Source organism: Glutamicibacter sp. FBE19 (assembly GCF_015524875.1).
GTDB lineage: Bacteria > Actinomycetota > Actinomycetes > Actinomycetales > Micrococcaceae > Glutamicibacter > Glutamicibacter halophytocola.
Window position 1 is genome coordinate 112,796 of sequence record NZ_JACKQN010000004.1, and the last position, 206,110, is coordinate 318,905.

182 protein-coding genes, 5 tRNA genes, 1 other RNA gene, 1 pseudogene and 5 riboswitches (1 of these 194 only partly in view) are annotated in these 206,110 nt (G+C 59.7%); of the genes and pseudogenes, 93 read left to right on the forward strand and 96 right to left on the reverse strand.

Going from position 1 to position 206,110, the window contains the following annotated elements; all coding sequences use genetic code 11:
• Nucleotides 1–58 carry the beginning of a GNAT family N-acetyltransferase gene (locus tag H6F58_RS08755; protein ID WP_060700518.1) on the reverse strand. Its footprint begins 398 nt before the window's first position, so only the first 58 of its 456 coding nucleotides appear in the window; the start codon lies at nucleotides 56–58; its stop codon lies off the left edge, out of view.
• Between the two features lie 230 nt (nucleotides 59–288).
• Between H6F58_RS08755 and H6F58_RS08760 the strand changes: the two genes are divergently transcribed.
• From H6F58_RS08760 to H6F58_RS08775, 4 genes are all read left to right on the forward strand, one after another.
• The gene (locus H6F58_RS08760; protein WP_171920192.1) at nucleotides 289–4,953 is read left to right on the forward strand and encodes an ATP-dependent helicase; all 4,665 of its coding nucleotides are present in this window, start codon (nucleotides 289–291) and stop codon (nucleotides 4,951–4,953) included.
• 25 nt (nucleotides 4,954–4,978) lie between these two features.
• Complete coding sequence (locus H6F58_RS08765) at nucleotides 4,979–5,803, forward strand: DNA-formamidopyrimidine glycosylase family protein (RefSeq protein WP_146277582.1); 825 nt, start codon at nucleotides 4,979–4,981, stop codon at nucleotides 5,801–5,803.
• Between the two features lie 38 nt (nucleotides 5,804–5,841).
• Nucleotides 5,842–6,855: a pseudouridine synthase gene (locus H6F58_RS08770; protein ID WP_171918679.1), complete on the forward strand. Its 1,014-nt coding sequence runs from the start codon at nucleotides 5,842–5,844 to the stop codon at nucleotides 6,853–6,855.
• A 75-nt stretch (nucleotides 6,856–6,930) separates the two neighbouring features.
• Nucleotides 6,931–7,830 carry a hypothetical protein gene (locus H6F58_RS08775; RefSeq protein ID WP_195181594.1) on the forward strand — a complete coding sequence of 300 codons (900 nt, stop codon included), beginning with the start codon at nucleotides 6,931–6,933 and terminating at the stop codon, nucleotides 7,828–7,830.
• Nucleotides 7,831–7,850: 20 nt separating this feature from the next.
• On the opposite strand, the gene H6F58_RS08780 is transcribed toward H6F58_RS08775, so the two are convergent.
• Together H6F58_RS08780 and H6F58_RS08785 are read right to left on the reverse strand one after the other, a co-directional pair.
• Nucleotides 7,851–8,627 (reverse strand): SDR family NAD(P)-dependent oxidoreductase, encoded by a 777-nt coding sequence (locus H6F58_RS08780; protein ID WP_171918653.1) that lies wholly within the window; start codon nucleotides 8,625–8,627, stop codon nucleotides 7,851–7,853.
• Nucleotides 8,628–8,768: 141 nt separating this feature from the next.
• Nucleotides 8,769–10,217 (reverse strand): MDR family MFS transporter, encoded by a 1,449-nt coding sequence (locus tag H6F58_RS08785; protein WP_171918654.1) that lies wholly within the window; start codon nucleotides 10,215–10,217, stop codon nucleotides 8,769–8,771.
• Between the two features lie 208 nt (nucleotides 10,218–10,425).
• On the opposite strand from H6F58_RS08785, the gene H6F58_RS08790 reads away from it, so the two are divergent.
• Nucleotides 10,426–10,965: an NUDIX hydrolase family protein gene (locus H6F58_RS08790; protein WP_060700512.1), complete on the forward strand. Its 540-nt coding sequence runs from the start codon at nucleotides 10,426–10,428 to the stop codon at nucleotides 10,963–10,965.
• 2 nt (nucleotides 10,966–10,967) lie between these two features.
• On the opposite strand, the gene H6F58_RS08795 is transcribed toward H6F58_RS08790, so the two are convergent.
• A complete protein-coding gene (locus H6F58_RS08795) occupies nucleotides 10,968–12,059 on the reverse strand; it encodes an FUSC family protein (RefSeq protein ID WP_257745841.1) in 1,092 nt (363 codons plus the stop codon).
• 133 nt (nucleotides 12,060–12,192) lie between these two features.
• On the opposite strand from H6F58_RS08795, the gene tgt reads away from it, so the two are divergent.
• A complete protein-coding gene (tgt, locus tag H6F58_RS08800; RefSeq protein ID WP_060700511.1) occupies nucleotides 12,193–13,491 on the forward strand; it encodes a tRNA guanosine(34) transglycosylase Tgt in 1,299 nt (432 codons plus the stop codon).
• A 69-nt stretch (nucleotides 13,492–13,560) separates the two neighbouring features.
• Here tgt and H6F58_RS08805 read toward each other — a convergent pair whose 3' ends face one another.
• The 4 genes from H6F58_RS08805 to H6F58_RS08820 all read right to left on the reverse strand — a co-directional run bounded on the left by H6F58_RS08805 (nucleotide 13,561) and on the right by H6F58_RS08820 (nucleotide 17,089).
• Nucleotides 13,561–14,016 (reverse strand): GNAT family N-acetyltransferase, encoded by a 456-nt coding sequence (locus H6F58_RS08805; protein WP_060700510.1) that lies wholly within the window; start codon nucleotides 14,014–14,016, stop codon nucleotides 13,561–13,563.
• A 9-nt stretch (nucleotides 14,017–14,025) separates the two neighbouring features.
• Entirely contained in the window at nucleotides 14,026–15,627 is a 1,602-nt protein-coding gene (locus H6F58_RS08810) for a hypothetical protein (protein WP_171918655.1), read from the reverse strand.
• On the reverse strand, nucleotides 15,617–16,312 hold the full coding sequence (locus H6F58_RS08815; RefSeq protein WP_171918656.1) for an ATP-binding cassette domain-containing protein: 696 nt from the start codon (nucleotides 16,310–16,312) through the stop codon (nucleotides 15,617–15,619). Before H6F58_RS08815 ends, H6F58_RS08810 begins: the two co-directional genes overlap by 11 nt.
• Nucleotides 16,313–16,378: 66 nt before the next feature.
• Nucleotides 16,379–17,089, reverse strand: coding sequence for a queuosine precursor transporter (locus tag H6F58_RS08820; protein ID WP_060700507.1), 711 nt, complete (start codon nucleotides 17,087–17,089; stop codon nucleotides 16,379–16,381).
• Between the two features lie 350 nt (nucleotides 17,090–17,439).
• Between H6F58_RS08820 and H6F58_RS08825 the strand changes: the two genes are divergently transcribed.
• The 5 genes from H6F58_RS08825 to H6F58_RS08845 all read left to right on the forward strand — a co-directional run bounded on the left by H6F58_RS08825 (nucleotide 17,440) and on the right by H6F58_RS08845 (nucleotide 24,251).
• Nucleotides 17,440–18,147 (forward strand): TetR/AcrR family transcriptional regulator, encoded by a 708-nt coding sequence (locus H6F58_RS08825; protein WP_171918657.1) that lies wholly within the window; start codon nucleotides 17,440–17,442, stop codon nucleotides 18,145–18,147.
• Nucleotides 18,148–18,273: 126 nt separating this feature from the next.
• Nucleotides 18,274–18,888: a hypothetical protein gene (locus H6F58_RS08830; protein ID WP_171918658.1), complete on the forward strand. Its 615-nt coding sequence runs from the start codon at nucleotides 18,274–18,276 to the stop codon at nucleotides 18,886–18,888.
• A 35-nt stretch (nucleotides 18,889–18,923) separates the two neighbouring features.
• Nucleotides 18,924–19,745 carry a bifunctional hydroxymethylpyrimidine kinase/phosphomethylpyrimidine kinase gene (gene thiD / locus H6F58_RS08835; RefSeq protein ID WP_195181595.1) on the forward strand — a complete coding sequence of 274 codons (822 nt, stop codon included), beginning with the start codon at nucleotides 18,924–18,926 and terminating at the stop codon, nucleotides 19,743–19,745.
• A gap of 369 nt (nucleotides 19,746–20,114) precedes the next feature.
• Nucleotides 20,115–20,603, forward strand: a complete 489-nt coding sequence (locus H6F58_RS08840; protein ID WP_060700503.1) for an FBP domain-containing protein — start codon at nucleotides 20,115–20,117, stop codon at nucleotides 20,601–20,603.
• 360 nt (nucleotides 20,604–20,963) lie between these two features.
• Nucleotides 20,964–24,251: a S8 family serine peptidase gene (locus H6F58_RS08845; RefSeq protein WP_171918660.1), complete on the forward strand. Its 3,288-nt coding sequence runs from the start codon at nucleotides 20,964–20,966 to the stop codon at nucleotides 24,249–24,251.
• A gap of 91 nt (nucleotides 24,252–24,342) precedes the next feature.
• Here H6F58_RS08845 and H6F58_RS08850 read toward each other — a convergent pair whose 3' ends face one another.
• Nucleotides 24,343–25,599: a glycoside hydrolase family 3 protein gene (locus tag H6F58_RS08850; protein WP_171918661.1), complete on the reverse strand. Its 1,257-nt coding sequence runs from the start codon at nucleotides 25,597–25,599 to the stop codon at nucleotides 24,343–24,345.
• Between the two features lie 121 nt (nucleotides 25,600–25,720).
• Between H6F58_RS08850 and H6F58_RS08855 the strand changes: the two genes are divergently transcribed.
• Nucleotides 25,721–27,076, forward strand: a complete 1,356-nt coding sequence (locus H6F58_RS08855; RefSeq protein WP_206693580.1) for a hypothetical protein — start codon at nucleotides 25,721–25,723, stop codon at nucleotides 27,074–27,076.
• A gap of 39 nt (nucleotides 27,077–27,115) precedes the next feature.
• Here H6F58_RS08855 and H6F58_RS08860 read toward each other — a convergent pair whose 3' ends face one another.
• The 3 genes from H6F58_RS08860 to H6F58_RS08870 all read right to left on the reverse strand — a co-directional run bounded on the left by H6F58_RS08860 (nucleotide 27,116) and on the right by H6F58_RS08870 (nucleotide 30,029).
• On the reverse strand, nucleotides 27,116–28,408 hold the full coding sequence (locus H6F58_RS08860; protein ID WP_171918662.1) for a Y-family DNA polymerase: 1,293 nt from the start codon (nucleotides 28,406–28,408) through the stop codon (nucleotides 27,116–27,118).
• On the reverse strand, nucleotides 28,398–28,814 hold the full coding sequence (gene umuD, locus H6F58_RS08865; RefSeq protein WP_171918663.1) for a translesion error-prone DNA polymerase V autoproteolytic subunit: 417 nt from the start codon (nucleotides 28,812–28,814) through the stop codon (nucleotides 28,398–28,400). The genes H6F58_RS08860 and umuD overlap by 11 nt, the downstream gene beginning before the upstream one ends.
• A 72-nt stretch (nucleotides 28,815–28,886) precedes the next feature.
• On the reverse strand, nucleotides 28,887–30,029 hold the full coding sequence (locus tag H6F58_RS08870; protein ID WP_171918664.1) for a glycosyltransferase 87 family protein: 1,143 nt from the start codon (nucleotides 30,027–30,029) through the stop codon (nucleotides 28,887–28,889).
• Nucleotides 30,030–30,471: 442 nt separating this feature from the next.
• Between H6F58_RS08870 and H6F58_RS08875 the strand changes: the two genes are divergently transcribed.
• Nucleotides 30,472–31,326 carry an NAD-dependent epimerase/dehydratase family protein gene (locus H6F58_RS08875; RefSeq protein WP_171918665.1) on the forward strand — a complete coding sequence of 285 codons (855 nt, stop codon included), beginning with the start codon at nucleotides 30,472–30,474 and terminating at the stop codon, nucleotides 31,324–31,326.
• 67 nt (nucleotides 31,327–31,393) lie between these two features.
• On the opposite strand, the gene H6F58_RS08880 is transcribed toward H6F58_RS08875, so the two are convergent.
• Complete coding sequence (locus tag H6F58_RS08880) at nucleotides 31,394–32,671, reverse strand: FAD-dependent oxidoreductase (protein ID WP_171918666.1); 1,278 nt, start codon at nucleotides 32,669–32,671, stop codon at nucleotides 31,394–31,396.
• 323 nt (nucleotides 32,672–32,994) lie between these two features.
• On the opposite strand from H6F58_RS08880, the gene H6F58_RS08885 reads away from it, so the two are divergent.
• A complete protein-coding gene (locus H6F58_RS08885) occupies nucleotides 32,995–34,200 on the forward strand; it encodes a hypothetical protein (RefSeq protein WP_195181596.1) in 1,206 nt (401 codons plus the stop codon).
• Between the two features lie 324 nt (nucleotides 34,201–34,524).
• Here the strand turns inward: H6F58_RS08885 and H6F58_RS08890 are convergent, their stop codons facing one another.
• Both H6F58_RS08890 and H6F58_RS08895 read right to left on the reverse strand, forming a co-directional pair.
• On the reverse strand, nucleotides 34,525–35,727 hold the full coding sequence (locus H6F58_RS08890) for a histidine kinase (RefSeq protein ID WP_171918668.1): 1,203 nt from the start codon (nucleotides 35,725–35,727) through the stop codon (nucleotides 34,525–34,527).
• Nucleotides 35,728–35,773: 46 nt separating this feature from the next.
• The gene (locus tag H6F58_RS08895; RefSeq protein ID WP_146277551.1) at nucleotides 35,774–35,962 is read right to left on the reverse strand and encodes a hypothetical protein; all 189 of its coding nucleotides are present in this window, start codon (nucleotides 35,960–35,962) and stop codon (nucleotides 35,774–35,776) included.
• An 84-nt stretch (nucleotides 35,963–36,046) separates the two neighbouring features.
• Between H6F58_RS08895 and H6F58_RS08900 the strand changes: the two genes are divergently transcribed.
• The gene (locus H6F58_RS08900; protein ID WP_060700494.1) at nucleotides 36,047–36,721 is read left to right on the forward strand and encodes a response regulator transcription factor; all 675 of its coding nucleotides are present in this window, start codon (nucleotides 36,047–36,049) and stop codon (nucleotides 36,719–36,721) included.
• 126 nt (nucleotides 36,722–36,847) lie between these two features.
• Nucleotides 36,848–39,406 (forward strand): ATP-dependent Clp protease ATP-binding subunit, encoded by a 2,559-nt coding sequence (locus H6F58_RS08905; RefSeq protein WP_171918669.1) that lies wholly within the window; start codon nucleotides 36,848–36,850, stop codon nucleotides 39,404–39,406.
• Between the two features lie 122 nt (nucleotides 39,407–39,528).
• On the opposite strand, the gene H6F58_RS08910 is transcribed toward H6F58_RS08905, so the two are convergent.
• A complete protein-coding gene (locus H6F58_RS08910; RefSeq protein ID WP_171918670.1) occupies nucleotides 39,529–40,170 on the reverse strand; it encodes a hypothetical protein in 642 nt (213 codons plus the stop codon).
• Nucleotides 40,171–40,466: 296 nt separating this feature from the next.
• Here H6F58_RS08910 and H6F58_RS08915 point away from each other — a divergent pair, with 296 nt between their 5' ends.
• From H6F58_RS08915 to H6F58_RS08925, 3 genes are all read left to right on the forward strand, one after another.
• The gene (locus H6F58_RS08915; RefSeq protein WP_244652498.1) at nucleotides 40,467–40,871 is read left to right on the forward strand and encodes a GNAT family N-acetyltransferase; all 405 of its coding nucleotides are present in this window, start codon (nucleotides 40,467–40,469) and stop codon (nucleotides 40,869–40,871) included.
• A gap of 63 nt (nucleotides 40,872–40,934) precedes the next feature.
• A complete protein-coding gene (locus H6F58_RS08920) occupies nucleotides 40,935–41,846 on the forward strand; it encodes a hypothetical protein (protein WP_195181598.1) in 912 nt (303 codons plus the stop codon).
• Between the two features lie 61 nt (nucleotides 41,847–41,907).
• Nucleotides 41,908–42,570, forward strand: a complete 663-nt coding sequence (locus tag H6F58_RS08925; protein ID WP_171918673.1) for an alpha/beta family hydrolase — start codon at nucleotides 41,908–41,910, stop codon at nucleotides 42,568–42,570.
• On the opposite strand, the gene H6F58_RS08930 is transcribed toward H6F58_RS08925, so the two are convergent.
• Both H6F58_RS08930 and H6F58_RS08935 read right to left on the reverse strand, forming a co-directional pair.
• Complete coding sequence (locus H6F58_RS08930) at nucleotides 42,567–43,292, reverse strand: AAA family ATPase (protein ID WP_257745835.1); 726 nt, start codon at nucleotides 43,290–43,292, stop codon at nucleotides 42,567–42,569. The genes H6F58_RS08925 and H6F58_RS08930 overlap by 4 nt on opposite strands.
• A gap of 4 nt (nucleotides 43,293–43,296) precedes the next feature.
• Nucleotides 43,297–44,718: a helix-turn-helix transcriptional regulator gene (locus tag H6F58_RS08935; protein ID WP_206693594.1), complete on the reverse strand. Its 1,422-nt coding sequence runs from the start codon at nucleotides 44,716–44,718 to the stop codon at nucleotides 43,297–43,299.
• Between the two features lie 285 nt (nucleotides 44,719–45,003).
• On the opposite strand from H6F58_RS08935, the gene H6F58_RS08940 reads away from it, so the two are divergent.
• From H6F58_RS08940 to H6F58_RS08960, 5 genes are all read left to right on the forward strand, one after another.
• Nucleotides 45,004–45,624 carry a thymidylate kinase gene (locus H6F58_RS08940; RefSeq protein ID WP_171918675.1) on the forward strand — a complete coding sequence of 207 codons (621 nt, stop codon included), beginning with the start codon at nucleotides 45,004–45,006 and terminating at the stop codon, nucleotides 45,622–45,624.
• Nucleotides 45,625–45,633: 9 nt separating this feature from the next.
• Complete coding sequence (locus tag H6F58_RS08945; protein ID WP_171918676.1) at nucleotides 45,634–46,236, forward strand: HutD family protein; 603 nt, start codon at nucleotides 45,634–45,636, stop codon at nucleotides 46,234–46,236.
• Nucleotides 46,237–46,770: 534 nt separating this feature from the next.
• Nucleotides 46,771–48,084, forward strand: a complete 1,314-nt coding sequence (aceA, locus tag H6F58_RS08950; RefSeq protein WP_060700484.1) for an isocitrate lyase — start codon at nucleotides 46,771–46,773, stop codon at nucleotides 48,082–48,084.
• A 79-nt stretch (nucleotides 48,085–48,163) separates the two neighbouring features.
• Complete coding sequence (gene aceB / locus H6F58_RS08955) at nucleotides 48,164–49,801, forward strand: malate synthase A (RefSeq protein ID WP_195181599.1); 1,638 nt, start codon at nucleotides 48,164–48,166, stop codon at nucleotides 49,799–49,801.
• A 481-nt stretch (nucleotides 49,802–50,282) separates the two neighbouring features.
• On the forward strand, nucleotides 50,283–51,362 hold the full coding sequence (locus H6F58_RS08960) for an alpha/beta hydrolase (RefSeq protein WP_146277544.1): 1,080 nt from the start codon (nucleotides 50,283–50,285) through the stop codon (nucleotides 51,360–51,362).
• On the opposite strand, the gene H6F58_RS08965 is transcribed toward H6F58_RS08960, so the two are convergent.
• The gene (locus tag H6F58_RS08965) at nucleotides 51,359–51,928 is read right to left on the reverse strand and encodes a histidine phosphatase family protein (protein WP_060700481.1); all 570 of its coding nucleotides are present in this window, start codon (nucleotides 51,926–51,928) and stop codon (nucleotides 51,359–51,361) included. The two genes, H6F58_RS08960 and H6F58_RS08965, sit on opposite strands and share 4 nt — an antisense overlap.
• A gap of 242 nt (nucleotides 51,929–52,170) precedes the next feature.
• Here H6F58_RS08965 and H6F58_RS08970 point away from each other — a divergent pair, with 242 nt between their 5' ends.
• Nucleotides 52,171–53,520 (forward strand): amino acid permease, encoded by a 1,350-nt coding sequence (locus H6F58_RS08970; protein WP_171919619.1) that lies wholly within the window; start codon nucleotides 52,171–52,173, stop codon nucleotides 53,518–53,520.
• A gap of 71 nt (nucleotides 53,521–53,591) precedes the next feature.
• Here H6F58_RS08970 and H6F58_RS08975 read toward each other — a convergent pair whose 3' ends face one another.
• Nucleotides 53,592–54,314 (reverse strand): YoaK family protein, encoded by a 723-nt coding sequence (locus H6F58_RS08975; protein ID WP_348536386.1) that lies wholly within the window; start codon nucleotides 54,312–54,314, stop codon nucleotides 53,592–53,594.
• A gap of 129 nt (nucleotides 54,315–54,443) precedes the next feature.
• Between H6F58_RS08975 and H6F58_RS08980 the strand changes: the two genes are divergently transcribed.
• Nucleotides 54,444–55,133, forward strand: a complete 690-nt coding sequence (locus H6F58_RS08980; RefSeq protein WP_060700477.1) for a DsbA family oxidoreductase — start codon at nucleotides 54,444–54,446, stop codon at nucleotides 55,131–55,133.
• Between the two features lie 19 nt (nucleotides 55,134–55,152).
• Here H6F58_RS08980 and H6F58_RS08985 read toward each other — a convergent pair whose 3' ends face one another.
• Together H6F58_RS08985 and H6F58_RS18180 are read right to left on the reverse strand one after the other, a co-directional pair.
• Nucleotides 55,153–55,779 carry a LytR C-terminal domain-containing protein gene (locus H6F58_RS08985; RefSeq protein WP_146277541.1) on the reverse strand — a complete coding sequence of 209 codons (627 nt, stop codon included), beginning with the start codon at nucleotides 55,777–55,779 and terminating at the stop codon, nucleotides 55,153–55,155.
• A 72-nt stretch (nucleotides 55,780–55,851) separates the two neighbouring features.
• Nucleotides 55,852–56,163: a type II toxin-antitoxin system VapB family antitoxin gene (locus H6F58_RS18180; protein WP_075972394.1), complete on the reverse strand. Its 312-nt coding sequence runs from the start codon at nucleotides 56,161–56,163 to the stop codon at nucleotides 55,852–55,854.
• A 556-nt stretch (nucleotides 56,164–56,719) separates the two neighbouring features.
• On the opposite strand from H6F58_RS18180, the gene H6F58_RS08990 reads away from it, so the two are divergent.
• Nucleotides 56,720–57,760, forward strand: a complete 1,041-nt coding sequence (locus tag H6F58_RS08990) for a 2-oxoglutarate and iron-dependent oxygenase domain-containing protein (protein ID WP_060700475.1) — start codon at nucleotides 56,720–56,722, stop codon at nucleotides 57,758–57,760.
• Between the two features lie 108 nt (nucleotides 57,761–57,868).
• Here H6F58_RS08990 and H6F58_RS08995 read toward each other — a convergent pair whose 3' ends face one another.
• Entirely contained in the window at nucleotides 57,869–58,234 is a 366-nt protein-coding gene (locus tag H6F58_RS08995) for a VOC family protein (protein WP_146277539.1), read from the reverse strand.
• Nucleotides 58,235–58,363: 129 nt separating this feature from the next.
• Nucleotides 58,364–58,451, reverse strand: a tRNA-Ser gene (locus tag H6F58_RS09000).
• A 188-nt stretch (nucleotides 58,452–58,639) separates the two neighbouring features.
• On the opposite strand from H6F58_RS09000, the gene H6F58_RS09005 reads away from it, so the two are divergent.
• The 9 genes from H6F58_RS09005 to H6F58_RS09045 all read left to right on the forward strand — a co-directional run bounded on the left by H6F58_RS09005 (nucleotide 58,640) and on the right by H6F58_RS09045 (nucleotide 70,297).
• Nucleotides 58,640–60,172, forward strand: a complete 1,533-nt coding sequence (locus H6F58_RS09005; RefSeq protein ID WP_146277538.1) for an HNH endonuclease signature motif containing protein — start codon at nucleotides 58,640–58,642, stop codon at nucleotides 60,170–60,172.
• Between the two features lie 109 nt (nucleotides 60,173–60,281).
• An RNA gene (gene ffs, locus H6F58_RS09010) (signal recognition particle sRNA small type) lies at nucleotides 60,282–60,378 on the forward strand.
• 28 nt (nucleotides 60,379–60,406) lie between these two features.
• Nucleotides 60,407–61,327, forward strand: coding sequence for a tRNA glutamyl-Q(34) synthetase GluQRS (gene gluQRS, locus H6F58_RS09015; RefSeq protein WP_171919616.1), 921 nt, complete (start codon nucleotides 60,407–60,409; stop codon nucleotides 61,325–61,327).
• Nucleotides 61,328–61,336: 9 nt separating this feature from the next.
• Nucleotides 61,337–64,927, forward strand: a complete 3,591-nt coding sequence (locus H6F58_RS18185) for a DNA polymerase III subunit gamma and tau (RefSeq protein ID WP_195181601.1) — start codon at nucleotides 61,337–61,339, stop codon at nucleotides 64,925–64,927.
• Between the two features lie 80 nt (nucleotides 64,928–65,007).
• Nucleotides 65,008–65,805 carry a recombination mediator RecR gene (recR, locus tag H6F58_RS09025; protein ID WP_195181602.1) on the forward strand — a complete coding sequence of 266 codons (798 nt, stop codon included), beginning with the start codon at nucleotides 65,008–65,010 and terminating at the stop codon, nucleotides 65,803–65,805.
• Nucleotides 65,806–65,995: 190 nt separating this feature from the next.
• Complete coding sequence (locus tag H6F58_RS09030) at nucleotides 65,996–67,696, forward strand: DHA2 family efflux MFS transporter permease subunit (RefSeq protein WP_195181603.1); 1,701 nt, start codon at nucleotides 65,996–65,998, stop codon at nucleotides 67,694–67,696.
• Nucleotides 67,697–67,706: 10 nt separating this feature from the next.
• Nucleotides 67,707–68,183: a helix-turn-helix domain-containing protein gene (locus tag H6F58_RS09035; RefSeq protein WP_146277534.1), complete on the forward strand. Its 477-nt coding sequence runs from the start codon at nucleotides 67,707–67,709 to the stop codon at nucleotides 68,181–68,183.
• Between the two features lie 103 nt (nucleotides 68,184–68,286).
• On the forward strand, nucleotides 68,287–68,838 hold the full coding sequence (locus tag H6F58_RS09040; RefSeq protein WP_146277533.1) for a hypothetical protein: 552 nt from the start codon (nucleotides 68,287–68,289) through the stop codon (nucleotides 68,836–68,838).
• Nucleotides 68,839–69,010: 172 nt separating this feature from the next.
• On the forward strand, nucleotides 69,011–70,297 hold the full coding sequence (locus H6F58_RS09045; RefSeq protein WP_060700467.1) for an aspartate kinase: 1,287 nt from the start codon (nucleotides 69,011–69,013) through the stop codon (nucleotides 70,295–70,297).
• Nucleotides 70,298–71,931: 1,634 nt separating this feature from the next.
• Here the strand turns inward: H6F58_RS09045 and H6F58_RS09050 are convergent.
• Together H6F58_RS09050 and H6F58_RS09055 are read right to left on the reverse strand one after the other, a co-directional pair.
• Complete coding sequence (locus tag H6F58_RS09050) at nucleotides 71,932–72,885, reverse strand: hypothetical protein (RefSeq protein ID WP_195181604.1); 954 nt, start codon at nucleotides 72,883–72,885, stop codon at nucleotides 71,932–71,934.
• 671 nt (nucleotides 72,886–73,556) lie between these two features.
• On the reverse strand, nucleotides 73,557–75,167 hold the full coding sequence (locus H6F58_RS09055; RefSeq protein ID WP_195181605.1) for an alkaline phosphatase D family protein: 1,611 nt from the start codon (nucleotides 75,165–75,167) through the stop codon (nucleotides 73,557–73,559).
• A 115-nt stretch (nucleotides 75,168–75,282) separates the two neighbouring features.
• Between H6F58_RS09055 and H6F58_RS09060 the strand changes: the two genes are divergently transcribed.
• On the forward strand, nucleotides 75,283–76,038 hold the full coding sequence (locus tag H6F58_RS09060; RefSeq protein ID WP_244652499.1) for an aminoglycoside 3'-phosphotransferase: 756 nt from the start codon (nucleotides 75,283–75,285) through the stop codon (nucleotides 76,036–76,038).
• A gap of 10 nt (nucleotides 76,039–76,048) precedes the next feature.
• On the opposite strand, the gene H6F58_RS09065 is transcribed toward H6F58_RS09060, so the two are convergent.
• On the reverse strand, nucleotides 76,049–76,720 hold the full coding sequence (locus H6F58_RS09065) for a response regulator (protein WP_195181606.1): 672 nt from the start codon (nucleotides 76,718–76,720) through the stop codon (nucleotides 76,049–76,051).
• Nucleotides 76,717–78,411, reverse strand: a complete 1,695-nt coding sequence (locus tag H6F58_RS09070; protein WP_146277529.1) for an ATP-binding protein — start codon at nucleotides 78,409–78,411, stop codon at nucleotides 76,717–76,719. The genes H6F58_RS09065 and H6F58_RS09070 overlap by 4 nt, the downstream gene beginning before the upstream one ends.
• A 186-nt stretch (nucleotides 78,412–78,597) precedes the next feature.
• On the opposite strand from H6F58_RS09070, the gene H6F58_RS09075 reads away from it, so the two are divergent.
• A complete protein-coding gene (locus tag H6F58_RS09075; RefSeq protein WP_171919970.1) occupies nucleotides 78,598–80,022 on the forward strand; it encodes an SLC13 family permease in 1,425 nt (474 codons plus the stop codon).
• Between the two features lie 138 nt (nucleotides 80,023–80,160).
• Here the strand turns inward: H6F58_RS09075 and H6F58_RS09080 are convergent, their stop codons facing one another.
• The 3 genes from H6F58_RS09080 to H6F58_RS09090 form a co-directional block, all read right to left on the reverse strand.
• Entirely contained in the window at nucleotides 80,161–81,300 is a 1,140-nt protein-coding gene (locus tag H6F58_RS09080) for a ferrochelatase (RefSeq protein ID WP_171919969.1), read from the reverse strand.
• A gap of 214 nt (nucleotides 81,301–81,514) precedes the next feature.
• On the reverse strand, nucleotides 81,515–82,864 hold the full coding sequence (locus H6F58_RS09085) for a TIGR01777 family oxidoreductase (protein WP_195181607.1): 1,350 nt from the start codon (nucleotides 82,862–82,864) through the stop codon (nucleotides 81,515–81,517).
• Between the two features lie 312 nt (nucleotides 82,865–83,176).
• A complete protein-coding gene (locus tag H6F58_RS09090) occupies nucleotides 83,177–83,734 on the reverse strand; it encodes a DUF664 domain-containing protein (protein WP_171919636.1) in 558 nt (185 codons plus the stop codon).
• Between the two features lie 78 nt (nucleotides 83,735–83,812).
• On the opposite strand from H6F58_RS09090, the gene H6F58_RS09095 reads away from it, so the two are divergent.
• The 3 genes from H6F58_RS09095 (at nucleotide 83,813) to H6F58_RS09105 (ending at nucleotide 86,801) form a co-directional block, all read left to right on the forward strand.
• Nucleotides 83,813–84,712 (forward strand): hypothetical protein, encoded by a 900-nt coding sequence (locus H6F58_RS09095; RefSeq protein ID WP_060700458.1) that lies wholly within the window; start codon nucleotides 83,813–83,815, stop codon nucleotides 84,710–84,712.
• Between the two features lie 80 nt (nucleotides 84,713–84,792).
• A complete protein-coding gene (locus H6F58_RS09100; RefSeq protein WP_194943748.1) occupies nucleotides 84,793–85,173 on the forward strand; it encodes a subtilase-type protease inhibitor in 381 nt (126 codons plus the stop codon).
• A 50-nt stretch (nucleotides 85,174–85,223) separates the two neighbouring features.
• Nucleotides 85,224–86,801, forward strand: coding sequence for a sodium:proton antiporter (locus H6F58_RS09105; protein ID WP_060700456.1), 1,578 nt, complete (start codon nucleotides 85,224–85,226; stop codon nucleotides 86,799–86,801).
• Here H6F58_RS09105 and H6F58_RS09110 read toward each other — a convergent pair.
• The gene (locus H6F58_RS09110) at nucleotides 86,798–87,928 is read right to left on the reverse strand and encodes a methyltransferase domain-containing protein (protein ID WP_171919635.1); all 1,131 of its coding nucleotides are present in this window, start codon (nucleotides 87,926–87,928) and stop codon (nucleotides 86,798–86,800) included. The genes H6F58_RS09105 and H6F58_RS09110 overlap by 4 nt on opposite strands.
• Before the next feature lie 162 nt (nucleotides 87,929–88,090).
• Nucleotides 88,091–88,432, reverse strand: coding sequence for a hypothetical protein (locus H6F58_RS09115; RefSeq protein ID WP_171919634.1), 342 nt, complete (start codon nucleotides 88,430–88,432; stop codon nucleotides 88,091–88,093).
• A gap of 10 nt (nucleotides 88,433–88,442) precedes the next feature.
• Between H6F58_RS09115 and H6F58_RS09120 the strand changes: the two genes are divergently transcribed.
• The gene (locus H6F58_RS09120) at nucleotides 88,443–89,102 is read left to right on the forward strand and encodes an ankyrin repeat domain-containing protein (protein WP_171919633.1); all 660 of its coding nucleotides are present in this window, start codon (nucleotides 88,443–88,445) and stop codon (nucleotides 89,100–89,102) included.
• Nucleotides 89,103–89,105: 3 nt separating this feature from the next.
• Here H6F58_RS09120 and H6F58_RS09125 read toward each other — a convergent pair whose 3' ends face one another.
• The gene (locus tag H6F58_RS09125) at nucleotides 89,106–89,405 is read right to left on the reverse strand and encodes a YchJ family metal-binding protein (RefSeq protein WP_244652500.1); all 300 of its coding nucleotides are present in this window, start codon (nucleotides 89,403–89,405) and stop codon (nucleotides 89,106–89,108) included.
• A gap of 332 nt (nucleotides 89,406–89,737) precedes the next feature.
• Between H6F58_RS09125 and purS the strand changes: the two genes are divergently transcribed.
• The 3 genes from purS to purL are packed head-to-tail and all read left to right on the forward strand — an operon-like array spanning nucleotide 89,738 to nucleotide 93,053.
• On the forward strand, nucleotides 89,738–89,989 hold the full coding sequence (purS, locus tag H6F58_RS09130; protein WP_038991933.1) for a phosphoribosylformylglycinamidine synthase subunit PurS: 252 nt from the start codon (nucleotides 89,738–89,740) through the stop codon (nucleotides 89,987–89,989).
• On the forward strand, nucleotides 89,989–90,741 hold the full coding sequence (gene purQ, locus H6F58_RS09135) for a phosphoribosylformylglycinamidine synthase subunit PurQ (RefSeq protein ID WP_060700452.1): 753 nt from the start codon (nucleotides 89,989–89,991) through the stop codon (nucleotides 90,739–90,741). The genes purS and purQ overlap by 1 nt, the downstream gene beginning before the upstream one ends.
• Complete coding sequence (gene purL / locus H6F58_RS09140) at nucleotides 90,738–93,053, forward strand: phosphoribosylformylglycinamidine synthase subunit PurL (RefSeq protein ID WP_195181608.1); 2,316 nt, start codon at nucleotides 90,738–90,740, stop codon at nucleotides 93,051–93,053. Before purQ ends, purL begins: the two co-directional genes overlap by 4 nt.
• Nucleotides 93,054–93,121: 68 nt before the next feature.
• Here purL and H6F58_RS18190 read toward each other — a convergent pair whose 3' ends face one another.
• A complete protein-coding gene (locus H6F58_RS18190) occupies nucleotides 93,122–93,754 on the reverse strand; it encodes a GerMN domain-containing protein (RefSeq protein ID WP_244652502.1) in 633 nt (210 codons plus the stop codon).
• A 204-nt stretch (nucleotides 93,755–93,958) separates the two neighbouring features.
• Here H6F58_RS18190 and H6F58_RS09150 point away from each other — a divergent pair, with 204 nt between their 5' ends.
• Together H6F58_RS09150 and H6F58_RS09155 are read left to right on the forward strand one after the other, a co-directional pair.
• A complete protein-coding gene (locus tag H6F58_RS09150) occupies nucleotides 93,959–95,020 on the forward strand; it encodes an LLM class flavin-dependent oxidoreductase (RefSeq protein ID WP_206693581.1) in 1,062 nt (353 codons plus the stop codon).
• 20 nt (nucleotides 95,021–95,040) lie between these two features.
• Complete coding sequence (locus H6F58_RS09155) at nucleotides 95,041–95,685, forward strand: NAD(P)-binding domain-containing protein (RefSeq protein WP_244652503.1); 645 nt, start codon at nucleotides 95,041–95,043, stop codon at nucleotides 95,683–95,685.
• Between the two features lie 390 nt (nucleotides 95,686–96,075).
• On the opposite strand, the gene H6F58_RS09160 is transcribed toward H6F58_RS09155, so the two are convergent.
• A complete protein-coding gene (locus tag H6F58_RS09160) occupies nucleotides 96,076–96,423 on the reverse strand; it encodes a zinc ribbon domain-containing protein YjdM (protein ID WP_060700445.1) in 348 nt (115 codons plus the stop codon).
• A gap of 206 nt (nucleotides 96,424–96,629) precedes the next feature.
• On the opposite strand from H6F58_RS09160, the gene H6F58_RS09165 reads away from it, so the two are divergent.
• Together H6F58_RS09165 and fepB are read left to right on the forward strand one after the other, a co-directional pair.
• The gene (locus H6F58_RS09165) at nucleotides 96,630–97,799 is read left to right on the forward strand and encodes a siderophore-interacting protein (RefSeq protein WP_060700444.1); all 1,170 of its coding nucleotides are present in this window, start codon (nucleotides 96,630–96,632) and stop codon (nucleotides 97,797–97,799) included.
• 337 nt (nucleotides 97,800–98,136) lie between these two features.
• Complete coding sequence (gene fepB / locus H6F58_RS09170; RefSeq protein WP_195181610.1) at nucleotides 98,137–99,168, forward strand: Fe2+-enterobactin ABC transporter substrate-binding protein; 1,032 nt, start codon at nucleotides 98,137–98,139, stop codon at nucleotides 99,166–99,168.
• Here the strand turns inward: fepB and H6F58_RS09175 are convergent.
• Nucleotides 99,165–100,493, reverse strand: coding sequence for an NtaA/DmoA family FMN-dependent monooxygenase (locus H6F58_RS09175; protein ID WP_195181611.1), 1,329 nt, complete (start codon nucleotides 100,491–100,493; stop codon nucleotides 99,165–99,167). The two genes, fepB and H6F58_RS09175, sit on opposite strands and share 4 nt — an antisense overlap.
• The gene (locus tag H6F58_RS09180) at nucleotides 100,490–101,290 is read right to left on the reverse strand and encodes a 3-oxoacyl-ACP reductase (RefSeq protein WP_060700441.1); all 801 of its coding nucleotides are present in this window, start codon (nucleotides 101,288–101,290) and stop codon (nucleotides 100,490–100,492) included. The genes H6F58_RS09175 and H6F58_RS09180 overlap by 4 nt, the downstream gene beginning before the upstream one ends.
• Before the next feature lie 86 nt (nucleotides 101,291–101,376).
• Nucleotides 101,377–101,470, reverse strand: a riboswitch (TPP riboswitch).
• Nucleotides 101,471–101,887: 417 nt separating this feature from the next.
• Between H6F58_RS09180 and H6F58_RS09185 the strand changes: the two genes are divergently transcribed.
• The 3 genes from H6F58_RS09185 (at nucleotide 101,888) to H6F58_RS09195 (ending at nucleotide 105,404) form a co-directional block, all read left to right on the forward strand.
• Nucleotides 101,888–102,595 (forward strand): HNH endonuclease family protein, encoded by a 708-nt coding sequence (locus H6F58_RS09185; RefSeq protein ID WP_060700440.1) that lies wholly within the window; start codon nucleotides 101,888–101,890, stop codon nucleotides 102,593–102,595.
• 137 nt (nucleotides 102,596–102,732) lie between these two features.
• Nucleotides 102,733–102,945: a hypothetical protein gene (locus H6F58_RS09190; RefSeq protein WP_146277512.1), complete on the forward strand. Its 213-nt coding sequence runs from the start codon at nucleotides 102,733–102,735 to the stop codon at nucleotides 102,943–102,945.
• 173 nt (nucleotides 102,946–103,118) lie between these two features.
• Nucleotides 103,119–105,404 (forward strand): bifunctional UDP-sugar hydrolase/5'-nucleotidase, encoded by a 2,286-nt coding sequence (locus H6F58_RS09195; protein ID WP_195181612.1) that lies wholly within the window; start codon nucleotides 103,119–103,121, stop codon nucleotides 105,402–105,404.
• A 72-nt stretch (nucleotides 105,405–105,476) separates the two neighbouring features.
• Here the strand turns inward: H6F58_RS09195 and H6F58_RS09200 are convergent, their stop codons facing one another.
• The 8 genes from H6F58_RS09200 to H6F58_RS09235 form a co-directional block, all read right to left on the reverse strand.
• Nucleotides 105,477–105,800 carry a putative quinol monooxygenase gene (locus H6F58_RS09200; RefSeq protein ID WP_060700438.1) on the reverse strand — a complete coding sequence of 108 codons (324 nt, stop codon included), beginning with the start codon at nucleotides 105,798–105,800 and terminating at the stop codon, nucleotides 105,477–105,479.
• A 4-nt stretch (nucleotides 105,801–105,804) separates the two neighbouring features.
• Nucleotides 105,805–106,224 carry an MmcQ/YjbR family DNA-binding protein gene (locus tag H6F58_RS09205; RefSeq protein WP_060700437.1) on the reverse strand — a complete coding sequence of 140 codons (420 nt, stop codon included), beginning with the start codon at nucleotides 106,222–106,224 and terminating at the stop codon, nucleotides 105,805–105,807.
• 11 nt (nucleotides 106,225–106,235) lie between these two features.
• Nucleotides 106,236–106,652 (reverse strand): CoA-binding protein, encoded by a 417-nt coding sequence (locus tag H6F58_RS09210; protein WP_060703260.1) that lies wholly within the window; start codon nucleotides 106,650–106,652, stop codon nucleotides 106,236–106,238.
• Between the two features lie 101 nt (nucleotides 106,653–106,753).
• The gene (locus H6F58_RS09215) at nucleotides 106,754–108,172 is read right to left on the reverse strand and encodes an NtaA/DmoA family FMN-dependent monooxygenase (RefSeq protein WP_060700436.1); all 1,419 of its coding nucleotides are present in this window, start codon (nucleotides 108,170–108,172) and stop codon (nucleotides 106,754–106,756) included.
• A 2-nt stretch (nucleotides 108,173–108,174) separates the two neighbouring features.
• The gene (locus tag H6F58_RS09220) at nucleotides 108,175–109,392 is read right to left on the reverse strand and encodes an acyl-CoA dehydrogenase family protein (RefSeq protein ID WP_195181613.1); all 1,218 of its coding nucleotides are present in this window, start codon (nucleotides 109,390–109,392) and stop codon (nucleotides 108,175–108,177) included.
• A 93-nt stretch (nucleotides 109,393–109,485) separates the two neighbouring features.
• On the reverse strand, nucleotides 109,486–110,358 hold the full coding sequence (locus tag H6F58_RS09225; protein WP_195181614.1) for a MetQ/NlpA family ABC transporter substrate-binding protein: 873 nt from the start codon (nucleotides 110,356–110,358) through the stop codon (nucleotides 109,486–109,488).
• 42 nt (nucleotides 110,359–110,400) lie between these two features.
• The gene (locus tag H6F58_RS09230) at nucleotides 110,401–111,117 is read right to left on the reverse strand and encodes a methionine ABC transporter permease (protein ID WP_060700433.1); all 717 of its coding nucleotides are present in this window, start codon (nucleotides 111,115–111,117) and stop codon (nucleotides 110,401–110,403) included.
• A gap of 16 nt (nucleotides 111,118–111,133) precedes the next feature.
• Nucleotides 111,134–111,940 (reverse strand): methionine ABC transporter ATP-binding protein, encoded by an 807-nt coding sequence (locus tag H6F58_RS09235; RefSeq protein ID WP_236995238.1) that lies wholly within the window; start codon nucleotides 111,938–111,940, stop codon nucleotides 111,134–111,136.
• 85 nt (nucleotides 111,941–112,025) lie between these two features.
• A riboswitch (SAM riboswitch) is annotated at nucleotides 112,026–112,115 on the reverse strand.
• A 284-nt stretch (nucleotides 112,116–112,399) separates the two neighbouring features.
• Between H6F58_RS09235 and H6F58_RS09240 the strand changes: the two genes are divergently transcribed.
• On the forward strand, nucleotides 112,400–113,263 hold the full coding sequence (locus H6F58_RS09240) for an SDR family oxidoreductase (RefSeq protein ID WP_195181615.1): 864 nt from the start codon (nucleotides 112,400–112,402) through the stop codon (nucleotides 113,261–113,263).
• Nucleotides 113,264–113,480: 217 nt separating this feature from the next.
• On the forward strand, nucleotides 113,481–115,304 hold the full coding sequence (gene ggt, locus H6F58_RS09245) for a gamma-glutamyltransferase (protein ID WP_195181616.1): 1,824 nt from the start codon (nucleotides 113,481–113,483) through the stop codon (nucleotides 115,302–115,304).
• 85 nt (nucleotides 115,305–115,389) lie between these two features.
• Here ggt and H6F58_RS09250 read toward each other — a convergent pair whose 3' ends face one another.
• Both H6F58_RS09250 and H6F58_RS09255 read right to left on the reverse strand, forming a co-directional pair.
• A complete protein-coding gene (locus H6F58_RS09250) occupies nucleotides 115,390–116,790 on the reverse strand; it encodes an LLM class flavin-dependent oxidoreductase (RefSeq protein ID WP_206693582.1) in 1,401 nt (466 codons plus the stop codon).
• A 51-nt stretch (nucleotides 116,791–116,841) separates the two neighbouring features.
• Nucleotides 116,842–118,182: an acyl-CoA dehydrogenase gene (locus H6F58_RS09255; protein ID WP_195181618.1), complete on the reverse strand. Its 1,341-nt coding sequence runs from the start codon at nucleotides 118,180–118,182 to the stop codon at nucleotides 116,842–116,844.
• A gap of 16 nt (nucleotides 118,183–118,198) precedes the next feature.
• Nucleotides 118,199–118,290: riboswitch (SAM riboswitch) on the reverse strand.
• 267 nt (nucleotides 118,291–118,557) lie between these two features.
• A riboswitch (SAM riboswitch) is annotated at nucleotides 118,558–118,660 on the forward strand.
• 18 nt (nucleotides 118,661–118,678) lie between these two features.
• Between H6F58_RS09255 and acs the strand changes: the two genes are divergently transcribed.
• Complete coding sequence (acs, locus tag H6F58_RS09265) at nucleotides 118,679–120,967, forward strand: acetate--CoA ligase (RefSeq protein ID WP_280521037.1); 2,289 nt, start codon at nucleotides 118,679–118,681, stop codon at nucleotides 120,965–120,967.
• Nucleotides 120,968–121,040: 73 nt separating this feature from the next.
• Here the strand turns inward: acs and H6F58_RS09270 are convergent, their stop codons facing one another.
• Nucleotides 121,041–122,897, reverse strand: a complete 1,857-nt coding sequence (locus H6F58_RS09270; RefSeq protein ID WP_195181621.1) for a BCCT family transporter — start codon at nucleotides 122,895–122,897, stop codon at nucleotides 121,041–121,043.
• 660 nt (nucleotides 122,898–123,557) lie between these two features.
• Between H6F58_RS09270 and H6F58_RS09275 the strand changes: the two genes are divergently transcribed.
• Together H6F58_RS09275 and katG are read left to right on the forward strand one after the other, a co-directional pair.
• The gene (locus H6F58_RS09275) at nucleotides 123,558–123,992 is read left to right on the forward strand and encodes a Fur family transcriptional regulator (RefSeq protein WP_195181622.1); all 435 of its coding nucleotides are present in this window, start codon (nucleotides 123,558–123,560) and stop codon (nucleotides 123,990–123,992) included.
• 92 nt (nucleotides 123,993–124,084) lie between these two features.
• Nucleotides 124,085–126,265 carry a catalase/peroxidase HPI gene (gene katG, locus H6F58_RS09280; protein ID WP_195181623.1) on the forward strand — a complete coding sequence of 727 codons (2,181 nt, stop codon included), beginning with the start codon at nucleotides 124,085–124,087 and terminating at the stop codon, nucleotides 126,263–126,265.
• A gap of 94 nt (nucleotides 126,266–126,359) precedes the next feature.
• Here the strand turns inward: katG and H6F58_RS09285 are convergent, their stop codons facing one another.
• Entirely contained in the window at nucleotides 126,360–127,697 is a 1,338-nt protein-coding gene (locus H6F58_RS09285) for an MFS transporter (RefSeq protein WP_195181624.1), read from the reverse strand.
• 179 nt (nucleotides 127,698–127,876) lie between these two features.
• On the opposite strand from H6F58_RS09285, the gene H6F58_RS09290 reads away from it, so the two are divergent.
• On the forward strand, nucleotides 127,877–128,713 hold the full coding sequence (locus tag H6F58_RS09290) for a shikimate dehydrogenase (protein WP_195181625.1): 837 nt from the start codon (nucleotides 127,877–127,879) through the stop codon (nucleotides 128,711–128,713).
• A gap of 9 nt (nucleotides 128,714–128,722) precedes the next feature.
• Here the strand turns inward: H6F58_RS09290 and H6F58_RS09295 are convergent, their stop codons facing one another.
• From H6F58_RS09295 to H6F58_RS09305, 3 genes are all read right to left on the reverse strand, one after another.
• Entirely contained in the window at nucleotides 128,723–129,352 is a 630-nt protein-coding gene (locus H6F58_RS09295; RefSeq protein ID WP_171919378.1) for a methylated-DNA--[protein]-cysteine S-methyltransferase, read from the reverse strand.
• Nucleotides 129,349–129,846, reverse strand: a complete 498-nt coding sequence (locus H6F58_RS09300) for an RNA polymerase sigma factor (RefSeq protein ID WP_060700416.1) — start codon at nucleotides 129,844–129,846, stop codon at nucleotides 129,349–129,351. Before H6F58_RS09300 ends, H6F58_RS09295 begins: the two co-directional genes overlap by 4 nt.
• A 96-nt stretch (nucleotides 129,847–129,942) precedes the next feature.
• Nucleotides 129,943–130,503, reverse strand: a complete 561-nt coding sequence (locus H6F58_RS09305; RefSeq protein ID WP_060700415.1) for a histidine phosphatase family protein — start codon at nucleotides 130,501–130,503, stop codon at nucleotides 129,943–129,945.
• A 111-nt stretch (nucleotides 130,504–130,614) separates the two neighbouring features.
• Nucleotides 130,615–130,709, forward strand: a riboswitch (SAM riboswitch).
• Nucleotides 130,710–130,827: 118 nt separating this feature from the next.
• Between H6F58_RS09305 and H6F58_RS09310 the strand changes: the two genes are divergently transcribed.
• From H6F58_RS09310 to H6F58_RS09345, 8 genes are all read left to right on the forward strand, one after another.
• On the forward strand, nucleotides 130,828–132,201 hold the full coding sequence (locus H6F58_RS09310) for an O-acetylhomoserine aminocarboxypropyltransferase/cysteine synthase family protein (RefSeq protein WP_195181626.1): 1,374 nt from the start codon (nucleotides 130,828–130,830) through the stop codon (nucleotides 132,199–132,201).
• A complete protein-coding gene (locus H6F58_RS09315; protein ID WP_195181627.1) occupies nucleotides 132,201–132,695 on the forward strand; it encodes a CoA-binding protein in 495 nt (164 codons plus the stop codon). Before H6F58_RS09310 ends, H6F58_RS09315 begins: the two co-directional genes overlap by 1 nt.
• A gap of 372 nt (nucleotides 132,696–133,067) precedes the next feature.
• A complete protein-coding gene (locus H6F58_RS09320; protein ID WP_195181628.1) occupies nucleotides 133,068–133,844 on the forward strand; it encodes a DeoR/GlpR family DNA-binding transcription regulator in 777 nt (258 codons plus the stop codon).
• Nucleotides 133,841–134,821 carry a 1-phosphofructokinase family hexose kinase gene (locus H6F58_RS09325; protein WP_195181629.1) on the forward strand — a complete coding sequence of 327 codons (981 nt, stop codon included), beginning with the start codon at nucleotides 133,841–133,843 and terminating at the stop codon, nucleotides 134,819–134,821. The genes H6F58_RS09320 and H6F58_RS09325 overlap by 4 nt, the downstream gene beginning before the upstream one ends.
• A complete protein-coding gene (locus H6F58_RS09330; protein WP_195181630.1) occupies nucleotides 134,818–136,866 on the forward strand; it encodes a fructose-specific PTS transporter subunit EIIC in 2,049 nt (682 codons plus the stop codon). Before H6F58_RS09325 ends, H6F58_RS09330 begins: the two co-directional genes overlap by 4 nt.
• On the forward strand, nucleotides 136,863–138,545 hold the full coding sequence (ptsP, locus tag H6F58_RS09335; RefSeq protein WP_195181631.1) for a phosphoenolpyruvate--protein phosphotransferase: 1,683 nt from the start codon (nucleotides 136,863–136,865) through the stop codon (nucleotides 138,543–138,545). The genes H6F58_RS09330 and ptsP overlap by 4 nt, the downstream gene beginning before the upstream one ends.
• 52 nt (nucleotides 138,546–138,597) lie before the next feature.
• Nucleotides 138,598–138,876, forward strand: a complete 279-nt coding sequence (locus tag H6F58_RS09340) for an HPr family phosphocarrier protein (RefSeq protein ID WP_195181632.1) — start codon at nucleotides 138,598–138,600, stop codon at nucleotides 138,874–138,876.
• Between the two features lie 125 nt (nucleotides 138,877–139,001).
• Nucleotides 139,002–140,306 (forward strand): MFS transporter, encoded by a 1,305-nt coding sequence (locus H6F58_RS09345; RefSeq protein WP_195181633.1) that lies wholly within the window; start codon nucleotides 139,002–139,004, stop codon nucleotides 140,304–140,306.
• Between the two features lie 87 nt (nucleotides 140,307–140,393).
• On the opposite strand, the gene H6F58_RS09350 is transcribed toward H6F58_RS09345, so the two are convergent.
• The 5 genes from H6F58_RS09350 to H6F58_RS09370 all read right to left on the reverse strand — a co-directional run bounded on the left by H6F58_RS09350 (nucleotide 140,394) and on the right by H6F58_RS09370 (nucleotide 146,165).
• Nucleotides 140,394–140,825, reverse strand: a complete 432-nt coding sequence (locus tag H6F58_RS09350; protein WP_195181634.1) for an SRPBCC family protein — start codon at nucleotides 140,823–140,825, stop codon at nucleotides 140,394–140,396.
• Nucleotides 140,826–140,941: 116 nt separating this feature from the next.
• Entirely contained in the window at nucleotides 140,942–141,310 is a 369-nt protein-coding gene (locus tag H6F58_RS09355; RefSeq protein WP_195181635.1) for a hypothetical protein, read from the reverse strand.
• Nucleotides 141,311–141,449: 139 nt separating this feature from the next.
• On the reverse strand, nucleotides 141,450–143,066 hold the full coding sequence (locus H6F58_RS09360; RefSeq protein ID WP_195181636.1) for a tetratricopeptide repeat protein: 1,617 nt from the start codon (nucleotides 143,064–143,066) through the stop codon (nucleotides 141,450–141,452).
• A 21-nt stretch (nucleotides 143,067–143,087) separates the two neighbouring features.
• The gene (locus H6F58_RS09365) at nucleotides 143,088–144,344 is read right to left on the reverse strand and encodes a tetratricopeptide repeat protein (RefSeq protein WP_195181637.1); all 1,257 of its coding nucleotides are present in this window, start codon (nucleotides 144,342–144,344) and stop codon (nucleotides 143,088–143,090) included.
• A gap of 165 nt (nucleotides 144,345–144,509) precedes the next feature.
• Nucleotides 144,510–146,165 (reverse strand): thiamine pyrophosphate-dependent enzyme, encoded by a 1,656-nt coding sequence (locus H6F58_RS09370; RefSeq protein WP_195181638.1) that lies wholly within the window; start codon nucleotides 146,163–146,165, stop codon nucleotides 144,510–144,512.
• Nucleotides 146,166–146,520: 355 nt separating this feature from the next.
• Between H6F58_RS09370 and H6F58_RS09375 the strand changes: the two genes are divergently transcribed.
• Nucleotides 146,521–148,050 (forward strand): sodium:solute symporter, encoded by a 1,530-nt coding sequence (locus tag H6F58_RS09375; RefSeq protein ID WP_195181639.1) that lies wholly within the window; start codon nucleotides 146,521–146,523, stop codon nucleotides 148,048–148,050.
• 93 nt (nucleotides 148,051–148,143) lie between these two features.
• On the opposite strand, the gene H6F58_RS18195 is transcribed toward H6F58_RS09375, so the two are convergent.
• Nucleotides 148,144–149,124 (reverse strand): TIGR00730 family Rossman fold protein, encoded by a 981-nt coding sequence (locus H6F58_RS18195; protein ID WP_195181640.1) that lies wholly within the window; start codon nucleotides 149,122–149,124, stop codon nucleotides 148,144–148,146.
• A gap of 545 nt (nucleotides 149,125–149,669) precedes the next feature.
• On the opposite strand from H6F58_RS18195, the gene H6F58_RS09385 reads away from it, so the two are divergent.
• Nucleotides 149,670–149,930, forward strand: a complete 261-nt coding sequence (locus H6F58_RS09385) for a hypothetical protein (protein ID WP_195181641.1) — start codon at nucleotides 149,670–149,672, stop codon at nucleotides 149,928–149,930.
• 1,168 nt (nucleotides 149,931–151,098) lie between these two features.
• Nucleotides 151,099–151,233 carry a hypothetical protein gene (locus H6F58_RS18320; RefSeq protein ID WP_280521038.1) on the forward strand — a complete coding sequence of 45 codons (135 nt, stop codon included), beginning with the start codon at nucleotides 151,099–151,101 and terminating at the stop codon, nucleotides 151,231–151,233.
• 364 nt (nucleotides 151,234–151,597) lie between these two features.
• Here H6F58_RS18320 and H6F58_RS09390 read toward each other — a convergent pair whose 3' ends face one another.
• Both H6F58_RS09390 and H6F58_RS09395 read right to left on the reverse strand, forming a co-directional pair.
• Nucleotides 151,598–152,887, reverse strand: coding sequence for an adenylosuccinate synthase (locus tag H6F58_RS09390; protein WP_195181642.1), 1,290 nt, complete (start codon nucleotides 152,885–152,887; stop codon nucleotides 151,598–151,600).
• Nucleotides 152,888–153,041: 154 nt separating this feature from the next.
• A complete protein-coding gene (locus tag H6F58_RS09395; protein ID WP_195181643.1) occupies nucleotides 153,042–153,695 on the reverse strand; it encodes a Pr6Pr family membrane protein in 654 nt (217 codons plus the stop codon).
• A 171-nt stretch (nucleotides 153,696–153,866) separates the two neighbouring features.
• On the opposite strand from H6F58_RS09395, the gene H6F58_RS09400 reads away from it, so the two are divergent.
• Nucleotides 153,867–154,664, forward strand: a complete 798-nt coding sequence (locus tag H6F58_RS09400; protein WP_195181644.1) for a MerR family transcriptional regulator — start codon at nucleotides 153,867–153,869, stop codon at nucleotides 154,662–154,664.
• On the opposite strand, the gene H6F58_RS09405 is transcribed toward H6F58_RS09400, so the two are convergent.
• Nucleotides 154,661–155,896 carry an ROK family transcriptional regulator gene (locus H6F58_RS09405; protein WP_195181645.1) on the reverse strand — a complete coding sequence of 412 codons (1,236 nt, stop codon included), beginning with the start codon at nucleotides 155,894–155,896 and terminating at the stop codon, nucleotides 154,661–154,663. The genes H6F58_RS09400 and H6F58_RS09405 overlap by 4 nt on opposite strands.
• Nucleotides 155,897–156,028: 132 nt before the next feature.
• On the opposite strand from H6F58_RS09405, the gene xylA reads away from it, so the two are divergent.
• The 3 genes from xylA to H6F58_RS09420 are packed head-to-tail and all read left to right on the forward strand — an operon-like array spanning nucleotide 156,029 to nucleotide 159,960.
• On the forward strand, nucleotides 156,029–157,216 hold the full coding sequence (gene xylA / locus H6F58_RS09410) for a xylose isomerase (RefSeq protein WP_171919399.1): 1,188 nt from the start codon (nucleotides 156,029–156,031) through the stop codon (nucleotides 157,214–157,216).
• 38 nt (nucleotides 157,217–157,254) lie between these two features.
• Entirely contained in the window at nucleotides 157,255–158,682 is a 1,428-nt protein-coding gene (gene xylB, locus H6F58_RS09415) for a xylulokinase (protein ID WP_171919398.1), read from the forward strand.
• 9 nt (nucleotides 158,683–158,691) lie between these two features.
• Nucleotides 158,692–159,960: an FAD-binding protein gene (locus H6F58_RS09420; protein WP_195181646.1), complete on the forward strand. Its 1,269-nt coding sequence runs from the start codon at nucleotides 158,692–158,694 to the stop codon at nucleotides 159,958–159,960.
• Between the two features lie 118 nt (nucleotides 159,961–160,078).
• Here the strand turns inward: H6F58_RS09420 and H6F58_RS09425 are convergent, their stop codons facing one another.
• The 5 genes from H6F58_RS09425 to H6F58_RS09445 all read right to left on the reverse strand — a co-directional run bounded on the left by H6F58_RS09425 (nucleotide 160,079) and on the right by H6F58_RS09445 (nucleotide 163,970).
• The gene (locus H6F58_RS09425) at nucleotides 160,079–160,483 is read right to left on the reverse strand and encodes a hypothetical protein (protein WP_195181647.1); all 405 of its coding nucleotides are present in this window, start codon (nucleotides 160,481–160,483) and stop codon (nucleotides 160,079–160,081) included.
• Complete coding sequence (locus tag H6F58_RS09430) at nucleotides 160,480–161,103, reverse strand: nucleotidyltransferase domain-containing protein (protein ID WP_060700339.1); 624 nt, start codon at nucleotides 161,101–161,103, stop codon at nucleotides 160,480–160,482. The genes H6F58_RS09425 and H6F58_RS09430 overlap by 4 nt, the downstream gene beginning before the upstream one ends.
• A 351-nt stretch (nucleotides 161,104–161,454) precedes the next feature.
• A complete protein-coding gene (locus H6F58_RS09435) occupies nucleotides 161,455–162,408 on the reverse strand; it encodes an EamA family transporter (RefSeq protein ID WP_206693583.1) in 954 nt (317 codons plus the stop codon).
• Nucleotides 162,409–162,452: 44 nt separating this feature from the next.
• Nucleotides 162,453–163,022, reverse strand: a complete 570-nt coding sequence (locus H6F58_RS09440) for a TetR/AcrR family transcriptional regulator (RefSeq protein ID WP_195181649.1) — start codon at nucleotides 163,020–163,022, stop codon at nucleotides 162,453–162,455.
• Nucleotides 163,023–163,070: 48 nt separating this feature from the next.
• A complete protein-coding gene (locus H6F58_RS09445; protein ID WP_195181650.1) occupies nucleotides 163,071–163,970 on the reverse strand; it encodes a LysR family transcriptional regulator in 900 nt (299 codons plus the stop codon).
• Between the two features lie 117 nt (nucleotides 163,971–164,087).
• Here H6F58_RS09445 and H6F58_RS09450 point away from each other — a divergent pair, with 117 nt between their 5' ends.
• Both H6F58_RS09450 and H6F58_RS09455 read left to right on the forward strand, forming a co-directional pair.
• Nucleotides 164,088–165,254, forward strand: a complete 1,167-nt coding sequence (locus tag H6F58_RS09450; RefSeq protein ID WP_195181651.1) for an FAD-dependent oxidoreductase — start codon at nucleotides 164,088–164,090, stop codon at nucleotides 165,252–165,254.
• 81 nt (nucleotides 165,255–165,335) lie between these two features.
• Complete coding sequence (locus H6F58_RS09455) at nucleotides 165,336–166,526, forward strand: allantoate amidohydrolase (protein ID WP_195181674.1); 1,191 nt, start codon at nucleotides 165,336–165,338, stop codon at nucleotides 166,524–166,526.
• Nucleotides 166,527–166,986: 460 nt separating this feature from the next.
• Here H6F58_RS09455 and H6F58_RS09460 read toward each other — a convergent pair whose 3' ends face one another.
• Genes H6F58_RS09460 through H6F58_RS09470 form a run of 3 tightly spaced genes read right to left on the reverse strand, consistent with a single transcriptional unit; the run spans nucleotide 166,987 to nucleotide 169,766 of the window.
• Nucleotides 166,987–168,117, reverse strand: a complete 1,131-nt coding sequence (locus H6F58_RS09460) for a tyramine oxidase subunit B (RefSeq protein ID WP_146277423.1) — start codon at nucleotides 168,115–168,117, stop codon at nucleotides 166,987–166,989.
• A 38-nt stretch (nucleotides 168,118–168,155) separates the two neighbouring features.
• Entirely contained in the window at nucleotides 168,156–168,503 is a 348-nt protein-coding gene (locus tag H6F58_RS09465; protein WP_146277421.1) for a P-II family nitrogen regulator, read from the reverse strand.
• A 24-nt stretch (nucleotides 168,504–168,527) separates the two neighbouring features.
• Nucleotides 168,528–169,766 carry an ammonium transporter gene (locus H6F58_RS09470; protein WP_060700333.1) on the reverse strand — a complete coding sequence of 413 codons (1,239 nt, stop codon included), beginning with the start codon at nucleotides 169,764–169,766 and terminating at the stop codon, nucleotides 168,528–168,530.
• A gap of 377 nt (nucleotides 169,767–170,143) precedes the next feature.
• Between H6F58_RS09470 and H6F58_RS09475 the strand changes: the two genes are divergently transcribed.
• Both H6F58_RS09475 and H6F58_RS09480 read left to right on the forward strand, forming a co-directional pair.
• Entirely contained in the window at nucleotides 170,144–170,890 is a 747-nt protein-coding gene (locus H6F58_RS09475) for a gamma-glutamyl-gamma-aminobutyrate hydrolase family protein (protein ID WP_195181652.1), read from the forward strand.
• 40 nt (nucleotides 170,891–170,930) lie between these two features.
• Nucleotides 170,931–171,464, forward strand: a complete 534-nt coding sequence (locus H6F58_RS09480) for a TetR/AcrR family transcriptional regulator (RefSeq protein ID WP_195181653.1) — start codon at nucleotides 170,931–170,933, stop codon at nucleotides 171,462–171,464.
• 170 nt (nucleotides 171,465–171,634) lie between these two features.
• On the opposite strand, the gene H6F58_RS09485 is transcribed toward H6F58_RS09480, so the two are convergent.
• The 5 genes from H6F58_RS09485 to kynU form a co-directional block, all read right to left on the reverse strand.
• Nucleotides 171,635–171,817 carry a hypothetical protein gene (locus H6F58_RS09485; protein WP_195181654.1) on the reverse strand — a complete coding sequence of 61 codons (183 nt, stop codon included), beginning with the start codon at nucleotides 171,815–171,817 and terminating at the stop codon, nucleotides 171,635–171,637.
• Between the two features lie 68 nt (nucleotides 171,818–171,885).
• Nucleotides 171,886–172,329: a hypothetical protein gene (locus tag H6F58_RS09490; RefSeq protein ID WP_195181655.1), complete on the reverse strand. Its 444-nt coding sequence runs from the start codon at nucleotides 172,327–172,329 to the stop codon at nucleotides 171,886–171,888.
• Nucleotides 172,330–172,402: 73 nt separating this feature from the next.
• Nucleotides 172,403–173,026: a thymidine kinase gene (locus H6F58_RS09495; RefSeq protein WP_060700328.1), complete on the reverse strand. Its 624-nt coding sequence runs from the start codon at nucleotides 173,024–173,026 to the stop codon at nucleotides 172,403–172,405.
• A 148-nt stretch (nucleotides 173,027–173,174) separates the two neighbouring features.
• Nucleotides 173,175–174,578: an amino acid permease gene (locus tag H6F58_RS09500; protein ID WP_195181656.1), complete on the reverse strand. Its 1,404-nt coding sequence runs from the start codon at nucleotides 174,576–174,578 to the stop codon at nucleotides 173,175–173,177.
• Between the two features lie 104 nt (nucleotides 174,579–174,682).
• Nucleotides 174,683–175,963 (reverse strand): kynureninase, encoded by a 1,281-nt coding sequence (kynU, locus tag H6F58_RS09505; RefSeq protein ID WP_195181657.1) that lies wholly within the window; start codon nucleotides 175,961–175,963, stop codon nucleotides 174,683–174,685.
• A gap of 104 nt (nucleotides 175,964–176,067) precedes the next feature.
• On the opposite strand from kynU, the gene H6F58_RS09510 reads away from it, so the two are divergent.
• The 4 genes from H6F58_RS09510 to H6F58_RS09525 all read left to right on the forward strand — a co-directional run bounded on the left by H6F58_RS09510 (nucleotide 176,068) and on the right by H6F58_RS09525 (nucleotide 179,169).
• Nucleotides 176,068–176,553, forward strand: a complete 486-nt coding sequence (locus H6F58_RS09510; RefSeq protein WP_348536387.1) for an Lrp/AsnC family transcriptional regulator — start codon at nucleotides 176,068–176,070, stop codon at nucleotides 176,551–176,553.
• A 69-nt stretch (nucleotides 176,554–176,622) separates the two neighbouring features.
• Entirely contained in the window at nucleotides 176,623–177,063 is a 441-nt protein-coding gene (locus H6F58_RS09515) for a hypothetical protein (RefSeq protein ID WP_195181658.1), read from the forward strand.
• A complete protein-coding gene (locus tag H6F58_RS09520) occupies nucleotides 177,056–178,504 on the forward strand; it encodes a HAMP domain-containing sensor histidine kinase (RefSeq protein WP_244652505.1) in 1,449 nt (482 codons plus the stop codon). The genes H6F58_RS09515 and H6F58_RS09520 overlap by 8 nt, the downstream gene beginning before the upstream one ends.
• Nucleotides 178,501–179,169 (forward strand): response regulator transcription factor, encoded by a 669-nt coding sequence (locus H6F58_RS09525; protein ID WP_195181659.1) that lies wholly within the window; start codon nucleotides 178,501–178,503, stop codon nucleotides 179,167–179,169. Before H6F58_RS09520 ends, H6F58_RS09525 begins: the two co-directional genes overlap by 4 nt.
• A 16-nt stretch (nucleotides 179,170–179,185) precedes the next feature.
• Here the strand turns inward: H6F58_RS09525 and H6F58_RS09530 are convergent, their stop codons facing one another.
• The 6 genes from H6F58_RS09530 to H6F58_RS09555 form a co-directional block, all read right to left on the reverse strand.
• The gene (locus tag H6F58_RS09530) at nucleotides 179,186–180,004 is read right to left on the reverse strand and encodes a polyphosphate polymerase domain-containing protein (protein WP_171919444.1); all 819 of its coding nucleotides are present in this window, start codon (nucleotides 180,002–180,004) and stop codon (nucleotides 179,186–179,188) included.
• On the reverse strand, nucleotides 180,001–180,672 hold the full coding sequence (locus H6F58_RS09535) for a DUF4956 domain-containing protein (protein ID WP_171919443.1): 672 nt from the start codon (nucleotides 180,670–180,672) through the stop codon (nucleotides 180,001–180,003). Before H6F58_RS09535 ends, H6F58_RS09530 begins: the two co-directional genes overlap by 4 nt.
• A gap of 253 nt (nucleotides 180,673–180,925) precedes the next feature.
• Complete coding sequence (locus tag H6F58_RS09540; protein ID WP_060700319.1) at nucleotides 180,926–181,342, reverse strand: DUF3151 domain-containing protein; 417 nt, start codon at nucleotides 181,340–181,342, stop codon at nucleotides 180,926–180,928.
• A gap of 2 nt (nucleotides 181,343–181,344) precedes the next feature.
• Nucleotides 181,345–182,367: a class II fructose-bisphosphate aldolase gene (gene fbaA / locus H6F58_RS09545; protein ID WP_195181660.1), complete on the reverse strand. Its 1,023-nt coding sequence runs from the start codon at nucleotides 182,365–182,367 to the stop codon at nucleotides 181,345–181,347.
• A gap of 197 nt (nucleotides 182,368–182,564) precedes the next feature.
• Nucleotides 182,565–183,989, reverse strand: coding sequence for a M23 family metallopeptidase (locus H6F58_RS09550; protein WP_206693584.1), 1,425 nt, complete (start codon nucleotides 183,987–183,989; stop codon nucleotides 182,565–182,567).
• Nucleotides 183,990–184,113: 124 nt separating this feature from the next.
• Nucleotides 184,114–184,770, reverse strand: coding sequence for an RNA methyltransferase (locus H6F58_RS09555; RefSeq protein ID WP_146277392.1), 657 nt, complete (start codon nucleotides 184,768–184,770; stop codon nucleotides 184,114–184,116).
• A gap of 138 nt (nucleotides 184,771–184,908) precedes the next feature.
• Between H6F58_RS09555 and H6F58_RS09560 the strand changes: the two genes are divergently transcribed.
• The 4 genes from H6F58_RS09560 to H6F58_RS09575 all read left to right on the forward strand — a co-directional run bounded on the left by H6F58_RS09560 (nucleotide 184,909) and on the right by H6F58_RS09575 (nucleotide 188,034).
• On the forward strand, nucleotides 184,909–185,751 hold the full coding sequence (locus H6F58_RS09560) for an HAD-IIA family hydrolase (RefSeq protein ID WP_060700315.1): 843 nt from the start codon (nucleotides 184,909–184,911) through the stop codon (nucleotides 185,749–185,751).
• 92 nt (nucleotides 185,752–185,843) lie between these two features.
• Nucleotides 185,844–186,482, forward strand: a complete 639-nt coding sequence (locus tag H6F58_RS09565) for a TetR family transcriptional regulator (protein WP_186467999.1) — start codon at nucleotides 185,844–185,846, stop codon at nucleotides 186,480–186,482.
• Nucleotides 186,483–186,517: 35 nt separating this feature from the next.
• Nucleotides 186,518–187,309 (forward strand): ABC transporter ATP-binding protein, encoded by a 792-nt coding sequence (locus tag H6F58_RS09570; RefSeq protein WP_146277388.1) that lies wholly within the window; start codon nucleotides 186,518–186,520, stop codon nucleotides 187,307–187,309.
• Complete coding sequence (locus H6F58_RS09575) at nucleotides 187,309–188,034, forward strand: ABC transporter permease (protein WP_146277386.1); 726 nt, start codon at nucleotides 187,309–187,311, stop codon at nucleotides 188,032–188,034. Before H6F58_RS09570 ends, H6F58_RS09575 begins: the two co-directional genes overlap by 1 nt.
• 3 nt (nucleotides 188,035–188,037) lie before the next feature.
• Here the strand turns inward: H6F58_RS09575 and H6F58_RS09580 are convergent, their stop codons facing one another.
• From H6F58_RS09580 to H6F58_RS09595, 4 genes are all read right to left on the reverse strand, one after another.
• The gene (locus H6F58_RS09580; protein WP_146277384.1) at nucleotides 188,038–190,368 is read right to left on the reverse strand and encodes a glycoside hydrolase family 3 N-terminal domain-containing protein; all 2,331 of its coding nucleotides are present in this window, start codon (nucleotides 190,366–190,368) and stop codon (nucleotides 188,038–188,040) included.
• Nucleotides 190,369–190,418: 50 nt separating this feature from the next.
• Complete coding sequence (locus tag H6F58_RS09585; protein WP_146277382.1) at nucleotides 190,419–191,306, reverse strand: carbohydrate ABC transporter permease; 888 nt, start codon at nucleotides 191,304–191,306, stop codon at nucleotides 190,419–190,421.
• Nucleotides 191,303–192,280, reverse strand: a complete 978-nt coding sequence (locus H6F58_RS09590) for a sugar ABC transporter permease (RefSeq protein ID WP_236995306.1) — start codon at nucleotides 192,278–192,280, stop codon at nucleotides 191,303–191,305. Before H6F58_RS09590 ends, H6F58_RS09585 begins: the two co-directional genes overlap by 4 nt.
• Before the next feature lie 71 nt (nucleotides 192,281–192,351).
• A complete protein-coding gene (locus tag H6F58_RS09595; protein WP_195181662.1) occupies nucleotides 192,352–193,650 on the reverse strand; it encodes an extracellular solute-binding protein in 1,299 nt (432 codons plus the stop codon).
• A 295-nt stretch (nucleotides 193,651–193,945) separates the two neighbouring features.
• On the opposite strand from H6F58_RS09595, the gene H6F58_RS09600 reads away from it, so the two are divergent.
• A complete protein-coding gene (locus H6F58_RS09600) occupies nucleotides 193,946–194,950 on the forward strand; it encodes a LacI family DNA-binding transcriptional regulator (protein ID WP_060703249.1) in 1,005 nt (334 codons plus the stop codon).
• Nucleotides 194,951–195,012: 62 nt separating this feature from the next.
• Here H6F58_RS09600 and pyrE read toward each other — a convergent pair whose 3' ends face one another.
• A complete protein-coding gene (pyrE, locus tag H6F58_RS09605; protein WP_171919695.1) occupies nucleotides 195,013–195,570 on the reverse strand; it encodes an orotate phosphoribosyltransferase in 558 nt (185 codons plus the stop codon).
• Between the two features lie 39 nt (nucleotides 195,571–195,609).
• Here pyrE and H6F58_RS09610 point away from each other — a divergent pair, with 39 nt between their 5' ends.
• Together H6F58_RS09610 and nadE are read left to right on the forward strand one after the other, a co-directional pair.
• Complete coding sequence (locus H6F58_RS09610) at nucleotides 195,610–196,047, forward strand: MarR family transcriptional regulator (protein WP_146277380.1); 438 nt, start codon at nucleotides 195,610–195,612, stop codon at nucleotides 196,045–196,047.
• Between the two features lie 99 nt (nucleotides 196,048–196,146).
• On the forward strand, nucleotides 196,147–196,971 hold the full coding sequence (gene nadE, locus H6F58_RS09615) for an ammonia-dependent NAD(+) synthetase (protein ID WP_195181663.1): 825 nt from the start codon (nucleotides 196,147–196,149) through the stop codon (nucleotides 196,969–196,971).
• Between the two features lie 3 nt (nucleotides 196,972–196,974).
• Here nadE and H6F58_RS09620 read toward each other — a convergent pair whose 3' ends face one another.
• From H6F58_RS09620 to H6F58_RS09635, 4 genes are all read right to left on the reverse strand, one after another.
• Nucleotides 196,975–197,274: a transcriptional regulator gene (locus tag H6F58_RS09620; RefSeq protein WP_146277376.1), complete on the reverse strand. Its 300-nt coding sequence runs from the start codon at nucleotides 197,272–197,274 to the stop codon at nucleotides 196,975–196,977.
• The gene (locus tag H6F58_RS09625) at nucleotides 197,271–197,711 is read right to left on the reverse strand and encodes a hypothetical protein (RefSeq protein ID WP_195181664.1); all 441 of its coding nucleotides are present in this window, start codon (nucleotides 197,709–197,711) and stop codon (nucleotides 197,271–197,273) included. The genes H6F58_RS09620 and H6F58_RS09625 overlap by 4 nt, the downstream gene beginning before the upstream one ends.
• The gene (locus H6F58_RS09630; RefSeq protein ID WP_195181665.1) at nucleotides 197,708–197,911 is read right to left on the reverse strand and encodes a hypothetical protein; all 204 of its coding nucleotides are present in this window, start codon (nucleotides 197,909–197,911) and stop codon (nucleotides 197,708–197,710) included. Before H6F58_RS09630 ends, H6F58_RS09625 begins: the two co-directional genes overlap by 4 nt.
• A gap of 112 nt (nucleotides 197,912–198,023) precedes the next feature.
• Nucleotides 198,024–199,166, reverse strand: a complete 1,143-nt coding sequence (locus H6F58_RS09635; protein ID WP_195181666.1) for an acyl-CoA dehydrogenase family protein — start codon at nucleotides 199,164–199,166, stop codon at nucleotides 198,024–198,026.
• 72 nt (nucleotides 199,167–199,238) lie between these two features.
• Between H6F58_RS09635 and H6F58_RS09640 the strand changes: the two genes are divergently transcribed.
• Nucleotides 199,239–199,742, forward strand: a complete 504-nt coding sequence (locus H6F58_RS09640; RefSeq protein ID WP_146277367.1) for a MarR family transcriptional regulator — start codon at nucleotides 199,239–199,241, stop codon at nucleotides 199,740–199,742.
• Here H6F58_RS09640 and mmsB read toward each other — a convergent pair.
• The gene (mmsB, locus tag H6F58_RS09645; RefSeq protein WP_060700300.1) at nucleotides 199,737–200,633 is read right to left on the reverse strand and encodes a 3-hydroxyisobutyrate dehydrogenase; all 897 of its coding nucleotides are present in this window, start codon (nucleotides 200,631–200,633) and stop codon (nucleotides 199,737–199,739) included. The two genes, H6F58_RS09640 and mmsB, sit on opposite strands and share 6 nt — an antisense overlap.
• A complete protein-coding gene (locus tag H6F58_RS09650) occupies nucleotides 200,630–201,685 on the reverse strand; it encodes a 3-hydroxyisobutyryl-CoA hydrolase (RefSeq protein ID WP_244652507.1) in 1,056 nt (351 codons plus the stop codon). The genes mmsB and H6F58_RS09650 overlap by 4 nt, the downstream gene beginning before the upstream one ends.
• Nucleotides 201,686–201,787: 102 nt before the next feature.
• Here H6F58_RS09650 and H6F58_RS09655 point away from each other — a divergent pair, with 102 nt between their 5' ends.
• Together H6F58_RS09655 and H6F58_RS09660 are read left to right on the forward strand one after the other, a co-directional pair.
• A complete protein-coding gene (locus tag H6F58_RS09655; protein WP_060700299.1) occupies nucleotides 201,788–202,588 on the forward strand; it encodes an exodeoxyribonuclease III in 801 nt (266 codons plus the stop codon).
• Between the two features lie 2 nt (nucleotides 202,589–202,590).
• Nucleotides 202,591–203,445 carry a hypothetical protein gene (locus H6F58_RS09660; protein ID WP_146277365.1) on the forward strand — a complete coding sequence of 285 codons (855 nt, stop codon included), beginning with the start codon at nucleotides 202,591–202,593 and terminating at the stop codon, nucleotides 203,443–203,445.
• A gap of 49 nt (nucleotides 203,446–203,494) precedes the next feature.
• Here H6F58_RS09660 and H6F58_RS09665 read toward each other — a convergent pair.
• The 4 genes from H6F58_RS09665 to H6F58_RS09680 form a co-directional block, all read right to left on the reverse strand.
• Nucleotides 203,495–203,571: transfer RNA gene (locus H6F58_RS09665), tRNA-Asp, on the reverse strand.
• A 60-nt stretch (nucleotides 203,572–203,631) separates the two neighbouring features.
• Nucleotides 203,632–203,704 (reverse strand) — tRNA-Phe (locus H6F58_RS09670).
• Between the two features lie 49 nt (nucleotides 203,705–203,753).
• Nucleotides 203,754–203,827, reverse strand: a tRNA-Asp gene (locus tag H6F58_RS09675).
• Nucleotides 203,828–203,884: 57 nt separating this feature from the next.
• Nucleotides 203,885–203,957 (reverse strand) — tRNA-Glu (locus H6F58_RS09680).
• A 133-nt stretch (nucleotides 203,958–204,090) separates the two neighbouring features.
• Here H6F58_RS09680 and H6F58_RS09685 point away from each other — a divergent pair.
• Nucleotides 204,091–204,462, forward strand: coding sequence for a metallopeptidase family protein (locus H6F58_RS09685; RefSeq protein ID WP_146277363.1), 372 nt, complete (start codon nucleotides 204,091–204,093; stop codon nucleotides 204,460–204,462).
• 539 nt (nucleotides 204,463–205,001) lie between these two features.
• Nucleotides 205,002–206,110, forward strand: a pseudogene (locus H6F58_RS09690) (hypothetical protein); the annotation flags it as partial.

Genomic DNA, 206,110 nt, shown 5'->3' on the forward strand with positions numbered 1-206,110 from the left:
GCAGGAACTCTGAAACTTCTGCACTATCGATGCCTGTTGCACGCACTAGCTCGAGCATCCTTCAACGCTACCTCTCCACGATTCGAACGCCGAAATATGACCGCGTCCCATTAGGAAGTGCTGCAGGAAGAGCCCAAGGTGCCTCCGGCGAAGGGCAGGCTCGGCCCGGGAAAAACCCTGTGCAGGAACTTCTGCGCCAGAAGCCAAAATGCGCTGGGTCTGCCAATACCCAGCGTTCGCAGGAATGCCGTTCTCGAACTGTCCTGCCGAGAACGTAGTATCGATTCCATGAGTGATGTGCTTTCCCGGTTTGGCGCGGCCACCCGCAAGTGGTTCACCGATGTCTTCTCTGCGCCCACGGTTGCGCAGAGCGGAGCCTGGGAATCCATCTCCGACGGGAAGCACACCCTGGTCATTGCGCCGACCGGCTCCGGCAAAACCCTGGCCGCATTCCTCTGGGCCCTGGACCGGCTGCATCATGCAGAACTCGATGCTCCAGCATTGCCGGGAATGGAATCCGATGCCGATCACCCGGCAGGCAATGGCACCAAAGTCCTCTATATTTCTCCGCTGAAAGCCCTCGGGGTGGACGTTGAGCGCAACCTGCGCTCCCCGCTGGCCGGCATCCGCGCCACCGCGCACGAGATGGGACTGTCCCAGCCTTCGGTTTCGGTGGGCGTGCGCTCGGGAGACACCCCGGCTAATGACCGGCGCAAGCTGCTCAAGGACCCGCCCGAAATCCTGATCACCACGCCCGAGTCCCTGTACTTGATGCTCACCAGCCAGGCACGAAAAACCTTGGCCCAGGTGCATACGGTCATCATCGACGAGGTCCACGCCATCGCCAATACCAAGCGCGGCACCCATTTGGCCTTGTCCTTGGAACGCCTCGATGCGCTGCTGCCCGCCCCGGCCCAGCGCATCGGGCTCTCAGCCACGGTGGAACCGCCCGAAGAGGTCGCCCGCTTCCTGGCAGGGTCTGCCCCGGTGAATATCGTGCGTCCGCCCTCCACCAAGAAGTGGGAACTAGCCGTGCGCGTCCCCGTGGAGGACATGACCGATCTGCCTTCGGCTGCCGGCGCCCACGATCTTGGACCGGGATCCTCTCCTGCCGCCTCGGCGAGCATTTGGCCCCACGTCGAAAACCAGCTGGTGGATCTGGTGCTGGAAAACCATTCCACCATCATCTTCGCCAACTCCCGCCGGCTGGCCGAGCGCCTCACCGGGCGGCTCAACGAGATCTATGCCGAGCGCGAGGGATTCAGCACCGAAGATGCTTCCACCTCGACCCCGGCGGCGATGATGGCCCAGGCCGGCTCTACCGCGGCCTCAAATCCGGAAGCACCCCTGCTGGCCCGTGCCCACCACGGCTCGGTCTCCAAGGACGCGCGCGCCCAGATCGAAGAGGATCTGAAGCTGGGCAACCTGCGTGCGGTGGTGGCCACCAGCTCGCTGGAACTAGGCATCGACATGGGCCTGGTGGATCTGGTCATCCAAGTCGAATCCCCCAATTCCGTCTCCTCCGGACTGCAGCGTGTAGGCCGTGCCGGGCACCAGGTAGGTTCGGTCTCCCAGGGCATCTTCTTCCCCAAGCACCGTGCGGATCTGCTCTCCACCGCGCTGGTGGTCACGCGAATGCGCCAAGGATCCATCGAGAAGATGGTCATCCCGGCCAACCCGCTGGATGTGCTGGCCCAGCAGACCCTGGCCGCGGTGGCCATGGAAGACCTGGAAGTCGAGAAGTGGTTCGAGACGGTACGCCGGTGCGCGCCCTATGAGCAGCTTCCGCGCAGCGCCTATATGGCCACCTTGGACATGCTCTCGGGCAAATACCCCTCGGATGAATTCGCCACCCTCAAACCACGGCTGATCTGGGATCGCGATGCCGGCACGCTCAGCGCCCGCCCCGGGGCGCAACGCCTCGCGGTCATTTCCGGCGGCACCATCCCGGACCGCGGGCTCTTCGGCGTCTTCCTCGCCGGCGCCGAGGATGACAAGGCTCCCAAGCGCGTGGGCGAGCTGGACGAGGAAATGGTCTACGAGTCGCGGGTCGGGGACGTTTTTGCCCTGGGCGCGACCAGCTGGCGCATCGAAGACATCACCCATGACCGCGTGCTGGTCACCCCGGCCTTCGGCCAACCCGGAAAGCTGCCGTTCTGGCACGGCGATGGGCTGGGCCGCCCGGTGGAACTTGGCTCGGCCCTGGGCGAATTCACCACCAGCTTGCTGGCCAGCGAACGCACCGAGGCATCTGCGGTTTTGCGCACCGGCGGACTGGATGACTTCGCCGCCAATAACCTCTTGAACTATCTGGGAGAGCAGCGCCGGGCCACCGGCCAGGTGCCCAACCACCAGAACTTCGTGATCGAGCGTTTCCACGATGAGCTCGGCGATTGGCGGGTCATCCTGCATTCGCCCTTCGGCCTGGCTGTCCATGCCCCGTGGGCACTGGCCGTGGGTGCGCGGGTGCGCGAACGCTGGGGACTGGATGCTTCGGCGATGGCCGCCGATGATGGCATTGTGCTGCGCATTCCGGCCATGGATGACCAAGCACCGGGAGCAGACCTTTTTGCTTTTGAAGCCGATGAAATCATCGACGTGGTCACCTCGCAGGTGGCGAATTCTGCATTGTTCGCCTCCCGTTTCCGCGAGTGCGCGGCAAGAGCCTTGCTGCTGCCCCGGATCAATCCAAGCAAGCGCACCCCCTTGTGGCAGCAACGCCAGCGGGCCAGCCAGCTGCTTGATGTCGCCCGGAATTACCCGGACTTCCCGATCATCCTTGAAACCGTGCGCGAATGCCTGAACGACGTTTATGATCTGCCGGCCCTGTCTTCGATTCTGTCCAAGGTCTCGTCGCGCGCGATCCGGCTGGTGGAAGTCACCACCGAGCTGCCTTCGCCTTTCGCCCAGTCCCTGCTCTTCGGCTATGTTGCACAGTTCCTCTACGAATCCGACGCACCGCTGGCTGAGCGCCGCGCGGCAGCGCTGAGCCTGGACCCGGTGCTGCTTGGTGAATTGCTAGGCCGCAATGATGTGCGTGAAATCCTGGATCCTCAGGTCATCACCGGGTTGCAGGAACAGTTGCAGTACCGGGCGGAAAACCGGCGCCTGGCCGGCATGGAAGGCGCAGCCGACCTGCTGCGCTTGTTGGGCCCGTTGGCTATTGAACAGCTGGCCACTCGGCTGCGTGATCCGAATGATGACAGCGCGCCGCTGGACCCAGCAATGGCCCGGGAACATGCCGAGGCCCTGGTTGCCACCCGGCGGGCCTTTACCCTGCGCCACGGCGGGTCCTTGGCCTACGCGGCGATCGAGGATGCCGGCAAGTTGCGTGATGCCCTGGGCACCCCGTTGCCCACAGGAATTCCTGCCGCATTCCTGGAGCCAGCGACGGACCCCATCCAGGACCTCATCTCGCGCTTCGCCCGCACCCATGTTCCGTTTACGCTCACTGAAATTGCCGCCGAGCTTTCACTCGGCGTTGCGGTGCTGCGGCCCATACTCGACCAATTGGTAGCCGCCGGCCGGCTGTCGGTCGGCGCGTTCCGCCCGGTGGAACTTGTTCCCGAAGGCATTAGCGGTGATGAATACTGCGATGTCCAGGTGCTGCGCACCATCCGCACCAGGTCCTTGGCCGCCCTCCGCGCCGAAGTGGAGCCAGTTGACCAGAACACCTACGCCCGGTTCCTTCCTGCTTGGCAGCAGGTGGGCTCAACGCTCAGCGGCGCTGACGGCCTCTATGAAGTCGTCGCCCAGCTGGCCGGGGCCGAGGTGCCTGCCTCGGCGCTGGAATCCTTCATTCTTCCTGCCCGGCTCAAGGGGTACCAGAGCTCTTGGCTGGATGAGCTGTGCAGTGCAGGAGATGTCCTGGTGTGCGGTGCCGGTGCGGCCGGAGGCAAGGATGGCTGGTTGTCATTGCATACCGCCGAACACGCCGCGCTCTCCCTGCCAGCACCTGATTCCAGCGATTTGCAGGCACTGGATCTGCGCGTGCTCGAAGCCTTTGAATCAACAGGCGCCTACTTTGCCGAGGAGCTCGCCGCCCGGATCCACCATCCCGATAAGCCTCCAGTGAGCGCCGTCGATATTGCGGAGTCATGCTGGCGGCTTTTCTGGGCGGGTTTCATTTCTCCCGACACTCTGGCACCGATTCGCGGTTACCTGGCGGGCGGAAGCACTGCGCACAAGATTGCCAAGCCGGCGCCGCGGGCTCGGGCTGCCAGGCTCAATCGCCTCTCGGGTCTCAACCGCTTGGCCCAGGACCACGGGGGATCCCCCATGCGTGGCCCGCGTGGTTCTGCACGCTGGTCACTGCTCCCCCAGCCGGTGGCAGATCCAACCATTTCAGCCCATGCCACAGCCGAGATCATGCTGGAACGCTACGGAGTGCTCACCCGCGGCTCGGTCGCGGCCGAAGCAGTGCCCGGAGGTTTCGGCCAGCTCTACCGGGTCCTGTCCAAGCTGGAAGAAGCCGGTCATGCGCGGCGGGGCTATTTCGTCGAAAAACTGGGGGCCGCCCAGTTTTCCACTTCCACCACCATTGACCGTTTGCGCGCTTATCAGCTTTCCGATGACCCGCGCCGGCAGCCTGTGGCCCAGGTGCTTGCGTCGACCGACCCGGCGAATCCCTACGGTGCGGCGCTGGGCTGGCCAGCCACGCAAACCGGGCATCGCCCAGGGCGCAAAGCCGGGGCCATTGTGGGCTTGCTGGATGGCCAGCTGTGCTTCTATCTGGAGCGCGGCGGTCGCACCGTGTTGACCTTTGCCCAGTTGGCTGAAGAGTCGTGGAACATTATTGCCACGCATTTGGTGGCAGCTCTGCGCACGGCCAAGGTGGAGAAGATCGCCATCGCTACCGTGGACGGACAACCAGTCCTGGATCATCCGGTGGGAACCGCACTATTGGCCGCGGGATTCTATTCAACGCCGCAAGGCATTCGTTTCCGGCGCTGATTGACCGGCAGAAAGAAGAGCTCTCATGCCCGAAGGGGATTCCGTCTATCGTGCCACTGCCCGGCTTCATCAGGCGCTGGCAGGGCAAACACTGTTGTCCTCGAACTTTCGAGTTCCAGCCTTGGCGACAACAGATCTCACGGATTATTCAGTGCATGAAGTAGTTCCGGCCGGCAAGCATCTGCTGATGCGATTGCGTCCCCCTGCTGCTGGGTCCTCCGGGTTCGCCGCTAAGCCGCTGACCTTGCATTCGCATTTGCTCATGGAAGGCCGTTGGGATCTGTATGCGGACAACGAACGCTGGAAGAAACCGGCTCACACCGCACGCGTAGTGCTCAAGACCCCTGCGGTGACGGCCGTGGGCTTCGATATTGCACAGGTGCGTTTGGTGCCCACCGAGCAAGAAAACGACCTCATCGGCCATTTGGGCCCTGATCTGCTGGGTGCGGATTGGGACCCGGAGCTTGCCGCAGACAACCTGCGCCGCAATCCGCGCCAAGGCATCGGCCAAGCATTATTGGATCAACGGATCATGGCCGGCGTGGGGAATGTGTACCGTTGCGAGATCCTGTTCCTCCGCCGTTTGCATCCGCTGGTTGAAGTCGGGCAGATCGCTGATCTGCCGGCAGTGGTGAATCTGGCTCATCGGCTTCTGACAATTAATAAGGACCGGCCACGGCGCGTCACCACCGGCCAAGAACGAACCCGGGAACCTCTCTGGGTTTATGGGCGTGCCGGAAAACCTTGCCTCCGTTGCGGCAGCCCCATCGCCATGCTCAAGATTCCTTCCACCCCAGAAGGCGCCGAGCGGGATTGCTATTGGTGCCCGCATTGCCAGCCGGCGGTCTGAAGTCCTGGCGCCGGGATGAAAGAATAGCCCTTATGGCTATGGAATCCCCGCTCCCTGTTCGCAATGGTGTTAATGCAACCCGATTGCACCTTCCGCACAATGGAGCGTGGGCCACCGTCGCCGAATATCTCCTGGAGCGCTTCGGCCATGTGGACCCCGAAGGCATCCTGCGGCGCTTCGACAACCAAGAAATTGTCGGCCTCGGAGGAGTGCCGCTAGACCGGCAGACTCCCATGGGTGAGCATGAGTTCATTTGGTACTATCGTTCGCTTCCGGTAGAAACGCCGATACCTTTTGAGGCCAAGATCCTGCATCAGGATGAGCACCTGCTGGTAGTTGATAAGCCGCATTTTTTGCCAACCACCCCCGGTGGCCGGTTCATCCAGGAATCGGCTTTGGTGCGCCTGCGCAACCAGACCGGCATCGATGATCTTGTGCCGATGCATCGGCTGGATCGGGCCACCGCTGGCGTGATTCTTTTTGCGGTCAACCCGGAAACCCGTGGCGCCTACCAAATGCTTTTTGAACGCCGTGAAATCAGCAAGCGCTACAAGGCCGTCGTTGCACTGCAGCCCGGCCCCGGGCTGGAAACTGGCCGGGTTCTCCAGCCCAACGGCGAACACTCGCTGGTCAAGGACACAACCCAATTGCATGATCTGCTTGGCCAGATGCCCCTGATTTACGAAAATCGGATGTCCAAGGTCAAAGGCCAGTTGCGATCCATCGTCGAGGACGGCGCACCGAACGCGAAGACCTATATTGATGTTGAATCCGTGGGCTATAGCGCCGGCCACCATGCAGGTTTGGAGGTCGCGTTGATGGATCTCAAGCCGCATTCGGGCAAGACCCACCAGTTGCGCGTTCACCTCGCCTCCCTGGGCCTGGGGATTATCAATGATGCCTTTTACCCGCGCTTATGGGATTTGGCTCCGGATGATTATCAGCGCCCGCTCCAGCTGCTGGCGCACACCATTTCCTTCACCGATCCGCTGAGCGGAATTGAGCGCAGTTTCAGCTCGGCGCAGCAGCTCGCCGAAGCTCCGGCGGCCTAGCCGGGGTTTCTGTTCGCCAGCGAAGTACCCTAGGCTGTTGCTGATAACTCAGCAATCGTTAGGGACTCCAGCATCATGTCCGAGCAGCATCCGACCCCACCGCTCAATTCACTGATGGAGTCCGGCCAGCAGGCCGCGCCCGCGCACTCCGCCGAGCACGAGTCCGTGCTGCCCTACCCGGCTCCGGATCACCGTCCCAATCCCGAGGTTGAGCCGTTCGACATGATTCGCGGCTGCCTATTGGCGGCGGCATCCTTGCTATTGCTCGTTACTTCGCTGGTGTTTTCTTCCTCCATGAACGGGCGCGATCGCATTAGCCTGCTTGACAGCAGCGCGGTTCCGGCGGTGATCTGGCCAGCTGCGGCAGTCTTCTTGCTGGCCAGCGCCATGTTTTCGCTCCGCAAGGATCAGTGCTCGGCCCGCCGCCAGCGAGTGGCCAGCCTTTATGCGATCAGTGCCGCTGCCTTGTGCTCCTGCGCGATCGTCCTTGCGGCTGGATTTCTTCCGGCCGCTGCGGCAATAGTCGCTACGCTCGCTTCGCTCTTGTCCCTGTTCGGGGTTCACCAGCTGAATCGGCTGACGGCACGCACCAAGGCCGAACGCTGGCTTGGTGATGCGCCCCTGAGTTTCCTTGCTGGTTTTTCCATGGCGTACACGATGCACCTCTGGTTTGCCGTGGCAGGCTGGAACGATCTCAGCCATTCCTTGCCGGTTTCCCTGGCAACTGCTGCGGTGTCCTTGGCAGCCGCCGGATTTGCGCAGACCGGGCGCGGGCGCCACGCCCTGGCCAGCGGTTTTGGCATCGCCATGATTGCCGCGGCCATCAACGGGTGGCTCTCGGAGGCGACCGCATTGTGGGTGAGCGCGATCTGCATTCTGATGTCCTTGCTGGTATTCCTGATGGCCGAAAACCGCCGGTTCCGGATAAGCCACGCAGAACACCGGGCCCAGCGCGGCAAGCCCGTGGAATTCTAGGGCCTGCCGCCGCGTCGTTCCTAGCGAGGGGCCATGCGGATGGCGCCGTCCAGGCGGATGGTTTCGCCGTTGAGCATCGGGTTGGCCACGATATGCTCCACCAGCGCCGCATACTCGTCCGGGCGTCCCAGGCGCGAGGGGTGCGGCACCTGCGCCCCAAGGGAATCCTGTGCCGCCTGCGGCAGGGAATCCATCATCGGGGTGTGGAAAATGCCAGGCGCAATAGTCATCACCCTGATCTGGTGGCTGGCCAGCTCGCGAGCCAAGGGCAAGGTCATTGCTGCCACAGCCCCCTTGGAGGCGGCATAGGCAGGTTGTCCGATCTGGCCATCGAAAGCCGCTACCGAGGCGGTATTCACGATGACTCCGCGTTCGGTCGTCCCGTTGTTGTCGGTCAGCGCTTCACTGTGCACCATGGATTCGGCGGCGAGGCGCAGTACGTTGAAGGTGCCATTCACATTGATATCCAGCACCTTGGAGAAGCGTTCCAGCGGCAAAACGCCGTCGCGGCCCAGCACCTTGCCCGGGGTAGCAACTCCGGCGCAATTGACGACAACGCGCAGCACGCCAAGTTCCTTGCACCGCTCGATCGCGGTGGCGACCTGCTGCGGGTCGGTGACGTCGGCCGGGGCATAGCGGACGTTTGATCCGATCTGCGCCGCGATTTCATCGCCGTCATCGCGGGGAAGATCCACCACGAGAACGTGCTTGGCCGTGGCGGCGAGTTTCTGGGCGGTGGCCCGGCCCAAGCCCGAAAGTCCGCCAGTGACCAGCGCGACCGAATCCTGCAACTGCATGCTTACCCCTTTGTAGTCAGTACACTTATCCGCCAGCCTACTGCCGTGCCAGCTGCGGCAAAAGCAGCCCAAGGGTCCAGAGACAAAAAATTGCCGGATGTTCGGCAAGAACATCCAGCAATTTTTGTGCCCAGAATCGAACTAGTGCTTTTCAGCCGCAGCTGGTTGGGCGTCGAGGCTCACCAGGTCCTTTTTGCCGCCAAGCAGGAACCCGATGATGATAATGCCGACGCTGCAGCCGGCACCGATCAAGAAGCCAGGCTGGAAGCCGTCCACTGCAGCGGTCACCTGATCGCTGCCCGAGGCCAGCCTTGAGGCGGTGGTCGATGCAACCACGCCCACGAGCAGCGCGGTGCCCATGGCGCCGGCCAGCTGCTGCAGGGTGGAAAGCAGTGCCGAACCATGCGAGTGCAGGTGGTGCGGCAGCGGGTTCAGCGCGGTGGTGAACGCCGGGGTGAAGATGAACGCCAGTCCCAAGCTCATCACCAGGTGCAGCACGACCAGCAACCAGATGGGGGTGCTTTCATCCAGGATCAGCGCATAGCCCAGCAAGGAAGCCAGCAAGATGATGGCACCCGGAACGATCAGCGGGCGAGCACCTACGCGGTCGTACAATTTGCCAACCATCGGAGCCATGATGCCCATGAGCAAACCGCCGGGAAGCATGATCAGGCCGGTGGTCAAGGTTTCGATCCCCAGCACATTGGTGAAGAACATCGGCAGCAGGATGATGACACCGAACAGGGAGATCATCGCGAACATCATCAGCAACAGCGAGAGCGTGAAGTCCTTGAAGTTCAGCGGCCGCAGATCCAGCAGGGCCTTGTCTTCCTTCTGCAACCGCAGTTGCAGGAAGACGAAGGCGGCCAGGCACAGCAGTGCAATGACCAGGATGCCAATGTTGACCGGGCTGACCCCCGCGGACAGCCGGCTCAGGCCGAAGACCAAGCCGCCGAAGGCAGGGATGGCCAGGATGACCGAAGCGGCCGACAACGGGGTGGATGCGCCGTCCACCTCGGTGGACAAGCGCGGAGTGCCGATGACCAGGGCAGCGATCGCGATCGGGATGATCACGATGAACATGAAGCGCCAGGACAGGTACTGCAAGATCAGCCCGGACAGCGTGGGGCCGATGGCCGGAGCCACCGAGATCACGATGGACACGTTGCCCATCAGCACACCACGGCGTTCGGCCGGGACAAGGTGCAAGATGGTGGTCATCAGCAACGGCATCATGATGGCGGTACCGCAGGCCTGGATCACGCGGGCGACCAGAAGGACGGTGAGCCCCGGTGCCGCAGCGGCCAGGATGGTGCCCAGGGTGAACAGGCCGATGGCCAGCACAAATACATTGCGCACGCTCAGCCGTTGCAGCAGGAATCCGGTCATGGGAATGACCACTGCCATGGTGAGCATGAAGATCGTAGACAGCCACTGGATGGCGTCCGGGGTGACGTCGAATTCATGCATCAGAACGGGCAAGGCCACATTCATGATGGTCTCGTTCAAGATGACCACGAAGCTGGATACGATCAGCACCGCAATCGTGGTGAAGTTCTTTTTGCTCAGTCGTTCTGGAGCGTTCGTCACGGCAGAATTCTGCTTCCACGAGTAATTGAAAAGGGGATGTGCTTTCCGAGGCCCGCATCGAACGCACAGGCAAGGGATTGGGATAGCTCAATCAATTTTATCCGGAGAACTCCAGCGGCACTAGAGCGGGCTGGCAGCCAATTGGTGAGTTACGCAACACAGATACAGCTTCATGGATCAAATGGGGTTTGTGTACGAAGATAGAAGCATGAACGTGCGCACCCCAGATCCTTATCCCGGATGGCTTTCTGATGAAGATCTCTATGAGGCGCGCCAGCGCCTGCCAATGCTCTACGTTGAAGCGATTCCAGTTCGCCTCGACCCGCTGGGCTACGTGAATGAAGTAGGGCTTCTGCTGACCGGCGACGACGACGGGCGCATGCTGCGAACCTTCGTTTCCGGACGCGTGATGTACCGCGAAACAATTCGCGCTGCCCTGATTCGGCACATCGAAAAGGATCTGGGCACCTTGGTGCTGCCGCAGCTTCCTGCTTCCCCGGTTCCATTCACCGTGGCGGAGTACTTCCCGGCTCCGAGCGAAACGGGCCTGACCGATGACCGCCAGCATGCGGTGTCCATGTGCTACATCGTCCCGGTGCGAGGCGAGTCCTCTCCGCGCCAAGACGCGCTTGAACTGACTTGGCTTTCGCCTGCGGAGGCGTTGAGCTCCGACATCCAGGGCGAGTTTGCCGGCGGCCGTGAAAATATTCTCCGCCAGGCATTAGCCCACGTAGGCGTGAATATCTAAGTTCAGCTTCCGCTCTTGGGAAGCAGGCCCTGCTTGCGTTTGAGGACCAGGCCGAACCAGCTTCCCAAGAGCACGCCGAGCATGCCCACGGCGCAGCCGATCAGGGTTTCGACCACACGGTCGTACATCACTGCGCCACTGAGCCCGGTCCCCAGGGATATTCCCACCAGCGCCATTGGCGTAATGAAGACCTGTGCCAGGAAGTAATTGCGCATCACCAGCAACTCGGCCAGGAATTGGCAGACTGCGATCACGGCCAATAAGATCCAAACCTGCGGGTTGAGCCAGATCAGCAGCGCCATCAAGATCATGCCCACCAGGGTGCCAAGCACACGGTGCACACCACGGCGGATTCGCAATCTGGTGGTGTGTCCAACCAGCGGCACCACCGCGGCCACCATGGCCCAATAGTTGTGGCCAGCCGATAGCTGGGATCCCACGGTATTGGCAAGAATTCCGGCCACCCCGGCCGAAAGTATGTAAAACAGCCCTTCCCACCAGATCGCCTTGCGCACGTTGTCGGAAAGCGGCGGCAAGGGGGTCCTCTGCCAGAGATTGGCCCACTGCCCCAGGGCTCCTGCCGACCCAATGACCAAGGCCAGCAAGATAGTCAGTGCAGCCACCAGCAGGGCTTCGCCCATCGGCGCCGGATGGGGGATCGAGGCAATGGCCGCAAAAGCGAAGATGTGGAACAGGGAACCGCCTGGGCGCAATCGCATTAAGCCAACAAGCACCGAGCAGATGCCGGCGACCAGGGTGGTTGCACCGACAATCTGCCACTTCATCACCTCTGGAATTTCATGGTCAATCCACCAATATGAGGCGGACAGGGCCACTGCGATGACGACAAAGAACAAGAGCCCCGAGCGAATCTGCATCCGCAGGCGGTTCCAGTAGCCATCAACTCGGCCGTAGACACCGGTGAAGGCGCCGAAGACCGCGAAGACCACGAGGTCCAACCGGTCGATGGCAAAAAGGGTGATGAGCGGCGCAAAGATGCCGATGCCGGTGCGCAACCCAATCCAGTGGTCCTTGCGGGCCGGGCCGAGCGTGATCAGCGCTTTGGTTGATTCCTTCAGTTTCTCCAGGCCCACAGTTTCCTTCCGTCGCGTTGGACACAACGCACATCTCCCATTATTCGCTCATTGCCTTGTGAGGGGCTAGGTATGCGGGCACATTGGCACTGTCGTTTTCCTCACCGACGCGTTAATACGGCACACTTGGTACGTGCCCGAAAAGAACTTTGACCCCAGCGCCCCACATGCCCGCCAGGAAGAATTCGGATTTGAGGTCGGAACCCGGCTCACCGCACCCGACGGCTCCCCCATGCTGGGCCGCACCGGTGTAATCCGCACGCCGCACGGCGAGATCAAAACACCTGCGTTCATCGCGGTGGGCACCAAGGCTACCGTCAAGGCAGTGACCCCGGCCCAGGTTGAAGAGCTCGGAGCCCAGGCGGTCTTGTCCAACGCCTACCACCTGTACCTGCAACCGGGTGCGGATATCCTCGATGAGGCCGGCGGGCTGGGCAAGTTCATGGGCTGGCATGGTCCTACCTTCACCGACTCCGGCGGATTCCAGGTGATGTCCTTGGGCTCCGGTTTCAAGAAGGTCATCGATATGAAGTCCGTTGACCAGTCAGGCCCGGATGACGCGGTAGCGCCGGGCAAGGAACGCCTGGCCAACGTAGACGAGGACGGCGTCTGGTTCAAATCCCACCTTGATGGCACCAAGCATCGTTTCTCGCCAGAAATATCCATGGGGGTCCAGCACCAGATCGGCGCGGACATCATGTTCGCCTTTGACGAGCTGACCACCTTGCAGAATTCGCGTGGCTACCAGGTTGAGTCCTTGGAGCGCACCCGCCGCTGGGCTGAGCGCTGCATCGCCGAGCACTTCGCGCTGACCGATTCCCGCGAAGGCAAGGAATACCAGGCCCTGTTCGGCGTGATCCAGGGTGCGCAGTACGAGGATCTCCGTCGCAAGGCCTGCCAGGATCTTGGGGCCATGGCCTTCGATGGTTTTGGCATCGGCGGCGCCTTGGAGAAGGAAAATCTTGGAACCATCGTTGGCTGGTGCGCCGAGGAGCTTCCGGAGGACAAGCCTCGCCACCTGCTGGGCATTTCCGAGCCTGATGACATCTTTACGGCCATTGAAAACGGTGCAGACACTTTTGACTGCGTCTCCCCTACTCGCGTGGCCCGCAACTCCGCTTTCTACACGCCGTGGGGCCGCTTCAATCTTTCAGGCGCCCGCTACAAGCGCGATTTCACCCCTCTGGTGGAAGGCTGCGATTGCTACACCTGCCAGAACTTCACCCGCGCGTACATTCACCACTTGTACAAGGGCAAGGAACTGCTCAGCCACACCCTGATTTCCATCCACAACGAGCACTTCACTGTCGGCTTGGTTGAATCTGCCCGCCAGGCACTGGAGGATGGCACCTTCTTCGAGCTCAAGGATCAGGTCTTGGCAAGCTACTACGCTGGCAAGCCGGATCCACAGGGCCAGCCGGCCGCTAAGTAGCCAAGACTATAAAGCTGTGGGCATCGTTGTCCCGCCGTGCGGCGGGACAACGATGCCCACTTTTCGTATTTAGGCCGAAGCTGCCACTACTTTTCTGATCATTGGCAGATGCATGATTCCATCGTCGTCAAAGTCTTCGCCGCAGCGTTCAAAGCCGAACTTTCCGTACCAGCCTTCCAGCTGGGTTTGCGCGCCAAGGTGAATCCGGGCGTCGGTTCGGCACATGTCCACCGCTCGTTCCATCAGCATTCCAGCCACCCCGCGGCCGCGGGCTTCAAGCTTTGTGGCAACCCGTCCAATATGCGGGTCCTCCCCGTGAACGTCAAGGATGCGCACGGTGCACAGCAATTCCCCGTCTTCCCATGCGCTCAGATGCACCGTACCCTCGGCAAGGTCCAAGCCATCCAAATCCGGGTAGGACGAACGCTGCTCGACAATAAAAACGTGGGTACGCAATTTGAGCAACGCGTACAGCCGCTGGGTGTCGAGATCTTCAGGGTTTTGAATTGCTATTTCTACGTTCATCGTCTCATCCTATCCACGCGATCTCCTCGGAAACTCTCCGACCAGTAATCGTAAAGCAGGGACGGTGAATACCGAGGAAATCACCCATAGCGGCCAGGCAATTTCAGTGCTCGGGCTAAGCGCCAGCGAAAACATCGGAGCAAAGGTCGCCATAGCGCGAACCAGCGTGGAGAGTTCGCTGAATAGGACGAAGCCAATCGTCGCTTCGCTGGTGGCACTGCCCAGCAGGCTCTCCCAGTCGCGTTCCTTGCGTTGTGCATGCCCGAGGCTGGCCGCTGCGCTGCCCAGGGCCCCGATGACCAGCGCAGCGCACCACAACCAGAAGCGGCTCAGGTCCACAATGCCCAGCAGTCCTAGTCCCCCGGTCAATGCGCTCAGCGCTACGGCGCTGCCGAGCACGGCAAATAGGGCCGCTGTTTGGCTCAATCTGGCAGCTGATTGCCCCAGGTGTTGTGTCAGTTGAGGCTGCGTGAGCAATGGGGCAATGACTCCCGAGAGATTCAGGGCCAACAGCACGCCGAGAGCCGCATAAAAGACCACGGCGCTCAACGGGTTCGCGACCTGGTCAACGGCCGCCGCCAAGGCCATCACGAGCAGCAGATAGCCAGCGGTGGTGCGCCAATAGCCGGCTCGCATCAGGCGCAACGCCAGGATCCTCCAGATCACTGGCAGCCTCGCGGCGATGAGCGTTCCGTGTCGGCGTCTGCGGCCGATGGCAACCGCTGAAGGACCGGTGGCGGCCCGGCCATCGGCCTGCATTAGAGTACCGAGCGCCAGCTGTTGCTTCTCGCCTGATGAGCGGAGGGAGCGCGAGCCAATGTGCCGGTTGCGCTGCATCGCCCACCAGGTGCCAATTATGCCCAGGGGCAGCAAGATGGCGGAGGCATAAGTCCATGTGCGTAATTGCAGAATTGAAGCAGCAACGCCTTGCACTGCGCTCATGGTCCATTGGTTCTCCGCTGCCAGCAAGCCCCAGGAGACCGCAAGCACAGCAATGATTGCCATGACAGATCTTCCGAGCCAGCGTTGCGCCGGGCTTTGCAGCCCGAAGCTTTGCACGATGACTCCTGCATTGGCTAACAGGAGGCCGGCCAGGACAAAGCAAGCCAATGCACAACCAGCCAGCAGCGGGTCGAAGGCACCGGTTAGGCCGTAGAGGACGATCAGCCACAACACCCCGGCAAAGGCACTTGCGAGCATCCCGAATAACAGCGCCTTGCGCAGGGCCCGGGCCCGAAGGGAGGCGGAACTAAGCGGCAAGGGCAACCACCAGTCGGCCGTGGCCGCATTCACGGCCACCGGGCCCAGGTGCAATAGCAATCGCAACAGCCAGATGGCGGCAAGCACCAGCAAGATTGGAGACAGCTCTTGGAGGCTCCATACTGCAGTCGGCATTTTTGGGTGCGCTACGCCTTGCCCAAGCAGGGCGAAGATGAGACCGAAGATCGCGCTGAACAAATATGCCAGGGCCACAAGAGCGGCCAGCACCCATACGTAGGCGTCCGAAAAACTATCAAAGCGTTCTGAAAAGTTCCGCCGTCGCTTGGCTCGGAGGATGAGTTGCTGCGGATCGAATCCGGAAGCTCCGACCAATCCTTCGCTATCGTTCAAGCCACTGCGCTCCAGCCTCGGCGCTGAGAATTCTGCCTTGATCCTCATCTAGCAGAAGGGCATGGTCAAGGCTCTGGCGAAGCAGTTGCGGGTCGTGAGTAACGACGAGCAAGGTCGTTGCGCACTGCCGCAGCGCAGCTAGCCGTGCATAGAGCTTCTGCCTGATCCGCAGGTCCAAACGCTGTTCTGGTTCGTCGAGAAGCACCAGCTGGGCTGGCCGAATCAAGGTTGCAGCCAATAACACCTTGCGTCTTTGGCCCGAGGACAGTTCACCGGGAAGCAATCCGGCGACTGCTTGCAGATCGAAAAATTCGAGCTCTTCTTCAACTTTCTGTTGCCATGAAAGCAATCCGTGGCCACGAGCCACCAATTCAAGATGCTCGGCGACACTGAGTTCCTCGAAGAATGTCCCGTCGGCGATTTGGACTGCTACCTCTCGGCGGAAGGCCTTCGAATCCTCATCCACGGGCAGACCAAGGAATTGAACCTCGCCGTGCATCGGTGGCAGATGTCCGAGGATGGTGCGAATCAACGTGGATTTTCCGCTGCCGTTGGCCCCGATAATTCCCACTCCCTGTCCTGCGGACAGGTGCAGGTTCAGTGGTCCGCAGATGGTTCGTTGCGCATATCCGATGGTCAGGTCTTTTGCTTCCAATTGGTATTCAGTGCTCTGACCTGTCTGCATGGTGACAACGTTAGCCTCCGGGTACAGCTGTGGGCATCGTCCTTGCGGATGATGCCCACAGGTTGCCTAGCTTGCGTTGGCGGCTTGGATATAGCCTGGCTCGCGTTTCTTGAACCATCGGATGACCAATGAGGTCACCGGCACCAGAATGATTTCAACAGCTGTCTTGTAAACGAATCCAACGACTACGTAGTTGATGAAGTTCGGAGCGTCGCTAATACCGATGACCGGGGCGGCGATGGCGCAGAAGATCAGCGTATCCAAGAACTCGCCGACGCCGCTGGAGCCGATCAGGCGTCCAATCAGCCCGCGTTCACCAGTGCGTTCCTTGAGCTTGACCAGCACCCACGAATTGGCGAACTGGCCGACGAAGAATCCACAGGCCGAAGCAAGGACAATCTGCCAGATTGGCCCCAAGGTCCGTTCCAAGGCTTCTTGCCCATCGTAGAATTCCGCGGAAGGCAGCTGGATCATGATCCAGAACGAGATCACCGCGAAGATGGCCAGCGCAAAGGTGAGAATGATCGATCGGCGAGCTGCTTTCAGCCCGTACACTTCCGAAATGACGTCGCCGAGGATGTAGGCCATTGGAAACAGGAAAAAGCCGCCGTCGGTAATGACAGGTCCGAAGCTCACGCCTTTGGAGGCGCCGATGTTCGAGAGGATCACGATCGCGCCCATCAGGGTGAGTACCGTGGAGAAGTAGGGGGAACCGGCCGAAGCGAAGACCGCTTTTTTGGTTTTGGTCAGATTATTTGCGGCGTTGATTTCGCCCATGCTAGTTGTCCTTGTCAAAGTGGTTCGCCAGAATTTTGCGACGAAGGCATGCCCCTGCCCTGTAAAAAGGTGGAGTTTCAGCCTGCGTGCTGTTCCGCTGTATTAGCACTTACCTAGCAAGTATCCCATGTTGGTCTCTGGTGGTTGCTGATTGCTTTAGCACACAACCAAGTTCTAGGAATAAAAAATCCGAGAATTCAGCATCTCACTACTACTTCTTCGAAATATTAAATCGAGGAATCTAATACCGCAGTGATCACTCTCCCGTGCATCCGCATGAATTTTTTCATTTTTTGAACGCGTTCAAAAAATGCTAGACTGAACTTCACCACATTGCTTTTGAAGGGCCGATGAGTATCCAACCACGCACCGAAAAAGGTCGTCAGACGCAGGGCAAGCTCCTATCGACCGCTTTGGACTGCTTTGCCGAAGATGGCTACCGGGCGTCGAGCATGCGAATTATTGCCGCCAACGCCGGAGTGTCCCTTTCCCACGCCTACTACTACTTCCAATCCAAGGAAGACATCGTCGCCCAGCTGCTGCTGAACCTGCGCAACGAGCAGTACGGGCTTTGCCAAGGACGCTTGGATGAGGGCAATACCCTGGAATCCAATATCCGCGCGGTACTGGATGCCGGGGTCCTTGCGTTGGCGCCCTATCATGAGTTCGGTCCGGTCTTCTTGAAGGTTTTGCTGTCCGACGAATACGCCAATGAACAGGTGTCGAAAATTGAGCTCTCGCTGTGGGAACAAGCCGTTGCTGGCGCCCGGCCGTTGCCGCCGCTGGGAATCCGCCGCGATCTGCCGAAGTTCCTTCTGCTGGTGTCCCGCCATGTCTTTTCCGCGTGGGCCTATGACCAGTCGGCGCAGCAGCGCCGCTCCCGAGCGCTGATGAAAAATATGGCACCGGTGGTCGCCAAGTTCGCGGTGCTTTGCCGCCTGCCGGTGGTCCGATCCCTCTTTGAGGACATCTTGGCCCTGATGGATCCAAAAGCCATTGACAAAGCCGAGGTCGACCTGCCGGTTCGCTCGACTTTGCGGCGCCCCAAGGCCTCCTAGTTCCAGCGCCATCCGGCGGGGACATTGCAACAGGGCAACCCAGTTGAGTATTGCCCAGTTTTTAGGCGTAAAGTCTGTGTTGCCGACAGGTGATCCCTAGCGAACCAAAAAGGAGAACGCAACACCATGAGCTCAACTGCGCGAACATTGCCAAGTTGGACCAGCGACTACGCATTACTTCGCGACCGCATTGCATCCTTCCCCAACCAGCAGGAAATTCGTTCGGTGAACCAGGACGGCGATGACGTAGAAATCTTGCGTTATTGGCCAGAGGATTCATGGACCGCGCCGGCAGATGCGCAGCGATTGATCTTTTTGGGTCCCGCCAACAACAGCACCCGAGCCAAGCTGCAGGGCGAGGGGTGGCAGCACAGCGCAACGATGCACCTGCTGGCAGGAAAGCCCGAAGACGTTGAACAGGTCGTCAAGCTTTCCGACACCTCTGGGCTTTTCGAAGCTCCCATGGAAAACTACGATGTCGTCGAGGTAACGGACTTCGACCGTCCCGTAGCCCGCGGCCGAATGCATTTTGGCCCAACCTATGGCCTGCTCAACGATCCCGATCTGTTCTCCCCCGATGATCCGGACACGGCTCGTCGCGCCGTGCTGGCCAACTTCGCCGGCTCGGCTTTCAGCCACGCCCTGCCCTGGCTGCTCTTGGTAGCCACAGAAGAACATGCCGCGCAGCTGCCGGCCGGATGGTCCAAGGCGACCGAGCTGGCCTTCTGGCAGCATAATTAAATCGATTCCATTCCGCACTACTTTTAATTGAGACTATGACTAATACAAACACTGTTGACCCAGCCATCACCTTGACCATCGCCGGCTCCGAAGCCACCGGTGGCGCTGGCGCCCAGGCCGATTTGAAGACTTTCCAGGAACTGGGAACGTACGGCATCGTGGCATTGACCTGCATTGTCTCTTTTGATCCCAAGGATTCTTGGAACCACCGCTTTGTCCCAGTGGACCAGCAGGTCATTGAAGATCAGCTCGAAGCGATCCAGACTTGCTACGAAGACAAGCTGGGCACCGTCAAGCTGGGCATGATGGGCTCGCCTGCAACCATCAACACCGTCGCCACCGCCTTGAAGTCCCATAAATGGGACAACGTGCTGCTGGATCCAGTGCTGATCTGCAAGGGCCAGGAGCCTGGCCACGCACTGGATACCGACGAAGCGCTGAAGTCGGAATTGCTTCCACTGGCAACCTTCGTGACCCCAAACCACTTCGAAGCCGAGCAGCTCTCGGGCCTGAAGATCAGCACCGAAGAAGACCTGATCGCAGCAGCCAAGAAGATTCACGAAATCTCCGGTGCCGCGGTTCTGGCCAAGGGCGGCGTGCGCATCTCCGGCGAAGATGCCGTCGATGTCTTCTACGACGGCACGACCCTGGAAGTGCTGCGAGAGAAGAAGATCGGCGAAGTCGCTGTTTCCGGCGCAGGCTGCTCGCTGGCCGCTGCCGTCACCGCAGAACTGGCCAAGGGCGCGACCTCCTTGGACGCAGCGCGTACCGCCAAGGCTTTCGTGACCGAAGGCATTCGCAACCGCGTTTCGGGCAACACCCCATTTGATGCCCTCTGGCAGGGCGGAGGCCGCTAGATCGGGCTTCCTTCCCTGCAAGAACCATGATGCCGGCCGTGTCCTTGATGGATGCGGCCGGCACCAGCTTTAAGCGTGATCATGCTCATTGGCATCATCTGGCGACTCTTGCTACGGTAGTTGTAGAACATCAATCATCGACGCGTGAATTAGCCACGGGAAAGGGCGGTCGGCTATGCAAGCCACTTTGACGCTCCACCCGTTCGTCTGCGCGTCGAACGGGGCTGGCAAGTAATCACCGCCCAGGGCCTTGGCCTTTGGGTTTTCCTTGGCTGCCCATTCTTTCGTTTCATTGCAGACCTCAACGTCCCTTTTTGACTAATACCTTCGCGCGCCATTTTTCTGCGCGCGGACTTATTGAGGATAATCATGCAGCCCTTAACCGAAAAAACCATTCGTTCTTCCTTCATTAACGCCAGCCGCCAGGAAGCCAAAAAGCTGACGCTCCCCGAAGACTTCAACTCCCTCGACTGGGATTCCATCGATTACCTCGGTTGGCGGGACCCCAAGATGCAGCAGCGCGGCTACCTGTTCCACGCCGATGAATCGGGCCGGACCCGGGGCATCTTGCTGCGTCCCACCGAAAGCGGACGCAAAACGAGCAACGCCGCCATGTGTGAGATGTGCCGGGACGTCAACATCCCTGCCGCCGTAGGCATGTGGACCACTCGCCGAGCAGGACAGGCAGGTCGCGACGGGGACACCCTGGGAACGCTGATTTGCCTGAACTTCGAGTGCTCGCGCAACGTGCGCATCCCGCCTCCGGAGAATCCGATCTATCCGGATCCGATGGTCGTTGTCGCCGAGCGCATCCAGCTGCTCGACGAGCGCGTGCACAGCTTCTTGAACCGCCTCTAGGAGCACCGCGGACCGAACCCATCTCCCGATCGCCAAACCCGTTCGGCGCTAGCCAACTGATGAGTAACAAAGCGACGATTTTTTCTAAAAAATCCTCGTGCTCAACGGCTAGCGCCGGGCGGGTTTGTCGCAGTGCTGCGCGGTTTTTATTGTGAAATGGCCCAACCGGCCCGAGTGCCGTTTACAGAATATTATTCAACAACCCCTTGATATATGCCGTGCGTCACCTAGGATTCCTAGCTATAGGACGACGCACCAGCGGACGTCGCCTCGGACGATCATCAAAGCTCGCACCGCTTTGCCATGTTCGCCCGCCCCGTGACGGGAGCAGTACCGCTACCCAGCCCAGCTAGGAGAACCATGGTCACTCGGCGCACGCAACGAGTGCCGCGCCTGATTTTGGGGTCAGCCACTGCACTTGCAATGGCTGTCACCCTTTCAGGTCCGGCAAGTGCAGCAGGCATTCCTCAACCAGCAGATGGCGAACAGGCTTTCTCGCTGCCGATTAGCAGCTCCCAGGCGCTGTCAAAACTCAAAGTTTCAGGACCACTAGCCAAAGCCTCCGGCAAGGTATCGGTGTTCGTGCAGCTTGAGGGCGACGGCGCGTTCGAGGCCGTCAAGAAGTCTGGCAAGAAAAAAGACACCGCCAAGGTCAAGAAGATGGGCAAGGACGTCAAGGCCAAGGGCAAGCAGCTCGCGGCCGAAGCGAACTCCACGATCATCTACACCACGCACAATGCTTTGCGGGGCGTGGCCCTCACCGGCGACGCTGATGACCTGCGCAAGCTCGCAGAACGCAGCGACGTTGCAAAAATCAGCTCCATCGTTCCGAAGAAGCCGTCAAACCGCAGTTCCGTGGTTGATACCGGAGCCCTGGAATCGTGGAAGTCTCTGGACAAGACCGGCGAAGGCATCAAGGTCGCCATCTTGGACACCGGCGTGGACTACACCCACGCAAGCTTCGGCGGACCCGGCACCCTGGAAGCCTACAAGGAAGCGCAAGCCTCCGAGCAGCTGCCTTCAACCGACTCCGGGCTGCGCGATGGCAACAAGTTCATCGGCGGCTGGGACCTGGTCGGCGATGACTACAACGCCAATGATGCGGATGAAAGCTACCAGCCCATTCCGCACCCGGACCCCAACCCGCTGGATTGCGAGGCTGCCGGCCACGGCTCCCACGTTGCCGGCACCACCGCCGGCTACGGCGTGAACGCCGACGGCTCCACTTTCACCGGAAACTACGCTGACTTGGATGCCAAAGCCCTTTCCGAGATGAAGGTGGGCCCCGGCTCGGCACCCGGATCGCAGCTGATCGGCATCCGCGTCTTCGGTTGCGAAGGCTCCTCCTCCGTGGTGGGCCAGGCACTGGATTACGTCCTGGATCCCAATGGCGACGGCGACTTCTCCGACCGCGCCCAGGTAGTGAACATGTCTTTGGGCTCGGATCACTCACCGACCGAAGACCCGGAAAACGACATCGTTGATGCCCTGACCAAGGCCGGCATCCTCTCGGTAGTGGCCTCGGGCAACGCAGGCGATGTCACCGATGTCGGCGGCTCCCCCGGCAACTCGCGGTCCTCGCTGACCGTTGCCAACTCGGTTGGCTCGCACGTTACCCTGGACAAGATCCAGGTCGACGAGCCTGGCGATGTTGCAGGTACTGCTTCGGGCCAGTACTCCGCAAACTTCAACTACACCACTGCTGACCCAGCAAAGCTCTCCGGTGAAGTTGTGATGGCCCCGGCCGGCAACGAATATGGTTGCGACGCATTCGAAGCGGGTTCACTGGAAGGCAAGTGGGTTTGGCTCAAGTGGAGCGAGAACGGCGAATTCCCTTGTGGATCCGGCGCTCGTTTCAACAACGCCGAAGCCGCCGGTGCCACCGGTGTTCTCCTGGATTCCGAAGCCAACCTCTTTGATGCCGGTATCGCGGGCAACGCCACCATCCCAGGTGCCCAGTTCACCTTGGATGAGTCGCAGCGACTGCGCCCAGCTGCAGAGGCTGGCACGCTGAAGGTGACCCTGTCTCCTGAATTTGTTGGAGGATCTTCCAGCGAATCCGGCGCCGGAGATACCTTGAACTCCTCGTCTTCGCGCGGCGTTCATGGCACCAACGGCGTAGTCAAGCCTGACGTTGCCGCACCGGGCACGCAGATCGGCTCGGTCGGTGTCGGCACCGGCACCGGCACCGCCGTCATGTCGGGCACCTCAATGGCCACCCCGCTGGTGGCAGGCATTGCGGCACTGGTTCTTGAAGACAGCGACTACACCCCCTATGAGGCCAAGAGCGTCATCATGAACACCGCTGCCACCGACATCAAGGCCGCCAACGGCGAGGCCTACGGGCCGAACCGCGTAGGCGCTGGCCGGGTGATGGCCGATGCCGCCATCCAGACCCCTGCCTTTGCCTACGATTCCGAGGCACCGGATCTGACCAGCGTGGTCTTCGGAGTTATCGAGCTCGACGGCAAGAAGGGCTACTCCGCCCAGCGCCAGATTACCGTTCAGAACACCAGCGACAAGGCCCAGACCTACCAGGCCGGCTACGTTGCTTCCACGCAGATCCCCGGTGCAACCTACACCCTGGACCGCAAGAGCATCACCGTGGAAGCAGGCAAGAGCGCGCAGCTGACCGTGACCCTGCGTGTTGATCCGAAGAAGTGGGCCAAGACCATCGATCCAACGATGGACACCACCCAGTCCGGGCTGTCCCGTGCATGGCTGGCCGATGCTACCGGTCGCGTTGAGCTGACCAGCAGCGACGCTCCAACCCTGCGCATCCCGGTCCAGGCAGCTCCGAAGCTGGCCGCCGACATGTCCGGTTCGGCGAAGAAGCTGAAGAAGGGCTCGGACACCACGATGCTCAGCTTGAAGGGCAAGGACATCACCGCTGGGCAGGGCGCTACCGAAGTGACCTCGTTGCTCGGTGCCTTTGAACTCGGTGCTTCCAGCGAACGCGGCGACGCCTCGCTGGATTCCATCCCGGCAGCACGATCCATGGATCTGCAGTATGTCGGCGCTTCGAGCACCGCGCCACGCACCGGTATGGCCGATGGACAGCTGAACATCGGCATCTCCACCTGGGATAACTGGGCCCACCTGGCCGGTGGCACCGAGCTGGATGTCGAGTTCGACACCAATGGCGATGGCGAGGCCGACTTTGTCACCTTCACCGCCGCCATGGATGAGGTCGACCTGGATCTGGCAGCGACCTTCGATCTGGCCACCGGCGAGCAGGTTGACCTGCAGCCAGTGAACGGCGTGCTGGGCGATGTTGACACCAACACCTTCGACACGAATACGGCAATCCTGCCCGTCTCGCTTTCGGCTCTGGGCCTGAGCGAGGACGCAGCGCAGATCTCCTACCGCGTCCTTGGCTACACCTGGTACAACACCGATGAGGCCGGCTCGATGGTTCCTGTGGACCAGACCGGCTGGATCGACTTCAACGCGGCGACGCCGCAGGTTGATTTTGGCGCAGAAGGCTCGCTGTTCACGGACCTGAAGGGCAACAAGATCCCGGTAACCGTTGCCGATAGCACCAAGGCTTCCAAGGCGCTGCTGCTGCACTTGCACAACGCCAGCGGGGACCGTGCCCAGGTGCTGGACATCGTTTCCGGCAAGACCGGAAAGCCAAAGGGCAACTAGCCTCCGGCTTTCCCGAGACCAGGTCCGGGGCGCTTCCTAGCGAGTAGGAATGCGCCCCGGACCTTTCTTAATCCCAAAAGCGGGGCAGTGCTCAGTTCTGGCGCAGCTTTGCTTCCAGAATCGCCGTTGCCGCCTCACGGACCTGGTCTGCGAACTTCTGATCGCCCTTGGCTTCTTGAGCCAGCGCCTTGGCCATGACGATCGCCTGATCGGATTTCACGCATAGCGGCACGGTTCCGCCGGCCGCCACGAACTTCACTGCCCTTTGGCCCACGGGAACCGAGCTGACCTGCTGTGCCTCGCAAAGGTCATCGGAAATCACCACTCCCTCATAGCCCAGGTCCTGGCGCAGCAGCCCGGTGATGATCTTCTTCGAGAAGGGCGCATCATTTTTCGCATCAAGTTTCGCGTAGCGGGCGTTGGAGATCATGACCCACGCGTTGCCTTGGCTGATCGCCTGCTTAAAAGGCTCGAGGTCGGTGGCCTGCGCACCGATCACCGTGTCGGTGACGCTGGTGGAGGTGTCGGTATTTTTCAACACCCGGCCCAGACCGGGGAAGTGCTTGACCACCGGCTGCACCCCGGCTTTGCCCAGGGCGTCATTCACGGTGGTGATGGCCGAGGAAACCTCGCCGGCGGTGTTGCCGTACTGCCGCCCGAAATAGCCGATGGGCGCGTTGCTGGTGCCGATCGCGGCGGGAACGACATCCGCCACCGGTGCGAGGTTCACATTGATCCCGGCCTCGGCCAGCTCCTCACCGGCTTGCTCGATGCGCGAGGACAGCTTGCCGGTGGACCATTGGCCCTGTTCGGAAGCGGTGGGCAGCTGGCTGAACCCGGCGCCCTGCAGCACCCGGACAAATCCGCCTTCCTGATCGGTGGCCACCCAGACCGGAAGCTTGCCCGGAACGTTCGAGCCCAGCGGCTTGGTGATCAGTTCGACCTTTGCCGCGGTCTGCTTCACCGAGAGCGTGGAGCGCCCGCGAAGGAAGATATTGGAGATGCCCTGCTCTTTCATGGCAGCGATTTCAGCAGCGCTCGCCGAGGTGGCCGGGACTCCTGCCATGACCAGGCTCGCTGCCTGCTCCGCCACGCTCAACTGGCCGACCAGCTCCAGGGCCTGCTCGTGCAGCGTGGGTTCCTGGCTCTGCGTTGGCGTGGTGCTTTCTTCCGGCGCGGATCCGGTCGGCGTCGTCGCTGTCGCTGTCGGAGTCGGTGTTGCTGCGCTGCCGGGACTGCTTGCCGTGCTGCCCGGCGGGTTATTGGAAGTGCCCGGTGCACTGCATCCAGCCAGCAGCAGCGCCGCCAGCATTCCCACGGATATGAACTGCTTGGCACGAGTAGTCATAGGATCATCTTGCCACCGGATCGGCAATCCTTCAGCTTCCCGGGCCACGTTCTGCCTCTCCGGAAGCACCATCTTCACCGGAGTAGTATGTGGAAACACGGCCGTCCACACAGGCCGTTGCATGGAATTCATTCAAGGAACAGGCGGTGTCATTGTGGCTTGGACACAAGTATCGGACGTTGCACAACTCACGCAGGCGCTGGCCTCGGGAGCCGAGAAGATCGAGGTCACCGGGAGGTTGCAGGGCATGCCCTCGGTGACCTTGCCGCCCGGGGTTTCGCTGCGCGGCGGCGAGCTGGTCTTCGGAGGCAAGGGGCTGCGCCTGACTCGCGACAATACGGTTGAAGACCTCACCGTGCGCACCGCGCTGCAGGAGCTGGCCATCTACAACGATGCCGCTGTCACGGATCTCGGTACGCTGCGGCTGCGCAACGTCACCAGCTACGGCCAGGTCTACTTGTGTGCCCAAGGCAATATCCGGGCTGGGCGGATCGAGGCCGACGGCGTGCACGTGGCGCAGGCCGACACCCGCGGACGCGCGGACCGGCCCACCGGGTTCGGGGTGGAGGCCCTGCAGGGGGCATTCACCGTCTGGAACCGCCAGGCCGACGCCGAGGTGGCCCTGACCGCCCGGTTGGAGAACATCAGCGCAGGCAGCGAAGACACCCCGGTGCGCGGCGGCGGCGTATTTGTCGGCGGGCACGGCGACACCGCGGGCAAGGCCGATGGCGGCACCCTGGCCGTGGAGCTGCTGTCCACCGGCGATGTCTACTCCGACGGCGGCATCGCCCCGGGCACCCCGGATGTGATCAGCGGCGGCGTATTCGTCATCAGCGGAGCCACCGTGGCCGAGGTCCTCAATCTGGGAACCACCACCACCTACAGCCAAAACGACATGGTCCTGGATAACTGGGGCGCGGTGGAGAACTGGACCGCCAAGGCGAAGGTCACCTCGCACGGGCCCAGCGGGATCGGCTTCGTCAACTTCGGCGACATCGGCGTGCTCACCGTCGAGGCCCCCATCGAGACCACCGGACTTGGCGCCCGCGGCTTCAACGTCTACGACGGTTCCCTGCAGGAAGCCGTTTTCGACTCGATCACCACCTCGGGCGACGGATCGGTGGGCGTCCAGGTCAGCCGGGAGCTGCCCAAGCTGACCATCAAGGGCAGCCTGAGCACCTCCGGGGGCAGCGGCGAAAGCCTGGTCAAGGGCGTGCTGATGCCGCTCTCCGCAATTGCCCTGAGCGTGAAGCCCAGCGGCCACATCGGCGAAGTCAGCATCGGGTCGGATATCTGCACCGCCGGCGACGGTTTGGCCACGGTGGATCTGGAGGGCCCGGTGGGCTCGCTGCATGTAGGCGGGAAGATCATCGCCAAGGGCGCGGGCGCCTCGGCCGTGCGCCTGGCCGGTGTCCCCGGGCCCAGCCTCGAAAACGTCACCTTGGAGGCGCCGAACGGCCAGCCTTTGCAGGCCTGAAACGCCCAGGCCCGGACCGTGCACGGCCGCGGCCCGCGACTAGGCTCGAACTTCCAGAAGCTCATCCCATTCGGTGGTGTAGCGCTGGGAAATATGTTCGCGCTTCATCGTCCAGGCCGGGCTCTGGGCCATCCCCGCGGGGCCCAAGCCGATGGACTTCGCCCCGAAACGGGCGGAAATATCCTGCACAACCGAAGAAACGTTCTTCTGCTCTTCCTCCGCCTGCTCGTCGCCAAGCCCGAAGAGATCCAGCTGCTTTTCTCCCGGCGAATCGCTCAGCCCGGAAAGGATCACTCCCCCGCGCACGTAATCCATGCCCGGCTGCATCAGGTCCCCCATGGCGGCGATGGCCAGCTTGCTCAGCAGGATCGGATCGCGTGTTGGCCGAGGCAGGCGCACCTGCGCGCTGGGGAACGACGACTCGCCCTGGGCAAATCTGCTGGTCCCCGCGGTAACCGTCAGCAGCGAGGCATAGCGTCCTTCGCTCGCCAATCGGCTGGCGGCCTTTTGCGCGTAAATGGACATGACTTCTTCCATGGCCTCATGGGTGCGCACCGGGGTCGAGAAGGACCGGGTGAACATGACCTGTCCACGATCCGCGCGTTCTTCCACCGGGCCGATGCAGCGCTGCCCATTGAGCTCGAACACGGTGCGCTGCAGCACCACCGAAAATTTCTTGCGGATGAGCAACGGGTCGGCGTCCCTCAAATCCGCGATGGTTTCAATGCCCATGCTGGCCAGCTTGGCTCCGGATTTTCGCCCGACGCCCCACACATCGGTCACGGGAACCCGGGAAAGAATATTGCCCAGAACCTGCTGGTCCATCAGCTGCTGAACGCACACGCCGCCGAGGCCCGGATTGTGCTTGGCGATATGGTTGGCCAGCTTGGCCAGGGTTTTGGTGGAGGACACTCCGACGCAGACCGGGACACCGACGACCTTGTCGATGGCCTTGCGGATCTGCGCTGCGGTGCTGCGCACCTGTTCCAGGCTCCCTTCCAAGCCGATGAACGATTCATCGATGGAATACACCTCATGCCAGGTTCCGTAGCGGCCGAGCAGTTCCATGACGCGGGCGGACATGTCGCCGTAGAGTTCATAGTTGCTTGAGCGCACGGCCAGGTGGTGGCTGTCCATGAAACGCTGGACCTTGAAGAATGGCTCGCCAGTGGCTATGCCCAGGTCTTTGGCTTCCTGCGACCGGGCCACAACGCAGCCGTCGTTATTGGAGAGCACGACTACCGGCCGGTTGCGCAGCGAGTAGTCGAAGGCCCGCTCGCAGGACACGTAGAAATTATTCACGTCCACCAGGGATACATGGTCAGCGGACATGATGCAGGCACCTGGTAATCACGCCGAAAACTCCCACTTCATCGCCTTCGTCCAGCCAGACCGGCAGCGGCGATTCGTCGCTGAGCAATCCAACTTTGGGCCCATCGATATGCCAGCGCCGCACCAGCATCTGGCCGTTGAGGTTCACAATGACCACCGAAGCATGGCGGACCGATAGCGAGCGGTCGACGATCACTTCATCGCCATCATGAATCCCGGCGGACTGCATTGCATGCCCGCTGACCCGCATGATGAAGGTGGACACCCGATCCCGGACCAGCAGCCGGTTCAAATCCAGGCCGCCGTCGAAGTAGTCGCGCGCTGGCGAGGGGAATCCCATCGCGGATACGGCTTGCACCGGGCCCTGGCTGGCGCCCGGAGGCATCAGTTCCTGTTCGTCAGCCACACCCACCACTCCCTGCCGCAAGCTAGTACAAATGTTCGAATACAAGAATTGTACAGCGCCCGGCAGGATGCTTCACACCGGTGATGCTTCGAGCAGCTCCCGCGGCTTGGCCCACAAGGCAATCACCAGGCACAACACCATGCCCACCACCGGGACGGCGGGCCAGATATACCACCAGGCCGCCAGCTCATGATCCGGATGGATGCCAAAGAAGCGGATGGTCCATTTCGCCGAAACCATCAATTCCATGCTGAACAGCACCAATATAGCCAGCATGATCCGCCGCGGCCATGCGTCCAGGCGGAGGGCCACCACGGCCCACGCATAGGCCATCACCGGGCCCCACACCCAGTGGTGCGACCAGCTCACCGGCGACACCAGCAACGGGCACGTTGCGGCAATTCCCAGCAGCACCACCGGCTCAACGGCTCCATCCAGCTTGTAGAGCAGGGCAATAAACGCCAGGCCGACGGCGAGCGCCAGCACAAACCAGATCAGCGAACCCGCGCCCAGGCGGGTCAGGAAACCCTGAAGGGAAATATTGTCGATATAGCCGACATTGCCCACGCGCGAAGGGTCGCGCACCACGTCGAACCAGTAGTCCAAGGTGTTGCGCCATTGGAAGACCAGCCCGATGGCCTGGGTACCGAAAAATACCAGGGTGCCGATGATGACCGCTCGCCATTTGCGCATGGCCAACGGAAGAATCAGCAAGGCAATGGGGGTGAGCTTGATGCCCGCGCAAATACCCACAGCAATGGCAAACGGGGTCATGGACTTCGAATTCACCAACGCCAGATAGCAAGCGCCGAGTATCAAGATATTAATCTGCCCGAACCAAATGGTGTCCCGGAAAGGACCGGAAATCAGCATCAGGCAGGTCAGGGTCAATGGGGTGACCCAGCGGCCGAGCTGTGGCCAGCGCCGGGCAATTCGGGTGGCCAGGTCCTTGCCGACAAAGAAGGTCAGGACTATGGAGGCCAGCATCGTCACCGCCACCGAGACCCAATACGGGAAGATCGCCATGGGAAGGAAAAGCAAGGCGGCAAAGGTCGGGTAGGTGAAGGGCAACCCCGGATCGTTGATGGGACCCACAAAGGGCCCGTACAAATCCTCGGGTTCGCGCAGCAGGGTCAGTGCGCCTTCGCGGTACACCGACAGATCCCAGCCGGTAGGCTCGATGGCGATCAACGTCCAGGCCAGGATCAAGACCATCGCTATTTCCAGGATGGCTGTTGAACGCGGAACTGGCCTGATGATTGAAGAACGGATAAATCATCACCCTAGCATTGGTGGATCTGGCGGCCCGGCAGCCCAAGCGCCTGGCGGCAGTAAAGGAATTCTGAAAGCACAAACAATAAAATCAGGCGGAGCGGCTTTCATCATCGGTGCCGGTCCGCGCCAATTCCTCATTTGCGCCTGCCATTAACCCTAGAGCAAAAACCGAAAGCCCAATTCCGCTGCACTTTGCCTTTTATCCTCGCCAGAATTCTGGAACAAACCGGTGGAATCAGGACAGCCAACAATCTCCCTTGCCCGGCGACCCGGATAAGGATCTGCGATGAATCCATCGCAGCACCATGAAAGCAGACGGAACTTTTCCATCGGGCGAGAAGTTCTAATCTTGAAGCAGAAGAATTGCCCACGAAGGAGCGCAGTGAAAGTTTTACTAGTCAGTTGCGGCGATGTCGCCACCGAAGCCGGACTGCGCTTCCATGCCCAGGGACACGATGTGACCGGGTGGCGACGCAACAGCAGCAAGCTTCCCGAGCAGTTCGCCGGGCAGGACGTCGACCTGCTGGATCCTGGCCACTGGCCGGACATTGATCCCGAGACCGAAGTAGTGGTCCTCACCCCGGTCCCGGTGACCCGCGATGTCCAAGGATATGAGCGCAGCTATCTGCAGGTGGCCCAGGAACTTTGCGCCCGGCTTCGCGAGCAGGCGCCACGGCTGCGCCGCCTGGTCTACATCTCCTCCACCGCCGTGATGGGCGGCGAGGACGGCGAATGGGTCAATGAGCAGGCACCGGTGGCCGCCACCCGCGACACCGCAAAGGTTTTGGCACGTACCGAAGCAGCGCTCGCCGAAAGCGGACTGCCGGTGACCATCTTGCGCGCCTCGGGCATCTACGGCCCGGGGCGCACCAGGCTGATTGATCTGGTTACCTCTGGCACCGCTAGAATTCCGGCAGGTTCGCACTGGACCAATCGAATTCACCGCGATGACTTGGCCGCGGCCATAGTTCACGTGGCCAGCTTGGGCGGCCAGGCTGCTGATCTGTATTTGGCCTCGGACAGCGCTCCGGCCCAGCTGGGCGAGGTGTACCAATTCCTCGCCGCCGAACTGGGCCTGGAGCAGCCGGAGCAGGAAACGGCGCCGGCCACGCGGCGTGCCGGTGACCGGCGCTTGGATAACTCCGCGCTGCTGGGCAGCGGCCTGGCCTTGCAATTCCCGAGCTATGCCGAGGGATACCGCCAGATCCTGTCCGGCGCTTCTACCCGGCACGCCTAGCTCCAAGGCGTCGCTGGGCCAGCTGGATCAGCACCCATCTCAAATGCCCGCTGCGCCTAGCCCGGGCCTAGAATCCCTTGCGCAGCGGATTGAAGTGACGGGCAATGGCTGGAACCTGTTCACCAGTGATCTGGGCAGCCAAGATCTTCCCGGTCAGCGGGCCCAGAGCCACTCCCCACATGCCGTGGCCGCCGCCTACCGACACGCGAGCAGAGCCAGTTTGGCCAATGAGCGGCAGGCCGTCGGCGGTGCAAGGACGCCCGCCCACCCACTCTTCCCTGCGGTGCTCCCAGTTGATGCCCTTGTAAACCGGGGCCGCAGCGGCCACGATGGCTTCGATGCGCTTTGGCTCCAGCTTGTGGTTCACATCCCGGAATTCCATGGTGCCGGCAATCCGGAAGCGGTCGCCGAGCGGGGTGCAGGCCACGCGTTGGGTCGGGAAGTAGATCGGGTGCGTCGGCATATGTTCGGGCTCGACGGTGAATGAGTAGCCACGTCCGGCCTGGACCACTACGTTGACCCCGAACTTCTTGGCCATATCGGTCATCCAGGCGCCGGTTGCCAGCACCACATGGTCGGCGGTGATTGCCCGCCCTTCGGAACCGATCACGGTCACCGAGTTCTTGTTGTCGCGAATGTCGGTGACGTTAAAGGATCCAATAATGTCGCCGCCGCGCTCAACGACTGATTCAGCGAGCGAAGCCATGAACTTCGGCGGGTTGATGTAGCGCTGGTTCTTGATAGCAACACCGGCGGCAACGTTATCCGAAAGTGTTGGTTCTATTCCGCGCAGCTGGTCGCCGGTGAGCAATTCATAGTCGACACTGCCGCCGGTTTTCTCGATCATCTCAAACTCATGCAGGAACGATTCGCGGTCCTTGAACGAGGTGAATCCGGTGAGGAAGGGGTTTGCCGGTTTGGTCAATTCAAGCACGCCAGGACCAGCTGCCGTGGCCTGGGCAATCTCGTCGAAGGAGTCAAGGCCGCTGCCTCCGATTTCCGAGAAGATGCGCATGGCCGCTTCCCACCGCTTGGGCATCGAGTGCCACGCGAAGCCGAGCAAGAAGCGCAGCAACTTTGCATCGGCCTTCAACGGAATGTAAAGCGGAGAGGTCGGGTCAAGCATCATTTTCAGGCCGTTGGCAAAAATCGCCGGCTCCGCGATGGGCAGGGTCAAAGCCGGAGTCAGCCACCCGGCATTGCCCCACGATGAGCCTGAGGCTACGCCGCCTCGATCAACAACCGTGACTTTCACGCCGGCTTCTTGCAGGTACCAAGCCGTGGACAAGCCTACGAACCCCGCACCGACAACGACAACATGATCTGGCGCAGTTACCCCTGCCATGACCCACTCTCCTTGCAATCTTTTGGCCCCTTAACACGAGGTCGCATGTGTTCACTGTCGCGCGATCCGCAGTGAAATTCAACGCGTTCTGAGGATTTAACGGTGAGCGCCACCACACTACGGTGTGATGTGTGTTTTCTGCGGAAATCCTTACCATTCGCCGCACTTTTAACAATTCTCTGACGAGAGGCGAAAACTTTAACCGCACGGGATGCAATGAAGCACATCAAGAAATCACGCCTGAACCGTGCCCTGCGTACACTGAAAGGAAGCGAAAATTGCCCTTTCTCGATCAGCCATCTCAAAGGAACACCACCACACACATGGCCTCACGCAAACCAGCCAAGAAAAAACCAGCTCAGGGACATCCAGCTCGCCGTGCAGGCGCCAGCTCCGTACCTTTTGAAACAGAGGTGCGACAGGCACTTCAGCCGTTCAAATCGCAGCTCTTCCGTCACTTCCAAGAAGAAGGCCAGCCTGCCAGCGAAACCCGCGCAGCGCTCGAAGGGTTGACCACCCTGCTGACCGTCCATGCCCAATTGCGCAAGAGCGTTGACGTACAGTCGCTGGATCCATCAATTCTTGGTGAGCAGCTCGGCCACCTGTCCTCGCTGGGCAAAGAAGTTGCTGCAACCAGTGCAGCAATCCTCAAGCACTACCTGACGTTCTTGGGCACCTCCGCCAATTTTGGCGGCAGCGTGGAGGACTTCAAGCAGACTTTTGAGTTCCTCTCCCGCATGGCTGGTGACTCACCGATCGTCGCGCCTTACCTTGAAGACGAGGAAGCAAATGGCGCTTTTGAATCCATGCCATTCGTCTTTGCAGCGCGCGAGCTGATCCAGTGGGCTGGCGACGGCAAGCCCACCACACCGGCCGGAGTATTGACGGCGGAAACCTTGCAGGACGCAGCCGCGGCACTGGGCCTGTTCATCAAGGTCGACGAGAATGCTCCAATCCCCGAGGATGCCACCTGGGAACCAGAAGACGGGACTGTCGTTCCTTCGCTGGCAGACATCCCCCGGCTTTCCGCCTACTGGGATGCGCTGATCGGCACTGCCATGCTGACCTACCAAGCACCTCACGCCAAGCCAACCGAGTCGCTCAGCGAAGCGCTGTTGGCTTCCAGCGGTGCCGGTGCACGCGTGGTCAAGGAACTGATCGCGGAAGTGCTGTACTCGCACATCCTGATCAACACTTTGGAGAAGCCAGGCCAGGCGCAGATCGCGGAAATGGTGGCCGGGGTCTTGAGCAACGCCGCCTCATCCACGCCCCCACGCGCCGAGTTTGCCTTGCAGATTCCAACCACGGATGACCTTCCCGAAGAACAGCACCACCTGATCCCAAGCCTCGAGGAGGTTGTGCCACAGGTTGAATCGTTGCTGCGCGTCTTCGAGCGCGAAGGCCTGGTAGAAATCGACGAGCACATTACCGTTCCCATTGTGCTTCGTTCTTCATTGGAGCGCGCATTGGGCAAGGTTTCGGATCATGTGCTGAAACAGGACACGGATTCGAGCGCCCCGGAAGCGTAAGACCCGCAGTTGCCCAAATGCGATGTGCCCGGAGGATCTCCAGGCACATCGCATTTTTATGTGATTCTCAGATATCGGCGAGACCACGTCGGTCTGGACTTAAATTATAAAAGGTACGTTGCATTGTAGACAGACAACGACGGGCGATGGGGGCGCAGCCGCCGATGAAAGATCAGTCCGTTTATTCAATGCAACGTACCTTTTAATCACCTTCAGGTCCTTCATGATGCCACTCGCAAAACACCACCAAGTACCTTATTGGTGATCGGTCTTCACCGATACATGTCTAACTTATCGCGTTCACAAGAATTTCGAAATCATACTTTAGTAGGAGGGTAGGGCCTTGAACGGGATGCTGGCCCGAAGTGTCCACAGTCCCTTTTCGGAGCTGGTCGAGAACTTTCCGCCAAAGGTTCGCATGCGGTCGGACATTCCAATCAGCCCACTGCCACCCTCTGGCAGGCCCTTTGCCTTTCTGCCTGAAATGTCTATCTGATTAGTAATTTCAAGTACAGCTTCCGTGCCGTTGGATACCAATTCCAGGGTGCAGACACTGCCTGGAACACCATGCTTTATGACATTCGTTGTAGCTTCTTGCATCACGCGATAGATCGCTGTCTGCGCCGAACGGGGAAGATCAGAGATCTCCTCATCCGTGGTTGAGTTCACTTTAAAGTTCGCGTCTTTGAGGCGTTGAGCGAAAAGTTCCGCTCCTTGAAGAGCGTAAACGGTCGTTGCAGCCGGCTTGTCGACACCCAACGCCGCTTCGTCCGACATCGTGCCATCAGCCCGCAATACGTTGAGCATCAGACGCAAGTCGTGCAGGGTTTCGGAACTCAGCTTGGCAATGACGTCCAAGGCATCGAGAGCCATCTGGCCGTCGTTGGCAAATTTCGCCGCCTTCGACTGCATGGCCACGATGGTGATGTCATGCGCAACAATGTCATGAAGATCGCGGGCGATGTTCTTGCGCTCCCTTTCAATAGCTGAGCGCGTTTGCTCTTGAGCCCTAAGCATTTGCTGCACGACGTCTGCGTTCTTCTCTCGCAGGATGAAAATGCTGCGGGTCAGAAAGTAGGCCAATGCTGTCAGCGGGATCAGAGCCACCAGCAATATGGCGTCCTGATCCGCTTGGAATCCAAATTGGACCATCCAGGCGGCCGACAATGTCAGGAATAACCCACGAACACTCCGGGCACTCACCGTGGCCGCAAGGGCAGCAAAGATCATGAACGAGACGATCGTCCATACAAACAGGAAACCCGCATTGAGAAAAAAGTAGGCAACAGCTACAAAAAGGCCCAATGACACCGCAACCCAGCGCGTTGCCAATATCAAGGTAACGCAAAGCATGAGCCCTACCAGAGCGCCTTGAACCGATACCTCAGAGGAACCGCTAAATCCATCTTCCAGCAGGGTCAAGAACTCGCTGCTGGACATCACAACGAGTACCGTGATGCCAACCCAAATAATGACACCCCGACCAGCCAAGAGCTTGGTCAGGGTGCTTTTCAGTCGTTCACTCATAGGCCGAATAATTCACGGCAACGCTGATCAAGTCAAATAATTCCGCTTATGGGCAGCCGACACCGTAGCGCTCGCAGACCCACTTGGAAAAATCTGCACCCCAACCTGCAGGTGTTGCGACCGGACCGCTATTAACGCTTATCTGCAGCTGCAACGCTGCAGATGCGGGAGCGGCCACGGCGGTCACCGGTGCCAAAGCGAGTGCGGCAACGGCCAGCACCTTCAAACCCTTCATAACAAACCCCACATCTCGTCAACTTATATACTTACAAGCAAGCAGTCCTCTGGAAGGACCGCAACATCGACACTAAGGAAATGAATGGAACAGATTAAGGTCCTAATCGTCGATGATGAACCACTAATTCGTCATGCGTTGGGCACAATCCTAGCAACGGATAACGGAATTGTAACTGTATTTTCTGCAGAAAACGGCAAGCAGGCAGTCGACTATTGTTCCGACAATGAGATCGACGTAGTTCTGATGGATTTGCAGATGCCAATCATGGACGGGGTTAGCGCCACACGCGCCATTAAATCACGCAAGGACAGCCCCGCAGTCCTTGCAATTACTGCATTTTCCTCGGATGAATATCTAGTTCCCGTTCTTACCGCAGGAGCCAGCGGGTACCTCGTCAAGGACTCTGAACCAGGCGAAATAATTCGTGCAGTTCATGCAGTGCACCAGGGCACCGCCGCTATTTCTCCATCTGTTTCCTCAGATCTAATTTCGGCGGTGCGTGAAGCCTACGCCGACAATTCCCAGGCTGTCGAAGACATCATTTATGATCTCGGGATTACCAATAGAGAAATTCAGATTCTAAAACTCCTTGCGCAGGGATTAAATAACACTGAAATCTCTAAAACTCTGGGGATCACAGAAACCACGGTAAAGACCCACATGGCCAAGATCTTCGTCAAGCTTAATGTCCGCGACCGCGTACAAGCGCTCGTGGCCGCCGCCCGCATGGGAATTGTTGAAATCCCGAAGCACTGAATTTCGCGTCGCCCCAGGTGTGACCTCGAGCGCTCGGGAAGATATTTCGAGTACCACGGGAATATCTTGAAGCCTCATGCGTTGAACATGAGCATAGACCGCTCAAGTTTCTACTAGGAGGCTCACTTGCCAGCATTTTTTGGTGCACCATCAGACGGCTCGTTTGAGGAATTCCTCTCTCGGTTCCTCTCTTCGCGAGCTCAGGCAGCACGTCCAATCGACATCACCCGCCTGCTTTCCACGCGTACCCATGAGGCAGTAGCAACGGCCGCAGCGATCTCGCATGAGCACGGACACGACGAGATCGACTCCTTGCACCTGCTCGCAGCGCTGATACGCACAGAACCCATCGGTGAACACCTCGCCGCCATGGGCATCGACATCGAGGCGTTGAGCCAGGATGCCATTGCCCACATGCCAAAGAGCCAAGAAAAGGGCGAAAAGCCAACACGGCTATCCTCTGCTGCCCAGCGCAGCCTCTTTGATGCCTACCAGGTGGCACGCAACTACGGTTCGACCTACATCGACCCTGACCATCTATTCCTTGCCTTTGTTTTCAACCCGGAATCCCCGGTCAGCCACTTGCTGGCCCAGCACGGAATCACCGGCCAGTCCCTGCAGCAGGCAGCCATGGAACAGGCCCAGCGCGCCCAAAACGGCGGACAGGACCAGGGCCAGGACGAGTCCGACGCCTCGATGCTCGAACGGTACGGAACCGATCTGACGGCGCTGGCCGCCGACGGACAGATCGATCCGGTCATCGGTCGTGACGACGAGCTGGACCAGGTCGTGGAGATCCTGGCTCGCCGCACCAAGAACAACCCTGTGCTCATCGGCGAGGCCGGCGTGGGTAAAACCGCCATCGCCGAAGGACTGGCACGGGCCATCGTTGATGACCAGGTTCCAGAGCAGATCCGCGGTTCCCGGCTGATCTCCATCGACCTGCCCGGCATGCTGGCCGGCACGCGCTACCGCGGCGACTTCGAACAGCGCCTCACCGGCCTCCTCGAAGAAATCGCCGACGCCGAGGGACAGGTATTGGTGTTCATCGACGAAATGCACCTGCTGGTTGGCGCCGGCTCCGGCGAATCCGGAAATATGGATGCCGCCAACATCCTCAAGCCGCGCTTGGCTCGTGGCGAACTGCACCTGATCGGCGCCACCACGCTCGATGAGTTCCGCAAGGTCGAGAAGGACAGCGCTTTGGCCCGCCGCTTCGGCAAGGTCATGGTTGACGAGCCATCGCAGGAAGTCAGCCTGGCCATCCTGGAAGGCCTGCGCGAATCCTACGAGGATCACCACCAGGTGCAGTACACCCCTGCTGCGCTCAAGGCTGCCGTAGCGCTTTCGGCCCGGTACCTCACCGACCGCCAGTTGCCAGACAAGGCCATCGACCTGATCGATATCGCTGGCGCCCGGCGTTCCATTGCCGCCGGCGATACCGAGGATGTGCAATCCCTGCGCTCCGACCTGATGGAAGCCGAACGCGAGAAGTCCCGCGCCATTGGCGAGGAACGCTTCGAGGATGCCAGCGCCTGGCGCGACCACATCGCCGAGCTGACCGCCCGGATCAACGCGGCCGAGGAAGCCGGGGACGCCGGAATCACCCGTGTCGTGGATGAGGTCCAGATCTCCGAGGTCATCTCCCGCTCCACCGGCATCCCGACCTCGCGGATCACCGGCGATGACAAGTCGCGGCTGGCTTCGCTGGAACAGTCGCTGCATGCCTCGGTCATCGGCCAGAAGGACGCCGTGTCCGCCGTGGCCCGCGCCGTGCGGCGCAATCGTACCGGCCTGTCCCCCGCGGGACGTCCCATCGGCTCGTTCCTCTTCCTGGGCCCCACCGGTGTCGGCAAGACCGAGCTGGCCAAGGCCTTGGCAACCAACCTGTTCGGATCGGCTGACTCGCTGGTGCGCGTGGACATGAGCGAATACGGCGAGAAGCACACCGTTGCCCGCCTGATCGGCGCCCCTCCGGGATATGTCGGCCACGACGAGCCCGGCCAGCTGACCGAGAAGGTTCGCCGCAACCCGTACTCGGTGATCCTGCTTGATGAGATCGAGAAGGCCCACCCGGACGTGTTCAACGTGCTCTTGCAGGTGCTCGATGACGGGCGCTTGACCGACTCGGCCGGACGCACCGTGGACTTCTCGAATACGCTGATCCTGATGACCAGCAACCTTGGTGGCGAGTACCTGGCCAACAAGGCCGGAAACTTCGGTTTCACCTCGGCCAAGGCCACCAGCGAGGCCGGAGAGATCCGCGCCAAGGTGATGAGCAAGGTGCGCGAATTCATGCGCCCCGAGTTCCTGAACCGGCTGGATGAGGTTCTGCTCTTCTCGAAGCTTTCGCAGTCGGAGATCGGCCAGATCGTCAAGCTGGTCATCGCCGATACGCGGAAGCACCTGGCAGACCAGGAACTGGCTCTGGAAGTCAGCGAGCCCGCCGTGAACTGGCTGGCCTCCGAGGGCTACGACCCGGAGTTCGGCGCCCGCCCGCTGCGCCGATTGGTTCAGCGCAAGGTGCAGGATGCCATCGCCGATCTGCTGATCGACGACTCGCTGGCTGCCGGCGACACCGTTTTGGTGGACTTCGCTGAGGACAAGCTGGTGGTGCGCAAGAAGGTTGATGCGCCGACCCCGCCAGCACAGAACGAGCAGCTGCCCAGCTTCTTCGATAACTAGGTCGAATTAGCCTCAAAGGGGCTTGATGCGCCGAAGCTTTTGCTTCGCGGCGCATCAAGCCCCTTTTTGCCTGCCCTGAAGACGTGCTTCCATAGCTGCGTCATGGCGATGCTAGCCGATGGTCAATTGGACGGATTCGGGAACTTTGTCACGTCAACGCCGCAGGTAAGAATCAAGTCAGCGTCCTGCTTCTGAAGTGTGCAATGATCCGCGACAAAATGCCCGGACTGCGCCATGCCGCTGATCCCGTCGATCCTTTCGTAGACAAAGGCGGACGCTGGAGCATAAACGGCAAAGCTCGCCGGGTCGAAACCCGGTTTATAAACGACAATGTTCTCCCCGGTCTCCGCGGTCACCTTGTGATAGGTCCCCACGACTGAATTTATCCCCGAGAGCAGCCAAAAATAGAGCCAGACTAACGATGCCGCGGTGATGCACAGGTGCACGAGAATTCGGACAAATACTCGCATGCCCTTTCGCTTGATCCCGAGGATCATCTTGGGGACAAGGCAAAGCAACCCTGCCACTGCCCAAAGGCCGCTAACCAGCAATCCGCAAAACACCAGCGGCCTGCCAGGCAAGATGAAATAAACAATCTGTCCGGAGGACCATAGCTGCTCAGAGCGTGCCCATAGCCAGCCAGCGCCCAGTCCAAAAATCACTGCGACAGCAAGAAGAAAGATGCCCCAGGCCAGTTGCTTTCGATTCAGCCCCTTGTCTTGAGGCTCAAGGATTTCGCCGCTTTCAACAGCCATCTTTTCCATCTCAAGACATTCCTTCGAGAAGATATGACGTTGTTCGAGAAGCTGCCTTTGGGAGGAATTTCATCCGTTCAGTCTTTCAGGCCAAAAAGGACAGGGCGTCCTCCCTAGGTATGAATAAGTCCAAGTAAGTTATGGTCAAAAATTGCAACGGTTGAAAAGCCGCTCGCAAACGATGCGCGGCGTCCGAGTCCCACATCCTAGGAGTTGTTGCGCTTCAGGCTGAAGAACAGCCCCGCGGTGCTAGCATGAACCAAATTCTTGGACACTTTGGGAGCATCTAGGCAATGGAAATATCTATGACAAAAGTTCCTTCCCATGAACAGATCATCGCACTGTACGATTCCGTCGGCTGGAGCGCTTATACCGACCAACCTGACGTGCTTGACAAGGCGCACGCCAACTCGGACTTTCTTGTCTACGCCTACGACAAGGATCACCAGCTCATCGGATTGGCCCGCGCAATATCTGACGACGCGACCATTTGCTTCCTCCAAGACATCTTGGTTCACCCGAAGGCCCAGCGCACCGGAGCAGGAAGAGAACTGTTCTCGGCCGTCCGAAAAAGATTCGAGCACCTGCGCCAATTTGTGCTCATTACCGATGATGAGCCGGGGCAACGTGCGTTTTACGAATCCATGGACCTGACCGAAGGTTCAGATTTCGAGCACGGTCCTGTCAGAATTTTCGCCCAGTTTCTCTAATAGATGGTTTTAGCGCATTCGCCCTAATAGAATGGGAATTCACCACTCTGCTAGGAGCAACTCTTGCGCATCCGAAGTTTCATGGCCCTGTCCATGGTGGCTCTTTTGATGAGCGGCTGCAGCACTCCCCAACGTCCGGCACCTGCTGCTGAACCGGAAAAATCGGCAACCGCCCCAAGCGACTCCACCGTCGAAGCCAAAATTCCTGGAACTGGACTTGCTGAAAATTCAATCGCTCCGGCTCCTGCTGAATCCACCGCAACGGCCTTGACTGGTCAGGCTTGGGCGGACTCCAAAATTCAAATGTGGAAAGACAACTCGGGCATCAAATCCACCCAAGGATTCTTGTACCCCTACAACTTGATGACCTCGTGGGAAGCCCCAGAAGAGGGCGTTATAAAGATCTATTTGGACAACAGCATGATCTTCAACCGCGATGGGATGCAGGAAAGCTACCAAACGCGCGAAGACGAGCTCCGATTCATGGGGCTAATAATGTTCGAGAGCATCGGCGAGCAGTCGCCAGAGTTGGAAAGCGTCACCTTCGCCACCGAGGATGGCAAGAATTCAGGAACCTACTCCCGAGCCCGAACCGGTGCAGACCCCAACGATCGCAAAGCCTGGGCCAAGGAAAAATACGTGCAGTGGCTTGCGGGCATGAATGATGTATATGAATCCTTGTGCCACGCAGAAATTACCGCCGTGGAGGTGTACCGCAATTGCCTTCCTGCTGACCCGCATGCCTACGTCGACAAGGTGACATCGCCCGCATTCGGCGAACTTGTCGTCACGATCAACGATGGTCCGTGGATGGACGGCATCTACGATACGCGTGCGTCCAGTTTCGTCTCCTCAAACATGATCATCAAGATCAACGACAAGGCTGCCGTGGGAGAACAAGTTGAAAAGCTGACTGTTATCGCCAGAGATGGCGAAGATACCAGCACCGCCTTGCGCGAAGAGTGGCTGCAATAGGCAGGTGACGAAGCCACCACGGATTCTTCCAGCATGAACGGTACGCTCTAGGCTAGAATCCATGACGCAAGAACTGTCTATTCCGTTTAATGATTCTGAGCTCAGTGCCCTGTGGTCACCTGCTGGGAGCGCCAGCGCGGTCATGATTTTGGCCCACGGCTCGGGGGCGGGCAAGGACCATGAGTTCATGACCGGCTACGCTCAGGCTGTCGCGGATCTCGGGATCAGCGTCTTGAGCTTCAATTTTCCCTATATGGACGCTGGAAAGAAGTTCCCGGACAAGGCGCCCACGGCTATCGCCGTCTGGCAGCAGGTGCGTTCATGGGTTCAGGAGCATGTAGCCGAGGGGCTCCCGGTGGTTGTTGCTGGCAAATCCTTTGGCGGGCGCATGGCCTCGCTGGCCGTTGCCGAAGGCATGCCGGCGAACGCTCTGATCTTTTTGGGTTACCCCTTGCACGCACCGAAAAAGGAAGACAAGCTTCGCGATGAGCACCTCTACCCGTTGACGGTTCCCATGCTGTTTTTGGAAGGAACCAAGGATCCTTTCGCCAATCCAGAAAAGATGGAAGCCGTCGCCGCGAAGCTCAATAAGTCGACGGAACTGGTCTGGTTTGAAGGCGGCAATCATTCCTTCAAGGTAGCCCGTTCTCAAAGAACGGTGGCGCAGGATGGCGCCTGGCTGGCCGAAGCGACCGCCAACTTCATTTCGAAGCACGCCTCTTAGATGCTCTCGCGGCGCCAATAGCTGTGCGGGTCATCCAGGAAGTCGTGCCATCCCCGCACCAGCTCCAGCTGTTCAAAATCATTTTCGCGAAGTCCCCACGATCCTGCCTCCAGGATCCGAGCATCCGGGAATGCAGCCAGAATGGGCGCATGGGTGGAAATGAGCAGCTGCGATCCCCCGTCAACGATAGTTTGAAGCAGTTTCATCAGCTTCACGCAGCCCGCCAACGACAAGGCAGATTCGGGCTCATCCAAGATCCATAGGCCCTTGATAAAGGGAATTCGCTCCTCAACGAGGTCAAGGAAAGACTCGCCATGGCTCCGCTCATGCAGCTTGGTCTTGAATTTGGATTCTTCGAGATAGGTGTAGAAGTTGTGCATGGTTTCTGCGCGCAGGAAGAATCCCTTGCGCGAAGCCGCGGCACCACGCTGGAGCTTGAGCTGCCGCCACAGCTCGGACTCGCTCGTCCTCGTCGTATTCATTGCGCCTGTCGAACCACCCTCAGCGTTCATGCCATAAGCCATCGCCAGCGCTTCAACGAGAGTCGACTTTCCAGTGCCGTTTTCACCGACAATGACGGTGACTTGTCCCAGGTCCAGCCCTTCATGAAGCAGCTGGCGCACCGGCGGCAGAACAAATGGCCACCGTTGATTTCCAAGCAACGCCTCAGCGTCAATAGCCTCGACTCGTCTCACCGGCATGAACATCTGTGAAAATTCCACAGGCTCAGTCCTCTTGGCGCTGCAAGAAACTATAAACCTCGGTCTCATCCACGCCAGGGAAGGCACCGGTGGGCATCGCCGCGAGCAGGTGCGTATTGGCACGCGTGGCCGGCCAGGCATTGCCGAACCACTGATCTGACAGGTTCGCCGGCGGGCGGCGGCAACAGTTTTCATCCGGGCACGTGGACTGGCAGCGCTCTTTGGTATCGCGGCCACGGAACCATTTCACGTGCTCAAACGGGACCCCGATAGACAGCGAATACAGTCCCGATGAGTGTCGCTCGGTGCGAGCCGTGCACCAATAGGTCCCGTTGACTGTATCGGTGTACTGCTCAAAGGAGCGGAACTTGTCCATCTGTTCAAACACGACGCGGCTGGTCCAATATCGGCAAATGCTCTGCCCTTCGATGGCGCCAGTATGATCCGCCGGGAAATTCACGCGGTCGTTTTCATAGGCCTTGTGCAAGATGCCGGACTCGTGCACCTTCTGGAAGTGGCAGGTCATGCCCAAGTGCTCGGTGGCCAAATTAGTGAATCGGTGTGCCGCCGATTCATAGGACACGGCAAACGCGTCGCGCAGGTCCTCAATGGCCAGCTCCCGATTGTTCTTGGCACGGCGCAGGTACTCGACTGTTGATTTCTCCGGCATCATCAGCGCTGCAGCAAAATAATTAGTGGCTACGCGCTGGGAGAGGAAATCGGAGTAATCCGTCGGCGTCTTATGGCCCAGCACGTGATGCCCCAAAGCCTGCAACAGTACCGACCGCGGATCGTGCTCGGTCCGGTTAGCCTGGGTCAGGTAGATCCGCATATTTTTCAGATCGGTCACCGAGCGCGTGGAGTGGGGCAAGTTCCCCGCGAAGCGCAGGCTGAAGCCTAGATGTTCAGCAATATCCGCTGCCCGGTGGTGAGATAGCGGACCAGAATCATGGCCGACTGCCGAAAGAACCTTGGAAGCTTCCTGCTCGATTTCCTTGTAATAGTTATTGCGGCGCCGCATCTCGTGGCGCAAAGCGGTATTTGCCCGGCGAGCCTCTTCAGGGGTCGCCGCCTGTTCGTTCAATCGGCGTTCGAGTTCGTGTTGCAGTCCTACCAACGACTCAAGCACGTCCATCGGAAGGCGGGTGCCCACGCGTACGGTCGGCAGTCCCAAAGACTCGTAGAGCGGGCCGCGCTGGGCACGTTCCAGCTCGATTTCCAAGGCGGCCCGTCGTGAGGGAGGTTCGGTGCCCAGCAGGTCGTCAACGCCGACGTCGAAGGCGCCGGCCAGCGCTTTGAGCAATGAAAGCTTGGGTTCGCGCTTGCCATTTTCAATCAGGGAAAGTTGGCTCGGCGCTGTATCGACCACGGCCGAGATATCGTCCAAGGTCATTTGCTTGCTTTTGCGAAGGAACCGAATCCTCCGCCCCAAGGCAATGGCATCCATCTCCGGAGTCTCTCCGGAGCCATTGCCATTTTCTGGCGTCTTCGCACGGTTCCACGTGGTTGCAGTCACATGCCCAGAGTATGTGAAGAATGGGCAACTTTTCCAGAACTTGGCGATAAAAGAAGCTTTTATGCGTCATTGAAGCCCGCGCGCGCAGAAATATCTACAGTTCTTCCAACTGCAGCAACCCTTTGGCCATTCATGCCAAATGCACAGCGCACCAGCGGAATCATGCAGACCTGCCATTCGTTGAAGTAGTCAATCAACCAAGAACGAGGAGCACGCATGACAGCCATCGCAGAAAAAGTCCTCTTCGCGAAAAACTCTGCCCACGATCCGCCACAGACTTTTGTCGTAATGGGCATCGATGGAGCAGGCAAGAGCACCGCTATCAACACCCTGGTGCAAGAATTGATCAACGAGCGGATTCCTGCACGGAGACTGGCCAATGCCGCTGGCCGGCGTTGGCTCAACAACTTCTCGCACAACTCCGGCATTCAGGTTCCACCTCTCATCCAGTCACTGATCGAGACGACCTTCCGGCTCGTCAACGTTGTGCGCAACTCGTTCACTGCTGCGCAGGCCCCGGGACTAACGGTGATGGACCGCCATCTGTATTGCCAGCTGGTTCTCCGCCGAGTCCGAGGCCAGAAGCCAGGCGTGCTCCTGCCGTGGCTGGCCCGGAAAAGCACCGAACACGCAACCGTCATTCTTCTGGATCTTGATCCCCACCTCGCTTTCCAACGCATCGAAGCGCGCGCCGAAGACAAGGAACCCCTGGAATTCCTGCAGGCAGCACGCACCGAATACCTCCGCCTGGCCACGCTGCATGGTTGGCTGGTGCTTGATGCATCCGTGCCCACGACACAACTCGTGGAGCGATTGCGCATGATCGCAGGCAAGTAGACTCGACTCATGAGCGAAGCACAGGCTACTTTTGCACCGGATTCCATTCTTGAGCTGGCCAAGAGCGCCAAGAAGCAATGGGAGCTAGGGCAGGTGAGGCTCATCGCCGCAGGCACTTTGGCCGATAACGGAACGTTGCTGCGCAGCTCCGAAGCCGAGGCTACCTGGCAGGTATCCATTCGCTCCATTGAGAAGGAAGCTTCTTTCTCCTCTGCTCTCACAGCTCAGGTCATCACGCTGGTTGCTGGTGATTTTGTTGAGCTCACCGTCGAGGGCGAACAGCACGGACTAGAGCCATTGCGCCCGTTGAAGTTCACCACCAGCGACCCAGTTGAAGCCAGCCAGCCCGCCGAAGAACTGCTCACCGTTTATGTTGCCGCGGATCCGCAAAAGGTTCGCCCCACGGTGCGAATCGTTGAGTTGTCGAAGAAGCGCGAACAGCACCTCTTCGACGGCCAGCTCGGCATCCTGCTTCAAGGTTCAGCCTCCTTGCTGCTTGGCGATGAGCAGCAGCCGGTGAACCTGCGTGATACCGTCGCCGGATCGGATGCCCAGGAACCACGCATCTTAGGCCGCGGCGTCATGGCAGTTGTTTCTTTCGACCTCGCCTAGCCAGCAGACGGTGTCGGCGCTCTTCTGGGCTCAACGGCAAAAACGGCGAATTTTCGCGCCACTTCCCTGCTTCCGCGTACCGCCCTAGACGTAGAGTCGCCCTCTTTCTGCGTACTCATCACTCCCCCTAGATCAAATTCGAGCTTCCCGGACTTCACGTTTTCACCACCTGCTGCACCATCAAATCCTGGCTCAAATCCTTTGGCCATCGGCTGGTTCCCATATCAGACGGGGTCGTTGCGCTGCCCATCCGGCGACACTGACCGCGCGCACTTCCTCGAAAACACGTGAGACATTCTAAAATTTCACACTTTTTCTCATCAATTTCTCTCGATTTGCTCAATTTTCAGCGTCCACCTCCGCTCTTGCCCCAAGAAGTGCAGATCTTTCATTTTTGAGAAGAAGTGAAGATCTTAATGTTGAAAACCCCTATTTCAGCCCTTGCGCTTGAGGAAAAGTAGTTCCCACGAAGAAGTTCACAAGATCACCTATCGATCAACATGAACCCGGAGCTTGCGCGAAGGAGCCAAGTCAATGACTACCGAGAACACCAACGAAACCTCGATCGACAACCGCATCGCAGCCATCGAGACCGACTGGGCAAACAACCCTCGCTGGAGCGGGGTCACTCGTGATTACACTGCCGCAGACGTAGTGAAACTGCAGGGACGGGTCCAGGAAGAACATACCCTGGCCAAGCGCGGTTCGCAGAAGCTCTGGAAGCAGCTGACCGAAGAAACCCCGACCGGCGGCTACACCAACGCGCTGGGAGCATTGACCGGCAACCAGGCAGTTCAGCAGGTCAAGGCCGGACTTCGAGCCATCTATCTTTCGGGCTGGCAGGTGGCCGCAGATGCCAACCTCTCGGGCCAGACCTACCCTGACCAGTCGCTCTACCCAGCGAACTCGGTCCCGCAGGTGGTCCGCCGCATCAACAACGCGCTGCAGCGTGCCGACCAGATCGAGTTCTCCGAGGGCATCCAAAGCGTCGAGGACTGGATGGTCCCGATTGTCGCTGACGCAGAGGCCGGCTTCGGCGGCCCGCTGAACGCCTACGAGCTGATGAAATCAATGATTGCGGCCGGCGCCTCTGGCGTTCACTGGGAGGACCAGCTGGCCAGCGAAAAGAAGTGCGGCCACCTCGGCGGCAAGGTGCTGATCCCAACTCAACAACATATCCGCACCCTGAACGCGGCCCGCCTGGCCGCCGACGTGGCTGGCACGCCCTCCGTGGTCATCGCCCGCACCGACGCAGAAGCAGCAACCCTGATCACCTCGGATGTTGATGAACGCGATCAGCAGTTCATCACCGGCGAGCGCACCCCGGAAGGCTTCTACAAGGTCACCAACGGCATCGAGCCATGCATCGCCCGAGCCAAGGCCTACGCACCATATTCGGATCTGATCTGGATGGAGACCGGCACCCCTGATCTTCAGCTGGCCCGCAAGTTCGCCGAAGCGGTCAAGAAGGACTTCCCGGATCAGATGCTCTCCTACAACTGCTCGCCGTCCTTCAACTGGAAGAAGCACCTGGACGATGCCACCATCGCCAAGTTCCAGCGCGAACTCGGCGCCATGGGCTTCAGCTTCCAGTTCATCACCCTGGCTGGCTTCCACGCATTGAACCACTCGATGTTCGACCTGGCCACCGGCTACGCCAAGGACGGCATGAGCGCCTACGTCGAGCTGCAGGAACGCGAATTCGCTTCCGAGGCTGCCGGCTACACCGCCACCAAGCACCAGCGCGAAGTCGGCACCGGCTACTTCGACGCCATCTCCACGGCGCTGAACCCGAACGCCTCCACCCTGGCCCTGGTGGGATCCACCGAAGAAGGCCAATTCCATTAGACCCTGATGGGTCGATGGTGCTAGCCGGCAAGGACGCCGGCTAGCACCACCACCATTTTTCATCTTTAAGGACGCTGCCATGAACTCCCCGATCACCTTGAACAACATCACCATCACCGCTACCCCCGTTCGCTACCAGGAGCAGATCCTGACCAGCGACGCATTGGACTTCCTGTCCTCCCTGCACAGCGCTTTTGAATCCCGCCGTGCCGAACTGATGCAGCGCCGCCAGGTCAACCGGGCACGCATTGCCAATGGCCGCGACCCGAAGTTCCTGGAAGAGACCCGTTCCATCCGCGAAGATGATTCATGGCAGGTTGCCCCGATCGCCCCGGGGCTCGAAGATCGCCGGGTGGAAATCACCGGCCCGATCGAACGCAAGATGGCCATCAACGCGCTGAACTCCGGCGCCAACGTTTGGCTGGCCGATATGGAGGACGCTTGCTCGCCGACCTGGCAGAACGTGATCAAGAACCAGGTCAACCTGATTCGCATCCTGGACGGGGAGCTGGACTTCACCGCACCGGATGGCCGCGAGTACAAGCTGAACAGCTACGATTTGAGCGAACTGCCCACCATCGTGGTTCGCCCCCGCGGCTGGCACCTTCCCGAAAAGCACCTGCAGGTTTCCGGCACCCCGATCTCCGGCGCGCTGGTGGACTTCGGACTGCACTTCTTCCATAACGCCAAGCGCCTGCTGGCTGCCGGCCGCGGCCCGTACTACTACCTGCCAAAGCTGGAAAACCACCTGGAAGCACGGTTGTGGAACGACGTCTTCAACATGGCCCAGGACCTGTTGGGGATCGAGCGCGGCACCATTCGCGCCACGGTGCTGATCGAGACCATCACCGCTGCCTTCGAGATGGAAGAGATCCTCTACGAACTGCGCGAGCACTCCTCGGGGCTGAACGCAGGACGCTGGGACTACATCTTCTCGATCATCAAGAACTTCCGTTCCCGCGGACCGCGCTTTGTCTTCCCGGACCGCGACACCGTGACCATGACCGCGCCGTTCATGCGGGCCTACACCGAGCAGCTGGTGCGGGCCTGCCACCGCCGCGGTGCTTCGGCCATCGGAGGGATGAGCGCCTTTGTTCCCAACCGCAAGGATGCCTCGATCAACGAGATCGCCTTCGGCAAGGTGCGCGAGGACAAGGCGCGTGAAGCAGCCGATGGCTTTGACGGTTCCTGGGTGGCCCACCCGGATCTGGTTTCGGTAGCCCGCGAAGTGTACGACGAGGTGCTCGGCGGCAACCCCAACCAGCTGCAGCGCACCCGCGAGGACGTTGAGGTTTCCGATGCGGCGCTGCTGAACATCCAGAGCGTCACCGGCAAGATCACCGAGCGCGGCATCCGCGACAATATCGAGATCGGCATCCGCTATATCGAGTCCTGGCTGCGCGGCAATGGCGCAGTGGCCCTGCGCAACCTGATGGAAGACGCCGCTACCGCGGAGATCTCCCGTTCCCAGCTGTGGCAGTGGATCCACCAGTCGGCCATCACCGACCAGGGCGAGATCATCACCCGTCGCTGGGTGCAGGAGCTGGCCGAGGAGACCATGGATAACCTGGAGCGTTTCGAGGGCGACCGCTTCGAAGAAGCCCTGGAGATCTTCGAAGCCTGCGCACTGCGTGATGACTTCCCGACCTTCCTGACCAAGAATGCCTACCTGCGCTACCTGGATGCACCAGCCCGCACCCTTCAAATGGCAGGCTAGGCGCCAATGAGACCCGGCCGATTCGAAACCAGTCGTCCTTAAGATCGGCCACGAAAAGCGGCATTCATCCGCTGGTAACCAGTCCAGCGGGCGGATGCCGTTTTTTGTGCGCAGTACAAGCCGTGCCGGCTTCAGGCCATTAACCTGCCCCGGCTACCGGAGGAAAACAACACGGATTGCCATAGGGTGGATGCATGTTCAGGAACAATCGCCGAGCACGAGCCGATGCCTCGGTCGTGCTGCTTGTATCGCTTGCCTCGTTATATCTGTGCGGAATGCTGACGAGCTGGATGGAAAATATGCCATTTCTCGGAATGCTCGGAGTATCTGCAGCGATCTCGCTTCTCTACTCGGCCGTGCAGGCCTTGCGGGGCAATCCATCGGCGAACTCGCCATCTGGCAGGAAATAGCGGCACCATCCGCTGGCAGCCAGTCCAGCGGGCGGATGCCGTTTTTTGTGCGCAGTGGCTAGGCTGTAGCCATGGCATTGACGTTCAAGAGCCCCGCCGAAGACCTCTGGCAGCCTGACCTGCTCGGAGATGGCTTCTGCTGGAGGCCGCTGCCGCTGGCCGATGGTTCTACTGCGACCTTGGTGCGGCATCGCCCGCGCAAGAAGCTGCGCCTGCCCCCGCCGCTGCGCGGAATTGCGGTGCTCTATGTGCACGGCTGGTCCGACTACTTCTTCCAAAAGGAACTGGCCGAATTCCTCAGCGAGGCCGGGGCGGACTTCTACGCGCTGGACCTGCGCCATTACGGGCGCAATCTGCCCATCGACAAGGCCCGCGGCCTGGACGAAAGCATCAGCCCCGGGTTCACCACCGATTTGCAGGAGTACTTCGAGGAATTTGATGCCGCGCACCGGATTATTTCCAGTGCCCACCCGGGCACCCGATTTGTCATGCTCGCGCATTCCACTGGAGGGCTCAGCGCCTCCATGTATGCGGCGGCCAACCCGGACAAGGTGGATGCGCTGGCGCTGAACAGCCCCTGGCTGGAATTCCAGGCGAGCGAAATCGGACGCACCGCCCTGGCCCGCATCATCCAGGCGGCCAGTGCGCGCAACCCCCATCGTTTTTTGCCCACCGTTGATCCGGGGTTCTACACGCGCACCGTGTCCAACCAGTTCTCCGGCGAGTGGGACTACGACCTGGGCTGGCGGCCGGTCAATGGCTTCAAGCTCACCGCCGGATTCATCGCTGCGGTATTCAACGCGCAAGCCAAGGTGAAAAAGGGCTTGGACCTGCAGATGCCCACCCTGGTGATGCTCTCGGCCGAGGACTACCTGCTGCCCCGCTGGCATGACACCGCCACCCGTGCCGATGTGGCCTTGAATGTGCAGGTGGTGGCTCAGCGCAGCCTGGATTTGGGCCGGGAATTGCATGTGGTGCGCTTGCCCGGAGCGCTGCATGACGTTTTTCTCTCCGCGCCCGCGGTGCGTGCCAAGGCCTACCGGTCCCTGGGTTCATGGCTGGCAGCGCTCAAAACCCGGCAGCGCGATTCGCAGCTGGCTTCCTGCATTCGCGCGGTGCTGCCCGAGGGCAGCGAAGTCCTTGATGGCTAGTGGACCAGCTTGTCCGGGACTTCGTCGTTGACCAGTTCCAGCTGCCAGGCCCCTGCCTTGTCGCGGCCCACAATGGCGACCGAGCCGTTGCGGATGGTATCGAGCTTGTAGCCGGCCAGGTGCGAGAGGGTGTAGCGGATGATCGTGCCGTGGCAGATGATGGCGACGTTTTTGCCCGGGTAGTCCGCAGCGATCTGCTCGATGGCGCGCAGTCCGCGGTCCACCACGGAGTCCAGCGGTTCGATTCCGCCGCCGTTCTTATCCGGCCACAGTGCCAGGGCTTCGGTTTCGACCATGCCCTCGCCCTGCGCGTAGTCGCGCTCGATGAGCAGGTCGTAGCTGGGGCCTAGTTCCAGGCCCAGCCCCTCGGCAATGATCTGCGCGGTTTCGCGGGCCCGCGAGAGCGGGGAGGAGACAATGACATCCCAGCCTCCGGCGCCGAGGACCTTCACGGCTTCGCGGGCCTGGGACCTGCCGGTGTCGTTCAACGGAATGTCGCTGGAGCCTTGCAGCCGGCCTTCGAGGTTCCATTGCGTCTGTCCGTGGCGGACGAATCCAAGTTTCATGAGCCCATTCTCCCACTTGATGTGTGCGGACCAGCAACCGCTGGTGGTCAAGCTCACGGTAGATCTGTCCCACGTTCCGCGCATCAAAGCCCAATGAGAACATAGGATTTTCTCGGCTGATTCCTGTTTTCAACGGTTTCAGGCCCAGATCGAATGCACCCGAATAGGATCCGAGCAATACAATCGTGACCGATATCAAGGCCTCCCTGGCCCGCGGGCTCACGGCCCGCCACATCCGCTTCATGGCCCTGGGCTCAGCGATCGGAACGGGCCTGTTCTACGGCTCTTCCTCCGCTATCCAGGCCGCCGGACCAGCAGTCCTCTTTGCGTACATGATCGGCGGCGCAGCCGTCTTCATCGTCATGCGCGCCATGGGCGAGATGGCCGTGAAGCATCCGGTCTCCGGATCCTTTGCGCACTATGCCTCGCGCTACCTGGGCAATTTCGCCGGCTTTGTCACCGGCTGGACCTTCAGCTTTGAAATGGCCATTGTGGCCATCGCCGATGTCACCGCCTTCGGCATCTATATGGGCTTCTGGTTCCCGCAGGTGCCGCAGTGGATCTGGGTGCTGGCCGTGGTGCTGCTGATCGCCACGATTAACCTGATGAAGGTCAAGGTCTTCGGCGAAACCGAATTCTGGCTGGCGATCGTGAAGGTCACCGCAATTATCGCGATGATTGTCGGCGGCGCGGCCCTGATCATCTTCGGCTTCAATGCCCCGGACACCGGCACTGCCACCGGATTTGCCACTCTGATGAGCGCCGGCACCTTGTTCCCCAACGGCTTCATGGGCCTGCTGCTGTCCTTCGCAGTGGTGATGTTTGCCTTCGGCGGCATCGAAACCATCGGCATCACTGCGGGCGAAGCCGATGATCCATCCACCTCGGTGCCCGCCGCGATCAACACCGTGCCCTGGCGCATCCTGCTGTTCTACGTGGCTTCGCTGGCTGTGGTCATGATGCTCTTCGACTGGCGCCAGATCGACGGTTCGGCCTCGCCGTTTGTGCAGATTTTTGATGGCCTGGGACTGCCGGCTGCGGCGCATGTGCTCAACGCAGTGGTCATCACCGCGGCAATTTCGGCGATCAATGCCGATACCTTCGGTGCCGGGCGCATGCTCTACGCGATGTCCGTCGCCGGCCATGCACCGAAGTCCTTCGGCCGGGTCTCCCGCCACGGCGTGCCGTGGATGACCGTGGTCATCATGGCCATTGTGCTGCTGGCCGGCGTGGTGCTCAATGCCCTGCTGCCAGAGGCGCTGTTCACCATCATTGCCTCGATCGCGACCTTCGCCACCGTCTGGGTCTGGATCATGATCCTGGCCTCCTATCTGGCCATGCGCCGGCAGGAAGCAAAGGCTGGGCGCGACGCCTCGCTGCCTCGCGAGTACGCTGTGCCGGGAGGAACCATCGCCGTGTGGGCGGCCCTGATCTTCATGGCCCTGGTTGTGGTCCTGCTGGCGCTGAGCGCCGAAACCCGCGTGGCCCTGTACACCGGAATTGTCTGGCTGCTGTTGCTGGGCGTGCTGTACAAGGTGCTGGTGCTCCCGGCGGCCGCGATCAGGCAGGATAGCGATTCGTTGCGAGGCTAGCCCCGCGTTTGTCCCTTCGGCGTCCGGCTTCATTCATGAGGCTGGGCGCCGTTGCCGTATCTGGATGTTTCCTAGTCGATTCGCTGCCGGTCTGTGTTGGCAGTTGCAGGTCCTGAGCGTGGATCGGCCTTGGCCCGCAGTTCCTGGAACAAGGCCAGGGTGGCCCAAAGGAGCATCCCCGCTCCGACAATCCAAAGGCTGCCCAGGCCCAAATGGAGGTAGGCGAAAACGCCACCGAGCGATCCCACCGTGATCATGGCCCACAGCACCGCGTAGCGAAGCCATAGCAACCGATTGACCCCCTGGTTGGAACCTGTCACCAGCCCAAGGATTGCGCCGCCGAGGGCTTGGCCGAGCTTGACCAGCGTGCCGGTCATATAGGTCAGGCCCAAAGCGACTTCGCCGGAACGCGTGTAGGACACGTTCACCACCCCCATGGCGGCCGACAATAAGAGTGCTGTGGCGTTCGGCTGGACGGTTCCCGTCGCAGCGGCAGCCAGGAGCAATCCGGCACTGAGGTACATGGCTAGCGGCCTGCGCAAAGCAGCCAGAGAAGAAGTCAACAGGGTGGCGATGACCACGCCAATGACAAAGCTTGCCACCAATGACATGGCATTGATCCACCCCGTGAGATCACCGGTCATCAGCGCCGCGGAAGAACGCGTGGAGTTCCCGGACATGAACGACAAGAAATAGCCGCCAAAGTGCACAAATCCGACGCCGTCCACAAACCCGGCCATTGCGGTGATGGCTCCGGCAAAGAGGATTCCGCCCCAGCGAAGATTCTTTGCCACATGCACCGCTTTCTGTAGATGCCCGCTATCCCGGACGCCGTTGTCTCGTTCCCAGTATTCCAGCGATTGGCAGTGGCCGGTTCGCTGGGGTTGCGGAATGCATTTCAGTACAAAGTTGTTAGCTCAAGTATGAGTGAAATTATTGGCGAACAGCCTGCCGAGTCCAAGCGCCTACGCGTCGACATCTTCTCCGATATCGCCTGCCCCTGGTGCTTCATTGGCAAGCGCCGCTTTGAGCAGGGCGTTGAATCTTTTGAATATTCGCAGAACGTCGACGTGTACTGGCATGCCTACCAGCTGGACCCATCCTTGCCCGATAACTATGACGGCAGCGAAGCAGAATACCTGTCGAAGATGAAGGGGCTGGATCAGTCGCAGGTCCAGCAGATGCTGCAGCATGTAACCGCCCAGGCTGCAGAAGAAGGCCTGGCCTACGACTTCGAGAATCTCAAGGTAGCCAATTCCTTTACCGCCTTGCGTGTTCTGGAGTACGCAAAGCAGCACGGGGCCGGCAACGAGATGAAGGAATTGCTGCTGTCGGCGCACTTTGAAAAGGGGCTGGACACCGGGAATGTTCAAACCCTGCTGGAGCTGGCTGGATCGTTGGGACTTGATGCCCAAGAGCTGGGTGCGCAGATCGAAGCCGGTGCTTATGCCGAGGAAGTCAACGCCGATATTTCACAGGCCCAGCAGCTTGGAATTAGCGGTGTTCCATTCTTCGTGCTCGACGGAAAGTACGGTATTTCCGGTGCACAACCGGCTGAGGTCTTCTCCAACGCATTGACCCAGGTCTACGCGGAGAACGTACAGGCCCAGTAGGTCCGGGCTTCCAGCCTGGCTAGTCCGCCGGCGCGCACACCAGCTTGCCGGCGGACCTATCCAGCTTGCGGTCTTTTTGCAGGCCCTCGAATTTCTCGCCGACCGCCAGGTCTACCGTCGAACCCCACTTTTCCGGGTCGAAGATGAACACCGATCCGGGTACCTGGCGTTGGACGGTGAATGCCTGGGCATAGCCGTCAGGCCCGGCAATGACAGCGCCGATGGTGCCAGAAAGCGAAGTCCAGCCCGAGGTCAACGACGAGATCTTAAAACCGCGTTCTTCCAGCGACTTTGCGGTATCTCCGGCGAGCCCGGCAATATTCGTTGTATTAAGCACCCGGATCCTGAAGCTCTGCGGGTCCTGGTATGAGAAGTCCACCTCTGGGCATTTCTCGTTCTCAATTTTTGCCGGAGCCGGCTCTGCAGTTTCTTCAGTCGTAGCTTCTGCTCCCGGATTCCAGTTTCCGGTAACAATGAGCAGTGCGCCCACGGTTACGGCGATGACAAGAACTGCCATCACGGAAAACACCGCATTTTGCCTTCTGCGCGCACGCTTCTTGGCCTTGCGATCCGAGCTGAAGCTCAAGTCTTGCTCATCAACAATATGCGCCCCGTGCCATTCGCCCGGGTCTTCGCGTTCACGCATCTTCCCACCTAGCTCCGGGTAGTCTGTGGCTACGACTAGCTGAGGAGAACCACCTCGTCATCCTCGTGGCAGTTAGCTTATCGAATCGTCGTCCAAATCCAATATCCGCGCATGTATTACAGAGCGATGATGAAGCGCAGAACGTAATGCACGGTGCACACCGTCTTCTAGATACAAAACGCCGTCATATCGAACGACGTGAGGGAACAGGTCACCGTAGAATGTGGAATCTTCTGAGAGCAGTGCTTCCAGATCAAGAGTGGATTTGGTCGTAACCAGCTGATCCAGCTTCACCTGCTGCGGGGGCAATTCACTCCAGTCGCGAGAGGAGACCAGCCCATGCGCCGGGTATGGTCGGCCGTCACCTACTGCTCGAAATATCACCTTTCAAGCATAAGCTCCGAGTATTCAGATCGTTGGAATTACCTGCTGCACGGGCAGTGCGCGCTTGGACAAGTAATAGCCGTCAGGCCCAGTTACCGGTTGAACCCAGCGGCCTCATATGACTCCACGGGCCATCACTCGGCCATTGCTTGTGAGCCGCCGGAAAGCTCCTGTTGTTCCACATTCCAATAACGCGGGCAGTCCTGACATTGAATGGGCCTGCCACCGTGAATCCTCTGGTAACAATCACCGAGCCAAATGGCCGTTGCACGACGTCAGCCACGGCTGCGTCCAGTTACGAGCGTCCAGCGTCACGTCATTCTTGCACAGCCCAAGGACCTGCATCGTATGCTGTATACGCACTGGGATAGTTGCGCCTTTTTGAGCGCTGGCAGGTACCCGTCTCGGATGATTCAGATTCCTCGCCAATGGCGGAAAACCGAATTATGGACCTCATTTTATTTCTTCGCAAGGATTGTGACATCGCGAGAAACTTGGAGGAACCGGGCGTAACTTAGGCTGGTAACAATCCCTTCATAAGGTGCACTCTGGGGATATGAAAAACGTAGTCACCGAGATCCCAGTCCTCGACATTTCTACCTCGCGCAACGCAGACGGCACCTTCAACGAAGATTTCGTCGCTGCACTTCGTGACGCGGCCCATCGTGTTGGATTCTTCCAAATCGTTGGCTACAGCTCCCAAGAAGGCCAAGACCAAGAGCTGCTGGACACCATCGCCGAGTTCTTCAACAAGCCAGTCGAGCAAAAGATTAAGCTCGACAACCGCAATAGCGCCCAGTTCCGCGGCTACACCCGCATGGGCACCGAGATCACCCGCGGCCGCGCCGACGCCCGCGAGCAGATTGACTACGGACCCGAGCGTGAAACCCTCGCTGTAGTGCCAGCCGACAAGCCCTACCTGAACCTGCAGGGACCTAACCAGTTCCCAGAAGATTTCCCACAGCTCGAAGACCGTGCCATGGCTTGGGCCGAGCTGATGAACAAGACTGGACATGAGCTGCTTTCAGCCATTGCCGTGGGCCTGGGACTGCCCGAAGACCACTTCGATGAGCCTTTTGCCAATACCCCTTCGTGGATGGGCAAGCTGGTTCACTACGTATCCGGCGATGTTGTTCCCGAGTCGGGCAACCAAGGTGTTGGCCTGCACGCCGACTACGGCTTCGTAACCCTGTTGCTGCAGGACCAGGTCGGCGGGCTGCAGGTCCAGCCATACGGCCAGGAAGAGTGGATTGAGGTTCCACCAACTCCGGGCGCATTGGTCGTCAACCTCGGCGAAATGCTGGAGGTCGCCACCGATGGTTACCTGATGGCCACCATTCACCGCGTGATCGCTCCACCTGCTGGCGTTGACCGCTACTCCGTGCCGTTCTTCTACTCGCCACGGCTCGACGCGGTCATCGACAAGGTCGAGCTGCCCGCAGAGCTGGCTGCCCAAGCCCGTGGCGTCTCAGATGACCCGGAGAATCCAATGCTGGCTTCGTACGGCGCCAATGTACTCAAGGGCTGGCTGCGCGCTCACCCGCAGACCGCTGCAATCCACTACCCAGAAGTCGTCAAGGCCAAGAAGAGCGCATAGCTCGAACGGCTCCCTCCACGCGAGGACGCGAACTAGAAAGACCTGCAGGTCCCGGCTCGAAATTATTTTTCGAGTCAAGGCCAGCAGGTCTTTCTTGTTTTTATCGGCTCACTCGCTGCCAGCGAGGACACAAAACTCGTTGCCTTCAGGATCGGCAAGTACCACCCACGTCACGTCATCATCCTGTCCAACGTCTGCGTATGCGGCCCCCAATGACAGCAAGCGGTCGACTTCTTGCTGCTGCCCAGTTCCACGTGGCCGGACATCGAGGTGCAGCCTGTTTTTGATCGATTTCTGTTCTGGAACCTGGGCGAAGGTCAGAACAACGGATGCGCCGCCGTCATTCTGCGGACCAATGCTGACTAATCCGACTTCTTCTTCTCGTACCGCGTAGTCCAGCACTTCGCACCAGAAACGAGCTAGGAGCATTGGATTTGCGCAGTCCACCGAAATCTCGCTCAATACACTTGCCATGGTCTTGCCTCGTCAAAAGATTGGTCGTCAATTGATTCGGATCATACCGGGAAATATTCCCCCGATCTCAGATGGCAAAAAAATAATGCCTTGGTTCATCATTTCCATGATGAACCAAGGCATTAAAATTGGCGGAGGATAGGGGATTTGAACCCCTGAGGGCGTTAACCCAACACGCGTTCCAGGCGTGCGCCATAGGCCGCTAGGCGAATCCTCCTCAGTTTGCTCCGAGGAGCAGGATCCAGCATATCTAAATTCTCGCTCAATCACGAATCGAGAGTTCTCTTGCCGTTTCCCGCACCGCCACTAAAGCCGTTCTCCCCTGAAATCCAGTGTTTTCAGAGGTTATACCCACCCTGCAACTTTCCGGTTCTGCCCCTCAAATGAGCCCCGATACTGCTATTCATGAGCAAAAGAGAGGTATTTCACAGCAGCGATGATCCTCGGCGCCTGCACATTGGCCCTCCTGGACAACGCACCACACCGGGAGATTTTGGCCTTTGGGCCGCGAATTTGGATCAAGATAACCTTTTTGCGCAGATTGCCGCCACGGCGCGACAGCTCTACGACCGGTTGCCTGCACTCACAACCAGCCAAGGCCTGGGAACACTTAAAATCGTGTCCCGCCTACGGAGCATGCTGGACGCTGCGGAAGCAGCAGTATTGGCGGACTCGTATGAACATGCGGTGAAAGAGTCCTCAGCCCAGGGCAGCCAAGACCCACTTATCCAGACGCCTTCAGACGGGCTTCAAGAACAGTCATCCCAGTACTACGGCATCAGCCCTTCGGAAGAAACTGTCATTCGTTCTTCGTTTGTAGCCGAGGCTGCGATGGCCCTACGAGCCTCCGAGGCGAATGTTCGAGACCGTTTATTCATCGCAGAAGGCCTGCGCCATCTTTGTCCTGAAACTCTTGAAGAGCTAAGCCGCGGAGAGATCACCACCAGAACGGCTCAAGAGATCGTCAAACAGTCCCAGGATCTTGAGCCGGAAGATGTCCGGCATATGCAGCAAACCCTGTTGCCCATTGCCCGGACCGCCTCGGATGCTGCCGTTGCCCACAGGGCTCGCAAGATCCACGAGCGCCTTCACCCTCGCCCTATTGAAGAACGGCACAAGAAAAGTGCTGAAGACCGAAAGGTCACCTATTGGAACGAACCCAATGGGATGTCGGTGATCCAGCTGTACATGCCTGCCGAAAATACGTTGAGCATCATCAACACCGTCAATTGGCATGCCTCGCAACACGATGATCCCGAAGATGAACGCACCGAACAGCAACGGCGCCTGGACATCATCTGTGATGCACTCATTGACGGATGGCCAGCTGGAGGGGGCACTCCGCTCAAGGCACGAGTTGCGGTGACCATTCCCGCCCTCGAGATGCTGGCCGATCCCCAGCGTGCTCTGGCCGATCTGGAAGGCTACGGGCCCATACCTATCGGAACCGCGTTACGCATTGCCAAGGATGCCCCATCTTTCATGAAGGTACTCACCGACCCGTGGTCTGGTGCCGTAATAGATGTTGGCCGTGAGAAATACCGGCCATCCAAGGCACTGCGCGATCTACTGCGCAGCCGGGATATTTGTTGCCGCTTCCCTGGCTGCAACCGTCCAGCGGAGACCTCTGAGATCGACCACATTGATGCTTGGGCCAACGGCGGGCACACCTCTCGGACCAACACCCACCTTTTATGCAAACGGCATCAGATGTTCAAACACGCCTTGGGGTGGCAGGCCACCTACCTGGCCGATGGATCCGTGAACTGGCGTTCCCCGCATGGCGTGGTGTGCATCGAACTTCCGGGCAGTGTCACCAATGTGCAGAATTTCGACTTTGAAAAAGAGCAAACGCCGATGCTGCCGACAGTTCAACTCAATGACAGGGTGCGCAAGGTACTCGGATGGCTAGAACCAGTAGACGGGGAAACAGGATGAAGGTTCACGCCCGGATTCGCCACTTAATTTCTTGTTTTACATTCAGGGCCTGAGAGCAAGCGCACGCTGCCCGATTTTTATCCAAGCACCACCCTCGGGTAGTATTTTTGGTGACCCCTCGTGTGGTGTCATCCTGTTGAACTCCCCCAGGACCGGAAGGTAGCAAGGGTAGATGGGCTCTGGCAGGTGCATGAGGGGTCTTTACTTTTTCACGCAAGCCGAAGGGGAGTCCACGTGGGCGCTGGCCGTTTCGCCCCTAGCCCGTCAGGGCCGCTCCACCTCGGCAATTTGCGCACGGCGGTTCTAGCTTGGCTCTTCGCTCGTTCCACGCAACGTGAATTCTTGTTGCGCATTGAAGATCTTGACCGGGTCCGCTCCGGGGCAGAAGCCATCCAAATCTCCGAACTGGAGTCCTTGGGCCTGCAATTCGACGGCTCACTCTTGCGCCAATCCGAACGCCTGCCAATTTACTTCGACGCCGTAGAACAGCTCAAAAAGCAGGACTTGGTGTTCCCCTGCTTCTGCTCTCGCAAGGACATCGCCGAAGCTGCCAGCGCGCCGCATGCAGCACCCGGCGCCTACCCGGGTACCTGCCGGAACCTGAGCCCGGCCGAACGTGAAGCCAAGTCACAAGATCGTCCTGCCGCCTTGCGCCTGCGCGCCGAGGTAACTGAATTCTCGGTTCACGACCAGCTGGCTGGCGGCTATGCCGGCGTAGTTGATGATTTTGTCCTGGTCCGAAATGATGGTGCTCCTGCCTACAATTTGGCCGTCGTGGTCGATGACGCGCTCTCCGGAATTGATCAAGTTGTGCGTGGCGATGATCTGCTCTCTTCCGCGCCACGACAGGGGTATCTGGCAACGCTCTTGGGCTACGACGTTCCGGAGTACGCCCACGTCCCGCTCGCTCTGAATACCAAGGGCCAGCGCCTAGCCAAGCGCGATGGTGCTGTAACACTCGAAGAGATCACCGAACATGGGGTACATCCAGCCGATGTTGTGGCGATTTTGCTAGAGTCATTGGGCTTGCCCAGCACGAGTTTGCTGGCAGCCCTGGAAGCTTTCGATCCGGTGAACTTGCCACGTGAGCCGTGGATCGTAGAACCTGAAAATATCGTCCAACAGCTGATGCCCCCGGCATCACGCAACCGATAGGGAACCGGTGTGAGTACAGCGCTATATCGCAGGTATCGTCCCGATACGTTTGCCGACGTCATCGGACAAGAGCACGTTACTGCTCCCCTGATGACGGCTCTGGAGAAAAACCGCGTTAATCACGCGTACCTCTTCTCCGGCCCACGCGGTTGCGGCAAGACGACTTCCGCCCGAATCCTGGCACGTTGCCTGAACTGCGAGCAGGGCCCAACGCCGGTACCTTGTGGCACCTGCCCTAGCTGTGTTGAGCTGGCCAATGGCGGCCCGGGGTCGCTGGATGTTATCGAAATTGACGCTGCCAGCCACGGTGGCGTGGACGATGCCCGCGACCTGCGCGAACGGGCAACTTTCGCGCCGACACGCGACCGCTACAAGATCTTCATCATCGATGAGGCCCATATGGTGACCGCGGCAGGCTTCAACGCCCTGTTGAAAATCGTTGAAGAGCCACCAGCGCACATCAAGTTCATCTTCGCAACGACCGAACCCGAGAAGGTTATCGGGACCATTCGCTCCCGTACCCACCACTACCCCTTCCGCCTGGTTCCGCCAGAGGCCTTGTTGGCGTACCTGCAGGTTTTGTGCGAACGCGAACATGTCGCGGTAGCCGAGGGCGTACTTCCTTTGGTTATCCGTGCAGGTGGCGGTTCGGTCCGCGATACCCTCTCGGTTCTTGACCAGCTGATGGCTGGTGCCCGTGAAGGAACGCTGGATTACGAAACCGCCATTGCCTTGCTGGGCTATACCCATTCGACCCTTCTGGATGAAGTGACCCTGTCGCTTCACGAGGCTGACGGCGCTGGTCTCTTCGGCGCCATTGACCGCATCATCCAGACCGGTTTGGATCCACGACGCTTTGTTGAAGATATTCTTGAACGCTTCCGAGATCTGATCATTGCCAAGGCCATGCCCGAAGGCCTGGAAAAGATCCTTCGCGGTGTACCCGAGGACCAGTTGGAGGCCCTGCACCTGCAGGCTGGCCTGGTTGGCGCCGGCGAGCTTTCCCGGTGGGCAGATGTCACCAACAAGGCGCTGAGCGAGATGACCGGCGCCACCTCTCCTCGTTTGCACTTGGAATTGCTAGCAGCCCGATTGATGTTGCCGGGTTCCGAGAACTCGGTGTCTTCCTTTGCCGCACGATTGGATCGCTTGGAACGCCATGCGATGAGCGGTGGCGAGCTTCCAGCACTTGACGATGACCAGACCGCCGATTCGTCGGCTTCGATGGGTGCAACGCCGAATCCTGGCGCTGCTCGCCAGGGCGCGGCCGCTGTGCGCGAGGCGCTAGCCGCCGCCAAGGCCCGCCGCGAGGGTGTGGCCATGCCGGCACCGGAACACGAGCCTGCCCCCCAGACGCAAGCGCCAGCTGAACAGCCAGCGCAACCAATTCAGCAGCCCCAGGCCGAACCTGTTCAGGCGCAGCAGCCAGCTCAGCGGCCCCAGGCCGAACCTGTTCAGGCGCAGCAACCTCAACCACCTCAAGAGGCTCAGCAGGCTGCAGCCAAGGAACAGCCGCAACCTGCCGACGATGATCCAAATGCACCACTGGACCCAGATGCGCAGTCTTCGCTGAACACTGGCGAAGCTGCAGATTGGGGTGCAACATGGGGTCCGAAGGACGATAGCTTCTCTGTGACCACCGAAGTCCAGCCAGGTCCAAGTGTTCCTGCAGCCCGCCCTGAAGGTGTTGCGCCATTCAGCCTGGTTCCAGATCCTTCCAGCGGCGAAGACCTGTCATTTGGCACCGGGGTTTCCATCGATGATGTTAAGCAGAATCCGGCCATGGCCGAATTCGCTCGCAAAGCTGCCGAGTCTCGTGCCCAGCAGCCGGCTGCTCCTGCGCCTCAAAAGCAGGCACCCGTTGAGACTGCTCCCCCAGCCCAGGCTCCGGCTCCGGCACAGCAATCCAGCCAGGCAGAACTCGATGCACAGCGCCAGGCGGCGCAGCAAGCTCAAGCACAGCAGGAACTGGCTCAACAAGAGCAGGCACAACGCGAGCAAGCCGAGCGAGAAGCCCAGGAACGTGCCGCTCGTGAACAGGCACGCCAAGAGCAGGCACAACGCGAGCAAGCCGAGCGTGAAGCACAGGAACGTATTGCGCGCGAGAAGGCAGAACGCGAAGCCCAGGAACGTGCTGCCCGCGAGCAAGCTCAGCAACAGCAACAGCAGGCTCAACCGGCTCAACAGCAAGCGCAGCAGCCTGGCGCCGGTTCCCCTGTCGTGAAATTCCAGCAGGCTTGGCCAATGATCCTGCAGCAGTTGCAGGGAAGCTCACGAGTTCTGCATTCCATGGTGGCAACCTATGGTTCTGTCGCTGGTTTTGACGGTCGCACGCTCACCTTGGCGTTCAGCAACACCGGTCCAATCGTGAACCTGCGCAACCGGCCGGATTTGATGAACACCCTGACCGGGGTCGTTTCGCAATTCGCCGGCTCCCCCATAGAAGTAGTACTCACCGAAGGCGGTTCCAACCCAGCTGGCGGTGGTTCCCCAAAAGGTGAGCGCCGGCCACTCCCGGCGCAAACCCCAGCACCAACCAAGTTCACCAAGGCTGCAACTTCTGCTGGGGTAGCTGCGCGTGCTGCTGCGCGCGCACAAGCCGCCGCCCCGGCGCCTGCTGCCAGCACGCCCCCGGCCGCCTCGCCAGTGGCACCGCCACCAGCCACGCCGGGTGCAGGAGCCACCGACGGCTACGCCAGCTCCTACGATGACGTGCCGCCACCCTACGACGAGCCGTTCATGGACGAGCCGCCGTTCCCGGATGATCCGTACTACGCGCCAGAACCGGCAGCTGCGCGCGAACCCCAGCGCCAGCCTGAGCCGGCCCAGCCTGCTCAAGCCACCGGGCACCCCGCACAGGCAGCGGCTGCTCCCGAGCCGCAGCAGCCAAGCGCGCCACGCAGTTTTGGAGGCCCACCGGTAGCACCGAAGCCTCGGCTGACTGCTGGGCTCAGTGCCCGGCAGGCTGAAGTTGGCACGCCGAATATTCCACGTCCGGTCTCGAGCACTCCACTGCACCCGCAGAGCACCACGGACTCGTTCCAGGACTTGGCCGTTCGCGAAAGCGAAGAACCGGCGCCTCAGGTTCACGCGCCTGTGGCCCCGCGGCCATCGGCTGCTCCGGCGACCGCTGTGGAGCCGGAACCGCAGATCCCGGCCGCCGAAGCACCACAGCAGCAAGCCCAGGCGCCTGCTCCGGCCAGGACTCCAGAGCATGATGCTCCGGCAAAGCCCGCGCCAGCGCCTGAAACCGCTCCGGGCTGGGGCACGCCGCAACAGGAGGCGGCAATGGCCAGCGAGCCGGCCGCGCCAGCCGCTGGCCAGCGCATGAGCCGCTATCAGCAGCTGATGAACCAGGCCAAGAGCTCGCCTAGTGCGCCGGCACCCGCGCAGGCTGCCGGCGGGTGGGGTGGACCAGCTGCGGCGCCTGCCGCTGCGCAGAATCAGGAGCCCGAGGAGTTCGTCCCCAGCGACGATGACATCGAGGTCGAGGATTCCGCGTTGATCGGTGTTCCCGCCGTGGAACGACTGCTCGGCGGCATGGTCATCGAGCAGCGTGATGTGAACGGGAATGTCGTGGAAATCAAGCGCAGCCTGTAGCGGAAACCACGGCATCCTGTCGGGGTGAGACACTAGGGTGTAACAGGGAAGATTCCCAGCAAAGCAGAAAGAAGGCGCACGTGTACGAAGGTGCTGTACAGGAATTGATCGACGAGCTCGGTCGCTTGCCTGGCATCGGCCCGAAATCGGCTCAGCGCATTGCCTTTCACATTCTTGATGCCGATGCCGAGGATATGACGCGGCTGGCCGCGTCCATCCAGCTGGTCAAGGAGAAGGTCAAGTTCTGCGAGATCTGCTTCAACATCTCGGAGCAGGAGATCTGCGCCATCTGCCGCGATGAACGCCGCGATGGAACCAAGATCTGCATCGTCGAGGAATCCAAAGACGTGATGGCCATTGAGCGCACCCGCGCCTTCGGCGGCAAGTACCACGTGCTCGGAGGCTCGATCAACCCGTTGGCCGGCATCGGCCCGGAGCAGCTGCACATTCGCGAATTGGTCACGCGCCTGGCCGACGAGTCCATTACCGAATTGATCCTGGCCACAGACCCGAACCTCGAGGGCGAGGCCACCGCCGTGTACCTGGTGCGCGCGCTGGCTCCCCTGGGCATCCGGATCACCCGGCTGGCCTCCGGCCTGCCGGTGGGCGGAGACCTGGAATACGCCGATGACGTCACCCTAGCACGAGCCTTTGAAGGCCGTCGCACTGCCGGGTCCAGCGCGTCGAACGCGCGACGTCCGGCTCCCGCGGCCGAAGATGCCGAAGCATCTGGAAAAGCCGAAAATACTCCAAGCAAGGCTCCTGCCACCGAGCCCAAGCTCTTCAGAGCCGTTGATCCGGCGAAAACCCCCAAGGCTGGCGACGGCAGCCCTTCGCACCCGGTAGTTCCAGAGATGGATAACCACCGCAGCCGATAAGCCCTTTCCTTGCGCACCCCGCACTCCCTTCACCGAAGGGATATGCGGGGTTCTCTTTTAATGCCGTTTTCCTCGGGATATCGGTGTGCGATGAAACACCATAGTTGATAATAATCAACTATCCTCGTATAGTTGACATCAATCAACCATTCAGGTTCTTTGGGCCTGACTTTAACTTTTTGGAGGCTCAATGACCGCAATCGCACCGGTCGCCGGGCCCAAGATGACGCACCGTGAAATCCTCACCGCCCTGACCGGAATCCTCATGGGCATGTTCGTCTCGATCTTGGCCAGCACCGTAGTATCCAGTTCCCTGCCAGTGATCGTCTCGGATTTGAACGGCAGCCAGACCGCCTACACCTGGGTAGTGACCGCTACCCTGCTGGCGACCACCATTTCGACCCCGATCTGGGGCAAGCTCGCCGACCTGGGCAACCGCAAGCTGCTGCTGCAGATCTCCCTGGCGATCTTCGTCCTGGCTTCCGCTGCCGCGGGCTTCTCGCAGACCACCAGCTTCCTGATCGCCATGCGCGTCATCCAGGGCCTGGCCGGCGGTGGCGTTGGCGCCCTGGCGCAGATCGTCATGGCCGACTTCCTCTCGCCACGCGAACGCGGCAAGTACATGGGCCTGTTCGGCGCAGTCATGGCCATCGGCACCGTGGGCGGGCCACTGATCGGCGGCTTCGTCACCGACACCATCAACTGGCGCTGGAACTTCTTCATCGCGCTGCCTTTTGCCATCGCTGCGGTCATCTTGATCCAGCGCACCTTGCACCTTCCGGCCGTCGCCAAGCGCAAGGTCAAAATCGACTACTGGGGCATCCTGCTGCTCTCCGGCGGCGTTTCGCTGCTGCTGATCTGGATGTCGCTGGGCGGCTCCGAGTTCGAGTGGGCTTCGGCCACCAGCTTGATGATGGTGGTTGGCGCGGTGCTCCTGCTGGCAGCGTTCATCCTGGTCGAGATCAAGTCCTCCGAACCGCTGTTGAGCATGTCGCTGTTCAAGAACCGCACCTTCACCTTCGCCGTGATCGCCTCACTGGCCGTAGGCGTGTCGATGTTCGGCACCTCGGTGTTCCTCAGCCAGTACATGATCATGGCCCGTGGCGCTTCTGCCACCATGGCCGGCCTGATGACTTTCCCCCTGATGGGCGGCCTGCTGGTCATCTCCACCATCGGCGGCCAGTTCATCTCCCGCACCGGCAAGTGGAAGCCGCTGGTGATCACCGGCTCGGTGCTGATCGTCATTGGACTGTTCCTGCTGGGAACCATCCACTACAACACCAACTACGCGCTGGTTGCGGCCTTCATGTTCATCCTGGGCGCCGGCATGGGCCTGGTCATGCAGAACATGGTGCTGGTGGTGCAGAACTCCGTTGACATCAAGGAACTGGGTGTCGCCTCCTCCTCGGTCAACTTCTTCCGAACCTTGGGCGGCACCGCCGGCACCGCCGGATTGGGCGCCATCCTGGCAGCATCCATTCCGAACATGATTGCCGATCGCCAGGCGGATTTGATGCAGGCCATCGGGTCGCTGGGCGAAAAGGGCAAAGCGGTCGCAGAGGTCTTGTCCTCGGGCAACCTTCCAACCATCTCCACCCTGCCCGAGCCGGTGCGCGTCATCTTCGAATCCATCTACGGTGACGCGGTGCCTTCCCTGTTCACTTTCGCAGCCCCGCTGTCGCTGCTCATCGTGATTGCTGTCTGCCTGATACCCAACCAGGCCCTGACCACGCAGACCGCCACCGAGCGCATGCAGGAAGTTGACGCCGAAGCCGCGCTTGAAGCCAATGGCATAGCTGCCGTCGACGAGAATGCAGGCGCTGAAATCCAGGAGCCAACTGCGCCCAGCAAGCAAGGAACCGAACCAGCGATGAAGCCGAACGGCAACTAGGAGAAATCCAGTGGATACCACCAGCACAGATGCTTCTGCCTGCACGAAGGATCGCGCGGACCGCTATTCGTTGGCAGAGCAGGAATTGTTCTCGCTGATTGCGGTCACTGCACGGTTCAAGCGCGAACTTGCCCATCGGCTCAACGGCCAGCTGACGCCAGGCTATTTGCCGGTGCTCGGCCTGATCCTGCGCCATGGCCGCATCACGCAGTCAGAAATTTGCGAGAAGCTGCTGATCGACAAGGCGACGCTCTCACGCATGATCTCCAAGCTCGAACAGCTCGGCCTGGTGGTTCGCGAGGTCAACGCCGATGATCGCAGGGCTTTCGACCTGCTCCCCACCGAGCACGCCAAAGAGCGCTGGCACAGCGGATTTGAGCAGTGGCGAGGCGAGCTTCGTTCGCGCATGAGCAACTGGGCTGACGATGACCTGGACAGGCTGGTTGAACTGCTGAGCAGATTGAATCTGGAAATTCAGGCGATCTAGCCTGCACTTGAACACCGGTGCGACAGGCCGGGCATCACGGGACGACCGTGGCGCCCGGCCATTTTCCTTTCCCCGCAGACCCGGCATTGCCTAGACTTCAACCATGGGAACCAAGAGCAGCAATACCTCAGCCATAGCCAATGCCACCGGCATTCCATGGGACACCTGGAGCAGCCAGCTTGAGGACGCCAAGGCCGGCGAGCTGACGCATAAGGAAATCGCTGAGCTTGCGTTCGCCCACATGCCACCGTCACTTGACAACCCGGGGTGGTGGGCACAATCGGTTGCTGTCGCCTACGAGCAGCAAATTGGCCGCCGGCTCCCGGGGCAGGCTCAAGACGGGACCTTCCAAGGCTCGGTCAGCACTACTCTGGCCGCCGATTTGGATACGGCCTTGGCCCGCTGGGAAGAACAAGTCTCTGGCATGGAAACCTTCAATGGGCAAACACTAGCCGAACCAGCACGGACCAGTGGATCCGAGCGCTGGCGCTATTGGCGTGCCAGCTTCAGCGACGGCACCAAGGCCCAAGTGGATATTGGGCTTAAGGGCGACAAATCAGCGATAGCCATTAACATTACTAAGGCTGAAACACCAGATCAGGTGTCTGAATGGAAGAGGTTTTGGCGACAAATCTTGGATGAATTCAAGCAATAGCCCATGTTTTTCAACAACAGCCGCGAATATTCCTAGGCAATATGACCAATGTTTACCGTCACAAGTAGGAGAACTTGGCCCGTAGCTGTCACAATATTTATTTGGTAGATGCCTCGCGTTGTGCCTTGCGCCAATAACGAGTCACAGCTTTCAACAGGTGGAGTGAGTGCCCATGGGCCTAATTGTTCAAAAATTTGGCGGTTCGTCAGTTTCAGATGCCGAAGGCATCAAGCGTGTGGCGCGTCGAATTATTGACACCAAGTCCCAGGGCCACGACGTCGTCGTAGTTGTCTCGGCCATGGGCGACACCACCGATGACCTTCTAGATCTGGCAGGCCAGCTCACCGACGATGCGCCAGCACGCGAAATGGACATGCTGCTCTCCGCTGGAGAACGCATCTCCATGTCCCTGCTAGCCATGGCCATTGACCAGTTTGGCGAACAGGCTGCTTCCTTCACCGGATCGCAGGCCGGCGTGATCACCGATTCCACGCACGGCAAGGCCCGCATCATGGAGGTTTCCCCTCAGCGCATTCGCCGCGCCATCGACCGCGGCTTCATCGCGATCGTTGCCGGCTTCCAGGGCATGAGCAAGGAATCGAACAACATCACCACCATGGGCCGTGGCGGCTCGGACACCACCGCAGTGGCTTTGGCTGCCGCTTTGGGCGCCGATGTCTGCGAAATCTACACGGATGTGGACGGCGTCTACACCGCTGATCCGCGTGTAGTTGCTTCGGCGAAAAAGATCGAGAAAATCACCAGCGAAGAAATGCTGGAGATGGCCGCCAGCGGATCCAAGATCCTGCACCTGCGTTGCGTGGAATACGCTCGGCGCTTTGGCGTGCCACTGCATGTGCGCTCTTCATTCAGCACTCACGAGGGCACCTGGGTGCTCCCGAACCCCGACGACAAAATCAAAATTCAAGAGGGAGAACCCTTGGAACAGCCAATCATCTCAGGTGTCGCCCACGACCACTCCGAAGCCAAGGTCACCGTCATCGGCGTGCCTGATATCCCTGGCAAGGCAGCCCAGATCTTCGGCGTGATCGCTGCGGCCCAGGCGAATATCGACATGATCGTCCAGAACATTTCGACCCACGGCTCGGGCAAAACCGACATCTCCTTCACCTTGCCCATGACCGAGACCAAGAACGTGCTTGGCGCATTGAACACCGCCAAGAGCGAGATCGGTTTTGAGGACATCGAGCACAATGACGAGGTCGGCAAGCTTTCGCTGATCGGTGCGGGCATGCGCTCGAACCCGGGCGTTTCCTTCACCTTCTTCGAAGCCCTGCACAACGCAGGAGTGAACGTGGACATGATCTCCACGTCCGAAATCCGCATTTCGGTGGTCACCGATGCCGACAAGCTCAACGATGCGGTGCGTGCTATCCACACCGCATTCGATTTGGACACCGATGTGGAAGCCACCGTCTACGGCGGCACCGGCCGCTAAGACCACGCTCCACTAGAGATCAGGCCTGCGGCACAGCGTATTCCAACCGTCACTGCAACGGCGGCGGGCTAGTATTCGAATATTAAATCTTGCAAACGTCCGGCTGAAATCATCCAGCCGGACGATTTGCGTAAACGCCCACTGAACAATACCGCTTCCTGCTTCAGATTCTCCGAGCCATGCTTGTTCAAATCAGAACCCTCCGTAAAATAACGGCGCAGCAACCCAGTGGTGTCTTCAATAGATACGCGATGCCAAGGACTACGCGCGTCGCAGGACTATAAAATCCAATTCCGTCGCAGCGCTAATTGACTTACGCAACACCATCTCAACATCTGGATCCCAGGACAGAGAACCATGCAATGCGTCAGACAACAGAGTGGAATTTGAAGAGACTGGTCAAGTCATTGGAGGCTTAGCGGCTGTTAGCCCACGGGACGAAAATGCCTGTGAGTCTTTTGGCGCTTGTGTTCCAGCAGATCTTGATTCGCTGATCAATACCTTGCTAAATGGTCACCAAAACGTGACGCGTCGCAGGAGACCCTCAGGCGGAACTAAAGCCCTCTAGGTTCAGAACCCGCGTATCGACGGTGAGACAGCGTTTGCCCTTTGCGCCGCCCACCGGGCCACAGGTATTGCCGACACCATTTGGCTGGTGGATCGCGAGTACCTGATCAAGGATCAGGACACCGCCAAGAGACGTTGTGTGATTGATTTGGCACAAGCCTGTATGGACACTCCAGCATCGGCCAAATGTGAGGGCGGCTATGGATATACTGCGGGGTTCATTGATTCCTACGCCAATTAGGACCAGATCGTCTTCCTGGATCGTATGGATCTGGAGCTTGCAGGACACCTTAACAGGCTCCGAATCTCCTGCCTCTCCAGATATATCTCAGTGGCCCGGTTGAGCTGGTGGGCTGCCGGCGATAAGCGTCAAATCAAAGTTTTCGAAGCGCTGGCCCATGACGTCAGAGTTCAGGATAAACTGCCTACCGCCGAGTGATGGGTCCAGCTATTTACGAACGCTGGAGGAGGATGCCATGAGTGCAATACGCAGTGGTGCCCCCTAATGGCAGGCTTCTACTCGGTGCTCAGGCACTTTCACACGTTGCCTGAGTTGCTTACTGGGCTTTTCTAGGGTTCAGCACCGCGAAGGCTCGGTCGTATCCATCTAGATCTATCATAGTTTCTGCAACGATCCGGAAATCTGGGGCCGTAGTCATTCTTATGACGCAGATGAACAGAATGGCCACAGTTCAAGACTGTGGCCATTCTTAATCATTCAGAAACTCTCGCAGTTTCATCAAATTTGATAGTGACGGTTTGAGCAGATCCATCACTTGTCAGGATATCGAGTTCTTTCACAAGAGTGCCCCAGCGCGCCGTCACTTGGACACTACCCACTGAGCCTAGGGTGATTGACCCTGTTCCATCCGGAGAGGGGATTTTTATTTCTTCGCCATTGACTGTCGCTGACAGTTCCGCGGGAACGTTTGCAGTGAAGCACTCATCTCGCGAGCACACATCCATAACCGCTTCCACTGAGATGGACGACTTTTCTTCGGGGGTTGCACAAGCAGCCAACAATAAAGCAAGTGAAGTTAGCACTATAGTCCGCCCCCATTTGCCTCCTAGCATCGATATGACCCGGCTTGACTTGATTTCTGCCACAGGCTTTTGCTCGTATTCCATGAGATTCCAATTGAAGACTTACCTATACTAAAACCAGTCAACTTCGTGGAGTTCCAAGAGTGGCCATATTTCGCAAATGCTTGAAGGCATTTAGTCGAACTCGTGGTTAGTGTATATGTCAAGGTTCCCTTATAAGTTGGACCGTGCCCGTAAAGGGCACCGTAGCCCCAATCCTGGAATGCCCAACCCGCACCGTAGTGACTGTTCGTTTCCAGCCATCCAGTTTTTCCGCACTTGTTATAGCTGTTGCAACCAACAAAGGAGACCCCCTTATTGGTCACAGCGCGATTGAAAGTAATTGCCAGTCCGTCAGGTCCGCCGATCTGAGCCTGGTTACGTGGGCACTCCGAAAAAGGGGCGTTCTTCCAGTTGTATCGAGCGTACGCATAAATTTTTGTTCCAGACTTCACGATCTGGGGGCGAGAAACATTCATGTCGCCCGCGCTCGACGACGGCTTCGTGACACGGCATCCAATAGCTGCCGGTTGAGCAACGTTAAGAAGTAGCTCGCTAGGTTTTGCCGTCACAGGAATTTTTGGAAGGGTTTCCTCTGGCTCCGAAAGCCCCATCTCTTTCATCTTTTCCGGAGTTAGCTGATCTAAAGTAACCAGCAGTGACAATTCTCTGCGGAAGGCTCCCTCTTCAGAGCCTGTGCGGACGTCTGCATTAAACGGCACAACTGCGCCATTTGACAATGTGATCGTCTTTGGAGGCAGCGTGACGCCGGCTGCAGGGCCCGGTTTAACCGGCGAAGTGATCGAAACAGCCGCCGCATCTTCTAAATTCATAGCTACATCTTGTGCCGCAAATGAAGGCATTGCGACCAAGGTTAGTGACAAAGCTAGTCCGTAGACGAATATCGCTTTTAGTCCTTTCAACAAGTCCACTTTCAATAGGTGGTCTGCTTCGACTTCAGCTCGTAACCGCGAGTGCGAGTGTCGGTTTCAGACTAGAGGCTCGAATAGACAAGTTGAATAATGCGCTCTGTTTTAGAGGCATCGAACTCAATCATAACTAATAATTCCACTTTATATATCCGCGTTATCAAATTGTTACTACGGAGGAAATGACGCCAGAATTTTGGCCGTGACATCCGAAAGCTTACTTCTTCCGTCGACCATGGCCAGTGCAGTCGTCGTCTCGCTGCAGAAAAGCCTGCCGAGCTATATCCTCACGATTCAAAATTTAATGTCCAATCCAACCTACTTCTCAGGCCGACGATACGAAGCTTACGAGAAACCCACTACTATTGGATACTTATGCGATGGCAAAGCATAAGTCATTCGTGGTTTAGAAAGTCTAACGTTAGCTCTGTTGATTGGGAGACCCAGCAAAGTCACCCAACTCGTTCGAATGCTCTCTCGAATTCAGCAATCATGCGGGCCAACTGGACTGACCTCCTAAATCGCTCAGTGCTCTCTAGAGCGACTCATTCAGAATCCATCTGAGCAAGATTCCTGTGTCAGTTGCATGCCATAATTCATAGTTTCGAAGCCCCTCTCTAGAGCCCTCCCACAAGATTGCCAGCACCGCAGGCCTGATCTTTTAATCTGTCACTATCGGCTTATTTTGCCGGTTCCAAGGTCCTGGAATAGACCGTTTCGCCCAGTGCGTTGCGCAGGCTGACGGTAAACATATCCTGCTCATCAAGATCCACATGCCCGAAGAACTGGCTCTTGCCATCGCGCGGGGACTGGTTGGCAATCGTGCCCGCCAAGGCAAAGTCCACCCGCGGCCCGAAGGTTCCATCCATCTCATTGGGACCAAAGGATCCAGTATTGACCGGGCCCGCCACAAACTCCCAGAACTCGTTGAAGTCGCTGAACGCTGCTCGTTCTGGCGAGTAGTGGTGCGCCGCGCAGTAGTGCACATCGGCAGTCAGGAAAACGACGTTCTTGATGCCGCGGTCCTTGATGGCCTTGAGCAGTCGCGCCAATTCAAGTTCGCGGCCCAGCGGGGCACCATGGTCAGCGTTGGAAATGGATTCCTGCGCCTTGCCATCGGGGACGATGATGCCCAGCGGCAGATCATTGAGGATGACTTTCCAGGTGGCCTTGGACTGGCTCAACCCATCAACCAGCCAGTCCAGCTGCTCTTCACCGAGGATCGCGGTTTCCTTGGATTCCTTGCCGTCAGTGTTTTCGGACTTGAAAGTACGCATATCCAATGCGAACAAGTCCAAGGCAGGACCGCGGGAAATCTTGCGGTAGATTCGCGCCGCTTCAAAACCGGTGCCGCCACTCATCGCCCGCGGATCGGCGATGGGCTGGTATTCCTGCCACGCTTGGCGGCCACGGGCCGCCAGGGTATTGACGTCGCGCACGGTGTAGCGCTCATCGGTGATGGTTTCGCCCGGCCACCAGTTGTTGTGGGTTTCATGGTCGTCCCACTGGGCGATGACTGGAACTTCGGCATACATCGCGCGGACATTGGCATCCATCATGTTGTAGCGGTGGCGTCCCCGATATTCCGCCAGAGTTTCAGCGACCTTGGAAACTTCCTCGGTCATCAGGTTGCGCCATATCTGGCCATCCGCTTCTTCGACCTCGGCAAGGATCGGTCCGTCAGCGTAGATCGTGTCACCACTGTGCACAAAGAAGTCAGGCTTGGTGGCATGCATCGCGGCATAGGCGCGCATGCCGCCGATTTCTTCATTGATGCCCCAGCCCTGGCCGGCCGTATCTCCGGACCAGACAAAACTTTGCGCTCGGTCAGCCTCATGGTTGCGGCGACCGGTTCCCGACGGCGCAGTGCTGAACCATCCCTGCTGGGTTTCGCCGAGGGTTCCGTTCTCATCTTCAAAACCGATGCTGACCGAGAATCGTGTTCCGGCTGGCAGATGGGCAGCGTTGATTTTGGCGGTGAAGTCACTGCCCTCGGTAGCCTGGGCACCTCTCAATGTGCGAACAAAGGATCCGCGTCCACGAATAATCTGGCCAGCTCCATCCACGGCACGCAGCTGCGCGCGCACTCGGCCTTCACCAGAACTGCGGGCCCAGAGCACCGCGCTGTTGGTGGAAACGTCGCCCATGGAGAAGCCGCTGGTTAATCCCAAACGCGAACGGACCAAGCGTGGAGCACCAGAGGCCAATGCGGCACCGGTGGGGCCAACGAGGCCCAGGGCTCCTGCGCCCAAGGCACCGGTCAATAAATTTCGTCGCGAAACATTAGTCATGGCACTAACTGTGGTGCGTCAGGCTAGCCAATTTATGGCACCAAGGTGAACACGAAGAAAAACCTGGCAGATTAAGATGCAGGGCTTCCTTGCTGCCTGCTGGCAAGCTGGTTCAATGAGCGATGAACGAGTCATCTCTGGTTCTCCCCCTGCCGGATTCCCGATTCCGGAAGCTGTGCGTGACGTGGCCGGCATCCATGCGGTGAAAGGAGTGTGGCTCAACGCCCTGGGAGGATCCACTTACCGGATTGGGCATGGACCGGACAGCCGCTATGCGAAGTGGTCGCCGGGGCAACCGGTGGACGCGGAGATTGATCTGGAATCCGAGGCCCGCCGCATGAAGTGGGCAGGGAAGTTCATCAACGTGCCGGCAGTGCTTTCAGTTGAGCAGTACCCTGAAGGCCAGCTGCTGCTCACCGCGGCGCTGCCCGGGTACAGCGCCGTGAGCGAACTGGGCAAAAGCAATCCCGAGCGTTCAGCCCACGCCCTCGGCCAAGGACTTCGGCACCTGCACGATCGGCTGCCAGCAAGGCAGTGCCCCTTCAGCTGGGATTTATCCTCACGCATCGCTTCCCTGCCATTAAGCCAGCAATCCGAGCTGCTCGCCGAAGCGCCGCCCCTTGACGCCGTGGTCTGCCACGGCGATGCCTGCCTTCCCAACACGCAGCTGGATGCGAACGGCGGCTTCTTGGGACACGTTGACATGGGCAAATTGGGCATCGCCGACAGGTGGGCAGATCTTGCCATCGCGGCCTGGAGCACCGAATGGAACTACGGTCCCGGCTACGAACATCTGGTATATGCCGGTTACGGAATGGAAGCAAATGAAGAAAAAATCGCCTTCTACCGAAAGATCTGGGACGCCACCTGAATCAGGTTGCCTAGCGTGCCACGTAGCGGTGCTCCGGACGACCGCGGGTCCCGTAGCCCAGCTGGAGTTCCAATGATTCATTGGCCACCAGGGCCGCAAGATAACGCTGGGCCGTGGCTCGCGCAACGCCGACAGCTTCCGCCACTTCGGCCACGCTCATAGGCTCCGAAGCTTCCTTGACACAGTTGAGCACTGCCTGTTCGGTAGGCGCGGCACCGGCCGCCGGAGCAGCCTCTTCACTGCCCTGCAAGGAGCGGAAGAGCCGTTCGACTCCCTGCTGATTGAATTCAGCCGTGCCGCTGAGCTGCCGCCGATAGCGAGCCCACCCCTTGAGCTTGGCGCTGAGTGTTTTTGCGTCGAAAGGCTTGATGATAAATGCCAGTGCCCCGTGCCGAATAGCCTTGGCGATATTCTTCGGCTCGGTGGCAGCCGAAATCATGATGGCGTCCACGTCCAGTTCACGCAGCAGCTCGATGCCGCTGACATGTGGCAGGTACAGGTCCAGGAGCAACAGGTCAGGCTTGAGCGTGGCGACGAGCTTGGGCACCATGCGCGGATCCTGCACTGGCTCCAGGGCTTGGAAACCCGGAATGGAATTGACCATGTCTGCGTGGAGGGCACCCACGCGAAAGTCATCGTCGACGATCATGACCTGGTAGTTTCCATTGGCGCTGTCGCTCATGGCTGCGCTCCTTCATTCTCGTTGTTCTCTGGGGTGGCTGGTTCAACCAGCACCGCTGGCAATCGGGCGGCAAATACCGCGCCTTCTGTTCCGGTGCCCGGATCGGCAATCCAGACGTCCCCGCTGCGGGCTTGGGCCAAGCGCTTGATCAGTGGCAAGCCAACCCCGCGTCCATGTTCATTACCCAGATGGGAACCGGTGCTGACGTCCCGGGCAAAAATGTCCTCGGTGGTGGTGATGCCCGGTCCGGAATCAGCTACAGCAATATGCAATGTGGCTGCTTCGGAGAGCAGATCGATTTCCACCCACGGTTTCCCGTGGCCCCGCAAGGCGGCGGTAAAGGCGTTATCCAGAAGATTGCCGAGCACCGCGGTTGCATCCTGGGCATCATGGGCCGAGGCGATCTGCCCGAAGAGCATCGACTGGCTCGACACCCGCAGTTCGATCCCCTGCTCGTGGGCACGGACCGCCTTGGCCGAGATGAACGCCGATAGGTAGGCGTCCTGGATCGCTTCCAGCCCGGGCACCTGGGCGATTTTCGGCCCGGTTTCCATGACCTCGCGCAGGTAGGCTTCGGCCTGTTCGATTTTTCCCAGGTCAATCAATCCGAGCACCGCGTGCATGCGGTTGGCGAATTCGTGGCGCTGGGCGCGCAGGGCATCTGCCATGTCCTGGACGGCATCCAGCTTGGTGCCCAGCGCCTCGATGGTGGTCACATCGTGCAGCAATACCACCTGGCCAAGGTCGAGCCCGTCGCGATTCACTTCATTCACCCGGGCGATCAGGGAATGGCCGTTGGCTTCCAGGCGCACCGGAGCCCGGTCCCGTTCCTTGATGGCCTTGACCAGGCGCCGGTCCAGGCCAGCGGATTCAAAATGCCTCCCGACCACGTCTTCCAGTTCGGTGCGGTGCGGCAGGCCCAAAAGCAGTCGAGCGGCCTTGTTGCGCACGGTAATCCGCCCGTCGGAACCGATGCCCATGACGCCTTCGGTGACGCCGTAGAGCACTGCCTGCTGGTCACGAACCAGCTGGGCAATTTCGGTCGGTTCAAGTCCCAAAGTCTGGCGTTTCAGCCGGCGCACGGTTACTCGTCCGGCCACAGTGGCCAGCCCGGCAGCCAAGAGCGCAAAGAGCGCAATCCAGCTGAAGGATTCCAGCAGGGCACCGGTCAGCGACTGCGTGGTCACGCCGACCGAAACCTCTCCGATCACCTGGCCCGACGCGCCACGGATGGGGACCTTGGCGCGCACCGATTCACCCAGGGTTCCATGCTCCCTTGACACCGCTTCGATCCCGTCCAGGGCCACCGGGTCGGTGGAAACCATCTGTCCAATTTCGGCGGGATTCGGGTGGCTCAGCCGCAGACCCCGGTCTTCGGTGATCACCACGAAGTACGCTTGCTTCTGCTCAAGTATGGCGTTGGCCAGCTGCTGCAGCTTTCCGTTGGCGAGCTTCTTCTCGTCAAGTTCTTCCATGGCTGCATATCGGGTCACTTCGTCGATGACCTCTGGAAGCACCGCCACGGATCGGGCGATGGTCAGCGAGGTATCTTCGGCGCGCGAAAAAACGCGGTCATAGCTGGAATACAGGGTTCCGGCGGTGACCAGCACGATCAGCACGCCAACGACGAGGAACTGCAAACGCATGATGCGCGATGCGAAATGCCTCGAGCGCGGGCCAGAACGGAACATGCCACCCAGCATAGACGCACTCCCCGGGCAACGCGATTTTAAAGAGCAAAAAGATGGCAATGAACTTAAGCCTTCAATAATCAGCACAAGGGGCGCAACGTGAGCCCCGCCACGTACTTTGAATAGGTGCCCTGAAGTTATTGGGTGACACAACGACGTACACTCACCGAAATGGAGGTCGGGGCAATGCTAGTTGCACTCGGATTCCTCATGGTCGCCACCTTTATGGCGCTGATCATGACCAAACGCATGACGCCACTTTTGGCATTGATTCTCGTCCCAACCATCTTCGGGATCTTCACCGGCGCAGGCTTCGGGCTGGGCGACATGATCATGGACGCCATCAAGGACATGTCCGGCACCGCAGCCCTGCTGATGTTCGCCATCATGTACTTCGGCATCATGATCGATGTTGGACTCTTCGACCGCCTGGTCGCCGGCATCCAGAAACTTGTGGGCAATGACCCGGCAAAGGTCGTTCTGGGCACCTCGCTGCTCACCGCGGTCATCTCCCTGGATGGCGATGGCTCCACCACCTTCATCGTAGTCACCGCGGCCTTGCTGCCGATCTACCAGCGCCTGGGCATGAGCCCAGTGGTGCTGACCTGCGTGGCCGGCTTGACCAACGGCACGCTGAACATCGTCCCTTGGGGCGGTCCAACCGCCCGTGCCGCCGCAGCGCTGCATGTCGATGCCGCAGACGTCTTTGTCCCGATGCTCCCATCGCTGGGTATCGCCCTGGTCGTTATCGGCCTGTTCGCTTGGCAGCTGGGCGTTTCCGAGCGCCGCCGCCTGCAGCGCGAACGCCCCGAACTGTGGGGCACTGAAATGGGTGGCGGCAACATCACCTCGCCATCCGGTGGCAAATCCCCGGCTGGCACCGCGCCTTCCGGCGGCCACTTGGCTGTACTGGAAGCAGTTGCCCGCAAGGGAGATGGCTCGGAACCTGCCACCATGGACGGCACCGTGCTCGACCCGAACCGCGAAACCCTGCGCCCGAAGACTTTCTACTTCAACCTGGTGCTCACCGTAGCCATCATGGTGCTGCTGGTTGTCGACGTGCTGCCGCTGTCCTACCTGTTCATGGTCGGTACCGCGATCGCCTTGGTCGTGAACTTCCCGAAGGTCTCCGACCAGGTGAAGATGATTGCGGGCCACTCCAGCGAAATCATCGCCGTGGTCTCCATGGTTCTTGGCGCAGCGGTTCTCACCGGCGTGCTCTCGGGCACCGGAATGGTTGATGCAATGAGCCAGTGGCTGGTCGCGATCATCCCCGACTCCCTGGGTCCTTCCATGGCGGTAATCACCGGATTGATCTCCATCCCGGCTACCTTCCTCATGAGCAACGACGCCTTCTACTTCGGCATCCTGCCAGTGCTCACCGAAGCCGGCGCGCACTTCGGAGTCCCGGCCGTGGACATGGCTCGTGCCTCGATTACCGGCCAGCCGGTGCACATGCAGTCTCCGCTCGTTCCAGCAATCCTGCTGCTGGTTTCGCTCTCCCGCGTGGACTTGGGCGATCACCACAAGAAGGTTCTGTGGCGCGCGTTGGTGGTAGCCCTGGTCATGCTCGTCTCGGGCGTGCTGCTGGGCGCAATCCACATGGGCTAAGGCCCAAAGGCCTAACGGTCTGTCGTCAGCCGCACCCCGCTGGTCTCGCTTCCGAGACCAGCGGGGTGCGGCGTTTAAGCAGATGGCTGTCGGACTTTGCCGTGCGCCATCGCGCACGGCGCCCGTCCAGCGACAGTGCTACCCAGGGATGCTTCCGGTAGCCCACGCGGGAAGGGCTCGTTTGCTCTTGGGCCCTTCGCAGCAGTTCATCGAGCAGGCGCCGCTGCCCGGCCCCAGCGGCGTGCTGCCGGAAATAACCTGCGATTCCATTTGTTCTCCACGGACCTGCACCGCCCGTTCGATGGCGAGATCCACCAAGCCGCTGGCAAAAATCGGCGAGACGCCAAGGCTTTCAGCTCGCAGAAACGTGAGCCCCTCCTCGCGCGCCGTTTGGGCCGCCTCGGTATCCAGATCGTATTTGACCTCCATATGGTCCGATACGAACCCGAGCGGAACTGCTAGCACCGCCTCGATCCCAGAGCGCGATAGCTCTCGCAAGCGGTCGTTGATATCGGGTTCCAGCCATGGCGTGGCCGGGGACCCTGATCTGGAGCAGTACACGAGCTCCGCGTCCAGCTGTTCCGATTCATTCAGCTGGCCACTGATCCACGCAATCAGCTCCTCGTGCTGCTGTGCGTATCCTGGCGTGAATCGCTGTGAAGATTCCTGCATGGAAGTTGGAATCGAGTGGGTAACGTAGAGGATTTTGTGGCGCTTCCCATCGAGGCTTCCTGCCCTCGTCGCAAGTTCGGCAAGGCCACGGCGCACGCAGTCCAATTGGGCTTTCGCGAATCCCGGATGGTTGTAGTACTGCCTGATCTTGTCGAATTCCACCGATAGCCCTTCGGCCTCCAAGGTGGACACGGCAGCGGCGAAGTCTTCCCGATACTGCCGGCAAGAGGAATATGAGGAATATGCGGAGGTGTCGATGGCCAAGAACTTCCGAGCGCCATGCTCCCGCGCTTGCTTGCGGACCACGTCGGTCAGATACGGGTGCCAGTTGCGGTTTCCCCATAGCAGGGGAACCGTGATCCCGCGAGAGTCGAATTCACGTTGAAGCGCTCGCCACAAGTCCTGGTTTTGCTCGTTGATCGGCGACTTGCCTCCGAACATGTAGTAATGCTCTCCGACCTCTTCCAAGCGCTCGTCCGGAATTCCCCTGCCCCGAGTGACATTTTGCAGAAATGGAAGAACGTCCTCGGGCTTCTCAGGGCCGCCGAAGGACATCAGCACTACGGCGTCGAAAGGTGCGAGGGGATCACTATCTGTCGTTTTCATCTGCTGCTTTCCTTTTTAGCCACTGCTGCGCCGGCAGTATCCTCGCAGGGACCGGCCGCCAACAGCATCATCAGATATATAGCTTAGCAAGTAGTTAGCCAAACTAGATAAATGGTTGCCCGCAGAAATCAGCACATGCCCCCTTCACTGAAAGCCACCGCACTGCGCTCCGGGCCTTCCGCTCGAACAGTCATCGGCTCTTCGCTGATAACGCCTAGCTGACGCCCAAGCTATGGGCCAATTCAGCTTCGATGCGCTCATTGCGGAAGACATGGCCCGCGTCGAGCAGCTTGCGGGGAATAACCCACTGGTCTGCCAGGGCAAGCAACCGGGCGCTCTGAGACCCAAGCAGGACTTTGGGTGCCGCCTCCGGAACTGGAATAAAAGCCGGGCGCTTGAGCGCATGCGCCAGCGCGTTGGTGAATTCAGCGTTGCTCGCCATATGCGGTGCCACGGCATTGACTGGACCAGACAATTGGCCATCCCACAGAGCCCGAAGGTAGATATCCAGCAGATCGTCTAGTCCGATCCACGACAAACGCTGCTGTCCGCTGCCCAGCTTTCCCCCGACGCCGGCGGCGAAAAGAGGACGCAGCACCGCGAGCATGCCGCCTTTGGGCGTGAGCACGACGCCAGTTCTGATTTGGACGCTGCGAAGATCGGGCCCCGCTGCGCGTGCCGCTTCTTCCCAGCCCTGGACCACTTCAACAAGAAAGTCGCCAGATTGGGCTGGCTGGGCATCGGACTCTTCGACGGCCTCTGGACCGGTGCTGGCTCCATAGATCCCTATCGCCGAAGCGCTGACAAATGTGGATACCCCGGATCGCGACGCGAGCAGAGCCAAGGAGCGTGTTGGCCCGATGCGGCTCTTGAGCACGGCCTGCCGGTGCTCTTGCGTGAACCGGCCGAAAATGCTGGCTCCAGCCAGATGGATGACGGCATCGCATCCCTCCAGCAGATCCTCCGCCGGATTATCCGGATCCCAGCGGCGCTCATCTGGCGATGCCGGCGCACGTCTCACCAGCTTGATGACGCGATGGCCACCTGTGGACAAGAAGGCGCACAACGCCTCGCCAACCAGGCCGCTGGATCCAGTCACGGCAATTACCTGAGGAGCCAGCCCGGCTTCAGCCGCGCTGCGGTGGGCGGCAAAATCCGCTGCCAATTGCCGATGGCGATAAGCGAGCATCTGCTCGATCCGGCGCCGCGGCACATTCGATTCGATGCGGTCGCTGACCGTAGTCGCACCTGTTCCCGCAGGCTCAAAAAGGTGCTCATGCTTCCACTTGATCGCCCGGGTCGGCAAGCCGCGAAGGCCTTCGGGCTCCAGCTGGTCGACAAATCGGCGATTTTCGGAGAACTTGAGGGGCTGGTGTTTCGCAATCCACCTCAAACCGCCGGGAATTCCCAACACGGCAGTCCCATCCTCAAGTGACGCCGCCTCGCGAATGGGTTTCAGAGGCAGCCAAGGGGGAAGAAGGCGGACAATGGCACCTGGCCGGGAGAACCAATCGAAGACAGCGGAAGGATCTGCCGGCAGCTGGCTGGAACGTTCAATGATCATGCGCTCATCATAGGATTCATTTTCCGGCCTGCCCCAGCACAGGCCTCGGCAGCACGGGATACTCCCAGCTTTCCTCCGGGCCGGCTGCATGATGCCGCACCACGTACGCGGCCAAGCTGGCGGTTTTCAGAAACGCCCCGCAGGACGCGTAGCGATTCGAGAACTCCTGCTTTCCTTCAGTCTTCTGGCCAGCACCTACAGTATCAACTCGTCCTCACTGGGCATCGCCATGCCCTTGCCCGTCCGGCTCGTCCCCTCAATGGCCCAGCCTCGCAGGGCTACCCGGCAAGGGGCCCGTACGTGGCGCGGCCCTTAGCCCTTGAACCACATTGGGAGAAAGTCCTGCGGGGGATCTTCGCCAACGCGCCCATCGATCGCTTCTCGGATCAGATCCGAATGGCCGGTATGCCGTCCATACTCTTCAATCAGGTCGCAGATAATCCTGCGCACCGAGGGTTGTTGCCCCTCGAATTCCAGCCCCGAGGCAGTATCCAGCGTGCCATCGTCAATAATCTGCTGCTGGATCTGCCGGCTCTTTGCTACCGCCTTGTCGTAGCGTTCATACAGTGCCCGAGGGTCTTCATCGTCTTGGACGATAAAAGGATTCTTGTCCTGCTCCAGGAATTCGAGCAAAACCTCTGGGCGCTCGCGCGCAATGAAATAGCTGAATTTCTCGTCTTCCACGGTCGCCAGATGCTGCAGCAATCCGCCCACGCTCAGCTCGCTGCTGGGCAGCCGGGCTTTGAGCTGCTCCAGGTTCAAGCCATCGGCTTTGTAGCGAAAAGTGGCTCGAAGGCGATCAAGCATGGCGAACAGATGTTCCTGTTCGCTGGCGAAGATTGGTGGTTCCCAGATGGGAAAGTCAGCCATGTCTAGCTCCTGAGCGATGAGATGTGAGTTGAGGTACCAAAGTGGTCTGTTGGGCGGATGAATTGAATAATGAGAAGTATGCCCGTTACCGCCGCCGTTTTGGAAGCCTCCCAGTGGATGCCCCTGGCCCACAGCCATGAGGCTCGTGCGCGCGCCTTCGGAGAACCTTTTGTCGAACGCCGCATGACCGGTCGGAAGCATCCCATAGAGGATTTTCTTTTCACCTACTACACGCAAAAGCCGGGCCAGCTCTATCGCTGGCACCCGGGGCTGAATGTTGTGCTCACCGGCGAAGAGGCCCAAGAGCGGGCGACGTGGAAGTTCTATCGCGCGGTGGAAACCGGTCAGGGCACTGGATATGAATTTGATGTCCAGGCCTTCGCCCAGGCGCGAGCTCGCGCCATAGAATTTGCCCGCGTGATCTTGGCCGGGACTTCACAGCGGCCGGGGAATTTCGCCTGCTTCGGTCTGCATGAATGGGCGATGGCGTATAAATCGGAAGACAACGGAATTCGGCATGAGTACCTGCCCTTGCGGCTCGGGGCCAAGGGAACCGACGCAGTAGTGGAGTCCGAGAAGATCCGGTGCACGCACTTTGACGCCTTCCGCTTTTACACGCCGCAGGCTATTGAGCTCAATGAACTGCAGCCCACCCGCGAAACACAGCGCGATCTGGAACAGCCCGGTTGCTTGCATGCCAACATGGACCTCTACAAGTGGGCGTACAAGCTGTCCCCTGCTGTCCCCAGCAGCTTGGTGATGGATTGCTTCGAACTCGCATGGGATATCCGCACCATGGACATGCAGGCCTCGCCCTATGATTTGGCCGATTGGGGCCACGAACCCATTCGGATTGAGACTCCCTCCGGCAAAGCCGAATACATCCGGAGGCAAAAGGGTTTTGCGTCGCGAGCAGATCACTTGCGCCTCAAGCTGCTGGAGGTTGCCAACAACCTGCAGCTTGCACCAAAAGACTAGTATTCAGCCACGGCACAACGCACAATGTCCCTGTGGGCATCACTGATATTCATCGACGGGCAGTGTCCGGCAGCTGCGTCTTGCTGCTGGCATTTGCTGTGTCCTCCTGCGAGGCGCAACGCCCGGCACCCTCGGAGATAAAACTGGAAATCATTATCAAGGCAGATGGCACTAAAGTGTCCGCGCAGTACACTTTGGAATGCTCTGGCGAACAAGCAATGGATTCCAGCACCTTGCCCAATGCCGCCGCTGCCTGCGCAAGGCTGAACCAGCAGCCAAGCCTTGCAGCACCATCTCTGGATCCGGCGACCGCGTGCACGGAAATCTACGGTGGACCGCAGCGCGCCGAGGTCTCTGGAACGGTCAACGGACAGCCAATCGACAGTGAATTCTCCCGCTCTAATGGCTGTTTCATAAGCCAGTGGGAGGATGCGGAATTCCTTTTCAATTCCGGACTTTGAGAGCAACAATCATCAATTTAGTTGGGTAAATCAACTACTATTAGAAGACTATGGATTTTTTCCTGCTGATCATCGGATTGTTATTCGCCACTATTCTGATCGTTGGCATCGGCGAGCGCATTAAGTTGCCGTACCCGATCCTGATGCTCATTTTCGCGACGCTGGCGGGCTTTCTCCCGTTCATGCCCGAAATGCATATCGATCCAGAATTGATCCTGCCAATTTTCTTGCCGCCGCTGCTTTTTGCTACAGCGCAGCGAAGCAGTTGGTCAGTGTTCCGTTTCCGATGGAAAGCCCTGATCCGCCTAGCAGTGGTCCTCATCGTGGTCACTGCAGGCACCGTTGCCGCCACGGCGTTGGCCTTCTCCCCCATCGTCTCCATCCCCTTGGCACTGGCCCTTGGCGCTATTGTCGCGCCGCCTGACCCGGTAGCGGTGGATGCCATCGCCACCAAGGTGAACATGCCACGGCGGTTGACCTCGCTGCTGGAAACCGAAGGGCTGTTCAACGATGCCATGGCCATCGTGATCTTCCAGCTGGCCGTCCAGGCAACTGTCAACGATTCAGAAGTCGGCTTGGAGATCGTCCCGCAGTTCCTCATCGGCGCCGCAGGCGCCGTGGTCCTGGGCCTGGCCATGGGCTGGGTCATCGGTGCGCTGAACCGCTTCGTCCCCAATCTTGCCGCCCGTTGCGCAGCCACCCTCGTGGCTCCATACGCGGTGTACATGCTCGCCGAGGAAGTCCATGTTTCCGGCGTGATCGCGGTGGTGGTCACCGCCCTTGAAATGGTCCGGCGCGACCGCCCCCAGGACTCTGCGGAACGCTTGACCCGCCAGGCCTTCTGGGAAGTGCTCGAGCTGCTGGCTACCGGCCTGGCCTTCGGCCTCATGGGCATCGAAATGAATCAGGTGATCCAGGAAGAAGGAAGCAACCTGATTGGCTACATTCCTGGCATTGCGGCAATCTGCTTTGTGGTCATCGCGGTACGTGCCCTGTGGATGCTGGCGACCTATTACCTGCCCAACCGCACCAAGACCAAGATTCCTGCCCGCAAGGACGCATTGGTTCTGACCTGGTGCGGCATGCGCGGACTGGCCACGCTGGCTTTGGCCTTGGCACTGCCTCATGCCACTGCCGATGGCACGGTAATTGAAGAGCGCAACTTCGTCGTGGTGGCCGCGTGCTCGGTGCTGCTGTGCACCTTGGTGCTGCCGGGCCTGACCTTGCCGTCCTTGATGCGCGTCCTGAAGCTGCGCAACAACGAGCAGGATACCAAGCGTGCCCGTCGCGCGCTGGCCCGTCGCGCCGAAGCTGTTGCGATGTCCGCGCTGCGCAACAACGTTGACCTGCAGGAGCTTCCGGAGAATTACCAGCAGGCGGTTCGGCGTCGCATGAATTCCCTGCACTCGATCCTGGCCAGGGATCCAGACCCGCACGATGCCATTTCCGACGAGAAGTACACCCAGATTCGCGCCGTGATCGCCAAAGCCGATTCGATTCAGGCTATCGCCTTGGAGGCGGCCCGCGATGAGCTGCTCAAGGCCCGGCGCGAACCGAACATCGATCCGCATCTGGTGGATGAGATTGTCGTGCGGCTGGACCGGCGTACCGCAACCCTGGACCGCTAGGAGGCTTTGCGCTCCAGCTTCACGATGACCTCATAGTGGTCGGTCTGCGGGAACATGTCCATGACGCGCGCCAGCTGTGGCGTGTAGTTCCCCATGCGTTCCAGATCGCGGGCCAGGGACTTGGCATCGCAGCTGGAGTAGATCACATGCTGGATATCCGAACCGTTCAGCCACGTCGCCAGCTCGGCCGAGATTCCGCGTCGCGGTGGATTCACAATCACCGCGTCCGGAGCCCAGCCTGCGTTCAGTGCATACTCGGTGGCATCCTGGGCGACAAAGTGGGTGTCGCCCAGCCTCAGGGAATCGGCGCTGGTCTTGGCCGCGGCCACCGCCTCGGTGCTGGTTTCAATGCCGTAGACGGCGCGGCCCTCGCCGGCGCAGTGCAGTGCGAACCCACCGACCCCGCTGTACAGATCCCAGACGCTCTCGGGATCGATATCATCGATCCACTGTCGCGCTTGGCGATACAAGGCAGCGGCAATTTCGGTATTGGTCTGGAAGAAGCCCTGCGGGCGAAGGTGCATTGGCACACCGTTCAGCCCGAATTCCAAAGTGGTGCGGCGGGTCAGGATGATCTCTTCCTCGCCCTCCAGCACGGCCTTGTGTTCCGGCAGGAAATTCACCGAAACGACGCTGTGGCGCGGCAGCTGCTCAAGGAACTGCGGAAGTGAATCGCGCAGAGCCACGAAGTGCTTTTTAGTGCGCAGCACCCATCGCACCATCACGGATCCGGTGTCCGACAAAGTGAGGATCACATGCTTGAGCTCGCCTTTGCGCTGCGGAACGCTATAGGGCACGAGCTTCAGCTCTTTGATGAAGTTCTCGATGACCGGGAACAGCGAACGCAATGCCGGCGCGATAACCCCGCAATTGCGCAGGTCTATGCCATGCCCATCGGCGTCAAGAATGCCGATGGTGGGTTGCGCGGTTGTACCGGAAATCACCATTTTCGCCTTGTTGCGAAAACCTTGTTCGCTGCTGGCTTGGGCCGGAAGGAATTTGAGCGAGTCGAAGCCGGAAAGCAGGTGCTGGCAGTCCGCTACTTTTGCTTGCAATTGCTGGGCATAGGGAACCGTCATTTGGGTACACGAACGGCAGCGGGAGGCTGAAAAGTAGAGGCATTCCATGATGCTTATAATTTTAGCGAAGTTCTTCAATTCCGAACGCCAAGAATTCTTGGCGCTGATTGACCGCAAATTTTCAGCTTCGAGCGCTAAGCTCGCATTTGAAAACAGAAGCCTACAAGCTAAGTCCCCAGCCAGCTGCGACAGCCGCGGGGGATCGGGTGTTTAAACCGCGAAAGGACAGATGGCACTTCGAACCGGGCTCTCCACGCACCGTCGTGGCATCGCTTTAATTGCACTTCCGCTGGCCGCGGCCATTGGGGCCTGCACTAGTTGCGCAGCTTCATCGCCCCAGGCCCTTGAAGCTCCGAGCAGCAGCCCCGCGGCAAGTGCTACGCCCAAGGCCACATCCTCGGCTGTACGAGAAACCGCTGTCCCGCAGGCTTCGACCACGTCGGTGCCTAGTGCCAAATCCTCGGCACCGGTAAAGTCCACCCCAGCGCAAAGCAGCTCGCCGGCGCCTAGCAGCGCCAGCAGCACCCCGAGCGCCGCAAGTTCGCAGTCCACGCTATCGCCTTTGGCCTCAGGGGCTGCCTCCGGCGCCTCGCTGAAAGCGATGACCCCAGCCTCCCCGACCCTGCCTGCTGCCGCACGCAAGCTCTACGCCGCTATTGATTCCGGCAATCTCGACGCCGTGAAGAAGTCATTGAAGGCCGGTGCCGATCTGAACGTCAAGGACGATGCCGGGCGCACCCCGCTCATGCGTGCGGTCATCGTCAAGGATGAGCTGATCGCCAAGGCCCTGCTCGATGCCGGGGCTAATCCGAACGTCAAGGATGAGTACCAGGAATCACCATTCCTGCGCGCCAGCGCCAATGGCTTGACCGGCGCCCTGCAAGCTTTCATCAATAGCGGGGCCAATGTGCACGAGGTCAGCCGCATGGGCGGAACCGCTTTGACTGTCGCCAGCGAAAACAGCCAAGTTGCCGCCGTTCGCATCCTGTTGCACACCGATATCGACATCGATCACGTCAATGATCTGGGCTGGACGGCCCTGCATGAGACCATCGTGCTCGGACAGGGCACCAACAGCTCGGTGAATATCGCCCAGATGCTCATCACCAATGGCGCGAATCCACGGTTGAAAGACCGCACCGGTGCCGATGCCTTCAAGCTGGCCCGCGAACGCCAGCAGACGCAGATGCTGAACATGCTTCAGTCGGCCAGCAACCGCTAATCCCTACAGGGCGTCAAGGTAGAACCACGCCCCGTTTTCGCGCACGAACGTGCTGACTTCATGCTGCTGCGCTTCTCGTTGGCCTTCGAGATAGTGCGCCGCAAACTCCACCACGCCACGGCTCGCTTCCGCGCCACCGCTGCGCGTTGTGATGATTTCCAGCCCCGTCCAGCGCATCTGCGGATCAAGTTCCAATTCCTGGGGGCGCGTGCTTTCATGCCAAGTCGCCAGCAAATACGGCGCCAAGCCCGCTACGAAGGCGCTATACCGTGAGCGCATCAGCTGCTCAGCGGTTTCAGGCAACGCGGATCCATCCGCCCGCCCGTCATGAAAGCGTTGGCAGCACTCTTGGTAGCTGAGCTTGAGCGAGTCCAGTTCCCGGCAATAACACGTCGTCTGACTAGAGTTTTTCACGCTTTCAGAATACGCGCATGGAACCATCTTGCACCCCGTGAGCCAAAGATCACATGGCTTTTATCCAGCGATATCGGGTGCTATGGCACACAGGCACATCTGCCCCGTTACATTCACGGGTAGACTATGAGGGCAAGCTCGCGGAGCGCCAAATCCCCCTGGTGTGAGACGGCATCTCCGTGTGGCATTTAACTTAACCTCGCCAACAGGAGATATGCCGGATGCCCCGCATCGTTGTAGATGTCATGCTCAAGCCAGAAATCCTTGACCCTCAGGGCAAGGCCATCGCGGGAGCACTTCCCCGCCTAGGCTTCACCTCCTTCGAAGCTGTCCGCCAGGGCAAGCGCTTTGAACTTTCCGTGGACGGCGAGGTGACCGAAGAAATCCTCGCCCAGGCGCGCGAGGCAGCAGAAACCCTGCTCTCCAACCCGGTGATCGAAGATGTCGTCAACGTCGAGGTAGTCGAAGACTAATGAGCACCGAACTCCCCCTGATTGGCGACTACTCAACGCCAAGCACCGAACTTTCCGGAGCACGCATCGGCGTGGTGACCTTCCCGGGCACCCTCGATGACCGTGATGCCGCTCGTGCCGTGCGCGCCGCTGGTGCCGAGGCCGTGTCCCTGTGGCACGCCGACACCGATCTGCAGGACGTTGACGCCGTGGTGATCCCCGGCGGCTTCTCCTACGGCGACTACCTGCGTGCCGGCGCGATCTCGCGCTTCGCACCGATGATGGCCAAGATCGCGGACGCCGCGAACTCCGAGGCCAAGCTGCCGGTACTGGGCATTTGCAACGGCTTCCAGATCCTCACCGAGTCGCACCTGCTGCCCGGTTCGATGATCAAGAACGACCACCTGAAGTTCATCTGCCGCGACCAGCTGCTGCGCGTGGAGAACAACCAGACCGCATGGACCAATGGTTTTGAGGCTGGCCAGGAAATCACCATCGTGCTCAAGAACCAGGACGGCCAGTACGTGGCCGACGAGAAGGTGCTGGACGAGCTCGAAGCGGAAAACCGCATTGCGTTCTCCTACGTGGGCTGGAACCCGAACGGTTCGCGCCGCTCGATCGCCGGCATCAGCAACAAGGCTGGCAACGTGGTGGGCCTCATGCCGCACCCGGAGCACGCCATTGAGGTCGGCTTTGGCCCGGACGCCCGCGGCACCGACGGCCTGACCTTCTTCACCAGTGTTCTGACCCACCTTGTTGGAGGAAAAAAGTGAGCCAGGAAGTCACCAAGGAATTCAACATCGATACCGTTGAAAACGCCGCTGGCACCCCGGATGTAGAACTGCCCTGGGCAGAGCTGGGCCTGAAGGACAACGAGTTTGCCGAGATCGTCAAGATCCTGGGCCGTCGTCCGACCGCCGCGGAATTGGCCATGTACTCGGTGATGTGGTCCGAGCACTGCTCGTACAAGTCCACCAAGAACCACCTGCGCCAGTTCGGCCAGAAGGTCACGGACGAGATGAAGAAGGACCTGATGGTCGGCATCGGCGAAAACGCCGGTGTCACCGACCTGGGCGACGGCTGGGCCGTGACCTTCAAGATCGAGTCGCACAACTCCCCTTCCTATGTCGAGCCATACCAGGGTGCCGCTACCGGCATCGGCGGCATCGTGCGCGACATCATCTCCATGGGTGCCCGCCCGATCGCCGTGATGGATCCGCTGCGCTTCGGTGCCATCGACCATGAGGACTCGCAGCGCGTGGTGCACGGCGTGGTCTCCGGCATCGGCGGCTACGGCAACTCGCTGGGCCTGCCGAACATCGGCGGCGAAACCGTGTTCGACCCGATCTACCAGGGCAACCCGCTGGTCAACGCGCTGGCTGTCGGCGCGCTGCGCCACGAGGACCTGCGCCTGGCCAACGCCTCGGGCGTGGGCAACAAGGTCGTGCTCTTCGGTGCGCGCACAGGTGGCGACGGCATCGGCGGCGCCTCGGTGCTGGCCAGCGAGTCCTTCGATGACACCAAGCCATCCAAGCGACCTGCTGTCCAGGTCGGCGACCCGTTCGCCGAGAAGGTGCTCATCGAGTGCTGCCTGGAGCTGTTCAAGGCCTCGCTGGTCGAGGGCATCCAGGACCTGGGCGCCGCGGGCATCTCCTGCGCCACCTCCGAGCTGGCATCCAACGGCGAAGGCGGCATGCAGGTCGAGCTGACCGACGTGCTGCTGCGCGACTCCACCCTGACCCCGGGCGAAATCCTGATGTCGGAGTCCCAGGAACGCATGATGGCTGTGGTCACCCCCGAGAACGTTGAGGCGTTCGAGGCCGTGATGGCCAAGTGGAACGTGGAGTACTCCTGGCTGGGCGAGGTGACCGACACCGACCGGTTGATCATCACCTGGAAGGGCGAAGTCATCGTGGACGTGGACCCGAAGACTGTCGCCCACGACGGCCCGGTCTACGACCGCCCGTACGCCCGTCCCGAGTGGCAGGACGCGCTGCAGGCCGACACCTTCAAGTCCTCCCAGGCCGGCAAGAACCTGCCAGCCACCGGCGAGGAGCTGAAGGCTGCCGTTCTGGAGCTGATTGCCAGCCCGAACATGTGCGACAAGTCCTGGATCACCAACCAGTACGACCGCTACGTTGGCGGCAACACCGCGCTGGCTTCCCCGGATGATTCCGGCGTGGTCCGCATCGACGAGTCCACCGGCCTGGGCGTTGCCATTGCTACCGATGCCAACGGCCGCTACACCTACCTGGACCCGTACGCCGGCGCCCAGCTGGCACTGGCCGAGTCCTACCGCAACGTCGCCACCTCGGGTGCTATCCCAGCGGCTGTCTCGGACTGCCTGAACTACGGTTCCCCCGAGGACTCGGATGTCATGTGGCAGCTGGCCGAGGGCATCCGCGGCCTGTCCGACGCCTGCATGGAGCTCGGAGTTCCGGTGACCGGCGGCAACGTCTCGCTGTACAACCAGACCGGTGACAAGGCCATCCACCCGACCCCAGTGGTGGCCACCTTGGGCAAGTTCGACGACGTCGCCCGCCGCACCCCTTCGGGCTGGCGCGAAGAGGCCGACGGCCAAGCGATCTACCTGATCGGTTCCACCAAGGATGAGCTCGATGGCTCCGAGTTCGCCAACCTGCGCGGCCACCTCGGCGGTCTTCCGCCCAAGGTTGACCTGGCAGCGGAAAAGGAACTGGGCGCGATCCTGATCAATGCCAGCCGCGATGGCATGATCGATTCGGCTCACGACCTGTCCGAAGGCGGCCTGGCTGCTGCCCTGTCCGAGATGGTTCTGCGCTTCGGCGTCGGCGCTCGTGTGGCACTGGACGAGATCAAGGATCGTGACGGCATTGATTCCTTCACCGCCCTGTTCTCCGAAACCCAGGCTCGTGCCGTGGTTGCAGTTCCACGCAGCGAAGAGGTTCGCTTCAACGACATGACCAGCGCTCGCGGTGTCACCGTGGCCCGCCTGGGCATTGTTGATGCACAGTCCGGTTCCCTGGAAGTTCAAGGCGAATTCACCGTATCGGTGGACGAGCTTCGCGAGGCTAGCGAAGGCACCATGAAGAAGTACTTCGGCTAGGCCTTGGCCCACGCCGGAACGGCGGTTCTCCTCACTGGGGAGAACCGCCGTTTTTTGTTCCAGCAGGACTATTTGGCGCTGAGCACTTCCTCGAGCTTTTCGCCGTTGACAAGAATCTGGGCCTGGCCGGTACCAGCGGCGGTCATTGCGGTGTATTCGAGTTGCCCGATCATGCGCGGATCGTCGCAGATGCCGCCGGAGCTCACGGATCCGCTCAACTCAACGCTCACCGAATCGCCTTTCACCGTTGATGAAACATAGTCGAGGTCGGAACTGGCCAACGCATTGCGCAATCCGGAACCTCCTAGTTCCTGTTCATCATCGTCAAGGAGGGCGATCATTGAGGCTTCGATCTGGTTGGTGAATTCCACGGGCCCGGTTTCAGTTGCGACCAGCGAATCGCCGCAGCCAATCTTCGGACCGGATTTTCCCTCATCGCCCACGGCAACGTAGAACAGGGTCAAGGCACCTGTCATCGGGTCAGCTGAGCTTCCAGTTGCCGCAGAACTCGCTGGCATGCTTGCTGCGGCAGAACCTGTCGCCGGTTGCGTGCTTTGCGCAGGAGCCGAATTTTCGGCTGTCGTTGGAGATGCAGGGCTTTCTGACGCTTCGCCGCCAGGGCTTGAACTGCAGCCGGCGATTGACAGCAGCACCCCAAGAGCAAGCGCCATCGGCACTGCAGGGGATTGTTGAGCGCGCATGATTCCCTCCTTGTGATTCCCGTACACCGGGTTTTTCTACCGTAGGTCTGCTTGGCAAGCCCAATCCAGCAAGAATCTGTTGCAGTTCAACGTCTTTTGCGATATTAGCGTCGACCGCCGAGGTACGCCGCCTAAAACTAGTTGACACGTCAATAATATTTGATATGATTGATGCATCAACTTATTTTTGAGGAGGGAGCGGTCATGAACGCCATCGAGAATATCGAATTCGGCATCGACACTTTCGGAGATGTGCCCAGTGCGCAATCCGGCCAGCTGCTGACCCAGGCGCAGGCCATCCGCGCCACGGTGCAGGAGGCCATCGTTGCCGATCAGGCAGGCGTGGATGTTATTGCCGTCGGTGAGCACCATCGCCCGGAATACGCTATTTCCAGCCCGGAAACGGTGCTGGCCGGCATCGCCACCGCAACGGAAAATATTCGCCTTGGCTCCGGCGTAACCGTTTTGTCATCCGATGATCCGGTACGCGTATTCCAGCGCTTCGCTACGGTGGACGCGCTGTCCAACGGACGCGCCGAAGTCATGCTGGGGCGCGGCTCCTTCACCGAATCCTTTCCGCTGTTCGGCTACGACATGGCCGACTACGAAGTCCTCTTTGAGGAGAAAATCGACCTGTTCCACAAGCTGCTCGATGAGAAGCCGGTAACCTGGCAAGGCACCAAGCGTGCACCGCTCACGGATATGGATGTCTTCCCCAAGACCGAGTCCGGACGGCTGCGCACCTGGGTCGGCGTAGGCGGCTCCCCGCAATCCGTGATCCGCGCGGCGCATTACGGTTTCCGCATGATGCTGGCCGTCATCGGCGGATCTCCTGAACGCTTTGCACCCTACGTGGACCTTTACCGCCGGGCCAATGAACAGTTCGGGCACCAGAGCACACCGGTGGGCTTGCACTCCCCCGGCTTCGTGGCTGACACCGATGAACTGGCCCGTGAATACATGTTTGACGCCTACAAGGCACAGCGCGACCGGATCGGCGCAACGCGCGGCTGGCCTCCGATGAGCCGCTCCGAATTTGAGCACGAAGCCAGCGAGGGCTCGCTCTACATCGGATCTCCCGAAACCGTGGCCCGCAAGATCGCCAACACCGTGAAGACGCTGGACATCGGCCGCTTCGATTTGATCTACTCCGGCGGCGCCGTAGAAGCCGGTGCGCGGCTTCACGCCGTGGAGCTCTACGGCAACAAGGTCATCCCGCTAGTCCGGGAAATGCTCGCCGAGCAACCGGTCCCAGCTGGACGATAAGCACCTGCGAGGAAATGAACATGGCACTGCAGAAAATTGGCATCCTTGGCGCCGGGAAGATTGGCACCGCATTGGCACGGCTGGCTCTCAAGGCGGGCCACGAGGTGCTTATCGCCGGATCCGGGGACCCCAGCGCGATCGCCTTGACCATCGAGATCCTGACCCCGGGCGCGGTGGCTGTTGATGCGGCCACCGCTGCCAGTGAAGCTGATGTGGTCATCCTGGCCCTGCCGCTGGGCAAATACCGGACTATCCCTGTCCAGCAGCTGTCAGGCAAGCTGGTGGTCGATGCGATGAATTATTGGTGGGAAACCGATGGCATCCGAGAGGATCTGAACGGCCCTGAGATCTCCACCAGCGATTTGATCCAGGACTTCATCGCCGGCGCGCGCGTGGTCAAGGCCTTCAACCACATGGGATACCACGACCTTGAGGAAGAAGCCCGGCCGGAAGGCAGCGAACGCAAGGCCATCGCCATTGCCGGAAATGGTGCTGCGGATGTCGAAGAGGTGGCCCAGCTGGTAGACGCCTTCGGCTTTGATCCGCTCCGCATCGGCACCTTGGCTGAAGGCGTACGCCTGCAGCCGGGCCAGCCTGCGTTTGGGGCCAACCAGCCCAGTGCCCAGCTGTTCGAACTAATCAGCTTGGCCACTTCTTCGGCCTAGCTCGCAATGCACCTCGCCCAAGCTTGAGTGCATGGGACAGATTTGGCACGCATCCGTGCATTCCAATACCCTCAGTGCTTCATGAGGTGGCCGAAGCGGTGAAGATCAGCCTCCTCGCACCGCGCTGGGCGACATCAGGACTCAGAGGTCTTTGGTTCGGACACAGGCACTGCTGGTACAAATCCCGCCAAGCATTTGCGCAGAACGCTCAACGGCGGCCGCCACGTTGCCTTCCCCACCGCGCCCGACGACGATGGCTTGAGCCAGGCATCCCGCAGAAGCGCGGGTCAATGCGTGAGGGGCGATGCCAGGTCAGGAAGCGCCCTTTAAAGACGGAAGCAGCCCGCCTCCGAAAGGAGAACGGACTGTCATCTACAAGAAACCAGGCCCTTAGATCTTCTTGACGATAGAAGACTTCAGTTCCATCTGGCCAAAGCCATCAACTTTGGCAGCGATATCATGGTCGCCAGAGCCAGGAGTCAATCGAATATTGCGCACCTTGGTTCCAGCTTTCAGTGCGCTCTGGGCGCCCTTGACCTTCATGGTCTTGGTAATGCTGACAGTATCGCCATCCTGCAGAACGTTGCCTACTGCGTCCTTGATGACAGTTTCAATCGACTCGGATTCCTCGGCACTCGCGTTCCATTCATGAGCGCATTCCGGGCAGACCAGCAATGCATCAAGCTCGTAGGTGTACTCGCTGGAGCATTGGGGGCACGGTGGCAATGTATCAGGCATGCGGCTAATTTTAGTTACTCTGAACGCCTATTGTCGAATGAATCGAATATCGAATAATCCTTGTAGATAGCGGCAAACCCCTTAGAGGCGACCACCTTCCACGAACCCAGAACACTGCTTTAAAACTACTTGTTTTGTTCGCCCTGTTTCGCTCATACTCAGGCATACGAGCTGATTCCCGCGACAGCGAAGCTAAGGGGCACATTATGTCTAAGCATCATAAGCACCGCAGCTACGGAGCGCAGTTTTCGGTCTCCCCCAAAGAGGGCTTGACCTTGGACGTTCTAGCCATGGCTGAAAAGGCTGGAGCCAAAGCAGGATACGCCGTGGCCAAAGAAGAGCTTTACCGCAACATCGCTTCCAGCCGGTTCCTCAACGAGCAGGAAACCGACGAGCTGCTCGCCGCAGCGCAGCGCGCCGGGTCGGCGGCAGCGCTGGCTGCAGCACGCAAAGTCCTCGACAAGACGCTTCGCACTTCCTTCAACCACCATCACCGGCCCGCAGAATCGGGCGCTTCGATGGCCATCGCACCTGAATTTCCAACCCCCGCCTACGAAGAACCCCTGGCCAAATATTCGCCACCGCTAGGCCTTTTGGATACTCCGCGCACCAAAGTCGACCAGCACGTTTTGACCATCACGCGGGTGGAATGGCTCAACGACCAGATGGTGCGGCTCATTGCCAGTGCACCAAACCTTGACGGCTACCGTTCCAATTCCGCGCTAGACGAGTACGTCAAGGTTTTTGTCGCGGATCCTTCGCTCGGCCTGGTTCCTCCCTACGATTTGCGCACCCTGCGCCATCGGCTGCCGCGCGAACAAGTTCCCCGCTCAAAGTCCTACACCATTCGCTGGGTCAACCCGGTCCTCAATGAGCTGGCTATTGATTTTGTAGTTCATGGTGCGCCAGGCACCGTTGGCCACTGGGCAGGAACTGCACAGCCAGGAGATCCCTTGGTCATCTCCCCGGCCCGCAGCAAGACGTCGCTATCGCTCAATGCCGACTACTACGTCCTAGCAGCCGATGAAGCTGGCCTGCCCGCTATTGCCAAAGTCCTAGAAGCCCTGCCCGCGCATGCCCAGGGAACTGCGCTGATCGAAGCGGCCGACAAAAACGCAATGTTTGACGTGAAACATCCAGAAGGCGTTGTTTTACAGTGGCTTTCTCGGGAATCAATGCCTGCAGGCAAAAGCAACGCGCTTCCGGCCGCGTTCCAATCGCTTCCGCTCCCAGCGGGCCAAGTGGGCGTCATCGCCCATGCCGAACGGTCCACTATCAAAGCCATCAGCCGGATCACCGAGTATTGGCATCTGAATAAGCATTCATCGCATATCTCTTCCTACTGGACCTTGCGTGAAGGCAGGTTGCATCGGTAGGTATCGCGTGGTGTTCGGCTGCGTGGAAAACCCGAATCTGGCCGCAATCCGATGGTCGGCGAGGCTCGGCCATGAACCAAGCTCCCCCGAAGTTCACCCAGTCGCTCTTGGCAACAAGAACAACGTCCCCGAAGAGTGCTTCAGTGTGCCCGGAATGATCTTCAGCACGCATCTGGTACCGAGCACAGCGAAATAACGTCTGATCAACGGAGGGTTCAGCTGGAGCTCCAGGTCAGCAGTTCACAATAACATCGCATAATGTGGTGATGGATTGCGGGACTCAACCTGAGCTTCCGGATCAACTTCGTGCAACGAGTCATGCCTAGGAGAAGCTTTCGTGCGTTCAAGTTTGCCCAAGGCCGCCGCTGCCATCATTGCTTGCCTTCTCGTTATTTCGCTGGGTGCATGCACGTCCACGACGAAGCCCGAAGTCCGTGACGCCAGTACCGCCGATGTCGAGGCCGACGGCTGGCCACGGGTCGTCACCGACGAGACCGGAGACCTCATCAAGATTCCGTCCAAGCCCGAGCGCATCGTCTCAACCTCCGTATCAGTGACCGGAACTCTATTGTCCCTCGACGCCCCGGTCGTTGCCACGTCCGTCGCACCACAGAACCCGGCAACAGACAAGCATGGATTCTTGAACCAGTGGGGCCAAGTGGCCTCAAAACGCTCGGTAGATGCACTCTATGAAATCGGGAATTTTGATCTCGAAGCTATTCGGGATCGCAAGCCTGATTTGATATTGGTCTCCGCCTCAGGCGCGGATTCCGAATTGGAGCATCTCGACCAGTTGCGGGAAATCGCCCCAACTCTCCTCGTCGATTACACCGAAAAGAAATGGACCGCGCTCAGCGCGGATCTAGCCAAGGCTACCGGCACGGAGGAAGCAGCGGCTCGCAACAACAGCATCATCAGCCAACGTGTTGCCAGCTTGAAACAGTCCCTGTCGATCCCCGCCGGCACCACGGCATCGATTCTTTCCTATCACCAGGGAAACATCTCCCCCATAGCCCAGAGCACCGGTCCGCATGCACAGCTGTTCGAGTCCCTGGGGTTCACCGTGCTGGATCCTCCAGCAGAGTTTGATACTTCCATGCAAGAACGCGAAGACTTCTCGTTCACCAGCTACGAAAGACTGGCCAAGTCCTTGCCGGGCGATACGGCCTTCCTGCTCTCCTCGGATCCAGAGGCCACCGAGCAGTTCTCTTCCGATGCCTCCCTTGCACAATTGCCTTCCGTTCGCGGAGGCAACGTCTTTGCGCTTCAGGAGTCATTCCTCCTGGATTTCTTCTCAACACAGAAAATCCTGGATTACTTTGAGAATGATTTCCCCGGCTTGGCTCCCGAAGCGCAACCACACAACTAGCCGCGCGCCAAGGCCACAGCCTCCGGAACAGCCAAACCAAGATTTCCACGCAAGGTAGCCGACTCGTAGCGGGTACGGAATCTGCCACGGCGCTGCAATTCCGGAATCACTAGCTCAATGAAGTCCTCCAGAGATCCTGGCAGGGACGGCGGCATCAGGTTGAAGCCATCTGCGGCCCCGCTATCGATCCAGAGTTCAATCTCATCTGCAATCATTTCCGGCGTTCCCACCATGGTGCAGTGGCCCCCGCCAGCAGCCAGCAGGCCGAGTAGTTCACGAACCGTGGGCTGGTGCAGCTCGATGAGCCGCAGAATCGTGGTGTATCGGCCAGCCGGGCCAGTGAATTCTTCCAGTGGCGGCAGATCCGGTACGGGTCCATCCAAAGGCCAGCGGCTGGTGTCCTGCTGCAAGAATACTCCCAGCTGGCGCAGAGCGTCCCCCGTTGGCAGCAATTCGTTCAGTGCACGCTGCTTGGCTTTGGCTTCTTCTGCTGTGCGCCCCACATAGGTCACCAGCCCGGGCATGATCAGCGCCCTGTTGTCCGAGCATCGCGAAGCTCTGGTGCGTTCGGAAAGGTCTTGGGCGAATTCGGATGCCATCTGGTGATCGGCTGCTACCGAGTAGATCGCTTCAGCGTGTGCTGCTGCCAGTTCACGGCCAGCTGGCGAGGAGCCTGCTTGGAACATGACAGGCTCGCCATGAACTGAGTTGGGCATATTCAAGGGACCTCGCACCGAGAAGTGCTCGCCTTCGTGATTGATTTCTTGAAGCAATCGCGTATCGGTGAAATTTCCGCCACGGTCAATTTGGACTGCTTGATGCGGATATGATCCCCACAACTTGCGCAAGACGTCAATGAATTCTGCGGCTCTGCCATATCGCTGCGCGTGCGCAGGCAGCTCGGTGAGCGAATGGTTCTGCGCTTCGGTATCCCACATGCTCGTCACCACGTTGATCCCGGCGCGCCCGTTGGACAAATGCTGCAAGCTGCCCAGCATGCGTGCCGCGTGGAAAGGAGAGTAGAAGCTGGCCGAGATGGTGCAGACCAGTCCGATATTCGTGGTGCATTGGCTGATCGCCGACAACAGCGTCACCGGCTCAAAGAACCAGGTGGGACCGGCCTGCGCAGCTGAGGCTGACACCGCTTGGCCATCGGCGAAGAACACCGCGTCCAACAGCCCCTTCTCAGCCAGCTGGGCCAGCTTGATGTAGTACTGGGTATCGGGAAGCTCTTCGGCCGCCGAGTCCTCGGCACGCCAGGCCGCTTGGTGATGCCCGGTTCCATAGAGGAACAGATTCAAATGTACCTGTTTCTTCTGGCTCATCCCTTCACCAGCCCGCCATCCACGATAAGGTTCTGACCTGTAACCCCACGAGATAGCGGGGAAGCGAAGAACAGGACGGTATCGGCCAGTTCCGCTGGCGTGGTGACTCGACGCAATGGCGTTCCCGAGGCGATCAGGTCGAATACTGCCTCGGGGGTCGCAGCCGAGGCGTCGGTGGTGCGCAGGAGCCCTCCAGAAACCATGTTGACGTTGATTCCTTCTGGCCCAAGATCATCAGCGAAGGTACGGGTCAGGGACAGCAGCGCAGCTTTAGTGGCGGTGTAGTCGTGGTACGGAACCACCGGGTGCTGGAATAGGTTGGTGCCGATATTGATGATGCGGCCAAATCCTGTTTGCCGCATTCCCGGCAGTACAGCCTGGATGGCAGCTACGGGAGCCAGCACCGATCCGGCGAACTGGGCACTGAGCTCTGCGGCGGAAATCGCTTCGGCGGTGGAGCGGGCGTCGCCATTAAAGGAGAAATCCACCAAGGCATTGTTCACCAGAGTTGTCACCGGCTGTCCAAAATGATCTTCGGCTTCAGCCACCATCGACTTGAGCGCAGATTCGTTGCGAACATCAGCCTGAATGGCTACTGCATCATTCGGGTAGAGCGCGACGAGATCATTGGCTGCTTGTTCCGAAGAGTTGTAATTGATGACGACTTTCGCGCCAGCTGCAAGGAAGGCCTTGCTGATGGCGGCACCGAGCCCTCGAGCTCCGCCGGTGACAAGAATGACCTGCTCTTCAAGTGGAAGGGCAATGGGGGTTGCTGGTGATTGGGTGTCCGTGCTCATCTTGTTTGAACTCCTTGACGGCGTCTGTTGGCGAATGGATTTTTGACCAAAGACGCGGACGGTTCAAGCACTTCGGGTGCACACATACGCAGAATCCAGGACATTCCCTTCGCCAGTACTAACTGGATCAGGTTCAACGGGTGTTCTCTCAGCCGCCCTGCGGCACCCCGTGTCACTGCTCCCATTAGTAGCACACGCACGGCTTAGCTGTAGAACATTACTTCATGAATCCCGCGCGTATCAGCACTCGGTTCTTGGGCAACCCGGGGTTGAGCGCCATCTGGAACCGTGATTTCCCGGCTCCATTCGGCAGCGGGATTTGCGCAACGCAAGGAAACCCATGCCACCACTTCGCTGCTTTCCCGACAAGATACAGATAAATCGGCCTTGAGGTCGGAAACCGAGTTGACCAATGCATATCGAGGAACAGAAACTCGATAGCCAGCAGGTCTCGACATGATCGCTAGAACTGGTTCACACCGATCTCACACTAAAACACGGCATGGACGCAGCTAAATGGTCCACCCCGCTTCATATAGTTTCCTAAGGGCCTGTCCCCCTTGCCAACTGTCGCTTTCCTAGGAGTCGTACTTCCGCATGCAGCTGCTGCGCCGCGCAATCTCATTTGCACTCATCGCTTCATCCCTTGCCCTCACTGGATGCTCAACTCTTGATTCCATCGAGCAGTATCGAGTTCCCGACGCGCAGGCTGACACTACCCACAACAGCGCGGAGCAACGCGCCAGCTATGCTGACTCGCTTGAGTTGCTCGCGGATATCGACGTCAAGGGCCGTGCCCCCAAGACTGGCTATGAACGGGAAAAGTTCAGCAAGGGTTGGAAGGATCCGGACCGCAACGGTTGCGATGCCCGCAATGACATCCTGGCTCGCGACTTGGAACACGTGAAATACAAATCTGCGTCGAAGCCTTGCGTAGTGCTCAGCGGAACTTTCCACGACCCGTATACCAACACCACCATCAATTTTGTTCGGGGCCAGAAAACCAGCACCGCAGTTCAGATCGACCACGTTGTCGCGCTGTCGGATGCCTGGCAAAAGGGCGCCCAGCGCTGGGACCAGGAAGCTCGTTTCGAATTCGCCAATGACCCGCTAAACCTCATGGCCTCGGACGGGCCGACGAACGCGGCTAAAGGCGACAAGGATGCCGCAACATGGCTTCCTCCCAACAAGAGTTTCCGCTGCGAATACGTCTCACGCCAGACTCAGGTCAAAGCGAAATATGGGGCTTGGATGACCAAGGGCGAACACGATGCCATCGAACGCATCCTGAAGGCTTGCGTGTAGTTAGCCTAAAGTCGCAGTGAAAGATCCTCCTTAAGGGCTATCGTCAAATCGATGGATTTGTGACAGTATGGATATTACTCAAGCCAATAGTCATTATGTGTGGTGATTGTTGGCAAAATTTTCTGCTGCAAAGGTCAATGATGAAGACACGGTTGTCGGGAGCGCTCTTGCTGCTTGCCAGCGTGTGCCTTTTTGGTTTTGCCCTGAACGCCGCGCATCGAGACACAGCCATGGCTTGCTGGATCCTGTCCACAGTCTTCTTCATCGCGGCTGCCATGCTCATGCTCGGTGCCATCGTAGGAGCTTCCTCGGTCACAGCAACCAAATCACGCCACAACCGACGGCTCTAGCCGCATCAAGTTTTTTCGAAGCAACGTATCAACCACAGGCTGGTGCGTTGCTTCGACTATTTAACCGCTAGTTCTCATGGCCCTGCACAGCAATTTAACCCGCAGGCATCGACAGGTTCACCTAGATGCGATAGACATAAGTCTTGTCACACCCGTCACTTTTAGGAGTACCCATGTCTGCATTCGCGCAGATGAGAAAACTCGGTTTCGCCTCCTTGGCCACCCTCTCGCTCATGGCCACAGGAACAGCCATGGCGCAGGCAATGCCCACCGAGGAATCAATCAGCACTGCTTCCCCAGCAGCTGATCCTGTAACCCTGGATCTAGTTGGCATTAATGACTTCCACGGCCGCATCGCTGCCGATCGGGACTCTGCCGGCGCTGCAGTGCTCGCCGGAGCTGTGGACCAGCTGCGCGCCGAGAATGAAAACACGTTGTTCGTATCGGCCGGCGACAATATCGGGGCTTCGACCTTTGCTTCCGCGTCCCAGGAGGATGCTCCAACCATTGATGCGCTGGGTGCAGCCGGGCTGGATGTTTCCGTCGTGGGCAATCACGAGTTCGACAAGGGCTTTGAAGACCTGGCCACGCGAGTCACCGAGCGCTTTGCTGCAGCCACCGGCCAGTCCGGCGAGGATTTTGCACTGGGCGCCAACGTTTACCAAGCCGGCACCAAAACCCCAGCACTCAAAGAATATGCAATTCGTGAAGCCGGTGGACTCTCCGTAGGATTCATTGGCACCGTCACCGAGGATGTTCCATCGCTGGTCTCCCCTAGCGGAATCTCCGGTTTGGACTTTGGCAGTGAAGTCGAGGCGGCTAATCGCGTAGCCAAGCAGCTCAGCGACGGTGACGAGGCGAACGGAGAAGCGGACGTTATCGTGTTGCTGACCCACAACGGCTCGGCCAATACCGACTGTGCTGCCGTCGCTGGTGAAGCCACGTCCTACGGGGACTTGATCCGCGAGGCCAGTGGCGAGATCGACGCTATTTTCTCGGGTCACACCCACTCTTCCTACAACTGCGACATTGCCGGTCCTGACGGCGAGCGTCCAGTCATCCAATCGCACCAGTACGGCACCACGCTAGGCAAAGTCAGCCTCGACGTTGACCCAGCCACCGGTGAGGTCCTGCAGTCTTCCAGCACCCGCTTGCCACTCGCTAGCAAATCTGCAGACGGCGACTGGACCGCTAACTACGAAGCGAATCCAGCCGTTGCAAAGATCGTTGCCGAAGCCGAAAAAGAAGCTGAAGTTGTTGGCAGCGTAAAAGTCGGTGAAATCTCGGAAGATATCCTGCGCGGCGGTGACGTGCCAGGTGAAGACCGCGGTGTTGAATCCGCCTTGGGCAACACCGTAGCCGACGTACACCTGTGGGCTACTTCTAATGACGATTTTGCCGGTGAGCCAGCACAGATTGCCTTCATGAACCCCGGAGGCCTGCGCTCGGACCTGCTCTATGGCGAAGACGGCACGGTGACCTATCAAGAGGCGGCAGAAGTTCAGCCTTTTGCCAATACCCTGATCACCTTCAATCTGACAGGCGCGCAAATCCGTGAGGCACTGGAACAGCAATGGCAGCCTGAAGGCTCGGAGCGCAACAAGCTGCACCTCGGCATTTCAGAGGGACTGGCATACACCTACATCGAGGATGCACCTGCGGGCGAGCACATCCAAAAGATCACCTTCAACGGTGAACCATTGGACGAGTCGGCAACCTTTCGCGTTGCTGCCAACGCGTTCCTGGCTACCGGTGGCGATAACTTCACCGCCTTCGCTGAAGGCACCGACCACGCCGATTCGGGCCAGGTTGATCTGGACGCGACCGTGAACTTCTTCAAGGCCCATGACGTGGTATCCCCATCTCCGCTGGGCCGAGCAGTGCTCGCCGGCACTGATTGGGCCACCGTTGTCCTGGATGCCACCGAAGTGAAGGCTGGCGAAACCGTGAACGTCACGGTATCGGACTTGGAAGAAGGAGCCCAGATTTCGGCTTCCGCATTTGAGGGTGCCACCAAGGTCGCTGATATTCCGGCAGCTGATGCTTCGGGAACCACTGCGTTCCAGCTCCCAGTTGGCAGCTCCGTGGAGCCAGGCGACTACCAGCTAGTGGTCTCGCAGGTGCAGCACGAAGATATCGCCGTGGACTTCGCCGTCGTTGCCCAGGCCCAGGAGCCAACTCCTTCGCCAAGCGATGACCCGCAACCTACTCCTTCGCCAACCGAAGACGATAACTCTGAAACTGAATCGCCAGCACCGACCACTGATTCGGATCCGAGCGCTGAGCCAACTTCGGATTCCGAAGAAGATTCCTCGGATGACTCGAAGCAGCAGGATAGCCAAGACCTGGCCGACACCGGATTCAGCGCCAGCTGGGTCGGCATTGCCGCAGGCATCGTTGTCCTCGTGGGCATCGTCTTGCTGTTGATTCGCCGCTTCGGCAACAAGGCCGGACGCTAAACCGACGGTACGAAATAAGGGAAGGAACCGCGAGAATGATCTCGCGGTTCCTTCCCTTATTTGCCGTAAAAACTAGTCGATCACTAGCTCGCCCATGGAGTCCCAACCTTCGCCCTCGACCTTGCGCGAGACGATCTTTGGGGTGGAAATCAGCAGCGGGCGCATGGATTCAATGCCTGCTGCGAAGTGTGCGGAGTTAACGTGGGCAGAAGCTGCCTCGTCGTCGCGGAAGGCCTCGACAAGAACGAACTCGTTGGGGTCTTCCACGCTCACGGACCAGTCGAACCAGAGGTTACCTTCTTCGGCGCGGGTGGCCTGGGTGAACTCTGCAACGTGGTCCATGAAATTCTCGGTGTTTTCTGGCTTTACCTGATATTTAACAACGATGAAGTACATGGTTCTAGTCTAGGACCGATTGGCTGATGGTGTCTTGCAATCGAATGTATTCCTTATCCCGTCGTGGCATGCCGTCAACCACAAGATCGTAGGAATCCTCAATCAGTTCCTGCAGCAATTCCGGATCAAGACCAGCGCGGATGGAATTCCAATGCTTTTTATTCATGTGATAGCCCGGAGTGATTTCCGGGTGCTCACTGCGCTGCTGATCGGCCAGAGCCGGCTCGCATTTCAGGTTAAGCACCAGCTCCCCGCGCACGTTCATCAATAGGCCGAACATCTTTGCCTTGCTTTTGTCCTTGCCCGAAACCTTGAAGACGGTGCTCTCGGGCCCGAAGGGATAGTCGGCGAAGGAGCATGGCATGCCCAGGCACAACTGCGCCCACTGTTGTTCCAGTGCTTCTTGGCTATTTTCGTTTTTCATTCCCGCCTCCGCTACCGAAAAGGGTACTCAATTTTCGGACAGGTATTCATCACTACGTCCAGCCCGGCGTCCTTGGCCCGTTGCGCTGCCTCGTGATCGATGACGCCCAGTTGCATCCAGACGGCTTTGGCCCCAATGCTAATGGCCTGATCAATAATGCTGCCTACCTTCGACGAGTTCACAAAGCAATCAACCACGTCAATGGGACAGGGAATATCGGCAAGTCGCGCATACCCCTGCTCCCCCATCACGTTCTGGGCATCCAGCGAAACCGGGACGATCTGCATGGATAATTCGTCCCGCAGGAAACGGGCAATGGATGGAGCCACCCGGGATGGATTGTTGGTCAGGCCAACGACCGCCCATCGGGCTGGGGTGCCCAGAAGCCGGCGGATTACCTGCGGATCATTGACGTGGCTGTTCTCCATGCTCGACACCTTACTCGGTATGGCGACGAGATGGTCCCTTCGGCTAAAGCGGGCAGGGCGATGGAGGCCATTGGCTTCCACCGCCCTGCCGAACCGCATCTTTAGCTCTGCAGCTGCACCGCAGCCTCGGTATTGGCTGCGCTCAATTCCGAAAAAGCGCCGCGGAACTTGGCGGCAGGATGATTTCCAGGCAGGTAGTCACCGCGGCCAAAGACCTTTTGGCGCAGGCTTCCCTGGTCGTATGCGCTCTGTGCCAGGCCACGGCGGCGCAATTCAGGAATGACCCCTTCAATGAAATTGTCGTAGGAGCCTGGCAGTACATGGTTCATGATGTTCAGCCCATCAATTCCCGCGTCCTGCCAACGTTCAAGTTCATCCACGATGCTTTCCGGGGTGCCAACAATTTGCTGGGCCTTCGCACGGTAGTGGGCCAAATCCTTCAAGGTCGGGTTGCCTCCAGGCACCGAGGCCTTGGCCGCTTCGAGCACACCTTGGGCGCCCTCGGTTTGGATTTGTCCCAAGGGCGTATCCAGGTCCAAACCGCCAAGATCCACTCCCAAGCCACCGCCGATGTGGGCAACGATTGCCTCCAGGTCTAGGTACTCGTCGTATTCGGCTTCCAGCGCCTTGGCCTCGGCTTCGGTGGATCCCACGACAAAGGACAGCCCGGCGAAGACCTTGATATCTTCGCGGCTGCGGCCAGCGGCAGCGAGATTTTCGATCAGCTGCGCATTCTTCTTGGCCACATACTGTGCATGCGGGGCGAAGAGGAAGGTTGCCTCGGCATGCGTCGCAGCGAACTGGGAACCGCGGGCTGATGATCCAGCCTGGAAGAGGAATGGGGTGCGCTGGGCACTGGGCAATGCCAGATGCGGTCCGTCGATCGAGTAGAAGTCGCCACGGTGGTTGATCTTGTTGACCTTGCTCGGATCAGCGTAAAGGCCGGATTCCTTATCGGCCAGCAGCGCATCGTCTTCCCACGAGCCCTCCCACAGCTTGTAGGCGGCTTCAACGTACTCTTCGGCCCAACCGTAGCGGTCATCGTGAGCCACCAGGTCTTGGCCGCCGAAATTGCGGTGGGCATTTTCCAGAACGCTGGTCACGATATTCCACGCAACCCGTCCCTGCGACAGATGGTCCAGGGTGGAAATCTGGCGTGCGAACTGGAAGGGGTGGCTTTGGATAACCGAGCTGGTCATCGCCAAGCCGATGTCCTTCGTCCCAGCTGCCAGTGCGGACAGCAGCACCAGCGGGTCGTGGCTAGGAACTTGCAGCCCCTTGCGCACATGGGAGGCCCATCCACCTTCGTGGTCCCCATAGAGGCCCACCACATCAGCGAAGAACAGCGCATCAAATTTTGCGTCCTCCAGCTTTTTCGCCAGATCCACCCACAAGCCCAGCTCATTAAAGCGGTGTTGCTGCGCTTCGGGGTGGCGCCACATTCCACCAAGAATATGGCTCGAAGTGTTCATCAGGAATGCTGAGAGCAGCAAGCGCGGACGTTCTTGGAAAGTTGCCATGATTATTTGCCTGCCTTAGCTTCGCCGATGGAGTTCAATCCGGTCGGCACCGTGCCATTGATGAAGTAGTCGCCCACCGAGCGTGCCTTGAAGGCCACCGGATTGTGGGTAGCTACGGTACGTGCATTGCGCCAGAAACGATCCAGCGACTTGGAAGTCGACACTGCTGATGCCCCGGTGACGTCAAAGAGCTCGCTGGTGGCATCCAGGATCAGCTTGGGCGTTGCCACGTGGGCCTGCTGCACGGCCAGCTCTGCACGCAGGTAGGCTGCTTCCGGGTCAAGCCCCAGCTGCTGGTCAACGGCTGCGTCCAGTTCCCGGGCAGCCATGGTGACAATGGATTCTGCGGCAAATACGTTGGCCGCCAGGCGTCCCACGAGTTCCTGGATCTGCGGATCATCCTTGAACAGCGAACCGGAGCCGGTATTAAAGGTGCGGGTTCTGGTGGCCACGATGCTGGCAGCTTCATTTCGGGCAGCCTTGCCGATGCCTACCAGTACCGAAAGCAGGCACAGCTGGAAGAAGGCCGGTTCCAGGGTGGACGCCACCTTGCGCTGGATAATGTTCTCCGGCGCGACAAGAACTTCAGAGAAAATGGCGGTACCGGTGCCGGTCAGCGGCTGGCCAAAGCCATCCCAGTCATCAAGTATTTCAACGCCTTCGGCATTCCGGTCAACGATGGCATACTGGCGGCCTTCGATCCCTTCGGTTGTTGCCATGACCACAATCCAGTCGGCAAAAATCGACCCTGTGGTGTAGTACTTTTCGCCATGCAGAACCCAGCCGCCAGCCTTCTTCACCAGTTTGGTATTTGTGGTGCCCAAAGCATTGCCACCGCGCTCGGTGGCGGCATTGCCGAAGATCTGCCCCTCAAGCACCTTGGGGAACCAGCGGTCCTGGAATTCTGCTGGCTGCAGGGAGATGGTTTCAACGAAGGAGAAGTGGCTGCGAAGCAGGTGCGCCACGTTGGAGTCCGCTGCAGCCAGCTCGATCAGCAAGCGGAACAGGTGCTCATGGCGAATCGGTGATCCTCCATGGCTCTCTGGCACGCGCAGCGTGGTAAATCCGGCCTCTTTGAGCCACTGCACCTGCTCAAAGGGCAGGATGCGCCTTTGTTCCCGCTCGCGGCTGCCTTCGGCGATTCGGGCGAAGACCGCGCTGAAGCGGTCGAGAAGCTCCTGATATCTGCTCTCGGCAGCTGCCGTGGCGACAATCGTCATTGGTTCTCCCTGCAGGACGTCGATAATTTGAGTACTAGGTCGGAAAAGTGGCGGCCCCGCGACGCGGAAAAGCCGCGTCGCGGGGCCTATGGCCTACTTGTTCCAGGTCGCGAAGTCTGCTTCCAGATCGCGATCCCATGGGGTGCCCAGCGCACCGTCAAGATAGCTCGCATACCATTCGCGCACCTCGTCGGAATGGTAGGCCTCTTCCAGGGCCTTGCCCTTTTCGGTGTCCATGAAGTCTGGCTTCGCGGCGATGATGTTGATATATGGCAGCGCCTCTTCTTCCTTTTCGAAGAGCAGCGCATCCTTCGGGGTGAGCCCGATTTCCGCACCGAGGCGGGCGAAGAGGAATCCTGCATCCACGTCGGGAAGCGTCTTGGACAGCGACTGCTGATCCACCTCGACAAATTTGAAGTTCTTGGGGTTCTCCAGGATGTCGTTCTGCGACAGGTGGATCACGCTCTTGCCTTCGGTGACCTTCAAGAGCCCGGCCCGATCCAGCAGCGCCAACGCGCGGCCGTTGTTGGCGGTATCCACAGGAAGGGCAATGGTCGCACCGTTGGGCAGGTCCTTGATGTCGTCGTACTTCTTCGAGTACACGCCTGCCGGCGAGCTGTACATGTAGAAGGCCGGCTCCACGTCGACGTTCTGGTCCTTCTTGAATTGTTCAAGGTAGGCACCGTGCTGGAAGAAGTTGGCATCGTATTCGCCGTTGGACACCACGTGGTTTGGCTGCACGATGTCGGTGACATAGGTGGCTTCCAGGGTCCAGCCCTTTTCAGCCAGCAGCTTCTGGGCGATTTTGGTTGGTTCCTGGGATGGAGCCGATTCGGTGACGATGACCTTGATGGTCTTATCCCCCGAGCTGGCCTCTGGGCCGCCTACCAGGCCGCAAGAAGTCAGTGCGAGAATTGCGGCGGAGCCGGCGGTGAAGGTCAAAAAGGTGCGGCGGGATAAAGCCATGGTGTTGTCCTTTGATGAAATGCGAGTTGAGTGGTTCAGTGTTTAGCGCTTGTCAGCGGCGCGCGATAGCCGGGTTCCGAAGAATTGAACTGCGTGGACCAGCAGGATCATCAAGACGATGGCCAGCAGCATGACTCCGGTTTCATAGCGGTAGTAGCCGTAGCGGATGGCGAAGTCGCCGATGCCGCCGCCGCCAACGAGACCGGCCATGGCCGAGTACGAGATGAAGCTGACCGTCATGATGGTGATGGAAGACAGCAGCGCCGGCTTGGCTTCGACCAGCAGCACTTCGCGGATGATCTGCCCGCGCGTGGCTCCCATGGCCTGCGCGGCTTCGACCACTCCGTTGCCCAGCTGGCTGATGTTCTGCTCCACAAAACGGGCAAAATACGGGATCGCGTTGATGGTCAGCGGCACGATGACCGCGGCGGTGCCAATGGTCGTTCCCACAACAAATCGGGTGAACGGAATAATGGCGATCAGCAAGATGAGGAATGGGAAGGAGCGGATCGTATTCACCAGCCCGTCAACAATCTTGTGCACTCGCGGACGCGGGCGCAAGCCGTTGGGAGACATCGAATAGAGCCAGATGCCCAGCGGGGTTCCCAAGAGAATGGCGATCGGGATCGAAACCAGCAGCATCGCAAAGGTCTGTGCCATGGCCACCCAGATTTCCGGGGCCAGTTCCACAATGCGGTCAAGGCTGAATGCTGCTGCGCTGCCGTTGCTCGTGGCTAGCACTACTGAAGTGAAGTTCATTGGTAATCCAGGTTCTCTATACGCGGGTTACGTTGGCGGCAAGGTCTTGGGCCTGCTTGGGCTGGCGGTTCAGCGTGATTTCATCGCTGATCAGGTAGCGGCCGATAGGCGTCTTTGGTTCAAAGCCTGGTTCTTGCAGCGAGCTCAGGGCGAACTCTTCCACGACCGCGGCGTCTTCCATCACCGAGACCTTGTCGGCGATGGCCTTAATGACATTCATTTCGTGGGTGACGATAACGGTGGTGATGCCAAGGCTGGCGTTAATGTCGCTGAGGTACTGGAGCACCGAGGTAGTGGTTCGCGGATCCACCGCGCTGGTAGGTTCATCGCACAACAAGACCTTGGGCTCGGTGACCAGCGCGCGGGCGATGGAGATGCGCTGCTTCTGCCCACCCGAGAGCTGTCCAGGATAGGCGGACGCCTTGTCGGCGAGGTCCACGATGGATAGTGCTTCCAGGGCACGTTCGCGGCGTTGTTTCTTGGGCACACCGGCGAACTTCAGGTTCAGTTCAACGTTCTGTTGCGCGGTGCGATTGTTCAGCAGGTTGAAGTGCTGGAAGATCATCCCGATCTCATGGCGCTGCTTGCGCAACTCGCCTTCGCTCAGCCCGGTCAGTTCTACGCCGTCAACAAAGACCTGGCCCGAGGTCGGGCGCTGGAGCAAATTGATATTGCGCAACAGCGTGGATTTGCCGGCACCGGAAAAACCGATAATACCGTGAATGCTTCCGGCTTGAATATCCAGCGTGACATCCTTGACGGCCGTGAACTGGTCGCGGCCTTTGCCGAAGGTTGTTGTTACGTTCTCAAGACGAATCATCATCGCTCCCTTGATGCTTGGTTATGCGGAGCGTACTTCGCAAGAAACCATCTGCTGGGGACAGATTTTTCCGTCGCGAAGTGAAAGTACTCCATCGGTCCTGGCTGTAGCACCGCTCCCTTACGGGTGGTTGCTGCGACGTCGTTGAGCCAGATCTCTCAGTCGCTCTGGATGGTGTGTGTTCGGTTGTACCGCCCGAACAATTCAAGTCTGTCCTCCATGGATGCAAGCCGGCAAACGTTACGTCAATCAGCGTCATGAAGTCGCAGTTCGGACGGACCGGGAAAGGAATCACGCAATAATCCGCGTAGCAATACGAAATATTTCGTCACTTGCTCCCTTTAAGACGAAAAGGCTTGAAGAACTTGCACCTCTGGCCATCGATGCGCCAGCGATCATGGTGCGGGAATTCTGTGCTGGGCGCCGTGGTTGTACTGGAGTGCAAACCTACGAGAGGACTTCATGAAGATCGCAATTACCGGTGCCACCGGACAACTTGGACGACTGGTCATCGATGCATTGCTGCAGCGCGGAGCCGACCCCGCCCAGCTGGTTGCCATCGGCCGTTCGGAAGAGAAGCTGGAACCCCTGGCCGGCAAAGGTCTTCAGACGCGCGTCGCCGATTACAACGTGGAGGCCAGCCTGGTCGCCGCGCTGGAGGGCGTCGACAAGCTGTTGCTGGTTTCGAGCAGCGAAGTGGGCCAGCGGGCAACCCAGCATGAAAATGTCATCACCGCTGCGCAACGCGTCAACGTCAAGCTCATCGCCTACACCTCCATCGCCAATGCCCTCACCGGCAACATGAAACTGGCGCAGGAGCATATCGCCACCGAACACCTGCTGGCTGGTTCCGGCATCGGCTACGTCCTCTTGCGCAACGGCTGGTACACGGAAAATTACACCGATCAGCTCCTGGGCTACCTGAACAGCAAAGTCGTGCTCGGCGCCGCGGCCGACGGCAAGATCAGCGCCGCCACGCGCGCGGACTATGCCGAGGCGGCTGCTGCGGTATTGCTCTCGGAAGCCGGGGAAGCCGGGAAGATCTACGAACTGGGCGGGGACAAGCCTTTCACCCTCAGCCAGCTCGCCGGGGCTGTCGGCGCTGCCGCGGGACAAGATGTCGCCTACCAGGATATGGACCCTGAAAAGCTGGTTGAGATCTACACCGAATCAGGTGTTCCCGCGGTGTTCGCTGACATTCTGGTGGATACGGACCTGCGCATTCGCGAAGGCGCCCTGGAAGTGCATTCCGGGGACTTGGCACGGCTCATTGGCCGCGCGCCTACCTCCCTTGGCAAGGCGATCAAGGACGCCCTGGCCCGCTAAGGCAGGCTGGTATTTTCACCGTTGGAGGCAATCAGCCAGGACGATTCATGGGCCGCTGGTTGCCTCCGGGTTTTAACGGCATAGCGCAAAATAATCCTTCGACCAGCGCGGAAATAGAGCATGCAATACAAAATGGCGCGTGTCACAACGCTGGCGAATCCAGTCCTTCCCGTAAATTGACGCATACTTCATCCCCACCTTTTCAGGAGATCAGAGTATGCAACGATCAAGTTTGCGCGCCCTGGCTGGCGCCGCGATTCTCTCCCTGGGCCTTGGCGCATTCAGCGCGATCCCGGCGAGCGCCGATCCACGGCACACCGAAAAGAATCCCACGGCCACCGGCACCGGTGGCGCGGTCTCTTCGGTAGATCCGGAAGCATCAGCGGCAGGCATCGAGGTACTGCGCAAGGGAGGCAACGCGGTAGACGCCGCGGTCGCCACAGCGGCGGCGCTGGGCGTGACCGAACCATACAGCGCGGGTGTCGGCGGTGGCGGCTATTTCCTGTATTACGACGCGGCTTCCGGCAAGGTCAGCACCATCGATGGGCGTGAAACTGCCCCAGCTGCTACCCCTCAGGACGCATTTATTGATCCGGCGACCGGCGAGCCCTACAACTTCACTCCGGAACTGGTCACCAGCGGTGTTGCCGTGGGCGTTCCGGGGACCGTAGCCACCTGGCAGCGTGCCCTGGACAATTGGGGCTCGCAAAGCCTGAAGCAGGTGCTGCGTCCGGCGACCCAGGTGGCTTCCCGCGGTTTTGTTGTTGATGAGACCTTCCGGGAACAAACCTTGGACAACAAGGAACGCTTCGAAGCCTTCGGCTCCACCAGCAAGCTTTTCCTCCCCGGTGGCGATGCGCCACAGGTGGGGAGCATCTTCAAGAACCCCGAGCTGGCCGATACCTATCGCCTGCTGGCCAAGGAAGGCCCAAAGGCGTTCTACCACGGTGATCTGGCCTCCGAAATCTCCCAGACGGTCCAGGCCCCGCCCAAGGTCGAGGACACCAAGCTGCCGGTCCCTGCCGGTTTTGTCAGCACCGAGGACCTCGCCAACTATGAGGTGTCCGAGCAGAAGCCAACCACGGTGGACTATCGCGGGCTGGACATCTTCGGCATGGCTCCCTCCTCCAGCGGTGGCACCACCATTGGCGAATCGCTGAATATCCTGGGCAACTACGACCTGTCCTCCATGGAACCCGCCGACGCCTTGCACCACTACTTCGAGGCCACCGCGCTGGCCTATGCGGATCGCGGCAAATACGTGGGTGACCCCGCCTTTGTGGATGTGCCGACCGAGACCTTGACCAGCGAGCTCTTCGGCGCCGACCGGGCCTGCGCGATCAACCCCGATCAGGCGGCCGCCAAGCCGGTGGCCCCGGGCGACATCGAGAATTTTGATGGCCAATGCCCGGCAGCTGCCGCTGAGCCGGCCGTTGAGCATGACACCGAGAACATCTCCACCACCCACCTGTCGGTGGTGGACCGCTGGGGGAACGTCGTGTCCTACACGCTGACCATCGAGCAGACCGGAGGGTCGGGCATGGTGGTGCCGGGGCGGGGCTTCCTGCTGAACAATGAGCTCACAGACTTCTCCACGGTCTATGACCCGGAAGATCCAAACCGCCTTGAACCGGGCAAGCGCCCGCGCTCCTCGATGGCGCCAACCATCGTGCTGCGTGACGGCGAGCCGGTGATGGCCATCGGTTCCCCCGGTGGGTCAACCATCATCACCACGGTGCTGCAGACGCTGCTCAACCGCTACGACCTGGGCATGGATATCAGCGAAGCCATCGCCGCCCCGCGGGCCTCGCAGCGCAATACCGCAGCGGTGACCGCAGAACCGGAATTCATCGCCCAGTACGGTTCGGCCATGGAGGCCTTCGGGCACAAGCTCACCCCGGCCGGGGACTCCTTCACCCCGCAGGCAGAGATCGGCGCGGTGGAAGCGGTCCAGATCAATGAGGATGGAACGCTGACTGCGGCGGCCGAGCCGGTGCGCCGTGGCGGAGGATCTGCCATGGTGGTGAATCCCGCCAACTAGGCTCCGGAAATGGCATCGGCTCCGTCCACCCTTCAAGGTGGAGGGAGCCGATGCCATTTTGAGGCCAGGGCCTCAGGCGGGATGCCTAGCCCTTAGCTGGCAGGCGGTTGGAGATCTTGTACTGCGCGGCGCGGTGGGTCTCCTTCACCCGGTCCCCTTCGCCAAAGAGCTTGTTGCGCAGCGAGCCCTGGGCGTATTCGGTCTTGTAGGCGCCGCGAGCCTGCAGCTCGGGAACCACGTATTCGACAACGTCCTCGAAGGTTGCCGGGGTGACCGCGTAGGCCAGATTGAAACCGTCAACGTCGGTATAGTCCACCCAGTCGATGAGCTTCTCGGCCACCTCGGCGCCCGAGCCGACGGTGATCGGGCCGAAGCCGCCCACGCCCACCCATTCGGCCAACTGGCGGATCGTCCACGGGTTGCCGTCGTCGCCGCTGGCCTTCTGGAAGGTTTCCACGGTGGACTGGATGGCGTTGGACTTCAGGTTGGCGCCCAATGGCTCATCCGGGTTCAGCTCCGACAGGTCAATGCCCATCCAGCCGGAGATCAGGACCTGTGCACCTTCAACGTCCGCATAGGACTTGTAATCCTCGTACTTGGCCTGGGCCTTCTCAGACGTCTCATCGGTGATGATGGTCTGCATCGCGAAGATCTTCACATCGTAGCGGTCGCGGCCGGCGGCCTCTGCGGCATCGCGGATCTTGGTGACGGTGGCCTTGAGGATTTCACGGGTCGGGCTGGTGACAAATACTGCTTCAGCGTTTTCCGAGGCGAACTTGATGCCGCGCGACGAGGCGCCGGCCTGGTAGATCACCGGGGTGCGCTGGATGGAAGGCTCGGTGATGGCGATTCCGGGCACCTTGAAGAATTTTCCTTCGTGCTCGATGCTGTGCACCTTGGCCGGGTCCGTATAGATCCCGGTTTCCTTGTTGTTCTGCACGGCGTCGTCTTCCCACGAGCCTTCGAGCAGCTTGTAGACGACCTCGAGGTATTCATCGGCGTGGTTGTACCGCTCGTCGTGCTCCATCTGGTCTTCCTGGCCCATGTTGCGGGCGGCCGATGGCAGGTACCCGGTCACGACATTCCAGCCCACGCGGCCGTTGGTCAGGTGGTCCAGGGTGGCCAGGCGGCGGGCGAAAGCGTAGGGGTGCTCGTAGGCGGTGCCCGCAGTGACGCCGAAGCCGAGGTTCTCGGTGACCGCTGCCATGGCGGAGACCAGCATCATCGGGTCATTGACCGGGGCCTGGGCGCCGGAGCGCAGCGGGGACTCATTAGTGCCGTTGAAAACATCGTAGGTACCCAGGACATCGGCGATGAACAGGCCGTCGAACTTGCCCTTTTCCAGTACCTTGGCCAGGTGGGTCCAGTAGCCGAGGGTGTTGTAGGTCGAGGCCTTGTCATCCGGGTGGCGCCACAGGCCTGGCGACTGGTGCACCACGCAGTTCATGTCGAATGCGTTGAAGAGAATTTCGCGCTGCTGGCTCATTGATGTTCCCCTTGCCATGGTTGGGTAGTGGTGAAGATTAGTGGTTCGCGCTCAGGCGCCGTGGGCTCGATGGTTGCTGTCTTCGCCGGTGACCGAGAGTCGTTGCGGCTGGACCGCATTGATCTCGTAGTCCCCCACAATGCGGGCCTTGTAAATGGCCGGGTTGTGGGTGGCGATGGTCCGGGCGTTGCGCCAGTGCCGGTCCAGGTTGCAGATGACGCTGGTCGAGGATGCGCCCAGGCCGTCAAAGAGCTTGCTGGTGGCACCGATGACGAGTGGCTGGACGATGGTTTGCGCCCGGTTGGCGGCCAGTTCGCAGACCGCATAGCGTTCTTCGTCGTTGAGCCCCGGATCTACCAGTGCGGCTTCGACTTCAAGGACGGCGCCGATCACGACCGAGTCCGCGGCGAAGGATTCCGCGGACACCTCGCCGACCAGTTGCAACACCTGTGGTTCGCGGTGCACCGGAACGCCGGTGCCGGTGGTGAAGATGCGGGTGCGGTTCTGCACCGAAATGCGCAGGTCGTTCAGGGCCGCCCGGGCGATACCTGCCTGCACGGCCATGAGCACCAGCTGGAAGATCGCCGCTTCGGAGTCGTTGCTCTGCTGCGGCATGAACGTGTCCACCGGGACCTGGTGGAACTCCGTGGTTCCGGTGCCGGTGAGCCCCTGGCCAAAGCCATCCCAGTCATCAAGGATCTTGACGCCGCTGTGCTGGGTGGAGACTACCGCGATCTGGCGCCCGGGCAGTTCCGGGTGGGCCACGGCCACGGTGGTCCAGTCGGCAAAAATGGTACCGGTGCAGTAGTACTTTTCACCGTCCACCAGCCAGCGGCCATCAATCTGGCTCACCTTGGTGTTCAGCGTGCCCAGGGCATTGCCACCGCGTTCGGTGTAGGCGTTGCCGACAATTTGCCCGGCGGCGATGCGGGCGGTCCACTTACTGCGCAGCTTTTGGTCGTCGAGGACCAGCACGTTTTCCACGAACGCGATATGCGCGCGCCACAGCTGGCCGACATGCGAGTCGGCTTCGGACAGCTCGATGAGCAAGCGGAACACGTCGACCAGGCGCGCGCCGTATCCGCCCTCGGCAACTGGGATGCGCAGTGCGCCGAAACGTTCGCGGTTGAGCAGGCCTACCTGCTCGAAGGGCAGAACGCGGTTGCGGTCGCGGTCCTTGGCGGTGCTGGCGATTTGCGCGAAGACCGGACGAAAGATTTCAGCCAGCCGGTCGTATTGCTCATCCGCGCCGGGGCCGGGGGTGACCTTGAGCAGTTGCCGCGTGGGCAGCTGCTCTTCGAAGTCGTCTAGTCCCATGGCGCTAGCCTGCGAAGGATCGCTGAGCTGGTTGAAGTCCAAACCGGAGGTGTTTGGCAACTCGCCAAATGACATTAAAAGTCCTCAATTCTTTCCATCGGTCCTGGCGGTAGCACCGTCTCCCTTTTCGGGTGGTTGCTGCGGCGTCGTCGAGCCAGATCTCTCAGCCGCTCTGGATGGGTCGTCATTCATTTGTAGCCGTAATAAACCGATGCATCCAAGCCACGAAGTCACATTTCGACCTTGGGCGGCTCCGGGATGACCGGCAGGTTGAACAGCCAATGGCGCATCATGCCGAAGATGAATTGCCCATATTCGCCCATTATCGATCAAACCGGCATTCAATGAAATAAATAACGAAATATCCCGCGCATGTGGCACAGTTATCGAAGATTTTTCATGTTACGCAAGATTTGCATTCAATTCCTTCGAAACCCTGTAATAGACGTGTAACCATCCCGAGCGGCCGAGAGATCTGGCTCAGTGACGCCGCAGCAACCACCTATGGAGGACACCTTCCATAGGCCGGTGCTACCGCCAGGACCGATGGAGATGATCATGGCACTGTGCTTTGCGCAGCCTCAAATGCAGTACCTGGGCCTCGCGTCCATGGCACTGGGCGCCGGCCTCGTCAATTTCTCGCGCAGATTCGCCACCACGGCACAGAGCCGCACCGCGCTTTCAGGCTCGCAGCCACAACGGGCTATGGGCAAAGACCGGCAATTCGCCTCGGCCAAGAACCTCCAGGGCACAAGCAACACCTGGCCTTCCTCGGAATACTTGCCGTTGCCCTGCTCGCTGCCTCCGAACGCCGCGCCATAAAAGCCCCGGGCCCGAGGGCACTAGCGATCAAGTACCAAACCAGCCACCGAATAGACACTCCAAGGAATACTCTGTAATGACCATCGAATCGGCACCAACCTCTGCATTTGCCTCTGAGGAAGCACGCCAAGCATTCTGGGACGACGCGGCACGCCTCCTTGATTGGGACACCAGCTGGCATACCACCAGCCAGATCCTCCCAGCTGACCCGGAAGCCAAGCGCGGACCGCAGATCTCCTGGTATCTGGGTGGCAAGCTCAATGCCGCGGTGAACTGCGCCGACCGGCATGTGGCCGCCGGCCGCGGAGACAAGGTCGCACTGTATTTCGAGGGCGAACCCGGCGACCGGGTGGCCGTCACCTACAAGAACCTGCAAGAACGCATCAGCCAGGCCGCCCACGCTTTGGAATCCTTGGGCGTGGTCAAGGGCGACCGCGTGGTCATCTACCTTCCGGTCCTCATCGAAACCGTCGTCATCACGCTGGCCTGCGCCCGCATCGGCGCCGTCCATTCGCTGGTCTTCGGCGGATTCTCTGCCGAAGCGTTGAAGTTCCGCGTGGAAGACACGAAGGCCAAGGTGCTGGTGACCACCGATGGCCAATTCCGCCGCGGCGCCTCGGTGCCGGTCAAGGACAATGCCGACGAAGCGGTCTCCGGCGAGAATGAGATCGAAAAAGTGCTGGTCATTCGACGCACCGGCGATCAGATCCCGTGGACCGAAGGCCGCGACGTCTGGTGGCACGATGTTGTCGACACCCAGCCCACCGAACATGAAGCGCAGTTCTTCGACTCTGAAACTCCGCTGTTCATCATGTACACCTCCGGAACCACCGGACAGCCCAAGGGCCTGGTGCACACCACCGGTGGCTACCTGACCCAGGCTGCCGCCAGCTACAACATGCTCTTCGCCAACCCGGATGCCTCCCAGCGCGAGAATGACGTGCACTGGTGCACCGCGGACCTGGCATGGATCACGGCCCACACCTATGAGATCTATGGACCGCTATCCAACGGCGTCACCCAGGTGATTTATGAAGGCGTGCCCAACGCGCCGCATCCCGGACGCCACTTCGAAGTCATCGAACGCTACAAGGTCACCAGCTACTACACGGCCCCGACCTTGGTCCGCTCGTTGATGGGCTGGTTCCCCGAGGGCATTCCCAAATCCTACGACCTGTCCTCCATCAACGTCGGCGGCACCGTTGGCGAAGCGGTTAACCCGGAGGCCTGGCGGTGGCTGCGCGAACAGCTTGGCCGCGATACCCCGGCAGGCATTCCGATGGTGGATACCTGGTGGCAGTCCGAGTCCGGGGCGACGGTCCTCTCCCCTTTGCCGACCGACGACTACTTCAAGCCAGGATGCGCCGCCCGTGCCCTGCCGGGCGTTTCCGTGGACATCGTTGATGCCCAGGGACAGCGAGTTGAGCCCAACACCCAGGGCAATATTGTCATCACCCGCACCGGCCCGTCCATGGCGCGTACGGTATGGGGCAACCCTGAACGCTACTACACCAGCTACTGGGAGAAGTACGTCCAGCAAGGCTGGTTCCTCGCAGGCGATGGGGCACGTTTTGACGAGGATGGAGATATTTTCATCCTGGGCCGCACCGATGACGTGATCAATATTTCCGGGCACCGGTTATCGACCATTGAAATCGAGTCTGCGCTGGTCACCAACCCCGGCGTCGTCGAGGCCGGAGTCTGCCCCACCCCGGATGCAAAAACCGGACATGCGGCCACCGCCTTCGTGGTGCCCCTGGACAAGTCGCTGATTGGCGAAAACCCTGATGAGCAGCTCGCCGCGCGCCAGGCACAATTCATAGCTGAACTTCGTTCCACGGTAGCCACCCAGATAGGCCCGATTGCCAAGCCGCGCGATGTGCTGCTGGTACCGGATGTTCCCAAAACCCGTTCGGGCAAGATCATGCGCCGCTTGCTCACGCAGCTATTTGAAGGAACCACGCTGGGTGACACCACCAGCCTGCAGAATGAACCGTGCATTCCCGAGATCAATGCAATCTGCCGGGCACGCCGCTAAAGCGCAACTGAAGAAAATCCGCTTTAAATAGTCGAAGCCACGTCCCGCGGGACGTGGCTTCGACTATTTAAAGCTAGGAATCCTTGGATTCGGAAGAATCCGTGGACGGTTCCACAACAGCCTCGGTAACTATCACCTGAGCTGAATCCACCACACCATCTTCTGGCTTCCCGGCCGGCTTGATGATGGGAATCTCGGTGGTCATCAGGCTGAACTGGCTGCCTTCGTGCCGGTCCACGCCCTGGGTCACCGATTGCTCAAGCACTGTGCGGGCCACCTTGCCGCGCAAGATCAGCGGATCGCGGCTCAGGTCCTTCCATAGTGCGACGCACAACAGCAGCATCACGATCACGAACGGCAAGGCCGAGACAATCGTGATGTTCTTCAGGCCGTTGAGCGCCTCGGCCGGATGATCGCCACCCGCCAACAGCATGACTGCGGCAACAGCACCGGTGGCCACACCCCAGAAGACCACGGACTTCTTGGTCGGCTCCTCGGCTCCGCGCTCGCTCAAGGCACCCATCACGATGGAAGCCGAGTCGGCGCCGGTGACGAAGAAGATCGCGATCAGCAAGACCGTGACGATCATCAGCACCGTGGCAATCCAGCCGGAGAGCGGAAGCGCATTAAGCAGATCGAAGAGGATCAGGTCGAAGTTGATGTCCGGAGCCCCATCCACCACCTTGGCCAGCGCCTCGCCGGTGTTGCCTGCACGCTCCGCGCGTTCCTGCAAGCCAATGGCGCCACCGCCGAAGATGGAGAACCACAGCAGGGTGACAGCCGATGGAACCAGCAGCACGCCGGTGACAAACTGGCGGATGGTGCGGCCACGCGAAATGCGAGCGATGAACAGGCCAACGAATGGGCTCCATGAGATCCACCAAGCCCAGTAGAAGACAGTCCAGGAGGACAGCCAGCTGGACATGGTGCCGTCGCCAGAGGCCGCGGTACGCGAAGCCATCTCTGGAAGGTCGCCAATGAATGCGCCCACGGCGTTCGGGACGACGTTGAGGATGAATAGCGTTGGGCCGCCAATGAACACGATCAGCGCCAGGATCACTGCCAAGACCATGTTGATGTTCGACAGCCACTGGATGCCGCGCTCGATGCCGGAGACAGCCGAAGCGACAAACAATGCGGTAAGGATCGCGATGATCACTACCAGGACGCCGGAGCCAACCTTTTCAAGGATGCCAGCGGACTGGATGCCGCCACCAATCTGCAGTGCGCCCAGGCCCAGCGAACAGGCGGAGCCGAAAAGGGTAGCGATAATGGCGAGGATATTAATGGTGCGGCCGCCCCAGCCGTGCACAATGCGCTCTCCGAAGACGGAGGAGAACATTGCCGAGAACAGCTGCGGGCGCCCCAGGCGGAAACTGCCGTAGGCCATGCCCAAGCCGACGATGGCATACATCGCCCACGGGAACAGCGTCCAGTGGAAGAGCGTGGTGCCCATGGCGGTGCTCAATGCAGCGTCGGTAGACCCTTCAACGGTGCCTGGCGGCGGTGACATGTAGAAGAACAGCGGTTCTCCCACGCCATAGAACACCAAGCCGATGCCCATGCCGGTAGCAAACATCATGGAGATCCATGAAACCGTGCTGAATTGCGGTTTTTCGTCGTCCTTGCCCAGCGGGATGCGCCCGAAGTTCTTCGCAGCGACCACGATGACAAATATTGCGAATACCGAGGCTGCAATGATAAACAGCCAACCAGTGTTGGTGATGACCCAGTTAAGGGCCACGTCTGCGGCTTTACCCAAGCCTTCGGGGGTAACGAAACCCCAAATGATAAATGCCAGCGCCAAGGCGCCAGCGATTCCGAATACCCAATAGTCGGTTCCTGAAACCGAATATTTCTTTGGTCGTCGTTGTCGAGCTGAATGCAGCTCGCCGACGAGGTCTTCAAATGATTGATCCGTCTGCTTCATTGCGTTCTTCCTTCACTGGTAAGGCTCGGCGAACGAAATCCTGCCGGCGCCCGGCGAGTTATCGCTTCGAGGGGACGCGATTGCCCTGCAGTGTGCTTGATTGCGAATTGCTTATCGGTGTCGATTCACTGAATCCAAATCTAGCGTCAGAGGGTGCTGATTGATACAACTAACCCTGCATATTGCCACGGGAATGTTACCGGTGACCCGACGCTATTTCTTCTCGAATTGTCACAATAAATCCTAAATAGGCCTTTTTAAGCATGGTCGACCCACACCCATTGGTCAAACCAGAGCGCCTGATTCTCGGGGTTTTTGCGGCAAGCACCCCGTTCATGGCGTACTGCTCATAGGCCGTTCACAGCCATGTGAGCTTGCTCGCGTGTGCATAATTCCTGCCCGAAGTCGCCCAGAATTCCAGATCCCGCTCAGCGAAATCCGATGCCCGATTCCTTGGCGAATTCTGCCGAGGCCGGACTCCTCGTTCGGTTTTTGCGGTATCTTCGGCCGCTACGCCAAACACAAAATATATATTCTGAAATGAGAATATTTACTAACCAGGGCAGAACACCAGAAGTTCATCAAGGAACATCGCGTAGCAACCTGAAATACATCTCTACTTATCTTGACTCATTCAAGATAAGCGGTCATGCTGAAGATATGACATCTCTGGACGGGATCGAGCAAGTGCTCAAGGCTGCCTCTATGCGAGTCACGCAACCACGCGTTGCGGTACTCGCTGCGGTTGCCGCGCACCCTCACGCGGACACCGAAACAATTATTTCGGCGGTCCACAGTGAGCATCCCACGGTGTCACACCAGGCGGTCTACGATTCGCTCAAGCTGTTCACCAGTTTGGGCGTCATCCGCCAGATACAGCCTCAAGGGCATATCGCACGCTACGAAACCCGCGTCGGCGACAACCATCATCACGTGGTGTGCCGCCAGTGCGGAACCCTAGCTGACGTCGACTGCGCTGTCGGCGGAGCCCCTTGTTTGCACGCGTCGGATGACCACGGCTTCAAGATCGATGAAGCCGAAGTCATCTATTGGGGCATCTGCCCCGAGTGCCAGGCTAAGAATCTCGGCGGGTAGCCGCACGGCCCCAAAACTTTGTCATCATTCGGGACCCCCTCGGGCGATGAACATCGAACCACAAACCCCAAAGAATCCGGAAGGAAGAGCATATGTCTGAGACAACAGCAGGTCAGTGCCCGGTTGTAGGCAACACCGGTCGAGTACACCCGACCCAGGGAAACGCCAACACCGAGTGGTGGCCAAATAAGCTGAATCTGAAGATCCTTGCAAAGAATCAGGAGGCTACCAACCCCCTGGATGCAGACTTCGATTACATCAAGGCTTTCGAAGCTCTGGATCTGGCAGCAGTCAAGGCTGATCTCGCCGAGGTCATGACCAAGTCCTACGACTGGTGGCCAGCTGACTTCGGCCACTACGGCCCCTTCCTGATTCGCATGGCTTGGCACTCTGCCGGCACCTACCGCTCGCACGACGGCCGCGGTGGCGGATCTGCAGGCCAGCAGCGCTTCGCTCCGCTGAACTCGTGGCCAGATAACGTGAACCTGGATAAGGCTCGCCGCCTGCTGTGGCCAGTGAAGAAGAAGTACGGCCAGTCCATCTCCTGGGCTGACCTCATGATCCTGGCCGGCAACGTCGCGCTGGAAGACATGGGCTTTGAGACCTTCGGCTTCGCCGGTGGCCGCAAGGACGTCTGGGAACCAGACGAAGACGTTTACTGGGGTCCTGAGAAGGTATGGCTGGAAAGCGAACGCTACACCGGCGCCCGCAACCTCGACGCACCACTGGCAGCTGTCCAGATGGGCCTGATCTACGTCAACCCAGAAGGCCCGGACGGCGTTGCCGACCCACTGGCTTCCGCAGCGGATATCCGTGAAACCTTCCGCCGCATGGGCATGGACGACGAGGAAACCGTCGCCCTGATTGCCGGTGGCCACACCTTCGGCAAGACCCACGGTGCCAGCGCCGAGTCGCACAAGAGCGGCGACCCGGAAGCTTCCCCGCTGGAAATGCAGGGTCTGGGCTGGAAGTCCGACTTCGGTACCGGCAACGGCGATGACACCATCGGCTCCGGCCTGGAAGTTACCTGGACCTACCACCCAACCCGTTGGGACAACGAGTTCTTCCACATCCTCTTCGCTTACGAGTGGGAACTGTTCCACTCCCCTGCCGGCGCCCAGCAGTGGCGTCCAAAGGACAACGGCGGAGCCGACATGGTTCCAATGGCCCACAACTCCTCGGTTCGCCGCGAGCCACGCATGCTCACCAGCGACCTGGCCCTGCGCTTCGATCCTTCCTACGAGAAGATCTCCCGCGAGTTCAAGGACAACCAGGACAAGTTTGCCGACGCCTTCGCTCGTGCGTGGTTCAAGCTGACCCACCGCGACATGGGCCCGAAGTCCCGCTACTTCGGTCCAGAGGTTCCAGCAGAAGATCTGCTGTGGCAGGATCCACTGCCAGCTGCACCAGAAACCACCCTGGGCGCTGCAGAAGTTTCGGCACTCAAGAACCTGATCAAGGAATCCGGCCTGAGCGTACAGCAGCTGGTCTCCACCGCTTGGAAGGCAGCGGCAACCTTCCGCTCCTCGGACAAGCGCGGCGGCGCCAACGGCGGACGCATCCGTTTGGAACCACAGGTTTCCTGGAGCGTGAACCAGCCAGAGCAGCTCAAGCCAGTGATCGCAAAGCTGGAAGAAATCGTTGACGACTTCAACGCTACTTCCGCGATCAAGACCTCCTTCGCCGACGTTGTGGTTTTGGCCGGCAACGTAGGTGTTGAGCTGGCAGCTTCGGCTGGCGGCCAGCAGATCGAGGTTCCTTTCACTCCGGGTCGCGTTGACGCTACCCAGGAGCAGACCGATGTCGAGCAGTTCGCATGGCTGGAGCCAGTAGCTGACGGATTCCGCAACTACGACTCGGGCTTCTTGAACCTGCCTTCCGAGTACCTGCTGCTGGACCGCGCCAATCTGCTGGGCCTGACCGCACCGGAAACCACCGTGCTGGTGGGCGGGCTGCGCGTACTGGGCAACAACTGGGATGGCTCGAACACCGGCGTATTCACCGATACCCCGGGCGTGCTGACCAACGACTTCTTCGCCAACCTGCTGGAACTGGGCCTTGAATGGACCCCGGATGCAGAAGAGAAGACCTACGCAACCACTGACGGCCGCTGGGTCGGCAGCCGCGTAGACCTGGTCTTCGGCTCGAACTCCGAGCTGCGCGCACTGGCCGAGGTTTATGCTTCGGACGATGCCAAGCAGAAGTTCGTCAAGGACTTCGCTGCAGCCTGGGCGAAGCTCATGGACGCAGATCGTTTCGAACTGCGCAAGTAAGCAGCCCCAGGGCTGAAAGCTGTGGCCGCCACTTCCGAATTTATCGGAGGTGGCGGCCACAGCCGTTTAAGGAATTAGTTCGCGAAGACCGTGATCAGGGAACCGGGTTGCCCAGCTCCCGCAGCTCCGTCTTGCTGGTTTCCCGCGCCCATGCCGCGCCAGCAACCGCGAGAATCGATGAAGCGGCGACAATCCAGGCCGCTGGGCCCCAGTTGGCCGACACGCCGCCAACAAGTGCCGTGGCCAGCAGCGGGGTAAAGCCGGCACAGAGGATACCGACCTGCAGCCCAATGGCCATTCCCGAATAGCGGACCTTCACGTTGAACAGTTCAGAGAACCACGCCGGGTACACGGAATTCGAGGCTGCGTACGTTCCGGCCGTAATCAGCATGCTGGATACAAAGACCATGGCCAGATTGCCCGTGGAAATCGTCAGGAAGTACACGAAGATCATCACGCCAGAACCCAGCACGCCTCCGATAAACACCTTCTTGCGCCCGAAATTATCCGAGAGCCGGGCAAAGAACGGCTGGCTGACAATGGCAACCACGTTTCCTGCGATACTCACCCACAACATGGTCGCCGCGGGAATGCCGACGGACACTGCATAAGCCAACCCGAAGGACTGCATGAACGTATTCGTGACCACCTGGAAGGACATCAGCGCCACTTGCATGAACTGGGCCGGGTGAGTGGTGATCATCTTGGTGAAAGGAAGCTTCACCAGCTGTTCTTCTTCCTGCTTTTCCTCAAATACCTCGGGCTCCTCCAAGGAGCGGCGCACCAGGAAGGCGGCCACGAGAACCAGCAATGACAGCCAGAATGGGATTCGCCAGCCCCAGGCCAGACGCGCCGGCTCGTCCATCGCCGCTACCGGAAGGAACGCGATCGAGGCCAGAACGATGCCAAAGGAAATGCCGCTCATCGCAAAGCTGGCGAAAAATCCACGACGGCCTTCCGGAGCTTCCTCGGTGGATAGCGCCGACGCGCCGGCGGTCTCCGCACCGGCAGAAAGCCCCTGCATCAAGCGCAGGATCACCAGAAGCGCCGGGGCCCAGTATCCAGCAGTCGAGAAGTCGGGCAGCACACCGATGAGGAAGGTTGCCGAGCCCATCAGCACCAAGGTCATCACCAGCGTTGCCTTGCGCCCAATCTTGTCACCGAGATGCCCGAAGAACACTGCGCCGAAAGGCCTGGCGATGTAGGCGACGCCGAAAGTCGCAAAGGATGCAAGCAGGGCGATGGTCGCGTCCCCTGAAGGGAAGAAGATCTTGGAAAAGATCAGCGAGGCGGCCGTCGCGTAGATGAAGAAATCGTAGTATTCCAGCGCGCCGCCGAGGAATCCCGCGAGCGCAGCCTTCTTGGCGCGCTTGAGCCTGCGCCGCTGTTCCTCGTCGAGGCTGGCGCTCGAATGGCTGATGGTCTTGCTCATGGGATGTCCTTCCACAGCAGCAGGGATGCTTTCCGTCCTGCACTAATGTTAGTTGTACGGTATACGCACAAACGTGCGATATGCGACAATAGTTAAAGTACAGCAAGGTGAGGCGAGTCACAAGAGGTGTGGCGGTTTCCGTAATCCATGCTGGGCAAGCTCGTCTCGAAAGGACAACAATGAGCCACTCCATCAACGCAACACAGCTGTTCATCATTGGTTCCCATGCTTCGCAAACCATGTCGCCGGATCTCTGGAATCCTGTGTTCGAGGCGCTGGGCAATCACTGGAGCTACGAGCCACGGGACGTTCCCGCGCACAGCCCCATGCAGGAAATCCGCAACAGCCTGCTCTCAACGGAAGTCATAGGCGCCAACGTGACCATGCCGCATAAGCAGTGGGCAGCAGGCATCGCCGACGAACGCTCCGAACAGGTCAGCCTCAGTGGAGCAGCCAATCTATTGATCCGCCAGGGCGGAAAACTCCATGCCTACAACACCGATCTAATTGCGGTGGCAACCAAACTGGCTACCAGAATGCATGATCACGTTGTATTCCTCGGTGCCGGAGGCGCGGCCCGCGCAGCCCTGGTTGCGCTCCAAGGACATATCGGCACCGTCACCATCGCGGACCGTGATCAAGAAGCGGCCAACCAGCTGCTCTCCTTGGCCACCCACATGGGAGTCCCGGGCAAGAGCGTGGATTGGCCCCGGGCATCGCAGGCCGCAGCGCAGGCTTCCCTCATCATTAATGCCACGCCCATCGGCAAGCATGCCGAAGACGGGGCCGCTTGGGGCACCGCGCAGCTGCTTCCAGGCACCTATGTCTATGATTTTGTGTACAGCGCGCACACGACCGGAACCATCAAGGCTGCCATCGAGCAAGGCCTGGAATATTCCGACGGCTGGGAGCATTTGCTGCTTCAAGCCGAAGCCATGGTCCCGCTGCTTGGCTTGCCTGAGCAGGGCAAGACCCAGCTCCAGCACTCGCTTCAGCGCATCCGCGCCAACAACTGAGCGAGAAGCCTAGAAGAGGGTGCCTGGCGTACCGCCGAAGCGGGGATTTTCCAGTGTCAGCAATTCCGTCTTCGCTTCAAGTCCGCCAAGATAGCCGCCCAGTGATCCATCGGTGCGCAATACCCGGTGGCAGGGCAGGACAATGGGAATCGGATTGGTCGCGCAGGCCGAGCCTACGGCGCGCACGGCCTTGGGATTGCCAATGCGCTGCGCCATCTGCGAGTAGCTCCACGTCTGCCCGTAGCCGATCATGCCCAGTTCCAGCTGCACCCGGCGGCGGAAGTCGGTGGAAAGCTTCAGGTCCAGAGGCACATCGAAGTTGTGCCGGGTTCCGGCAAAGTACTCATCGAGTTGCCGGGCCACAGCATCCAAACGCGCGGGGTCCTTGAGAATGCGCGGGCTGAGCTTCTGGGCGAGCACCTCGAGAATCCTCTCATGGCCCTCGGTTTCAAAAGCTACCCGCACCAGGCCGGCTGGGGTGCTGGCCAGCAGCAAAGACCCTATCGGGCTATCAACGACTCGGTAGGAAATATCGACAAGATCCCCGGCCTGCGCCTTGGCCCGCAGCTCGATTCCCAGCTGCTCCAGAACTTGGGCCTCTTCTCCGGTTGCCGAAGAGTTGATCGGTGCATCAGTCATGACTTCTCCTGCCACAGTGTGTCATCGCCGAGCAATCGGCGAAGGTTCTTGAGCCCGTCGCTGCCCGCTCGCCGCGCGGCGGCTTCAGTGCCAGAAACCATTTGGGCAATCTGCGCATAGGTCAGTCCGCCCAGATACCTGTAGCCGACCACCAGCCGCTGCTTCTCGGGGAGCCTGCCTACTTCCTGCCAGAGCTGGAGATTCTCCAGCTGCAGTGCCGGTTGCGGCTCGCCATCAATCTGGTCCCACTGATGATGGTCGACGAGGATCTCCGGCTTGTTCTTGCGCAGCTCATCGATGGCCTTGTTCCGTGCAATGCGGACCAGCCAGGCCAGGACGTTGGCGTCCTCGGCAAGCTGCGGATAGGCCTTGAGCGCTGAAAGGAAAGTTTCGGACCAGGCATCCTGGGCGCGATGCTCATCGAGCAGGGCGCGGCAAACGCGAAGCACGTTCAGCCCGTAATCCTGGACTATCCGCTCAAACGGCACTTGCATGGCTCTCCTGAAGGTCGGCACCTTTACGGGCTTTCACCATGTAAACGCATCGCGGAGCAAAAATGTGAGGTGGCGATAGGAAAAACTTCTGGGCCCCTAGCAGCTGACCAGATCCAGCCCTTCAGCCAGTTCGCGCAGGCGCTGGATGTCAATCTCGATGACCTCGCCATTGTCCACGCCGCGCGGCAGCTTGGTTCCGGCCAGCGCATCACGAATGGCGCGCATGGTGGCTCCATGGCTGACCACGGCCACCTTCCTGCCCGCATGCTCGATCGACAGATCAACCAAGGCAGGAATTGCCCTGCGCAGGATCTCGTCGATTGGCTCCAATTGATCCTGGAGCGCGGCCGATTCCTCATCGCTCACCTGGGCCATGATCCGGCCTTCGAGCGGTCCGAAACCGCGTTCAATCAATTCCGGGACGCTCCGGCCGGTCTCCGCCTCCAGCTCCCGGGCGATCAACGCGGCGGTTTCCTGCGCGCGGCCCAGCGGGGATGCCAGCACCAGGGAGAACCCCTGGCCTTGAAGTTCGCGCCCTACACCGCGGGCTTGTTCGCGTCCGGTGTCGTTGAGCGGAATGTCGGTGCGCCCCTGAAGGCGGCCGGCCAGATTCCAATCGGTCAGCCCGTGTCTGATCAATACCAGCGCAGTATCCATGACTCAAGCGTACCGGCGAGCACAGTGATCGAAGAATCTCCGGCACTACGTCCAATACGCAACGTTAAGACTCATAGTTAGGTCATGAACGGTCATGTTGCGAAGATTGTTACACCATCCCGAGCGGCTGAGAGATCTGGTTCGTTGACGCCGCAGCAACCTGCCACATCCGGTGGTTACGGTGCTACCGCCAGAAACGATGCAGCCGCCTGTCTTGTTCAACCACAGCAAGAAGCGACATTGATTCCGGGATTCCTGCCTCGATCGCACCACCGCCGGGCGGTGAAGCGCGAAAACCCCGTCGACAAGGAGTCGTAAGCCATCATGGCAGATCACAAGTTTGGATTCCGCACCCGCGCATTGCACGCCGGTGGCACCCCCGATGCGGAGCACGGCGCCCGCGCAGTACCCATCTACCAGAGCACCTCATTTGTCTTCAAGGACGCCGACGACGCGGCCAACCTCTTCGCGCTGCAGAAGTACGGAAATATCTACTCGCGCATCGGCAACCCGACCGTCGCGGCTTTCGAGGAGCGCATGGCCTCGCTGGAGGGCGGCATCGGCGCTGTAGCCACCGGCTCCGGCATGGCCGCCGAGTTCGTGACCTTCGCCGCCCTGGCCCAGGCCGGCGACCACATCGTGGCCTCCTCGAAGCTCTACGGAGGAACCATCACCCAGCTTGATGTTTCGCTGCGCCGCTTTGGCATCAACACCACCTTCGTCGATTCCAATGACCCAGCCGACTTCGAAGCGGCCATTGAAGAGAACACCAAGGCGGTGTACACCGAGGTGGTGGCCAACCCCTCGGGCGACATTGCCGACCTGAAGGGCCTGGCCGAGGTGGCGCACCGCCACCTGATCCCGCTGGTGGTCGACTCCACGCTCACTCCCCCTTATATCCTGCGCCCTATCGAGCACGGGGCCGATATTGTCATCCACTCGGCAACCAAGTTCATTGGCGGCCACGGCACGACCCTCGGCGGCGTGGTCATCGAGTCCGGCAAATTCGACTGGGGCAACGGCAAGTTCCCCGCGATGACCGAACCGGTGGCCAGCTACGGCAACGTTTCCTGGTGGGCCAACTTCGGCGAATACGGCTTCCTCACCAAGCTGCGCAGCGAGCAGCTGCGCGACTTCGGCCCGGCCCTGCCGGCCCAGTCGGCATTCCAGCTCTTGCAGGGCCTGGAAACCCTGCCCCAGCGCATGGACAACCACTTGGCCAATGCCAAGCAGGTCGCCGCCTGGCTCGAAGCTGATCCACGGGTCACCTACGTGAACTACGCCGGACTGGAATCCCACCCGCAGCATGCCCACGCCACGGAACTGCTGCCCATGGGTGTCGGTTCGGTCTTCAGCTTTGGCGTGAAGGGCGGACGCCAAGCCGGCTCCAAGTTCATCGAGGCCCTGCAGCTGGCCAGCCACTTGGCCAATATCGGCGATGCCCGCACCCTGGTGCTGCACCCGGCCTCCACCACCCACCAGCAGCTCAGCGCAGACCAGCTGATTGCCGCCGGCGTCCCCGAAGACCTGATCCGCCTGTCGGTGGGCCTGGAAGATGTCGAAGACATCCTCTGGGATCTGGACCAGGCTTTGGCCGCCTCCCAGGAAGCAATCTCCGGTTCCGCCGATGAATTTGCGGAACCGCCCTATGATGGTGCCGCGTGCGCCATTCCTGCAGCCCCGAAGGGAGCCAACTAATGAGCACCACCGAACGCACCTGGGAAGGCCCGGGAGCCGCGCAACGGCTGAACATCCTGCGCGAAACCAAGTCCATCGCCATCGTGGGAGCCTCCAACAAGCCATCGCGGGCCAGCTACTTCGTAGCGACCTTCCTGCTGTCCTCATCCAAGTACAAGGTGTACTTCATCAACCCGGTGCTGGATGAGATCCTGGGCCAGCCGGTGTACAAGTCCCTCGCGGACCTGCCAGAGGCTCCGGATCTGGTGGAGGTCTTCCGCAAGCATGATGACCTGCCATCGGTTTTGGATGAGGCATTGGCCGTGGGCGCGAAGACCCTATGGCTGCAGCTGGGATCATGGCATGAGGACGTGGCCCGCCGTGCCGAGGCCGCAGGCATGAATGTCGTGATGGACCGCTGCGTGAAGATCGAACACGCCCGCTTCCACGGCGGCCTGCGCCTGGCCGGGTTCAATACCGGCGTGATTTCCTCCAAGCGCCAGGTGCTCGCCTAGGCGATCCCAGGCCGCTGGTTCGAGTGGCGGACAACCTTTATGGTTGTCCGCCACTCGCCATTTCCAGGAGGATTCAGCGCAATATTCCGCCGTGCCGCCAGGCACGCACATCGAGGCGGGCCTTGCTATGCCGCGCACCCCTTTAACCGCCACTATTGAACGTCCGGGGGACAGCCAAGGCAAACTATTTAAAGCTGATTTTCTCAGCGTACAGACCATCTACTTGGCACAATGCCAACCAATCCCACGCCAATATGCCGCTTAGCCCAAAATTCCATCACTATTAGCTTGACGTTCCCACGTAATCGGGCATAAAGTCATGGAAACACAGATTCATGTGGTGCAGGTCATGAGGGATTGCGGAGGCACAAAATGTTCGCCGAAGAACGACACCGGCTGATCGTCGAGCAGCTTGAGACGGACGGAAAAGTTTCCGTCGCGCAACTGTCCGAACGCTTCGAGATCACCCGGGAAACGGTCCGCCGCGACCTGGCCCAGCTCGAATCGGAAAACTTCTTGCGCCGCGTCCACGGCGGAGCGGTCACCACCACCGAGGCAAGCACCCGCGAGGAAAGCCACCTGGTGCGCACCGCCATCCACTCCGATGCCAAGTCCCGCATCGCCCAGCGCGCCTTGAGCCTGCTGCCGGTCTCGGACGCCTCGGTCATCATCGACGCCGGCACCACCACCGAGTTCCTCGCCGAACGCATGCTGCGCACCAACGCCAGCGCCGGCTTGGTCATCATCACCCACGCCCTGCCCATTGCCTCCGTACTGGTCCAGAGCCAGGATGCCACACTGGAACTCATCGGCGGACGCGTCCGCGGCCTGACCGGAGCCACCTCCGGGGCGCAAACCGTCGAGGAATACTCGCGGCACCGCGCAGACATCGCCTTCATCGGCACCAACGGGCTGCACGCAGGCTTTGGCTTGAGCACCCCGGATCCGCTGGAAGCCGCCGTGAAGCGCGCGCTGGTTAACAGCGCACGCCGCGTGGTGCTGCTGGCCGACAGCTCCAAGTTCGACCAGGAAACCCTGGTCTGCTTTGCCCGCCTGGAATCAATTGACACCCTGGTGACCGACCAGCAGCCCGGCGAGGAACTCGCCGCTGCCCTGGAAGCCGCTGATGTAGAGGTTGTGATCGCGTGATTGTCACCCTGACCGTCAACCCGGCCTTGGACAAGACCATTGAACTGGGCGAACCGCTGTCGCACGGCGCGGTGCAGCGCGCTACCGCCAGCCACGTGCAGGCAGCGGGCAAGGGAGTGAATGTCTCGCGCGCCATCGCCGCGGCCGGCGTGCCGACCCTGGCAGTGCTGCCCGGCGCGAGCACCGATCCGCTGATCACCGCGCTGTCCAGCGACAAGCTGGCCCACCGCACCCTGTCGATCACCGAGCCGCTGCGCACCAATATCACCCTGACCGATCCCGATGGCACCACCACCAAGATCAACGAGCCCGGTCCGACCCTGAATGCGCAGCAGCTGGCAGAGCTCGGCGGCCTGGTGGCCGAGGAGGCCGCCGGCGCCGACTGGCTGGTGCTGGCCGGTTCGCTTCCGCCGTCAGTCCCCGCCGACTTCTACGCCCAGCTCACCGCCAAGCTTCGTGCCGACTTGGGCCAGAAGTGCCCGAAGATCGCGGTGGACACTTCCGGAGCGCCTTTGATCGAGCTCTTCGCCCACGGCGCGCAGCACATCCCCGATCTGATCAAGCCCAATGCCGAAGAGCTGGCTGAGCTGGTCGGAGGCTGCGACGAAGCGGCGCTGGAAGGCTCGATAGAGCTGGCCGCCGACTGCGCCAAGAAGCTGCTGGAGACGGGCATCGGCGCGGTCCTGGCCACCCTGGGAGCCCAGGGCGCGCTGCTGGTCACCGAGCAGGGTGTCTGGCACGGATCGCACACACCGATCACCCCGCGCAGCACGGTAGGGGCCGGCGATTCCTCGCTGGCTGGCTACCTGCTGGCAGATGTTGCAGGGGCCAGCGCCCCTGAACGGCTGAAAAACGCCGTCGCCTACGGGGCTGCCGCCACGCAGCTGCCTGGCTCCACCATCCCTACAGAATCCGATCTCACCGTTGGCGCCGTCACCGTCCACGAACTTACTCCAAAGCAAGGAACCGAGTCATGAGTGAACTAATCACCGCAGAGCTCGTGCTGCTCGATGCCGATCTGGGCAACAGCACGAGTGAAGTCATCGAAAAGCTGGCCTCGCTGGTTGCTGAACAGGGCCGTGCCACCGATGCCGGTGCCCTGGCTGCCGACGGCAAGGCCCGCGAAGCCAAGACCGCCACCGGCGTTCCCGGCGGCATCGCCATCCCGCATTGCCGTTCGGCCGCGGTGACCGAGCCAACTCTGGCCATGGCCCGCCTGAACCCGAAGGTCGACTTCGGCGCCAAGGACGGCGAAGCCGACCTGGTCTTCTTCATCGCCGCCCCGGATGGTGCCGACCAGGCCCACCTGAAGCTGCTCTCCAAGCTCGCTCGCGCGCTGGTGAAGAAGTCCTTCACCGGCTCGCTGCGCGAAGCGCAGAGCGAAGCGGAGATCGTGGAGCTGGTCCGCGAGGTAGTTGCCGACGCCCCTGCCGCGGCGCCTGCCCCGGCGGCCGCTGCTCCGGCTCCAACCGCTGAGGCAGCCGACGGCGCTCCCAAGAAGAAGTCGATCGTTGCGGTCACCGCCTGCCCTACCGGCATCGCCCACACCTACATGGCTGCCGACTCGCTGGCCCAGACCGCCGAGGAAATGGGCGTGGACTTCGCCGTGGAAACCCAGGGCTCCTCGGGTTCCACCCCGCTGGACCCAGCGGTGATCGAGGCCGCCGACGCCGTGATCTTCGCGGTGGATGTGGACGTGCGCGACCGCGGCCGCTTCGCCGGCAAGCCGGTCATCCAGGTTCCGGTCAAGCGCGGCATCGATGAGCCGGAAAAGCTGATCAACGACGCCATCGCGGCCTCCGAGGATCCCCAGGCCCGCCGTGTTCCCGCCGGGACCACCGCAACGGCCGAGGAGAAGAACGGCTCCGAGTCCTTCGGCGCGGGCCTCAAGCGCGCCCTGCTCACTGGTGTCTCCTACATGATTCCTTTTGTTGCCGGTGGCGGCCTGCTCATCGCGCTGGGCTTCCTGCTCGGCGGCTACTCGATCACTGATGTGGCCGATGACGTGCTGGGATCCAACACCCTGTTCAACCTGCCCGGTGCCGACGTCATGTCGCAGCTTGAGACCCCATTCGGACCGCTGGGAGCCTACCTCGGCGCGGTGGCGTTCAAGATCGGTGGCCTGTCCATGGGCTTCCTGGTTCCGGCGCTGGGCGGCTATATCGCCTACGCCTACGCCGACCGCCCGGGCATCGCGCCGGGCTTCACCGCAGGCGCGGTGGCCGGCTTCATGGGAGCCGGGTTCATCGGCGGCATTGTCGGCGGCTTGATCGCCGGCCTGGCCTGCCGCTGGATCAACTCGTGGAATGTTCCACGCTGGATGCGCGGGCTGATGCCCGTGGTCATCGTGCCGCTGCTGGGCTCGATCATCGCCTCGGGCTTGATGTTCCTGTTCCTCGGTGGTCCTATCGCCAAGCTGACCGAAGCCTTGAACGGCTGGCTTTCGGGCATGTCCGGCACCGCCGCAGCCGTGCTCGGTCTGGTGCTCGGGCTGATGATGGCCATCGACCTCGGGGGACCGGTGAACAAGGTGGCGTACTCCTTCGCCGTGGCCGGACTGGGTACCGCATCGCTGGCCGATAATCCCGCCCCAATGATGATCATGGCTGCCGTCATGGCCGCCGGCATGGTTCCGCCGCTGGCGATGGCACTGGCCACCACCATCAGCGCCAAGCTGTTCACCGAGGCAGAACGCGAAAACGGCAAGGCCGCCTGGCTGCTGGGCGCGGCGTTCATTTCCGAAGGCGCCATCCCCTTCGCGGCTGCCGATCCGCTGCGCGTGATCCCGGCTTCGATGGTCGGTGCCGGTGTCACCGGCTCGCTGATCATGAGCTTCAACGTGGTCAGCCAGGCCCCGCACGGCGGCATCTTCGTCTTCTTCGCCATGAACAACACCTGGCCGCTGTTCCTGCTGGCCACCTTGATTGGTACCGTTGTCTCAGCAGCAGTGGTTATTGTTCTGAAGAAGTATGTACGCAAGGCTCCTGTCGGAGCCGCTGAACCGGCAAAGGTCGCAGCATGAGCAAGCAGTTCACCGGAGTAGGCGTGAGCGCCGGACGCGTCATCGGGCACGTGCGCCGCATGCCTGAGCCAATCCTCGCCCCGGCAGATGGCGCGCCGCTGCCGCAGGGCGTGAGCCCGGAGGAAGAAACCCAGCGCCTGGCCGAGGCCTCCAAGGCCGTGGCCGCTGGGCTCAAGGAGCGCGCAGCGCTGGCCACCGGAGATGCGCAGGCCGTGCTGAAGGCCACCGCATTGATGGCCAGCGACCGTTCGCTGATCAAGTCCGCCACCAAGCTGGTAGCCGGCGGCACCTGCGCCGAATCGGCGATCTGGGAGGCCGCTGACGCGGTCGCCACCCAGCTCACCGCGCTGGGCGGCTACATGGCTGAACGCGCCGGCGACGTGCTGGACGTGCGCGCCCGCATCGTGGCCGAACTGCGCGGGGTCCCTGCCCCGGGCATCCCGGATTCGGATGTGCCATTCATCCTGGCCGCCGTGGATCTGGCTCCAGCGGACACCGCGACCCTGGACCCGGCCAAGGTGCTGGCCCTGGTCACCTCCGATGGCGGACCCCAGTCGCACACCGCGATCATCGCCCGCTCGCTGGGGCTGCCAGCCATTGTTGCCGCTCCGGAAACCACCGAGCTGGCCGACGGGGACTACGTCTTTGTCGACGGCATCGACGGACAGGTCATCACTGACCCCACCGAAGCCGAAGAGCACCTGGCCTCCACCTACGCCAACCGCGAGGTCCTGCCGGACTTCTCGGGCACCGGCGAGCTGGCCGATGGCTACCGCGTTCCGCTGCTCTCCAACGTGGGCAGCGGCGAGGACGCCCAGCTGGCAGCCGAAGCCGGCGCCGAAGGCGTGGGCCTGCTGCGCACCGAGTTCTGCTTCCTGGGCAAGGAAAAAGAACCAACCCATGAGGAGCAGGTTGCTGCTTACGGCGCCGTTTTTGCCGCCTTCCCGGGCAAAAAGGTTGTTGTTCGCACCCTGGATGCCGGCGCGGATAAGCCGTTGCCATTCTTGACCGACTCCAGCGAGCCGAACCCGGCACTGGGTGTTCGCGGCTACCGTACCGACCTGTCCAGCCCCGGCGTGCTGGAGCGCCAGCTCAAGGCCATCGCGCAGGCGACCAGCGAGCACGAGGCAGATGTCTGGGTCATGGCCCCGATGATCTCCACCCCGACCGAGGCACAGGATTTCGCCGAGATGGCCAAGGCCGCTGGCCTGGCTACCGCTGGAACCATGATCGAGGTTCCTTCGGCCGCCGTCCTGGCCGGACAGATCCTGCAGCGCTGCGACTTCGTCTCCATTGGCACCAATGACCTGACCCAGTACACCATGGCTGCGGATCGCCAGCTGGGCACCTTGGCCGAGCTCAACGACCCATGGCAGCCAGCCGTGTTGCACATGGTCGCTGCCACTACCGCAGGCGCCCAGAGCGCCGATGGCAAGCCAGTAGGTGTTTGCGGCGAGGCCGCAGCCGACCCTGCGCTGGCCGTGGTCCTGGTGGGCTTGGGTGTCACCACCTTGTCGATGAACAAGCGCGCGCTGGCTCCGGTCTCCGCAGTACTGCGCACCGTGGACTTCGCCAAGGCCCAGCGCCTGGCCAAGATGGCCCTGGATGCGCCGTCTGCCGAGCTGGCCCGCAGCGCTGTTCGCGCCGAGCTGAGCGAACTGGACCGCTTCGGCCTGTAGGCCACTAGAATTTATCTTCAACGACCGTTCACAAGATCCTGAAGGAGCCATCATGGCAGAACGTAAAGCAATTATCGGCAGCCGCGTCGGCCTGCACGCCCGCCCGGCAGCTATCTTCGCCGAAGCCGCAGCAGAACTTCCGGTAGAAGTCACCATCGCACTGGAAGGCGAACCAGCAGAAGACGCAATGGATGCCTCGAGCATCCTGTCGCTGATGGGCTTGGGCGCCGAGCACGGTACCACCGTGGTGCTGCGTGCCGAGGGCGACGGCGCAGATGCCGCACTGGATCAGCTGGTCACCATCTTGGAGACCGACCACGACGCTGAGTAATTCCTAGTTCGACAATCCGGGGAACAAGCCATGGCTTGTTCCCCGTTTTTGTGGCCAAAATACTGATTGACAGATCTCAATCACTTAGCGGATGATGATACTTACGCACTAACGTAGGAGTTTGAATGAGCGCGCTCAAGACCTCCGCGCTGCGCCTCGTCAAGCCTTTCGCCGTCCGCGATTATGCCCTGCTGGCTAGCGCTCTTGTCCTGTCGACTTTCGCCGCGGGCATGTGGACCGTGGCCATGGTCTACCAGGTGCGCCGCTTGGGCGGCGGGCCGGTGGAACTTTCAATGGTGGCCACAGCCAATGCCGTGGGCCTGCTGTGTTTTGTCCTCTTGGGCGGAATTATGGCCGACAGGCATTCCTGCCGGCGCATCGTAGTGCTGGTGGAAACCTTTTCCTTTGTGCTGATGAGCATCACCGCGGTGCTGGCCATCAGCGGCGCACTGGAACTGTGGCACCTGATGGTGGCAGGATTTCTCATCGGTTCAGGTTCAGCATTTTTCTACCCGGCATACTCCGCCCTGCTGCCCAAGATGTTGCCATCCGAACAGCTCTTGGCCGCCAATGGCCTGGAAGGAACCGTGCGCCCCGTGGTGCACACGGCCTTGGGCCCAATGACTGCCGGATTCGTGGTCGCAGCGCTGTCCCCGGCCCACGCCATCATTGGCGTGGCATTGGTTCACCTGCTCGCCTTGCTGATGCTGCGCACGATTCCCAGCCGGGATGCCTATAACGCGACGGGTCCGGCGGACGGCCAGGCGCAGCCGGGCATCCTCCGGCAGCTGCGCGAGGGCATCGGCTATACGGTGCACACCCGCTGGCTACTGTGGACCTTGCTGTTTTCGGTCGTTTCCGTGTTCACCTTCATTGGCCCGTTCGAAGTTCTGCTGCCTTTTATCGTCAGCGATAATCTGCACGGGGACGCCAAGCTCTTCAGCTTCGCCCTGGCTTTCTTCGGCCTCGGTTCAGCACTCGGCTCGCTACTGATTGCCTCCGCTAAATTCCCGCGCCGGTATCTGAGCCTGATGACGGCATGCTGGTGCCTGGGAACATTGCCTCTGGCATTGGTGGGCTATGCCGAAGAAGCGTGGATGCTCTTTGCCATCCTCCTGGCATTCGGCATCACCGACGCTGTGGGCATGGTCATCTGGGGAACGCTGTTGCAACGCCGAGTGCCACGCCACCTGCTGGGCAGGATCTCCAGCTTGGACTTTTTCGTTTCGCTGGCGCTGATGCCGCTATCCATGGCAGCGGCTGGACCACTGACCCAAGTCCTGAGCTTGCAGGCGATTTTCATCATCGCAGGCCTGGCTTCACCGGTGTTTGGCGTGATTGCGTGGTGGGCTGGAAAATTTGCCCGCGACGAAGTGGAGCACCCGCTGATTGATGAGCCGGTGTCCGTGGCAGAGGGCGAGATTCGGTAGTTTCCGGATCCCATCCTCTATCACGGCCGATCAATTTTGCGATTCATAATGCGGTACAGCGGAAATACCGCAACGGAGGAACCGGACTTACGGCGCCTGCTCTGCGTAGAGGCGCAGTTGATCCAATTTGTCCCCTTCGCTTTTTCGTATGTTCGCAGCTAATTCTTCGCACTGTTCAACGCTCAAATCAGGATTGATGATCGCCACTTGCAGCACCACCTCGGTGTACCCGGCATCGTCTTTCAGATCGTATCGATAGGACAGCCCGTCCGGATTCTCTGATGTGTGCATGATCAGCAGTCGGTTCTCAATCAGGTCGTGGACGCGGTAGGCCCGTTCGTGGCCGGCGACTCTATAGACCAGATTGGTTCCGACTTTTAGTTCTGGGTCATCTGAATGCATGGAACCAATTCCATGGATCCACAAGGGAGCTGCTGCCCAGTCGGTCAGCAATTCCCAGACGCGGTGCACCGGAAGATGTATGAGAACGGTGCTTTCAAAAACACTGAACTGGCTCATACCGGAATCGTTGCACTCTCGCCGGTTAATGGGAATAGCTTTCAGAAGATTTGGGTAGATAAAAACCGGCGCCAGGCAATTCTCTGCCTGGCGCCGGTCAAATGCGCTACTGGTGTTTACCAGTCTTCTTCGTCGTCTGCCTCGGAAATGCCCAACTCCGGTTCCTGCTCAAGGTCGAAGTTGTACCAGGCTTCGGTGAAGTCAGCCATTGCATCCAGCGCGTCCTGCGCATCGCCGTCCAAGACCTCCAGGGCCTCAGGGCTGTTCAACACAGCAGTCACGGCAACGAATGGGTGATACTCAAAGTAATCGGTTGGGGTGGCATCTTCGTTAAACGTCAGATTCTCGCTCTGTGCAAAGAGTTCGACGTATTGCGCCACTGCCTCGGGCAGACGGCTCAGGTTGATGCCAGTCAAGGACTCATTGTAGATCTCAGCAGTTGCGTCGGCCCACTGCTCAATGAGCTCTTCGCTCATCATTGCCATCTGATTATCCACCTCGTGGTCGGGGTTTTTGCTTCACGTGATTCGGTAGCAATTCATCTTATTTCTTCAGGCCGAGCATGCCAAGACAGGACCTTCAGTTGGTTTGTGATCTTTTCGATCATGTGAATTTCGCTGGATGCTACTGGTCCAGCGATGGGATGTCAGGCAGTTCTGGCATGGGTGAAAAACTGAATTCTTCAGGCATCGGCGCAGGAGATCTAGTCAACCGGTCAAGTTCTTCGCGTGGCAGCTGAACTGGTCCCGAAGGCTCTTCATCCACGGTTCCTCCAGAGCTGTCCGAGGGCTGCGGGACACCGCCGAGCAATGAGAGCGACAGGACAAATGCAATGAATCCGAACACCAGATGCAGTCCAATGAAGTACATCCCGCCGATGTTGCCTCGCAGCAAGGCGAACCCTCTCGCTTTTGCCGAACTGCTCACCGCCAGCCCATAAGCGAAAGCGTTGTTCTTGAATCCCAGACGGAGCTGGCAATAGGCCAAAACCCCACCGACCATCAACAGTCCCAGACCCGCCGACCACATCGGAACTGCGGCCATCTGGCTTGGGCGGGCCATGCACACTCCAAAGAAGGCCAGATGCGCGAAAACTATCAGCACACGCTTCCAGAAGCCTGCCGCGTAGCCTCCGCTCAGGCGCACCAGATGCACCCTTCGTTCTTCAGGATCCTGGCGGTTCTGCGGAGGTCCTGATATTTCTCGAAATATGAGAACAGCGGCCACCCGGCCCGCCACAACACCGAGAAGCATCAAGATCGCCCCCGCGAGTGGAACGAAGCAGCCCGCCACAGCGCCAGCTACCGCAGCCACCCAACTGGCCTGATACCCGCGCATGGCTTTGGGCAGCGCCGGGAAGCGGGCGTGAATATCTTTGATGTACCCGGAAGGTAGCGGTTTTTCCGTCCTTTTATAAGTGGAGGTATTCCACCATGCGAACAGGCCACCGCCGCCAAGCACCAGCACAACCACAATCAGGGTGACCGGCAAGCTGGCAGCGTGCCCAAAAGCAGCGACGGCTGCCAGCGCCGGAATGGATAACCACCAGCGGTCCGCGTAAACCGCCTGCTTGGCCAGAAAGTTCTCCGCGTAGTCCTCGTGCAGCTTTTCGTTCATTGGATCGCGGGCCAGCATGCTGCGCAATAATTGGCCGTGGTCCCCCACGATCTTGCGACCCATTTCGATGCTGCCTGCCGAACGCAATAGCCCTTGATGATGAGGGTCAATGCGCAGCCCTGCTTCCAGGAGCCTCATCGCGCCGCGGTGATCTCCGGCGATGTCGGCGGCGAGAGCTGCACCTTGATAAAAGTCGGGGTTTTCAGGTTCCAATTTCAGTGCATGTTCTGTGGCCTGGCGGGCCAATATCCGCTCGTCATTGTTCTGGATATTGCCCAGCAAGAAGATGCCCAGCAGATAGTGTCCACGGGCATGCTCCGGCGCCACCGCGATGACCTGTTGGATGGTTGCCAGGGCCTCGTCACGACGGTGCTGGCCGGAAAGTGCCACCGCGAGCTGCTCTCCGGCTACTGGATGTTCGGGATTCAGCCCCAATGCCACGCGTGCAGCGGCTTCAGCTTCGCTCCACTGCTCCAGGTTCAGATGGCAGGCCGCGTACAGGATCCAGAATTCGGCAACCTGCTGATAATCATTGAGGTTGTCCTTGAGCAGGCTAATGGCTTCGGCTTCCCTGCCCGTTGCCAGGTGATGGGTGATCCTGGTGTAGAGGACGTCAAAATCCATGCGGTGCCTTCCGGGCTTGGATTACAACAGTTTTCTGGCGACCAGATAATCAGCCAGCTCGTCATAACGCCCATTCTCGTTGCTGAACCGCACCACATTGCGTGCAGACTCCAGCCACGGCAGGGTCGATGGCTTCACTTCTTTCATCGCCAGATGAATATGTGTCATATTCACCGGCAGCACCTCATTGCGCTCGATAGACTGCATCATGGCTTTTTCCGCGGCAGTGGTGCACAAGTGCTCCAGGTCGGCGCCCGAGAATCCATCGGTTTGCGCGGCAATCCATTTCAGATCGATACCCGCGATGGGCCGACGCTCCAGGTGATAGCGCAGGATTGATTCGCGAGCTGGCTGGTCCGGGGCGGTGACCAGCACTGAGCGGTCCAAACGTCCTGGACGCAACAGCGCCTCATCCAGGTCCCATGGGTGGTTGGTCGCGGCCAGGATGTAGAGTCCATCATTGTTTGAGGAGAGCGAATCCATCTCCATAAGCAGCTGATTGACCATCTGGCGCAGCCATGACGCGCTTCCGGTCAATGAGCCTCGGCGCAGTCCCAAAGCATCAACTTCATCGAGGAACAACACGGTCGGCGAGTTGCTGCGGGCCTTGTCGAAGACCGCTTTAATATTCTTCTCAGTTTCACCGATATGCGAATCAAGAATGTCGGTCATGGTGACGGCCATGAAGTTCGCTTGGAGCTCACCGGCAACGGCGCGAGCCACGAAGGTCTTGCCGCAGCCGGGAGGACCATACAGCAGCAGTCCGCCTCGCAGGGATTTGCCGAAGGCCTTGGCGATGGCGGCGTTGCGCATCGGTGCCAAGAATGATTCATTCAGCCGGTCTTTAACATTCTGCAGACCGCCAACATCAGCCAAGGTAATGCGCTGCCCCGCTGGTTCCACTGGGGCGACAGTTCCTGCGCTCCCGCCGATCTGGATTTCTGGCTCCGCAAATGGGGCTGGCACGGATTGGCCGAGCTGCTGGGCCGCCGCATCCCAATCAAAATCAGGTTCTTCGGTATGCTGTGGCTTTGCTGGTTCCGGCGCGGAAGCCGGTGCGGGTGTGGCGTTGCCCAGCAGTGCAGCACTCACCTGGCCGAGCAATTGCAAGGCTGCTGTGTTGCCGGGATCTTTTTGGACCACAATGTTGATATGTGTCAGAGCTTCAGCGGCACGGTTGGCCTGGTGCAGCTGCTGGGCCAGATGGAGGCGCAACTCGTGTTCCTCTGGCGCGGCGTCGACGGCGCGCATGAGGCTGGCGATCAGGGGATCATTCATGTCTTTGAGCTCCGCTATTGCAAGTTGTAGCTGCCAAACTTCATCTGACTACTCTGCCACTTAAGGCATCCAACGGGTACCGCATAAACGATACCCGTTGGAATTATATGCCCGCTGAGAGCCTCGCCACAGAACCGACCCGGAGCATCCGCGCCGAAGCGCTGCCTAGTAGGCTTTGACCCCTTGTTCCACGATCAAGTGGATCAAGGCGAAGGTCCCGTTCTCCTCGATTGCCTCCACCGCTGCTTCCAGCGCTGCCGGGATCTCAGCATCCTTCTCTACGCGGACTCCAAAACCGCCAAAGGACTGGGCCATCAATGCGAAGTCAGGATTCTGCAGCTGCGTGCCGGAAACGCGTTCCGGATACTGGCGCTCCTGGTGGGTGCGGATGGTGCCGTATTGCTGGTTGTCCATGATGATCACCAGCGGCGTTGCCCCATATTGGGTTGCCGTGGCCAGCTCTTGGCCGTTCATCAGGAATTCGCCGTCACCCGCAATGGTCACCACGCGGCGCCCCGGGTAATTCAGCGATGCTGCCACGCCCGATGGGATCGAGTAGCCCATGGAGCCGTTGCGTGCCGAGAGCATCGAGGCATAGCCGTTGGTCGGGAAGTAGCGGTGCGCCCAGTTGGTGTGCTCGCCGGCACCGAAGGTGACCATCGCATCTTCGGGCAGCGCGGTGACCAGATTCGACATCAAGGTCGCCATTTTTGCTGGGCCGTCCGCCGGCACCGGGGTTGGCAGCGCGGCGAATTTCTCCTGCTCGCCACGCATCCGCGAGGTCCATTCCTTCCAGGAATCCTTCACCGGCAAGTCCATGAGCAGCAGGTCGCGGACGAAGACATCCGGCTTGGCCACAATCTGGTGCGAGACCGGACCGGACCGTCCGCGCAACGACGGGTCGATGGTCACCAGGAAGTTTTTCTTCTCCCAGTTTTGGCGGACGTTGAAGCCGTCGGTAATGACATCCCCGGGCACGGTGCCGACGAAGATCAGCAGGTCTGTTTCTTCCAGGAGATCGTAGGTTGGCTTGGGACGCCCATAGCCGATGGGCCCAACGTAGGAAGGCGAGTTGAACGGAACGGTTCCTTCGCAACGCCATTCGGCAGCGGCAGGAAGATCGTGTTCTTCGAGCCAGCGGGTGAAATCGGCAGCACCCTGCTGGGACCAGTCGTTGCCGCCAAAAATAAACAGTGGCTTATCCGCTTCCTGCAAGGCATTGTTCAGCGACTTCCAGTCAGTCACGGTCATGCCGCCGGTGGCGACAGGAATTTCCGGGTGCAGCTCGGCGGAAATCTCGTTGCGGATCACGTCTTCCGGAAGCCCGACCACCACTGGACCCGGACGTCCAGACATGGCCGCGAACATCGCTTCGGCGACGACTTCGCTGGCACGATCCGCATGGTCCAGGATCATCACGCGCTTGGCTCCGGTGCCAAACCACGCCTTCGGGTCAAACTCCTGGAAGGCTTCTTTTTCGCGGTGCTCGAAGGGAATCAGGCCGACAAAGAGCACCAGCGGAGTGGAGTCCTGCCATGCGGTGTGCAGGCCAACGTGCGCGTTGGCGGCACCTGGCCCTCGGGTCACCATCGCGATGCCGGGGCGCTGGTGCATTTTTCCTTCGGCCTCGGCCATGTAGGTCGCTCCGCCTTCGTGGCGGCAAACGACGGTCTCGATGGATGAGTTGTGCAGTCCGTCGAGGACGTCCAGGTAGCTTTCACCCGGGACGACGTAGGCTCGTTCAACACCGTGTGCGGCAAGCGTATCGACAATGACATGTCCGGCTGACTTCTTTGTCAGACCTTGAGCATTTTCACTCATCTTCAGGCGTCTTTCTGTTTGCGAGCAATAGTTGGACGCAACAGAAATTGGGGGCGCTAAAGCCGGTGATGCAACGTTGCGTCGTCGAGAAACAGTACTAAAGAACACCGGATTGCGCACTGTGAATGCCTATTACTACGCAACTATGACACCATGCGCGATGCAATGCATATTTCTAGGCAAATTGTCTATATTTTTTCGATCGATAGAGCAGTAACGTTCATCACTCCGTAAGGCGAGCCAGTTCACAGTCATAAAGCCGACGCCCATTGACCTGTCGCAGCTCACACAAGTAGCCTAATGAGAAATAAAAGTTTACCTACGGTAAGCATTCTCACTCGCATCGGGGAAGTCCATGGAATTCATCAATGGGGCCATTGTCGCGCTATATCTCGCGGCCATGCTCGCTTTCGGATGGTGGGGCAAGTCCCGCACCAAAAACAGCAGCGATTATCTGGTCGCAGGCCGTCGGCTCGGCCCCTTCCTCTACACCGGAACCATGGCGGCGGTGGTGCTCGGTGGCGCTTCCACCGTGGGCGGCGTCGGGTTGGGCTACAAGCACGGGATCTCAGGCATGTGGCTCGTGGTGGCCATTGGCGCAGGCGTCATCCTGCTTTCGCTGGCCTTCGCGCCGACCTTGCAGAAGCTGAAGGTCTTCACCGTCTCCCAGATGCTGAATCTGCGCTACGGCAGCGCGGCAGCAACCAATACCTCCGGCATCGTGATGCTGGCCTATACGCTGATGCTCTGCGCAACCTCCACCAGCGCCTACGCCACCATCTTTGTTGTGCTCTTCGGCTGGGAGAAGTGGGTTGCTATCGCCATTGGCGGCGCGATCGTCGTGGTGTATTCGACCATCGGCGGCATGTGGTCCATCACTCTGGCAGACCAGGTCCAGTTCATCATCAAGACCATCGGCATCTTCGCCCTGATGCTGCCGTTCTCGTTGAATGCGGCCGGTGGCCTGGATGGCATCCGCGAACGCGTTGATGCGGAATTCTTCAGCTTCACCGGCATCGGCCTGCAGTCGATCATCACCTACTTTGTGGTCTACACCCTGGGCCTGCTCATCGGCCAGGACATCTGGCAGCGCGTCTTCACGGCGAAGACTCCAAAGGTGGCCCGCTGGGGCGGCATGACCGCCGGCATCTACTGCATCATCTACGGCGCGGCAGGGGCATTGATTGGCATGGCCGCGAAGGTGGCGCTGCCAGAGATCGCAGGGGCTGCAGACAATAAGGATGTCGTTTACGCAGAAGTCGCCACGCAGTTGCTTCCAGTGGCCGTGGGCGGCCTGGTCATGGCCGCAGCCGTGGCCGCCATGATGTCCACCGCTTCCGGCGCGCTGATCGCCGCCGCAACGGTGGCCCGTACCGACGTGACCCCATTTGTTGCCAGCTGGTTCGGCAAGCAGATCCAGGTCAATTCGGATGAGAACCCCGAGCACGATGTCCGGGCCAACCGCATCTGGGTGATGGTGCTGGGGCTGGTCACCGTGACCTTGGCAATCCTGGTGGACGACGTGGTTGCAGCACTGACCATCGCCTACGACATTCTGGTGGGCGGCTTGCTGGTGGCCATTATCGGCGGCCTGCTGTGGAAGCGCGGCAACGGCGTTGGCGCTACAGCCTCCATGGCTGCCGGCTCCCTGGTAACCCTGGGCACGATGATCATCTTGGAAATCCAGGCCGAGAACAAGTTCGACGGCGTCTATGCCAATGAGCCGATCTACTACGGCCTGATCGCTTCGGCAGTAGCGTTCATTATTGTTTCGCTGCTGACCAAGACCACGGACCGACAAGTGATTGAGCACTGGAACCTGCGCGTTGCCGGCAAGGCCCAGGATGCCCCGGTGAACGCAACGGCACAAGAGCCTACGCTCTAGTGAGCTAGTAGTACCGAGTCGAACCCATGAATTCGAGCCCAGTGCCCAGCGGTGCAAACTGCTGGGCACTGGGCTCGAATTGTTCCTCGTGCTTTAGTTCTTAGATCCTGCGCTCCATTTGGCCGCCGGAGCCTGCCACGAGGACAGGGCGTCCAAAAGCGCTTGTGGTTCGCTGGCCACCACCAACGAGTCGCGGAACTGCGGAGCCAGGAATCCCTGATCAGTCATGTGATCCAGCATGCTCAGCAGAGGCTGCCAGAATCCGTCGACGTCCAGAAGGGCTACTGGTTTCGCATGGATTCCAAGCTGTTGCCAGGTCCACACTTCAAAGAGCTCTTCCAACGTTCCGGCACCACCGGGCAGTGCGACAAAGCCATCAGCCAGTTCCGACATGCGGTGCTTTCGTGCATGCATGTCTGGAACAACTTCTAGGCTCGTTAGTCCTGGGTGCGCCAGTTCGCCATCAACCAGAACCTGCGGCATGACTCCGAAAACTTCTCCGCCAGCCGCTCGCGCCGCATCTGCGATTGTTCCCATCAGGCCCACGCGTCCACCGCCATAGACGATGGCCCTACCCGAGCCGGCAACTGTACGTGCGAAGTTTTCGGCCGCTTGCTCATAAATAGGTGACTTACCTGAAGCCGAGCCGGTGAAAACTGCCAAGCTCTGAATCTTTCGTGACCCAGCGAGCAAAGCAGGGAAGACTACATCTTGGAGTAGAGGAGCAAGCTCCTCTACTTCCGCTGAAGGGTCGATCCACCGCAACTGCTCAATTTCAGCGAGTGGTTCACTAATCGGTACCAAAGGATGCTCAAATACAGTGGCTTGAACGTTATGCCCCTCTTCGTTGGCCGCCGGGGCCGTGAAGGTGCCGATGATACTCAGCAATGCTGGGTCCAAACTGACTCCCAGCTCTTCACTCACTTCACGCACCGCCGCGTCGATGGGCGACTCCCCTAGCTCTGGCTTGCCACCGGGGAACATGAACGAAGTTGTACCTCGTTTGCGGCCTGTCAGGACCTGTCCCGCTTCGTTTCGGATAAAGACGGCGCTGACATTAATCTGCTCTGGCATTCCGTTTCCTTCTTGTTCCGTCCATGTGCTGGTCGCGCCCGCTTTGATACATATGACAGGCGCAATTCATTCCTAGGGCTTTTCTGAGAAACGGATTGAAAGGTTTATTTGGGCGATGGGTTCTGAATGCGCAGCTAAGTCCTTTGCCGAGAGACAGAACCGACAGTCTTGGAGGAATGAGCGGGCTATCAAATGTTTCGCTGGCGGGGAAGATTATTGCATCCGCCCAGGTGGAAAGTTGTCGACCCCTTAGAGGGCCCGAAAATTACTGTTTCACGCGACAGCTGCAGGACGGATATTAAGTTCGTCGTTTCAGGGATCGCGACCCCTTGTCCTTGCCCTTTGAATGGACAGTACCTGTACGAATGTTTTTGGAAAACTACCTTGTCTTCCGGGTGCGTGGAACCTAGCACCGAGCACCTGGCGCTGGTGGTTTTATCACTTGTCCTAATAATCAGAAGGCGACTAGGACTCTAGCAAATATGATTATCAAACTGCGACTCACGACGGAGCTCACCTGATGAATCTGGGCTAGGCTATCTTGCATGATTACACATAAGCGGCAATTGCTGGTCGATTTCCTGAACGATCAGCCTGGCATTAAAGCGAGTTTGAGCCCTTGGGGTATTTACATAGAACTCCCCGCTGCACACGAAGACCATTTGGCAGTCATCAAATGGCGCCTTGCCGACCACGACGTTCCCTATGCCCCACAAGACGACCTAATATTGGGCGCCCTTTATAATTTCTCCGGAAAACGCGGACTAATTCGCGGAAATTCGTACGAAATCGAAACTCTGCAATAAATCAATAAGACGCAATACAGTCAGGCTAGATTGAAAATTATAGGCTGCACGAGTAGCGACCATCCCTCGGGTAACTAGTGATTACATTCTGATCCTTTGCGCCAACCACTACATAGACTGCAAACCTCCTGATGACCCGATCCCGGCTATCGCGAATCTGATATGGAGCAACATACTTGGCCTTGCCTTGAGACTTAAAGTATCCCTTCTTACAAGAGTGATTCAGAGCCTCGTTCGTAGCCCAGTCCGCCATTTCACGCCAGTTGGCACGGAGGAAAACGGCCTGATTCTCCCACTGGCTCATGTGACCAGCTTTAATGTGTCGAAAGCCTACGCCCGTTGCTTTCGTGCTTCCTTTTGCGTTTTTATGCCACCCGCAACGTAAGTTACCCGTTTTCCCGGAAAGCCCTTTGATTGCTTGACGGTTAAATTTCCGGACCATCTTGTTATTCTTGTCGAAAATTCCACATGGTGACCAGTAATTCGCTGGAGTGCCGACAAATTTCAACGACGCCGACAGGCGGTCCGGATAGAATCTATCGCCGCTTGGGCCAACGACATATAGTTCATCCGCCTGCGCTTCTCCGAGAATTTGACGTTCATTCGTACTAAATTCTGTAATGGTAGCCCCCGCGGGTTGACCCACAATCGTGCTGACAATGAGAATTGCGCACACGGATAGCGCAACGTTGATTTATTTGAATTGCATTCGAATCTCCAGTCAGATCTACCGCCAATTACATCACCTAATGTCACGAAACACGCTATATCTGAGCAGCATTATTTCCAAACGCCTGAAGTAACATCACATATCAGAACGTAATTATTAGCATCCGAGTAGCTCATCAATTATATAGACCGTTGGACTAGGTATTCGAAATCAATGATCGTGCGCGTCCACCACCGAATGCAATTCTCAAACGCAATGACACTTGGTTCAAGGTCTTCACCCTGCGTGATATTTGTTGCATGCCTGCTGCCTCTTGGACTTGAGTGGCACACAACGGTTAAAGACCAAACTTCTGGGCATCAATCGCCACCGTGTACCAATGCACAAGATTCCTCGCATTAAGGCCATCAGCCGACTAAAGTTCAAAAATCAGTGCATTACACTCCTTTCAGGGGTAACGCCGGTGCGCATATCGACGACGTCAACGGAAGGCGTCTGATGGATGAAGCAGCTTCTTGGGGTGCGCCTCCGAAAATTGCCGCCAGACAGATTCGTACCACTCTGGAAGCGCTGCTGGATGCGCTCCCGGCGCTCATCGAGCAGTCGCACGCAGAAGGCTGGTTCACCCCATGATCCTCGACGTTGCCAATGACACCAGAAAACGCATCGACCGGCCCACCCGCCAAGTGCATAGCGAATAGGGAGCTGAACCTCAGTTCCTCGCTCACTTCGCGCACGCTGGCATCAATAAGAGACTCGTCTGATTGAGACCGCCACTCTAGAACATGAATGATGCCGTATCTGGTTTGCCGACTGCCAGGATCTGCCCGCCTCTTGCACGGCAATGCCCGCTGACAAATAATCTGTTCCGGCATTCAGGTTTCTCCGTGATCCATCCACATGCTGGTTGTGCACGTCCTAGGTTCGAGCGCACGAAAAAGGAGCTATCACAGTTCATTCAATGAATGAACTGCGATAGCTCCCTAATGTCTAGGAACTAGTCCTTGATCAGATCATGACGCACGATGGTCTGATCGCGGTCCGGGCCCACGCCGATGGCGGAGATCCGAGTGCCGGAGATCTTTTCCAGAGCCAGGATGTAGTTCCGGGCGTTCTCCGGAAGATCTTCCATGGTCTTGGCGCCCGAGATGTCCTCAGTCCAGCCTGGGAAGTACTCGAAGATCGGCTTCGCGTGGTGGAAATCGGTCTGAGTCATTGGCATCTCATCGTGGCGCACGCCGTCTACGTCATAAGCAACACACACTGGGATCTGCTCAATGTTGCTAAGCACATCCAGCTTGGTCACGAAGTAGTCGGTGAAGCCGTTCACGCGCGAAGCATGGCGAGCCAAAACTGCGTCGTACCAACCGCAACGACGTGGGCGGCCGGTGTTCACACCGAACTCGCCACCGGTCTTCTGCAGGTAGACACCCATTTCATCAAACAACTCAGTTGGGAAAGGACCAGCACCCACACGGGTGGTGTAAGCCTTGATGATACCGATGGAGCGGGTGATGCGGGTTGGGCCGATGCCCGAGCCCACCGACGCGCCGCCAGCAGTTGGGTTGGATGAGGTCACGAATGGGTAGGTGCCGTGGTCCACGTCCAGGAAGGTTGCCTGGCCGCCTTCCATCAGTACAACCTTGTCCTCATCCAGAGCCTTGTTCAGCTCATAGGTGGAGTCGATGACCAGTGGGCGCAGGCGCTCAGCGTAGGACAGGAAGTACGAGACTATTTCCTCGACCTCGACGCTGCGGCGGTTGTAGATTTTGACCAGCAGTTCGTTCTTCTGGCGCAGTGCGCCCTCGACTTTCTGGCGCAGGATGGACTCGTCGAAGACGTCCTGCACCCGGATGCCGAGGCGTCCGACCTTATCCATGTAGGCCGGGCCGATGCCGCGTCCGGTGGTGCCGATGGCACGCTTGCCCAGGAAGCGTTCGGTGACCTTGTCCATGGTTTGGTGGTACGGGGCCACCAGGTGCGCGTTGGCCGAGACGCGCAGCTTCGAGGTGTCGGCGCCACGGGATTCCAGGCCGTCGATCTCGTCAAAGAGGGCTTCAAGGTTCACCACGCAGCCGTTGCCGATAATCGGAGTGGCGTTGGGTGAAAGGATGCCGGCTGGAAGGAGCTTGAGCTCGTACTTCTCGCCGCCGACGACCACGGTGTGCCCGGCGTTGTTGCCGCCGTTTGGCTTCACTACGTAGTCAACCTTGCCACCGAGCAGGTCGGTAGCTTTTCCTTTACCTTCATCGCCCCATTGGGCTCCGACGATCACGATTGCTGGCATGGGATCCTCCCCCTTGCAAAAAGCAGTGGTTACGGCGTGCTTAGCGCCGTCCCGGCACGGTGCCGGGCAAAAAATATGCCCCTGTCCTGCTCACTGAACCCAAAGGTTCGTTGCAAGAGTTAGGGGCTCTTACGACCAAAGTTTACCGAAACGATTAGCGAATCTCGAGTTGCACGTCACGATGTCGCCTGCGACGTCCGTACGCGACCACAAAAACCGCGATTCCCGCGAAAACCGCCGCGATGGCTACCACGTACAGGCTGATCACGCCGTACCCCTGCTCTGGATTGAGGAATGGATAGGGAACCCATCCATCTGTGGCACCGCGCACCAGAACGACCCCGGTCCACAGCATCGGGTAAATGAGGATCAAGAATACAGCAGTGTACGGCAAGACCACGCGGTCCTTGGACAGTAGCCAATCTCCCAGGATGACCAGCGGCCCGAGAATATGCATAACCCAGTTGGCCCACGGAAGCGGGACGCCACCGGCTGCTCCCAGCGGCGCCAATAAGGTGAGGTAAATCAGCCCCACTACGGCCATGCACACGCAGACGAGGGCCCGCAAGCCAACAACCCATCTAGTCACCCGTTCCGCTTTCACCAGTCCAGCTGTCCCGGCAACAATCCACACTGCAACCAATAGTGCATTGGACTGTATGGTGAAATATCCAAAAAAATTCATGGGCTGCACCGGCCCCCGCGAAGCGGTGTCCGAGTAGGTTGCCACGATCGCCGCCAAGGTAACCAGCGCCCAGAGTATCCGCGCAAGATTGAAATAGGGCACGATGGCTTGCGTGGTTTTCATCTTCGAAGACTATCCTCGATGGAATAAGACATTCAATGGCCTGATTGTGAACTGCAATTATTTTCCGCAGCCCGCCTTCCGGCGTTGCCACCTCAGACACCGCTCACAGTGCAACAATAGTTTCAAGCCGGGACTTGACTCTGACACAGTGTGAGGGCGGAGAACTGAAGAATGTTATCCATCGGGATGTTTGCCCAGATTGGCCAGGTTACCCACCGCATGTTGCGGCACTGGGATACTGCCGGTTTGCTCAGACCCGCCCATGTGGACCCGTTGAGCGGCTATCGCTCCTACGACCCCTCCCAGCTTCAACGCTTGCATCAGATTGTTGCACTGCGTGATTTGGGATTTGGACTCCAAGAAATTTCTTTGATCATGGACCATGGAGCCACTGTAGGGAAAATAGCCGAACTTTTGCACATTCGCCAGGCGCAGGTCGAGGCCGAGCACCAGCTGGCCACGCAGCGCTTGGCCGATGTGCAGCGGCGTCTGCAACTGATTTCCAAGGAGAACCTCATGTCGCGCATTGAAATCATCCACAAGCCGCTGCCCGCGGTGCGTTTGGCGGCCGGCCGCTTCACGGTGGCCGAGCAGCCTGAAATCGCCGGTCGCATCGGCCCGCTTTTCGACAGAATCGCGCGGTCCATTCAGGGCCAAAGCCTTGCCACGCCCATTGCGCAATACAACGGCACCGAGGATGGAGTGGAGGTCATTGCCGGATACGCCACCAGCGCCCAAAGCCTGGCCGATGTCGAGATCGTCGAGCTTCCTGCGGTGCCCGAAGCCATCTGCGGAGTGCACCTTGGCTCAATGGACACCATCCATGAAAGCTGGCAGGCCGTGCACGAAGAAGTCCTCGCCCGTGGATTGGTACCTGCCGGTCCGTGCCGCGAAGTCTACGTGCGTGCCGTATCAGAAGACCAGGCGGATTGGGTGACCGAACTTCAGCAGCCGGTCGGCACCCCTTAGTCCACCAGCAGGTGCGGAGCCTCCAGCAGGTCCCCCACCACGCTGCGCGCGGCCCCGGCCAGGGCACCGGTTTGGCCCAGCGGCGAGCACAGCAGCCGGGCTTGGCCGGCAATGCTCGGCGCGTGAACTTTCAGGCTGGCTTCCATGGCAGGACGCAACCACTGCTCCAGGGCGGCGAAGTGCCCGCCAAAGACTACCGCTGAAACGCTGTACAGGCGCATTGCCGAGGCCACGGCAATTCCCAAGGATTTTCCGGCCCCGGCAACGGCGCCCACCGCCGGTTCAGCTCCGGTTTCCAGCGCTTGGCAGAGCTGGCTCATCCGCTCCTGCCGCGAAATCCTATCTGCTGCCGAACCGAGGTTGGCGGCGGCCAAAATGGCTTCCTGCCCGGCCACGGTTTCCAGGCATCCGCGTCCTCCGCAGCTGCAGGCCTTGCCGTCGGGGGCGATCACCACATGGCCGAGCTCGCCTGCATGGCCCTGGGGCCCGACAAATAGTTCACCGTCGATGATCAAGCCGCCGCCGATGCCCACTTCTCCGGAGACAAAGAGGAAGTCGCAGTCCCGGGCATCCATCAAATGCTGCTGGGCCAGCGCCGAGGCGTTGGCTTCGTTAAAGAGCCGGAAGCGGGTTTTGGGTTCGGGCAGCAACGCTGCAACGTCGAGGTCTTGACCCTCCCAGCCAAGGTTCGGAGCTTGGAGAACGGTGAACTGCTCCTCGTTAACCAGGCCCGGAACAGCCAATCCGCCGCCCAGAATCATCAGGCCCTGGGCCCGGGCAGCGCCCTGGAGGCCCTGGCTCAGTTCTCCCAGAGCACCGAGCACCTCACTGGCAGTCGAGCGGTGATTGGTGCGCGGCAGGATTTCGTGCGCCAGCAGTTTGCCGTTGAGGTCAACGAGTCCGGCGGCAATGTAGTCGACGTTGATTTCCATGCCCATCACGCAGCGCGCGGGATTCAGCACCAGGCCCACCGAAGGCCGTCCGCGTTCCCCATCGCGGTGCACGCCGATTTCGATGACCAGCCCAGCGGCCAGCAAGTCGGCGACCAGGCTGGAGACCGAGGCCTTGGTCAACTGGCTGACTTGAGCGATATCAGCCCGTGATAGCCGCTGGTCATCCCCCGCGGTTGCAATCACGGACAACACCCTGGCCAAGTTGGCTCTGCGCACGTCCCCGACTGTGCCCGGGGCCGAAGACGTCGCGGCTCGGGCGGACGGGGCTGGCTGGCGCATGCTTTCTCCTTGTCGAAATTCCTGGAATGCATTTGCAGAGTTCGCTATTGACTCTAGCGCATCACCGCCCATATAGTTCAGATCATAAACTAAATGGCTTAGGCCAGCACTGCGATCCAAGGATGTATCTCGATGAGCGTTGCCCCGACCCCTGCAGACCATTTCACCTTCGGCCTCTGGACCGTGGGATGGACCGGTGCCGATCCCTTCGGCGTCGCCACCCGCAAGAACCTGGACCCGGTAGAAGCCGTCCACAAGCTCGCCGAGCTCGGCGCCTACGGCATCACCTTCCACGACAATGACCTGATCCCCTTCGACGCCACCGAGGCAGAGCGCGAAAAGATCCTCGGCGACTTCAACCAGGCGCTGGAGGACACCGGCCTGAAGGTCCCGATGGTGACCACCAACCTGTTCAGCCACCCGGTCTTCAAGGACGGCGGCTTCACCTCCAACGACCGCTCGATCCGCCGCTTCGCCCTGGCCAAGGTGCTGCACAACATCGACCTGGCTGCGCAAATGGGCGCCGAAACCTTCGTCATGTGGGGCGGGCGCGAAGGCAGCGAATACGATGGCTCCAAGGACCTGGCCGCAGCACTGGATCGCATGCGCGAAGGCGTTGACACGGCGGCGGGCTACATCAAGGACAAGGGCTACAACCTGCGCATCGCGCTGGAGCCGAAGCCGAATGAACCACGCGGCGATATCTTCCTGCCCACCGTCGGCCACGGCTTGGCCTTCATCGAGCAGCTGGAGCACGGGGACATCGTCGGCCTGAACCCGGAAACCGGCCACGAGCAGATGGCTGGGCTGAACTTCACCCACGGCATCGCCCAGGCACTGTGGGCCGAAAAGCTGTTCCACATCGACCTCAACGGCCAGCGCGGCATCAAGTACGACCAGGACCTGGTCTTCGGCCACGGCGATCTGACCAGCGCCTTCTTCACCGTCGACCTGCTGGAGAACGGCTTCCCCAACGGCGGGCCGAAGTACACCGGACCGCGCCACTTCGACTACAAGCCATCGCGCACCGATGGCTACGACGGCGTCTGGGACTCGGCCAAGGCCAACATGTCCATGTACCTGCTGCTCAAGGAGCGCGCGCTGGCCTTCCGCGCAGACCCGGAAGTCCAGGAAGCCATGAAGACCTCCGGCGTCTTCGAACTGGGCGAATCCACCCTGGACGCCGGGGAAAGCGCAGCGGATCTGATGAGCGATGCGGCGAGCTTCGCCGGCTTTGACGCCGAGGCCGCAGCGCAGCGCAACTTCGCCTTCATCCGCCTGAACCAGCTGGCCATCGAGCACCTGCTCGGCTCCCGCTAGACCCTGCCAGAACCCACCGCAGAAAGCAGCCACATTCAATGACGCTTGTCGCCGGGATCGACTCCTCCACCCAGTCCTGCAAGGTTGTCATCCGCGACGCCGGCACCGGAGCCCTGGTCCGCTCCGGACGTGCCAGCCACCCGGAGGGCACCGAAGTGGACCCGGAGTTCTGGTTCAGCGCCCTGCAGGAAGCGATCGCCCAGGCCGGCGGCCTGGATGATGTGGCTGCGATCTCGGTGGGCGGGCAACAGCACGGCATGGTGGTGCTGGATGCCACCGGCGCGGTGATCCGCCCTGCGCTGCTGTGGAATGACAACCGCAGCGCGCAGGCGGCCACTGACATCATCGCCGAAGCCGGCAACGGCGACAGCGAGGCCGGCGCCGCCTACTGGGCACAGCGCACCGGCACCCTGCCCGTCTCCTCCATCACGCTAACCAAGCTGCGCTGGCTCAAGGACCATGAACCGGAAAACGCGGCCAAGGTCGCCGCGGTCTGCCTGCCCCACGACTGGCTGTCCTGGCGACTGGCCGGCAACGGCCCGGGCAGCGGCGCCGAAGGCTTGGCAGCCCTGCGCACCGATCGTTCGGACGCTTCGGGCACCGGCTATTACCGGGCCTCCGAGAACGCCTATGACCTCGAAGCGCTGGAGCAGCACCTGGGGCACGCCCCGATTCTTCCCACCGTGGCCGGCCCGCTGGAATCCATTGGCCGCACCGCTTCTGGCGCGCTGATCGGCCCTGGCGCGGGCGATAACGCCGCCGCCGGATTGGGTGTTGGCGCTACCGTCGGCGATGTGGTCATGTCGCTGGGCACCTCCGGCACGGTCTTCGCCGTCGCCGATGCACCCAGCGCAGATGCCACCGGGCTGGTGGCCGGGTTTGCCGATGCCACCGGTAACTACCTCCCGCTGGTATGCACCCTGAATGCCACCCGAATTTTTGATGCCACCGCAAATATCTTGCAGGTGAGCCTGGCAGAGTTTAACGACCTCGCGCTGTCCGCCAGCCCGGGCTGCGACGGCCTGGCGCTGCTGCCCTACTTTGACGGCGAGCGTACCCCGAACCTGCCAGATGCCACCGGTTCGCTGCACGGAATCACCCGGGCGAATTACACCGCACCGAACTTGGCCCGCAGCGCGGTGGAAGCGGTGGTCTGTTCTTTGGCCGACGGCCTGCAGGCGCTGGAGGCCCAGGGTGTTGCGGCGCAGCGCATCATCCTGGTGGGCGGCGGGGCTCAGTCCCGCGCGGTTCAGCACATTGCAGCCCAGGTGCTGGGCCTGCCGATCGTGGTTCCGGCACCGGGCGAATATGTCGCCGACGGTGCCGCTCGCCAGGCCGCCGGAGTGCTTGCCGGGCAGTTCCCGCAGTGGGCCCGGGATTCTGCCGAAGTCCCCGCCACAGAAGCAAGCCCGCATGTTTTGGAACGCTACCGTTCGCTGGTTTCCAGCCAGTGGACAGCAAAGTAGGGATTAGCCGTGAAGCTAGAGACCAGGGAACTGAACTGGGCCGGAAACCTCGAGTACCGGGCCAGCCAATTGCTGTACCCCACCAGCGTCGAACAGCTGCAGGAACAGGTTCGCGCAGCAACCAAGGTGCGAGCCTTGGGCTCTCGCCATTCCTTTAATGGCATCGCCGATACCAGTGAAACCTTGATTTCCTTGAGCAAGATGCCTGAAGTCATCGAGATCGATGCGAAGGCCATGAGCGTGCGCGTCAGTGGCGGAACCACTTATGGCGCGCTGGCTGATGCTCTTCAGCAAGCTGGTTTTGCGCTGCACAACCTCGCTTCCCTGCCGCATATCTCGGTGGCCGGGGCGGTAGCCACCGGCACCCATGGCTCGGGCGAAGCCCACGGCAACCTTGCTACCGCGGTCAGCGCGGTGGAACTGGTACTGGCCGATGGCTCGCAGCTATCCGCCAAGCGGGGCGACCCGAAGTTCAACGGCTACGTGGTGTCCCTTGGCTCCTTGGGTGTAATGACTCACCTGACCTTGGATATTGTGCCGAGCTTTGATGTTCAGCAAACCGTGTACGAGCAGCTGTCCTGGGACAAGGTGCTCGACAACTTTGCTGCCCTCCAGGCTTCTGCCTATAGCGTCAGCCTGTTCACCGACTGGAGCGGGGAGCTGGTAGGCCAGACCTGGCTCAAGCGCCGTGTTGGCGATGGCCTGGTCGATGATATTGACCAGGGCAAGTTTGGCGGATTCCCGGCCACCGCCGCGATGCATCCGCTGCCCGGGGCCGACGGCGCCATCTGCAGCGAACAGCTCGGAGCGGCTGGGCCGTGGTCCGACCGGCTCTCCCATTTCCGCATGGACTTCATGCCCAGTGCCGGTGATGAGCTGCAGACCGAATACCTGGTCCCGCGCGAACACGCGGTTGCGGCCATGGCCGCGATGCGACAGCTATCCCCGGTGCTCACTCCCTTGCTGCTGGTGGCCGAGGTGCGAACCATCGCCGCCGACGATTTATGGCTCAGCGGCAACTATGGCCGAGACGGCATTGCCCTGCACTTTACGTGGAAGCCGCAGCAGCAAGCAGTCGAGGCCATCCTCCCGCAGGTTGAATCCGCCCTCGCTCCCTACGCACCTCGCCCGCACTGGGGCAAGCTCTTTGCTGCCACCGCAGCAGATCTGCGTGGAATGTACCCGAAGTTCAACGACTTCATCGCATTAGCTCGGCGCTTGGATCCTGACGGCAAATTCCGCAACGAGTTCCTTCAGCGCAATATTTTTGGTGCGTAGTCACCGAATTACAACAAGTTCGGCCCAATGGGAGACGCAACAGGAAGGTTTCCTTTTCAATCCTGCATCGATCGCAATCGATAGGCCGCAAATCATCTCATTGAGGGCTGTTCCCCTGTTACGAAGATGCCTTTTCCACGATCGCCCGCGCTGCCCTCTCGGCCTGGATCAGCTTGGTATTGCTAATGGGGTCAAAGCCATATCCCGCCCGGGTCTTCATGTGCAGCAGGGTGTCTAGCAATTTTGCAGTTGCGGCATCCGCAGTTGCCAGCAACTTGACGGCATCTTGGTGACTGTCACACTGCGCATACTTGCCAAGAGAGACAGCACAAATAACGTCAGCAGCAGCAATCCCCGCATGAACGTACAGGGTCACCGCAGTGCCTGCCACGACCGAGTCATCCTCATAAAGACTACGAAGATCGTCCGCAGGTTGAAGGAATTGCCGAGCTTTGCTTAATCGGCCCTGACGCTCAGCTTTCCCTGCATCTACAGTCTTGATTTTGTCGTGTTTAGGGGTCACTGCGAAACCTTATGCCCACGTGCCATTCGCCGCAGCCACGCCGGGTCTCCCGCAACATCCACCCCGTCTTTGATAATGAGGTCAAATATCGGGGCTGGTTTTACCTCGGCGGCGCGATAGAGCAACGGCCGTACGTCATTGCCCGTCCACCGTGCGACCTTGCTGGCCAGGGCACCAGCCAATTCGTCGTCCAGCCCTTCCGGTGTTTCATCGGGCATCACGATGAGGATGTCAATGTCGCTGTCCGACCGCATTTCGCCTCGGGCCGCTGAGCCAAAGATCGTCGCCGTCACAGGCTTGACTGGCCAGCTGTTGATGACATCTTGGATTAGCGAGGTCAGCTCTCTTCTGGAATTGGCGATTTTCAAGATGACATCCGCCAGCAGATGTTCCCGATTCAGGGCATAGGAGTGGGTCCTGCCCGTTATTTGCTCGAGGACGACGCCCTGCTCCACCAATCGAGAGAGCGCCTTGCGCGCCCCCGTGGATGACCCCTCCTCGGGGAGCAGCCGATGGATAGCGGGAATGGTCAGATATTGTTCACTGCGCGATAGGACAGCGAGTACCTGCGAGTCCATTCCCGTTGATCCCAGGGCAGCGAATGGGTTCTGCAGCCGCATAGATGCCTCCTTTATCGACAACAAGTACGCTCTCCTGATACACGAAAGTGTACTTGAATTGACGGAAGAACATCTATGCGCACGAAAGTGCATATCTGATCTGCCCTACTTCCCCCATCTTTTGCGAAGTCAGTAAGCGATTCCCTAATTGATCAACGACAGCACACGCTCAGAATCATGCCGCAGCTTTCGTGGACGCGATGGCTTTGCCGTTCATATTATTTGGAAACCACAGCGACAAGCCGAGGAGACGATCCTGCCTCGCGCCCTGCGCACCTCGCCCGCACTGGGGCAAGCTCTTTGCAGCCAACGCAGGGCAGCTGAGCAGCATGCACCCGAAGTTCTACGACTTCATCGCATTAGCTCGGCGCTTGGATCCTGACGGCAAATTCCGCAACGAGTTCCTTCGGCGCAATATTTTTGGTGCGCAGTCGCTGAAACGATTGGACCTATATTCCGCGGGCTCCACACCAACAGGATCAATAGCGCAACAGCAATCAGTGCCATGCCCGCCCAGCCCGTGAACCCCAAATGCTCCGAGAGCAATCCGACGGCCAATGCGGCGGCAACGGCTGGCTCGCTCAGCGTCACTGTGGTGGCGGTGCTCGCCGGCACCTTGGCCAGCGCCATGCCAAATGCGAGATAGCCCAGGAACATCGGAATCAGTGCCAGATAAGCAGCGACCATGAAGTTCTGGGCGCTGTCCAGAAGTGGCGCGCCGGAGAAAAGCAACACCGGCATCAGCAGCAAGCCTCCGACCCCGAAGACCGAACCCACGGCACCTTGTCGGCCAATCCCAGCCCGGATCAACCGTCCGGTAGCCCATGAATAGCAGGCGTAGCTGGCGCCGGCGACAAGCCCGAGCAGGCACCCTGCCACTACGCCAGTGCCGCTGCCCCCGCTCTCCGCGGCTCGCGAGAATCCAAGCAGGGTGCTTCCCGCGATCCCCAGGACCGCCGCGGCATGCCAGCGCACCGTCAATCGTGCACCGTCAGCGAATCGTTCAAGGATTCCAGAAAAGAGCGGGGCCGTGCCCAAGGAGATCACGGTGCCCAGCGCTACTCCTCCCATGGACATGGAACTGTAGAAGGCCAGCGGATAGATCATGACGGCCACCCCGCCGAAGATCACCAGGCCCTTGTTATCAACCAGTGCGCTGCGGTCGCCCCACACCCGGCGTGCTCCCACCGCGCACTGCAGCAGTCCGCCAATTCCCAGCGAGGCAGCACCGATGGCAAGTGGCGAAACCTCTGGTGCTTGTGCCGCCACGGTGCCGGTCGTCCCCCACAAAATGGAGGCGAGCAATAAGAGCCCGATAGCTCCTCCTGCACCATTTTGGCGCGGCCTGTTCACAGTGCTCCAACCATGTCGCTGATCATGGACCGCGCTCGCAAGAGCAACGCGCTGCTCCCCTCCAGACCGGCACGCGATATTGCGCCTTCCAGCAGGAAGGAAATCTGCCCGGCCAGCAGGGCAGCCTGTTTTTTCGCAGTCAGGGTTTCCAAATGGCCGGCAAGAAGTTGTTCCACCTGGGACTTGTGAGCCGCGACAATCGCACGACCCGGATCTCCGGCTGGCAGTTCAGCGGCGGCATTAAGCAGGCCACAGCCGCGGAAACCGTGCTCATACCCGGCTTCCGCGTGGTCAATGTAGGCGTCTACAACGGCGAGCACTCCACCGGCTCCAGCGCTCGCCTTTTCCAGGCGCCTTTGATAGAGCGCCAGCCACTCCTGGTGACGGGCCTGAAGATAAGCGAGAACCAATCCGGTTTTTGACTCGAAGTTGTTGTAAAGGCTCATCTTGGCCACACCGGCCTTGGCGATCACCGCATCGATTCCGGTGGCCGATATCCCGTCGGCATAAAAAAGCTGTGCGGCCGCGTCGAGAAGCTTGGTGCGGGCTGTGATGCGAGGTGACATGAAAACTCCAAAGTAGACCGTTCTGTCTACTTTAAGAGAGTAGCCAACTTATACCGATCGGTCTAGCTGCTGCCCGCCCTCGAGATCAGCTTCAAGCAAGCACTCGTGGAAAGCCGAGGCTGCAGGATTTTCAACCCCCGTGCCTGCATAGAGCCGCGTCTTCGGCTCGCCAGACAAAGGATGGAATGAGACCTCGGGCATCTGGAAGCGGGAAACCGACGCTGGCAGGATTGAGACTCCCAGCCCGGCAGCAACCAGCCCGAGGATGGTCTCCTGATGGATCGCCCGCTCCACAATTCGAGGGGGCGTATGCCCGTCAAACAATGAGTGCACCAGGGAATAGAAGCCGCTCATGTACTTGTAGGGGAACAGGACAAAGTCTTCCTCTGCTAGCTCGCTAGCGTCGATCTGATCCTGGTTGCCCAGGCGATGCCCTGCAGGAAGTGCCACCACCAGCGGCTCCGAATGGATTTCCCGCAGTTCGATACCGGGCACTCGCGTTGGGTCACGCAGAATCCCAAGGTCGAGACTGCCCTCCAGCAACTTTTCTATCTGCTCGTCCGTAGTCAGCGGGTTCAGCACCAGCTCCACATTCGGACGCAGCTCACGGAACCTGCGCAGTGCTGAGGGCATGGTGGCATAGCTCGCCGAGCTGACAAATCCAACATTGAGCCGCCCGCGCAGCCCCAGCCCGGCTTCCGTGAGTTCCCGGTTGGCCTTGTCCAGGTCGGACAGCAGCGGCTTGATCCGATCCAGGTACATTCGCCCGGCCGGGGTAAGGCTCACGCTGCGGGTAGTTCGATCAAAAAGCTGGACCCCCAGCTCTTGCTCCAGCTTTTTCACAGCCACCGTCAGGGGTGGCTGGGACATGCGGAGCTCTTCGGCGGCGCGGCCGAAATGCAAATGTTCTGCAACAACGAGGAAGTAGTGAAGGTGGCGCAGTTCCATGCAGTCTATTTTTGCACAAAAACTAATAATGTCTAGGAAAAAAGTATTGGACTGCCTAATAATACGCGTGAGTTACTAGAGGTAGAACAACAAAGATGCCCAGATCAGGAGCAAGCCATGAGCACCTCGTCCCAGTCCCCCTCCGCAGAATACGTCGTCATTGGGGCAGGTCTGGCCGGCTCTTCAACAGCCTGGCGACTAGCTCAGCGAGGCTACGAAGTCGCATTGCTTGAACGCAAGGTACCAGCGGCAGCCGATGCCAGTTCGCATGGCTCCGCACGAATTTTCCGCTACGCCTACCCCGACCAGTTCTACACGGATCTTGTTGTCCGCGCCCGTACCGCTTGGGACGAGTTGGAAGAAGCCAGCGGCAGCCAGCTGATCGCCCCGCATGGCTCCGTCGACTACGGCCCTTTGCGCAACCCCCGGCACCTCGCCGAAATTCTCGCAAACTCCGGCGTGGAGCATGAACTGCTCTCGGCCGCTGAGGCGCGCAACCGCTTTAACGGAATCAACTTCGATACCGAGGTTCTCTGGCACCCCGGGGCCGGGGTGTTGGATTCCGAACGCTCCGTCCAAGCGATGGTCGCACAGGCAAAGATCCACGGAGCCAAGGTTGAAACCCAATGGCCCGTCGCCTCAGTCGAGGCAACAGCTAATGGCTACAAGCTCACCTCCAGCGACGGCCGCACCTATCTCGCTTCCAAGATCATCGTCACCGCAGGTGGCTGGCTGCCAGAACTGCTCGGCAATCTGCCATTGCCCTCCGGCTTCCTGCGCAGCATCCCCACGATGGACATCTATCAAGAGAATGCCTACCACTTCCCCTACCGGGACCAGGATCCCGAGGCCCGCCTGGCATGGCCCACCTACATCCACAAGGATCCTGCTTTCAAGTCCTACGGCCTGCCCGGTGGACGCGATGCAAGCTTCCGCGGCCAAAAGGTAGCAGAGTACATGGCCGGGCACCGCATGGACACCGCCAGTCAGCAGAACGGCCAGATCGATCCGGCCAACCGCGAACGCGTGATCGAGTACGTGAAAAAGTACCTTCCCGGACTGGAACCCACGCCCTACGCGGAGACCACCTGCATCTTCAGCGCAACCCCCACCGAGGATTTCATCATGGATGAAGCGGATGGCATCACCATCCTCTCCCCTTGCTCGGGGCATGGCGCCAAATTCGGTCCGCTGCTCGGCGAACTGGCGGCAGACCTCGCCACCGGGGCGCGCGAAACCCCCGAGCTTTTCCGCCTGGCATCCCACGCCAAGGCCATGGCCTAGAAGACCGAGCAGAAAGCCCTTTTGGAGAATCCCTTGTTCAACATCCCGCTAGACCTGCCCACGACGACGGTCACCGAGCTCATGGCAGGCATCGCTGAAACCGGCCAAGACCAGCTGCGAGGCGGCTACTCCCGCCCAGTGTATTCCAGCGCTGAAATTGATTTGCGCACCTGGTTCATCGAGCAAGCCACTCGACGGCAGCTGAGCGTTGAGGAAGACGGCAACGGTGCACTATGGGCATGGTGGGATTTGCCGACCGGCGTCCGCACCAACGCTGTAGTTACCGGTAGCCACCTTGATTCGGTTCCCGGCGGCGGACCCTTTGACGGTCCGTTGGGTGTAGCCAGCGCACTAATTGCCTTTGACCTGATGCAGTCACGCAATCTTGTGCGCACCCGAGCCATGGCCATCGTGGTCTTCCCGGAAGAAGAAGGCTCCCGCTTTGGCGTGGCTTGCCTGGGTTCGCGCCTGCTCACCGGAGCCATCGACCGGGACAAGGCCCTGAACCTGAAGGACCCCGACGGCAACAGTTTTGCCGATATCGCTACCAGAAATGGCCTTGATCCACGCTTCATCGGCTCGGACCGCCGCCTCTTGGGACAGATTGGCGTCTTCGTCGAGCTGCATGTGGAACAGGGACTCGGCCTGGCAGACCTTGATCATCCGGTAGCCATCGGCGGATCCATCCTCGGCCACGGCCGCTGGAAGCTGAGCATGCTCGGGCAAGGCAACCACGCCGGAACAACGCTCATGTCCGACCGCAAGGACCCAATGGTGGCCGCTGCCCGGAGCATTGCCGCGGTGCAGCATATTGCCCGCTCGCGAGATAACGCACGAGCTACCGTGGGCCGGCTGCAGCCGGTGCCAGGCGGAACCAACGTCATCGCTTCGCGCGTGGACTACTGGCTGGACGTGCGGCATCCAGATGATGCGGTGACCGCCGGAGTAGTTCAAGAGATTCACGAATCAGCGCGGATCATTGCCGCTGAAGAGGGGTGTACGCTGGAATTTTCCCAGGAGTCGTTGAGCCCGACGGTAACTTTTGATGCAGGGCTTTCTGGGAAACTTTCCCTGGCGCTCCCCAAAGCACCGGTACTGGATACCGGTGCGGGGCATGACGCTGGAGTACTGGCCGGGCACGTACCGAGTGCCATGATCTTTGTCCGCAATCCCAACGGTGTCTCCCACTCCCCCGAAGAATACGTGGAAGACGCTGATGCTGAGCTCGGTGCGGCAGCTCTGGCCGACGCCTTGTCGTCTTTGCTGTCATAGCTGCTCCGCAGCTAAAAGCGCAGTGCCGGATACCGGTGCTGCGCTTTTGCGTGTTTTGAAATGGATGGTGCTTGTCACCTGGGATTCAGGGGCGCTCTTCCCAGAACATTACTCATGCCTATCGCAAGAGAATAGTCGTTCCATGCAACGCTGCACTCGATGCAACCCGGCACTGGTAGAGAACGGGAGCCGACAAGTCTTCCTAGCTTTCTAGCTTCCTAGCTTCCTAGCTTTCTAGCTTCCTAGCTTCCTAGCTTCCTAGCAAGCATGCATTTTTGCCCGCAGGCACTCAATCGCTCTCCCAAATTCCACTGACGATTCCTGCACCTGTCTCAAGCCCAGAATCCGTTGGAAATGCCCTCGCAATCTGCTCCGGACATGGCAAATCCCCGGAAAGCGGCCACACTCCGCTTTCCGGGGATCTGCGTTTATCTAAGTCCGGCAAGCCGGACCTAAAACTCTAGGCGAGGACCGGGGCGTCCCACAGGTTCAGGACCTGGCCAATGTTCTTCTCCTCGGCCGACTGGTACAGATCGGTAGCCCATGCCACGTCTTCAATCGGCATGCCACCCACCGAGTAGAGGATGATTTCTTCATCATTGCGGCGAGCCGGGATCTTGCCGGTAGCGACGTCAGCAATCTCTTCCAGCTTGGATTCGGGCAGCTTGCCTTCACGCATCAAATCATGGAAGTGAGTGCCGGGAATCCCCAGCAGCTGATAGGCCTGGGTGCCGTACTCCTCAGCCCACGCATCGTACAAGCCGCGGGCATCGAGAATCAGCCGAGCGTCGTTGATGACAAAGTCATCATCAAAACGTGCAGCCGCGGGCAGCAGCAAGAGAGCTCCGGGCTTGATGGCTGCGGTTGGGAAGTAAGGGAACGCCTCGGATCCCTTGATGTCGGTGCTGGTGGTCGCCATAATGACGTCCGCATCCTTGATCGCTTCCTCAACAGTGTCAGCGGCCACAATCGACTTCACCTGCGGGAAGTTGTCACGGATGTACTGCGCAAAGGTCTCCACGCCAGCGGCCGAACGGCCCTTGACGGTCACGGTGTCGATGCTCGGACGCAGTGACAGGGTCGCGTCAATGACGGACTTGGCAATCACACCTGGGCCAACGACGGCAGCAACCTTGGCATCCTGCTTGGCCAGGTGCTTCACGCCAACCCCCGGAACGGCTCCGGTGCGGTAGGCACTGAGCAGGTTTGCGCTCATCACAGCCATCGGGGCGCCTGTGTCGGTGTCGTTAAGGGTGAACAGGTGAATGGACCGGGGCTGGCCCTTGGCCCGGTTCGCGGTGTTCGAGCCGTACCACTTCACGCCCGTGGTCCCGAATCGTCCACCGAGATAGGCCGGCATGGCCATGAAACGGCGGTCAGGGCCATCGCTTGGCATGCCTTCGTGAACAGGGTTCTGCGGGAAGGTGATCATCGCTCCGTGCGAGTTTCCGTTCTCGCCGGCCATCCGGTAGTCCCCATTGCGCAACAGGATCAGCGCTTCTTCCATCACGTCGGTGCAACGGGTGATGTCGGTGACTCCTGCTGCGATCATGTCCTGTTCGCTGAGGTAGCGGAAGTTGATAGTAGTCATGTGGTGCTCCTTTGCTGGATTTTCTAATCGATCAATGCTCAGATGGCTGCTTCGCCGGTTTCGCCGGTTCGCACGCGGATGATCTGTTCCAGTGAAGAAACCCAGACCTTGCCGTCGCCGATTTCGCCGTCCTCGCCGGTTTTTGCGGTGCTGACAATAAGGTCCAGGGCGCGTTCCAAATCCGATTCTGCAACCAGCAGTTCCAGGCGGATCTTGGTCCTGAACTTCACTGAGAATTCTTGGCCTCGGTAATACTCGGTGCGCCCGCCCTGGGCGCCCCGGCCCTGGACTTCGGTGGCGGTCACTCCCGAGAAGCCGGCCTTCTCCAATTCGGAACATATGGATTCAAGCCTGATGGGCTTGATAACTGCGGTGATAAGTTTCATGGCAGAGCCTTTCTGTTCAGGCTGCTAGAGCTGACGGCTGTCGTAGGCGGATTCGGCATGGATGGAGTTATCCAACCCAGCCTCTTCTTCCGCCTCGCTGACGCGAATTGGGGAAATCTTGTTCATCACCCAGGCGATGGCGAAGGTCATGGCGAAGCTGTAAATCAAGGTGGCGGCAATCGCGATCAGCTCGTGGCCCAGCTCGGCGAAGTGGCCACCGAAGAAGATGCCAGCCATTTCACCTGGCGCTTTTGGATTGGCGAAGAAGGTCGCGAACAGCGAACCGGTGATGCCGGCGATGCCGTGCACCGCAAAAACATCCAGCGAGTCATCAATCTGGTGGCGACGCTTCCAGGTGATGGCCCACGCGGCAGCTGCTGCGGCAAGGAAACCGACCATTAGTGCGCCAATGGGACCCACCACGTCGGCCACCGGGGTGATGCCGACCATTCCGGCAATGGCTCCGGTACCCAAACCCAGCATGGTGGCATGGCCATCACGGACACGCTCGATCGTGATGAACCCCAGCATGCCACCGCACAGGGCCAGCAAGGTAGTGAGGATGACGTATTGGGCCATGAAATTCGCTCCGCCGGCGGTGCCGCCGTTGAACCCCATCCAGCCAGTAGCAAGCAAGCCCACGCCGATCATCATCAGCGGCAGGTTATGCGGACGCCCCGGGTGCATTTTTCGCTTGCCCAAGACCACGGCCAGCGCCAGACCCGCAGCACCGGCATTCATGTGCACCGCGGTGCCACCGGCAAAGTCGTGGAAGCCCAGTTTGTTGCGCAACCAGCCGCCGACGGCGCCGGTCTCTGGATTATCAAGCGCAAAGACCCAGTGTCCCAGTGGGCAGTAGACCAAAATGATCCACAGGGCCACGAAGACCAGCCAAGCACCGAATTTCATGCGTCCGGCAGCGCCGGAAGCTACCAGCGCCACGGAGATTGCGGCAAAGAGGATGTAGAACGCACCCCAGAAGGTTCCTCCCGCCTCGTCGTCGGACATGAAGTCGGAGAAGAAGGTGTAGTCGAAGGGATTGCCGATGATTCCTGCGCCCCCGAGCGAATCACCGAGAACCAGTCCATGGCCGATAACCACGTAGACAACGCCGGTCACCGCCAATGCGCTGAGCACCATCAGCATCATGTTCAGGACGTTGCGTCCGTTGAGCATGCCACCGTACAGCATTGCCAGTCCTGGGAACATCAGCAGGACCATGGCGAATGCCGCCAGGAGCCATGCCATGTCAGCGGCTTCCATGATGGGCGCCCCTTTCGAAGTTTGTGTTTGCGAGCAATTTCAAACTATCGATGCAACATTCCGCTTCGCTTTCGAATCCATTTCCAGCAAGCAACATAATGTTTCGTTTCACAGCCCAAATATCGACCGTGTGAATTCTTTGTAAAAGGCCGGTCATCAGCGGACTTCTTGTAGGTTGACGGGCACCTCGAAGATATTCTGGAAGGCAATTATTAGCGGTCGACATGGCTTTATTAGCCAGTCGCTATAGATGAACTTGGGGAAACATGCAGGAAACATCCGCGATTCCACTACGAAATCCGGGACTTGTAGCTTAGGTTTCATCAACCCTTATCGGCCATTTTCACAGGCCCGAAATGCATTAGTTGGAGCTGGTCTTGGCACCTTTGAATTTCACGGTTCTGCACATACGCGAATCCCGACCGCATAACCCCCTATTCCAGCAGGAACTTGATGAGCTCAACGAAAACACCGTCGGCCAGATCATCGATGCCGGGCACAACGCAGCGCTGGTTCCATGCAATGATCTAAGCCTCGAGCAGGTGCTGCAGATTGTTGACGCGGCAGACGCAGTGCTGGTCATGGGCGGCGAAGATGTCGAGCCATCGCTCTACGGGCGCACCTCGGCCTACCCCGGAGGTGGTCATCACGAGCTTGCTGCGGACCGGAACCACATCGCGGCCATCCAGCATGCCATCGCCACCAGGACGCCTTTGCTCGGAATCTGCCGTGGCCTGCAGCTGTTAAACGTTGCCTTGGGCGGCACCTTGATTCAGCACCTGGAGAATGCCGATGCCCACCGCAGCACGGGCAGTGATCCTTTTGTCGAATCCCGTTTCGACTCCATCGCTTCCGGGCTGGAAGAAGACCTGTCTGCCAAGGCCACCCACAAGTGCACACATCACCAAGCCATACACGAGCTGGGCAAGGGCCTGCAGATCGCAGCCATGTCCACCGACGACATTATCGAGGCGGTCGTGCACGAGTCAGCTCCAGTGACCGCAGTGCAATGGCACCCGGAACATCCCCACACTGCTTCCAGCCAGCTCCGCGCGCTGATCCAGCGCTTGGCAATGCAGTGCCAGGCAGCATCAGGCGTAGTTCCCGAACTCGTCAACGGCTAGCACGCCGGAGAGCTGCCTGCCGGAGGCTAGACTTGGTCTTATGGCATTGACTCAGTTAGCGGTCGTGAGTACCGCGGTCGACATCCTGCAACAGTTCGGGTTGGCTGACTTGTCGATGCGCCGTCTGGCCAAGGAGCTGGATGTTCAAGTTGGCGCTCTCTACTGGCATGTGAAGAACAAGCAGGAATTGCTGGCCCAGGTGGCCGCCAAGCTGCTCAACACTCCGCAGCTCTCGGTCAATGCCGATGACTTCAGCACTCCTGCCGATGCCATTCTTCAGCTTTCTCGGCGGCTGTATCTCGCGTTGTTGCCGATTCAGGACAGCCCTGAAGTCATTGAAGTTGCCACCGCAATGCAGGCCACCGAGCTGGCTCCAGTTCTGCAATTGCGCGAGCTCTTGGAAGCTTCGGGACTGTCTGCCGAGAACGCCCGCCACGGTCAGCAATTGCTGCTCAACCACATCCTCGGGTCTGTCGCCTTCCGCCAGAACCTCGTGCAGTTGGATGTTGATGCACCGCTAGCGGATGGCTTCGATTGGGGACTGCAAAGAGCTGTTGCAGGGCTGGTCAGCTGATAAGTCAGGTTAGAGCCCTATACTGATTCTTGAAGAAACTGAACTGGTACCGGCTTCGGCCCGTCAAGGTTCCGGGCTCCCGGCGACTGCTGCGGCAAAAGGGGGCTTCTTCGCCGATTACCCTTCGCTTTTGCTTGGCCCCTAATGTGACTGGGCATTCTCCAACAGCGTCAGAACGCGCTAAGCGCAAATACCACGAAGAAAAATGCGCAGGCCCAGAAGGCCACAAGCGCCCAATTGCCAAAGAACTTGTCTTCTTCGGAACCGGTTTCCTTCCGGTCTCGGCGTTCCCATTCGAATACACCGATGAACAACAAGGCCAAGAGCAAGGCAATGATTGCCGCGACTATCACTTAGGACCAGCTTTGGAATCGTTCACGCACCTGACAATATAGTTCAGTCCGTCGCTTATCGACGTGAGTTATTTCGGACAGCCGTCACGTACTAACCGCGTCATAGATTTGGGGCACATGGCGTGCCACCAGTCTCTTGAACCGAATTTGTCGTATTCACCATTGGAGAACATCTCGATGCCAGAGGTATCAGCGCTGGTTCGGTAATAGGTGATGATCGGATCCCCTTCAGTAGTTGGCGATAAAACAGCCGACTCGGCTTTGCGCTCACCTGTCGCTGCATCCATGCAGTCAATGGCCTCTGCTGGTATCTGTTCACCCTGGGCAAGGGTTATCTCCCCACAGGAATCACGTTGAACATCATCATGGAATGCCGAGGGCGCACGATCGGAATTTCGGGATTTTTCGAATATGTCTTGGGGCCCCGGCTGTCCATCAGGTGTCGCCCCAGCACACCCGGATAGCATCAGCATCGCAAGAACAACGAGAAGCAAGCCAACCGGAATCTTCATGTACAGAGTCTTGCACACGAGACTTCACCAGAAAATTGGCGTAATCGAAACGTGACTTGGGAGTGTTCGAGGGCTAACTCAGCTTGCCGCCAGAGGCTTCCAGATAGCAGGTCGCACATAGCGACTCGTACCAAACGTCGTCACCGTCGATAGCTACCTGGTCTCCGTCAAAGACCACAGCTTCACCAACCCGTCGGGTGTTAAACATCGCCTTGCGCCCACAACGGCAAATGGTCTTCAGCTCTTCCAAGGAATGGGCGAGCTCCATCAGGCGGGCCGAGCCCGGGAAGGCATGGGTGCGGAAGTCAGTGCGGATGCCATAGGCCAATACCGGTACGTTATCCAGCACTGCGATACGCAGCAGATCGTCAACTTGTTCGCGGGAGAGGAATTGCGCCTCATCCACCAGAAGGCATGCCACCGGTGGAGCATCGACATGCGTCAACAACGCATCGGGGTCATCTCCCGAGCTCTGTGCAGCGAATTGTTCCCTGACGTTATCTTCAGGGCTAATGGTGAAGTCGGCGATGCGCTTGATTCCCAGTCTCGAAACGATCGAGTTCTCGCCCTTGGTATCCACGCCAGGCTTAGCCAGCAGGATTCGCTGGCCCCGTTCTTCATAGTTGAAAGCAGCCTGGAGCAAACTCGTGGACTTGCCAGAATTCATTGCTCCGTAGCGGAAATACAACTTGGCCACTATCGCTCCTCCAAGAATCGTTGCGCCAACTAACTAGATGGCACCCTACGATCTTAGTGCCAGCACCCTGATTCTGTGGCGGCTACACTCGGGCCGCACTCGATCCAGCTCAACTCACAGCTGGGCTGTTGGCCTGCCCTACCAAGAACTAAACGGATTCCTTCTGCGTTTTTCTGGCAAAAACTAGCCAGTACAGTACCGACATCACTACGACGAAAGGTACGCCGAAGATCAACGTGAACTTGAACTGGGGAACAAAGTACGAGGTCACCAGCAAGGCAGCCAGCAAGAGAGCGCCAAGGATGGACGCAGCTGGGTACCCGAACAGCTTGAACTCCAAGACTTCCTGTTCGCGTTTCACCCTGCGCCGGAAGGACACGTGGGTTAGCAGAATCATGAGCCAGGTAGCCAGCGCGCCGAAGGTGGCCAAAGACAGCATGATGCCGAATCCTCCATCGGGAACCAGTGCATAAACCACGGCGGCGACGGCAATGCCGCCGGCAGACATCCACACTGCATGAATCGGCGCCCCTGCACGGTTGGTCCGATGCGCAATGCGTGGCGCATGACCTGAATCAGCCAGGGAATGCAGCATGCGAGTTGCGGCATATAGTTGTGCGTTCATGGCCGAGAGCGCTGCAATAATCAGCACAAAATTCAACACGGAATCAGCAAAGGGTATACCCACCTGGGACATCACCGTCACGAAGGGCGAGCCCCCGGAAATCAGTTCGCTGGTTGGCGCGACTGCCAGGATGAGAGCCATGGTGAATACGTAGAAGAGCAAGAGCCTCAGGAAGGAAACCTTGAAGGACTTGCGCACCGCAATCTTCGGGTTTCGGGCCTCGGCGGCAGCAATCGAGATGGCTTCAATTCCCATATAGGAGAAGATCGCAACGATCACCGCGCTCCAGGTGCCAAACAATCCGTTGGCGAAGAAACCGCCTTCAGCGCTGTAGTTATGCACGCCAAACTGGTCTTGCGGATCATGGAAAACCAGCCACAGGGCGATGATGATGAAGGCAAGAACCGCAAAAACCTTGATTGCCGAGAACCAGTATTCGGTGGTTCCGAAGATCTTCACGCTGCAGAAGTTCACAGCCAAGAGGACGGCGGAGAAAATGGCCACCCACCACAGTCCGGGAATTTGCGGGAACCAGTACTGCATATATTCGCCGACGGCACTGACCTCGGTACCGACCGCGAAGATCAGCGCGGACCGATACAGGTATTTGGTGAGGTATCCGGCGAAACGGCCCAGATACCGTTCGGCGTAAACGCCAAAGGATCCTGCCACCGGTTGCTTGACCGTCATTTCGGCGAGCGCACCCATCACCAGCAGGGCCACCACGCCACCGATCACGTAGCTGAGGATCACCGATGGCCCAGCCATCATGATGGCCAGCTTGCTGCCGGCAAAAAGCCCGGTGCCAATGGCACTGCCCAGGGCAATCATGGACATTTGCGCAGGGGTCAGTGATTTCTTCAGACCCGACCCGACGTCAGTGGCGCGTACCGGCTGCTTGTCCAACGATGCTCCCTTGAAACTCATACGAACAGCACGGCATCAGAACATGCCGTGCTGCGTATAAGCGTACTCTGGCCATCGCAGGCCATCGGTGGAGCAATCGCAAATTGCCGCCGCTGGTTTCCCGGCTACGTCACGGCATTTCGTACGGCGTACTCTTCACGCTGCCATGCGCCGGTGTGCAGAATTTCACGCAGTTTCTCCACGGCATCCCAGATATCGGTGCGTGTCAGGTACAACGGGGTGATTCCAAAGCGCAGGACTTCGGGCTCGCGGTAATCTCCGATGACGCCGTGGTCGATCAGCGCGGCGATGATTTCGTAGCCATGCTCGTGGCGGAAGCTCACGTGGCTGCCCCGGGCCGTATGCTCTCGTGGAGTCACCAGTTCCAGGCCGTATCCCGCGCACCGGGTCTCAACCAGCGTGATGAACAGGTCCACCAGCTCAAGCGACTTGGCCCGCACCTGAACCATATCGGCTTCCAAGGCGATATCGAGTCCTACCTCGACCATGGCCAGCGAGGTCATTGGCTGGGTGCCGCACATGAATCGGCGGATGTCATTGGCTGGCGTGTAGCTTTGCGACATTTCGAATGGCTTGTTGTGGGACCACCATCCTGACAGGGGCTGCCAGAAGCGTTCGTGATGGCGGGCGTTGACCCAAATGAAGGCCGGTGAGCCCGGTCCTCCGTTGAGGTATTTGTAGGTGCACCCCACCGCGTAGTCTGCATCTGCGAGATTCAAGTCGATCGGTACCGCACCTGCGGCATGGGCCAGGTCCCAAATAACCAGCGCGCCGGCAGCGTGGACCGCGGCGGTGATTTCATCCATATTCCACATCGCGCCGGTTCGGTAATTCACATGCGACAGTGCCACGACTGCAACGTTGTCATCTAAAGCTGCGCGCAGTGAATCTTCGTCATCAATCAGCTTCACCTCATAGGCGACACCGGTTTCCTGTGACAGCGAGTTGACGAGGTCGGCCAGGCCTTCGGCGATGTAAATGTCGGTAGGGAAATTATCGCGTTCGGTCAGGATCACTCGACGTTCAGGCGCATCGGCCTTTTGCGTACGCAGAGCGGACGCCAGAGCTTTAAAAAGGTTCAGCGTGGTGGTGTCGGTGATTGCAGTTTCGTTCGGCTTCCCGCCGATCATGCTGCCGAGCTTGTCCCCCAGCTTCAGCGGCAGGTCGAACCAGCCAGCGGTATTCCATGAACGGATCAGCCCTTGTCCCCATTCTTCGCTGACCACCTGGCCTGCGCGTTCGGCAGCGCCCTTGGGCAAAGCCCCGAGCGAGTTCCCGTCAAGGTAGATGATGTTTTCGGGCAAGATGAAACGGTCCGCGAAAGCGGTGAGCGGATCCGCAGCGTCCAGCTGGGCCAAGGAATGGCGAGTCAACTCGGTAGGCATTTTGCTCCTAAGATTTCGGTTCTCTGCACTGTAGACATCGTAGAATTGAACACGAGATTATGCGACTGAATCCGAACTTTACTAAAGAATGAGGTGAGATATTCGTGGAAAATTCCCTTTGGGAAGTGCAAGGCGAAGCTATTCCGAATCCTGTTCGCGTTGATGCCACCGATCTGGCGATCCTTTCTGAGCTGAGCCAGGACGCCCGGATCCCCAACAATATTCTCGCCGCGAAAGTTGGCGTGGCTCCATCAACCTGTCTTGGACGGGTCAAAGCCTTGTCCTCGGCCGGAATCATTACCGGGTACCACGCGGCTATCAATGAAAAACTGCTTGGTGTCACGGTCAATGCAATGATTTCTGTACTCGTATCGCCGTCAGCCCGGGACCGGTTGCTCTCCTCCGCAAAATCCTTGCAACGGTTGCCCGAAGTAAAAGAAGTCTTCGTATTGGGAGGATCCCCCGATCTGCTGGTTCGGGTAGCTACCCGGAGCATCGATGATCTGCGGACCTTTGTCGCTAAGCACCTGGGGTCTAACAGGGCGTTTTCTTCAACCCAATCAGTGATCATTTTTGAGCATCTGCGCTAGCTGGGCCCGTACCGTCATCTATCGGCATCTCTCATCTAGATCTCATGTGCATCCGGAACAATGGGTGGCATGGGAAAGGAAACGTTGCGCCGCATTGTGGCTTCATTCGCCGTAGTGGCGGTGATCGGCTTGGGCATCTTTGGAATCAGCCGCGCCATGGGCGGACCTTCGGACCAGGATCTAGGCGAAGGGTTCATCTTCAAAGAAGATCCTCCTTCCCACACCAGCGGCGTGCCTAACGGACCGACGCAGTCACCGAGTCCGTCAGAGTCTACAACTGCCAAGCCAACACCTACTCCGTCCACAACGCCTAAACCAAGCAGTTCAACGAAAAATCCGTCGCCAAAACCCAGCGCAACGGTTAAGCCCAAACCAACAGCGCCCGCTCCGCCTAAGAAAACCGTCACGCCATTGCCTCCCTCAGGTAGCCAAAACTACGATGACGACGACGATGATGATTACGAAGCTGATGACGACGATGCGGCCGACGACGTAGGCGACGATGACTAAAGCACCCGAACGCCGATGGTCCATCCGCGCTCGCGTGCTTACCGGCATGTTGCTCTTGGTCGGCCTGGCTCTTGTTGCTGCTGGTGCTGCAAGCTTCGCTGTGCAACGCCATGAACTCAATGAACGACTTGATGAATCCCTCTCACGGTCCGTCAAAGAATTCGGCGTGCTGACCGAAACGGGTGTTGACCCGCGGACCATGAAACGATTCGAACATGCCGAGGACCTGCTCTACATCGCCATGCAGCGCACCCTCCCCTCCCCTAAGCAAGGAATGGTTTCCTTGGTTGGCAAGGAGGTGCGCTGGACTGCGCCGGATATAGTGGGCATCCGGCTGGAAGACGACCCCGAATTCATCGCATGGGCCTTCCAGGTTCAAGACAGCAACCATATTCGGCTCGGCACCGTAAAGACTGACGTCGCTACCTACCGTGCCGTCGTGGTCCCGGTAAGCTTGCCTGCCGACCGCGAGCGCGGCTCCTTTGTCTTGGCCTATGACTACTCTGCCGAGGCTATAGCAAATGACCGGAACTTCATGATCTACAGTGCCGTAGGCGCTTCAGTCATGTTGTTGTCGGCCCTGGCTGCGTGGCTGGTTGTGGGACGAATGCTGGAGCCGATTCGCAGATTGCAGACCACCGCGCAGCAGATCTCCGAAACCGATGTTTCCCAGCGCATTGAGGTCTCCGGCAATGACGAGTTCGCGGATTTGACCGTCACGGTTAATGAAATGCTGGACCGCCTCGATGGCGCGCTGAAAGCCCAACGCCAGCTGCTGGACGATGTGGGACATGAGCTTCGCACCCCGGTGACGATCATCAATGGCCACCTGGAGCTCATGGATCCACATGACCCGCAGGATGTGGAGCAGAGCCGCGATATCGCCATGGACGAGCTGGGTCGCATGTCCCTGCTCATCAATGACCTGGTGACACTCGCCAAGACCAACCGCACAGACTTCCTGCAAATTGAGCCGGTCCAGGTAGGCAAGCTGCTTGACGACATCCTGGATAAGGCCCGCGGGCTGGGCCAGCGCCAATGGCGCATCGACTACCGCACCGAGGCTACGGTCCGATTGGACCCGGCACGCCTGACCCAGGCCATGTTGCAGCTATGCGCCAACGCAGTGAAATTCTCGGAAGAGAATAGCCGTATTGCCCTGGGAAACGAGATCTTGCGGAACGGCCATGGAGAGACCACCCTGCGCTGGTGGGTATCCGATGCCGGTATCGGCATTCGTTCTGATGATTTGGAACGCATCTTTGAACGCTTTGGCCGCGGGCAGAATTCTGCGCGCTCCTCGGGCTCCGGTTTGGGCCTGAATATCGTGCAAGCTATCGCCGAAACCCACGGTGGACGCGTCTGGGTAAACTCGGAGCCAAAAAACGGTTCCACGTTCTATATTGATCTGCCGCTGTCGACAGGAAGCAAGGAAGAATGAGCCAAATATTGATCGTAGAAGATGAACCTCGCATCAGCTCCTTTGTCGCAAAAGGACTGCGGGCCGCCGGTCTGACCTCCACGATTGCCCAGACCGGCCACGACGGATTCACCCAAGCGCTCGACGGCGATCACGAATTGATCATCTTGGATTTGGGCTTGCCGGACGAAGACGGCTTCTCTGTCCTGCGCCGGCTGCGGGCAGCGCACATCACCATCCCGGTCATCATTCTGACCGCTCGCGGAAGCGTTGAGGATACTGTCGCCGGACTGCAAAATGGCGCCGATGACTACATGGCCAAGCCATTCCATTTTGATGAGCTGCTTGCCCGGGTTCGGCTGCGATTGCGGACCGACGACCACGCCCCTGAAGCTTCTTCCTTGACTCATGAAAATCTGCACATGGATCTGCTACGCAGACGAGTTACGGTTGATTCAACGGAGGTAGATCTTTCCGCCCGTGAATTCGCGCTTACCGAGGCCTTCTTGCGCAACCCTGGCCAGGTGCTCAGCCGTGAACAGCTGCTTTCACGGGTTTGGGGCTACGATTTTGATCCTGGTTCCAACGTCGTAGACGTTTACGTCCGCTACCTTCGCAACAAACTCGGCTCGTCACGCTTCGAGACCGTCCGCGGATTCGGCTACCGGCTAGCGGCCTCAAAATAGTTGGACGGAGCACGGGTTAGCCCAGCGTTGGGTCCGGGACAAAATTCTGCTGCAACAACCTGCTCCAGCGGTTCGCGGGAAGATGCGGATTCAGCAGAGCCACGCCGATGCAGTACTTGGACATTGATACTTCGCGAATGCCCAGCTCTGCCAGTGCCCGGTCCGAGGCTCCGCGACCATCAGCGGACTTCGTCTCGACAACTATGAGATCCGGCCCGTTGATCTGCTTATTGGCGTTGGCGTATTCCAATTCGACATCGCAGGTCAGGCGTTCAGAATCGATCGGGTTCACGAAGGTGGCCCGCGTGTAGGCGCTGTCTAGCACCGGATGCAGTTCGGGGACTTGTTGGCCGTATTCGCTGTGCAGCACCGAGCCCAGGAACTGCAGGTTATCCACGGTCAGTTTTCCAGCCTCGTGCAGCCCCTGTTGGATCCGGTGTTTCACGGTGGCCCCGCGCAATCCCTTGGTCTTGATTTCAAACATCGACAATCCGGTATCGGCATAGGTTCGTGAACGAACTTTGTAGCGTCTGCGCCGGCCCTGGCGGTGAGCCCGATACTGCTCGAAGTCCTCGGTATCGAAGTAAACGGATTCATACCGGAAAGTTCGCAGGCCATCGATCTGCATGATCTTGAATTTCTCGCCCAGTCGTTCCGATAATGCGGTGAACTGCTGGGGCGTGAGCACGAATTTCTTGTCAACACGCGTCTGCAGGGCAGCTTCGGAAACGACTTCCTGCAAGCTGATTGGTTCGCGATGCGCCACAGCTTCTTCCAGCGCAGTGCGGGCGCCAGCCGAGATAGCATTTCGAGTGCGGCTATCCAGCGCGGTCATCGGGACCACGTATCCTGCTTGGTTCCGTTCTGCGCCGAAGAATTCCCTGCTGTGCTTTGTCCATTGGCCAGTTCGAATGTTCCCGCGTGGGCGAAGCTGCTATCCGATTTGGCAGCGGAAGCGGCATTTGTGCGGAACCGGACATCTACTATGGTCAAATCGCGAACCATGTCCAGCTCGACCACCACGGTGCGCAGAACCTTGGCATCTAGCAGTTCTTCGAGCGCAGCTTGAAGTTCAGGCTTTTTCGGGTAGGCCTTTTCCAAGGTGACCGTCTGGCGTTCGGTACGTGGGGCGAAACTTGGATGATCGGCGAGGAACATGACGAGCACCAGAGCCGCGGTGGCCGAAGGGGCCAACCACGCTGGATCTGGGTGCAGTCCGTTGACCAGTCCGATGGCCAGCGATATGAAGTAGTAGGCAACTTCTTCCTGGGTCAGCGTGTCTGACCGAAGGCGAATGATGGAAAGGATGCCGAAGAGTCCGAGCCCCAGCCCCATTCCTGCCCCGCTGCCGGAAAGAAGCAGGGTCACCGCGAAGATGCCCATGCTCAATGCGATGTACGCAAGCACCAAATCGCGGCGGAAGTGGCGACGGAAGTATACGAAGTACACCAGCACGGTAATGCCGATGATGTTTGAGGCCAGGCCTGTCCAGAAAGACAACATTCTTATCCCTTTCAATGATGTGAAGCGATGATCCCTTCTAAGTGAACTTTAGGTGAGCAGAATGAAGACAAATGTAGAACAGGATGAGAAAGTCCTCATATTACTGAATGCTTCATGACCTGAAGTTATAAGATTCCAGCTGTTGAAATACGATGATTCGCCGGTCACGCTGCTTGTAGACAATGCCCGATTAAGACAAACGGCGACTCGTCCCGTAATGGGACGAGCCGCCGTTTGGCGATACTGCGGTTGCTTACTTGCCAGCTTCGATTTCAGCCTTGGCCGAAGCATCCGAATCGTTCAGGAATTTGCCGATTCGATCAACTTCTTCAGCTTCGCCGATGGCTGCGGCCGCACGACCCAGCGCGTAGAGCGAGCGGAGGAAGCCGCGGTTAGGCTCGTGGCTCCAAGGAACGGGTCCCTGCCCGCGCCATCCGGCCTTGCGCAACGAGTCGAGGCCGCGGTGGTAGCCCACGCGCGCGAACGCGTAGGACTCCACGGTGCGGCCTTCGCCATGTGCTTCGTCGGCCAGCAGCGCCCACACCAGGGAAGAAGATGGGAAATTAGCGGCCAAATCAACTGGCTCATCGCCAGCTTCCAGGCGCGCCAAGACCTCAGACTCTTCTGGGAGCAGCGTTTCTGGAATGCCCAGCAGGTTCTCTCCTGCCATCTTTACTTCAGCGACTTTCCGGCCGAGCCCAGCTGCTGCGCAGCTTCTACGATGCGAGCTGCCATGGACTCTTCAGCCTTGGCACCCCAAACGCGTGGGTCATAGGTCTTCTTGTTGCCAACTTCGCCGTCGATCTTCAGCACGCCATCGTAGTTGCTCAGCATGTGGCCGGCTACCGGACGGGTGAATGCGTACTGGGTATCGGTATCGATGTTCATCTTGATGACACCGTAGGCAACAGCGTCAGCGATTTCCTGCTCGGAGGAGCCCGAACCACCGTGGAATACGAGGTCGAATGGGTTTTCCTTGCCGATCTTGGCGCCAACCTGGGCCTGGATGTCCTTCAGGATCTCCGGACGCAGCTTCACGTTGCCTGGCTTGTAAACGCCGTGGACGTTGCCAAAGGTCAGCGCGGTGATGTAGCGGCCCTTTTCGCCAGCACCCAGGGCATCGATGGTTGCCAGTGCATCCTCGACGGTGGAGTACAGCTTGTCGTTGATGGCGTTTTCCACGCCGTCTTCTTCGCCGCCCACTGCGCCGATTTCAACTTCGAGGATCTGCTTGGCAGCTGCGGTGCGTGGAAGCAGTTCTGCAGCGATGCGCAGGTTTTCTTCGAGGGTTTCAGCCGAGCCATCCCACATGTGGGAGTTGAAGTATGGGTCGCGGCCGGCCGCAACTTCTGCTTCCGATGCAGCCAGCAGTGGCAGCACGAAGCTGTCCAGCTTGTCTGCTGGGCAGTGGTCGGTGTGCAGGGCGATGTTGACGCCGTAGTTCTTGGCTACTTCGCGGGCGAAGGCCGCGAAGCCCAACGAGCCTGCGACCATGTCCTTGATGGAGGCGCCGGACCAATAGGCGGCACCGCCAGTGGAGACCTGGATAATGCCGTCAGACTCGGCTTCGGCGAAGCCACGGATTGCGGCGTTCAGGGTCTGCGAGCTGGTCACGTTCACTGCTGGGAAGGCGTAGCCGCCTGCCTTGGCAGCATCAATCATGGCATTGTACTTATCGGGGGTTGCGATAGGCATGCTTCACTCCTGGTGATTAGCGAGGTTTCGCGTCTCCATTGACGGCGGTTCGCCATCCATCCTATCGTCTAGGTCACTATCTCTACCTAAAATCTCATATCGTGACACGGTAAAGAACCGCGTATCTGCAAAGACGGCGGCCGCCGGGAACGAGTAGAACACTCGCCCCCGCCGGCCGCCGTCTAGACAGTTGTTGGCTATCCACCAATGAATGCTGACAAGCTTGCACCTTCGCTCGGATCAATTGAGACCTCAAGGCTCAAGGAATTCGATATTGAAGGTTCCGACGTCGTGGCTGGCGAACTGCTCGTAGCACCTGTACGGCTTGTCGGGCTGCCAGAAGTCTGTTCAGACGAAGATTCCTCGACTGCCTTGAACGAACTCTTATCAGGTTCAGCCGATCCCTCAGGCGTCACCGTCGTCGATGATTCCCGCGATGGAGAAACAGAGGTTGTCGGGGAGTCCGATGTCGGGGGAACCGATGATTCGTCTGGCGACTCGGTGCCTGTTGGCGTCTCCGTCGTCGGAGCGGTAGAGGACGGCGGCCCGCTAGTCGTCGGGGCCTCGGTCTCGCTCTTGGACGGCGAGGTGGATTCGCTCGGGCTCTTCGAACCAGTAGGGCTCTTGCTCTCGTCATCGCTCTGGCTTGGCGTCGGCTTGGCCGACTTGGTCGGCGTAGGACGCGGCTTCGGGGAAGGAACATATGGAGTGTCGTTGTCGGGAACTACGATGTCCGGATCTGGAGCATGATTGGATTGGCCAGAATTCTGCGAACCGTTTCCTTTCGGAGCGCTGTTGGCGTTGACGGTCAGCCGCTGGGAATCGATCATTGCATTGCGCTGGCCCGGGATCAGAGGCAGGTAGTTGCGAGGGTCATGCCAGCGCCCATCGATGATGACTTCAAAGTGCACGTGGCAGCCGGTGGAGTTGCCTGTGGTTCCGGCGAGCGCGATCAACTCGCCCTGCTTCACGTTCTGGCCAACCTTGGCGATCAGTTTTGAGTTATGGCTGTAACCGGTTTGGACGTTGAACCCATGGTCAATGGTCACGCGCATGCCGGAGTGCCCAGCCCACGCCGAGACCGAGACGGTGCCGTCTTCGGCAGCGTAAACCGGCGAACCGCAAGAAATTGGGTAGTCCTGGCCGATATGGATCTGGTTGCCCGGGCCGGTGGGGTTCGCACGCCAACCGTAAGGGCTGGAAATGCGGCGGGTCGTCACCGGGTGCATCAGCTGCAAGTCCCCGGGAAGCTTGCCAAGTTCACCAACGGTTCCAGCCAGCAACGCGGTGGAATCTTCGCTGGAGCTGCTCGATTCAGACGTTTCGGCGGCGCCCTCAATCATGCCAACTGGGCGCCCATCAATGGCCAGTTCCTTGCCGGAAGCTCCAAAGGCATTCAGTGGGGCATCGCCACTGACAAAAACGGGACCATCGCCGACCGAGTAGTCAGCGATAGCTTCCATCGATACCGGAACGTCGCCCTGCCGCGAATCGGCGGGCTGCGCCACGAGGGGAATAGCCAACGCTCCCGTGAGCGCGAAGGCAGCAACTATAGAGGTCGTCCAGATGACCACAGGTTTCTTGCGTCGGGGTAATCCAGGCAGCAATAGATCATGGTTCACTTGATGACGACGATTCACAGCCACTCACTCCCAGATCACATTTTCATAACCGATTAACAGCGTATGCGCAAAAATGTAACTAATCCAGATGCTCGACTAAAACTCTTCAGTAATAATTTCTGCGTTAGCTGACCCGCTGCCCAAATACGTGCCTGCGGATCCATGCGTGCATGGCAATTCCGGCAGCAGAGGCGGCATTGATTGAACGCGTTGAGCCGAATTGCTCAATTGACAAGGTGTCCTTGGCAGCAGCGTGAACTTCCGGGCTCAAACCGGGCCCCTCTTGGCCAAAGACCAAGACGCAATTCTTGGGAATATCGTAGGTTTCCAGCGGCACGGAGTCCGGGAAAATGTCGATTCCCAATATCGTGAGCCCCTCGGATTCGGCCCAGATAACAAAATCCTCGACGGTTGGATGATGACGCACATGTTGGTAACGATCTGTCACCATTGCACCCCTTCGATTCCAACGGCGACGGCCAATAATGTGCACTTCCTTGGCCAGGAACGCGTTGGCGCTGCGCACTACCGTGCCGATATTCATGTCATGCTGCCAATTTTCAATGGCGATATGGAAGTCATGGCGGCGCTCGTCTAGATCCGCAATGATGGCATCCATTTTCCAGTAACGATATTTGTCAGCGACATTGCGCCGGTCGCCAAGTTCCAGCAGCTCAGGATCATACTTTTCATCAAATGGGAGCTCCCCTTCCCAGGGGCCCACTCCGATGACATGCTGCTCGCTGGGGTCATTGACCGGGTCATGCAATTCTTGATTCACGCTATTAAGCGTAGTTCTTTCTGATCGTGCCCTTGTTCACGGCGCAATTCCCCAAGGCTGTGTAGTCTTTTTATTAGCAGGGGAATCTTTCAACGCAGATAGCTCCCACCACAATTTCATCAGGGAGGACTTCACCTCGTGACGACTACCAACCGCGCCGCACGCACCGTCCATGACATCAAGTGCTGGCTCACTGATATGGACGGCGTTCTTGTCCACGAAAATCAGGCCGTTAAGGGTGCCGCAGAGTTGATGGGGTACTGGCGTGAGAACAATCTGCGTTTCCTGGTCTTGACCAATAACTCCATCTTCACCCCTCGCGACCTTCGCGCCCGCCTGCTCGCTTCGGGCCTGGACGTTCCAGAGGAGAACATCTGGACCTCGGCCATGGCCACGGCAGAGTTCTTGGCCCGCCAGCGCCCGGGTGGCCGCACCTTTGTGATCGGTGAAGCGGGTTTGACCACGGCATTGCACGATGCAGGGTTCATCATGACCGACCAGAACCCGGACTACGTGGTGCTGGGCGAGACCCGCACCTACTCTTTCGAAGCCATCACCAAGGCAATCCGGCTCATTGAAGGTGGCGCCAAGTTCATCGCCACCAACCCGGACGCCACCGGCCCATCGGCCGAAGGGCTCTTGCCCGCAACGGGCGCCATCGCCGCATTGATCTCTCGAGCAACCAATCGCGAACCATACGTGGTGGGCAAGCCGAATCCAATGATGTTCCGTTCCGCGTTGAACCGCATCGATGCGCATTCGGAAACCACGGCAATGATTGGCGACCGCATGGACACCGACATTGTTGCTGGCATGGAAGCTGGCCTGCTGACCGCTTTGGTCTTCACCGGCATCACCGCCCGCGAAGATATGGACACCTTCCCGTTCCGCCCGGACCTGCAGTACCCATCTGTAGCGAACCTCCATGCAGAATTGGCCAAGGGCGCGCAACCAACTGAAACTCCTGCAACGAAGAAGTAGTTCTCGACGCACGCTGAAGGCCGGGCTTTGCCCGGCCTTCAGCGTTTTCCGGGACATCAGCGAATCTGCGCCCCGAGACGTATCCTGAAGCAGTGAGTGAGCCAGTACCAAACGAAGTCCCCGGTGCCCGCAAGCGCGGACGCCCCAAGGGAAGTACCACCGGATCAACAAAGTCCAAGATCCTCAAAGCCGCATCCAAGGAATTCGCCCATGCCGGCTTCGAGGGGGCGAGCCTGCGTTCCGTGGCCCGCCGCGCCTCAGTGGATCCAGCTTTGGTGCACCACTATTTCAAGGACAAGAGCGAGCTCTTCATCCAGACCATGCACCTCCCGGTCAACCCGGCAGCCATCATTGGGCAGGCGGTAACCGCACCGCTGGAAGAATTGGGCTACTCGCTGACCAGTGCCCTGATCAGCACTTGGCGAAAACCAGCATTTCGGCCACCTGCGATAGCCATGGTTCGAGGGTTGATTTCCAGCAACAACGCCGCAAAAATTTTAAAGCCGTTCATCCAGAAAGAGATTTTCTCCCGTGTGGGCGCCCGCCTGCCGCAGGAAACTGCAGAAGCGCGTGTTGCCCTGGTGGCCAGCCAGTTCATCGGCCTGATTATCGCCCGGTATGTTGTTGCCCTGGAGCCCTTGGCCTCCATGGATGATGATGAGCTCATCGAACTTGTAGCGCCAACAATTCAGCGTTACCTCACCGGGGATCTTCCTATCCAAAAGCATTGACTTGTCAGCCAAACGGGTCTCTAATTCATTATGTGATGAATAAATCGGCTTGTATCGACGTGCAAGAGCTCAACGTCAAGAGGGGCAAGAATCTGGTCCTGGACCAGCTGAGCTTCCAGCTTGAAGCGGGCAAGATCATCGGGCTGCTCGGTCCCAGCGGAAGCGGCAAGAGCACGCTGCTGCGCAGCATCGTTGGCAACCAGATCATCACCAGCGGCACCGTCACCGTCCTCGGCCTGCCCTCAGGCAGCAAGGCCTTGCGGCACAAAGTCGGCTATATGACCCAGGCAGCCAGTGTCTATGACGATCTGACGGTAACGCAGAACGTCGCCTATTTCGCCAAAATTCTTGGGCTCCCCGATGAAGAGGTGAACCGTGTCATCCAAGGCACTGACCTCTCCGAGCAGGCTTCCAGCCTGGTCATTGACCTCTCGGGTGGCCAACGCAATCGCGTCTCACTGGCCATCGCGCTGCTGGGCAGCCCTGAAATTGTCATCCTTGACGAGCCCACGGTCGGGCTTGACCCGGTGCTGCGCGCAGATTTGTGGGGCCTATTCGCACGGCTGGCCGCCACCGGCTTATGCTTGGTGGTTTCCAGCCACGTTATGGATGAGGCCATGCGTTGCGATCAAATCCTGCTGCTCCGAGAAGGAAAAATACTCGCACAACTGACACCGTACGAACTCATGGAACGCACCGGCGCCACCGATCCGGAGACCGCGTTTTTGAAACTCATTGATACGGGCGCTTCGAATTCGCATGACAATGCCACCCCTGACCCTGATTCGGCACCTCGGCACCGTGCCAGCGCAGATGGGAGCAAATAATGCGCAGAACATTAGCCACCACCGGCAGGGTGCTGAATCAAGTCCGCCACGACCCGCGAACCATTGCCCTGATGCTCGTGGTCCCCAGCCTCCTGATCGGATTGATCGCTTGGATTTTCACCGATACACCTGCTTTTCAGCGTATCGGCCCATCCATGATTGCCCTGTTTCCCTTTGTCGTGATGTTCCTTGTCACTAGCATCGCCACTCTGCGAGAACGGCGCAGCGGCACGCTTGAACGGCTTCTGAGCATGCCGCTAGCCAAGGGGGAATTCATCTTTGGCTACGCGGTGGCTTTCACCATGATCGCCATCGTCCAAACCATCATTGCCTCGAGCTTTGCCGTCTGGGTTTGCGGCCTGGAAATCTCAGGCAGTTTCTGGTTGATGTTCGCCGTGGCCGCGCTGGATGCCCTGCTGGGAATCAGCCTTGGACTCATGGCCAGCGCCTTCGCCCGCACGGAATTCCAGGTCGTGCAATTCATGCCGGCCTTGGTCATCCCCCAATTCTTGCTGGCGGGAATCATCCTTCCCCGAGAACAGCTTCCAGGAGTCCTTGAATCCATCGGCGATTGGCTGCCACTGTCCCATGCCATCGACACCCTTTCTGACGTCGCAGCAGGGACCACGGATTCGGACACTGCTTTCAGCATGCTGGTGATCGTTGCGTGGATCGTCGTGGCGCTGCTTGTCGGATCGCTGACCCTGCGCCGGCGCACCGCGTAGCTGCTAGCTAACAACCACCGGAGTATCCATTACCCGGCCTTCACCGACTTCGCGGATCTCCCCGACAATCTTGAACGCTTCCTGCTGGCCCAGATCCTCGCTATTGGAGCCAATAGCCGCAGTGAACTTTCCAGGCTCCACGATCCGGCGGCCGGAAAGCCCGGTAAACGAGGTCCGATCCGCATGCACAGTGAAGGCCACTCGTTTCGACTCCCCCGCTTCGAGCTTGATCTTCGCAAAGCCTGCCAGCCAGCGCCGTGGGCGAACTACCTGCGAGATCTCATCGGAGAGATACAGCTGAATGGCTTCGGCCCCCTGGCGCTCCCCGGTATTGGTCACGGTCGCGCTGACTTCCAGCGTCCCTTCCGTCGGGATTTCCGTGGCTGATAACTCAAGCGCGGAGATTTCGAAACTCGTGTAGGACAGTCCGTAGCCGAAGGGATAGAGCGGGCGCGGATCAAGGTTCGATACCCCATCTGAATGCCATCCCAATTTAGGCGCCAGGTAGGTTCCGGGCTGCCCGCCGACATGGTCAGGGATCTGCACCGGCAATTTGCCCGAAGGATTCACTTCACCGGTGAGCACACCCGCCAACGCTGGTCCGCCTTCCACCCCTGGCATGAAGCACTGGACAATGCCAGCCGCCCGACCAGCGAATTGCCCCAGCGAATACGGGCGGCCGGTGACCAATACCAGGACGGTGGGCGTACCGGTTTCCAGCACGGCTTCAACAAGTTCAGCTTGCCGCCCGGGCAGTTTCAGATCCACCACGTCGCACCCTTCACCGGACGTTCCGCGGCCAAAGAGGCCTGCCAAATCACCCACGGTCACTACCGCCACTTCAGCATTCCGAGCTGTTTCAACGGCCTGTTCAATACCCGCATCATCAAGGTCCGTGAAGTCCACGCCACGGGCATATTCGATCTGGCTTCCGGCGAGCGCCGGAGACTCGCGCAGCGCCTGGAGAATGGAAACCATCTCCACGCCGTGGTCTTCTTGTTCGGCGAAGCGCGAGTACACGTGGTTGGTAAAGGAATAACAGCCCAGGTGGGTGCGTGGCTGGGTGGCGCTAGGGCCGATCACCGCGAGGCGGGCCGGGTTCGTTAATGGCAGGATCTGCTCATTGCGCAGCAGGATGATGGACTCTTCTGCCATGGCACGGGCCAGCGCCCGGTTCTGCCCAGAATCCAATTCCACGTCTGTGCCCAGCCAGGCCTGCTCAGGGCTGTAGCCAGGATCCAGCAGTCCGGCCTCGATCTTCTGGGTGAGCACGCGGCGTACCGCAGTGTCCAGGATCGTTTCGTCCAAGCCGCCGTCGCGCACCGCCTCCGCAAGGCGAGCGAAGGCGATCGTTTCGGGCAGTTCCACATCCATGCCGGCGCTCAGGGCCAGCAGGCCTGCAGCATCTTCGCTGTCGGCAATTTCATGCATGCTGTGCAGGAAGCTCACGGCCCAGTAGTCGGCCACCACGGTGCCGGTGAATCCCCAGCGTTCACGCAGTACGCCGGTGAGCAGCCGGCGGCTGGCCGCTGGCGCTTCGCCGTCGATATCCGCGTAGGAGTTCATCACCGACTGGACCTTGGCTTCGCGCACTGCTCGTTCAAATGGCGGGAATACGATGTCTTCCAAAGCGCGCTGGCCGATGGCTACCGGTGCGTGATTGCGTCCGGCCTGCGAAGCGGCGTAGCCGGCGAAATGCTTCAGGGTGGCATTGACGCCAGAACCCTGCAGCCCCTTCACATAAGCGACAGCGAGTTCTCCTACCAGGTGCGGATCTTCTCCAATGGTTTCTTCCACGCGTCCCCAGCGGTAGTCGCGCACAACATCCAATACCGGGGACAGGCCCTGGTGCACGCCCATCTTTTTCATATCCGCCCCGATATGCGCTGCCATGGACTGGACCAGTTCCGGGTTGAAGGTTGCTCCCCAGGCAATGGATGCCGGGTAGCAGGTGGCACCCAAGGCGGTGAAGCCGGTCAGGCACTCTTCATGGGCGATGGCTGGAATTCCGAAGCGGTTCGAGGCAATAACTTGCTCTTGCAGTTCGGCGAGCCGGGCGCGGCCCTGGCCCGGGTCCAGCGGAACGGTGCCAAAGGCCCGGGTAATGTGGCCTAGTCCGTTCTTGATGGCTGTCTCGAAGCTCGGGCCGCCGCCGAAAGTATCGGCCATCGGCGCCACATTGCTCTCGCCGTCGTGTTGTTTCTCCTCCGGACGGATCCAGTAGGAGCCCAGCTGCCCCGCTTTTTCTTCGAGCGTCATCTGCGCTAGAAGCGCGGCAACGCGCTGATCTGTTGGAAGGTTGGCATTGCGCCAGGTCTGCTCGGCAGTTTTCATGAAAATCCTATTCTCAAAAGAAGATCGGGTGCGCTTGGAGGCCCGCAGTCTCAGCCCTTGACTGCGCCCTGCAGCCCGTTGACGATGCGCTTTTGCATGGCGAGGAAAAAAATCAGCGCGGGGATCATCGCCAAGGCGGTGAAAGCGAAAACGCCAGCGGTATCCGCAGAGTGCTCGCTGGAATAATCCGCAACACCCAATGGCAGGGTGCGCATATCCCCTTGCAGCAAGAGCAGCGGCAGCAAGTAGGCATTCCACGAGCCGACAAAGGCCAGAACGCCCACGGTGACCATGCCCGGACCGGACAGTGGCAGCAAGATGCGCCAGAAGAAGCCAATCCGGCTGGCCCCATCCAGCTGCGCGGCTTCCTCCAATTCCTGGGGCAGGGCCATGAGGAACGGGCGCAAGATGACCACGGTCATGGGCAGTGCGAAGGCCGCCTGCGGCAAGGCCACGCCCCACCAGGTGTTGCCCATATGCAGATCGCGGGTGATCAGGATGAACAGCGGAACGATGGCCACGGTAGCGGGAAAGAGCAGTCCCAGCACGAACACCATGAAGATCGGCTCGCGCATCCGGAATTGATAGCGGGCCAGCGGATAGGCGGCCATAATGCCCAGGACCACGACAATCACCGTGGTGATGACCGCGATCATGGTCGAATTCAGCGCGTACTGCCAGAAGTCCGGGTTTTTCAGCACCCCGGAATAGTTGTCCAGCACCCATGGCTCCGGCAAGCCTGACGGGTTTTCGGCCAGTTGCGCGTTGCTGCGGAAACCGCCGAGGATGCCATAGAGCACCGGGCCGAGGGTCAGTGCCACCACCGCCAGGGCGATGGCGTAAATGGCGACATTCCTGCCTTGGTTCCCGGCTCGTTTTTTGGCGCGCAGGGCCTGTGCCGGGGTGTGCTGCGGGCCGGTGGCCACGGTGGCGCTCATGCTTTGACCTTCTTCGGGTTGATTCGTCCGCCATCTGGCTGGGAGTCCCGCTTGAGGACAAACTGCTGGTAGGACACGGCGAGGACCAGGGCAACGATGAACAGCACCACCGAGGCGGCTGCGGCCACACCGAAATTCTGTCTTTTGGTGCCTTCGGATACCAGGAAGCTGGCCATGGTGGTGGTGGCGTTGGCCGGCCCGCCGCCGGTGAGGATCCACACCATGTCGAACAGCTGCAGCGAGCCGATCATCGAGAGGAACCCCCAGGTGCGCAGGGTGGGGCCGAGCAGCGGAATGGTGATCTTGCGCTGGATTTGCCACCAGGATGCCCCGTCGATCTCCGCGGCTTCGTAGAGCTCGGAGGGCACGCCCTGCAGCCCGGCCAAGAACAGGATGACGGCCAGGCCAAGGTACTTCCAGGTCAGCACCGCCAGCACGGTCCACAGTGCCAGTTCGGGTGTACCCAGCCACCCCTGGGCCGGGCCTTGGACGCCAAGCTTGGACATGATGGTGTCTATTACCCCGTACTGGGGCTGCAGCAGCTGGAACCAGATGACACCGGCGATCACTTCGGAGAGCACGTAGGGAACAAAGATGATCGTGCGCAGCAGCGACTGGATCTTCATCTTCCGATTCAGCAGCAGGGCGAGGCCCAGGCCTATGGGCAGCTGCAGAGCAATGGATCCGCCGATGATGATCAAGTTGTGGATCATCGCATCGGTGAAGACCTCGTTTTGCAGCACCCGTGCGTAGTTTTTCAGCCCGACAAAGTCCACCAGCGGGCCGAAGCCCTTCCAGTTGTACACCGAGAAGCGCACAGCTTGGATGATGGGCAGCAGCATGAACACGGCGATCAGCACGAGCGCCGGGCTGACGAAGAACAGGATCTCCAGCGTTTTGCGCCGGTCCGAGGGCCTGCGCCCGCGCCGCTCGGCCTTATCCGCCCTGCGCGCGCCGGCCTGCCGTTCGCTGATGCCCGACTGTGGCGCGGTGCGCTCGGCCACGGAGCTTGATACACAAGTTGCTTCTTGAGCCACGACCCGAATCACTTCTCCAAGTCGGCGGCATCTTGGCTGGCGTCAACGATTTTCTGCGCGTCTGACTTGCCAGCGAAGAGCAAGGCGATTTCATCATTCATGGCGCCTCCCACGGATGCGCCGAAGGCGGTGTCAAAGTACAGCTGGAAATAGGGAGCCTTATCGCGCACTTCCAGCATGGAAGCCAGAGCTGGATCTGCAACGGCATCCGTTGCCTTGGGATTGGTCGGCAGGCCCATATCAAGTTCTGCAAAACCACGCTGGACCTTTTCGGAGAGCATGTACTTGGCAAATTCCACGGCTTCATCCGGTGCATCTTGGGCCACTGCCCAGGCGTCGCCGCCGCCGAGCTGCGCTTCCGGATTGCCCTGGCCGCCTTCGATGGCGGGGAAGGAGAACCAGCCGGTGTCAGCCCCAAGGCCCTTGCCGTCTTCGGTCAGTCCCTGCATCACGCCTGGCTCCCAGTGGCCGGCGAGCTCCATGGCGACCTTGCCGGTGGCGAGCAGGCCCGAGGCCGAAGTTGGCCCGGATTGCGCCGGGGTGGACAGGAAACCAGCGTTGAAAGGCTCGGCCTTGATCAGTTCATCCACGTTTTCGCCGGCCTTCACGAAGCACTGGTCGCTGAAGTCCATGTTGGCCACGGAATCGGCCATGGTTTGCTCGGAGCATTCGCGGACTGCGGCGTAATACCAATAGTGAGCCGCAGGCCATTTGTCGCCCGCGCCCACCGAGAGCGGGGTGATGCCTGCGCCCTTGAGCTTCTTGCTGGCGTCGAGGAGTTCTTGCCAGGTTTCCGGGGCTTTTTCAACGCCGGCTTTTTTGAACAGGGCCTTGTTGTACCAGAAGCCTGCTGCGCCCAGCGAGTAGGGCAGGGCGTAGGTTTTGCCATCAATTTGCCAGCCGCCAGCCGTATCGCCCAGGAAGCCGATTTCTTCGCTGGCCAGGTCGCTGAGGTCCTTTGTCAGTCCGGCGGCCACATGGGCTGCGAGCTCTCCACCACCACGTTCCATGTAGACGTCCGGCGCGTCGCCGCTTTGGAATGCCGCATCGAGTTTGGTGAGCATGTCTTCGTGCTGCATGGCTTGGACTTCGACGTCCACGCCTGGGTGCTCTGCTTCAAAATCCTTGGCGACCTTTTCGTAGTAGGCCTTGCCTTCGCCGTTGTTGGAATTGTGCCACCAGGTAACGGTGGTGCTTCCGTCGGCTGAATCCCCGGACGTTGATGATCCGGAAGCGCATCCGGCGAAAAGCAGCGAGCCAGTGGCTGCCAGCGCCAGAATTCTTGCGGTGCGGGACGTGGATAGCATGCGTGTGCTCCTGAGCAGTGGTGGTGGTGAGTTGGCCCTGCCGGCTTTCGCGCGGCAGGCACTTGGCTTCACCAAGAATTGCACCGTGACGCAGGTCATGTCAATCGTTTTCGATAACGTTTTCGAAATCATTGGCGAAAACGTTATCGCAATTTCCTCTGCGGCATGTCATGCGCCCGCAAACTCCACTGTTTTAGCGGAAATATGCGCTACTGTTAGTCGGGTGATGACCCCTGAGACCGAACACCCCGTGAATGCCACCGCCGGATGGCTGCCAGCGCCTGCTGAAAACCAGGTGGCAACCAGGGTCACCATCAACGATGTGGCTCGCGTCGCCGAGGTTTCGGTATCCACCGTTTCAAAGGTGGTCAACGGCCGCTATGGTGTCGCGCCGGCAACCATTGCCCGCGTGCACCAGGTCATCAACGAGCTCGGATACGAAACCTCGCTGGTTGCCTCCTCCATGCGCAATTCACGCACCAATATCATCGGCATCCTGGTGGCCGAATTCGAGCCCTTCGCCTTGGAGCTGCTGAATGGAATTTCCGCCACCCTGCGCGGCACCAAATACGATCTGATGGCGTACGCAGGTAACCTCACGCCGGAAGGGCATATCGGCTGGGAACGCCGCTCGCTCTCGCGCTTGGGCGGCACGCTCATCGACGGCGCCATCATTGTGACTCCCACCGTTGAAATCCCCCATAGCCCGGTCCCAGTGGTGGCGATCGACCCTCAGGCCGGCACCGACATGCCCATCATTGTGGACGTGGATAATTCCGGTGGAGCGCAAAAAGCCACGGAGCACCTGCTGGGACTTGGGCACCAGCGCATCGGGCACATCCGCGGCCGCGAGGATCTGAAATCAGCGCACCTGCGCGAGGCCGGATACCGGCAAGCGCTGGAGAACGCCGGCATCCCCCATGATGAACAGCTCATCGAGCAGGGCGATTACCAGCATGACGCAGCGGTAGAAGCGGCCCGGCGCCTGCTTGATCTTCCCCAGCCGCCCAGCGCAATTTTCGCAGCCAACGACATCTCGGCCCTGGCAGCCCTGGGCGTTGCGGCCGAACGCGGGCTGGCCGTGCCCGAGGACCTTTCCATCATCGGATTTGATGATATTCCCGCTGCGGCACAGAGCACTCCGGCGCTGAGCACGGTGCGCCAACCACTGCATGAGATGGGCAGCCACGCGGTGCGCCTGCTGCTGTCGCTACTTGACGGCGAAGAAGCCACCGCGCCACAGCAATTGCCAGCGGTACTGGTTCCCCGCGATACAACTGCGCCACCACGCGCCAATTAAGAAATGAAACCCGCCATCCCGGAAAACCGGAATGGCGGGCTGCAGGCAAAAGTCCTGGCTGGCTACAGGCCCAGCTCGTCCTTGCCGTAGGCGAACAGGTACGGAACGCCAGCTTCTGCTTCGATGCGTTCCTTGGCGCCGGTATCGCGGTCAACGATCACAGCTACAGCGATCACATTGCCTCCGGCCTTGCGCACGCCTTCAACGGCGGTCAGCGCCGAGCCACCGGTGGTGGAAGTATCTTCCAGCACGATGACATCGCGTCCCTCGACGCTTGGCCCCTCGACCTGGCGGCCCATGCCGTAGGACTTCTGCGCCTTGCGAACCACGAAGGCATCCACGGCGCGATCATTGGCGCGCGCGGTGTGCATGATTGCGGTGCCCACCGGGTCTGCGCCCATGGTCAAGCCGCCAACGTTGGTGAACTCGAGCTTCGCTTCATCCAGCAGATCAAGCATGACTTCGCCCACCAGGCCCGAGGCCTCCTGATGCAGGGTGACTCGGCGCAAATCGATGTAGTAGTCAGCTTCCTTGCCGGAAGACAAGATGACCTTGCCGCGCACAATGGCAAGTTCTTGGATCAGTTCTTTTAGCCGCTCTCGGGCGCTGGTTTTGCTCATACTCTCGATTCTAGTCGGCATCATCGCTAGGCTGATTTTATGAACGCACAACGCCCCCTGGGATACTGGCTAAAATTGGTGGATTCGCTGATTGACGAGCAGTTTGCAGCGACCTTGGAAGAACACGGTGTGACACGCCGGCAGTGGCAGGTGCTCAACTTGCTCGAGCAGCAACCGGCCACCGAGGCGCAGCTGAATGCCGGGCTCTCGCCCTTCTTCGCTTCCGAGGATGAGCCGCAATCATTGAACGAGCACCTGGCCGAACTGGTGGAATCGGGCTGGGTCACCGTCCACGACGGCGAGTATTCGATCACCGACCGCGGCCACATCTCCCTGCTGAAGCTCAGCGAGCTGGTGGAAAAGATCCGCACGCAGTTCGGGCAGGATCTGGACGGCTCGGAATATGACGCGGTGGTGCAGACCCTGGAAAAGATTGCACGCAGCCTCGGCTGGGATCCGGAGCAAGCCCAGCAGTAGCCGGTCGCCGTTGCAGCGTATGTTGAGAACAGATTAATTTTCGAGGCAAACGCGGCCCCTGGCCTCCTCTAGCCGTGCCGACTGCCTAGGATTGAAGACATGCGTGAATTGCAAGCAGAGATCATTGAAGAGCTGGGCGTACGCCCGGAAATCGACGCCTCGCAGGAGATCAGGCGTCGCGTGGATTTCCTCAAGGACTACCTCGCCGCGACCGGCGCCAAGGGCTTTGTGCTGGGGATTTCTGGCGGAATTGATTCCACATTGGCCGGACGCCTGGCCCAGCTGGCGGTTCAGGAAGTGCGCGAAGCCTCGGGCGAGGCTCGCTTCATTTCGGTACGCCTCCCGCACGGGGTGCAGCAGGATGCCGACGACGCCGCAGCGGCCATGGACTTCATTGCCGCCGATGAGCAGTTCGAGGTTAATATCGCCAAGCCGGTAGCTGCCCTGGATGAAGCGATCGCCGATGCCGGCCACCCGAGGATCAGCGACTTCAACCGCGGCAACGCGAAGGCCCGCACCCGCATGATCGTGCAATATGCCATCGCAGGCGATCGCGGCATGCTGGTTTTGGGCACCGACCACGCCGCCGAATCGGTGACCGGCTTCTTCACCAAGTTTGGCGATGGAGGTGCCGACCTGCTGCCACTGGCCGGCCTGAACAAGCGGCAGAACCAGGCCTTGCTGCGTGAATTGCAGGCTCCTGAATTGCTCTGGTCCAAGAAGCCCACCGCTGACCTGCTTGATGGCCAGCCACAGCGAGCAGATGAGGAAGAGCTCGGCCTGACCTACGATCAGATCGATGACTACCTCGAGGGCCGCGAAGTTGCCGAATCGGCCGCCGAGGCCATCGAGAAGCGCTTTGTGGCCTCGCGCCATAAGCGTGCGGTGCCGGCCACCTACTGGGATCAGTGGTGGCGCTCCTAGGGATTACATCAAACCGGTAATCTCTTTCAGCGCTTGAACATGTTGTGCAAAGGCCTTGCGCCCGGTCGAGGTGAGCTTCGCCCAGGTGCGGGGCCTTTTGCCGACATACCCTTTTTTGATCTGCACGTAGCCGCCAGCTTCAAGCGCGCTCAAATGCCGCGAAAGCACCGAATCGGAGACGCCCAGGGCTTCTTTCAGGGACTTGAAATCAGCCTCGTCCACGGCCTGCAGCGATCCCATGACCGATAGCCGCAGGGGATTCGAGAAATCTCCATTCAGCCGATCCCGGGCATGGGCGCTCATCGCCGCACCATCGCAATTCCAGTTGCGCACAATGGCGCAGCAACAACAACGCCAATGAGCGCCATTGCCGGCCAATCCAGCGGTCCGGCGCCAATCAATGCCACTGACACCGCGTAGAGCACCATGCTGGCAATAAATCCGCGCAGGTACATTTTCGAGTATCCCCTCGGAAGCGAACGGTAGAGCTTCCCATAGGCCAGGGACATCGCGAGAACAGCTGCGGCAAACAGCGCCATGATGACGATGAATCCGGCGAATTTCTCATCAGGGCGATAGATCTGCAAGAGCGCCGCGAGCCCGCCGATCAGCAGGCCCAGGGCAATGCAATAGGATCCCAGCAATCTGGCGCCGTACCCGGAGGCGCGATCCATGCCCTGCTGCGCCTTGCCCAGCGCGGCCAATTGCTCCTCGGGGCCCAGTTCCTGTTCCGAGCTCATTTGCTGTCCAATGCCAGGGCCTTGCGCTGCCGCTGCGCAAACAACGAGGCCATTGTCATGGTGGTAACCATGAAGATCCCCATGCCGATGAAAATCAAGGCCTGCTGACCGGTGGCGTACGCGCTGAGCGCAAGCGCAAAAAAGGCCAATCCCGTCGCGATGATCGCGGTGAGGTACCAAGTGCTGAACGTCGCTTTCATGATCCTGCTCCTTTGCCTGCGAACCTTCGAATACCCCAACACTAACAAGTACTTTCCAAAATGGAAAGTACTTGTTAGTTATTTTATTGGCTTTCGATCCGCTCAAAGCCCGCTACACGAACGCGCTGATGCCTGTCAGCGCCCTCCCGACAATGAGCGAATTGATTTCGTAGGTGCCTTCATAGGTGTGCAGGATTTCCACGTCGCAGAACACCTTGGCCATCTCGAAATCGCTCACCACGCCATTGCCGCCCATCATCGCCCTGCCCAGCGCCGCAGATTCCCGTGCCAGCCGGGTGGCAGTGGACTTTGCCATGGCCGCATCAACCATCTGCAGGTCTCCGCGCTCCTGCTTGCGGGCAATATCGCCCATCATCGACAGGCAGAGGCTCAAATTGCCGGCGATCTGCGCCAGCGGCTGCTGTATCAGCTGGAAGGACGCAATGGGCTGCCCGAATTGCTGGCGCTCAAGGGCGTAGGCCTGGCAGATATCCAGGGTCGCCATCATCGCGCCAACCGCCTGCCAGCCCACCCAGGCCCGGGATTGCATCAGCAAACCGTTGGCGGAGGCAAAACTGCTCGCCCCGGGAAGCTTGTTGGCCACCGGGATCCGCACCTGGTCAAAAGCGATGTCCGCATTTTGCATGATCCGCAGCCCGATTTTATGCTCAATCTTGGTGGCGCTGTAGCCCGGGCGGTCGGATTCCACAAGGTACGCGCCGAGATCTCCGGTGCCTTCGTCCTTGGCCCAGATCAGTGCGAAGTCGCTTATGGTCCCCATGCCGATCCAGCGCTTGGCGCCGGAAATAACGTATGCGTCCCCGTCGCGCCGGGCGGTGCATTGCACTCCCCCAGCGATGTCAGAGCCGTGCTCGGGTTCGGTCAGCGCAAAAGCGCCGAAAGCTTCAAAGGCCATGAGCTTGGGCAGCCATTGGTCCTGCTGCTCCTGGGACCCAAGTTCATGAATCATCCCGACCACCAGCTCATTGTGGATGCCCACCACCGAGGACAGCGAGATATCCGCCCTGGCGATTTCCGCATGAATCAGACCGCGCAGCAGGTGCGAGCATTCCTCTAATTGCATTCCGGCTAATCCATGCTTCGCCAGCAGTGCCACCAGATCCTTGGGGAATTCTTCGCGGTTCCAGTACCTGATGGACTGCTTGCGGATTTTGTCCTGCACCAGTTCTCTCACTTCCAGCAGGCGTTCATGTTCGCGATCGCCCAGCTGTTGTGCCACACCCAATAGGTCCATGGGGGTTCTCCTTCCAAACCTTAGGAAGTCCAAGTATATTGTTGGACTAGGTCTTCTTATGGGGGTATTCAAATGACTTCTCCGTTGCCACGCGACCCGATTGCCCAGGCCCGGGAACAGTGGATTTCACATGGATGGACAGCCCAAGCTGATTCCATGGCCGCGATTACCGCGGTAATGCGCACTGCGTCGATCTTCTTGCAGCGCGCCGATGCGATCCTCAAGCCGCACGGACTGACCTTTGCGCGTTTTGAGGTCCTGGCCCTGCTGGGATTCTCCAAGCGGGGATCGCTGCCCATGAGCCAGGCCAGCGACCTGCTCCAGGTGCACGCCACCAGCCTGACCAACTCGGTAGACCGCTTGGAATCCACCGGCCTGGTGCGCCGCATTGCGCACCCGACCGATGGCCGCACCCGACTGCTGGAACTCACCGCTCAAGGGCAGAAAGTCCTCGGCGCGGCCCGGGACGATCTCAACGAGCAGCTTTTCGCCCAGAGCAAGCTCTCCGGCATGGACGCCATCGAGCTTTTCGAAATCCTTGCCCGCTTCCGCAAGGCCTCCGGGGATTTCCTATAGCGATCCATCGCGAATGGCGTTGATGATGCCGGAAAAATCCGTTCCCGCATTGCCCTCGTCGCTGAATTTCCGATACAGGGCAGCAGCAAGGGAACCGAGCTGGGCATCTGTGGTGGTATGTTCCAACGCGCTGGCTGCCAGCCCAAGATCCTTGGCCATCAAGGCCGCGGCAAACCCTGGCTGATAATCCCGGTTTGCCGGCGAGGTCGGCACCGGGCCAGGCACCGGGCAGTTGGTGGTCACCGCCCAGCATTGGCCCGAAGCCGAGGAAATCACGTCATAGAGCGCCTGATGCTCCAGGCCCAATCGCTCGCCGAGCACAAAGGCCTCGGCCGCCCCGATCATGGAGATGCCCAACAGCATGTTGTTGCAGACCTTGGCCGCCTGGCCTGCGCCATAACCACCGCAGTGCACGATCCTCTTGCCCATGTGCTCAAGGACCGCGGTGATCTCTTCCAAATCCTCGCCCTGCGCGCCGAGCATGAAGGTCAAGGTCCCCGCTTCGGCGCCTACTACGCCGCCAGACACCGGGGCATCCGCGCTGCGGTGGCCAGCTGCCACCGCAAGCTCCGCGGCTTGCCGGGCCTGGGCAACATCAATGGTGGAGCATTCCAGAAACAGCGTATTGGGCTTGGCGCTTTTCAAAAGATACTGCGCATAGGCGTCAAGAACATGCTGCCCGGAAGGGAACATGGTCAGCACTATGTCAACGTCGACGGCGGCTTCAGCGCCGCTGCCCACGGTTTCGATCCCGGCATCCTGCGCGGCCTGTACCGCCGCAGGAACCACGTCGAATCCCTTCAGCTGATAGCCGGCACGATGCAGGTTGATGGCCATGGGCAAACCCATATGGCCCAGGCCCAAAAAGCCGATGACTGGCTTGTCGCTCATGATGCGCTCTTTTCTCCTCGGCTTGCACCCAGCAAGGCGTAGTTCAGTTCGGCACCCGGAAGCGGGCCGAGGTGCCGTTCGGTTCGTTGTTCATGGCTCATCCCGGGCAGAGATTCCGCCCAGTGCGGCGTACGATCTTTGTCGATCACCGCGGCCCGGATGCCTTCTGCGAAGTCCGGGTCGTCCAGGCGATGCAATGCCGCCCGGAATTCCCGCTTGAGATCCGCGCGCAGATCATTGCCGGCCTGCCGCATGAGTTCACTGGTCAGCCGCACTGAACTGGGGCAAGCAGCACGAAGTGCTTCGGCCATCTCATGTGCTCGAGGTGCATCGCTGTTTTGCAGCGGCAGAAGCACCGCGCGGAGATTGTCCTCGTCAAAGGCCTGCACCCACGGCTCGCGCATGAAGCCCTGAGGCGGCCTTTCCGCATAGCGTCCGATAGCGCTTTGGGCAGCCTCGGTTTCCAGTGCTGCCAGCAACGACGGCAGTTTTTCCTGCGGCACATAGCTGTCAGCCAGCCCAAGGAGGATGGCATCGGCCGCGCCAAATTTAGTTCCGGTCAATGCGGCCAGCCGTCCCGCTGCTCGCGGGGCCTTGCCCAGCAGATGTGTTCCGCCAACGTCAGGGAAGAACCCGATGCCGACTTCCGGCATGCCGCACTTGCTGGCATTGGTAACAATTCGATGGCTTCCGTGCGCAGAGATGCCGATTCCTCCACCGAGCACGATGCCGTCCATCAAGGCAATGTAGGGCTTGGGATACTCATTGATCAAGACGTTGAGCTGGTATTCGATGCGCCAGAAGTTCTCGGATGATCCGGTGCGCTCCTTGATGTCCTGGTATATGGCGACAATGTCGCCACCGGCGCATAGCCCGCGCTCCCCCGAACCCTGGACGGCGACCTGGCTTATATCGGGGTCATCGCGCCAACCGAGCAAAGCATCAAGAAATATCTGGCACATTTGAGTATTCAAAGCGTTGAGGGCTTTGGGTCGGTTAAGCGTGATGAGGCCTAAGTGGCCGCGACGTTCCGTCAGGATTTCAGGCAACATTGCCTCCTTGGAGTGATTGGCGTCACCTTCTGCACTCGAATATACTCGGACTTCCAAGTAAATTGAAGTGGCACAGGTCAGCAAACTTGATAGGTTGAACTTGTGAAGATTGCAACTTGGAATGTGAACTCGCTGCGAGCCCGCGCCGACCGCGTTGAGGACTGGCTGCGACGCACCGACGTAGATGTCCTGGCTATCCAGGAAACGAAATGCAAAGACGAGAATTTTCCGTGGGAATTGTTCGAGAACAATGACTACGAGGTAGCGCACTTTGGCGTTAACCAATGGAACGGCGTGGCCATCGCGTCACGCGTAGGCCTTGAAGATGTGCAGCGCACCTTCCCGGGCCAGCCTGAATTCGGCAAGGGCGGCAAGAACCCGATCCAGGAGCCGCGCGCCCTGGCTGCGACCTGCGGCGGCATTCGCATCTGGAGCTTGTACGTGCCCAACGGCCGGGCCTTGGACGATGAGCACATGGCCTACAAGCTGAATTGGCTCAACGAGCTCAAGGAACGCTCCGGGCAATGGCTGGCCGAGAACCCGGAGGCCCAGATCGCCCTGATGGGCGACTGGAATATCGCACCGAAGGATGAAGATGTCTGGGACATTGATTTCTTCCTGGAAAACAAGCTCACGCACGTTTCGGCTCCCGAGCGCGCGGCGTTCACCGCTTTTGAGGATCTGGGCTTCAGCGACGTCGTTCGCGGCTACACCGAGGGCCAGTACACCTACTGGGATTACACCCAGCTGCGCTTCCCCAAGGGCGAAGGCATGCGCATTGACTTCTCCTTGACCTCCCCAGCGCTCACCGCACGAGTCACCGCGGCAAGCATTGACCGCGAGGAACGCAAGGGCAAGGGCGCTAGCGACCACGCGCCGGTGATCGTGGAGCTCTCGGACTGACCATGGCTGCTAAATTGACTGGGCCCACCAATGAGCTCACTTCGGCCACGGCGCACCTTCGTGTTTATGAACCGCTGGACACCTTTGAAGACTGGGCCCAGTCAATCATTCTGCGCACGCCACAGCGGACCGCCCAGCAATGGGACGAGTTTGAGAACGAACGCCTTTGGCAGCGCTCCCTGCGCAGCGTTTCCGACCCTTTCCCGCACAATGAGCCAGAATTCTTCCGGGCCATCAAGACCCTGGATTACCAGGGCACGGAGCACACCCGCTACTGCCCAGGGCAGTTGCAGGCACGCAGCCTGCTAGCGGCCGAACAGGCTGAAGAAGCCATCCGGCCTGAAGTTTTCGACCTTCTCGTTCCTCCAGCTTCCCGGCAGGCTAATGCACAGCGCGTTAATCCCGACCGGCTCGCAGGGGATCTGACGCACCTTCACACCCGCACGTCTTCATGGGGCATTCCGCTGAGCTGGTTCGCCCTGTTCCGCGAAGAAGACGAGCACGAAGTGATCCATGAGGGCGACCGCCTGAAGACCGTGCGCATGTACATTGGCTTCGATCAGGCAGTGGAACGACTGGCGTGGGCAGTCCAGACCCTGGTGGCCCACGCGCCGCAGTCGCAGCTCTTCGAGGAGCTGGGCGCCCTGGGCAGCTGGCTGGAGTCCTTTGATAGCCGTGCAGTGATTGAGCTGGACTACGGGCTGCTGGCTGAAATAGTTTGGCCCGACGATTCAGCCAGCGATCTCCTGGACGGCTTGCAGGCATTGGATGACGGGGATATGACTGGAGCCGCTGCGGCCTATCGCCGGCTGAGCAACCGCTGGATCGGTCCACGCCATCTGGGGCGCGCCAACTAACTGGCCCCAGATACAGCAAATGCCCCGGAAAACCGGAGCATCTGTTTATTGGCGACCCTGACGGGACTTGAACCCGCGACCTCCGCCGTGACAGGGCGGCGCGCTAACCAACTGCGCTACAGGGCCTAGTGTTTTGAATTACTTTCAATACACACAGTAAAACCCTCGGTAAACCGAGGGCCTGCGTGGCTCCGACCGGCGTCGATCCGGTGACCTTTCGATTTTCAGTCGAACGCTCTACCAACTGAGCTACAGAGCCTGGTACCACTAAGTGGACACCAAATTTACTAATAGATTAGTAAATCGAGCGACCCTGACGGGACTTGAACCCGCGACCTCCGCCGTGACAGGGCGGCGCGCTAACCAACTGCGCTACAGGGCCTTGCTTTCGCAAGCCAATGGATTTTATCCATCTGACAACTAATGAATTAGTTGTTTGTACCCCCAACGGGATTCGAACCCGTGCCGCCGCCGTGAAAGGGCGGTGTCCTAGGCCGCTAGACGATGGGGGCCTAAGTCGCTTCGGTTTCTTGCGTCTCCGTAGCGGACTCCAATAACTATACGTGGGGTTTTTTGATTTCGCAAAATCGGCTCCTGGGGCATTTTTTCGATGCCAATTCCGAGGTTCGCAACTAGGCTGAAAACATGGCTTTAGAGATGAGTGATGACGAGTTCGAGCAGCTGGTTGAGCAGGCGATCGACGCCATTCCAAAGGCAGCTTTCGCCATGATGGATAACGTCATTTTCTTTATCGAAGACGAATACTCCCCTCGTCCAGGCGAACCAAAAAACCTTGAAATTCTGGGGCAATACGAGGGTGTCGCTCTCACCGAAAGGGATCTAGGCTGGAGCGCAGGAGCGCTTCCCGACCAGATCACGATCTTCAAAAATCCGACTCTTCGAGCCTGCGAAACCCGGGAAGATGTCGTTCGCGAAATAGGCGTCACGGTCATGCACGAGGTGGCCCACCACTTCGGAATCGACGACCACAGATTGCATGCTTTGGGGTGGTCTTGAGCCCAAATCCGCCAAAACTTCTTTTGAGATCTGCCTCACAAATTTTCCTGAATCCGGTGGCCAGAAGGGGTTCCAAAGAGAGCCAGGACACATTGGATCTTCCCGCGCAAGATCTCCTCTTCCCCAATCTTCGGAGAACACCGTTTTGAGCTCCCCGAAAACGCTTCCTTTTAAAGGCAGTTTTTTGGTGGCGGAATTCGGATCAGCTTAGCCCCAGCTCTTTTAGTGCATCCACAGCGTTACCGAAGCTTCATGATGAGAGCGCTCAGATAACACTTCCCTGCACGCCTCCAAAAAAATTTCCAAGGTTTCTTTCAGGAAAATCTGCCCGCAATGTCCTGCGTTCCCGCAGATCACACCCCATAACCGCAAGTGAATTACACGTTTGGGATTCATGTGACTGATGTGAACAGTGTTGCCAAGGATGTTGCAGTTGGCCTAATGTGCTATTTGGAGCCTTGTCCTATTCGTGACCTTTCCTCCTCAGGAAGTCACGGTTTGAACGCTCCCTGTCATCCATGAACTTAGTGAGGAACGATATGGCTACTCGCCACACGCTCGGTGTCGCTGCTAGCACACTGGCCTTAGCAGCATCCTGCCTTGCAGGTGCCTTGCCCGCGTCCGCATCCACTCCAGCTACGTTCCCAGCATCTGTCTCCATCGCAGCTGCACCAAGCACTTCGGCTCTGCCCACGGATGCAGAAATCCAAGAGGCCAAGAAGAGCAAAGACTCCACAAACGCCATGATCGCCCGCATCGAGGCTTCCCTGGCTTCAAGCCGCGCTGAACTGCAGCGGGTTGAAACCGAAGCTGCCGAGGCGCAGGAATCCCTGCTGTCCGCTGGCGAAGAGCGCGACCAGCGCACCGCCGAAGCCGAGAAGGCCGTCAAGCAGCTCGATTATGCAAAGACCTACCTAGCTCAGAGCCGCAAGGACCTGGGCGCTATCGCCTCGGACATTTACCGCAATGGCGCTGGCACCTCCACCTTGGGCCTCCTGCTGGATGACAACAAGGAAGGCGACCTCTTCTACAAGGCCGCCACCATCGATGCACTGAGCGAACAGCAGGTCCAGTCGGTCAACACCGCCTCCGAGGCAGAAGCACTGGTTTCGGCCTGGCAGGAATACGCTGACGCGGCCCAGAGCGCAGCCGAAGATGCCGCAGCCAACTACGACTCGGCTGCAGCCACCGCCAACAGCACCCTCAACACCTACGAATCAGCCGTGGAGCCAGAGAAGAAGCTCCGCAATGAACTCATCGGCCACCTTGCCACCTTGCAGCAGAAGGAAGAAGCTGAAGTTCGCAAGGCAGTAGAGAAGAAGGAAGCCCAGGAACAGGAAGCAGCCCTCGAAGAGGCCATCGCTACCGAAGACACCACCGAGGTTCCTGAAGAAAAGCCTGCGGCAATTAAGCCACTGGCAGTAGCTGAGCCCCAGGAACTGGAACCTACCGAGTCCGACGATGAGCCAACGATCAAGCCAAAAGCAGTTGAGCTCGAAACCCTGACTCCAACGGCCGTGCCAAAGCCTCCAAAGGCCGAGCCAACCAAGACTGCTGAGCCGAAGCCGGAACCAACCAAGACGGCTGAGCCGAAGCCAACCAAGACTGCTGAGCCGAAGCCGGAACCAACCAAGACGGCTGAGCCGAA

Coding starts and splice junctions, on each gene's coding strand:
- H6F58_RS08760 (WP_171920192.1), top strand. CDS start 289: ATGAGTGATGTGCTTTCCCGGTTTGGCGCGGCCACCCGCAAGTGGTTC.
- H6F58_RS08765 (WP_146277582.1), top strand. CDS start 4,979: ATGCCCGAAGGGGATTCCGTCTATCGTGCCACTGCCCGGCTTCATCAG.
- H6F58_RS08770 (WP_171918679.1), top strand. CDS start 5,842: ATGGAATCCCCGCTCCCTGTTCGCAATGGTGTTAATGCAACCCGATTG.
- H6F58_RS08775 (WP_195181594.1), top strand. CDS start 6,931: ATGTCCGAGCAGCATCCGACCCCACCGCTCAATTCACTGATGGAGTCC.
- H6F58_RS08780 (WP_171918653.1), bottom strand. CDS start 8,627: ATGCAGTTGCAGGATTCGGTCGCGCTGGTCACTGGCGGACTTTCGGGC.
- H6F58_RS08790 (WP_060700512.1), top strand. CDS start 10,426: ATGAACGTGCGCACCCCAGATCCTTATCCCGGATGGCTTTCTGATGAA.
- H6F58_RS08805 (WP_060700510.1), bottom strand. CDS start 14,016: ATGAACGTAGAAATAGCAATTCAAAACCCTGAAGATCTCGACACCCAG.
- H6F58_RS08815 (WP_171918656.1), bottom strand. CDS start 16,312: ATGCAGACAGGTCAGAGCACTGAATACCAATTGGAAGCAAAAGACCTG.
- H6F58_RS08820 (WP_060700507.1), bottom strand. CDS start 17,089: ATGGGCGAAATCAACGCCGCAAATAATCTGACCAAAACCAAAAAAGCG.
- H6F58_RS08825 (WP_171918657.1), top strand. CDS start 17,440: ATGAGTATCCAACCACGCACCGAAAAAGGTCGTCAGACGCAGGGCAAG.
- H6F58_RS08830 (WP_171918658.1), top strand. CDS start 18,274: ATGAGCTCAACTGCGCGAACATTGCCAAGTTGGACCAGCGACTACGCA.
- thiD (WP_195181595.1), top strand. CDS start 18,924: ATGACTAATACAAACACTGTTGACCCAGCCATCACCTTGACCATCGCC.
- H6F58_RS08840 (WP_060700503.1), top strand. CDS start 20,115: ATGCAGCCCTTAACCGAAAAAACCATTCGTTCTTCCTTCATTAACGCC.
- H6F58_RS08845 (WP_171918660.1), top strand. CDS start 20,964: ATGGTCACTCGGCGCACGCAACGAGTGCCGCGCCTGATTTTGGGGTCA.
- H6F58_RS08850 (WP_171918661.1), bottom strand. CDS start 25,599: ATGACTACTCGTGCCAAGCAGTTCATATCCGTGGGAATGCTGGCGGCG.
- H6F58_RS08855 (WP_206693580.1), top strand. CDS start 25,721: ATGGAATTCATTCAAGGAACAGGCGGTGTCATTGTGGCTTGGACACAA.
- H6F58_RS08860 (WP_171918662.1), bottom strand. CDS start 28,408: ATGTCCGCTGACCATGTATCCCTGGTGGACGTGAATAATTTCTACGTG.
- H6F58_RS08870 (WP_171918664.1), bottom strand. CDS start 30,029: ATGGTCTTGATCCTGGCCTGGACGTTGATCGCCATCGAGCCTACCGGC.
- H6F58_RS08880 (WP_171918666.1), bottom strand. CDS start 32,671: ATGGCAGGGGTAACTGCGCCAGATCATGTTGTCGTTGTCGGTGCGGGG.
- H6F58_RS08885 (WP_195181596.1), top strand. CDS start 32,995: ATGGCCTCACGCAAACCAGCCAAGAAAAAACCAGCTCAGGGACATCCA.
- H6F58_RS08890 (WP_171918668.1), bottom strand. CDS start 35,727: ATGAGTGAACGACTGAAAAGCACCCTGACCAAGCTCTTGGCTGGTCGG.
- H6F58_RS08895 (WP_146277551.1), bottom strand. CDS start 35,962: ATGAAGGGTTTGAAGGTGCTGGCCGTTGCCGCACTCGCTTTGGCACCG.
- H6F58_RS08900 (WP_060700494.1), top strand. CDS start 36,047: ATGGAACAGATTAAGGTCCTAATCGTCGATGATGAACCACTAATTCGT.
- H6F58_RS08910 (WP_171918670.1), bottom strand. CDS start 40,170: ATGGAAAAGATGGCTGTTGAAAGCGGCGAAATCCTTGAGCCTCAAGAC.
- H6F58_RS08915 (WP_244652498.1), top strand. CDS start 40,467: ATGACAAAAGTTCCTTCCCATGAACAGATCATCGCACTGTACGATTCC.
- H6F58_RS08925 (WP_171918673.1), top strand. CDS start 41,908: ATGACGCAAGAACTGTCTATTCCGTTTAATGATTCTGAGCTCAGTGCC.
- H6F58_RS08935 (WP_206693594.1), bottom strand. CDS start 44,718: ATGGATGCCATTGCCTTGGGGCGGAGGATTCGGTTCCTTCGCAAAAGC.
- H6F58_RS08940 (WP_171918675.1), top strand. CDS start 45,004: ATGACAGCCATCGCAGAAAAAGTCCTCTTCGCGAAAAACTCTGCCCAC.
- H6F58_RS08945 (WP_171918676.1), top strand. CDS start 45,634: ATGAGCGAAGCACAGGCTACTTTTGCACCGGATTCCATTCTTGAGCTG.
- aceA (WP_060700484.1), top strand. CDS start 46,771: ATGACTACCGAGAACACCAACGAAACCTCGATCGACAACCGCATCGCA.
- aceB (WP_195181599.1), top strand. CDS start 48,164: ATGAACTCCCCGATCACCTTGAACAACATCACCATCACCGCTACCCCC.
- H6F58_RS08960 (WP_146277544.1), top strand. CDS start 50,283: ATGGCATTGACGTTCAAGAGCCCCGCCGAAGACCTCTGGCAGCCTGAC.
- H6F58_RS08965 (WP_060700481.1), bottom strand. CDS start 51,928: ATGAAACTTGGATTCGTCCGCCACGGACAGACGCAATGGAACCTCGAA.
- H6F58_RS08970 (WP_171919619.1), top strand. CDS start 52,171: ATGGCCCTGGGCTCAGCGATCGGAACGGGCCTGTTCTACGGCTCTTCC.
- H6F58_RS08980 (WP_060700477.1), top strand. CDS start 54,444: ATGAGTGAAATTATTGGCGAACAGCCTGCCGAGTCCAAGCGCCTACGC.
- H6F58_RS08985 (WP_146277541.1), bottom strand. CDS start 55,779: ATGCGTGAACGCGAAGACCCGGGCGAATGGCACGGGGCGCATATTGTT.
- H6F58_RS08990 (WP_060700475.1), top strand. CDS start 56,720: ATGAAAAACGTAGTCACCGAGATCCCAGTCCTCGACATTTCTACCTCG.
- H6F58_RS08995 (WP_146277539.1), bottom strand. CDS start 58,234: ATGGCAAGTGTATTGAGCGAGATTTCGGTGGACTGCGCAAATCCAATG.
- H6F58_RS09005 (WP_146277538.1), top strand. CDS start 58,640: ATGAGCAAAAGAGAGGTATTTCACAGCAGCGATGATCCTCGGCGCCTG.
- H6F58_RS09030 (WP_195181603.1), top strand. CDS start 65,996: ATGACCGCAATCGCACCGGTCGCCGGGCCCAAGATGACGCACCGTGAA.
- H6F58_RS09040 (WP_146277533.1), top strand. CDS start 68,287: ATGGGAACCAAGAGCAGCAATACCTCAGCCATAGCCAATGCCACCGGC.
- H6F58_RS09045 (WP_060700467.1), top strand. CDS start 69,011: ATGGGCCTAATTGTTCAAAAATTTGGCGGTTCGTCAGTTTCAGATGCC.
- H6F58_RS09055 (WP_195181605.1), bottom strand. CDS start 75,167: ATGACTAATGTTTCGCGACGAAATTTATTGACCGGTGCCTTGGGCGCA.
- H6F58_RS09060 (WP_244652499.1), top strand. CDS start 75,283: ATGAGCGATGAACGAGTCATCTCTGGTTCTCCCCCTGCCGGATTCCCG.
- H6F58_RS09065 (WP_195181606.1), bottom strand. CDS start 76,720: ATGAGCGACAGCGCCAATGGAAACTACCAGGTCATGATCGTCGACGAT.
- H6F58_RS09070 (WP_146277529.1), bottom strand. CDS start 78,411: ATGTTCCGTTCTGGCCCGCGCTCGAGGCATTTCGCATCGCGCATCATG.
- H6F58_RS09075 (WP_171919970.1), top strand. CDS start 78,598: ATGCTAGTTGCACTCGGATTCCTCATGGTCGCCACCTTTATGGCGCTG.
- H6F58_RS09080 (WP_171919969.1), bottom strand. CDS start 81,300: ATGAAAACGACAGATAGTGATCCCCTCGCACCTTTCGACGCCGTAGTG.
- H6F58_RS09085 (WP_195181607.1), bottom strand. CDS start 82,864: ATGATCATTGAACGTTCCAGCCAGCTGCCGGCAGATCCTTCCGCTGTC.
- H6F58_RS09090 (WP_171919636.1), bottom strand. CDS start 83,734: ATGGCTGACTTTCCCATCTGGGAACCACCAATCTTCGCCAGCGAACAG.
- H6F58_RS09095 (WP_060700458.1), top strand. CDS start 83,813: ATGCCCGTTACCGCCGCCGTTTTGGAAGCCTCCCAGTGGATGCCCCTG.
- H6F58_RS09105 (WP_060700456.1), top strand. CDS start 85,224: ATGGATTTTTTCCTGCTGATCATCGGATTGTTATTCGCCACTATTCTG.
- H6F58_RS09110 (WP_171919635.1), bottom strand. CDS start 87,928: ATGGAATGCCTCTACTTTTCAGCCTCCCGCTGCCGTTCGTGTACCCAA.
- purS (WP_038991933.1), top strand. CDS start 89,738: ATGCCCCGCATCGTTGTAGATGTCATGCTCAAGCCAGAAATCCTTGAC.
- purQ (WP_060700452.1), top strand. CDS start 89,989: ATGAGCACCGAACTCCCCCTGATTGGCGACTACTCAACGCCAAGCACC.
- H6F58_RS18190 (WP_244652502.1), bottom strand. CDS start 93,754: ATGCGCGCTCAACAATCCCCTGCAGTGCCGATGGCGCTTGCTCTTGGG.
- H6F58_RS09150 (WP_206693581.1), top strand. CDS start 93,959: ATGAACGCCATCGAGAATATCGAATTCGGCATCGACACTTTCGGAGAT.
- H6F58_RS09155 (WP_244652503.1), top strand. CDS start 95,041: ATGGCACTGCAGAAAATTGGCATCCTTGGCGCCGGGAAGATTGGCACC.
- H6F58_RS09160 (WP_060700445.1), bottom strand. CDS start 96,423: ATGCCTGATACATTGCCACCGTGCCCCCAATGCTCCAGCGAGTACACC.
- H6F58_RS09165 (WP_060700444.1), top strand. CDS start 96,630: ATGTCTAAGCATCATAAGCACCGCAGCTACGGAGCGCAGTTTTCGGTC.
- H6F58_RS09175 (WP_195181611.1), bottom strand. CDS start 100,493: ATGAGCCAGAAGAAACAGGTACATTTGAATCTGTTCCTCTATGGAACC.
- H6F58_RS09180 (WP_060700441.1), bottom strand. CDS start 101,290: ATGAGCACGGACACCCAATCACCAGCAACCCCCATTGCCCTTCCACTT.
- H6F58_RS09185 (WP_060700440.1), top strand. CDS start 101,888: ATGCAGCTGCTGCGCCGCGCAATCTCATTTGCACTCATCGCTTCATCC.
- H6F58_RS09190 (WP_146277512.1), top strand. CDS start 102,733: ATGATGAAGACACGGTTGTCGGGAGCGCTCTTGCTGCTTGCCAGCGTG.
- H6F58_RS09195 (WP_195181612.1), top strand. CDS start 103,119: ATGTCTGCATTCGCGCAGATGAGAAAACTCGGTTTCGCCTCCTTGGCC.
- H6F58_RS09200 (WP_060700438.1), bottom strand. CDS start 105,800: ATGTACTTCATCGTTGTTAAATATCAGGTAAAGCCAGAAAACACCGAG.
- H6F58_RS09205 (WP_060700437.1), bottom strand. CDS start 106,224: ATGAAAAACGAAAATAGCCAAGAAGCACTGGAACAACAGTGGGCGCAG.
- H6F58_RS09210 (WP_060703260.1), bottom strand. CDS start 106,652: ATGGAGAACAGCCACGTCAATGATCCGCAGGTAATCCGCCGGCTTCTG.
- H6F58_RS09215 (WP_060700436.1), bottom strand. CDS start 108,172: ATGGCAACTTTCCAAGAACGTCCGCGCTTGCTGCTCTCAGCATTCCTG.
- H6F58_RS09220 (WP_195181613.1), bottom strand. CDS start 109,392: ATGACGATTGTCGCCACGGCAGCTGCCGAGAGCAGATATCAGGAGCTT.
- H6F58_RS09225 (WP_195181614.1), bottom strand. CDS start 110,358: ATGGCTTTATCCCGCCGCACCTTTTTGACCTTCACCGCCGGCTCCGCC.
- H6F58_RS09230 (WP_060700433.1), bottom strand. CDS start 111,117: ATGAACTTCACTTCAGTAGTGCTAGCCACGAGCAACGGCAGCGCAGCA.
- H6F58_RS09235 (WP_236995238.1), bottom strand. CDS start 111,940: ATGATGATTCGTCTTGAGAACGTAACAACAACCTTCGGCAAAGGCCGC.
- H6F58_RS09240 (WP_195181615.1), top strand. CDS start 112,400: ATGAAGATCGCAATTACCGGTGCCACCGGACAACTTGGACGACTGGTC.
- ggt (WP_195181616.1), top strand. CDS start 113,481: ATGCAACGATCAAGTTTGCGCGCCCTGGCTGGCGCCGCGATTCTCTCC.
- H6F58_RS09250 (WP_206693582.1), bottom strand. CDS start 116,790: ATGAGCCAGCAGCGCGAAATTCTCTTCAACGCATTCGACATGAACTGC.
- H6F58_RS09255 (WP_195181618.1), bottom strand. CDS start 118,182: ATGTCATTTGGCGAGTTGCCAAACACCTCCGGTTTGGACTTCAACCAG.
- H6F58_RS09270 (WP_195181621.1), bottom strand. CDS start 122,897: ATGAAGCAGACGGATCAATCATTTGAAGACCTCGTCGGCGAGCTGCAT.
- H6F58_RS09275 (WP_195181622.1), top strand. CDS start 123,558: ATGACATCTCTGGACGGGATCGAGCAAGTGCTCAAGGCTGCCTCTATG.
- katG (WP_195181623.1), top strand. CDS start 124,085: ATGTCTGAGACAACAGCAGGTCAGTGCCCGGTTGTAGGCAACACCGGT.
- H6F58_RS09285 (WP_195181624.1), bottom strand. CDS start 127,697: ATGAGCAAGACCATCAGCCATTCGAGCGCCAGCCTCGACGAGGAACAG.
- H6F58_RS09290 (WP_195181625.1), top strand. CDS start 127,877: ATGAGCCACTCCATCAACGCAACACAGCTGTTCATCATTGGTTCCCAT.
- H6F58_RS09295 (WP_171919378.1), bottom strand. CDS start 129,352: ATGACTGATGCACCGATCAACTCTTCGGCAACCGGAGAAGAGGCCCAA.
- H6F58_RS09300 (WP_060700416.1), bottom strand. CDS start 129,846: ATGCAAGTGCCGTTTGAGCGGATAGTCCAGGATTACGGGCTGAACGTG.
- H6F58_RS09305 (WP_060700415.1), bottom strand. CDS start 130,503: ATGGATACTGCGCTGGTATTGATCAGACACGGGCTGACCGATTGGAAT.
- H6F58_RS09310 (WP_195181626.1), top strand. CDS start 130,828: ATGGCAGATCACAAGTTTGGATTCCGCACCCGCGCATTGCACGCCGGT.
- H6F58_RS09315 (WP_195181627.1), top strand. CDS start 132,201: ATGAGCACCACCGAACGCACCTGGGAAGGCCCGGGAGCCGCGCAACGG.
- H6F58_RS09320 (WP_195181628.1), top strand. CDS start 133,068: ATGTTCGCCGAAGAACGACACCGGCTGATCGTCGAGCAGCTTGAGACG.
- H6F58_RS09330 (WP_195181630.1), top strand. CDS start 134,818: ATGAGTGAACTAATCACCGCAGAGCTCGTGCTGCTCGATGCCGATCTG.
- ptsP (WP_195181631.1), top strand. CDS start 136,863: ATGAGCAAGCAGTTCACCGGAGTAGGCGTGAGCGCCGGACGCGTCATC.
- H6F58_RS09340 (WP_195181632.1), top strand. CDS start 138,598: ATGGCAGAACGTAAAGCAATTATCGGCAGCCGCGTCGGCCTGCACGCC.
- H6F58_RS09345 (WP_195181633.1), top strand. CDS start 139,002: ATGAGCGCGCTCAAGACCTCCGCGCTGCGCCTCGTCAAGCCTTTCGCC.
- H6F58_RS09350 (WP_195181634.1), bottom strand. CDS start 140,825: ATGAGCCAGTTCAGTGTTTTTGAAAGCACCGTTCTCATACATCTTCCG.
- H6F58_RS09355 (WP_195181635.1), bottom strand. CDS start 141,310: ATGGCAATGATGAGCGAAGAGCTCATTGAGCAGTGGGCCGACGCAACT.
- H6F58_RS09360 (WP_195181636.1), bottom strand. CDS start 143,066: ATGGATTTTGACGTCCTCTACACCAGGATCACCCATCACCTGGCAACG.
- H6F58_RS09365 (WP_195181637.1), bottom strand. CDS start 144,344: ATGAATGATCCCCTGATCGCCAGCCTCATGCGCGCCGTCGACGCCGCG.
- H6F58_RS09370 (WP_195181638.1), bottom strand. CDS start 146,165: ATGAGTGAAAATGCTCAAGGTCTGACAAAGAAGTCAGCCGGACATGTC.
- H6F58_RS09375 (WP_195181639.1), top strand. CDS start 146,521: ATGGAATTCATCAATGGGGCCATTGTCGCGCTATATCTCGCGGCCATG.
- H6F58_RS18195 (WP_195181640.1), bottom strand. CDS start 149,124: ATGCCAGAGCAGATTAATGTCAGCGCCGTCTTTATCCGAAACGAAGCG.
- H6F58_RS09385 (WP_195181641.1), top strand. CDS start 149,670: ATGATTACACATAAGCGGCAATTGCTGGTCGATTTCCTGAACGATCAG.
- H6F58_RS18320 (WP_280521038.1), top strand. CDS start 151,099: ATGGATGAAGCAGCTTCTTGGGGTGCGCCTCCGAAAATTGCCGCCAGA.
- H6F58_RS09390 (WP_195181642.1), bottom strand. CDS start 152,887: ATGCCAGCAATCGTGATCGTCGGAGCCCAATGGGGCGATGAAGGTAAA.
- H6F58_RS09395 (WP_195181643.1), bottom strand. CDS start 153,695: ATGAAAACCACGCAAGCCATCGTGCCCTATTTCAATCTTGCGCGGATA.
- H6F58_RS09400 (WP_195181644.1), top strand. CDS start 153,867: ATGTTATCCATCGGGATGTTTGCCCAGATTGGCCAGGTTACCCACCGC.
- H6F58_RS09405 (WP_195181645.1), bottom strand. CDS start 155,896: ATGCGCCAGCCAGCCCCGTCCGCCCGAGCCGCGACGTCTTCGGCCCCG.
- xylA (WP_171919399.1), top strand. CDS start 156,029: ATGAGCGTTGCCCCGACCCCTGCAGACCATTTCACCTTCGGCCTCTGG.
- xylB (WP_171919398.1), top strand. CDS start 157,255: ATGACGCTTGTCGCCGGGATCGACTCCTCCACCCAGTCCTGCAAGGTT.
- H6F58_RS09430 (WP_060700339.1), bottom strand. CDS start 161,103: ATGCGGCTGCAGAACCCATTCGCTGCCCTGGGATCAACGGGAATGGAC.
- H6F58_RS09440 (WP_195181649.1), bottom strand. CDS start 163,022: ATGTCACCTCGCATCACAGCCCGCACCAAGCTTCTCGACGCGGCCGCA.
- H6F58_RS09445 (WP_195181650.1), bottom strand. CDS start 163,970: ATGGAACTGCGCCACCTTCACTACTTCCTCGTTGTTGCAGAACATTTG.
- H6F58_RS09450 (WP_195181651.1), top strand. CDS start 164,088: ATGAGCACCTCGTCCCAGTCCCCCTCCGCAGAATACGTCGTCATTGGG.
- H6F58_RS09455 (WP_195181674.1), top strand. CDS start 165,336: ATGGCAGGCATCGCTGAAACCGGCCAAGACCAGCTGCGAGGCGGCTAC.
- H6F58_RS09460 (WP_146277423.1), bottom strand. CDS start 168,117: ATGACTACTATCAACTTCCGCTACCTCAGCGAACAGGACATGATCGCA.
- H6F58_RS09465 (WP_146277421.1), bottom strand. CDS start 168,503: ATGAAACTTATCACCGCAGTTATCAAGCCCATCAGGCTTGAATCCATA.
- H6F58_RS09470 (WP_060700333.1), bottom strand. CDS start 169,766: ATGGAAGCCGCTGACATGGCATGGCTCCTGGCGGCATTCGCCATGGTC.
- H6F58_RS09480 (WP_195181653.1), top strand. CDS start 170,931: ATGGCATTGACTCAGTTAGCGGTCGTGAGTACCGCGGTCGACATCCTG.
- H6F58_RS09490 (WP_195181655.1), bottom strand. CDS start 172,329: ATGAAGATTCCGGTTGGCTTGCTTCTCGTTGTTCTTGCGATGCTGATG.
- H6F58_RS09500 (WP_195181656.1), bottom strand. CDS start 174,578: ATGAGTTTCAAGGGAGCATCGTTGGACAAGCAGCCGGTACGCGCCACT.
- kynU (WP_195181657.1), bottom strand. CDS start 175,963: ATGCCTACCGAGTTGACTCGCCATTCCTTGGCCCAGCTGGACGCTGCG.
- H6F58_RS09515 (WP_195181658.1), top strand. CDS start 176,623: ATGGGAAAGGAAACGTTGCGCCGCATTGTGGCTTCATTCGCCGTAGTG.
- H6F58_RS09520 (WP_244652505.1), top strand. CDS start 177,056: ATGACTAAAGCACCCGAACGCCGATGGTCCATCCGCGCTCGCGTGCTT.
- H6F58_RS09525 (WP_195181659.1), top strand. CDS start 178,501: ATGAGCCAAATATTGATCGTAGAAGATGAACCTCGCATCAGCTCCTTT.
- H6F58_RS09530 (WP_171919444.1), bottom strand. CDS start 180,004: ATGACCGCGCTGGATAGCCGCACTCGAAATGCTATCTCGGCTGGCGCC.
- H6F58_RS09535 (WP_171919443.1), bottom strand. CDS start 180,672: ATGTTGTCTTTCTGGACAGGCCTGGCCTCAAACATCATCGGCATTACC.
- H6F58_RS09540 (WP_060700319.1), bottom strand. CDS start 181,342: ATGGCAGGAGAGAACCTGCTGGGCATTCCAGAAACGCTGCTCCCAGAA.
- fbaA (WP_195181660.1), bottom strand. CDS start 182,367: ATGCCTATCGCAACCCCCGATAAGTACAATGCCATGATTGATGCTGCC.
- H6F58_RS09570 (WP_146277388.1), top strand. CDS start 186,518: ATGAATAAATCGGCTTGTATCGACGTGCAAGAGCTCAACGTCAAGAGG.
- H6F58_RS09575 (WP_146277386.1), top strand. CDS start 187,309: ATGCGCAGAACATTAGCCACCACCGGCAGGGTGCTGAATCAAGTCCGC.
- H6F58_RS09580 (WP_146277384.1), bottom strand. CDS start 190,368: ATGAAAACTGCCGAGCAGACCTGGCGCAATGCCAACCTTCCAACAGAT.
- H6F58_RS09585 (WP_146277382.1), bottom strand. CDS start 191,306: ATGAGCGCCACCGTGGCCACCGGCCCGCAGCACACCCCGGCACAGGCC.
- H6F58_RS09595 (WP_195181662.1), bottom strand. CDS start 193,650: ATGCTATCCACGTCCCGCACCGCAAGAATTCTGGCGCTGGCAGCCACT.
- pyrE (WP_171919695.1), bottom strand. CDS start 195,570: ATGAGCAAAACCAGCGCCCGAGAGCGGCTAAAAGAACTGATCCAAGAA.
- H6F58_RS09610 (WP_146277380.1), top strand. CDS start 195,610: ATGAACGCACAACGCCCCCTGGGATACTGGCTAAAATTGGTGGATTCG.
- nadE (WP_195181663.1), top strand. CDS start 196,147: ATGCGTGAATTGCAAGCAGAGATCATTGAAGAGCTGGGCGTACGCCCG.
- H6F58_RS09620 (WP_146277376.1), bottom strand. CDS start 197,274: ATGAGCGCCCATGCCCGGGATCGGCTGAATGGAGATTTCTCGAATCCC.
- H6F58_RS09625 (WP_195181664.1), bottom strand. CDS start 197,711: ATGAGCTCGGAACAGGAACTGGGCCCCGAGGAGCAATTGGCCGCGCTG.
- H6F58_RS09630 (WP_195181665.1), bottom strand. CDS start 197,911: ATGAAAGCGACGTTCAGCACTTGGTACCTCACCGCGATCATCGCGACG.
- H6F58_RS09635 (WP_195181666.1), bottom strand. CDS start 199,166: ATGGACCTATTGGGTGTGGCACAACAGCTGGGCGATCGCGAACATGAA.
- H6F58_RS09640 (WP_146277367.1), top strand. CDS start 199,239: ATGACTTCTCCGTTGCCACGCGACCCGATTGCCCAGGCCCGGGAACAG.
- mmsB (WP_060700300.1), bottom strand. CDS start 200,633: ATGAGCGACAAGCCAGTCATCGGCTTTTTGGGCCTGGGCCATATGGGT.
- H6F58_RS09650 (WP_244652507.1), bottom strand. CDS start 201,685: ATGTTGCCTGAAATCCTGACGGAACGTCGCGGCCACTTAGGCCTCATC.
- H6F58_RS09660 (WP_146277365.1), top strand. CDS start 202,591: ATGGCTGCTAAATTGACTGGGCCCACCAATGAGCTCACTTCGGCCACG.
- H6F58_RS09685 (WP_146277363.1), top strand. CDS start 204,091: ATGGCTTTAGAGATGAGTGATGACGAGTTCGAGCAGCTGGTTGAGCAG.